This is a genomic window from Microbacterium sp. XT11, from assembly GCF_001513675.1.
Classification (GTDB): domain Bacteria; phylum Actinomycetota; class Actinomycetes; order Actinomycetales; family Microbacteriaceae; genus Microbacterium.
The window spans coordinates 2110948-2339284 of record NZ_CP013859.1 but is presented as its reverse complement, the minus strand read 5'-3'; the positions used below and the strand labels follow the sequence as shown (position 1 = coordinate 2339284).

Sequence of the window (228337 nt, the reverse complement as noted above, 5' to 3'; positions counted from 1 at the left end):
CATCGCGCACCCCGGCTCTGGTCCCGATGGGCAGCGTGGTTCCGGGTTCGAGCGTCGCGAGCCCGGAACGCACGAGGTAGTGCGCGAACACCCGGATGCCGTTGCCGCACATCTCCGCGACCGATCCGTCGGCGTTGCGGTAGTCCATGAACCACTCGGCGTCGGGTTCCTCGGCCAGCGAGGCCGCTCCATCGGGGAGGGAGCGCGAGCGGACCACACGGAGCACGCCGTCGGCGCCGATGCCCACGTGACGATCGCATAGCGCTGCCACCTGATCGGGGCGCAGCTCGAGCTCGCCATCGGGATCGGCGATGATGACGAAGTCGTTGCCGGTACCGTGCCCCTTGGTGAATGCGACCATCCGCCCAGTCTATTCAGGACGCAGCACCCGGTAGCGCGTGCACACGAAGTCGCGATTGCGCTGCAGGTCGACGAGCTCGAGGTCGAGGCGGCGAGGCAACAGCGGCGCACCGGACCCGAGGGTCACGGGCGCATACTGCACCCATACCTCATCGAGCAATCCCGCATCCGCGAACTGTCCCGCCAGCTCGCCGCCACCGACCACCCACAGGTCTTTCCCGTTCGACGCTCGCGTCATCTCGTCGTGCACACGCGCCACATCACCCTGCGTGAATCGGATGTCGGCACCCTCGATCACGGCGAGATCGCGGTGGGTCATCACCCACGTGGGTTGCGGGTACGGCCACGGCTCATCGCTGTGCGCGAGAAGCCATTCATAGGTCGAGGCGCCCATGACGATGGCGCCGATCGCGTCGACGAAGCCGGGGTAGGCCATCGGTCCGTCGAGGTCGATGTCACTCGAGAAGAGCCAATCGAGGGAGTGGTCTGAAGTCGCGATGAAACCGTCGAGACTTGACGCGGTGTAGAAGTGCGTGGTCATGCCTCCAAGTGTGCCCGTCACCTCCGACATCGGCAGGTCCGCACCGCTCGCATCGGCTCAGGACAGCAAGGTTCGCACGTCGACGGGTGGTGTGTGCCACACGAGGTCCGGATAGCGCCGGAACCAGGAGACCTGCCGTCGAGCGTACCGACGCGTCAGCGCCTGCGTCTCCGCGATCGCCTCTGCCGCGGTGTGCCGCCCGTCGAGCTGTGCGAGAGCCTGCGCATATCCGATCGCGCGCCGCGCCGTGACGCCGCGCTCGAGTCCCCGCTCCCGCAGAGCAGCGACCTCGTCCACGAGGCCCGCAGACCACATGGCCTCCACCCGCGCATCGAGCCGTTCGACCAGCCTGCTCCTCTCGACCTCCAGCCCGATGATGCGCGTGTGCGGATACCAGAGCCGCGGTGCGTCCGGCAATGCGGCCCCGTGCGTCGAGCCTCCCTGAGCGAGGATCTCGAGAGCGCGGACGACCCGGCGCCCGTTTCGCGGGTCGATGCGCTCCGCTGTGCCCTGATCGATCTGCCGCAGCCGATCGAACAACGCTCCGACGCCGTCTCGCTCGAGCTCACTTTCGAGCCGCGCCCGCGCCTCCGGGTCGCGCGGAGGGAAGGCGAAATCGAAGACGACGCTGGACACGTAGAGGCCCGAGCCTCCGACGAGGATGGCATCGGCGCCCCGAGCATGGATCTCCGTGATGGCGGTCCTGGCGAGCGGCTGATACCAGGCGACCGCGGCCTCCTCCGTGACGTCTCGGACGTCGAGAAGGTGATGCGGAATGCCACGTCTTTCGTGCGGGGCCAGTTTGGCGGTCCCGATGTCCATGCCTCTGTACAGCTGCATGGCGTCCGCGTTGACGATCTCCGCCACGTTGCCCTGCGCCCTCAGGTGCTCGGCGAGATCGAGCGCGAGGTCGCTCTTGCCCGTGCCGGTGGCACCGACCACCGCCCAGAGGCGAGGTGCTGCCGTCACACGCCCACGCGCAGAGTGGGCAGCCCCAGGGACACCGGGCGCGGGCCGCCCGCCGCCGCAGGGGCGGGAACCGCGCACGACTCGGCTTGCGCCCGGTCCCACGCGTCGCCTCCGCGCGTGCGGCGGATGCGCAGCGGCGCTCCCGTCGGATCGTCGGCGAGCAGGTGGAACGGAGCGGCGTGGGTGATGGTCACGGTGACGGCGTCACCGGGGCGCGGGATCTCGGAACCCGGGGTCACCTCGAAGTGCACGAGGCGATTGTCTTGAGCACGACCGGTGAGCCGGTGGGTCTCGGCATCCTTCTTGCCCTCTCCGACGGAGACGAGGACCTCGACCTCGCGGCCGACCTGCTTCTGATTCTCCTCGAGGGAGATGCGCTCCTGGAGGGCGATCAGACGGTCGTAGCGCTCCTGGACGACCTCCTTGGGGATCTGGTCCTCCATGGCGGCCGCAGGCGTACCCTCGCGGATCGAGTACTGGAACGTGAACGCACCGGAGAAGCGCGCCTGTTCGACGACGCGCAGCGTGTCTTCGAAGTCCTCGTCAGTCTCACCGGGGAAACCGACGATGATGTCGGTGGTGATCGCGGCGTGCGGGATGCGCTCGCGCACCCGGTCGAGGATGCCGAGGAACCGCTCGCTGCGGTAGGAACGGCGCATCGCGCGGAGGATGCGGTCGCTACCCGACTGGAGGGGCATGTGCAGCTGCGGCATGACACTGGGCGTCTCCGCCATCGCATCGATGACGTCGTCGGTGAAGGCCGCAGGATGTGGGCTGGTGAAGCGGATCCGCTCGAGACCCTCGATCTCGCCCGCAGCGCGGAGGAGCTTGCCGAACGCCTGGCGGTCGCCGAACTCCACACCGTACGAATTCACGTTCTGGCCCAGGAGCGTGATCTCGATGGCGCCGTCTTCGACCAGCAGCCGGATCTCGTTGAGAATGTCACCGGGTCGACGGTCCTTCTCCTTGCCGCGCAGACTCGGCACGATGCAGAAGGTGCAGGTGTTGTTGCAGCCGACCGAGATCGACACCCAGCCGCTGTGCGCAGAGTCCCGTTTCGTCGGAAGCGTGGACGGGAACACCTCGAGCGATTCGAGGATCTCGAGCTCGGCCTCGCCGTTGTGCCGTGCGCGCTCGAGGAGGCCCGGAAGCGAGCCCATGTTGTGGGTGCCGAACACGACGTCGACCCAAGGAGCCTTGTCGAGGACGGCCTGCTTGTCCATCTGGGCGAGGCATCCACCGACGGCGATCTGCATGCCCTCCTTGCGACGCTTCACGGCCGCCAGATGCCCGAGCGTGCCGTAGAGCTTGCCTGCCGCGTTGTCGCGCACCGCGCAGGTGTTGATGATGACGACATCAGCCTCATCTCCGGCGGCAGCCCGCACGTAGCCCGCGCTCTCGAGCGAACCGGCCAATCGCTCAGAGTCGTGGACGTTCATCTGGCACCCGAAGGTGCGGACCTCATAAGACCGCCGACGGCCGTCGGCATCGATCGCCGCCGATGACGCACGGATGATCGTCGGCTCACTGCGCGGGATAGTCATGATCCCTCCATTCTACGAGCGTCCGTGACGAACGCGGATGCGCGGACGAGCCCTCTACGGGCCGGCTCATTCCGAGTCCACGAACCTCACGCGCGAAGCAGGCCGGTGGGAGCTCTCCGCAAGGGCCGTCGTGGCGGCCGACATCGCCTGCGGGCCGCTGTATCCGCGTCGCGCGAGCTGCCCGAGCAGTCGCCGCAGAGCCGTATCGCGGTCGAGGCCGGACATCGTTCTCGCCTTCGAGCGGGCGAACTCGAGGGCGCGTTCGGCGTCGTCATCGGGGAGCCCGGCAAGTGCCTGATCGATGACGTCACGCGGGATGCCCCTCTGCGACAGCGCGCGGGCGAGTGCGATGCGTCCCTGCCCCTTGCGTTCGGCGCCCGTCGTGACGATGTGCCATGCGAGGGTCGCGTCGTCGAGGTATCCCCGGCGCGAGAAGTCGTCGATGACATCATCGATCTGCGCGGCAGTGAGTCGCTCGCCATCCATCTCGACGCCGCGCAGCACCGTGCGAGCCTCGGCGACGGACAGCGACTTCGAACGCAGCTTGCGTACGAGCACCTCCTCGCCGGTGCGGCGCATCGCCTCGGAGTCGACGACGGGCGCGGTGACGCCTCCGGTGTTCACCGCTCGTAGCCGGCGGGTGCTGGGGGTGCCTCTTCCGCGACTGGGGTGGCCGGCGGTCTGGTCGCTCTCCATCGGGGAATCGTCGGTCGTCGCGTCATCCCACGTCGACCGCCAGAGTCCGGCATCCCCTGTGCGTCGTGGCACGATGCGCGCGGCCTCGGCCGCGGGATCTGCGGCAGCACCGGCCGCGGGATCTGCGGCAGCGCCGGCACGGGAGCCGCCGGTGGTGGCGGTCGACGCACCGCGAGGGGTGCGTCGACCGCCGCCGAACAACGGGATCACCGGCGCGACGTGGTCGCGATCGTTCGCATCAGCCATTGCCCGGCCTCACCCCCGTGCCGAGCAGCACATGCTGCTCACGTCGCGCCGAACCATCAGGCTGGACGCCTCTCCGCGAGCTCATCCGCGGGCGCCGCGGCCGCCGGAGCGGCGCCGATGCCGAGCTTCTGCTTGATCTGCGTCTCGATGGCCAGCGCGATGTCGGGATTGTTGAGAAGGAACGTCCGCGCGTTCTCCTTGCCCTGACCCAGCTGATCGCCGTCGTAGGTGTACCAGGAGCCGGACTTCTTCACGATGCCGTGCTCCACACCGAAATCGATCAGGCTGCCCTCTCGCGAGATGCCGATTCCGTAGAGGATGTCGAACTCGGCCTGCTTGAAGGGCGGCGCCATCTTGTTCTTGACCACCTTCACGCGAGTGCGGTTGCCGACAGCCTCCGCGCCGTCCTTCAGCGTCTCGATGCGGCGGATGTCGAGACGAACCGAGGCGTAGAACTTCAGCGCCTTACCACCGGCGGTGGTTTCGGGAGAGCCGAAGAACACACCGATCTTCTCGCGCAGCTGGTTGATGAAGATCGCAGTGGTCTTCGTCTGGTTGAGTCCACCGGTGAGCTTGCGCAGCGCCTGAGACATCAGTCGCGCCTGAAGACCGACGTGGGAGTCGCCCATCTCGCCCTTGATCTCCGCCTCCGGGACGAGGGCGGCGACCGAGTCGATGACCACGAGATCGATCGCACCGGAGCGGATCAGCATGTCGGCGATTTCGAGCGCTTGCTCGCCTGTGTCGGGCTGCGATACCAGGAGCTGGTCGATGTCGACGCCCAGCTTCGCGGCGTAGTCGGGATCGAGAGCGTGCTCGGCGTCGACGAACGCGGCGATGCCGCCGGCCCGCTGGACGTTGGCGATGGCATGAAGGGTCAGCGTGGTCTTACCCGATGACTCCGGACCGTAGATCTCGATGATGCGTCCGCGTGGCAGACCTCCGATTCCCAGCGCGACGTCGAGCGCGATGGACCCCGTGGGAATGACCTCGACAGGAGCGCGCTCGTCGCTGCCCAGTCGCATGATGGAGCCCTTGCCGAACTGTCGTTCGATCTGGGCGAGTGCGGAATCCAGTGCCTTGTCGCGGTCGTCTGGAGATGGCATGACGTGCTCCTTCGAGAGTTGATTCTGCCGCCTGTAGGCTGTCGCGGTCCTCCCGGTTGGGCGGAACTCTCCGACAAGGCGTATGGCTCTTCGGCCTGTTCTTCACCGTACGGGGGGCTACGGACATTCGTCTTCGCGTACCCACGAGCGGTGGAGAACGGGTTCTCAGAACCACTTGTGCAGAAGACTACGCCGCTTCGAACAGATCTTCGAGAAGCACGGACACGGCGTGTCGAATCTCTCGGAACCGGCGCTCAACGCCGACGCGGCTCCAGTCGACCGACGCCGTGGCGCCGCTCGAGCGGAACATCGGTCTCGGCGCACAGCGCGAGCCAGATCTCGCGCGGCGGGACGCCGGCGTCGAGAGCCTCAGCCGCCGTCGTTCCGATCGCAGAGAGCACGAGATCATCGACGAGCGATGCAGCGCGTCCTTGGAACTCCGCCTCGACCGCGCGAAGGAACTCGCTTCGCCGCATGCTCTGAAGACGTTCCGGTCGATCAGTGCAGCGAGAGCTGCGGCTCGACCGATGCCACGAGGTCGTCTGGGACGACGTCGGGGAACACCTGCAGGCCCTCGAGCACCGAGATCCGGTCGCCGACCTCGCGCATGATGGTGGAGATCGGTACATCGAGCGCGTCAGCCACGGAAGCAAGGATCTCGCTCGACGCTTCCTTCTGGCCGCGCTCCACCTCGCTGAGATAACCGAGAGCCACGGACGCCTTGCTCGCCACCTGGCGGAGCGTGCGGCCCTTCTGCAGACGGAAGTCCCTCAGCACATCGCCGATTTCCTGTCGTACAAGAATCATCGGGACCTCCTCCCCGTTAGCCCTTTCAGGGTCTCCCCCGATGGGATGGCCAGTTTAGTACTACCAGCGGTCAAAAAATCTACCCTTGCACTCTGTGCTTTCGATGTGAGCACGTTTATGACAACGGAGTCGACCGGCGCGCTATTCCCCGATCGCGCCGAGGAGCGCGTCGACGGCTGCATCCACGGTCTGCCGCCGGATCTCCTCCCGCGTCCCTGCGAGGATCAGAGAGGTCACCGTCGTCGACTCCGGCGTGACGACGCCGATGTGAACGGTGCCCACAGGCTGGCCGTCCGGCGATGTGGGTCCGGCGATCCCTGTCGTGGAGACTCCGACGTCGGCCGGTCGTCCGTCGACCGCGACAGCCGCACGCACACCTGCCGCCATCTGTCGCGCGACCTCGGGATGGACGGCGCCGAACTCCGCGAGGAGCTCACCATCGACGCCGAGGAGCGTGTGCTTCACGGGAGTCGCGTACGCCACGACAGCCCCGAGCAGCGTCGCCGAGGCTCCGGGGACCGACACGACGGCCGCACTCAGAGCGCCGCCTGTGAGCGACTCGGCCACCCCCAGGGTCCACCCTCGATCGCCGAGCACGGATACGGCCCTCGACGCGCCGTTCATGAGCCCGAGCGCGCGCCGCGCACCTGCGCGACGATGTAGTCGATGCCGCTGGCGACGGTGAGGACCAGCACGACCACCATGAGGACAGCCGTCACGAGGGTCCACGCAGGAATGCCGATGAACGTGTGAAGTGGAAGCAACGCCCACCCGAGCGCGACGCCCTGCACGGCCGTCTTCAGCTTCCCCATCCACGCAGCCGCAACCACGTGCTCACGCGAGATCATGAGCCGATGGATCGTGATCCCCCACTCGCGCACGAGGATGATCACGACGATCCACCAGTTCACCTCCGCGAGGATCGCCAGCCCCAGGAACCCGGCACCGGTGAGCAGCTTGTCGGCGATCGGGTCCCACAGCTTCCCGAAGTCGCTCACGATGTCGTACCTGCGTGCGAGGTATCCGTCGACCCAGTCAGTGGAGATCGCCACGATGAAGAGCACGCCGGCCGTCCAGCGCATGGTCGGATTCCCGAGTCCGTAGGTGCCGCCCAGCACGAGCAGCACGAAGAACACGACCGCGAGCGGGATCCGCGCAACCGTGATCGCATTGGGGAGCTGCCGCGGGATGGCCATCAGTCGCGTCCTGTCAGGCCCCAGGCGTCTTCATCGCCCTCCGCCTCGACCACGGGCAGCCCGTCGAACTGCGCCTCCACTGGATCGCGCTCGGGAGCTGCGGCGGCTCCGGGCGCCTGGCCGGTTGCAGGGGCGGGTGCGGCAGGCGCGGGAACATCCTCGCCGCGGAGCTTGGCGAGCACCTGAGGCAGCTGCTCCGGAGTGGCCAGCACGTCGCGGGCCTTCGATCCCTCGGACGGTCCGACGATCTCGCGGGACTCGAGCAGATCCATCAGACGCCCGGCCTTGGCGAACCCGACGCGCAGCTTGCGCTGGAGCATGGAGGTCGATCCGAACTGCGACGACACGATGAGCTCGGCCGCGGCGAGCAGCAGCTCGAGGTCGTCGCCGATGTCCTCGTCGACCTCCTTCTTCTTGCTCGGCTCCAGCGCCTCCTGCACGTCGGGACGGTACTCCGGACGCGCCTGACGGGTGACGTGCTTGACGACCGCGTCGATCTCCTTCTCGTCAACCCATGCGCCTTGCAGACGGAAGGGCTTCGACGAGCCCATCGGAGAGAACAGCGCGTCGCCCTGACCGATCAGCTTGTCGGCTCCGGGGCTGTCGAGGATCACGCGGCTGTCGGTGACGCTCGTCACCGCGAAGGCGAGGCGAGAGGGGACGTTGGCCTTGATGAGACCCGTGACGACGTCAACGCTCGGGCGCTGGGTCGCCAGCACGAGGTGGATGCCGGATGCGCGCGCGAGCTGGGTGATGCGCACGATCGAGTCCTCGACATCACGAGGTGCCACCATCATGAGGTCTGCGAGCTCGTCGACGACGACGAGGAGGTACGGATACGGCTTGAGCACCCGCTCGCTGCCCACCGGCACCTCCACCTCACCCGCACGGACGGCGCGGTTGAAGTCGTCGATGTGGCGGAAGCCGAACGACGCGAGGTCGTCGTAGCGCATGTCCATCTCCTTCACGACCCACTGCAGCGCCTCGGCGGCCTTCTTGGGGTTCGTGATGATGGGTGTGATCAGGTGCGGCACACCCGCGTAGCTGGTCAGCTCGACGCGCTTCGGGTCGATGAGCACCATGCGCACCTCGGAGGGGCGCGCTCGCATCAACAGGCTTGTGATCATCGAGTTCACGAAGCTCGACTTACCGGATCCGGTGGAGCCCGCCACGAGGAGGTGCGGCATCTTCGCGAGATTGGCCACGACGAAGTTGCCGCCGACATCCTTGCCGACGCCGATCGTCAGGGGGTGCGTGCTCTTCAGCGCAGCCTGGGAACGCAGCACGTCACCGAGAGCCACCGTCTCACGATCGGTGTTGGGGATCTCGATGCCGATGGCGCTCTTGCCGGGGATCGGTGAGAGGATGCGGACGTCGTTGGAGGCGACCGCGTAGGCGAAGTTGTTGCTGAGCTGCAGGATCTTCTCGACCTTGACCCCGTGCCCGACCTCGACCTCGTACTGAGTGACCGTCGGGCCCCTCGAGAAGCCTGTGACCTTGGCGTCCACGTTGAACTGCGTGAGCACGCTGGTGATCTGCTCGACGATGCGGTCGTTCGCCTCCGAACGCGCGACCGCAGGCGGGCCGTCGGCGAGCAGGCCCGGAGACGGAAGGACGTACGGGGTGACAGGTGCCTGCGGGCCGCCTGCGCCGGGGCCGTCGGTGCCGAAGCCGTCGAGGCCGGGGAGCTCGGGCAGCTCGCCCGTGTCCGATCCGTCGTCGAGGAGAGCCGTCGTCTGCTGCTCCGCGAGAGCGTCGGTGACCGAGCGCACGTCGGACAGCACTTCGGTCGCGGCGTCGTACGGGTCGGCCACCGTCACGGCCTGATCGTACGCCGGAGTGCTCTCGGTCGTGGAGAGCAGGGCGGTGACGTCGTCCGAATCCAAGCCGCCCTCGTCCGGGTCCTCCTCGCGGCCCGTCTTGTTGCGGCGCCACCACGGAAGCACGTCGGGATCGTCGACCTTGTCGGCCTCGTCGATCGCGGCTGCGGCCTTCGCCGGCTTCTCCGGGCGCTCGGCGCCGAACATCCACGCGTAGAGATCACCCAGCCTTTGACCGATGCGGTTCGGCGGGGTCTTCGTGAGGATGAGAATGCTGAGGATCGCCAACAGCGACAGGACCGCGTAAGCGCCGACCGGGGTGAGGTACGACAGCGGTTCGCCGATCAGCCACCCGAAGAGACCGCCGGCCTCGCTCAGCGCGACCATGCCCTCCTTCGGGTGCGGGCGCACGAGCGCCCCGAACTTGTCGGGATGAGCGGCGGCGTTGTGGCAGAAGCCCGCCAACGTGACGATGAACAGCCCGAAGCCGATCCCGATCCGTCCGTTGTCGTGGACCGACGACGGGTGCCGGAACAGCCACCCGGCGAGCACGACGAGCAGCACGGGCATGATGAACGCGACACGTCCGACGAGGAGCCCGACCGAGTACGCGCTGATGTTCGCCGCGACCTCGTTGCCGATGAAGAACCATTCGTTGACCGCGCCTGCGATCGCCAGGAGGACGAGCAGCAGCGGGAAGCCGTCTCTACGGTCGTCCTTCTCGAGGGTCTCGGGTCCGAAAGCGCGGAACAGACCGCCGACGCCGTGCGAAAGGCCGTTCCAGGCACGCACCGCCACCGGAGGCTTGTCGACGTCGTCGATGTACTTCTTCGGCGCAGCCTGAGCCTTCGCGGCCGCCTGCCGCTTCGGGCGAGGCGTGGCGTTCTCCGACGCGCGCGCGGACTTCGTGGTGCTCCTGGGCATGCTCTCACGTTACGGCCAGGCACCGACATCTCCGCGCAGTGACGCGGCGTTCCCCGCCGTTCGACCGCCGCGACGCGTCGGCGACGCCGGTCGTCAGGCTTCGATGACGAGCGGCACGATCATCGGCCGACGGCGCAGCTTCTGGTTGACCCAGCGACCGATGGTGCGGCGGACGACCTGCGAGAGTGCGTGGGTGTCGCGCACGCCGTTGCCCGACGCCTCCTTGAGCGCGGCGACGATCTTCGGCCGGACGTCGTCGAAGACCGAATCGTCCTCCGCGATGCCGCGCGCATGGATCTCGGGACCGGAGATGATCCGCCCCGTGGCCGCGTCGACCACGACGATGACAGAGACGAAGCCCTCTTCGCCGAGGATCCTTCGGTCCTTGAGGTCGGCATCCGTGATCTCGCCGACCGTCGAGCCGTCGACGTACACGAAGCCCAGGTCGAGCTGACCGGCGACGCGGGCATCGCCGTCCCTGAGATCGATGACCGTGCCGTTCGAGGCGATGATCGTCCGCTCTTCGGGGATGCCTGTGTCCTGGGCGAGCTTGGCATTGGCCATGAGGTGCCGGTACTCGCCGTGCACGGGCAGCACGTTCTTGGGCTTGAGGATGTTGTAGCAGTACAGCAGCTCGCCGGCGGCCGCGTGGCCGGAGACGTGCACGCGGGCGTTCGCCTTGTGCACGACGTTGGCGCCGAGCTTGGTCAGACCGTCGATCACCCGGTACACGGCGTTCTCGTTGCCAGGGATCAGACTCGACGCGAGGATCACGGTGTCGCCCGGCCCGGGCTCGATGGCGTGGTCGAGGTTCGCCATCCGGCTGAGGACGGCCATGGGCTCACCCTGCGATCCCGTGGACATGTAGACGATCCGGTCGTCCGGAAGGTCGCGCGCCTTCTTGTAGTCGATGAGGATGCCGTCCGGCACCTTGAGGTACCCGAGCTCTTCGGCGATCGTCATGTTGCGTACCATGCTCCGCCCGAGCAGCGCCACGCGGCGGCCGTGCGCGGCTGCCGCGTCGATGACCTGCTGCACGCGGTGCACGTGACTGGAGAAGCTGGCGACGATCACCCGCCGCGGCGCCTTGCCGATCACCTGGTCGAGGACCGGTCCGATCGACCGCTCGGTCGGAGTGAACCCCGGCACATCGGCGTTCGTCGAGTCGACGAGGAAGAGGTCGACCCCCTCCTCCCCCAGTCGCGAGAAGGCGCGCAGGTCGGTGATGCGCCCGTCGAGCGGGAGCTGGTCCATCTTGAAATCGCCCGTGGCCAGCACGAGTCCCGCCGGCGTGCGGATGGCGACGGCCAGCGCATCGGGGATCGAGTGGTTGACCGCGACGAACTCGAGGTCGAAAGGCCCGACCCTCTCCTTCTGCCCCTCCGTGACGGTGAGCGTGAAGGCCTTGATCCGGTGCTCCTTGAGCTTGGCCTCGACCAGCGCCAGCGTGAGCCCCGAGCCGATCAGCGGGATGTCGCTCTTCAGCCTCAGCAGGTAGGGCACCGCACCGATGTGGTCCTCGTGCCCGTGCGTGAGCACCACGCCGACGATGTCGTCGAGGCGGTGCTTGATCGGCTCGAAGTCGGGCAGGATCAGATCGACACCAGGCTGGTGCTCCTCGGGGAACAGCACACCGCAGTCGACGACGAGGATCTTGCCGTCGAACTCGAAGATGGTCATGTTGCGGCCGACCTCGCCGAGGCCGCCGAGCGGGGTGATCCGCAGCGTGCCCGCGTCGAGCGCGGCGGGTTCTGCGATGGGGATGGACATTGGTGTCTCCTCAGTCGGACACTCCACGCGTCCGTCGGTTCATGCTGACGCCGGGCACAGCCCGCCGCGTCAGCGCGTCGTGCCGTGCACCTTCGGCAGGGCACCGCCGGCGGCCGCGTTGCGGTCGGGGCGGAAGTTCGAGAAATCGGCTCCGGGAACGCCGTTCACCAGGTCGAGTTCGTCCTCGATGAGCGCCGCCTCCCACTCCTCCGGTCCGACCAGCGGCAGTCGCACGCGCGGGCTGGAGATGCGTCCGAGTCCGTGCAGGATGTACTTCGCCGCCACGGTTCCCGGGACGTGCGTCATCACGGCCCGCACGAGCGGCTCCAGCCGCTTGTGCTCGGCCGTGGCGGTGGAGAGGTCTCCGCGGTTCACCGCATCGACGATCGTGCGGTACGGGGTCGCCGCGATGTTGGCGGTGACGCCGATGAGCCCCGTGGCGCCGATGGCGAGGTGCGGGAGCACGTTCGCATCGTCGCCGGAGAAGTACATCAGATCGGTCTGATTGAGCACGCGGCTGACCTCGCTGAAGTCGCCCTTGGCGTCTTTGACCGCGAGGATGTTCGGGTGCTTGGCGAGGCGCAGGATCGTCTCGTACTTGATCGGCACGCCCGTGCGTCCGGGGATGTCGTAAAGGATCACCGGAAGATCGGTCGCGTCGGCCACCAGGCGGAAGTGCGTGAGGATGCCTGCCTGCGTTGGCTTGTTGTAGTACGGCGTGACGATCATGATGCCGTCGGCGCCGGCCTTCTCGCTGGCCTTGTAGAGCTCGATGGCGTGGGCCGTCTCGTTGGAGCCGCCGCCCGTGATGATCTTCGCCCGTCCGGCCGAGACGGACTTGCCGACCTCGACGAGCTTGAGCTTCTCGGGGTCCGTCAGGGTCGAGGTCTCGCCGGTCGTTCCCGTCACGACGACGCCGTCAGCACCCGCGGTGATGACGTCATCGATGTGCTTCTCGACGGCGGGCCAGTCGACTTCGCCGTCGGCCGTCATGGGAGTGACGAGCGCGACGAGAACCTGTCCGAAGGGGTTGCCCGAGTGCGTCATGCACCAAGCGTATCGTTTCGCGTGCCGCTCACGTCGACGTCGCGTGAGGATGACGTGCCGGATCGCCGCGCGCGCGTAGGCTCGGAGCATGCCATGGATCACCCGTGCCTCGCGCTCCGTCTATGCGAACAACTGGATCTCGGTGCGGGAGGACGACGTGACCGGCCCCGCGGGCGACGGCATCTACGGTGTCGTGACCATGCGGCATCCCGCGGTCTTCGTCGTCGCCGTCGACGAGCGCGACCGCGTGTGCCTCGTCACCGTCGACCGCTACACCGTGGGCGAGTCGATCGAGGTGCCCGCAGGCGGAAGCGACGGCGAGGACCCGGAGCAGGCCGCTCGGCGGGAGCTTCTCGAGGAGACGGGATTCGAGGCCGCCCGGTGGCAGCGACTCGGCACCATGACGGCCCTGAACGGCATCGCCGATGCCCCGGAGCACGTCTTCCTCGCGACAGGGCTGACGGCCGTCGGCGGAGCGGAGGAGAGCCGCGCGGAGGAGGGCATCTCACGCGTCGCGTGGGTGCCGTTCGCCGACGTGATGACCATGATCGCCGACGGCCGTATCACGGACGGCGAGACCATCGCCGCGCTCGCGTATGCGGCGATCCATCTCGGACGTCTCCGCTAGCCGCGGCGCCCGCGCGCCGGTCAGACGCGTCCGCGCCGAGCGACCCTGGCGACGAACGAGCGCGGGAGCAACCCGGTCAGCGCCACGATCGCCTTGTAGCGCAGCGACGGGATGGACACCGGTGCACCGCGGGCCGCATCGCGCAGCCCTGCCCGCACGACATCGGGAGCCTGGAGCCAGAGAACCGAGGGCACGCCCTCCTGCCCGGCCTGCAGCCCCATGCGCGCGTGGAACGTGGTGTGCACGAATCCAGGGCAGAGCGCGGTGACCGAGACGCCGTCACCGGCGTACTCGGCGTTGGCCCAGCGGCTGAATCCGATCAGCCAGCTCTTGCACGCCGAGTACGTGGATCGCGAGATGAAGCCGGCGACAGACGCGACGTTGATGATGCGACCGCCGCGCCCCCGCATCGTCTGGAGCGCCGCGTGCATGAGACGCATGGACGCCTCCACGTGCACACGCAGATGCCGCACCTCGTCATCGATGTCGTTGTCGGCGAACTGCAGGGGCAGCCCGAAGCCGGCGTTGTTGACGAGCAGATCGACAGGATCGCCCGAATCGCGCAGGCGCGCGGCGACCCGCTCCACATCGTCTTCGCGGGCGAGATCGGCCACGATCACGTCGACGGCCACGCCGTGCTCGCCTCGCAGCTCGCCCGCGAGCTCCTCGAGCGCTTCTCGTGACCGTGCGACCAGCACGAGGTCGGCACGACGTCGCGCCAGCTGGCGTGCGAACTCGGCGCCGAGACCGGCGCTGGCGCCAGTGATCAGGGCGGTGGGCATGTCAGCGCTCGTATCCGAGGAAACGGTAGCGGATGCCGGTGCGGGAGGTCTGCCACTCCCCCTCGTCCACGAGCCTCCACCCGGTCGTCGGCGGCGCATAGGCGTCGCCGGCCACGTCCAGGTCGAGCTCCGTGACCTCGAGCCGGTCGGCGTCCTGGATCACCTGGCGGAAGATCTCCGCTCCGCCGATGATCCATACGCGGTCGCGCCCGCGCACGGCATCCGACACGGTCGCCGCACGCCGGGCGCCTTCTGCGGCCCAGTCCTGACTCCGGGTGATGACGATGTTCTCGCGGCCGGTAAGAGGCCGGAACCTCTCCGGCAAGGAGTCCCAGGTCTTGCGGCCCATGACGACCGGCGCACCGAGAGTGACCTCCTTGAAGTGCGCCAGATCCTCCGGGACGTGCCACGGCATGCCCCCTTCGGCCCCGATGACACCGTCGTGAGCCTGCGCCCAGATGAGCCCGACCCAGGTCATACGGCCACCGCCGCACGGATCGGAGCGTGGTGCTGATATCCCTCCACGACGAAGTCCTCGTAGCCGTAGTCGAAGATCGACGCGGGCCTGCGCGCGAAGCGCAGCGTGGGGTACGGGTACGGATCGCGCGAGAGCTGCTCGCGCACCTGATCCACATGGTTGTCGTAGATATGGCAGTCGCCGCCCGTCCACACGAAGTCGCCGGGCTCGAGACCCACCTGCTGCGCGATCATCAGCGTGAGCAGCGCGTAGGAGGCGATGTTGAACGGAACTCCGAGGAACAGGTCGGCACTGCGCTGGTAGAGCTGGCACGAGAGCCTGCCGTCGGCGACGTAGAACTGGAAGAGCGCGTGGCACGGGGCGAGCGCCATGTCGGGGATGTCCGCCGGGTTCCACGCCGACACGATGAGACGCCGGGAGTCGGGGGTCGCCCTGATCTGCTCGATCACTTCGGAGAGCTGGTCGATGCTGCGCCCGTCCGGGGCGGGCCACGAGCGCCACTGCACGCCGTAGACCGGGCCGAGGTCTCCGTCGGCATCCGCCCATTCGTCCCAGATCGTCACGCCGTGCTCTTGAAGCCAGCGCACGTTCGAGTCTCCGCGGAGGAACCAGAGCAGCTCGTACGCGATGGACTTGAAGTGCACCCGCTTCGTCGTGATGAGGGGGAAGCCCTTCGACAGGTCGAAGCGGATCTGCCGCCCGAACACGCTCGTGGTGCCCGTCCCCGTGCGATCAGACTTGTGCGTGCCGTTCTCCAGCACGTCGCGCAGCAGGTCTTCGTACGGAGTCGGCACGGCTTCGCTCATGACAGCCAGACTACCTCCGCACGTCGCCGCGGGCTCCCGTCATGTTGCGAAACACGCCGTCCCCGCGTGCGCGCGGAGTCGTACTCTCGACGCATGTCGCCCGCATCCGCTCTCGCTGTCGCCGGCGCCCTCCTGGCGCTCGCCATCATCGGCGGCGTGCTGCTCCGGGCGCTCGACGGCCGTCGCCGCGGCGGAGGGCACCTCCGGTTCGATGCCGGGGGTGCCGGCACGGCTCTCGCACCGAGGGCAACGCTGGTGCAGTTCAGCACCGAGATGTGCTCGCGGTGCCCGCAGGTGCGGCGGATGCTGGGCGAGCTCGCGACAGGACACGACGGAGTGGAGCACGTCGAAGTCGACCTCACGCACCGCCCCGACCTCTCCGCGCGATACCGCGTGCTGCAGACCCCCACGACCTTCGTCGTCGACCGGTCAGGCGCCGTTCGTGCCCGGTTCCATGGCGTGCCCCACCGGCACGCCATCGACGAGGCCATCGCCGCCGTGTGAGCGGCGGAGTCAGGAGACGACATGACCACCCCCGCCGGCATCGATCCCCGTGGTCCCCGTTTCGCGGCCGCGATCACGTCCGCCTTGCTGCTCGTCGCGACCTTCCTCGGCCTGCTCGGCATCTCGACCGCACGGGGCGGTGCCGTTGGCGGATGGTCCGCCTACCAGCCGAAGGCGGACGCGACGTTCCGTCCGGACGGCTGGGATATCGCGTCGGCGAGCGTGCTCGACCGTGTGCTCGACCCCGGCTTCCTCGTATCCGTCGTCATCGCGCTGCTGTTCCTGTGGAGCGTCGCCTCTCCCGCCACCGCGCCCTGGGGCGCGCTGTTCCGCCGAGTGGTCCGGCCAAGGCTCGCGCCGCCCGCCGAGCTGGAGGACCCGCGGCCCCCGCGGTTCGCGCAGGGCGTCGGACTCGTCGTGGTCGCAGTCGGCGTAGTCCTGCACCTCGCCGGCGTCCCGTGGGCGCTCCCGGTCGCGACCGCGGCAGCGTTCATCGCCGCCTTCCTCAACGCCGCGTTCGGCTTCTGCCTCGGCTGCCAGCTCTACCTGCTGCTGCAGCGCGCCGGCGTCGTCGGCCGCTCCGCTCCCGCCGCCTGACGCACCTGTCGGCCTCCGGGCGCTGCTCCTTCACGACGCGGCGTTCCTTCGCGACGCGACGCCGGATAGGCTGGCCACGACGCGACGCTGCGGCTCGAGCAGCGCGAGAAACCCGGAGGAACCATGCCTGTCACCAGCGAAGCCACCAGCACCTGGACCGGATCCCTCACGGAGGGCTCGGGGACCGTCGCCTTCTCGTCGTCGAACCTCGGCACCTTCCCCATCGACTGGAAGGCCCGCAGCGAGGGCAGCGACACGACCACCACGCCGGAAGAGCTCATCGCTGCGGCGCACTCGGCCTGCTTCAGCATGGCCCTGTCGCACGCACTGGCGGAGAACGGCACCCCGCCCGAGAAGGTGAACACGAGCGCCTCCGTCACCTTCAAGCCCGGCGTGGGCATCACGGGCAGCCACCTCAACGTCAACGCGGTCGTCCCCGGCCTCAGCCCTGAGAAGTTCCAGGAGATCGCCAACGAGGCGAAGACCGGCTGCCCCGTGTCTCAGGCGCTCGCCGGCATCGAGATCACCCTCGAAGCCACCCTCGCTTGATTCAGCGCGTCGACGCTGACGCGCGGGAGAGCCGGATCGCCTCGCGGATGCTGCGGCGGGCGTCCTTGCGGCGTCCCGCAGCATCCAGCACCACGCCGAGACGGTAGCGGGCGCGCCAGTCCCTGGGAGCTGCGTCCGCTGCGGCTTCATAGCGGGCGACGAGCGGGCCCGCATCCGCCGGGGCGAGACGGCCGCTCGGCGTCAGCTCGGTCTCGGCCTCCGGCATCCCGCCCTCCGCATCAAGGATGCGTCCCAGGCGATCCGCAGCGAAGCCGAACTGCATCTCACGCAACAGCGACCACGCCCCGAGCGGCGCGAGCACCACGAGGGCCACGCCCATGCCGATCGAGACAGGCGTCCCGACCGCGAAGAACATCACGGCGAGCCATACCGCAACGGCGAGATACACCAGGAGCGCCGCTGCCATGAGGGCGACGCCGACACGGGACATCACGAGCGGATGCCGATGTCGATCATGCTCTCCAGTCCGACCACGACGCCGGCGGCCTGCGCGGCGAACGGCACGGCGAGCCGGATGCCGGGCGCATAAGCACGGGCGGGATCGACCGTGTCATGCGTGAACGTGAGCGACTCCCCCGGTCCGGACAGGATGACCTCCTGCTTCGCGATGACGCCGGGGCGGCGGAGCGAGTGGATGGGCACGCTGCCTACCTGCTGGCCGCGTGCGCGCTGATCGGCGTGCGGAGCGCTCACCGGACCCTGCTCCGAGCGTGCGGCCGCGATGAGCTCCGCCGTGCGCACCGCCGTACCGCTGGGCGAGTCGATCTTCGTCTCGTGGTGGGCCTCGACGATCTCCGCGGAGGGGAAGAAGGGCGCGGCAGCAGCAGCGAGGGTGGAGCCGAGCACCGAGCCGAGTGAGAAGTTGGGGATGAAGACTGCGCCCGTGCCCGCAGCTTCGACGAGCGGACGCACCAGGGCGATGCGCTCGGCGGACCACCCCGAGGTCGCCACCAGCACGTTGATGCCGCGCTCGACCGCCGCACGCACCACGTCGATGCTCACCTGCGGCGTCGAGGCATCGATGACGAGCCCCGCTCCGTCGAGCTCCGAAAGCTCGCTTCGAGAAGTGAGGACGCGCCCCACCTCGAAACCGTCGAGCTCTTCGATCACAGCGCCGATGATCGTGCCGAGCTTGCCGGTGCCGCCGACGAGGGCTACCTGGGTGGTCATGTGTCCAGTCTATTTCTCCCGCGACACGCCGCGCTTTGCGCCGCCCGCGTGGCGGTGCCTGCGATCGTCGCGAGGACGGCCTCAGACCGGCATGGCGTCGGGGATGCCCGTTCGAAGCTCGACCGGCAGGTGGCCCGTGTCGTTGTGGGTCAGCAACGTCCACGGACGGCCCTGCTTCTGTGCGATCACCGTCAGGCCGCAGTGCGCCTGGTTGAGGGTCATCCAACGCCACTCGGGCGCTCCGAGGACCTCGCGCACGAACCAGGAGATGACGAAGTTGTGGGTGATGAGCACCTCATGCACCTCGCCCGTCTTGCGCACGAGGAACTCGTTCACGGCATCGGACATCTGCGCCCTGCCCGCCTCGATCTCGGCCTCGGTCACGGCGCCGAAGAACGGCTCGAACGCCGCAGGCGTCTCCTCGGTCATCCCTGTCGGAACGCAATCGAAGAGCAGCGCGGTCGGTTCCGGATCAACGGCCGGCAGCCGGGCGGCGATCGCTCGGGCCGTCTCGTTTGCGCGCAGCAGCGGCGAATGCCAGACGGCGTCGAGCGGGAGGCCGGACAGCCGATCGGCGATCAGCTCGGCCTGCCGCTGACCACGCGGGGACAGCGGCCCGTCGGTCAGGCCATGCTCCGCATCCTGATGTTCACCGTGTCTGACCAGATATATGTAATGCGTCACAACTCGCTCGCTTCATCGCCAGCATCTGCCGGGCTCCCTTCCACCCTATACAGGTCGGGAGTCCGAGCAGCGCCGACCCTCAGTTGCCTGCCCTGGTGAGATCGGCGACCTGCGCTCTCGTCAGCGTGACACCGGCCCCCTGCATGAGCTCGTCGACGTGATCGGTGGCGAACGCGTTCACGATCGGCGCCGCGATCGTCCGCTGCGCAAGAAGCCATGCGATGGACACCGCCGCGACCGGCACTCCCAGCTCGGTCGCGACCTGATCGAGCGCACGCAGGATCTTGATGCCGCGCCGGTTGAGGTGCGTTCGCAGCTGCTCGCCCCGCACTCCCTGTGACATGAGCGACTTGCTCCTGTGCCGGCCCGAGAGGAATCCATGCTCGAGGGCGTGGGAGGGCGTCACGGCGAGGTTCTGCGCCCCGGCCACGAGTCGCAGATCGCCCTCGAAGGGCAGACGGCGGACCAGGTTGTACGGTGCGTCGAGGACCTCGATGCGCGGATACCCCGCGGAGGCCAGGATGCGTGCCTCGACCAGCTTCTCCGGCGCGAAGCCGAATGCGCCGACCGCGCGGATCTTGCCCGCTTCGATCAGCCACTCGACGGTGGCAAGGGTGTCTTCGAGGTTGGTGCCGTCGTCGAGGGTCGCGTCGAGGTACAGCACGTCGATCGTGTCGACGCCCAGTCGGGTGAGGGAGCCCTCGACGGCCCGGACGAGGTTCACCGAGCCGAGTCCGGGGTTGTCGGCATGTGATCCCACCCGCACGCTGAGGAGCGTGCGGTCCCGCATGCCCCGCGACCGCAGCCACTGGCCGATGATGTGCTCGCTGCGGCCGCCGGAGAAGCCGTCGGCCGTGTGCACGGCGTTGCCCCCGAAATCGACGTAGCGGTCGAGGATGCCGTGACTGGTCTCGAGGTCGACGTTCCAGCCGAACTCCGCCGCGCCCAGCATGAGGGGGAAGGTCTCGAACCCGGTCTCGCCGAGCGGGACGCGGATGCTCTCGCCGACTCCCGGTCCGACGATCGGGATGGGCGCCGACGGGTGCTCCGGCGACTCGCTCTGCGCACGCTCGGCGGACGCTCCTGCGCCTACGCTGAACAACCGCATTTCCTCACCCCCGCGTCGATCGGTGCGTTCCGACCTCGTCACTGCGTGCTGCACCCCCCGGTGCGTACTTCGAGGGTATGCGACTTCCGCGAACTGCCCGACCAATCCGCCGAACGACGCGGAAACTTCCGATAACGGTTTGATCACATCATGACGACGAAGCCCGGGACTCCCCTGCAGAGGAGTCCCGGGCCACGGTCGTTCGGGGCTTACTCGGCCGCGGTCTCCTCCGCGGGCGCGGCGTCGGCAGCCGGGGCGTCATCGAGCACGGGCTCGAGCGAGAGCTTGCCGCGGTCGTCGATCTTCGTGATCTTCACGAGGATCTTCTGACCGACCGACAGCACGTCCTCGACGTTCTCGACGCGCTTGCCACCGGCGAGCTTGCGCACCTCGGTGACGTGCAGCAGGCCGTCCTTGCCGGGCAGCAGCGAGATGAAGGCGCCGAACGTGGCGATCTTCACGACGGTGCCGAGGAACTGCTCGCCGACCTCCGGGTTGGTCGGGTTGGCGATCGCGTTCACCTGAGCGCGGGCGGCCTCGGCCGAAGGGCCGTCGGTCGCGCCGATGTAGACGGTGCCGTCCTCCTCGATGGAGATCTGCGCGCCGGTCTCGTCCTGGATCGCGTTGATCGTCTTGCCCTTCGGGCCGATGAGCTCGCCGATCTTGTCGACCGGGATCTGCACGCTGATGACGCGCGGCGCGGTGGGCGCCATCTCGTCGGGGGCGTCGATCGCGGCGTTCAGCACGCCGAGGATCGTCAGGCGGGCGTCGCGCGCCTGGGTCAGCGCACCGGCCAGCACCGACGAGGGGATGCCGTCGAGCTTGGTGTCGAGCTGGATTGCCGTGACGAACTCGCTGGTGCCGGCGACCTTGAAGTCCATGTCGCCGAGCGCGTCCTCGGCGCCGAGGATATCGGTGAGCGCCGCGTAGCGGGTCTCACCGTCGACCTCGTCGGACACCAGGCCCATCGCGATGCCGGCGACGGGTGCGCGCAGCGGCACACCAGCGTTCAGCAGCGACAGAGTGGAGGCGCACACCGACCCCATCGACGTCGAACCGTTGGAGCCGAGGGCCTCGGACACCTGGCGGATCGCGTAGGGGAACTCCTCGCGGCTGGGCAGCACCGGCACGAGCGCGCGCTCGGCGAGGAAGCCGTGCCCGATCTCGCGACGCTTCGGCGACCCGACGCGGCCGGTCTCACCGGTGGAGTAGGGCGGGAAGTTGTAGTGGTGCATGTAGCGCTTGCTCGTCGTGGGCGACAGCGAGTCGATCTGCTGCTCCATCTTGAGCATGTTCAGCGTGGTGACGCCCAGGATCTGCGTCTCACCGCGCTGGAAGATCGCCGAGCCGTGCACGCGCGGGATGACCTGCACCTCGGCGTCCAGCGGACGGATGTCGGCGAGCCCGCGACCGTCGATGCGCACGTTCTCGGTGAGGATGCGGCCACGGACGATCTTCTTCGTCACTGACTTGTACGCTGCGGCGAACTCGAGCGGAGCGGCGGCCGGAAGCGTGCCGTTCTCGGTCGCCTCGATGAGCTCGGCCTTGACGCGGTCCTTGATCGCGTCGTCGGCGTTCTGGCGCTCCTGCTTGTCGGCGATCTGGTACACGTCGCTGAGCTCGGCGTACGCCCGCTCGGAGACGAAGTCGTAGACCTCCTGGCTGTATGCCGGGAAGACCGGGTAGACGCCCGGCTCCTTCGACGCGGTCGCCGCGAGCTCGGCCTGAGCCTTCACGAGCTGCGCGATGAACGGCTTGGCGGCCTCAAGGCCCTGTGCGACGACCTCTTCGCTGGGCTTCGTGGCGCCGGCCTTGATGAGGTTCCAGCTGTTCTCGGTGGCCTCTGCCTCGACCATCATGATCGCGACGTCCTCCGTGCCGTCGCCCTTCGTGACGACGCGACCGGCGACGACGAGGTCGAAGACGGCCTGCTCGACCTGCTCGGCGTTCGGGAACGCGACCCACTGGTCGTCGTGCTCGCCGTGACCGGGGATGAAGGCCAGACGCACACCCGCGATCGGACCGGAGAACGGCAGACCGGAGATCTGCGTTGACGCGGACGCGGCGTTGATCGCGAGGGCGTCGTAGAACTCGCCGGGCGCGATCGAGAGCACCGTGATGACGATCTGGACCTCGTTGCGGAGCCCGTCGACGAACGACGGGCGCAGCGGACGGTCGATCAGGCGGCAGACGAGGATGGCCTCGGTCGAGGGCCGGCCCTCGCGGCGGAAGAACGAGCCGGGGATCTTGCCCGCGGCGTACGAACGCTCCTCGACGTCGACCGTCAGCGGGAAGAAGTCGAACCCTTCGCGCGGGTTCTTGCTCGCGCTCGTCGCCGAGAGGAGCATGGTCTCGCCGTCCAGGTAGGCGGCGACAGCGCCCTGAGCCTGCTGCGCGAGGCGGCCGGTCTCGAAGCGGATGGTGCGGGTGCCGAAGCGGCCGTTGTCGAGAACGGCCTCGGTGGCGGTGATTTCAGGACCTTCCAAGAGGTCTCTCCTTCTTTGTTTAAGCTCGCGTGCCCGTATGGCGCGCGAGCGTGTTCATGAAGGAGCGCACGGTCGGGGTTCGGGCGCGCGGGCATCCGCGAGTGTCGCCTGCGCTGGCCACCAGTAGAAAGCCACCCGACACGACGGCCGGGGAACCCACCACAGGGGACCAGCTTCTCCGCCGATCGCTCCATGAGTCGATGTGAACTTGTGCGTCGGCACACGCCGACTCCCCCACCCTACCAGCGGCACCTCCGATTGCCACGGCCGGCATCGTCGAAGTCCGCACCGGTCATCCTCCGGCCATGTGCCGTTCACACCCGCGATGCCGCCGCGTGACCGGCATCCGGTGGGGTGTTCCCATGCGCATGTCAGTCATCGGCTGCGGCTACCTCGGCGCCGTGCACGCCGCCGCGATGGCCTCGATCGGACACGAGGTGATCGGCATCGACGTCGACGAGGGCAAGGTCGCCACGCTGCGAGAAGGATCGGCGCCCTTCTTCGAGCCCCGCCTCGACGACCTCCTCCGCGACGGCATCGCGTCAGGGCGCCTCCGGTTCAGCACACGCGCCGCGGATGCGGCCGGGGCCGCCGTGCACTTCCTCGCCGTGGGCACCCCGCAGATCGCCGGCGGACATGCCGCGGATCTGCGTCACGTCGACGCCGCGATCGAGGCGCTGCTCCCCCACCTGCGCCGCGGAGACGTCGTCGCGGGCAAGTCCACCGTGCCCGTGGGAACCGCCGAACGGCTCTCCGCACGCGTCTCGGCGACCGGCGCCGCTCTCGCGTGGAACCCCGAGTTCCTGCGCGAGGGATGGGCCGTGCACGACACGATCGAGCCCGACCGCATCGTCGTGGGGACGACTGCCGATGCCGGCGGCGAGACGGCCGCCGCGCTGCTGCGCGAGGCATACGGCCCCGCGGTCGAGCGCGGCGTGCCCTTCCTCGTCACCGATCTCGCGACCGCCGAGCTGGTCAAGGGAGCGGCGAACGCGTTCCTCGCCACGAAGATCTCCTTCATCAACGCGATGTCGGAGATCGCGGAGGCAGCGGGCGCCGACGTCGCGATGCTCGCCGACGCCCTCGGGCACGACGACCGCATCGGGCGGCGCTACCTCGGCTCGGGCATCGGCTTCGGCGGCGGATGCCTGCCGAAGGACATCCGCGCGTTCGCCGCGCGCGCCGAGGAGCTGGGGCGCGGAGAGTCGGTGGGGTTCCTGCACGAAGTCGACGCCATCAACATGCGCCGCCGCGACCGCGCAGTGCAGCTCGTGGTGGACGCACTCGGCGGGCTCGTGTTCGGCAAGAGGGTGGCCGTGCTCGGGGCCGCCTTCAAGCCGTTCAGCGACGACATCCGCGACTCCCCCGCTCTCGACGTGGCTGTGCGATTGCGGGGTCTCGGCGCCGACGTCGTCGTGACCGATCCTGCCGCCGTCGACAACGCGCGAGCGGCCCACCCTCAGCTCTCGTACGCCCCGGAGCGCGACACCGCCCTGCGCGAGGCGGATGCCGTCGTGATCGTCACCGAGTGGGACGACTACCGCCGCGACCTCACCCCGGAGCATGCGGGAGGGCTCGTGCGCGGACGCATCGTCATCGACGGGCGCAACTGCCTCGACCCCGGGGCCTGGCGAGCGGCCGGATGGACGTATCACGGCATGGGACGCCGGTGAGCGTCGTGGATCAGCTCACGTCGGCGCTCTGCTGGACGGCGGATCGTCCCGGGTACACGTAGCCGTCGTGCTTGGCCACCCGGCCGTCGCCTGCGGTGCGCCCGTGGAGCCTCCGCCACACCCACGGCAGCGCGTGCCGCCGCCACCACAGACCCGCGCCGATGGTCTCCCCGTCGTGCAGCGCGGCGTCGAGGGCGCCGAGCGCGTCAGCATGGGGCACCGAGAGCACCTCGGCCACCCGGTAGGCGAGGAAGCGGTGCCCTCGGCTGCTCAAGTGCACCAGGTCCTCTCCCCAGTGCGGTCGCTCGCCGAGCTCAGGGTGCAGGTCGGTGTCGATCAGGATCGAGCCCGTGCGCGCGGCGATCCCCGCCAGCGCCGTCGCGAACGCCGCGAAGCGTCGCACGTAGATCGCGGCAGCCCTGCGATCAGGCAGGAACGGCGTGACGAGCACCACGTCCGCACCCGACTCGCGCAGGCGGACGACAGCGCGTTCGAGCGTCTCGGTGAGCGCCGTCACGTCGGCCTTCGCCTTCACGAGGTCATTGGATCCGACGAGGATCGATACGAGATCGGGACGAAGGTCGATGGCCCGATCGAGTTGCGCTCCGCACACATCTGCGACGCGCTGCGAACGGATGGCGAGGTTCGCATACCGCAGGCCCCCGCGTGCGGCGAGCAGCATGGCGAGCCGGTCGGCCCATCCGCGCAGCGTCCCGTCCGGTCCCGGATCGCACAGCCCCTCGGTGAGCGAATCACCGAGAGCGACATACCGCTGCCAGCGCGCAGAAGAGACGGCAGCGGCCGGCTCGGGCCGCACGGCCCTGACCGCACGCAGGCGCGCGTCGACGCGGCGCAGGCGCTGTGCCTCATCGAAGTGCCCGAGGAGTTCATCGCACACGCTCGCCCAGCTGCGCCCCTCGACGGCCGCGCGTCCCTCCGCCCCGAACGCGTGCCGCTTGCGGGCGTCCCCGGCGAGGTCGGAGACCCGCATGCGCAGGTCGTCGAGGTCACCCGGCCGATAGAGCCAGCCGTCCACGCCCATGCGCACCAGGTCGATGGGACCGCCTCGTCCGGTGGCGACGACCGGCACACCGCTGGCGTGCGCCTCCTGCAGCGTCTGTCCGAACGTCTCACTCTCCCCCGGGTGCACGAAGAGGTCGAGCGATGCCATGGCCGCGGCGAGCGCGCCGCCGTCGAGGTGGCCGAGGAAGACCGCATCGGGCAGCAGTGCCTCCAGTCGCTGCCTGCTCGGACCGTCTCCGATGATGACGAGCCGCGTACCGGGGATGCCTCGGAGTGCGACGAGGTCCTCCACCTGCTTCTCCGGAGCGAGTCGCCCGACGTAGCCGATGAGCACGGGCGCGCCCCATGCCGCGCGCAGCGAGGCGTCGCGACGCGAGGGGTGGAACCGTTCCGCGTCGACGCCGCGACCCCAGCGGCGCACACGATCGACCCCGAGCGCTGCGAGCTGCTGGGCGGACTCGGCGGACGGCGCCAGCGTGAGGGTGGCTCTGCGGTGCACGCGGGCGATGTGCGTCTGCGCGAGACCCGCCGTGGCGGGGATGCGGTAGCGCTCGGTGTACGCGGCGACGTCGGTCTGGTACGCCGCGACGGATGCGACGCCGAGCGTGTCGGCCGCGAGCGCTCCTCGCCACCCGAGGGCGAACGGCGACGCCAGGTGCACGACGTCTGGACGCACCCGGCGAAGGGATGCGGCGACGCGCTGGGTGGAGGATGTGCCCACGCGCACGTTCCGGTAGCCGGGCAGCGCCACGCTCGGGATCGTCTCGATCTGCGCACCGGCGATCTCCCGCGGCACACCGGCCGCGGCGGGTGCGATGACGTGGGCATGGTGACCGGTGCGCTCGAGATGCCGCAGGATCTGCAGCACGGATCCGGTCACGCCGTTCATGTGCGGGAGGAAGGACTCGGTCACGATCGCGACTCTCACATGCTCAGGATGCCGCGCCGCGACGGCGCACCGGCCCGGGTTCGGCGCTGCGCACCAGATGTTCACCGGATGCTGGATCGCCCGTCACCGGTTATCCGGCCGTCGGTTGCCGTTCACCTCGGCCGCGCATTCTGGCGAGGTGCCGCTCGAACTCCTCACCGGGCCGTGGGCCCTCCTCACGATGAGCCTGCTCGTGGTGGGCGATGCCTTCCTCGTCGTCATCCCCGGGGAGGTCGCCGTGACGGCGCTCGGGGCGCTGTCCGTCCTGCACGGGACGCCGCCACTCTGGGCTGTCATCGGGTGCGCCGCCGTCGCCGCGGTGCTCGGTGACGCGTCGTGCTACGTCGTCGGGCGCACGGTCGGCACGGAGCGCTGGCGATGGATGCGGGGCCGCCGGGTGCGGGGCGCGCTCACCTGGGCCGGTGGCCGCATCGATTCGGGTCTGGCGACCGTGCTCTTCACGGCGCGCTTCGTGCCGTTCGCGCGGCTGGCGGTCAACCTCGTGGCCGGGGCTTCTCGCGTGTCGGCTCCGCGGTACCTCGGGCTCGTGGCCGTCGCCGGGACGGGCTGGGCGGCCTATCAGGCGGCGGTCGGCGCGGTGGTGGGCACGCTCGTCCCCGGGCATCCGGTCGTCGGTGTGATCGTCTCGGTGGTGGTGGCGATCGCGCTCGGTGCGGTGATCGACGTGGTCAGCCGCCGGCTGCGATCGCCGGTCGACCAACCCCGGCGCGGCGCCGACGGCTAGGCTGACCATCATGAGCACCGAAGAAGGCGCTTCCTCCGCGGAGGAGATGAAGCGCAAGTTCAAGGAAGCGCTCGAGAAGAAGAACGCGCACCACCGGCAGGGCGAGGCTCACCTCGACGGGGATTCCGCCGTCCACGGAGCCCCCGCCCCGCAGATGCGCCGCGAGTTCCGACGCAAGAGCGGCTGACAACGCGGATGCCGGAGCGCGAGTGCCCTCGTGCTCCGGCATCCTGACTTCCGGTCAGTGCTGTCGGTGTCTCACTGCTCCGCGGCGCTCGTCACCGCGGCAGCCGCCCCTCGTGCAGGACGGCCTGCGGATCCGCTGCCTGGCGCACCGCGCGCAGGCGGCGGAGGTCGTCGGGCGATCCGCATCGATCGAGCCCCTGCCCGGGCGAGAGGAACGTGGGGATGATCTGCGGCGCTTCGTGCGGTGCGAGCAGCCGACGCAGACCTGCGAGGCTCTCCATGCCGGGCTCGGCAGGCACGCCCGGGATCACCGGAACGAGAGCATGCAGAAGCCAGTCTGCGGCCGACAGCGATGCGAAGCCGTCTCTATGCGGCGAGCGGAGGGCGCCGCCGAGCATGCGAATGTCGATCCCCACGATCGGCCACTGCTCGGGGAGTTCGCGGAACTCGACGAGTCCGGCGATCGTCGCGTCATCGAGGGCGGCGAGCGTCATCGAGCCTCCTGCTCCGGCGGTGGGCTCGGTCGGCTCCCCCGACGCGGCCGCGAGCGCTGCCTGCGACGTCGGTCCGATCTTCTCGCGCCGCACGACCCCGGCGCTGCGCACCCCGGAGAGCAGCGCGCCGGCGGCGCCGTCGACGGAGAGGGCCTGGACCGAGAGGAAGCTCGTCCCTCTGATCTCCGCGGGCAGCTGAGGAGCGTCCGGCATGCGCATCGAGTTCACGAACACGTTGAGCGTGGCCGGCGCGTCATCCGCGAGGTCGCGTACGGCGCGCAGCACGGATGCGGCGTCGGCGACATCGAAGGTCAGCGTCGCGCCCCACTGGGCGGGCGCGGCGACCAGGTCGATCTCGAGCGCGGTGACGATGCCCACGACAGAGCCCGCACCGCGGAGGGCCCACAGGAGGTCGGGGTCCGAGTCGTCGTCGGCGCGCTCATGACGCCCGTCGGTGCGGAGGACCCAGGCCGCTCGGAGCGACTGCGCGCCGAGGCCCGCCGTGCGGCTGAACCACGAGTGCCCCCCCGCCCAGCGTGTACCCGGCGACGGTCACGACGGGGCTCGTGCCGGCGGGCGCAGCCCACCCGGTCCCTTCGAGGGCATCGACCACGACACCCCAGCGCACGCCGCTGCCGATGCGCGCTCGCCCAGCGGACAGGTCGATGTCGAGGTCGTCGAAGGCGTTCATCCGCACGAGCACCGCACCCGCGAGGTCGCCTGACGCGCCGTGACCGCTCGGCTGAACCGCCACCGGCGTGCCGGCGTCGCGCGCGATCGCGACGACCGCGCGCAGGTCGGCGAAGTCTACGGGTTCCACCACCGCCGCCGGATGCTGCTCGACCGCGAGGTTCCATGGGCGGCGTGCGGCGTCGTAGCCGGGGTCACCGGGAAGGACGACGGCGCCGCGGACAGCGGCGCGAAGGGCGCTGAGGTCAGGAGAAGAGTGCACGACGCCACCGTACGATGCCCCTCGGACATCGTCGATGGCCCCGTGCCCTCTGCGGCGGGGCGAGTGCTCACTCCCCGGCGAGACCGCCCAGCATGTGCCCGAAAGAGCGACCCTCAGCGAGATACGTCGCGGGGTCGTACGGGTCGGGCGTCGAGGCCGACTCGCGCGCGGCCATCTTCTCGGCGAGCTCGCGGGCGCCCTTCTCGACGCGCCGCGACAGCGGTGCCACATCGTCGCCGGCCCCGCCCCAGTCGCTGGAGGCGGCGAACACGCCCGTCGAGACCGCGTCGGCGTGCAGGTAGGCGAACAGCGGACGGATCGCGTAGTCGATCGCGAGAGAGTGTCGTGCCGTGCCCGCGTTCGCACCGATGAGAACGGGCTTGCCTCTGAGCGAATCGGGGTCGAGCACGTCGATGAAGGACTTGAACAGCCCCGAGTAGCTCGTGGAGAAGATGGGCGTCACGGCGATGAGCGCATCCGCCGACACGACCGTGTTGATGGCGGCCTCCAGCGCGGGCGGCGCGAACCCGGTGAGCATGTTGTTCGTGATGTCGTGCGCATAATCACGCAGCTCGATCACGTCGACCTGCGCCTCGATGTCCCTCTCGCCGAGGGCCGCGACCGTCTCGGCGGCCAGCCGATCGGCGAGCATCCGGGTGGAGGACGGGTTCGAGAGTCCGGCCGAGACGACCGCGATGCGACGCGTCGTCATGTCACGCCTCCTTCCGGCCGAGGGCGAACGCCGCACCCGTCGGCGCGGGAGCGTCCTGGTAGGGCGAGCCGGCGGTGAGGTTGTCGCCGCGGTTCGCGCCGGGGCGCGCCTGCCGCGTCGGCCCATCGCCGAACTCCGCACGGACGCGCGCCGCGTGGGTGGGCGCGTCGGGGACGGTGGCAGGCCGGTTCACCGCGAGCTCCTTGCGGAGCACGGGAACAACCTCGGAGCCGAGGATGTCGAGCTGTTCGAGCACCGTCTTGAGCGGCAGCCCTGCGTGGTCGATGAGGAAGAGCTGGCGCTGGTAGTCGCCGAAGTGATCGCGCATCGCCGCGTACCGATCGATCACCTGCTGCGGGGACCCCACTGTCAGCGGCGTCATCTCGCTGAAGTCCTCGAGACTGGGACCGTGCCCGTAGACCGGCGCGTTGTCGAAGTACGGTCGGAACTGCGCGACCGCGTCCTGAGACCTGGCTGCCATGAAGACCTGTCCGCCGAGCCCGACGATCGCCTGCTCCGGCGTGCCGTGACCGTAGTGCGCGAACCGCTGGCGGTAGAGCTCGATGAGCCGCTGATAGTGCTCCTTGGGCCAGAAGATGTTGTTCGCGAAGAACCCGTCGCCGTAGTAGGCCGCCTGCTCCGCGATCTCCGGAGTGCGGATCGATCCGTGCCACACGAACGGCGGGATGCCGTCGAGCGGCCGCGGCGTCGCCGTGAAGCCCTGCAGCGGCGTGCGGAACTTGCCCTCCCAGTCGACGACGTCCTCGCGCCACAGCTTGTGCAGGAGCGCGTAGTTCTCGATCGCGAGCGGCAGCCCCTGGCGGATGTCCTTGCCGAACCAGGGGTACACGGGCCCGGTGTTGCCGCGGCCGAGCATGAGGTCCATGCGTCCGCCGGACACGTGCTGCAGCATCGCGTACTCCTCCGCGATGCGAACCGGGTCATTGGTCGTGATGAGGGTCGTCGAGGTCGAGACGATGAGCCTCTCCGTCCGTGCGGCCAGCGCCGCGAGGAAGGTAGTGGGGCTGGACGACCAGAACGGCGGGTTGTGATGCTCACCGATGGCGAAGACGTCGAGACCGACCTCCTCCGCGTGCGTGGCGATCTCCATGGTCGCCGCGATGCGCTCCTGCTCGCTCGGCGTGACGCCGGTCGTCGGGTCGCGCGTGATGTCGCTGACCGACATGATGCCGAACTGCATCGCCTGGGCGCCTGACTGCTCGCTCATGATTCTCCGTGCTCTCCGAAGCGGATGGATCGGCATCCGCTTCTATTCATTTGAATGTATCTGAGTCAACGCAACCGCGCCAACTTTATTCCCGCCTGTAGCCTCGACACATGAGCACCACCGGAGCGGATGCCGCCGGAACCGGAACCGGCGCCGTTCAGCGCCCACGACGACGGGTCCCGTTCTGGGACAACGCACGCTACGCCTGCATCGTGCTCGTCGTGCTCGGGCACGCCATCCAGCGTCTGATCTACGACTCCGACATCGCCCTCGCGGGCTATCTCGCCCTCTACGCGTTCCACATGCCGGCGTTCGCGATCATCTCGGGGTACTTCTCGAAGTCCGGGTCGCCGACCAGGGTGCAGATGGCCAGGGTGATCACCGACATCCTGGTGCCCTACTTCATCTTCGAGCTCCTCTGGACGCTGACGAAGTGGCTCGTCGAGGGACAGGCCGACCCCAACCTCAGCAAGCCGTCGTGGACCCTCTGGTTCCTCCTCGCGCTGGGCATCTTCCGTCTCGTGCTCCCCTACCTCGCACTGTTGCGCTGGCCGCTGCTGTGGACGGTCCTGATCTCCATCGGCGTAGGGTACATGCCCAACGTCGACAGCACGTTCTCGCTCTCGCGCACGCTCGGCCTCCTGCCGTTCTTCACGCTCGGGTGGTGGTTGCGCGAGCGCGACCTCATCACGAGGTTCCGGCTCCTGGAGCGCCGCCCGTGGTGGCTGCGCATCGTCGCTCTCGCGGTGCTCGCGACCGCGGGGTTGGCGGCATGGCGCTGGATCGACGTCTGGCAGGCCATCGACCTCCGGCACTGGCTGTTCTACGAGGACGCCTACGCCGACCTAGGCGGCGAGCAGTGGTGGGCCGGCGGCTTGCGCATCGCGCTCATGGGGCTGGCCGTGGTGCTCAGCGCCGCGTTCTTCACGCTCGTGCCTCGCGGGACGTACTGGTGGACGCCGTTCGGCCAGTACACCATGTACGTCTTCCTGCTGCACTCCTTCGTGCTGTACCCGTTCCGCGAATCCGGAGTGCTGCGCGACCTCGACCCGACGTGGCTGTGGCTGCCGCTCGTCACGGTCGCCTCGGTGCTGCTGGCGCTGGCCCTGGCCACCAAGCCGGTGCGGCGCGTCTTCCGCCCGCTCGTCGAGCCTCGCCCGAGGTGGCTGTTCGCGGATCCGGGGCTCGCCTCGAGAGAGGGCCACCGCAGCGACCCGACGGGATCACGCCGCCCACGCTGACGCGTGCACCGCGACCGGGCCACCGGGTGGCCGGCCTCCGAGCCCGTCACTCGAACAGGGGCGCCCCGACGTACGAGCCCGGTTCGGCACCCGGCGGTATCGCCCAGATGCCGGAGCCGACGTGCCGGATGTACTCGTTCATGAGGTCGGTGGAGAGTCGGCGCTGCAGCGTGATGAACTGCCGGGGGTCGCGCTGGTAGGACAGGAAGAAGAGACCGGCGTCGAGTCGCCCGAGTTCGTTGTTGCCGTCGACGTAGTTGAACCCGCGGCGCAGGATGCGGATGCCGTCGTTCTGCTCGGGGTGGGCCAGTCGCACGTGCGAATGCGCATCGATGGCGGAGCCCGAGAAGTCGGGCTCGGTGAACTCGTCGCCGCCCGACAGCGGCGCACCGCTGCCCTTCTCGCGCCCGATGATCGTGTCCTGCTCGGCGAGCCGCACGCGGTCCCAGGTCTCGATGAGCATCGCGATGCGCCGCGCGACGAGGTAGGAGCCGCCGGCCAGCCAAGACGGCTCATCCGAGTCCGACACCCAGACGTGCTCGGCGAGCGCGGCATCGTCGTCGGCGAGGATGTTGGCGGTTCCGTCCTTGAAGCCGAAGAGGTTCCTTGGCGTCATCTGCGCGGAGGTGGTCCGTGACGTCTTGCCGAACCCGAGCTGAGACCACCGCAGCCGCGCACGGCCGAAGGCGATGCGACTGAGGTTGCGGATCGCGTGCACGGCGACCTGGGGGTCATCGGCACAGGCCTGGACGCACAGGTCGCCGTACGAGCGGGCTGGGTCGAGGTCGTCGCCGAGGAACGGCGGCAGCTTCTCCAGCCCCGCGGGGCGCCGATCGGCGATGCCGTAGCGGTCGCCGTCCTCGTTCTCGAACAGGGTGGGCCCGAAGCCGATCGTGATGGTGAGGCCCGCCGCGGGAAGACCCTGCGCCTCTCCGGTGTCGTCCGGCGGCTGCTGCGGGTCTCCTCCGACGGCTCCCGTCGCGCTGACCTCGAGCCCTTGCGTGATCCGTGACGCCGCGTACGACCAGTCCTGCAGGAGCGAGATCAGGTCGTCCCGGTCCGTGCGCGGCATCATGTCGAAGGAGGCGAAGTGCAGATGCTCCTGCACGGGCGTCGTGATTCCCGCCTGATGGGCGCCGAAGAACTCAAACGCCGACGTTTCGGCCGCGGCGCCCGAGCGCGCGAGCGCAGCCGCCCCGGCGAAGCCCCCGCCGGTGCCGATCGCGAGGCCTGCGACCCCGCTGCCGAGCGCGAGGCCGAGCAGACCGCGCCTGCTCAGCCCACGCGCCGGCGCTGCCGTGCCTTCGCCGGTGGTCGGTGCGGTGTCGCCGGCGGCCGGCACGTCGAGCGCGAGGGACGTGACCGGCTGCTCAGGCGTCGGCGGATGCCCGCCGGATGCGCTCTCCGTCACTGCGAGGCCCTCCTCCCGCGATCAGTCGAGGATCGTGCCGGTCAGCTGCGAGAGCGGCTCGGCGAGCGCGTTGATGAGGTCGGTGAGGGTGCGCTTGTCGTCTTCGGAGACCTGGGTGTAGTCCACGAAACCGTCTGCGAGAGATCCGTGAGCCGCCAGAGCGCTCTCCAGATCCGCGTACCCGTCTTCGATCCGCGACACGAGCACCTTGCCGTCGTCTCCCTGAGCCGCCGCGAAGTCCTGCACGAGGGAGAAGGCCATCTTCGAGCCCTCCACGTTGGCGGCGAAGTCGTAGAGGTCGGTGTGCGACCACCAGTCCTCCTCACCCGAGATCTTGCCTGTCGCGACCTCGTCGAGCAGCGCGATCGCGCCGTTGGAGATTCCGGCGATCCCCTGGTCGTCGAGAGCGGCCGTGAAGTCGTCGGAGTGCACGTAGTCGTAGAGCTCCTGCACGTCGGCGATGAGCTGGTCGCCGAACTCGGCGCGCTGCTGAGGGGTCGACGGAGCCCAGTCCTGCCATGCCGGCGTCTCTCCGTCGGCGTTGAGCGCGTCCTGCGCAGGAACCCACAGGTCCTTCTCGATGCGGTGGAAACCGGTCCAGTCCAGGCCTTCCGCCACGGCATCGACCTCGCGATAGTCGATGCGCGGGTCGAGATCTCCGAGCGCCTCCGCCACGGGCTCGATGCGCTCGTACGACGCGCGCGTCTGCGGGAAGAGCGCTCGCGCCTTCTCGTCATCCCCCGCCTCGTATGCGGTGACGAGCTCGTCGACGGCCGGGACCAGCTGGCCCACCTGGTCCTTCACGAACGCCGCGTAGAGGTCGACCGCCTGCTGCTTCTGCTCGGCGTCCTCACCGGTCACGGCGACGCGGTCGCCGGTCACCGTGAACTCGGCCTTGCCGACGCCTTCGCCGACCATGCCGGGCTTGCAGAGCGTGTAGTAGGTGCCCGGCTGTGCCGTCACGGTCAGCGTGCGCGACGCGGCCGGGGCGATGTTCTCGACCTCGCCGACGATACGGAGCCCGTCTTCGGCGAGCAGATAGAACTCAGTCGTCTGCGCGCTGTCGTTCTGCACGTCGAAGGTGAGCGTGCCGCTCGCCGCCGTCGAGCCCGAGACCGAGCACGCGCTGTCGGTCGACGTGACGTCGAAGGCCGCTCCTCCGGCGGCGTCGTCCTTCGCGACGCATCCGCTGAGGACGAGCGCCGTCGCGCCGGCCGCGGCGAGGGCTCCGATGATCCGTCCGGACGTGGTCATGCTGCTCCTTGCTGAGTGAGAGTCTGCGCCGAGGTGCCGCTGCCGGCTGCCACGGACGCGGCGGGGCGCGCGGGCCGACGGGTGCGGATGCCGCGCAGGAAGAAGAATCCGACGATGAGGACGTACAGCGCCCAGACGACGACCTGGAGCCAGCTCATCTCCGGGCGGAAGCCGACCGTGGCCTGAAGAAGCGTCGCCCCGGCGCTGTCCGGTGCGATGGCGCCGCTGACGTCGAAAGCCCAGCCGAACGGGAACGCCGCCCAGCCCACGGCCACCGTCCCTGTGGCGGCGTCGATGGGCGCCGCGGAGCCGAACGGACCGGGAAGAGCCCCGGCCTCCTGCAGATCCATGACGGCGTATGCCAGCACGCCGGCTGCGACCACCACGAGGAAGCCGCCGGTCCAGGCGAAGAAGCGGCGGGTATCGAGGCGCACGGCGCCTCGAGCGAGCAGCCAGCCGACGACGACGGCGACGCCGAGCCCGAGGAGGGCGCCGGTCAGGGCCAGCGGCGCGCTGCCGAAGGACTGGAGCATCGACCACAGCAGGAGAGTCGTCTCGATGCCCTCGCGCGCGACGGAGACGAAGCCGATCGCCACGAGAGCCCAGAGACCGCCCGCAGTGAGCGCTCGGTCGATGCCGCCCTCCAGCGTCGCCTTCATGGTGCGGCCCGCTCGCTGCATCCAGAAGATCATCCAGGTCACCATCGCGACCGCGAGAAGCGACATCAGGCCGCCGATGAGTTCCTGGGCGCCGGGAGCGAGTGCGTACGCGCCGAAGGTGAGCACCGCGCCGAACGCCAGGGCGAGGCCGATCGCGAGGCCGATGCCGACCCACATCCGCGGCAGCGCGTCGCGGCGACCGAGCCTGCGGAGATATGCGACGAGGATGCCGACGACGAGAGCGGCTTCGAGGCCCTCGCGAAGGCCGATGAGGAAACTGGCGAGCACAGGTGAGGCTTTCTCGGGAGGTGCTTGCGGTAAGGGATGCCTTACCTGACCAACTGTAACACCCGGCGCCCCTCCACCCGGGCCCCGCCGGCTCCGCGGTAATCCGACGCAACACTCGTGACCGGGGAGGATGGCCGATCTACTCTCGGGACATGGCTGAACTCTCGCTCCCGATCCTCGACCTCTCCCAGCTCGACGCCGGACCGGACGCCGCCGCACGCTTCCGTGCGGACCTGCGCGCCGCCACGCACGACGTGGGCTTCTTCTACCTCACCGGAACAGGAATCTCACCTGAACTGGAGGCACGGCTTCATCGCGCGGCTCGCGACTTCTTCGCGCTGCCGGAGGAGGAGAAGCTGGCCATCGAGAACGTCAAGAGCCCGCACTTCCGCGGGTACACCCGCGTCGGCGGCGAGCGCACTCAGGGCAAGGTCGACTGGCGCGAGCAGATCGACATCGGCCCGGAGCGGGAGCCGGTCGACGGCGGCCCGGCGTTCAACCGCCTCATCGGCCCGAACCTCTGGCCCGCTGCGCAGCCTGAGCTGAAGGAGATCGTCGCGGAGTGGCACGACACGCTCTCCGGCGTCGCGCGCAAGCTCCTGCGCGCATGGGCGGCTGCCCTCGGCGCGGAGGAATCGTACTTCGACGAGCACTTCGGAGAGCCCTCGACGCTCATCAAGATCGTCCGCTACCCGGGCACACACGAGCCGGAGCCCCAGCAGGGCGTGGGTGCGCACAAGGACTCCGGCGTCCTCACGCTCCTGTGGGTCGAGCCAGGCAAGGGCGGCCTGCAGGTCGAGCGCGACGGCCGGTGGGTCGACGCTCCGCCCGTCCCCGGCGCTTTCGTCGTGAACATCGGGGAGCTGCTCGAGTATGCGACCGGCGGCTACCTGAAGGCCACCAACCACCGCGTGATCTCCCCCGCAGCCCCCGACGAGCGGATCTCCATCCCCTTCTTCTTCAACCCGGCGCTCGACAAGCGGCTCCCCCTGATCGAGCTTCCCGAGGAGCTGGCCGCGGAGGCCACGGGGGTGACGAAGGACCCGAACAACCCGATCCACGCGCTCTACGGCGAGAACGCCCTGAAGTCGCGCCTTCGAGCCCACCCGGACGTCGCCGCGATCCATCACGCCGACCTGGTGGGCGCTTCGGTCTGACGCACGGGCGAGGCGGAGCATCCGCACCCCCGACCACGACGAAGGCCTCCCCACACCGCGGGGAGGCCTTCTCAAGAATGTTCTGCGCGATTGAACGCTGGTCGGTGCCTTATCGGCGAAGACCCAGGCGCTCGATCAGCGAGCGGTAGCGCTCGATGTCGATGTCCTGGAGGTAGCCGAGGAGACGACGGCGCTGACCGACGAGCAGGAACAGCCCACGACGCGAGTGGTGGTCGTGCTTGTGCTCCTTGAGGTGCTCGGTGAGGTCCTTGATGCGCTGCGTCAGCATCGCGACCTGCACCTCGGGGGATCCGGTGTCACCGGGGTGCGTCGCGTACTCTTCGATGATCGCCTTCTTGACGTCTGCTTCCAGTGCCATAGATTCGATCCCCTTCCTGCTTGTTGCGCGGTGCCCGTCACCGGTTGTGCGAGCTCTCTTTCTCCGCGGCCGATCGAACGGCAACCGGAAAAGTCTACCAGCGATCCGGCGCGCGCATGACCGGCGAGGTCAGGCCGCTCGGATACGCTCGAAGGCATGCAGGACCGAGCTGAACCGTGAGCACCGCACGCGCACACCTGATCGACCTCAGCCCCCTGACGGAGAGTCCCGCGTTCGCGCGCATGTGGATCGGCTCCGCGCTGTCAGGGATCGGCGGTCAGCTCACGATCGTGACCGTGATGCTGCACGTCTTCGCGCTCACCGGAAGCACCTTCGCGGTGTCGATGATCGCCGTCGCGGGGCTCATCCCGATGATCCTCGCCGGCCTCTACGGCGGCATGCTCGCCGACGCGTTCGATCGACGCGTGGTGGCGCTGCTGGCCGCGACGGTGACGTTCGCCTCGACGGCCCTGCTCGCCGGACTGACCTGGACCGGCACGGAGACGATCTGGTGGCTCTACGCGCTCAGCATGATCAACTCGGCGGCGAACTCCGTCGGCATGGCCACCCGCACCGCGATCGTGCCGCGCCTCATCCCTCGCGACAAGCTCGCGGCCGCGTCTGCGCTCAACGGGGTCGCCTTCGGCCTGACGGTGATGGCGGGACCGGCCCTGGCCGGGGTGCTCGTCGCGCTGACGGGCTACGGATGGACCTACAGCATCGACGTCCTCCTGATGCTCTCGATGTTCCTGGGGCTGTGGACCCTTCCGGCGCTGCGCCCGGAGGGCGACATCGTCCGCCCCGGCCTGGAGTCGCTCAAGGACGGGTGGCGGTTCCTGCGCAGCGCGGGGAACATCCGGATGCAATACATCCTGGACATCGTGGCGATGACCTTCGGCAATCCACTGGCTCTGTATCCCGCGCTCGGCACGGTGATCCTCGGTGGTGGGGCCGTGACCACCGGCAGCCTCACGGCCGCTGTCGCGGTCGGCACCTTCTCATCGAGCCTGCTCTCCGGCAGAGTCGTGCAGTACCGCTGGCACGGTCGAGGGATCGCCCGCGCGGTGCAGGCGTACGGCGTCGCGGTGATGATGTTCGGGCTGGTGCTGCTGATCGGCTGGCTGGACGGCGGGGCGACCGAATCGTCCCCGAACCTGGGCCTGATCGTGGCCGCCTGCGTCGCGCTGGCGCTCTCGGGAGCCGCGGACAACGTGAGCTCCATCTATCGCAACACGATGATGCAGGCAGCCGTCCCCGACACGATGCGAGGTCGCCTCCAAGGCGTGTTCATCATCGTGGTCGCCGGAGGTCCCCGCGTCGGCGCCCTGTATGCGGGCACGCTGGCCACGGTGACCGCGCTGTGGTTTCCGCCGCTGCTCGGCGGCTTCCTCGTCGTCGCCCTCGTGGCCCTGCTCGCAACGCGTCATCCGCGGTTCCGCGCGTACGACGCGGAGAACCCCGAGCCCTGAGGCCCGGGGTTCTCGCGGAGGGCGTCGCGCTCAGTCCTGCTGAAGCGCGCCCTGCAGGTCGAGGTTGATGGTGACGTCCTTGCCCACGAGCACCCCGCCGGTCTCGAGAGCGGCGTTCCAGGTGAGGCCGAAGTCCTCGCGGTTGATCACCGCGGTCGCGGAGGCCCCTGCCTTGTAGTTGCCGTAGGGGTCCTGACCGAAGCCGCCGAAGTCGAACTCGAAGCTCACGGGCTTGGTGATGCCTCGGATGGTGAGGTCTCCGTCGACGTAGAAGTCCCCGCCTTCGACACGGGCGCCGGTCGAGACGAACTGCATGGTCGGGAAGTTCTCGACGTCGAAGAAGTCCGCCGAACGCAGGTGCGCATCGCGGTTCTCGTCGTTGGTGTCGACCGAGGTCACGTCGACGGTGGCCGTCACCTGCGCGTCGAGCGGGTTCTCCGGCGCGATCAGGGTCGCGCTCTTGACGCCGAAGGTGCCGCGCACCTTCGAGATCATCATGTGGCGCACGCTGAAGGTGACCTCGCTGTGCGCGGGGTCGAGCACCCAGGTGCCGGGGCGGTAGCCGGGGATGTCGATGCTGGTCATGCTTTCTCCTCTGGAACAGCGGCCGCGTCTGCGGTGAGTCGTCGCCGCGGGTGCGGCATCACCGCTTCCAACTTACATTCAGATGCATGTATTCCCGGAATCTCGGACATTCTCGGGACACGGCAGAAGGCGCCCCGCTCCGTGGAACAGGGCGCCTTCTGCGCTGACGTTGCGGGGATCACCCCACCGCGACGAGGTCGATGATGAAGATGAGGGTCTTGCCGGAGAGGAAATGGCCGCCGCCGACGGGACCGTAGGCGAGGTGCGGCGGGATCACGAGCTCGCGCCGACCGCCGACCTTCATGCCGGGGATGCCGTCCTGCCAGCCCTGGATGAGCCCGCGCAACGGGAACTGGATGGTCTCGCCGCGGCCCCAGGAGGAGTCGAACTCTTCGCCGGAGTCGTACTCGACGCCTGCGTAGTGCACGGTGACGGTGTCGCCGGGCTTCGCCTCAGCGCCGTCGCCGACGATGATGTCGCGGATGACCAGCTCGGAGGGAGCGGGACCGGTGGGAGCGTCGAACTCTGGCTTCGTACGATCAGTCATGGCTCCATACAACCGGAGGCCCCCGCGCCGGTCAACGCGAGCGGACCTGCTCACAGCGAACATCCGGATCGCGACGACACCCCGGCGGCGGGTTCGATGAAGTGCTTGACACCGGGTCGGCACGGGTGCACCCTGATTACAGATCAACTCAGCGCCCGGGAGACATGCAGGCATCGCCGCAGCACCGGGCGCTGAGTCTGTCCGGGGGCGCGGGGTCCCCCGGGGTCGCCTGCTCAGTACGCCAGCAACGCCGCCCTGGTGGCGCGCGTGCGCACGAGCAGAGCCTGCTCCTCGGCAGGAGCGAGGGGGTCGCGGCCCGTGATGGCTCGCTGCCGCACCGCCGCCAGCTTCGTCGCGTCCTTGATGAACTCGCGCATGAGGGGGCGCCGGTCGCCCCGCAGCTGCCCCGCCCACGCCAGACCCACCTTGCGGCCTGCCGGGGTGGCGAGCATGTTGACCTCTTCGACGGTGAACCACCCGGCCGCCGCGTAGTCGCCGAGCCGCGCCCTGGTGAGCCTCGCCTCTTCGCGCCGCAGCGCCACGATGCCGAAGATGAACGCGACGAAGAGCGGCACCTGCAGCACGAAGTAGAGCAGGAAGAAGTTCACGAACGACGATCCGTTCCACAGCCCGTGCAGGAACATCGCCGCGAGCAGACCGAGGAGGCCGTAGCCGATCGCCGCCCCCGCCGTGGCGTTCCGACGAGCCGCGAGCCCTATGGCGAGGCCGGTCAGCGACGTGAACATGGCGTGCGCGAACGGCGACATCACGGCACGGAGGATGAACGTCACCGCGAGCTGGCCCTCGCCGCCCTCGATGAGGCTGATCGCGAAGTACTGGATGTTCTCGGTGAAGGCGAAGCCCGCTCCCACCAGTGCGCCGTAGACGACGCCGTCGACGGGTCCGTCGAAGGAGCGGCGCGCGATGAGGAAGATGAGGAGGACCCCGAAGCCCTTCCAGAACTCCTCCACGATCGGCGCCTGGATGACGGCGGCGCCGAACTCGCCCGACCGTCCCACGAGCAGCGTGAGGCCGGTGTCGACGAGAAGCGTGAGGCCGACGGCCGCGATCGCGCCCCAGGCGATGGCGAAGAAGATGAGGCTGCGGGGCTCCGGCTCCCACCGGTCGATCATCCACACGACGAAGAACACCACGGCGAGCGGGAACAGTGCCAGCACGAGCCCGATCACCGAGGCGATCGGACCGAGGAACAGCCCGAAGTAGCCGATCAGGCCGAGCAGCAGCAGACCGAGGAAGCCGAACAGCACGAAGAGCGCGACGCGACCGGCAGGTCGGGGCTTCGAGAGCGCGGGGAGGCCCTGAGCCGGCGACGGCGCCGCCGGTGCGGGCGGGGAATACGGCGCGGGCTGTGCCAACATCGAGGCGTACCCCGGCTGCTGGCCGAATGCCGGCGGTGTGTACCGCGACTGCGCATACTGCTGGGCCGTGTACTGGGTCTGTGCCGCGGACGGCTGGCCGGACGGCGGCGGCGAGTAGGGCGCTGGCTGAGACGGTCCTCCGGAAGTCATAGCGACAGCATATTCGGCGTCCGCAGACGGACAGGGCGCTGCTCGGACCACCCGACGAGGCCGCACCGGCTACCGTAGAGATATGCGGTTCGCTCACCTGCGCCGCGCCGACTCCTCCGCCGTGCGACTCGCGGTGGTGGACGGCGCGGACGCCATCCTCGTCTCGGATCTCCTCGCCGATGCTCCTGCCACCCTGCAGCAGCTCATCGAAGGGGGCGACGAACTGCTCGCCGCCGTGCGCGCCGCCGTCGAGCGCGACCAGGCACCCCGGCATCCGCTCGACGGCTGGGCCTTCGCGTCCGCTGTGCTGGCTCCGCCCGCGGTGCTCGCGGTCGGGCTCAATTACGCTGCGCACTCGAGCGAGCTCGGGCTGAAGACGGATGCCGCGCCGACCGTCTTCACGCTGTGGCCCAACTCTCTGGCCGGCCACGGAGAGACCACCTCCTGGCCCCGCGGCCTCAGCGAGGCCGTGGACTACGAGGCCGAGCTCGGCGTGCTGATCGGCGCGCCGGCGAAGGACGTCGACGAGAGCACCGCGTTGAGCCACGTCTGGGGCTACACCGTGGTCAACGACATCACGGCGCGCAACGTGCAGTTCGCCGAGGCGCAGTGGTCGCGGTGCAAGTCCTTCGACGGCTTCACCCCTACCGGCCCGGTCGTCGTGACCGCCGACGAGGTGGCCGACCCGCAGGACCTGCACATCTGGACCGTGCTCGACGGCCGCACCGTGCAAGACGCGACCACGGGTCAGATGGTGCGAACCGTCGCCGCGCTCATCGCGCACCTGTCCCAGTCGCTGACCCTCCTTCCCGGCACGCTCATCTCCACCGGCAGCCCCGGCGGCGCGGGCTATTCGCGCGATCCGCAGATCTTCCTGCGTGACCGGTCGACGGTGACCGTGGGGATCGACGGCATCGGCGAGCTGACAACGCACTGCCGCGTGCTCGACTGACCCCGATCGCTCCTCTCCCCCGAGGATCGGGCGTCTCAGCCGCAGCCACAGCTCTCGCCGCGCTGAAAGCCGACGCCGAGGCGGACCGTCCTCGGCCGGACCGACCCGTCACCGGGATCGCTCAGCAGCAGATGCGCGGCGATCCGGCCCATCAGCTCCATGGGCTGACGGATCGTCGTGAGCGTCGGCGACGACATGCGGGACGCCAGGATGCCGTCGAAACCCACGACGCGCACGTCACGTGGCGCCTCCACACCCTCGGCGCGGAGGACGTCGAGCATGGCGATCGCGACCTGGTCGCTCGCGCAGACGAGAGCGTCAGGCAGCGTCCCCGCCCTGGCACGCCGGATGACGTTGTGGAAGTCCGGAGCGGTGTCGAGATCGACCTCGTCGAGCTTCTCGGCCGTCACCCCGTCCGATCGCTCGCCGACGATGCGGAAGAAGGCGTCCATGCGCTCGGCGTAGTCGTGCGACACATGCGCGCCCACCCAGCCGAGCGACCGCACGGCGTGCTCCCCGACGAGGTGGTCGATGAGCATCCGCTCTCCGCCCTCGTTGTCGACGAGCACGCGATGCCCGTCTCCGTCGACGCTGCTGAGCACCACGACGGGGAGGTTGGCCGCGACCGAGGCGAGCGAGGCCATCGCCGACTTGCCCGGCAGCACCGCGAGTCCGTCGACCCGCCCCGCCGTGTCGGCGACGTCGGAGAGATCGGTGCCTCCGGTGCTCAGCAGCACCGCTCGACCGTTGCGCTTGCACTCCAGCACGAAGCCCCGCTGCACCTCGTCGACGTAGAGCGGGAACGTCTGCGGCTGGCTCAGGCGCGCGTCCTCGACGGCGTCCCACGGCACCAGGTCGGCATCGAGATCGAGACCGGCGAGTTCGACCCCCTCGTCGTGCGCTGCGGGGTCCCGGGGCATAGCCCCGTCCTGCGGCCGATCGAGCAGAAGGTCGAAGAGATGCAGGCCGAGCACTCCGGTGCGTCCCCTGGCGAGGTTCCTCGCCGATCCGCTTGGCACATACCCGATCTCGCGCGCTGCCCGGAGCACGGCGTCCCTCGTCTCCGGTCGCACCTTCTCCGGTCGGCGGAAGGCGAAGGACACGGTGGCGATCGACACTCCGGCTCGCTCCGCGACGTCGTACACAGTGGGGCGGCTGGACGCCATGGGTACCTCGCTTTCTGGGCGATTCTACTGAGGGCGAACCTCACCCTGCCGCGTCACGGCAGGGTGAGTCCGTGACGCACCGGGTACACCGGATCGACGGTATCGCCCGGTACGTCCGTCCGGGATCGGCGTACGGCTTCCATGGACCGCGGAATCTCGACCGGCAGCGTCCCGCGCGGACGGATCCGCCCGGACAGAGCGGCCAGGACCGCCTCGTCGGAACTCCCGAAGTCCGCGGCGAGCGCAGACACGAATGGCACGAAAGGCGTGAGAATGCCGGGCCGGTCCAGGTTGACGACGAGGACGAGAGGACAGTGCTCCGCGATGCGGCGGAGCCGCACGGGGAGCCCTGGCGGGAACTCCAGCGATCCCTGGTGGAACCACTTCTCGAGGAACAGGTCGTCGCGCGCCTCGAACGGGGCCCCGATGCGGACGATCGCGAGATCGGCGTCCTCGGGACGGGCGACCGGATCGGCGTACTCGCGCAGGGCATCGGCTCGAATGTCCTCGACGTAGACGCGCTGGCGCCGCCCCGCGAACAGGGGCAGTGTGGCGTCTCTGTTCTCCAGCACGGTGAGCGACTCGGCCTGCGCGCGGAACCCCTGCTCGCGGAACTCGGCGGAGCCGACGATGCGCTCGGCCTCGTCCTCGTCGACGTACGGGTCGTCGAACAGTCCGAGGCGGAACTTCACCAGCAGGATCCGCCGCGCCGAGGCGTCGAGCCGGGACTCCGGCACGTCACCGGACGCGACGAGCTCCAGCAGCAGCTCGACGCACTCCTCTCCTCCGAACTGGTCGACCCCCGCGTCGAGCAGCATCCGCATGCGCTGGATCGGCGTCAGCTCCTCCACACCCCATGCTCGGGCAGGAAGCACCTGGTCGCCGACGTGGTTGTCGTTGACGAGCTCCCAGTCGGTGACGACGACGCCGTCGTAGCCGAGCTCTTCACGCAGGAGCTCCGTGACGATCTGCCGGTTGTAGCCGAAGCCCACGGCGTCGACCGGCGCGCCGTTGCGCACGAGCCCGACGGGCATGCCGTAGTAGGGCATCATCCCCGCGGTGCCTCGGCGGATGGCCTCGACGAACGGGGCGAGGTGCTCCTCGAACCGGCCGCCGGGGTACACCTGTTCCCTCCCGTACGGGAAGTGCGCGTCCTCGCCGTCGAGCTGCGGCCCCCCGCCGGGGAAGTGCTTCGTCGTGCACGCCACGCTCCCCGGTCCGAGCTGCTCGCCCTGGAACCCCTCGAGGTACGCCGCGGTGATCTCCGCGACGCGCTGCGCGTCGTACCCGAACGTCTGCGCCTGGCGTCCCCACCGCGCCTCGGTGGGCAGATCGACCTGCGGGTGCAGCGCAGCACGGATGCCGACGGCGACATACTCGCGACGAGCGGTGTCGGCGAAGCGGCGGATGACGTCGAGGTCGTCGATCGCGGCGAGCCCCATGGCCTCGGGCCACTGCGAGAACGGCCCGGCCGAGAAGGCGACGCCCGTGTTCTCGACGAACGCGTGCCGCGGGTCGGTGCTGATGGTCACGGGGATGCCGTGCGGCGTCTGCTCGGCGAGCCTTTGGAGGTTGTTGTTCCAGCGAGCCCCGTCCCTCGCCGTGCGCATGGCGTGGACGTTGAAATGGCTGAGGTGCTTGCCGAGGACGACGTCGGATGTGGGCGACTTCGAGATCGCCCCCGGCGTCTCGAGCAGCTCGCCGTCGGGACCGATCTCGATCACCGTCTGGAACATCAGCCCGGCCTTCTCCTCGAGGGAGAGTCGGGAGAGGAGATCCTCCGTGCGTTCCTCCGGGCTGAGGCGCGGGTCCTCGTAGGGGTCCATGACCCCGTTGCCGTTGAGGTCGCGATAGCGCGTGCCGTCGCTCGAGGTGCGGAGATGGAGTGTCATGTGCTCTCTTTCGGATGGGTCGGACGAGCCGGGCGGGGGCGGCGTCACTTCAGGCCGGTCGTGGCGACGCCGCGGATGAACCAGCGCTGGAAGAAGACGAACAGGAGCAGGATCGGTGTGATGACGAGCACAGAACCCGCGAGCAGCAACCCGTAGTCGGTCGCGTTCTGTCCGGTCGAGTACAGCGACAGGGCCACCGGGAGCGTGTACATCTCCTGCGTCTGCGCGGCGACGAGGGGCCAGAGGAAGTTGTTCCAGGACGACAGGAAGGTGAGGATCCCGAGTGTCGCCAGAGGCGGACCGCACAGGGGCATCACGATGCGGGCGAAGATCCGCCACTCCCCTGCCCCGTCGAGGCGCGCGGCTTCGAGGAGCGCGTCGGGGATGCCGAGCATGAACTGCCGCATCAGGAACACGCCGATCGGCGCGGTGAGGAAGGGCAGGATCAGGCCAGGGAACGTGTTCACGAGCCCGAGCTTGGACACCATGACGAACAGCGGCACGAAGGTCACGACCCCCGGAACCATGAGGGTGACCATCACGAGGACGAACAGGGCCTTCTTGCCAGGGAACTCCATCTTCGCGAGCGCATACCCGACCATCGAGCAGAACACCATGTTGCCGAGTACGGTCACGAGGGCGACGACGAGGCTGTTGACGAAGAAGTGGCCGAAGTCGAGCGGACCGAACCAGGCCGCGAAGTTCTCGCCGGTCGGGTTCTCCGGCCACCACGTGGGCGGACGACGGAGGATCTCGCTCTGCGTCTTGACCGAGCCGAGCACCATCCAGACGAACGGGATGAGCCACAGTGCGAGGCCGATCGCGAGGACCGTGTAGGTGAGCACACGGCCACGGCCGTGCAGACGCCTGCGGCGCCGCGGCGCGGCGGCGGCGGCATCCGGCTGCGGGAGGAGAGTGGTCGCCATCGGGTCAGTCCTTCGAACGGAGCAGTCGGAACTGGAGCAGGCTCAGCAGCGCGATCGCGAGGAACAGCACGTAGCTCGCGGCCGACGCCAGGCCGTACTCGCCGAATCCGAACTGCTGATACGTGTAGAACGCGACCGACAGTGTCGAGTCCAGCGGACCGCCCTTCGTCATGACGAAGGCCTCCTCGAAGAACTGGAGGTAGCCGACGGAGATCAGCACGGCACCCAGCAGGAGCGTCGGCCGCAGCAGCGGCAGGGTCACGGACACCAGGCGACGCCACGCCGATGCTCCGTCCATGGTCGCCGCCTCGTTGACGTCCTCCGGCACCGCTTGGAGCCCGGCGAGGAAGATCACCATCAACGTGCCGACGTTGCGCCACACGGCCATCATGATCAGCGACGGAAGCGCGAAGCGCGGGTCGTTCAGCCAGTTCGGGCCCTCGATGCCGATGGTGGCCAGCGCCGAGTTCACCAGGCCGTCGGGCTGCAGGATGTATCGCCACACGACGGAGATCGCGACGATGCTCGTGACGACGGGTGCATAGAACCCGACACGGAAGAAGGCGACGAGCCTGCCGCGGCCGCTGTTCAGCGCGAGCGCCAGAGCGAGGGCCACGACCATCGTCACCGGGATGCCGACGAGCACGAAGAGTCCCGTGACTCCCAGGGATGTGAGGAAGCGGGAGTCGGAGAAGAGCGCGACGAACTGCTGGATGCCGACGAAGTTCACGGCGAACGGCGAACGGATGTCGCGAGCGGTGAAGTCCGTGAACGACATCGCGAACGAGCCGATGATCGGCACCAGCATGAAGATCGCGAAGATGACGACGAACGGCAGGGCGAAACCCCATGCGATCAGAGCCTGCCTGCGCCGTCGTACTGCACCGAGTCCGGTGTCCCGGCCGCTGCGAGGACCTCGGGCGGTCCCCGCAGCGGCGATGGCTGTGGGCGACGACATCAGTCGAGCCCGATGGAGTCCGCTTCGGACTGCAGCGTCTTCAGAGCCTCGTCGACGTCAGCCGTGCCCCGCCGGATGGACTCGAGCGCCTGGTCGCCCTTGGCCGCCACCTGCACCCAGCTCGTGGTCACCGGCGGAGCCTTCGCTGTCTCCAGCTGCGTCCCGAACGTCGCGATGCTCTCGTCACCGGCGACAGCCGGCTCCTCCCACGCGGCCTTGGAGGCGGGAAGGTCACCCGTCGCCTCGAAGAACGCCGCCTGCGTCTCCGGCTGCGTGAGCCAGTCGACCAGCTTCCAGGCCGACGCCGCGTTGTCACTGTCCTGGAAGACCACGAGGTTCGCTCCGCCGCTGAACGACACCGACTCGTCGAGCGCGGGCAGCACGGCGGTGGTGAACTTGTCGGTGAAACCGTCACCGCCGACCTCTTCGAGCTGACCGCGGAGGAACGGACCCTCCACGACCATGGGCGCCGTACCGTCGACGAACTCCGCCTCGGTCGCTCCGGGCGAGGTGTCGACGTCGGGGTTCGCGATGCCCTTCGTGAAGAAGCTCTGGTAGTACTCCAGCCCCTTCTTCATCTCCGGGGTGTCGAGCGTCCAGGAATCGCCGTCGGTGAGCTCAGCGCCTGCCGACCACGGCATCCACATGGCGCCCTGGAACGAGTCGTTACCGGCGGGCAGACGCATGCCCCAGGTCGAGCCGCCCTTGCTCTGCATGTCGGCCGCCATCTGCGTGAGCTCGTCCCACGTGGTCGGCGCCGTCGTCCAGCCGGCCTTCTCCGCGATGTCCGTGCGGTAGTACAGCACACGCGTGTCGACGTACCAGGGGACGCCTGCGATGCGGTCTCCGACCTGGTTGGTGCTCAGCGCGCCGTCGAAGAAGCCCTCGGTGGAGATCTCCTCCGGCACCGTCGCGAACGCGTCGGCGAAATCGGCCATCCAGGTGGAGCCCATCATCGCCACGTCGGGCGTGTTGCCTCCGGCGATGGCTGTCTGGATCTTGTTGTGAGCGGCGTCCCACGGGATCGGCGTCACCTCGACCTTCACGTCGGGGTTCGCCTTCTCGAACTCCTTCACGAAGTCCGGCAGGGCTTCGCCCTCGGCGCCCATCGCCCAGATCGAGATGGTGCCGGTCGCCGGTCCGTCATCGAGCGTCGTGACCTCGTCTGTCCCGCCCGCCGTGTCTTCTGTGCGTCCGCATCCGCTCAGCAGCAGCGATGCCGCCGCGACGGCGGCGATGCCGCCCAGGATCCTCGTGCCTTTCACGTCTTCCTCCTTGAATCGCATCCACGAAATCTATGCGCTTAAACCGCATCGCGGTCTAGTTTAAGCGCATAAATGGAGGTGTGGCAAGCCCTTGAACGACGACGGCCCCGGCGAGAGACTCGTCGGGGCCGCGTCTGTGCAGTGGCGTCGGTTCAGATCTCCACGAGATCCTCGGGAGAGACGACCGGGATGGCGGCCGTGACGGCCTCCAGGCCCGACAGCCGCGCCGGCGAGAGCTGCTTGGTCACCTCTTCGCGCGACATCAGCCCCGCCTCCACGACCAGGTCGGCCACGTTGCGGTTCGTGAGCAGGGCGGTCTTCGCGAGCGCCGCGGCCGCCGCATAGCCGATGAACGGCGTGAGTGCCGTGATGACGCCGACCGAGGCGCCGACCATCGCACCCAGCCGGTCGCGGTTCGCCGTGATCCCGTCGATGCAGTTCACCCGGAGCGTCCACATCGCCTGACGCATCCACGTGATCGACTGGAAGATGGAGTGGGCGATCACCGGTTCGAAGGCATTGAGCTGGAGCTGCCCCGCTTCGACGGCCATCGTCACAGTGGCGTCTGCCCCGACGACCGAGAACGCCACCTGGTTGACCACCTCGGGGATCACCGGGTTGACCTTGCCAGGCATGATGCTCGAGCCGGCCTGCATGGCGGGGAGGTTGATCTCGCCGAGCCCGGCCTGCGGTCCGGACGACAGCAGCCGCAGGTCGTTGCAGATCTTCGACAGCTTGATCGCGTTGCGCTTCAGCGACGAGGAGAACGACATGAACGAGCCGGTGTCGCTGGTGGCCTCGACGAGGTCGCTCGCGGTGACGAGATCCAGGCCCGTGATCTCACGCAGGTGCTTCAGCACCGCAGGCGCGTAGTCCGGGTGGGTCGTGATGCCGGTGCCGATCGCCGTCGCGCCCATGTTCACCTCGAACATGAGCGCGGCGTTCTCGCTCAGCCGCTGGTGGTCGTAGCCCAGCGTCGTCGCGAAGCCGTGGAACTCCTGGCCCAGCGTCATCGGAACCGCGTCCTGCAACTGCGTTCTGCCGACCTTGAGGACGTCGTGGAACTCCTTGGCCTTGGTGAGGAAGGACTGGCGCAGGAGGTCGAGTTCGTCGAGCATCGAGCGGAGCGTGAGCGACAGTCCGATCTTCACCGCGGTCGGATACACGTCGTTCGTGGACTGGCTGCGGTTGGTGTGGTCGATCGGGGACAGGAACGCGTAGTCCCCCTTCTCTCGTCCCGCCATCTCGAGCGCGATGTTGGTGATGACCTCGTTCGCGTTCATGTTGGTCGACGTGCCCGCACCGCCCTGGATGACCCCGACGGTGAACTGGTCGTGGAACTCGCCGTCGATGACACGCTGTGCGGCGCGGTCGATGAGGTCGGCGCGTTCGCCGTCGAGGACCCCGATCTCCTTGTTCGCCCTGGCGCTGGCCTGCTTGACCATCGCGAGGGCGATGACCAGATCGGGGTACACCGAGATCGGACGCTTCGTGATGGGGAAGTTCGCATCGGCACGAGCGGTGTGGATCCCCCAATACGCGTCTGCGGGGATCTCCATGCTCCCGAGCGAATCGGTCTCTGTACGGGTATGGGAAGGCGCGGCAGAAGCCATGTCACATCCTTGTGGGTCGTGGCGAGTGGGTACGTGGGGGATGCGTCCAGTCTACGCCCGCCATCTGCAGCCCCGTGCTCAGCGCCCCGGTTTGCGCGAGAAGGCCTCCAGGCGCTCTTCCGCCGAGAGCGCCGCCATGCGCTCGAGCCACTCCGGTGAGAAGTAGTCCCCGGTGTCGGCGTCGGTCACCGGCACGACCGTGTGCGTGATCGTGTCGGGGTGCACATGCACGAGCTGGAATGCCTGAGCCGCATCCATGCCGTTCACGCGCGAGGCCGGGAGAGCGACGTTCATCGTGTAGCACGTCGCCGACGACACGCTCACCGGCACCCCTGCGAAAGTGCCGTGCGACGAGTAGTGCAGATGTCCGGCCAGGATCCCGCGCACGTCGGTCCCGCGGATGATCTCCGCGAGCTCGTCCTGATGCCTCAGCTCGAGGATGTCGAAGAGCGGGAGGTGGCTCGGCAGCGGCGGATGATGCATCGCCAGCAGCGTGCCGTGCGGTGCCGGAGTCGCGAGCACATCGGCCAGCCACGCGAGCTGGGCGCGGTCGAGGTCGCCATGATGCCACCCCGGCACGCTGGTGTCGAGCGCCACGAGCCGCAGCCCGTCGAGATCCCACACCCCGGTGACGGGCTCCTCCGTCGGCGTGAGGTCGAACAGGTTCTCCCGCAGTGCGGGCCGTTCGTCATGGTTCCCGGCGACCCAGACGACGACCGTCCCGAGCGACTCCGCGACTGGCTCGACGGCCTCCCGTAGGCGACGGTAGGCGTCGGGTTCCCCGAGATCGGCCAGATCACCGGTGACGACGATCGCCGCGGGGTGCGGATGCACGGAGCGGATCGTCTCCAGGGTTCGTGCGAAGGTGGACTCCACGTCGTAACGGCCACCCAACCGCGCCCCTCCTGCGAGGAAGTGCGGGTCGCTGACGTGGATCAGCACATGCGACGCCGGAAGGTGCCGGCCGAAGACGTACTCGCGCGCCGTGTCGGACATGCGACCAGCCTAAGCCCGGCCCCCTCCGGTGCGCGTTCGCGCACGCAGCGGCGACCGCGATGCGGTCAGTGTCCGACGACGATCAGGGTGATGCCGCCGACGACAGCCGCACCGCACACCAGGAAGCAGAGGTAGGCGAGCACCAACGCGAAGCGCTTCTGCCCCTCGGACAGCGGGCTCTTCTTCGCCGCCTTCGCCGCCTGCTTCGCGGCGTGCTTGAGCTCCTTCTCCGACATCACGGTGATCGCGTCGGTGAACTCGGCCGGCGTGACGAGAGGAACCCGTCCTGCCCTCACGAGCATCCGCAGCCCGAGTGCGTAGAACGTCACGATGGCGACCGCCCCGATCAGGGCGGCGACGAAGACGTGGAAGAACGCCAGCCAGTCGATCTCGATGCTCATCAGCGGGCCTCCTCCTGCGTCGCATTGCCGGAGTGCGCGGACTCCCACTCCGCGAGCTCGGCGCGCGCACGACGGCTGGCGCTGAGCACCTCCCACTCGTGCGCGGCCTTCTCGGCCTCGATGCGCTTGCGCTCCGCTCGCTCCGCGGCCTTGCGCGCGGCCTTGACCTCGGGCCCCTTGCCGACGGACTTCTCGAGCTTGCGCGCCCGTCGCAGCGCCTTCTCAGCCTCAGCCGCCTTGCGCTCGGCGCGCGCCTGCGCCCGCTCCAGCTCGATGCGGCTGCGCCGACGCGTCGGCCCTGGGACCTCCGGCAGGTCGACGGCCTTGCCCGAGACCGCGACGTCGCTCATGGCGTTTGCATGCGTGACCTCGTTGCGCCGTGACCACAGGAAGAGTCCGACGATGACCGCGACGGCGAGCACGGCGTCGATCAGCACCCCGGCCAGGCCCAGCCAGACCACGAGGACGGCGGCGAGCGCTCCGACTGCTGCAGCCGCGGGAAGCGTGAGCAGCCAGCCGAGGGCGATGCGACCGGCCGTGCGCCAGCGCACCACCGAGCCACGACGGCCGAGTCCCGACCCGATGACCGAGCCGGACGCCACCTGGGTGGTGGACAGGGCGAAGCCGAGCGCACTGGACGCGAGGATCGTCGCTGCGGTGGAGCTCTCGGCCGAGAACCCCTGAGCCGGCTTCACCTCGGTGAGGCCCTTGCCGAGCGTGCGGATGATGCGCCAGCCGCCCAGGTAGGTGCCGAGCGCGATGGTCACGGCGCAGGCGATCTTGACCTCCCACAGCGGCTCGTCGCTGGACTGCCAGCCGACCGTGATGAGAGCGAGGGTGATGACGCCCATCGTCTTCTGAGCGTCGTTCGTGCCGTGCGCGAGCGCCACCATGGACGAGGTGAAGATCTGCCCCCAGCGGAAGCCGGATCGCCCATCCGGCTTGCCGTCGTAGCGCCGGGTGATGCCGTAGGCGATCTTCGTGGCGACGAAGGCGATCACGGCGGCGGTCAGCGGGGCGATGAGCGCCGGGAGCACCACTTTGGACATCACCACGCCGAAATTGATGCCTGCGGCGCCGACGCCCACGAGCGTGGCCCCGATGAGTCCCCCGAACAGGGCGTGCGAAGAGCTCGACGGCAGCCCGAGGAGCCACGTGAGCATGTTCCACGTGATGGCACCGATGAGACCGGCGAAGATGAGCGCGGGAAGCAGCGAGTGCGAGATGTCGCCTTCATTGACGATGCCACCGGAGACGGTCTTGGCGACCTCGGTCGACAGGAACGCGCCGACCAGGTTCAGCACCGCCGCGAGCAGCACGGCGGTCTTCGGCTTCAGCGCACCGGTCGCGATCGGCGTCGCCATCGCGTTCGCGGTGTCATGGAAGCCGTTGGTGAAGTCGAAGAACAGGGCTAGTGCGATCACCAGCACGACGATGAGGGCTGCGGTTTCCACCGTTCGCTTTCGGTCGTTGGGAAGAAGGGTGCGTGTCGACGATATCGACGTGACGAACGAAGAGTTCGCCGTGGGTTTGACTTCCGTTAACCGGCCCCGGTAAATCCTCCCACCCTCGTCGGTGCCGGTCAACTCGACCTCGACTAGCGTGGGAACGTGACAGATGCTCCTCGCGCCGCCCGCCGATCCACCCTCCGCACGCATCACGGCGACACCGTCGACGACCCCTACGAGTGGTTGCGCGACAAGGACTCCCCCGAGGTGATCGCCCACCTGGAGGCGGAGAACGCCTACACCGAGTCACGCACCGCGCACCTCGAACCCCTCCGCGAGCGCCTGTTCCAGGAGATCAAGTCGCGCGTGCGGGAGACCGACCTCTCGGTGCCGACTCGACGCGGCGACTGGTGGTATTACAGCCGCACGGAAGAGGGATCGCAGTACGCCATCCACTGCCGTACGGCGCCCGCCGGTGACGAGTGGACGCCCCCGGTCCTCGAGCCCGGTGCACCCGTTCCCGGTGAGGAGGTCCTGCTCGACGGCAACATCGAAGCGGACGGGCACGAGTTCTTCTCCCTCGGCGCGTTCGACACGTCCGACGACGCCACACGGCTGCTGTGGTCCACCGACTTCGAGGGCGACGAGCTCTACACCGTGCACGTGCGGGACATCGCGACCGGCCGGACGCTCCCCGACGAGATCCCCGGCACGAGCGGCGCGTTCTTCACGCCCGACGGCACCGGCATCCTCTACACGACGCGTGATGAGGCGTGGCGCCCTGACACTCTCTGGCTGCATCGCATCGGCACCGACATCGCCGACGACGTGCAGCTCTTCCACGAGCCCGACGAGAAGTTCTGGCTGGGCGCCGGCATCACGCGCAGCCGCCGATTCCTCGTGATCGGCGTCGGGTCGAGCATCACGAGCGAGGAGTATCTCGTCGACCTCCGGGGCGATCTCACCGCCACCCCCCGTCTCGTCTGGCCCCGCACGGAGGGCGTCGAGTACTCCCTCGACCATGCGGTCGTCGACGGCGAGGACCGCCTGTACATCCTTCACAACCAGGATGCTCTCGACTTCGAGCTCGTCTCGGTGTCCGCCGACGATCCGCAGGGCGAACGGCGCGTCGTGGTGGCGCACGAACCGGGGCGCCGGCTGCTGGGCATGGACGCGTTCCGCGACTTCGCGACGGTCGAGTACCGCAGCGAGGGTCTGGAGCGCGTCGCGCTGCTCGACTACGCGACCGATGCCCTGGAGGACGTGCCCTTCGACGAGCCGCTGTATTCCGCAGGTGTGAGCGGCAACCCTGAGTGGCACTCGCCGTACCTCCGCCTCGGATACACCTCTTTCGTCACGCCCGGGACGGTCTACGAGCTCGACCTGGCCACGCGCGAGCTCGTGCTCCGCAAGCAGGTCGCCGTCCTCGGCGGATACGATCCCCTCGACTACGGCCAGCGGCGCGAATGGGCGACAGCCTCGGACGGCACACGCGTCCCCGTCTCCCTCGTCTGGAAGCGCTCCTTCGGCGAGCCCGGCGACGGCATCCGTCCCGTGCACCTCTACGGCTACGGGTCGTACGAGCACTCCATCGATCCCGGCTTCTCGGTGGCCCGGCTGTCGGAGCTCGACCGCGGCGTCGTGTTCGCCGTCGCCCACGTGCGCGGGGGCGGCGAGATGGGACGCCAGTGGTACGAAGACGGCAAGCTCCTGCACAAGCGCAACACCTTCACGGACTTCGTCGCGTGCGCCGAGCACCTCATCGCGACGGGGATCACGGCGCCGGAACGGCTCGTCGCCGAGGGGGCGAGTGCGGGCGGTCTGCTCATGGGCGCCGTTGCGAACCTCGCGCCCGAGACCTTCGCCGGCATCCTCGCCGGGGTGCCCTTCGTCGACGCGCTGACGACGATCCTCGACCCGTCTCTGCCGCTCACCGTGATCGAGTGGGACGAGTGGGGCGACCCGCTGCACGACCCCGAGGTGTACGAGTACATGAAGTCGTACACGCCCTATGAGAACGTTCGCGACGGCGCCCGCTACCCCCGCATCCTCGCCGTCACCTCGCTCAACGACTCGCGCGTGCTCTACGTGGAGCCTGCGAAATGGGTCGCTCGGCTGCGCGACGCGGGAGCATCCGACGTCCTGTTGAAGTGCGAGATGGTCGCCGGCCACGGCGGGGTGAGCGGTCGGTACAACTCCTGGAAGGAGCGCGCCTTCGAGCTCGCGTGGATACTCGAGGTCCTCGGGATCGCGGAGGCCTGAGCCCCGGCCATCACTCGTGACCGGCGTCATGCGCAGCTCTCCTCCACACCCGCGCTCATGACCGGTGTGCCGAGAACAGGAAGACCGCCCGGGAACAGGACGGATGCCGTACGGCATCCTGTTCTCGGGCGGTCTTCCTGATTCCGGCGAAAGAGGCGGGGGTCAGCCGAAGAGCGCCGCCGCCTCGTCGTAGCGCTCCCGCGGCACCGTGTTCAGCTCGCCCAACGCCTCGGCGAAGGGGACCTTGACGATGTCCGTCCCGCGCAAGGCGACCATCTTGCCCCAGGAGCGCGTGACCAGGGCATCGGCGGTGTGCAGGCCGAGACGCGTCGCGAGCACACGGTCGAACGCCGACGGAGAGCCGCCGCGCTGGATGTGGCCGAGCACGGTCGACCGGGTCTCGATGCCCGTGATGCGCTCGATCTCCGGAGCGAGCACCTCGCTGATGCCGCCGAGGCGCGGACGGTTGAAGGCGTCGAGCCCCTTGTCGCTGTAAGCCTCCTGCATTCCGGTGAGCGTGAAGCCCTCGGAGACGACCACGAGGGGTGCGCGGCCCCGGTCGAACGCGCTCGTCACGAGGGCGCAGATCTCCTCGATCGACATGGGGACCTCGGGGATGCAGATGGCATGCGCACCTGCGGCGAGACCCGCGTGGAGGGCGATCCAGCCGACGTGGCGTCCCATGACCTCCGCGACCATGCACCGCTGGTGGGAGTCGCCCGTCGTGCGCAGGCGGTCCATGGCGTCGGTGGCGATGTTGACCGCGGTGTCGAACCCGAAGGAGTAGTCGGTGGCCCTGAGGTCGTTGTCGATCGTCTTGGGGACTCCGACGACGTTGATCCCGTCGTTCGCGAGCCGGTTGGCGGCCGCGAGCGTCCCCTCGCCGCCGATCGCGACGATGCCGTCGATGTTGTGCTTGGCGAGGGTCTTGGCGATGTTCTCCGCACCGCCCCTCGGCCCCTCGTAGGGGTTCGTGCGGCTCGTGCCAAGGATCGTGCCGCCGACCTTGGACAGGCCCTTCACCTCGTGCCGCGTGAGCGGGAAGAAATCGCCGTCGACCACGCCACGCCACCCGTCGCGGATGCCGACGAACTCGAGGTCGTACGTGGTGGTGCCCTTGAGCACGATGCCGCGGATGACCGCGTTGAGACCGGGGCAGTCGCCGCCGCTCGTCAGGATGCCGATCTTCATGCTGCTGCCTTCAGACGTTCGGGATAAGGGAAAGGAGGCGACGCTGCCTGCGATCGACACTAGCGCGACGGAGAGCACGTGCGCCATTCGGAGCGTCGAAAACAGCCGATCTTGCGGCGCGAACGCGACGATTCGCCGGAAATTCGCGACTGACGCCCCAAAGCGACGAAAACGGCGTCAAGAACCGTGGTTCTTAACGCCTTCTCGTCAGACCTCTCCGAGGGCCTCGCGCAGCAGGTGCATGAGTGCGCCCAGCTGAACCGGCTCACCCGCCGTCTCGTCCAGCGCCTCGCCGTCGAGCGCACGCGCCGCGAGCCCCTGCTTCTGGTCGATCAGCTCCGCGATCTTCGTGTCGATCGTGTGCGCCGCGATGATGCGCCATGCCGTCACCGGCTCGTCCTGACCGATGCGGTGCACGCGGTCGATGGCCTGCGTCTGCTCGGCCGCTGTCCACGAGAGTTCTGCGAGCACGACGTTCGACGCGGCCTGCATGTTGAGGCCGACGCCGGCGGCAGTGAGCGAGCAGACGGCGATGCCGACGTCGGGGTCGCCGTTGAAGGCGTCGATGGCCTGCTGCCTCGCCGAGGACGTCTGGTCGCCGCGGATCGAGACCGCGCGGATGCCGGAGGCCGCGAAGTGCGCCTCGGCCTGGTCCATCACGTCGATGTGCTTGGCGAAGAACACCACCTTGCCCACCGAGCGCTGCAGCTGGGCCGCGTAGTCGGCCGCGAGCTGGGCCTTCGCCTGGCCGATGCGCCGCACCATCGTGAAGACGTTGTCGCCGCTCGTGCCCGCGGCCTTCGACTCCTCGAGCTCGTTCTGCGCGACGAGCCGCACGATGTCGTCGTCGATCTCGCCCGCTGCGAGCCCGCGGTCGCCGCGCGCGTCGATGATGCGCCGGTACCGTGCCGCGAGACGCTCGCCCAGCTCGCGCTCCGCCTGGCGGATGCTGCGCCCGAACTCGTCGTCGAGCTGCACGGGGAGGTCGGCGATGAGCTTGTCGGGCAGGTCGGCCGCCACGTCCTTCTTCTTGCGCCGCACGATACCCATCGAGATGACGGCGTCACGCGCCTCGGGGTAGAACGCCTTGTCGGCGGGTGTGAGGCCGGTGGCGTCCAGCTTCTCCATGAGCTCGGGGCCCGGCTTCTCGCCCGTCGTCCAGCCGAGGAAGCGCCAGATCGCGTCGAAGTCCTCGACGTCGTTGATCAGCGGCGTTCCGGTGAGGGCGAGCAGCAGCGGCTTGCCGCCCGGCGTGCGCTCCCGCACGCGCGACGCCAGCGACAGCACGTTCTGCGAGCGCTGCGACGACAGGTTCTTGATGAAGTGCGCCTCGTCGACGACCATGCCGCGAAGGCCGATCGACGCGAGCCACGACAGATGGCGATCGAGGATCTCGTAGTTCACGATGAACACGTCGGCGAACGCGTCGATGTCGTCTCCGTCGCCCTGGATCACCGTCGCGCGCCGCTGCGGCGTCCACCGCTCCACCTCGCGTGCCCAGTTCATCTTGACGACGTTGGGCACGACGGCGAGGAGAGGGTAGGCGTTCGCCACCGATGCCGCGAGAACGGACTGCGCGGTCTTGCCGAGACCGGGTTCGTCGGCGAGGAGGAAGGTGCGGTGACCCGAACGGACCGCTTCGAGGAAGCGCGACTGATGCACCATGAGCTCGAGGCCGTTGGGCGAGACGTGGTCGAACTCCGGCGGCGGCGGAAGCTCCATGCTCGCAGCCGAGCCTCCGGCGCCGGTCTCGAACGCCTTGTACAGCGGCCCCATCAGCTCCCACCCGTCAAGGCGCCGCCGCGGGGTGGTCGTCACCCGCGGCGTGAGATCAGGGGCGAGGAACGGGTTCGCGAGCTGACGCGCCTCGACCGACGGGGGCGTCACCTGGCGCTCGGCGATCGCGGCGGGCACGACCGGTGCCTGCACGGGCGCGGGGTCGGCGATGATGAGCTCCTCCGGCGGGAGCTCGGCGCCGGACTCCAGCAGCCAGTCCCGTCGCATGCGCTTGGCGACGGGGGACGTCGCCTGGTCGGCCTCGAGCAGCTGAATGAGCGAAGTGTCTCGAGCGGCCGTCTTGGCGAGGATGGTCGCCACGCCGTCGAGGCGCTTGAGCAGCTCGGCGCGCGCCGCGTCGGCGAGCTCGGCATCCGCCTTCACCCTGGCACGCTCTTCGCGCACCAGGAAGGCGATCACCTGGAACTTGACCCGGTTCGTGGGGCCGAGCTTGCCCTTCTGCGACTTCGCCTCGATCTCGCGCACCTTGCGCGCGAGGATCGGGATGAGGGGTGCCTCATCGTCGCGACGGGACGTCTTCTTGCGCCGCGATGCGGCGGTTGCCGTTGTCGGCATGCTCCTCCTGAGCGTGAAGGCCCGATGCTGGGATGCATCAGCGCCGTCTGTGTCCGCGTGTGGGTGAACCAGGACCGTACGAACAGTAGAACCGGTCTCCTGCGTTGCGCGAAGGACGCGCAAGGATCACGGGCGACCGTGCGCCAGTCTACGCCATCCGATCACGCCTGTGCTGACAGGACGCGCACAGCGTCGTCGACATCCTGCGCCATCTGCAGCTTCAGCGTGTCGATGCCCTCGAAGGCCACCATGCCGCGCAATCGCGCCACGAACTCCACGGTGACGTCGTGGCCGTAGAGCTCGAGCCCGGTCTCGCCGATGACGTGCGCCTCGACCTGGCGCACCAGCACGTCGTCGAACGTCGGGTTCGTGCCCACCGAGATCGCGGCACGGTGCCGAAGGCCGGTGTCGTGGTCGACGAGCCACCCCGCGTACACGCCGTCCGCCGGTACGAAGGAGTCGATGGATGCCGAGAGGTTCGCGGTCGGGAAGCCGAGTTCGCGCCCGCGCTTGAGGCCGTGGACGACCTCGCCTCGGACATCGACGTGACGTCCGAGCGCCCTGGCTGCCGTGACGACGTCGCCGTCGATGAGCAGCTCGCGGATCCACGTCGAGGACACTCGGCGCGTGGAGCCGGGGAGGTAGACGTCGTCGACGACGTCAACGGTGAAGCCGTGCGCCGGTCCCAGCCGGCGCAGCAGATCCGGTGTTCCCGCTCCCCCGTGCCCGAAGCGGAAGTCGTCGCCGACCAGCACCGTCGACACATGGAGCGCCCCGACGAGGATCTCCGTCACGAAGTCCTCGGCGCTCAACGCCGCGAGGCGTTCGTCGAAGGTCAGCAGCAGCGTGGCATCGAGCTCGAGCTCGCCGAGGAGCTCGAGCTTGCGCTCGACCGTCACCACGTTCTCGGGACAGCGGTCCGGGCGGAGCACTGCCAAGGGGTTGCGGTCGAAGGTCACCGCCACGGCCTTCGCACCGGAGTCCGTGGCCCGCTCACGCAGACGGCGGATCACCGCGCGGTGTCCGGCGTGGACGCCGTCGAACTTGCCGATCGCGACGGCGGTGCGTCCGTAGTCCGCGGGGACCTCGGACGGATCCCGGAAGACGATCATGCGGCCACCTCGGCCCTGTCCGCAGCAGCGGCGGCAGGACGGTGTGTGCGAAGCCACCAGAGGCCGAACACCGGAAGCACGAGCGGGATGAACAGGTAGCCGCGGCCGAACAGCGACCACACGGTCTCGTGCTGGAACAACGAGGGCAGCAGGAGGCTGAGCGCTCCCACCACGAGCACACCGGTCAGCTCGAACACGATCGCGATCCAGGCGATCGTGTACCACCCGCGGCGACGCGCCAGCACGAGCGCCAGCGTGGCGAGGACGTACACGACAGCCGCGAGCGCGGACAGCGAGTACGCGAGCGGCGCCTCGTCGAAACGGCGCACGATCTGCACGAAGCTCCTCCCCGTGGCGGCCAGCGCCATGACGGCGTACACGACGACGAGGACTCGACCGATGCCGGTCATTCGGGAAGAGGGGACGGTGCTCATAGCTGCATCCATCCTACGGGCGGCCGCACTCGGCGGCTGCGCGGTCACGCGAGCTGGATCGTCCAGATCATGTGCATGCGCCACACCATGATCGCGATGGCGAGTCCCGCGACCCCCAGCACCACGGTGCTCCACCGGCTGCGCTCCATCAGCGCCCACAACACGGCGCCGATGGGCAGCAGCACAGCCGAGACGAGATACACCCAGAACTCCAGCAGGTCTCCGGTGGGCGGATTCCCTGCGAACGGGGAGACGATCGCGACGATCACCTGACCGATCAGCAGCAGCTCGACGAGGGCGAGCGCTCCGACGCTCAGGTCGCTGGGGCGCCGACCTGCGAGGCCGAGCACGAGGCACAGCAGACCAGCGGCGACGGCGACCGCGATCTGCACGACGGTGAACCACAGGATCATCGGGCCTCCTCAGCCATGTTCATGGCGCTCTTCAGATCGGGACCCCGCTTCTCCACCACTCCCACGAGCACGCCGTCCGGGTCGATCGCGGCTGCCGCGCCCCCGGCGATGCGGGACGCCTGGCCGGCGAGGCGCTTGCCGTGGCGCAGGTCGCGCGCGTCCTCGGCCGTCACGTGCAACACCGGCATGACACGGGATGCCGCGTCCGCCGGCGACATCATCGCCGCGCTTCGGAGCTCGTCGACGGATGCCGCGTCCTGCACGGAGAACTCGCCGACCTTCGTCCGCCTCAGGGCCGTGAGATGACCCCCCACGCCGAGTCGTGCGCCCAGGTCGCGGGCGAGAGACCGGATGTACGTGCCGGATGAGCAGTCGACGACGACGTCGAGGTCGATGACTCCGTCGGCTTCCCGTCGTGCGCGCACGTCGAAGCGCGAGACCGTGACCTCGCGGGGCGCCAGCACGACGTCTTCTCCTGACCGCACCCGGTCGTACGCGCGGCGGCCGTCGACCTTGATCGCGGAGACGGAGCTCGGCACCTGCGAGATGCGGCCGGTGAGCGCGCTGATGCCTTCGCGGATGCGTTCAGGGGTCACGGTCTCCCATGCGGATGCCGTCGCTGCCTGCACGATCTCGCCGTCTGCGTCGTCGGTCGTGGTGGACTGCCCGAGACGGATCGTCGCCTCATAGGTCTTGCCCACCCCGACGATGTACGTGAGCAGTCTCGTCGCGCCTTCGACGCCGATCACCAGCAACCCGGTCGCCATGGGATCGAGAGTCCCCGCGTGCCCGACCTTCCGAGTGCCGAGCGCGCGGCGCGCGCGTGCGACCACGTCGTGGCTGGTCATCCCAGCCGGTTTGTCCACGAGGAGGATGCCGGGTGCGACCATTCCTCCAGCCTACGGTGCGACCGGCGCCCGCCGCGCACCGCCCCGCTCCCCCGTACGAGGCGCCGGGGTCGCCTAGGCTGTCCTGGTGCCGACGTCCCCCTTGCTCCCCGCAGAGAGCGTCGCCGCGCTCGCGGAGTGGTACCGGACCACGGCACGGGATCTCCCCTGGCGTCGCCCGGGGTTCCATGAGGCATACGGGGCATGGGGAACGCTCGTCAGCGAGTTCATGCTGCAGCAGACTCCGGTCACGCGCGTGATCCCGCACCTGGACGCCTGGCTGACCCGCTGGCCGACCCCCGCGGCGCTCGCCGCCGCGACCCCGGCCGATGTGGTGCAGCAGTGGGCGAACCTCGGATACCCGCGGCGTGCCCTCTGGCTCCACCGCGCCGCGCGCGAGATCACCGAACGTCACGGCGGGACGGTCCCGCGCGACGTGCACGCGCTGCTGGCGCTGTCGGGGATCGGCGACTACACCGCGCGCGCCGTCGCCGTGTTCGCGTACGGAGACAGGCATCCCGTCGTCGACACGAACACGCGCCGGGTGCTCGCCCGCGCAGGGCTCGGGAAGGCGCATCCCGGGGCTCCGTCGCGCCGCGACCTGACCCTCATGGACTCGCTGCTGCCCGAGGACGACGCCGACGCGGCAGTCGTGAACGCCGCTGCGATGGAGCTCGGCGCGACCGTGTGCATCGCGCGCGGACCGCGTTGCGATGCATGCCCGCTGGTGACCGGCTGCGCGTGGCTCGCAGCCGGCCGGCCCGACACCGGGGACACCAGGAGACGGCAGGCCGCCTTCAAGGGATCGGATCGCCAGGCGCGCGGCGCCGTGCTGAAGGCGCTCCGCGACGCCGCTCCCGCCGGAGTTCCGCTCGCCGACGTCGTGCCGGACTGGCCGGATGCACGACAGCGAGATCGTGCGATCGACTCCCTCATCGCCGATGGGCTGGCCGAGGCCGACGGCGAGCTGCTGGCGCTCCCCCGCTGAGCAGCTCCGGACGGGTGAGACACCCTCAGCGCAGGCGCCCCGTGCGGTGTGCCAGCACAGTCAGCTCGACACGGCTTCGCACTCCGAGCTTGGTGAAGGCGCGTCCCAGATGAACCTCGACCGTGCGCACGGAGACCCCGAGGGCATCGCCGATCTCCCGATTCGACGCCCCGCCCGCGGCATGCATCGCGACTTCGAGTTCTCTCGGTGTGAGAACCGGCTCCCACACGCTCCGGCACACCTCCAGCGGGTCCATGACTCGCGGCGCAGCGATCTCTCCTGCGTCGAGACGCTCGAGCCGCGCGGCCACCGATCGGGCCCACGCGTCCGCGCCGGCATCCGTGAACAGGTGCCATGCGCAACGGAAGTGCTGGCGGGCTGCGTTCGTCTCCTCGCGGATCACGAAGCGGATGCCCATCATCGCCTCCACCCTCGCTCTCCCGAAGGGGGAACGCAGCCGACGCGCCTCCTCCGCGATGCCGCGGCTCTCGTGGCGCCAGTCCGCCTCGGGCGTCATCGCGACTCTGGCCCGCAGACGCCGGGCGAGCTCGTTCTCGGCCGACTCGATCGTGCGGCGCGACTCGGCTGACGAGCCGGCCGAGAGCGCCACCTCGTCGAGTCCCGGGACAGACAGGGCATGCTGTCTGCTCCCCGCGTCGGTCCACAGGCGGACGTAGGCGGCAGCCTCGTCGTATCGTCCGGCGAGATACGCCTCGATGCCCTTGTCGACGAACTGATCGATCCGAAGGGCGGGCGGCAGCGCTTCGGTCAGTGCGGCGGCGAAAGCGCCGACGCGGCCGATGACCGCCAGATCGAGGCGCCGCGCCAGCACCACGCCGACGCCGGCGAACGGCATCGCGATGGGCAGCTCGAGCGCGGCCGCGATCAGGCGATCACGCGCGAGGCCGATGTCGCCGCGCCACGTCAGCAGCAGCACCTCGACGACCGCGCGATACGCCCGAACCAGCGGGCTGTGCTCGAAACCTGCGACGAACGGGTCGACCTCGGCACCCAGCCCCGACTCGCCGACGGCGAGCAGTCGCAGGGCACGATCGATGTCGCCGTCCATGGCACAGCGCAGGGCACCGAGCATGGCGCCGGTGAGCGGACCCGCCCCTTCGATCGCGTCGACGTCGCGGTCGCCCGCGATCAGCCACGCGAGCGCGACGACCGGATCCCGGAGATCACGCTCCGCCCCCACCCTGACGCAGGCGTCCCGCAACGCGTCGAGCCATGCCCGCATGCCCGGCCTGTCGCCGCGCTCCGCGCACAGCACGGCGCCGAAGGCCGCGGCGCGGGCCCAGGAGTACCAGTCGTCGTGGTCGTCGGTGCGCGGACGGAGCGCCGCCGGCTCGACGTCGGGCACTGCCCCCTGCAGGTGCGCCCGGGCCACCAGGAGGCCGCTGAGACCTTGCAGCCGGTACCGCTCGGCCCCGTCAGGGAACAGCCCGCCCAGCCATGCCGACGCCTCGACCGCGTACCCGGCTGCGATCGCTGATGCGCCCGCGACGAGCCGGGCTTCGTCACGAGCCACGCCGCTGGAGTGCACGGCCGCTTCGCTCGCGAGCAGGAGGGCGCGGTCGGATTCGCCCGCCTCGGAGAGCTCGCGTGCGATACGGGTGAGCTCGGGAGCTGCATCGGCGTCACGGTGCAGCGACGCGCGAGCGCGGTGCCAGTCGGCGCTCACGCGGTCGCCGCGAGCCCGGAAGATGTCGGCGAGGCGGGCGTGGACGCCCTTCTCCTCCGCTCGTCCCGCAGTGCCGCGGATCCAGATGGCCAGGCGCGGGTCGACGAACCGGATCATCCCCGCATGCAGACTCAGATGCCGCCCGACAGGGCTCGATGCGATCTGCTCCGCAGACCGGCCGTCGAACTCGAGGAGGGGGTCTAGCTTGCCGAGCAAGCACAGCGCTGTGGCGAGCAGCAGCTGCAGATCGCGTCCGCTCAGCTCCAGGTCCGCATAGCGGCCCCTGATGGACTCCACCAGCGGCAGCGGCGACGGCAAGGGCCGGAGTCCATGACGCTGCGCAGGGTCGAGCGTCTCGACGACCTCGCGGATCGCCACGGCGTCGTCAGCCAGTTCGGACGCGAGGGCGGCGAACACGTGCGGCGCACAGCTGTGCCCCCGTGCGAGGAGAGCAGACAGCATGTCGTCCGCGAACCCCAGTGCGAGCGACCGTTCTGCGCGCGCGTTCGTACCGTCGATGCTGACCCCCCAGCTTCACGAGGCTCTCCTCGCTCAGCAGAGAGTAGCAAAATCCGGCGGGGCGTCCGTCAGCGCTCGTCGTCGTCTTCAGCGGGGCGGACGTACGGGTCGGCATCGCCGGCGTGCGTCGCAGACGAGGCCAGGCGCGCCACCTCGGCATCGCGCTCCTGCGCCTCACGCAGCAGCGCCGAGATGTGGTCGGCGTTCTCGGGGAGAGCATCCGGGATGAACTCCAGAGTCGGCACGAGACGCGTGTTCAGCTGACGTCCCACCTCGCTGCGGAGCATGCCCGTCGCCGAGGAGAGCGCGGCACCACTGGAGACGCGCTCCTCTTCGGAGCCGAGCACCGTGTAGAACACGGAGGCGTGCTGCAGGTCTCCGCTGACGCGGACGTCCGTGATGGTCACGAACCCCAGGCGGGGGTCGCGCAGGCCCTTCTCGAGCCGCTCGGCGAGGATCACGCGGATGCGGTCCGCCAGGCGAGCCTGTCGTTCGCCAGCCATTTCTTCTCCTTCTCGCTCGCGGAAAGCGATGCCGGGACGACAGGATGCCCCGCCCCATCTTGCGCAGGACGGGGCATCCCATTCCGAAACCGACAGCTTACGCGCGCGGCTTCTCCACCATCTCGGTGGTCTCGATCTCGTCGCCGATCTGGATGTCGTTGTACTTGCCCAGGCCGATACCGCACTCGAAGTCCGTTCGGACCTCGGTGACGTCGTCCTTGAAGCGACGCAGCGACTCGATGGCGAGGCCATCGGCGATGACGACGCCGTCGCGGATGACGCGCGCCTTGGCGTTGCGGGTGATCGTACCGGAACGGACGATACATCCTGCGATGTTGCCGAACTTCGAGGAGCGGAACACCTCGCGGATCTCGGCGACACCGGACTGCACCTCTTCGAACTCCGGCTTGAGCATGCCCTTGAGGGAGTTCTCGATCTCGTCGATGGCGTTGTAGATCACCGAGTAGAACCGGATGTCGACGCCCTCGCGAGCGGCAGCCTCACGGGCCTTCGTGTCGGGGCGGACGTTGAAGCCCACGATGATCGCGTTGTCGATCGTCGCGAGGTTCACGTCGGACTCCGTGATCGCACCCACACCGCGGTGGATGATGCGCAGCTGGACGGAGTCGTCGACCTCGATCTTCAGCAGCGACTCCTCGAGCGCCTCGACGGCACCCGAGACGTCGCCCTTGATGATGAGGTTGAGCGTCTCGACCTTGCCCTCTTCGAGAGCGCGGGTGAAGTCCTCGAGCGAGATGCGCTTGCGCGCCTTCGCCAGCTGGGCGTTGCGCTCGACGGCTTCGCGCTTCTCGGCGATCTGCCGGGCCGTGCGGTCCTCGTCGGTGACGATGAACACGTCGCCGGCGCGCGGAACGGAGTTCAGACCCTGCACCTGCACGGGACGCGACGGAGCGGCCTCCTCGACCGTCTCGCCGTTCTCGTCGAGCATCGCACGGACACGTCCGTAGGCGGTACCCGCGACGATGGCGTCACCGACGCGCAGCGTGCCCGACTGGATCAGCACCGTCGCCACCGAACCGCGGCCCTTGTCGAGCTTCGCCTCGATCGCGACACCGCGCGCGGCCTTGTTCGGGTTCGCCGTGAGGTCGAGACCCGCGTCGGCCGTCAGCAGAACGGCGTCGAGCAGCTCGGAGATGCCGGTGCCGTTGCGAGCCGACACGTCGACGAACATGACGTCGCCGCCGTACTCCTCGGCGACCAGGCCGTACTCGGTGAGCTGCTGCCGGACCTTGGCGGGGTTCGCCTCCGGCTTGTCGACCTTGTTCACCGCGACGACGATCGGCACGCCGGCCGCCTGCGCGTGGTTCAGCGCCTCCACCGTCTGCGGCATGATGCCGTCGTCGGCGGCGACCACGAGGATCGCCAGGTCGGTGACCTGCGCACCACGGGCGCGCATGGCGGTGAACGCCTCGTGACCGGGGGTGTCGATGAAGGTGATCGCCCTCTCGATGCCCTCGTGCTCCGTCCAGATCTGGTACGCGCCGATGTGCTGCGTGATGCCGCCGGCCTCGCCCTCGATGACGTTCGTCTTGCGGATCGCGTCGAGCAGTCGGGTCTTACCGTGGTCGACGTGGCCCATGACGGTGACCACGGGCGGGCGGATCTCGAGGTCGTCCTCGCTCTCGTTCTCGAGCTCTTCCTCGAGGTTGAGCCCGAAGCCCTCGAGGAGCTCCTTGTCCTCGTCCTCGGGAGACACGATCTGCACCTTGTAACCCAGCTCGGCGCCGAGCACCTCGAAGGTCGCCTCGTCGAGCGACTCCGTCGCGGTGGCCATCTCGCCCAGGTTGAACAGGATGGTCACGAGCGTGCCGGGCTGCACGGTGTAACCGGTCAGCGCCTCGATCTTGTCGGCGAAGTCGGCGATCGACGCGCCGCGGCGCATGCGGATGACCTCGCCGTTGCCCTTCTGGACGTTGACGCCGCCGACGACCGGGGCGTCCCGCATCTCGAACTCTTGCCGCTTCGCCCGCCGCGACTTGCGCTGCTTGCTCTTGCCGCCGCCCTTGCCGAAGGCACCAGCGGTGCCGCCACCGGGGCCGCGCCCGCGGCCGCCGCCTGGACGACCGGCGAAGCCGCCGGGACGTGCACCGGGACCGCCGGCGCCCCCCGGGCGGCCGGGGCCGCCTGGACGCTGCTGGAACGGCGCGCCGGGGCGACCGCCCTGACCGCCGCGCGGAGCGCCGGGACGCGGTGAGCCGGGACGGGGTGCGCCCGGGCGCGGTGCTCCGGGACGCGGTGCCTGGGGCCGCGGGATGTTGCCGGGCGTCGGGCGCTGGCCCATGCCCTGCGACGACGCGAAGGGGTTGTTGCCAGGACGGGGTCCGGCCGGGCGCTGACCCATCCCCTGCGACGAGGAGAACGGGTTGTTGCCGGGGCGCGGGGCGCCGGGCTTCGGTGCCGCACCGTCGCCGGGCTTCGGCGCGGCGGGTGCCGGCTTCGGCGCAGCGGGCGTGGGCGTGGGCGCCGCCGGAGCAGCCGCTGCGGGCTTCTCGGGCGCGGACGGCGCTGCCGGCTTGGGACCGGGCTTCGGACCAGGGACGGGCCCTGGCTTGGCGGCCGGCTTGGCCGCGGGCTTCGCCGCCGCTGCAGCGTCTGCAGCCGGCTTCAGCGAAGTGTCGGCCTCGATCGCCGCTCGCAGCTTGCGCGCGACCGGCGGCTCGATGGTCGAGGACGGGCTCTTGACGAACTCGCCCAGCTCCTTGAGCTTGGCAAGGGCCACCTTGCTGTCGACGCCGAGTTCAGCGGCGATCTCGTGTACGCGTGGTTTAGCAGCCACAATTCTCCTGTCTGGGTCGGTCTGCCCAGACAGGGCAGACCATTAGTCGCGGACGGGTCTCATTTCGAGCCGTTCACTTTGTTTCCATAGCCGTTCAGCCGTTTCTCGATGGTCTGCATGTCCAGATCCCCGGACACACGGAGTGCTCGCACGAAAGCACGACGCCGCACAGCGGCCTCCATGCATTCCCGAGTCGGATGCATCCACGCGCCTCTCCCCGGCAGCACGGCGTGCTCATCGATGATGAGGATTCCGTTCTGGGACACCACCCTGAGGAGGGCGGAGCGAGGAGCACGCGTGCGACAGCCGACGCACGTTCGTACGGGTTCCATCTTACACCTGCGATTCATCCGACTCGCGCCCACCCGGCGAGTCGTCGTGGCGGACGCCGCTCAGTCGAGGACGCTGTCCGGCTGGATGTCGATCTTCGCGCCGGTGAGCTTCGCCGCGAGTCGGGCGTTCTGCCCCTCCTTGCCGATGGCCAGGGAGAGCTGGTAGTCGGGCACGAGCGCGCGGACGGCCTTCGTGCTCGCGTCGAGGATGAACGAGCTGGTCACCTTCGCCGGAGACAGCGCGTTGGCGACGAACGCCGCGAGCTCCGGGTCGTAGTCGACGATGTCGATCTTCTCGCCGGCGAGCTCCTCCGTGACCGCACGCACACGGCGGCCGAGCTCTCCGATACAGGCGCCCTTGGCGTTGATCGACGGGTCGTTGGCCTTGACGGCGATCTTCGTGCGATGACCGGCCTCGCGCGCGAGTGACACGATCTCGACGAGTCCGGCGGCGATCTCGGGAACCTCGAGCGCGAAGAGCTTCCGAACGAGACCAGGATGCGTGCGGGACACGGTGATCTGCGGGCCCTTGAGACCCTTGGCCACGCTCGTGACGTAGACGCGCAGGCGGGAGCCGTGGGTGTACTCCTCGCCGGGGACCTGCTCCTCCGGCGGCAGGATGGCCTCGACGGAACCGAGGTCGACATGGATCATGCGGGGGTTCGGCCCCTGCTGGATCACCCCGGCGACGATGTCGCCCTCCTTGCCACGGAACTCACCGAGCACCGCGTCGTCGGCGATGTCCCGCAGGCGCTGGCTGATGACCTGCTTGGCGGCGAAGGCGGCGATGCGCCCGAAGTCGTCGGGCGTGGCGTCCTCCTCGCCGATGACGGCGCCCTCGTCGTCGGTGACGGCGCGCAGCACGGCGACGTGGCCCGTCCTGCGGTCGAGGTCGACGCGCACGCCCTCCGGGGTCGAGCCGTCGGCGGACACGTGCTTGGAGTACGCGGTCAGGATGGCCTGCTCGATGATGGCGACGAGTTCGTCGAAGGGGATCGCCTTCTCCTTCTCGATCCCACGCAGCAGACTCAGTTCGATCTCCATGACGGCCTCCCTATTCAGCTCTCGCCGCGCAGTACCGGCGCGGGCATCCGTCCAGGATACCGGAAACCGGATGTTGCAGCCGGAGTCCTCCGGCTGCACGCTAGCCTGAGCGGGACCGCGCCCTCGGGCCGAACGGGGCACGCGAGACCACCACGAGCACGGAGGCAACGGGTGACCGGATACGACACCATCGTCATCGGGGCGGGCATCGCCGGGGTCAGCTGCGCCCGGATGCTGGCGGATGCAGGGCAGCGGGTGCTCGTCCTGGAAGCGCGCGACCGGGTCGGCGGGCGCATGCACACCGACCGCTCCGCGGGCTTCCCCGTCGATCTCGGAGCGTCGTGGATCCACGGCATCGAGGGGTCCGCGCTGTTCGAGCTGGTGCGGACGCTCGGCATCCCGACGCGCGAGTTCACCGTCGGCAGCTTCCAGGCCGGCGGGCGACCCATGGAGCACTTCGCAGGCGACGGCTCACCGATGGACGACGCCGCGAGCGCGCAGTGGACCGCCGATGTGGAGCATGTCGATCGGCTGCTCCTCGACGAGATCGCACGCTCCTCCCCCGGCGACACCTATCTCGACGTCACGGAGCGTGCCCTCGACCGCTCCGGCCTGGCACCGGAGCGGATCGACGAGGTCAGGGAGTACTTCCGCCACCGCGTCGAGGAGCAGTGCGGCGCATGGATCGGCGACCTCGACGCCCACGGGCTCGACGAGGATGCGATCGACGGCGACGAGGTGATCTTCCCGCGCGGATACGACGAGCTGCCCCACCGCATCGCCGCCGGTCTCGACATCCGGCTCGAGCACCCCGTCACGATGATCTCGCGTTCTCCGGGCGCAGTCGCCGCCACCACCGATCGCGGAGTGTTCCGCGCCGCCCGCGCGGTCGTCACCGTTCCGCTCGGAGTGCTGAAGGCCGGGGACGTCAGGTTCGAACCCGCGCTGCCGGCCGAGGTGTCCGAACCGATCGCGAGACTCGGCATGGGCGTGTTCAACAAGGTGTACCTCGAGTTCCCCGAGCGGTTCTGGGGCGAGAGGAGCTACGTGCTGCGGGCCCTCGGCGAGGCCGGCGCCGACTGGCACTCCTGGTACGACGTTTCGGCGATCAGTGGCAGGCCGATGCTGTTGACCTTCGCTGCCGGGCCCTTCGGCATCCGGATGCAGGCGCAGAGCGACGAAGCCGTCGTCGCGAGCGCACTGCGCGCGCTGCGGCAGCTGTATGGCCCTGCGGTCGGCGACCCCGTGGCGCATCGGGTCACGCGGTGGGGCGACGACCCGTTCTCCCGCGGCTCGTACTCGCACGTCGCCGTCGGAGCCTCACATCGCGACCACGACGCCCTCGCCGGCCCGGTCGACGGCGTGCTGCACTTCGCCGGGGAGGCGACGTGGGGCGCCGAGCCGGCCACGGTCGGCGGGGCGTACCTCTCGGGTCACCGAGCCGCGGAGCGCATCCTCGGCCGCTCGCCCGACCTGGCTGCCTTCGCCCGCGCGATCCTCACCCGCGAAGCGGGCATCCAGGGCTCCTGAACGCCCGCCGGCGCACGTCAGGCCCGGTAGACCTGCACGACCGCGGGTCGCGGCGCGTTCGACACGTCTCCGGGCGCGGCCGAGCCGTAGTCGGGGACCAGCGAACGCGGCGCCTCGAAGCTGCCGTCCTCGCCCGGATGCTGCACGGCGACGAAGACCAGCCCCTCCGCGTCATGGATCACCGGACCGCACGTCTCGGCGTCCCGTGGGACGGCAAGGAACTGCTGCACGTGGCCGCGCTCGGAGCCGGTGAGCGGCACCTTGAACAGGCCGTCGTTCAGGCCGATCGTGCTCGGAGCCCCATCCGTCGAGATCCAGAGGTCGCCTTCCGAATCGAAGGCGAGGTTGTCAGGGCACGAGATCGGCGAGACGAGCTCCTTCGGGAATCCCGCGAAGTACGCGTTCGTGAACGTGCTCGGATCGCCGCAGAGGAGGAGGATGCTCCACCCGAACGTCCTCCCCGCCTGCCCCGACGTCTCGGTGAGCTCGATCACGTGGCCGTAGCGGTTGCCGCTGACGGGGTTCGCCTCGTCGACGACGGCGCGGTTGCTGTTGTTGGTCAGCGCGACGTACACCTTGCCCGTGCGGGGGTTCGGCTGCACATCTTCGGGACGGTCCATCTTCGTGGCACCGACCGCATCGGCGGCGAGTCGGGTGTATACGAGCACCTGCTCGGTGGTGAAGCCGGGGACGACGCCCTCGCCGTTCTGCGTGAGCGGGATCCACGTGCCCGTGCCGTCGAACGCACCGTCGGAGGGCGGCGCACCGGTGCCGGTGATATCGGCGGCCGGAGAGTTGCCGCTGAACTTCGCGACGTAGAGGTCGCCCTCGCTGAGCAGGTCGAGGTTCTTCTTCCGGGAGCCCGAGATGCGGTTCTTCGAGACGAACTTGTACAGGTAGTCGTTGCGCTCGTCGTCGCCCATGTATGCCACGACGCGGCCGTCCTCTGCGACGTGCACGTTCGCGCCCTCGTGCTTGAAGCGCCCCATCGCCGTGTGCTTCCTGGGCGTTGACGTCGGGTCCTGCGGGTCGATCTCGACGATGTAGCCGAAGCGGTTCGGCTCGTTGACGAAGTCGGGGTCGTGCGCGTCGAAGCGCGGGTCGTAGGTCTCCCAGCCGGTGGAGGTCGACGTCGTGCTGGATCCCGAGTAGCGCTTCTGCTCGGGGGTGTCGGCCGCCCAGGCGAAGTATCCGTTGAAGTTCTCCTCGCCGGAGAGGATGGTGCCCCACGGCGTCGTTCCGCCTGCGCAGTTGCCGAGCGTGCCGCGTACCCAGCGTCCCTCCGGGTCGGCGGCCGTCGTGACGAGGTCGGAGCCCGCGGCGGGACCGGTCAGCTCGACCACCGTCTCGACCGTGATCCGGCGGTTGCGGCGGCCGTCCACGACGTACGACCACGGCTCGCCGACCTTGCGACGCGCGATCTCCACGACCGACATGCCCTGCGCGGCCTTGTAGATGTCGCCGCGGCGCAGCTCGGCGGCATCCGTCGTCGTCGGGAACATGAGCCCTGGATTGACGTACTCGTGGTTGTTGACGAGCACGCCGGTCTTGCCGGACGGATCGGCGACGATGTCGAGGTAGTCGCTGTTGTAGCCGAACTGCTCGGCCTGAGCCTCAGGGGTCTGCCGCGCGAGGTCGAACGCGGGTGTGCGGGAGAAGAGCGGGTCGCCCCAGCGGATGATCGGCTTCCACGTGAAGCCGTCGGGCACGGTGAAGGCGTCGACCTCTGCGGGGACCGGCGCGATCGGCCGGAACGAGAGGCCGGCTCGACCGGGCTTGCCGGAGGAAGCGCCGAGACCGCCGACGCCGGAGGCGCCCGGCGCGGAGACGGGCGCCGGGCGGCCGGCGCCGACCGCGACCGCGACCGCAGCAGCCGCACTGAGGCCGAAGAAGGCACGGCGGGAGAACACCGCGTCGGCGATCGAGCGGAAGTCCTCGTTCGTGGACGTGTTGCACTCGGGGCCGAGGCACGCGTTCGCGCACTTGAGCTCGCACGTCACGGCCGAGCGCTTGCCCCTGACGTGATCGGCCATCGGAAGCAGTCGTCGGGTGTTGTCAGCCAGCGTCATCGGATCCTCCTCGTCGGGATGCTGCCGAGCAAGCATCCTCGCGTCAGATGACCTCGGAGCGAACGCGACCTGAACTCGACGCCTGCGTACGGGCCTAGGCGGTCAGCCGGCGGACGGCAGAGCGTTGACCGCGTCGATCAGACGGAAGAGGCCTCCGACCGTCCGCTGGTCGAGATGAAGCGCAAGACGAGGCAGATGCAGCATGTCGTCATCGGCGACCTCGACGCTGCGCGGCTCGGTGCGTTCGATCCGACCCGACGCGAGCATCCAGGCGAACTCGTCGTTCAACCGGTCGATCTCGGCATCCGTCGGCTCGGCCCGCAGGCGCAGCACGAGGGTGCCGCCGACCCAGCGCAGCGAATCGTAGTTCTTCCAGAAGCCGGTGATCCGGGCGGTCGCCTCTTCCACCGAGTCCGTGATGATGACGCGGTCGAAGTCCCCCTCCGAGATGACGCCTGTCGGCGCGAGATCCTCGTCGATGAAGCGCTTGAGCCCGTTCCAGAACCGTCCGCCGTTCTCGTCGAGCAGCACGATGGGCATGGGCTCGGCCTTGCCCGTCTGCTGCAGGGTGAGCAGCTCGAACATCTCGTCGAGGGTGCCGAAGCCGCCGGGGAGGCAGATGAAGCCACGGGACTCCTTCATCAGCATCAGCTTGCGCGTGAAGAAGTACTTCATCGCGACGACGTGATCCGATCCCTCGACGACGGCGTTCGCCCGCTCTTCGAAAGGCAGGCGGATCGAGACGCCGAGTGAGAGCGCGGGACCTGCTCCTTCGGCCGCGGCCTGCATGATGCCGGGGCCGGCGCCCGTGACGACCATCCAGCCGTCGGCTGCGAGTGCCGCGGCGACGTCCCGGGCCTGGCGGTACAGCGGATCGTCCTGGCGCGTGCGAGCCGACCCGAAGACGGTGACCTTGGGTACCCCCTCGTACGGCGCGAACAGCCGGAAGGCGTCTCGCATCTCCGCGAGCGCCGCCGAGGCGATCTTGAGGTCGAGGCGGTCGGTGCCGTCTTCGCCCAGCAGGATCGCAGTGCGCAGCATGCGCATCACGAGACGTCGGTCTGAGTGCACTCCGGCGTCGTCGAGCACCGCGTTGATCTCGGCGCTCAGCGCCTGCGGCAGAGGTTCGTCGGTCATGGGTCCAGCGTGTCATGCCGCTGCACGGACGACGGCGGCGCAACGCGGGCGGCGCAGGATGAGACCTGCCACGTCGCCGCCGGGCCGAGGACCACCGGTGCCCCGGTCAGCGCGATGCCAGACGCGCCACGGCCTCGACGGCCGACACGGTCTCGCGGTCCCCTGTCGCACGATCCCACAGCTCCACCTGGCCGTCCGCGGCACCGCGACCGACGACGACGATCTTCGGCACGCCCACGAGCTCGGCGTCACCGAACTTCACGCCGGGCGACACCTTCGGGCGGTCGTCGTAGAGCACGTCCAGGCCGGCCGCCTCGAGCTGCGCGGAGATGTCCTCCGCGACGTCGAACGCCGTCTGATCGCGTCCGGCCGCGACGACCTGCACGTCGAAGGGTGCGACGGATGCCGGCCACACGAGACCCTTGTCGTCGTTGTTGAGCTCGGCGATGATCGCGAGGATGCGCGTCACACCGATGCCGTACGAGCCCATGGTCACCGTGACGAGCTTGCCGTTCTCGTCGAGCACCTTGAGCCCCAGGGCTTCGGCGTACTTGCGCCCGAGCTGGAACACGTGGCCGATCTCCATTCCGCGGGCGAGCTCCACCGGACCGGAGCCGTCGGGGGCGGGATCGCCTTCGCGCACCTCGGCGATCTCCACGATGCCGTCGGCTTCGAAGTCGCGGCCGGCCACCACCGAGTGGGCGTGCTTCTCGTGCACGTTGGCACCGGTGATCCAGCTCGTCCCCTCGCTCACACGCGGGTCGACGAGGTAGCGGATGCCGGTCGCGGACTCCTCGCCGAGGACGGCGCCGGTGGGCGACCAGGGACCGATGTAGCCCTTGACGAGCAGCGGGTGGCGCTCGAAGTCCTCCGCGGTCGCGGTCTCGACCTCGGCCGGGGCGAAGGCCACCTCGGCGCGCTTCTCGTCGACCTCGCGATCTCCGGGGATGCCGACGACGACGAGCTCGCGCGTGCCGTCGAGGTGCGTCAGTGCGAGGACGACGTTCTTGAGCGTGTCCGCGGCTGTGTACTCGCCGTCGAGGTTCTCGTTGCAGTGGGCGACGAGCGTCTCGATGGTCGGGGTGCCCGGCGAGTCGAAGATCACCGGCGCGCCCGAGGCGTCGAACGGCACCGGCGCGGGCACCGCGGTGGTGAAGGCCTCCACGTTCGCGGCGTAGCCGCCCGCCGAGCGCACGAACGTGTCCTCACCCACCGAGGTCGGGTGGAGGAACTCCTCACTGCGGGAGCCGCCCATGGCACCGGCGTCCGCCTGCACGATGACGTACTCGAGGCCCAAACGCTGGAAGATGCGCTCGTAGGCGTCGCGCTGCGCCTGATAGCTGGCCTCGAGGCCGGCATCCGACGCGTCGAAGGAGTACGCGTCCTTCATCGTGAACTCGCGGCCGCGCAGCAGGCCGGCACGGGGCCGCGCTTCGTCGCGGTACTTGTCCTGGATCTGGTAGATCGTCAGGGGCAGGTCCTTGTACGACGAGTACAGGTCCTTCACGAGCAGAGTGAAAGCCTCTTCATGGGTCGGCGCGAGCAGGTAGTCGCCGCCCTTGCGATCCTGCAGGCGGAACAGGAGCTCGCCGTACTCCTCCCAGCGTCCCGTCGCCTCATAGGCCTCGCGGGGCATCAGCGCCGGGAAGTGCACCTCCTGCGCGCCGGCCGCGGCCATCTCCTCGCGGATGACCTTCTCGATCTTCGCCTTCACGCGCAGCCCCAGTGGCAACCACGCGAAGATGCCCGCAGCCTGCGGTCGGATGTACCCGGCGCGGATCAGGAGCTTGTGGCTGGCGACTTCGGCGCCGGCCGGATCTTCGCGGAGCGTGCGGAGGAAGAAGTTCGAAAGACGAGTGACCACGGGCCAAGTCTAGTGACCGCGGTCACCCGTCTTTCGCTGCGTCAGTTGAGCGCCGGCAGGCCGGAGGGGATCACGCCGCCCGCGTAGAGGTCGGCGGCGAGCTCCTGCACGGCCGTCAGGGCCACGCGCTGCGGCAGAGGGCCGTACGAGATGCGCGCGACGCCGAGCGACTCGTACTCCGAGGCGGCGAGCGCGCCGGGGAGGCCGATCACGCTGACCTTGCGCTCGCCGATCCCCTCGACGAGCTGTCTGGTCACGGCGGAGTCGAGGACACCGGGGACGAACACCGCCGTGGCACCGGCGTCGAGGAAGGCCCGCCCCCGCTGGATCGCGTCTGCGACGCTCTCCTCGACAGGCCTGCCGCCCCCGCGGACGAAGGCGTCGGTGCGCGCGTTGAGAGCGAACGGCACGCCCTCGGCCTCGGCGGCCTTGACGATCGCCTCGACGGCGGCGACGGATTCGGCGAGCGGCTTGAGCCGGTCTTCGACGTTCGCCCCGACCACTCCTGCGCCGATCGCCATGCGCGTCGTCTCGCCCGGGTCGCCGTAGCCGTCGTCGAGGTCGGCACTGACCGGCACGTCGACCGCTGCCGCGATGCGGCCCACCATGTCGATCATGATCTCGCGCGGCGTGGCGCCGTCGTCATAGCCGAACGACGCGGCGATGCCGTGTCCGGCCGTGGCGATGGCCTTGGTCTCGGGCAGCCCCGCGACGGCGCGGGCGGACACGACGTCCCACACGTTCACCACACGGAGGATCTCCGGGGCCTCGTAGAGTCCGATGAGGGCCTGAGCCTTGGCAGAAGTGGTCATGTGACCACGGTAGTGCGCTGCCGGACGAGCGGGGCCGCGAGACATAGTGTGGTGTCATGCCTCAGCGTCGACCGCACGTCGCCCCGTCCGCCGCGCAGACCGAACTGGCCGCCGCCCTCGCCGCGTTGCGGGAGTCGGTCGATGCGCCGACGGAGTTCCCTGCCGAGGCGATGGCGGAGGCCACGACGGCGACGGCCCCCGAACCCGAGCTGGACCTTCGTGACATCCCGTTCGCGACGCTCGATCCTGCGGGGTCGATGGACCTCGATCAGGCGTTCCACCTGTCACGCACCCGGGCGGGCTACACCATCCGGTACGCCATCGCCGATGTGCCGTCCTTCGTCTCCTCCGGCGGCGCGCTCGACGCCGAGGCGAGGCGCAGGGGGCAGACCCTGTACACCGCGGACGGCACGATCCCGCTGCATCCGACCGTGCTGAGCGAGGGGCGCGCGTCCCTGCTTCCCGATGTCGACCGGCCCGCGCTGGTGTGGACGTTCGCGCTCGACGAGTCCGGCGCCGTGTCGGACTTCCGTCTCGAGCGCGCGCTCATCCGCTCCAGGACGAAGCTCGATTACGAGAGCACTCAGGCCGCGCTCGATCGCGGCGAAGACAGCCCCGCCGCGCTGCTCCCCGAGATCGGCGCGCTGCGCCTGGAACAGGAGCGCCTGCGCGGCGGCGCGAGCCTCAACCTCCCAGACGAAGAGGTCGTGCGCGCCGATGACGGCACGTACGCGATCGTGCGCCGGCACCCGCTCGCCGTGGAGGACTGGAACGCCCAGCTCTCCCTGATGACGGGGATGGCCGCGGCTTCCCTCATGCTCGACGCCGGAGTCGGGGTGCTGCGCGTCATGCCGCAGCCCGACGATGAGGCCTTCGCGCAGTTCCGGCGGCAGACGGTGGCCCTCGGCCGCCCGTGGACGACGGGGCGGTACGGCGACTACCTGCGCGGGCTCGACCGCGCAGACCCCCTCACGCTTCCCGTCCTCGAGGCTGCGGCATCGCTGTTCCGCGGCGCCGGTTACGTGACCTTCGACGGGCGTGCGCCCGACGACGCCGTGCAGGCCGCGATCGGGGCGCCGTACGCGCACGCGACCGCTCCCCTGCGACGGCTCGTCGACCGCTGGTCGCTGGCGATCTGCCTTGCCGTCGCCCGCGGCGAGGAGGTGCCGGTGTGGGCGCGCGAGTCGCTCGGCGCGCTGCCCGATCTCATGCAGCAGTCTGCGCAGCGGGCCTCTCGTCTGGGGTCGGAGACGATCAACCGCGTCGAGGCTGCGCTCCTCTCGCCGCTGATCGGCTCCGTCGTCGAGGCCACTGTGGTCGCCGTCCACGAAGGGCGCGCGACGATCCAGCTCGCGGATCCCGCCGTGACGGCATCCGCTCCCGTGCCCGCGTCGTCAACGCCCGGGTCGACCGTGAGTCTCCGCATCGCCGGTGCCGACATCGCTCGGGGCGAGCTCGTATTCGCCCCGGTGTGAACGCGGCCGTCCCGGCCGGCGATCGGGCTGCGGATGCTCGGGGCGAGCACGACGGAGACGAGCCTGCGCTGTGCGTCAGTCGAGAACGCCGACGATCGCCGCCAGGACGCGGGCATCGGCCTGCACGCCGCCGTCGACGTCATAGCGCTCGAGCTGGACGAGGTTGGGCCCGACCGCGCCGAGGAGCACGCTCGTGGCGCCGTCGATTGCGTATTGTTCCCCGGCTGTGGCGAAGACGTGTCCATCGTGCTCCACGCGAGCGTCGCCGTCCGCCGCGATCACCGCCTCGACCGCGTCGCCCGCCCCGGCGCGCACGGTGACCAGGGTCGAGTAGTCGGATCCGTCCACGGTGGCAGCGAGCATGCAGCTGCGCTCGAGAGGGCCGCCGAGGAACATCGCCGGCCGGTCGGCGCCCGGCGCGGTGAGCGTCGCGGTGATCTCGCCGCCCGCGAGTCCCTCCTGGATCTCGTCGCACGTGGGCGCCGGTGACCACCAGTTCTCCCGCGGCCCGGGAACGGGTGCCTGCTCTGCGGCGACGCGCGCGCCGATCCCGTCCCGCAAGCCCTCGATCGCGGAGGTCATCTCGGCCGCGCGGTCGCCCGTGACGGTCACCTCCACCCACACGTCGTCGAACACCGCCGCGGAACGGCACCGGGTGGGGTCGTCGTCGCATTCGGTCGCCGGGTCGTCCGGGACGTACTCGGGATCCATGACGACGACGGGGAACACCCGTGCCGTGACCGTGGCGGCGAGGTAATGCTCCGACGACCATGCGCAGGTCACGCCGCCGAGTGCTCGATCACGCCCGTCAGGCCAGCTCGCCGCCCACACGCTCATCGTCTCCCCGGTCGCCTCCGAGACCTCTTGGGCGGTGAGGACCGCGGAGCAGTCGCCGTCGAAGGCGGCGCGAGGTTCGGCCGGCGCGGACACAGTCGGCTCGGGAGTGGGTGTGCGCGAAGCGTCGGTCTCCGGCGCCGGGGTCGGCGCGCAGGAGGTGAGGAGGGCCGTGAGCACGGCGACGGAAGCGAGAGCTGCGGCGAATGCGGCACGCGGAGATGCGGTCATGGCGTGAGCGCATTCCACACCGAATGGAGAAACACACCGCGCCACGTCACGAGTTCACAACGAACGGTCGGGGTCGCTGCGGAGACCTGGCCGAAGCGGCGCGCGACGTGGTGACTCAGGCTGCGATCGCGGTCGTCGTCATCACGAGCAGTTGCGGGTCGCTGAGGTCGAGCGCGACCGAGATCGAGGCGAACTCGGCGAGCGATGCCGCGTGGGTTCCGCCGCACGGGATCTCTGCGGTCCCGTCGGGAAGCTCGCACCGCCACATCCGGCGGTCGACGATCGTCGGACCGTCGGCATGGATGCCGCTGGGCGCACCCGAAGCGATCCACATGGCGAGCCGCGCATTGATCGCGGCCTCCCGCTGCGCGAGCGTCGCAGAGAACGTCTCCGTATCGAACCCGGCTCTGCGCAGGCTCTTGCCCAGGCGATACTCATCGACCGCGGCGTCCTCGCGGATCCGGCTGCTCTGATTCGCGCGGCCTTCGAAATCCGGGGCTCCGAGGGCGTCGCGGCCCGGATCCTTGCGCCACAGATCGGCCAGGGCCAGGTCGAGCGCGAGGGACGCCAGGTGACACGCGGTGTGGCCTCGGCTGAGGCCCGCACGACGCTGCTCGTCGACGACGAGGGACACGCTCTCCCCCTCGCTGAGCCAGTCCGGCGCGTCGCCAACGAGCAGGTGCGCGACCAGCCATGTCCACCCCTCCGTCCCCCTCTTGACGGGGATCTCCGCCCCGACGGCGAAAATGCCGTCGTCGGAGACCGCGGCCATCACCGCCTCGCTCACCCGCACCTCACCGTCTTTCGAGCGGATCACCCCCGAGTCGCCTGGTTGATCGGGCCAGGTGTGATCGACCGGATGGAACGGCGTGACGTCGACGACCGCGGCGACGCCGGCGGCGGTGTTGCGGACGTACTGGACGGTGCCCTGTCCGCGGACGGTGCCGTCGGCGAAGGACACGATGGTCGGCGAGGGCATGGAACTCCTGAAGGAACGGCGGCGACGGAGGCGGCGTGTGCGGTCAGTGCCCCGGCGGGATCGTGAAGCTCGCGAGCTTGTCGCCGTCGACGACGAAGATGCCGTCGGACTCGCCGTTGAACACGCGGCTCGTCCACCCGAAGCGGATGCGCGTGGTGTCGCCCTCGGTCTCGGCGGAGAGCACCGTCATCCGCGCGCCGGCGCCGATCGCGTCGCTGCCGGCCCAGCTGCGCACACCCTCGGGTCCTGATTTGACGGTGCCCCAGTCGCTGACGAATCCGTCAGGGGTGAACGCCCGGACGAAAGCGTCGGTGTCGGCGTCGTTGATGGCGTCGACCATCGCCTGGACGGGAGCGGGAAGCTCGGGCTGCGACATCGTCGTCTCCTTCATGTCGAGTGGTCCGTTCAGTCTGCCTCGAAGTCGCCCGTCACCGCGACACTCACGGTGATCTCCGGCACGGTGAGGTCGTCCGCCCCTCCACCGGCAGCACCCCGGAACGCCGCGACCGCGGGGCCTGCGCTCGACCGGATCGCCGACACCCCGCTCACGGTCGTGCCGAGTGCGGCAGCGAAATCGTCGGCTTTGGCCCTGGCATCGCGCACGGCGACGGCACGCAGCTCTCGCGTCGTCCGCTCACGGGTGGCCTCGGTCAGCGCCCACTCTGTCGACACGCTCGCGCCGAGAGCGCTGAGGTCCGCGACGACATCCGAGACCCGCTCGAGCCGTGACAGCTTGATCCGCACGAGACCACTGGTGACGTGATCGTGGTGCTTCTTGCCGTCCTTGTCGGTCCAGACCCGCACGGTCGTCGTGAGCACCTCGACGGAATGCCAGGTGGCGTCACCCGCGTCGCGCAGCCGCACCGCACGCTCCGCGAGCAGGGAGTGCACGGATGCGCCCTGCGCCATCGACCGGTCGCGGTCCGCGTGAGCGATCGCGACCCGCGCGGTGAGGGTGGCGCGCTCTGCCCGCAGATGGCGCTCTCCCAGACCGTCGACGGTGATGGTCGTCATGCCGTGACGACCTGCGCGGTACCGATCGGGGCGTCAGGTCCCATCTCGGCGGCGATGCGGTTCGCCTCCTCGATGAGGGTGGCGACGATGTCGGCCTCGGGAACGGTCTTGATGACCTCGCCCTTCACAAAGATCTGGCCCTTGCCGTTGCCGGACGCCACGCCGAGGTCGGCCTCCCTGGCCTCGCCTGGGCCGTTGACGACGCACCCCATGACGGCCACGCGCAGCGGCACGGTCATGTCCTTGAGACCCTCGGTGACGTTCTCCGCGAGCGTGTAGACGTCGACCTGGGCGCGTCCGCACGAGGGGCACGAGACGATCTCGAGCGTGCGCTCGCGGAGGTTCAGCGACTGCAGGATCTGGTGGCCCACCTTGACCTCCTCGGCGGGCGGCGCCGAGAGGGACACGCGGATCGTGTCGCCGATGCCCTCGCCGAGCAGGATGCCGAAGGCGGTCGCGCTCTTGATCGTGCCCTGGAAGGCGGGTCCGGCCTCGGTGACGCCGAGGTGGAGCGGCCAGTCGCCTCGTTCGGCGAGCATCCGGTAGGCCTTGACCATCACGATCGGATCGTTGTGCTTGACAGAGATCTTGAAGTCGTGGAAATCGTGCTCCTCGAACAGCGACGCCTCCCAGACGGCGCTTTCGACGAGAGCTTCGGCGGTCGCCTTGCCGTACTTCTCCAGCAGGCGCCGGTCGAGAGATCCCGCGTTCACGCCGATACGGAGCGACACTCCCGCGGCCTGCGCCGCCTTCGCGATCGCTCCGACCTGGTCGTCGAACTTGCGGATGTTGCCCGGGTTCACGCGTACGCCGGCGCATCCGGCGTCGATCGCCTGGAACACGTACTTCGGCTGGAAGTGGATGTCGGCGATCACGGGGATCTGGCTCTTCTTTGCGATGATGTGCAGCACGTCAGCGTCGTCCTGCGACGGGACGGCGACGCGGACGATCTCGCATCCGGATGCCGTGAGCTCGGCGATCTGCTGCAGGGTCCCGTTGATGTCCGTCGTCTTCGTCGTCGTCATCGACTGCACGCTGATCGGCGCACCTCCGCCGACGAGCACCTTCCCGACCTTGATCTGACGCGACTTGCGACGAGGGGCGAGGACTTCGGGGACCTTCGGCATCCCAAGATTCACTGCTGGCACACCCTTAGCCTACGCCGCGTGGATGCGGGGAGGCTGGATGATCGCAGCGTCATGACGCCGCTCGCCGAGCACGCCGTGTGATAGTTTTCACCACATGCACGCGAACCTCACCTGGTGGCCCGCCTCCTAGGCGGTGTGTTCGCGTTCCACGAATTCAGACCGCCTTCCGGGGCGGTTTTTTCGTCTGAGCCGCGCCCGATCCCGCACAGGAGACATCGATGACCCTCTCACGCCTCGCCGAGCTCAGCGCCGATCCCGCCGCATCCTTCGTGCTCATCGCGCGCGAGGGCAAGGACTCCGTCGAGCTTCTCTCCGGCGAGGTCGTCGACGTCGACCGCCTGGCGGACATCCCGCTCGACCGCGACGGCGCACCGTGCGAGGTGTTCGCGATGGTGCCCTACCGGCAAGTCAGGGAACGTGGGTTCGTCGCCCAGGACGACGGCGCACCGCTGCGCTGCGTGATCGTGGAGGAGCACGTGCGCCTCGCCGCCGACCGCGTGCTCGCCGAACTCCCTTCTGCCGCTGTGCCGCTGCGCGACAGCGGCTTCGACATCTCCGACGAGGAGTACGCGCGCATCGTGGAGACCGTCATCGCCGACGAGATCGGTCGAGGGGAAGGCGCGAACTTCGTCATCCGGCGCGACTTCACCGCCGCGATCGACGTCGACGACCGCATCGCAGCGCTCACCTGGTTCCGTGCGCTGCTGGCGCACGAACGCGGCGCCTACTGGACGTTCGCGGTCGTGACCCCTGGGCTCATCGCGGTCGGCGCCAGCCCGGAAGCGCACGTCGTGGCGCGCGACGGCATCGTGACCATGAACCCGATCTCCGGCACGTTCCGGCATCCGAAGGGCGGAGCGACCGCCGAGACGCTCACGGCCTTCCTGTCGTCGACCAAGGAGACCGAGGAGCTCTTCATGGTGGTCGACGAGGAGCTCAAGATGATGAGCGCCGTGTGCTCCGACGGTGGCCGCATCACCGGCCCCCATCTGAAGGAGATGTCGCGGCTCACCCACACCGAGTACATGCTCCGCGGGCGCAGCCGACTCGATCCCCGGGACATCCTGCGGGAGACGATGTTCGCCCCCACCGTCACGGGGTCGCCCATGCAGAACGCCTGCGCCGTGATCCGGCGTCACGAACGCAAGCCGCGCGGCTACTACTCCGGAGTCGCTGCTCTCTTCACGCCGAACGCCGAAGGCGGCCACGACCTCGACGCCCCCATTCTCATCCGCACCGTGTACGTGAACGACGGCACGCTCAGCGTTCCCGTCGGTGCTACGCTCGTGCGCCATTCCGATCCGCAGGGCGAGGTCTCCGAGACCCACGGCAAGGCGGCGGGAGTGCTCGGTGCGATCGGCGCGATCGAGCGGGATGGCGTGGCCGAGGCGCGCGCCGACGCCGATGCGCCTGGGGGCGCGCGCCGGCTCGCCGACGATCCCGCCATCTCGGCACTCCTCGCCTCGCGCAACGCGCGGCTGGCCGAATTCTGGCTGAACCCCCAGGGCGAGGACTTCACGGGACCGTTCGACGGGCGGACGGCCCTCGTCGTCGACGCCGAGGATCGGTTCACGACGATGCTCGCGCATCAGCTCAGGCACCTCGGCCTCGACGTGACCATCGAGTCGTGGAACGCCGTCAGCGACGAGGCCGTGGACACCGCCGACCTCGTGGTCGCAGGCCCCGGCCCGGGCGACCCGCGCGACACCGGGAGTCCCCGCGTCGCGCGGATGCGCGAGGTCGTCGCGCGCCGCCTGGACGCGGCAGCACCCTTGCTGGCCGTGTGCCTGAGCCACCAGATCCTCGCCGACCGCCTCGGCATCGACCTCACGCCCCTCGACGCCCCGCACCAGGGCATGCAGAAGACGGTGCCGGTGTTCGGCGAGGACGCCTCGATCGGCTTCTACAACACCTTCACCGCGCGAGTCGCACCGGGCACGACAGCCGTGGCCGGCGCGGAGGTGTCGGCTGATGCCGACTCGGGCGACGTCTTCGCGCTGCGTGGCGACCGGTTCGCCTCGGTGCAGGGACATCTGGAGTCCATCCTCTCCCGCGACGGCATCCGCACTCTCGAGCGGCTCGCGGCGCACGCCCTGGCCTGAGTCCGCGCCGCCGGCCCAGCGCCGTCCAGCGACCGACCCGGTCAGCCGCCGAGCAGGTTGACCGGGTTGAACAGGTCGGCGACAAGCAGCAGCGCGCCCATCGCGATCAACAGCACCGCGACCACGACCGTCAGGGGAACCAGCCTCGTGGCGTCCACAGGTGCCGGAGGCGGCCGCCGGAACACCTTCGCCCACGCCCGCCTCAGCCCCTCCCACAGCGCCACGACGACATGACCGCCGTCGAGCGGGAGCAGCGGGATGAGGTTGAAAACGAAGAGCGCGATGTTCAGCGATCCCAGCAGGTTCAGGAGCACGGCGAAGCGGTTGAGGATCGGCGCGTCCGTCGCGGCGACCTCTCCCGCGAGGCGTCCCACACCGACCACGCTCAGCGGTCCGTTCGGGTCGCGTTCTCCGCCGGTGACGAGGGAGACCCCGACGTCCCACAGCCGCGCCGGAAGCGTGACGATCAGCGCCGCCACCCTGCCGACGCCGTCGAAAGCCATCTCGGGACCAGCGCTGAGGGGCTGCTGCACGAAGCCGTTCTGCGCGCCGATCCCCACATAGCCGACCTTCTTGACGACCGGCTCGCCCTGGGCGTCGAGCACCGGCCGCCCCGCTGCGTCCGTGATCGTGCGTTCCGCCTCGATGGGGGTCACCGACAACGTCTTCTCGCTGCCGTCACGTCGCACCACGACGTCGAGCGGCTTTCCCGGCGAGGCCTGCACGATCGCCGTCGCCTCGGCGAAGGTCGACACCGGCGTGTCGTCGATCGACACCAGCACGTCGCCGGGCTGGATGCCCGCCTCGGCCGCCGGGGACTCCGGATCACCGGCGGCGCACTCGGTCGCCGTCGAGCCCGCCGGAAGCACGCACTGGCTCACCGAGGCGATGGTCGTCGTCCCCTGCTGCAGCCCGATGCCCGACGCCAGCACCGTGAAGATCAGGATCGCGAGCAGCAGATTCATGAGCGGGCCGCCGAGCATCACGACGACGCGCTTCCAGACGGGCAGGCGGTAGAAGACGCGGTCCTCCTCGCCCTCCGCGATCGTCTCATCGTTGGCTGAACGGGCGTCCTGAACCAGCGAACGGAAGATCCCGCGAGCGGGCCCTGTGCTCTTCGACGCCGGATACATCCCCGACATCGAGATGAATCCGCCGAGCGGCAGGAGCTTGAATCCGTACTCCGTCTCGCCGATGCGGCGGGACCAGATCCGGGGGCCGAAGCCGATCATGTACTGGCCGACACGCACGCCGAAGAGCTTGGCCGGAAGCAGGTGACCGACCTCATGCAGGCCGATCGACAGACCGAGGCCGATCAGCATGAAGAGGATGCCACCCAGATAGAGCAGGATTTCCACGTGCCAACGCTACTGGGCCGCGCCTAGGAATCAGCCCGGCAGCGCCTAAGCTGGCACGGTGACCTCCCGCCAGCTGCGACTTCTGCGCGCGGTTGCGGCGTCGTCGACGGCGACGGTGGTCGCAGCGACGTCGCACACGGTCGCCGGCGGCCCCGCACCGCATCCGCTGCTCGTCCTCGCCCTCGCCGCGTTCCTCATCTCCGTGGCGGCGCTGCTCGTCGGCCCACGCGCGTCGCGGCTCCGCACCGCGGCGACGGTGATCGTGAGCCAGGGCGTCTTCCATCTCGTCTTCCAGGTGCTGGGCGCGCCCGCCGGCGGTGGCGCCATGCCTGCCGTGCACGCGCACCATCTTCCGGCTCTCGGGTCCGTGGCCATCGCAGCGATGCCCGATGCGCCGATGCTGGCCGGGCATGCCCTGGCTGCCGCCGTCACGACATTCCTGCTGTGGCACGGCGAAGGCATCGCCGCGGTCGTGGCGCGGTGGGTCCGCGCCGTGCTGCGACGTGCGGAGACGGTCCTTCCTGCGCCGAACGACCCGCCGCTGCCGCTGCGGAGCGACGACGGCGCCCCGTCCGTCGCACTCAGCGCGTCCAGCGTCTCCCGGCGCGGGCCTCCTGCGGTCGCCTGACCCCTCACCGCCGCTCGACGGCGTCTCTCGCGGTCTGCGCGCGTTTCAGCGCGCCCGCATCAGGCACACATCACCGACAGGAGTATCACCATGCGTTCTCTGCGCACCCCTCTCACCGCTGCCGTCCTCACCGGCGCAGCCCTCGCCATCGCCGTCCCCGCATCGGCCAGCGCACACGTCACCGTCAGCCCCGACGAGCTGGCGGCCGGGGACCACGGCGTCCTCACCTTCGCATTCTCCCACGGCTGCGAGACGTCACCGACCACGTCGCTGCGCATCACGATCCCCGACGGGCTCGCCTCGGTCGCCCCCACGATGGACGGTGACTGGTCGATCGACGTCGAGCGCGGCGCGGACGGGCTGGTGAGCGCCGTCACGTACACGGCCCTCACACCCGTACCCATCGACCTCCGAGGTGCCGTCAGCATGTCGGTCGGCCTGGACGAGGACACCCCCGACACGCTCGTCTTCCCGGTCGTGCAGACCTGCGTCGAGGGCAGTACGGAGTGGACGCAGGTCGCTGAGAAGGGCGAGGACCCGCACAGCCTCGACGCGCCGGCCCCGGTCGTGACCGTGAACGCGTCTTCGGACGACGCAGGACACGCGGCTCATGGTGCGGAGACGTCGGCGGGTGCTGCTTCGGATGAGGCCGCTGCCGCTCCCGACGCGGCCGGGATGCTGCTCGGAGCGGGTGGGCTGGTCGCCGGCGTCGCGGCGTTGATCGTCGCGCTGGTCGCCCTGCGACGCCGCGTGTGATGCCTGCGCCGTGGCCCCGGCATCCGTTCGGGGTCGCGGCGCGGCAGCACCGAGTGCCGGCGCGCCGGAGCGGCGACGGCGCCACGCGGTGATCCGTGCGCCGTCGTGAGAACATGGACGAGACATGTCGATTGAACAACAACCGAGCTTGCCTCCCGTGCTCCGCCCCGCGAACCCGCCCAGGCGCGAGCTGTCCGAACTGGCCTCCCGATTCGCCCGTGCCGTGCGCGGCGACCTCGACGGCGTCGCCGTCACGGGCATCACCCTCGCCACCGCCGATCTGCGTGCGGGCGAGGCGTTCGTCGCGATCCAGGGCGTGAACCGCCACGGAGCGGAGTTCGCCCAGACCGCCGCAGACAAGGGCGCCGTCGCGATCATCACGGATGAGGCGGGAGCAGACGTCGCGGCATCGACGGGTCTCCCCATCGTCGTCGTCGACGACCCGCGGGGAGTGCTCGGCGCGCTGAGCGCGTGGGTGTACGGCACGGGTGCGGACGATCCGCTGCCGCTGCTCTTCGGGACGACAGGGACCAACGGCAAGACGAGCGTCTCGCACCTCCTCGCGGGCGTCCTCGAACAGCTCGGCGTCGTGACGGGTCTGTCATCGACGGCGGAGCGTCACATCGCCGGCGAGGTCATCGTCTCGCGCCTCACGACGCCGGAGGCATCCGAGATGCACGCGCTGCTCGCCCTGATGCGCGAGCGTGATGTCGAGGCCGTGGCGGTGGAGGTCAGCGCTCAGGCGCTGTCCCGGCACCGCGTGGACGGCATCGTCTTCGATGTCGCGGGCTTCACGAACCTCAGCCACGACCACCTCGACGACTACGCCGACATGGAGGAGTACTTCGAGGCCAAGCTCCCGCTGTTCCAGCCCGACCGCGCCCGGCGCGGGGTCGTCTGTCTGGACTCGCCGGCGGGGGCGCACGTCGTCGAGCGTGCGGGCATCCCCGTGGTCACGGTTGGCACCCCCGCCATCGCCGTCGATCCGGATGCCGCCGCACGCGCCGATTGGGTCGTGAGCATCGACGACGAGCGGGCCACGGGCACCACGTTCACGCTGTCGGGACCCGCCGGCGCGCTCACCACCACTGTCCCCGTGATCGGACCGCATATGGCGGCCAACGCGGGCCTCGCCATCGTCATGCTCCTCGAAGGCGGCTACGCGTGGGAGCGGATCGTCGCGGCCCTCACCCGCGACGGGGGCATCAAGGCCTCCCTTCCCGGCCGTACACAGCTGGTCTCCGGCGACACCGGCCCCGCCGTCTTCGTGGACTTCGGCCACTCCCCCGACGCGTTCGAGAAGACCCTCGCGGCCGTGCGCCGCGTCACGCCAGGTCGGGTCCTCATGCTCTTCGGCGCCGATGGCGACAGGGACACGACGAAGCGGTTCGACATGGCGCGGACGGCCGTGGAAGGAAGCGACATCCTCGTCATCACCGACCACCACCCGCGATTCGAAGACCCCGACGCGATCAGGGCGACGCTCGTCGAGGGCGCCCGCCGTGCGCGCCCGGATGCCGAGATCTACGAGTTCTCGCCGCCCGAACGTGCGATCGTCGAGGCGGTCGCACTCGTCGGAGAGGGTGACGCCATCCTGTGGGCCGGCCCCGGGCACCAGGACTACCGGGACATCCGTGGCGTCCGCACCCCCTACTCGGCCCGCGAGCTCGCGCGTCGAGCGCTCAAGGCGGCCGGATGGCCCGTCCCGGACTCCCGCTGGCCGGTGCCGTACGCCGACGAGGACTGATCCCCTCGCCCGCACATCACGAGTGGCCCGCCGGCCGACATGTGGTCACAAGGCGGAGATGAGGCGGTCGGCTTCGCGCCGCGCCCACGCTTCTGCCTCCGCCAACGAGGCAACGGTGAGCGTGGACGGCGGCTCGTGGGCGTCGACCACGCGAGCGATGGTGTCGACAATGCCCAGGAAGGGGAGGCGGCCCTCGTGGAACGCATCGACGGCCTGCTCGTTGGCCGCGTTGTACACGGCCGGGAAGGTCGTGCCTGCGCGCCCGACGGCTTTGGCGAGTGCGACCGCCGGGAAGGCCTCGTCGTCGAGCGGCTCGAAGCTCCACGACGTGGCCGTCGACCAGTCCAGCGGGGCCCCTACGCCACCGACGCGGTTCGGCCAATCCAGCGCCAGCGAGATCGGGAGCCGCATGTCGGGCGGCGACGCCTGAGCGATGGTGGACCCGTCGATGAACTCCACCATGGAGTGCACGATCGACTGCGGATGCACCACCACATCGATGTCGTCGTAGTCGACGTCGAAGAGGTGGTGTGCCTCGATCACCTCGAGCCCCTTGTTCACGAGGGTCGCGGAGTTCGTGGTGACGACCCGGCCCATGTTCCAGGTGGGGTGCGCAAGGGCCTGCTGCGACGTGACGTCTGCCATCTCCGACCGGGAGCGTCCGCGGAAAGGGCCTCCGGATGCGGTGACGACGAGCCGGCGGACTTCGGAGTGCGTGCCGCTGCGCAGAGCCTGGGCGAGCGCGGAGTGCTCGGAGTCGACCGGAACGATCTGATCGGGCGCTGCGGCGTCGAGCACGAGCTCGCCGCCGACGATGAGCGACTCCTTGTTCGCCAGCGCGAGCGTGCGGCCGGCTTTCAGAGCGGCGAGCGTGGCGCCCAAGCCGATCGAGCCCGTGATCGCGTTGAGGACGACATCGGCATCGACGTCGCGGACGAGCTGCTCCGCCTCGGCAGCACCGAGTGCCGTGTCCTCGACGTGGAACTGATCCGCCTGCTCGCCCAAGAGCTCGGCGTTGGACCCTGCGGCGAGTCCGACGAGCTCGAACCGCCGTGGGTTCGCGCGGATGACGTCGAGCGCCTGAGTGCCGATGGAGCCGGTCGAGCCGAGGACGATGATGCGACGCATGCCGCCAGCCTATGACACCGCCCCGGCTGCCCTGGCCTACTGCGCCGGCTGCTCGAGGGGCGTGGTCGCGAGGATGTCGACGACGAAGACGAGCGATTCCTTCTGCAGCTCGTGGCCCTCCGACGCGCCGTAGGCGTCAGCCGGCGGCATCTCGACGACGACCTGCGAACCGACCTTCTGCCCCTCGAGAGCCGTCTTGAAGCCGGTGACGACCTGGGTCGTCTGGAACTGGGAGGGCGCGCCGCGCGACCAGCTCGAATCGAACTCGCTGCCGTCCGACCACTTCACGCCGCGGTACTGCACCGTCACGAGATCGCCGGATGCGACGACCGGACCGTCGCCCTCCTTGAGCACGGCGACCTTCGTCTCGGTCGGCGCGTCGCCGTCAGGGATGGTGATCGTCGGTGCGCCCTCGTCGTCGAGCTCGACCTCGGGCATGCCCTCCGTCGCCGCGACGGCCTTGCCGGACGCGGTCAGCGGAAGCTCGTCGATCGTCTCGACGTAGAGCACGGAGGCATGCTGCGAGCCGTCTTCCGACCCGGGCATCGTCAGCACCACGCTCGATCCGACCGGAAGGCACTCTGCCGCGACCGTGAACGCGGGCGACTGCGTCGGATCGACCATCGCCTGCTGCGGCTGCTCCGCGGGCAACAGGGCAGGCAGCACGCCGTCCTCGCCGCGTTCCGACGTGCTCAGTACCTCATTCGTCACCGCGTCGACGAGCTGGTATCGGAGAGACACCAGATCGCCCGGTTTGACCTCGACGCCGGAGCCCTCGGAGAGCACGGTGCGCTTCGCCTCGGTGATCTCGGTGCCTGCCGGCACCGTGATCTTCGCATCGGCGCCGCTGCCCTCGACCGAGACGGCGTCCGAGGCGGCATCCGACGTCAGATCGAGGATGCAGGAGGCCTCGGCGGCCGGCGTCTCCGTGCTCGTCGCCTCGGGCGCCGGGGTGCCCGAGCACCCGGCGAGGAGCAGGGTCGCCGCAGCGACGGTGGACAGGGTGATGAGCGGACGCGTGCGCACAGAGAACCTCGATGATCGCGGGCGGGACACCCCATCATCTCCCATCTGCCTTGGCCTGTGCTGGGAGGCGCGGCGCTGCACGTGCATTCCGACAGGGGAATGCACCCGGGAGTAGCCTGTTCGAATGACCTCTGAGCAGTCCGCGGAGCCCGTATCCTCGCCCGCAGAGGCGCCCCGGCCCCGACACGCCGGACTCACATACGCCCTCGGCCGCACGCTCATCAGCCCGCTGGCCCGCATGCTCTACCGGCCGCGCATCGAAGGACGCGAGAACGTCCCCCGAGAGGGCGCTGTCATCTTCGCGAGCAACCACCTCTCGTTCATCGATTCGGTCGCGATCCCCGTGGCGGCTCCCCGTCCGGTGCACTTCCTCGCCAAGTCGAGCTACTTCGAGGGCACGGGCTTCTCCGGCTGGGCGAGCAAGACGTTCTTCGAAGCGATCGGCGCCATCCCGGTGCGCCGAGGCGCCGGTCAGGCCGCGCTCGACGCCCTCGACCTGCAGCGCCAGCTGCTCGACGACGGACTCGCGGTCGCACTGTACCCCGAGGGCACCCGTTCGCTTGACGGGCGGCTCTACAAGGGACGCACGGGGGTGGCGTTCCTCGCACTCCAGACCGGCGCGCCGGTCGTGCCCGTCGGGCTCATCGGCACGGACAAGGTGATGCCGGTCGGCGCGAAGATGCCAACGATGCGCGAGCGCGTGACCGTGCGATTCGGGCGCCCGCTCGATCTCACGCCGCTCGGCCCCGCGACGAGCGGCCGCGCGCGCCGACAGGCCACCGACGAGATCATGGCTGCCATCCACGCGCTCTCCGGGCAGGAGCTGGCGGGGACCTACAACGAGGCTCCCCCGCAGAACACGCTGGAGAAGATCAAGAAGGCCCTGCCGCACGAACGGCGCTGACCCGCTCAGTCGGCGGCGATCACGGTCGCTTCGTGCCGCACCGGGAAGTTCATCGAATTCGCGATGAAGCACCATTCGTTGGCCTGCTGATGGGCGCGTTCCGCTGCCTCGATCATCGAAGTGTCGGCCACGACCACGTGCGGGCGCAGGACGACCTCGACGAAGGAGCCTCCGCCTTTACCGTCTTCGCGCATGAGACCGGATGCGGTGTCGCGGTAGCCGACCACGACCACGCCCGCCACGACGCACGCGTGGAGGTACGACAACAGGTGGCACTCCGACAGGGAGGCCAAGAGCAGGTCTTCGGGGTTCCATCGCGACGGGTCGCCGCGGAACGGCTTGTCGGACGAGGCGAGGATCTCGGGCTTGCCCTCGACCTCGAGGGTGACGTCGCGGCGGTAGTCGCGGTAGCCGCTCGTACCCGTCCCCGTGTTGCCGGCCCAGGTGGCTGTGAGCGCGTAACGGTGTTCTCCGAGGGGATGAGCTGCCATCCCCCCAGTCTGCCAGCGGCCTCGGACAGCGAGCCCGTCCGCCGTCGCGCGCACCTGTCCGAAGGCTCCTACACGGCGGCGATAGTCTTGATGGGTGCCGGAGACACTCACTGTTCAGGATGCCGTCGAACTCGCCGTCGTCGAGAGGAGCGGATTCGTCGAGTCCCGCCACGCGGGTGCCGCCGTCGTGCTCTCCGCGGACGGCGAGGTGGTCGCTCGGCACGGCGCCACGGACGCGCTCATCCTTCCCCGCTCGAGCCTGAAGCCGCTTCAGGCCGTCGCCTGCATCACGGCGGGCGCACCGCTGGAAGGAGTCCAGCTGGCTCTCTCGACGGCGAGCCACGTGGGCACCGACCGGCACGCGGCCGTCGTGCGCGACGTGCTCACCGAGGGCGGGCTCACCGAGGACGATCTGGGCTGCCCGCCCGCGTGGCCCGGCGACACGGCGACGCGCGACGATCTCGTTCGCGAACACGGCGCGCCCGCGCGGATCCGCATGAACTGCTCCGGAAAGCACGCCGCCATGCTCCGTGCCTGCACGGCGACGGGATGGGCCACCGCCGGGTACCTCGCCCCCGCGCATCCGCTGCAGACGCACATCCGCGACGTCGTCGAGCGGCTGACGGGTGAGAAGGTCGCTCACACGTCGGTCGACGGGTGCGGCGCTCCCGTTCACGCGGTCACGCTCACCGGTCTCGCGCGCGCCATCCATCGCATCGGAAGCGCTTCGGAGCGCTCTCCGTTCGCACTGCACAGGGTCGCCGGTTCGCTCGTGCGGGCCGTGCGTGAGAACCCGTGGACGATCGAGGGCCCCGGACGCCCCGACACCGTCGCTATCGAGAAGCTCGGCGTCTTCGCCAAGGGCGGCGCTGAAGGCGTGATGGTGATGGTCGCGCCGAACGGCACGACCACCGCTCTCAAGATGCTCGACGGCGGCGCTCGGGCGTCGACCATCGTGGCAGCCACCCTCCTCGCCCGCGCAGGTGCGCTCAGTGAGGACGTCGTCACGGAACTCGACGCCTCGCTGGGCCTCTCCGTCGTCGGAGGCGGACAAGAGGTGGGGCGCGTCCGGGTCTCGCCCGCCCTCTGAGCCCGGTCACCCTCCACCGACGAGCGCAGGGATCACCACACGGGTGATACCCGCATCCGCCGTGAGCGACCACGCGCGGCCCGCGTGCGTTCGCGCATAGGGAGGGGTTTCCCGTACTCCGCCGAGCTGTCGGAGCTCTGCTGCGCACTCCGCGCGGATCAGCGCCTCTCCCGTGTCGCGCACCCGCTGCCAGAGCGCCCAGTTGCGCTGCCAGGTGTCGGCCTCTGCGACGAGCAGGACCGGTCTGTCGCCGCGCACCGGGGCTTCGGGCGCGACCGGCCTGACTTCGCATTCGGGGTACGCCTGCGCCAGTCGATGCACCACCGCCTGGGCCGCGGGAGTCACGAGCGCAGAGACGTCGGCGCGGGGGGCCCACGGAGCAGGATCCATAGCGAGCGTCGGGGCGGGAACCTCCTGCTCGCCCACCCAGGCGAGCTGTACCTCACGTCCGCCGAACAGCGCCCGCCCCGGTCGGCGGTCAGAGTCGAACCCTGACGCCTCTCCGCCCGCTGCGACGTGCTCGACGCGACTCGGCATGCGCAGGAGCGCTCGCGCAGGCAGGAGGTCGAGAATGCGGCCGGCGGGACCTGTGCAGCGTGCGGCCGTCAGCACGAACGTCGTACCGGCGGCGCTGCGCACCAGGTGCTCCCACCGATGGGCCAACACCTGCGCGAATTCCGGCGGGAGCTGCGCCAACTGCGCATCCAGGTCATCGCAGAGCACGAGTGCGGGCGCGTCGCGCTTCCCCTCCGCGATCGCGTGCAGCGCATCCCAGGCGGCCTCGCCGTCGTGAGGCATCCAGAGGGCGTCAGGGCGCTGCGCCGCGATCGCACGCAGGAGCGAGGTCCGCCCCGTGCCTGGTGCCCCCAGGACGACGAGCCCCCGCTGCTGCCCCACGAGGAGGATCTCTTCGGGTTGCTGCTGCCGCTCGGGAACATCGGCTCGTCCGAGCACCACGGCATCGCCTCCCCGATGAGCGTGCAGCTCACGAAGGGCGATCACGTGCGGCAACGGCGCCAGCCACGGGCTCGCCGCGGGTTCGGCCGTCGCCCACCTCGCCGCGATGAGGCGAAGGTCACCCGGGCTGGTCAGCGCCACCCGCATCGCGCACGGCCCGGCGTCCTGCGGACGACGGACGAGCGCGAGGCCGCGGGAGGGTGCGCCGCCGGCGAGTTCCGCCGCCGCATCGGTGCCCAGCATCAACCGACTCTCCGAGGCCTCGGCGACGCGCAGGCTCACGCGAAGCGGGCAGTTGGCCGCGAGCGCATCTCTGATCACACCTGACGCACGCTGCGTTCCGAGGATGAGGTGCATTCCCAGGGCGCGCCCGCGCGCCGCGATGTCAGTGAAGACCGCAGCGAGGTCCGGGTGCTCTTGCACGAGGGCTGCGAACTCGTCGACGACGATGACGAGCCGCGACAGACCGGCGGAGCCCACGTCGCGTGCTCCGGCGGAGGCGAGTGCGGATTCCCGACGACGCAGCTCCGCCGTCAGGCTCGACACCCCTCTCCTGGCGCCGGCGTCATCCAGGTCGGTGATCACCGCGGCGACCTGAGGGAGAGCCCGCAGCGGTTCGAAGGCCGTACCGCCTTTGAAGTCGGCGAGCACGAAGCTGACCTCGGACGGACCGTGCGTCGCCGCGATCGCGGACACCCACGACACGAGCAGCTCACTCTTGCCCGTCCCGGTGGTCCCGGTCACGATGGCATGGGGACCGTCTTCGACGATGTCGAGGACGACGTCGTCGCTCTCACCCCGCCCCAGCGCAGCCGGGAGTCCCGCATCCGACGTCGGCTGGGAGAGATCGGCCAGCGCGATGGAATCGGGAAGGGCCGGGGACTCGGCCCCTGCGGCCGCCGAGGCCGCGATGCCGCACGCCTGGTCGAACGACACCCCCTCGGCCTCCACGCGGAGCACCGTCGACGGTGTCCGGAGCTCTGCGCGCCGCGGCTCCGTGACATCGAGCACGGTCGTGACGCCATCGGGCACGTCTTCGTCGAGGCCCGCGAAGCAGATCACCGCATCTGCATCCCGCACGCCCTCGCTCGCCGATCCGATCCGGACCCTCAGTCCCCCGTGACGCGCCGCGGAGACGTGCGGGAAGCCGTCGAGGCCGAGCGCCGCGAGCGCGTCCCTCTCCCCTGTGAGCGCGAGCTGCGCCGGACTGAACCGAAGGCACAGCTGCGCAGCGAGCGCTCGGACCACGGCTGCCCTGACGGGTGCGGCTCCACGCACGCACACTCCCCCACCCAGGGGCACGGTGACCGGCGCGTCCGTGAGCGTTCCGCATCGTTCCTGGAACTCCCGCGCCCGCGTGCTGTCCGCACCCGTGGCGCGCACCGTGCTGGGACGGTCTCCGCTGCCCACGACGATGACGACGTCGCGGTCCAGAGGTTCAGCGCTGCGCAGCGGCGGTTCTGCGAGGCACCCTGCCACGTCCGGGAAACGCCGCCTCTGCCGTTCCCTCTCGTCTGCGTGCCTGCGCCGCAGATCGTCTTCGGCCTGCGCCCAGGCCGCGTCGTGCTCGGAGCGCGCCCGGGTGCGGGCCACTCGGCGCACGCGAGCTCCGTCGATCAGGGAGGCGCAGACCATCACCGGCCCCAGCGCGGAGAAGCAGAGAGCGAGGAGCGCCCCGGTGACGAGCCACAGGATGACTCCCGCGACGACCGGCACCAGCGCTGCCATGAACGGAACGGGTGGGCGTTTCGGCTCGACGGGTTCGGCGGGGAGGACGATCGGGAGAGAATCCATGCCCCCTAGTCGAGCTCATCGGCGAAGCAGCCAGAGCGCTCTCCACAACCGGCCGCCACGATCCGGCAGAATTCGAGTTACTCGCCGGATGTGGAGGACGAGTCGTCGTCGACCTGGACGACGATGAGGGTCACGTTGTCGCGTCCGCCGTTCTCCAGGGCCGCGGCGAGCATCGCCTGCACCGCCGCAGCCGGGTCGGCGTTCTCCCGCAGGAAGTGCTGGATCCCATAGTCGGTGAGCTCCTTGGTGAGCCCGTCCGAGCAGATCACGAAGCGATCGCCCGCCCGCAGGTCGATCGTGACGTAGTCGGGAGCGTTCAGCTCGCTGGCCCCGACCGCCCGCGTGATGACGTTGCTGTAGGGGTGCCCCTCAGCCTCCTCCGGGCTGAGCTTGCCCGCCGTGATGAGCTCTTGCACCACCGAGTGATCGGTCGTCACCTGCACGAGGCGGTCTTCCCGCAGGAGATAGACGCGCGAGTCGCCGATGTTGAGCGATACCCAGTGCGGCTCTCCGTCTGCGAACTCGAGGAAGATGCCCGTGAGCGTGGTGCCCGTACCCTCGTCGGTGGTGTCCGGGTGCTCTGCGATGTCGTTGACGGCGAGTTCCAGGGCGCTCTCGATCGCACCACGCTCGACGGTTCCGGTGGCGACGACGGCCTGCAGACGCTTGACCGTGCTCTGGCTGGCGATCTCGCCACCCGCGTGTCCGCCCATGCCGTCGGCGACCACGAAGAGCGGATACTCCGCGTAGAAGTCGTCCTGGTTGGTCTCGCGTCGGCGTCCGACATCGGTCGTCCCTGCCCACGAGAGCTGCAGCCGCCGGTCGCCGACCGCGACGCTATAGGTCTTCGTCGTCGTCTCAGCCACGTACTGCCTCCGAATTGCCTGCGGCGAGTCGTGGGGCCTCAGGATACACACACATCGTAGTGGACTCGGCGCGGAGACCGGACGCGCCGATCGGGCGCAGCGACGTGAGCATGACTCCACGTTATCGAATCAACGTCATCGCCTGCGGCGGTTTCCCGGGAACGACGAAGGGCTCCCGGCCGTGGACCGGGAACCCTTCGATACGACGTTACTTGACCCAGGCCGGGGCGAGGTAGAACTTGCCCTCCTGCCCCGATGCCAGCTGCGTCGGCACATTGACCGCATGGATGATTCCGATGACGATCTGCCCGATCCACAGCACGAAGTACAGGATCGCACCGATGCCGAACGTCACGACGCTGAGGATGCCGACCGCGGCGTAGGCGATGACGACGATGATCTGGTAGTTCAGGTTCGCCGCGTTGGCCCGCTGATAGTTGGGAGCGACCTTGTCCTTCTCGACCAGGTAGAAGATCAGGGCGGGAAGCCAGCTGAAGAACACCGAGAGCCACAGGTTCAGCGTGATGTTGCTCTGCACGGGCGCGCCGTATCCGGGCTGAGCGCCGTACGGAGCACCTGCGGGAGCACCGTAGCCGGGCTGGCCGTAACCGGGGGCACCCGGAGCGGGCTGGCCGTAACCTGCGGGCTGGCCGTAGGCCGGAGCACCCTGCGGAGGCTGGCCGTATGCGGGAGCGCCCTGCGCGGGCGGAGTCGGAGCACCGGTCGGAGGCTGCGCCCCGGCGGGCTGGGCGGGCGGTGCAGGCGGTGCCGGCGGCACGTTCGCCGCGCCGGTCAGATCACCGTTGTTCGGGTCTGCGGGACCGGTTGCATCGTTCGACATGGAATGTCCTTCCTTGTGTGGCCCGTCATGGGCCGGAGCAAGCACTACTCTCCCATATGACCAGAACGGTGGCAACGACCCGGGCGGGGAGAATTCCCCATCCGTCATGCGGCGTCATCCGGCGACGACCAGCTCCACGATGCCAGGCGAATCCGTGACCCTGACCGTAAGACTCCGCGACTCCGCCCACGCCAGGAACGCCCGGAGCGACCCGACGCGCGGTCGGTCCTCGGCCAGGGCACGCACGAGAAGACCCTTCGACTTCTTGTTGAAGTGGTTGAGCGCTCTCCCCTGCTCGGTCACGACCCGTACGTACACGGTGGCCAGGGATGCCGGTACCGGGCCGAGCGCGACATATGCCTCGCTGCGAAGGTCCAGCACGAACGACGGACGGACCTGGGCGATCGCGGATGACGTCGCGTCGGCCCAGTGCCGTCGGAGCGGGGCGACGCCAGGCAGCGCCGTCCCCGCCGCGAGACGGTAGACGGGGATGCCGTCCAGCGCACCGACCGGCCCGAAGGGCGCCGAGTGGATCCAGACGTGCGCGCCCAGCCAGCGACGAGCCTGCGTGGAAAGGGAGGCGGCATCCAGCGCGTCGAAGAGCACCCCGGTGTACCGGTCGACTGCGGGCATGGTCGGGGCCGACAGCAGAGCGCTGTTATGGGCGATGTCCTCCACCTGCCGGTCGCTGAGCTTGAGCACGCGCCGTGCAGCGTCCTCGTCACGGGAGAGGTCGATCAGAGCCTCGATGGCCTGCCGCCGGTGATCGCGCAGCGATGGCAGGTCGAGCGCGTCCAGATCGATCGGCGCCCCATCGCCGCCGGGGCGCTTCGTCTCGGACGGCGGGAGAAGGACCTTCATGACACCTCGCAGACGCAGACGTCCGCCTCGCGGATCCGGGCGAGGCCCGGTCCCGCGAGGCGGACGTGAGAAGGGTTGATCAGGCGATGAGCGCCGCGTTGCCTGCGACGATCGTCAGGACATCGCCCTCCATCGAGAGGAATCCGTCCTGCGCGTTCGCGAGCACCTTGGTGCCATCGGCCTGGGTGATCCGAACCTGCCCCTCGGCGAGGATGGCCAGCACCGGCTCATGGCCGGACATGAAGCCGATCTCGCCCTCGACGGTCTTGGCGACCACGAGGTTCGCCTCTCCCGTCCAGACCTCCGCCTCAGCGGAGACGAGGCTGACGTGCAGCGCCATGGTCAGCCGTTCTCCTTCTGGATCTTCGCCCACGCCTCTTCGACATCGGAGATGCCGCCGACGTTGAAGAACGCCTGCTCTGCGACGTGGTCGAAGTCACCGCGGCAGATCGCGTCGAACGACTCGATGGTCTCCTTGAGCGGAACCGTCGATCCCTCGACACCCGTGAACTTCTTCGCCATGTAGGTGTTCTGCGAGAGGAACTGCTGGATGCGACGGGCACGCGCCACGACGATCTTGTCTTCCTCGGAGAGCTCATCGACACCGAGGATGGCGATGATCTCCTGCAGCTCCTTGTTCTTCTGGAGGATCTGCTTGACCGTGGTGGCGACGCGGTAGTGGTCCTCGCCCAGGTAGCGGGGGTCCATGATGCGCGACGTCGAGGTCAGCGGGTCGATGGCCGGGTACAGACCCTTCGACGCGATCTCGCGCGAGAGCTCCGTGGTGGCGTCCAGGTGGGCGAAGGTCGTCGCCGGAGCCGGGTCGGTGTAGTCGTCGGCCGGCACGTAGATCGCCTGCAGCGAGGTGATCGAGTGACCGCGGGTCGAGGTGATGCGCTCCTGCAGGAGGCCCATCTCGTCGGCGAGGTTCGGCTGGTAGCCCACAGCCGAGGGCATGCGGCCCAGCAGCGTGGAGACCTCGGAACCGGCCTGCGTGAAGCGGAAGATGTTGTCGATGAAGAGCAGCACGTCCTGCTTCTGCACGTCACGGAAGTACTCCGCCATCGTGAGGGCCGACAGCGCGACGCGCAGACGCGTCCCCGGCGGCTCGTCCATCTGACCGAACACGAGGGCCGTCTTGTCGAAGACGCCGGCGTCCTCCATCTCGTGGATGAGGTCGTTGCCCTCACGGGTGCGCTCACCGACACCGGCGAACACCGACACGCCACCGTGGTCCTGCGCGACGCGCTGGATCATCTCCTGGATGAGCACGGTCTTGCCGACGCCGGCACCGCCGAACAGACCGATCTTTCCACCCTGCACGTACGGCGTGAGCAGGTCGATCGACTTGATGCCCGTCTCGAACATGGTGGTCTTCGACTCGAGCTGGTCGAAGTTCGGCGCCTTGCGGTGGATCGGCCAGCGCTCCGTCACCTGAAGGGTCTCGCCCGGCTCGGCGTTGAGCACCTCGCCGATGACGTTGAAGACCTTGCCCTTGGTGATGTCGCCGACGGGAACCGTGATCGGCTCACCCGTGTCGCGCACCTCCTGGCCGCGCACGATGCCGTCGGTCGGCTTCAGGGCGATGGCGCGGACGAGGTCGTCACCGAGGTGCTGCGCGACCTCGAGCGTGATCTCGGTCGACTCGTCGCCGATCGAGATCGTGGTCTTCAGCGCGTTGTAGATGTCGGGGATCGAGTCATGCGGGAACTCGATGTCGACAACCGGACCGTTGACGCGTGCGACGCGCCCGACGACCGCGGTCGCCGGCTTGTCAGCCGTGGCGGTGGTGGTCATTTGTTCGTCTCTTTCCTGATGTCTATTTGCTCGAGGCGAGGGCGTCGGCGCCGCCGACGATCTCCGCGATCTGCTGCGTGATCTCCGCCTGACGCGCGTTGTTGCGCAGGCGCGTGTAATCGGTGATGAGCTTGTCGGCGTTGTCGCTGGCCGACTTCATCGCCTTCTGCGTCGCCGCCTGCTTGGCGGCGGCCGACTGCAGGAGAGCGTTGAAGACGCGGCTCTGGATGTAGACCGGGAGGATCGCGTCCAGCACCGTCTCGGCATCCGGCTCGAACTCGTAGAGCGGGTAGACCGTGCTGCCCGCCTCCGAGTCGTCGGCCTCCGCGATCTCCAGCGGGAGCAGGCGCACCGATTCGGGCTCCTGCGTCATCATGCTGACGAAGCGGTTGAAGACGAGATGGATCTCGTCGACCCCGCCGGCCTCGCCACCCCGCGCGAACGCCTCGAGCAGCGTGGCCGAGATCTCCTCTGCCGTGTGGAAGGACGGGGTGTCGGTGTCACCGGTCCACTCCGCCGCCGCGGACAGCCCACGGAACTGGAAGTAGCCGACCGCCTTGCGACCGATCAGGTAGAACACCGGCTCCTTGCCCTGCTCCCGGAGGAGCTCCGCCACCTCGAGACCCTCACGGAGGATCTGCGAGTTGAAGGCTCCGGCGAGGCCGCGGTCGGACGAGAAGATCACGACCGCGGAGCGGCGGATCGTCTCGGGCTCACGCGTGAGCGGGTGGTCGACGTTCGAGTGCGTCGCGACGGCGGACACGGCCCTCGTCACGGCTCGCGCGAAGGGGGTGGACGCCTTGACGCGTGCCATCGCCTTCTGGATGCGCGAAGCCGCGATGAGTTCCATCGCCTTCGTGATCTTCTTGGTCGTCTGAGCAGAAGAGATCTTCTGCTTGTAGACCCTGAGTTGAGCGCCCATGAATCAGTACCTCACGCGATTACGCGCGACGACCCTTGACGATCTTCTCCTGGTTGACGTCCTCAGCCTCGGCTGCGGCGTGCTCCTCGTGGCCGGGTGCGCCGATGGCGTGTCCCTTGCCGCCCTGGAACTCCAGGATGAAGGCGTCCGTGTGCTTCTCGAGCTCGGCGACCGTGTCGTCGTCGAGGACGTTCGTCTCGCGCAGCGTGTCGAGCACCTTCGTGTTGCGACGCAGGTAGTCGAGCAGCTCGCGCTCGAAGCGCAGCACATCCTCGACCTCGATGGAGTCGAGCTTGCCGTTCGTGCCGGCCCAGATCGAGACGACCTGCTCCTCGACGGGGTACGGCGAGTACTGCGGCTGCTTGAGCAGCTCGGTCAGACGTGCACCGCGCGACAGCTGACGGCGCGACGCCTGGTCGAGGTCGGAGGCGAACATCGCGAAGGCCTCGAGCGAGCGGTACTGCGCGAGCTCGAGCTTCAAGGTTCCGGACACCTTCTTGATGGACTTGACCTGAGCGTCACCACCGACTCGCGAGACCGAGATGCCCACGTCGACCGCCGGACGCTGGTTGGCGTTGAAGAGGTCGGACTGGAGGAAGATCTGGCCGTCGGTGATCGAGATCACGTTGGTCGGGATGTACGCCGAGACGTCGTTCGCCTTGGTCTCGATGATCGGGAGACCCGTCATCGAGCCGGCGCCGAGCTCGTCGGACAGCTTCGCGCACCGCTCGAGCAGACGCGAGTGCAGGTAGAAGACGTCACCGGGGTACGCCTCACGGCCCGGCGGACGACGCAGCAGCAGCGAGACGGCGCGGTAGGCCTCGGCCTGCTTCGACAGGTCGTCGAAGATGATGAGGACGTGCTTGCCGCCGTACATCCAGTGCTGGCCGATGGCCGACCCCGTGTAGGGGGCGAGGTACTTGAAGCCCGCGGGGTCGGATGCCGGAGCAGCGACGATCGTGGTGTACTCCAGAGCGCCTGCCTCTTCGAGCGCGCCCTTCACCGAGGCGATGGTCGAGCCCTTCTGGCCGATCGCGACGTAGATGCAGCGGACCTGCTTGTTGACGTCGCCCGACTCCCAGTTGGCCTTCTGGTTGATGATCGTGTCGATCGCGATGGCCGTCTTGCCGGTCTGGCGGTCGCCGATGATGAGCTGACGCTGGCCGCGGCCGACGGGGATCATCGCGTCGATGGCCTTGATGCCGGTCTGCATCGGCTCGTGCACCGACTTGCGCTGCATGACGCCGGGCGCCTGCAGCTCGAGCTCACGGACGCCCTCTGTGGCGATCGGGCCGAGGCCGTCGATCGGGTTGCCGAGCGGGTCGACCACGCGACCGAGGTAGCCGTCGCCCACGGGGACCGAGAGGACCTCGCCCGTGCGGGTGACTTCCTGTCCGGCCTCGATGTTGGTGAAGTCACCGAGGACGACGACGCCGATCTCGTGCTCGTCGAGATTCAGCGCGAGACCCTTGGTGCCGTCCTCGAACGTGACGAGCTCGTTCGCCATGACGCCGGGCAGTCCCTCGACGTGCGCGATGCCATCAGCGGCGTCGATGACGGTGCCGACCTCGGTCGCCGCAGCCCCGGTGGGCTCGTAGGCGGCGGCGAAGTCCTTCAGCGCGTCACGGATGACGTCGGGGCTGATCGATAGTTCTGCCATTGTCTTCCCTTTGTATCTGGGTGCGCGGTCTCCCGCGCGAAGTTCGTGTTAGCCCGCGAGCTTCTGGCGAAGATCGGCGAGACGGGCGGAGATGCTGCCGTCGATCACGTCATCCGCGATCTGCACGCGCAGACCACCGACGACCGCGGGGTCGATGACCACGTTCAGGGTGACCGTGCCGCCGTAACGGCGCGAGAGCGCGTCGCTGAGCCGGGTGCGCTGCGCGTCGCTGAGCGCGGTCGCCGTGTGCACCGTGGCGACGAGGCGATCGCGCTGGCTGGACACGATGCGGATCGCACGGGTCAGCAGCTGACGCACGCGACGCTCGCGTGGCTGACGCACGAGCGATGACACGATCAGTGCCGTCGCGGCGCTCACACCGCCGGCGAGGAGACGCTCGACCAGCGCGGCCTTGGCGTCCTCTCCCCCGAGCCGGCTGCCGAGCGCCAGCTCGAGCTCCGAGTTGGCCGCGATCACGCGGGAGAATCCGAACAGCTCGCCCTCGACATCGGCATCCGGCTCCGCGATCGCGGCGGCGCGGATCGCGAGTTCCTCGATGCCGTCGACGAGATCGTCAGCGGAGGACCACCGCTCGGCGACCGCCGTCCTCACGATGTCCTGCGTGTTCTGGGAGAACCCGCCGAACACGGCGCCGACGACGTTCTGCCGCGCCGCCAGCGTGGCCGAGGGGTCGGCGAGCGCGCCGCTCAGCTGGGACGATTCGCCCACGGCGCGCGCGGCGGCGAAGAGCTCCCGCGCAGTGTCGAGGCTCACGCCCGACGCCGCGGCAAGCGCCTGAGCGGATGCCGCGAGTGCCTGAGTGGTCGCGCTGCCCATTACTTGGCCGCCTTCTCGGATGCCTCGAGGTCCGCGAGGAAGCGGTCGACGACGGCCGTCGCGCGGGCGTCGTCGGTCAACGTCTCGCCGACCACGCCGCCGGCGAGGTCGAGAGCCAGCGAACCGACCTCCGAACGCAGCGAGACGAGTGCCGCCTGGCGCTCCGCCTCGATCTGCGTGTGGGCAGTCGCCGTGATGCGCGCAGCCTCAGCGGCTGCGGCGTCCTTGGCCTCTGCGACGATCTTCTTACCGTCCTCACGGGCGGCCTCGCGGATCTCGCCCGCCTCCGTGCGCGCCTCGGCGAGCTGACGGGTGTACTCCTCGAGCGCGGCCTCCGCCTGCTTCTGAGCCTCGTCGGCCTTGGCGATGTTCCCCTCGATGGCGGCGGACCGCTCATCGAGCATCTTCGTGAGCCGGGGAAGGGCGATCTTCCACACGACGATGAGGATGACGAGGAACCACAGCGCCGACCAGATGATGTCGTACCACGCGGGGATCAGCGGGTTGTGCGCTTCACCTTCTGCCGCGAGGTTCGTGACAAGAGCGTTCAGCATCCTGTCTCCTTCAGAAGTCGGTGCGGATTACGGGAAGGGGATGAATCCGACGGCGATGCCGACGAACGCAAGCGCCTCGGTGAAGGCGATACCGATCCACATGAGGACCTGGAGACGGCCGGCCAGCTCGGGCTGACGGGCGACGCCTTCGATCGTCTTGCCGACGACGATGCCCACACCGATGGCCGGGCCGATGGCTGCGAGACCGTAGCCGACCGCCGCGAGGTGGCCGTTGATGTCAGCGAGAACCGTAGTTGCGTCCACGGGTTTTTCCTTTCGTTGGGTGGGACGGCAGTTGCCGACCCGCTCAGTGCTCTTCTGCGACCGCGAGCTGGATGTAGACCGCGGTGAGGACGGTGAAGACGTAGGCCTGGAGAACAGCGACCAGCACCTCGAACACGGTGAAGGCGCCGCCGAAGGCGAGGGTTCCGACACCGAGGGCAGCCCAGCCGCCGCCCGCGGTGAAGAAGAAGAACTGGGTGGCCGAGAAGCACAGCACCAGCAGCATGTGGCCGACGACCATGTTCATCATGAGTCGCAGCATGAGGGTGACGGGACGGATGAGGAACGTCGAGATGAACTCGATCGGGGTCACGATGAAGTACACCGGCCACGGCACGCCCGACGGGAACAGTGCGTTCTTGAAGAAGCCGCCGGGGCTCTTCTTGATGCCGGCGTAGATGAAGGTCACATAGCTGATCACTGCGAGCAGCAGCGGGACGGCGGCGATGCTCGTGCCGGCGATGTTCAGGAACGGGATGATTCCGGTGATGTTCATGAACAGCACCATGAAGAAGATCGTGGTGAGGATCGGCAGGAAGCGGTCGCCGTCCTTGCGTCCGAGCAGGTCGTGCGCGATGCCGTTGCGCACGAATCCGAGCCCCATCTCGACGACGCTCTGGAAGCGTCCTGGCACGATCGTCATGCGCCGGGTGCCGAGCACGAGGATCAGCACGATGGCGACCACCGAGATGAACTGGACGAGGTGGATCCGGTGGACGGGGATCCCCGCGATGTTGAAGAGGATCTCCGGGAAGAACTCGTCGATCGAAGGTCCGTGGAACTCGCCATCACTGGCGAGTCGTGGCGTCAGGGTCGCAGCAAGATTAAACAGCGCGGGCTCCAGCTTCGGGGCACCGGTCAGAACCGGGGCGACGATGGTCGGTGTGCTTCACAGCGCAAGCGCTCGCGGACGAGCGGCGGGCACGGTTCAACCCTATCAGAATATGAGGGTCTCCTAAGACGCGTCGCTCCCCCCCGAGCGGTGCGGAGGAGTACGATTCTCCGCCCCGGGGGCGACGTCCTCTGGGGCTTCGGCGGGGAGCGAGGTGTCGCTCACGTGCGGCAGCCGCATGCGCATGAGCACGAGCACGTCGATCACGAGCGACATGAGCACACCCGCCACGATCGACAGGAAGAACACCATCGGCTCGATCCACGGCTGCCCGCGGAGCACGATCATCACGACGACGAACACCCCGAGCTTGAGCAGCCAGCCGCCGAGCACGATCGCGAAGAACAGCTGCACGTAGAGCGGGTCGCCGTACCAGCGATTCGCGATGAGGATGCTGAGTCCCGTGATCGCGAGGAAGAGAGCTGCCAGGACGACGCCCAGCAGTCCGCTGATCAGACCTGAGCCCTGAGCGACGAGGAAGCCGATGCCGCCGGCGACGACGGCGAGCACAGCGGCGGCCACCCCCGACCAGATGAGGGTGCGCCGCAGGATGGGCGTGCTGGAAACGGGACTCGGGCTCATCAGGACTCCACGGGTTTCTGATCGGAAGCGCCACCCGTCGCCGGTGTGCCGCGGCGGGTGGGGTTGAGGGTGATCACCAGGCATGCGGCGATCCCGACGACGCCGAAGAGCACGCCGGGCAGGTACTGCCCCGGCCAGTCCTCGCGCGCGCCGACGTACATCAGCAGCACGGCGAGTGAGATGACGGCCGTCCATGCGTAGAAGATCAGCACGGCATCGCGATCCCGGTGGCCGAGGTCGAGCATCCGGTGATGCAGGTGCTTGCGGTCGGGAGAGAACGGTGACTTGCCCGCGCTCATGCGACGGAGGACGGCGAGACCGAAGTCCAGCAGCGGCAGGAGCACGACGAGCAGCGGCAGAAGGATCGGGATGAACGCGCCGAGCAGACCCGACCGGCCGATGCGCTGAGGATCGATCACCGAGGGATCGAGCTGGCCGGTCAGCGAGATCGCCGACGTCGCCATGAGCAGCCCCATCACGAGAGCGCCGGAGTCGCCCATGAACAGCTTCGCGGGACTCCAGTTCAGCGGAAGGAATCCGAGGCAGGCGCCGATCAGCACCGCCGCGAGGAACGTCGACAGGTTGAAGAAGCTCGAGGCCCCGCTGTCCCTCGTGACGATGTACGAATAGGCGAAGAAGACGCCGTTCGAGATCAGGCAGACACCGGCCACCAGCCCGTCGAGCCCGTCGATGAAGTTGACGGCGTTCATCACGATCACGATCGCGAACATGGTCATCGTGATGCTCAACCAGCTGGAGAACACGAGCATGTCGCCGAACGGCAGCGAGAGGATCTGCAGCCCTCCCCCGATGGTGATGATCCCTGCTGCGAGGAACTGCGCCCCCAGCTTGATCATCCAGTCCAGGTCCCACAGATCGTCGACGACGCCGATCACGGCGATCAGCAGCGCCGCCGCCAGGATCGCCCACATCGTGCGCGGAGGCGTCCACATCGTCGCGAAGAACGGGTTCACCGCCGACACACCGATCGCGGTGGCGATGCCGAGGAAGATCGCCACGCCGCCGAGACGCGGCGTCGGTGTGGTGTGCACATCGCGTTCCCGGATGCCGGGATAGAGCTTGTAGCGGAGGCTCAGCCTCCAGACCGCCCACGTCAGCGCGAACGTGATCACGGCGGTGAGGATGATCGTGAAGAGGTACTGCTTCACGAATCTCCGTCCTCGGACCGCTCGTCGGGCTCGAGCAGGTCTCCGAGGACCTCGCGCAGCTGCGCCCGCGACACGGCGCCGTCGCGCAGGACCCGCACCGCACCCTGCCCTGGTTCGGCGCCGCGGCTCACGAGCGAGGTCGCATCGACGATGGTCGACGCGACACCGTCACGGCTCATGCCGTCGGCGAGGTACACCGCGACGCTGTCGCCCAGCATGCGCTCGGCATCGTACGCCGACACCGCAGCCTCCTTGCCGGTCAGGTTCGCGCTCGACACCGCCAAGGGCCCCGTCTCGGCCAAGAGCTCGAGCACCACCCGGCCCTCCGGCATGCGGACGGCGACGGTCCCCTTCGTCTCGCCGAGGTCCCACACGAGGGAAGGCTGCGCAGGAAGCACGATGGTGAGTCCGCCCGGCCAGAAGGCCTCGACGAGGCGTTCGACCGGTTCCGGCACGCTCTCCGCCAGCGCGGCGAGCGTCTCCTTCGAGCCGATCAGCACGGGCGGGGGCTGATTGCGGCCCCGCCCCTTCGCATCGAGGAGCTTCTGCACCGCGGCCGGAGAGAACGCGTCGGCCGCGACGCCGTAGACGGTGTCGGTGGGGATGACGACGAGCTCGCCGCGGCTGATCGCCTGGCGGGCGTGGCGCATGCCGGCGAGCAGCTGAGCGTCGTCGCCGCAATCGAAGATGGAGGACATGTCGGATCGATCTTACCGGGGAGGCCTGAGGGGTTGACGAGCATCCGTCACGGCCGCAGAGCCGTCGTCGCCCTGTCCCGCGCCGTGAGGTCGCGATGTGTAGCGGCGGCGCGCCAGCCGTCCGCCTGGAGGATGTCGCGGATCTGCTCCCCCTGCAGCTCGCCGTGCTCGAGGACGAGCATCCCGCCGGGACGCAGCAGCTCCAGCGCCCTGGCGCTGATCACGCGGACGATGTCGAGCCCGTCCTCCCCGCCGTAGAGGGCCATCGCAGGGTCGAACAGCCGGACCTCGGGGTCGCGCGGAACCGCGGCATCCGGCACGTACGGCGGGTTGGAGACGACGACGGACGCCGTGCCGGCGAGGTCGCCGAACGCCGTGCGGAGGTCTTCGTTGACCAGTGTCAGATTCGCGACGCCCGCGGTGTTCCGCGCGGCCCATGTGAAGGCCTCGGGCGAGAGCTCGGTCGCGTAGATGCACGCATGCGGCACCTCGGTCGCCATCGCGAGCGCGATCGCCCCGCTCCCGGTGCCGAGATCGATGCCGATCGGCTCGGGCTCCGAGGCGCTCGCGAGTGCATCGATCGCGTACTGCACGACGGTCTCCGTCTCCGGACGCGGCACGAACACGCCGGGACCCACCTTCAGCTCGAGGTGGCGGAAGGGCGCGATGCCCGTGATGTGCTGCAGCGGCTCCCTGCCCGCTCGGCGCTCGGTCAGCGCGCGGAGCGAGCTCGCGTCGCGGTCGTCGATCGCATCGCCGCGGACCACGGCGGCTTGCACGGCACCGCGGGTGAGACCGAGCACATGCCCGGCGAGGAGTTCGGCGTCGACGACGGGGTCGGGAACCCCTGCGGCCGCCAGGCGTTCGGCGGCGGCGCGGAGGAGCGCCGCGAGGGACTGATCGGGCATGCGTTCCAGCGTAGAGTGCAACCAGGTGTCACAAAGGCCGGAGCGGGATACTGCTCCCCTAGGCTGGTGCCCGCAGTCACCTCGCTCAGGAAAGGCTTCTCCATGCCCGGCATCCACTCCGACATCACCACCGCCTTCGGAAACACGCCCCTCGTCCGCCTGAACCACCTCACCGAGGGTCTGGACGCCACCGTGCTCGTGAAGGTCGAGTCGTACAACCCGGCGTCGAGCGTCAAAGACCGCATCGGCATCGCCATCGTCAACGCAGCAGAGGCCTCCGGCGAGCTGAAGCCCGGCGGCACGATCGTCGAGGCGACGAGCGGCAACACGGGGATCGCCCTCGCGATGGTCGGTGCGGCGCGGGGGTACAAGGTGATCCTCACGATGCCCGCCTCGATGTCGAAGGAGCGCCGGGTGCTGCTGAAGGCCTTCGGCGCCGAACTCGTGCTCACCGACCCGACCAAGGGCATGAAGGGCGCGATCGAGGCCCTCCAGGAGATCATCGAGAAGACGCCTGGCGCAGTCTGGGCGCGTCAGTTCGAGAACGCCGCGAACCCCCGGATCCACCGTGAGACCACGGCTCAGGAGATCCTCCGCGACACCGACGGCAAGGTCGACGTGTTCGTCGCCGGGATCGGCACCGGTGGCACGATCACCGGCACGGGCCAGGCTCTGAAGGAGGCGAACCCCGACGTCAAGGTCGTCGCCGTGGAGCCCAAGGACTCCCCCCTCCTCTCCGAGGGCCACCCCGGGCCTGCCAAGATCCAGGGCATCGGACCGAACTTCGTGCCGCCCATCCTCGACCGCGACGTGATCGACGAGATCATCACGGCTGAGTTCGACGAATCGCTCGCCACGGCGCGCGACCTCGCGGCCAAGGAGGGCTTGCTCGTCGGCATCTCCAGCGGCGCGGCAGTGGCGCAGGCGCTCAAGGTCGCCGCGCGCCCGGAGAGCGCAGGCAAGACCATCGTCGTCATCGCGCCGGACACGGGCGAGCGCTACCTCTCCACCGCCCTGTTCGAGGACCTCCGCGAGGACTGAACAGCACATGGGCATGATCGGTCGAATGCGCGAGGACATCGCGGCGGCGCGTCTGCGCGACCCCGCGGCGCGCACCGCGATCGAGGTGGCTCTGCTCTACCCCGGGCTGCACGCCATCTGGGCGCATCGGATCTGGCACGCACTCTGGCGACGGCGGTTCCGTCTGCTCGCCAGGGCGGGCTCGCAGATCACGCGCTGGCTCACCGGAATCGAGATCCATCCCGGAGCGACGATCGGCCGACGGTTCTTCATCGACCACGGGATGGGGGTGGTCATCGGGGAGACCGCCGAGGTGGGTGACGACGTGATGCTGTATCACGGCGTCACCCTCGGCGGTCGCACCCGGGACGCCGGCAAACGGCATCCGACCCTGGGCGACGGGGTCGCTGTGGGTGCCGGCGCCAAGATCCTCGGCCCCGTCACCATCGGCGCAGGTACGGTCATCGGCGCCAACGCGGTGGTCACCAAGGACGCCCCCGCTGACAGCGTGCTTGTCGGGATCCCCGCCAAACCACGGGCGCGCAGCGCCGGCGAGGACACACGGGCGCTGCTCACGGCACCCGAGTACTCGATCTGAGTCAGGACTCCGAGCCGAGGGCCGCGAGACGGGCCTCCTCGTCGGCGTGGATCGCCGACTCGATGATCGGATCCAGAGCTCCGTCCATCACCTGATCGAGGTTGTACGCCTTGTACCCCGTCCGGTGATCCGCGATGCGGTTCTCCGGGAAGTTGTATGTGCGGATGCGCTCCGAGCGGTCCATGCCGCGGATCTGTGAGCGCCGCGCATCCGACGCGGCCGCCTCGAGCTCTTCCTGCTGCTTCGCAAGGAGGCGTGCGCGGAGAACGCGCATGGCGGCCTCGCGGTTCTGCAGCTGGGACTTCTCGTTCTGCATCGACACGACGATCCCGGTCGGCACATGAGTGATGCGCACCGCCGAATCCGTCGTGTTGACGGACTGGCCGCCGGGGCCCGACGACCGGAAGACATCGATCTTCAGATCGTTCTGATCGATCTGGATCTCCTCGGGCTCGTCGACCTCGGGAAAAACGAGCACCCCTGTGGTCGACGTGTGGATGCGGCCCTGAGACTCGGTGGCGGGCACGCGCTGGACGCGGTGCACTCCCCCCTCGTACTTCAGGTGCGCCCACACGCCCTGTGCGGGGTCGCTGGACGAGCCCTTGATCGCGACCTGGACATCTTTGTAGCCGCCGAGGTCGGACTCGTTGCGCTCGAGGAGCTCGGTCTTCCACCCCTTCGACGCGGCGTACTGCATGTACATCCGCAGCAGGTCGGCGGCGAACAGCGCGCTCTCCGCGCCGCCTTCCCCTGCCTTGATCTCCATGATCACGTCGCGGGCGTCATCGGGGTCACGGGGAATGAGCAGCCGGCGCAGCCTCTCCTGCGCGGCCTGCAGACCCTCCTCCAGCGCGGGGACCTCGTCGGCGAACGCCGGGTCCTCGCGCGCGAGCTCACGTGCGGCGTCGAGATCGTCCGAGGCCGCGATCCAGGCGTCGTGCGCCGCAACGATGCGCGACAGCTCCGCGTAGCGCCGGTTGACGCGCTTGGCGCGCGCGGCGTCGGCGTGCACCGCCGGATCGGAGAGCTCCTCCTGGACCCGGCGATGCTCCTCGATCAGAGCCTGGACGGACTCGAACACGCAGGCCTCAGCGGATGTTGCTGTCGTGCCCGTGCGCACCCGAAGGCAGCGTCGGGATCGACTTCTGCATCTGCACGAGGAACTCGACGTTCGAGTGCGTCTCCTTCAGCTTGCCCAGCACGACCTCGAGGGCCTGCTGCGTGTCGAGACCCGCGAGGGCGCGACGGAGCTTCCAGGTGATCTTGACCTCGTCGGGCGAGAGCAGCATCTCCTCGCGACGCGTGCTCGACGCGTTGACATCGACCGCGGGGAAGATCCGCTTGTCGGCGAGGGCGCGCGACAGGCGCAGCTCGCTGTTGCCGGTTCCCTTGAACTCCTCGAAGATGACCTCGTCCATCTTGGAGCCGGTCTCCACGAGCGCGGTCGCGAGGATCGTGAGCGATCCGCCGTTCTCGATGTTGCGCGCTGCGCCGAAGAAGCGCTTGGGCGGGTACAGCGCCGAGGCGTCGACACCTCCGGTGAGCACCCGGCCGGATGCCGGAGCGGAGAGGTTGTACGCACGGCCGAGGCGGGTGATCGAGTCGAGCAGCACGACGACGTCGCGCCCCAGTTCGACGAGGCGCTTGGCGCGCTCGATGGCGAGCTCCGCCACCGTCGTGTGGTCCTCCGCCGGACGGTCGAAGGTCGAGGCGATGACCTCGCCCTTCACCGATCGCTGCATGTCGGTGACCTCTTCCGGGCGCTCGTCGACGAGCACGACCATGAGGTGCACCTCGGGGTTGTTCTGCGCGATCGCGTTGGCGATCTGCTGGAGCACGATCGTCTTGCCCGCCTTGGGCGGCGCGACGATGAGTCCGCGCTGGCCCTTGCCGATCGGCGCGACGAGGTCGATGATGCGCTGGGTCAGCTTCTCGGGCGCGGTCTCGAGGCGCAGGCGCTCCTGCGGGTAGAGCGGCGTGAGCTTGCCGAACTCGACGCGGTTCGCCGCATCGTCGACGGAGAGGCCGTTGATCGAGTCGACCTTCACGAGCGCGTTGTACTTCTGACGGCCCTGCTGCTCGCCTTCACGCGGCTGCTTGATGGCGCCGACGATGGCATCGCCCTTGCGGAGGTTGTACTTCTTGACCTGGCCGAGCGAGACGTACACGTCGCTGGGGCCGGCCAGGTAACCGGTCGTGCGCACGAAGGCGTAGTTGTCGAGCACGTCGAGGATGCCCGCGATCGGGATGAGGACGTCGTCCTCGCCGATCTCGGTCTCGAACTCGTCGACCGTGCCGCCGCCGCGGCGCTTGTTCCGCTGGCGGTTGCGGCCGTTCCCGCCGCCCTGCTCCTCGTCGGCAGGCGCGCTCTGCTGCTCGCCGTTCTGGCCGTTGCCGTTCTGGCCGCGGCCGCGGTTGCGGCTGCGGTTACGGCTCCGGCTGCGGCCGCCCTGCTCGTCGCCGCCGCCCTCAGACTGCTCGGGCGCCTCAGCGGGCGTCGGCGCGTCGTTGTCGGCAGGCGCCTGGTCGTTCTTGTCCGTGGCGGGGGCCTCGGACTGCTGCTCGGCCGGCGCCTCGGCGTCGGCCTTGGCCGACTTCGCCGAACCCCGGCGACCGCGCGATGCCGGCTTCGTCGCGGCAGGAGCGGTCTCGGTGTCGGACGGCTTGTCGCCGCGATCCTTCGACGAGGCGGAGTCAGCGGTGGTCGCGGCGGTGGTCGCGGCCGGTGCGTCGGCGGCCGGTGCGGACGTCGTGTCGCCGGTCGGCGCCTCGACTGCTTCGGCGTCTGCCTTCTTCGCCCTGGTGCGCCGCGGCGCCTTCGCCTTGGGCGCGGCTTCGTCGGCGGCGGGCGCCTCGTCGCCCGCTGCGGGAGCATCGGCCGCCGCCTTCTCAGCCGCGGCCTTCGCCGTCGCCGTCGTCGCGCGCCGCGGGGCGCGCTTGCGCGCCGGTGCGGCTTCAGCGGTCTGCTCTGCACCGGCGGCAGCCGCCGGAGCCTCGGCCACCGGGGCAGCCTGATCGTTCTGGGTCTCGGAGAAGTTCTCCACGAGTACTCCCTCTTCGGTCTCGGGGATGTGAGCGTGACGCGCACAGCGGGTGCTGCGCGCGATCGCACGGGCTGACGCTCGGCGTCAGCCGGCCATGGCACTGTGCCAGAGGGATTCGCGTGCGGGTCTTGCAGAACGCAATGGGGCCAGATTCACGAAAGTTACGTGGAGCCCTCCGCTCGATCCCCCACTGTACCACCACGCACGTCGACCGCGAGCAGCAGCGACTCCCACGGGGTGTCGGCCGCGGCGTTCGCCACCTCCACGGCGTCCTGGCGGCTCCCAGGGCCGTCGGCGAGCACCAGCACGCTGGGTCCCGCTCCCGAGACGACCGCGGCATAGCCCGCGCGGCGGAGCGTCTGCACGAGGCGCTGCGTCTCGGGCATCGCCTCGGCGCGGTAGTCCTGGTGCAGGCGGTCGGCCGTGGCGTCCAGCAGCAGCTCAGGGCTCTGCGTGAGAGCCGCGATCAGCAGCGCCGACCGCGAGACGTTGAACACGGCATCCGCCGTCGACACCTGCGGCGGCTGCAGCGAGCGGGCCTTCGACGTGGACATGGTGTACGACGGCACGAGCACGAGAGGCGATACGCCGCGGTGCACGAGAAGCTTCTTGTGCTGCGGACCCTTCTCCCCCATCCAGGCGATCGTGAGGCCGCCGAACAGTGCAGGGGCGACGTTGTCCGGGTGCCCCTCGAGCTCGGTCGCCAGCCGGAGGAGGTCGGCATCGCTGAACTCAACGTCGCCCGCGAGCAGCCCCTTGGCGGCGAGGATGCCCGCGGTGACCGCCGCACCCGACGACCCGAGGCCACGACCGTGCGGGACGCCGTTGTTCGCGACGATGCGGAGTCCGGGAAGCGGGCGCCCCGCGTCGGCGTACACGTGAGCGATCGTGCGCACGATGAGGTTCGAGCCGTCTCGCGGGATCTCGTCCGCGCCCGAGCCGCTGACCTCGATCTCGAGCGCGCCGGCCGGAAGCTCGGTCACCTCCAGGGTGTCGTAGACGCTCAGAGCCAGTCCGAGCGTGTCGAAGCCGGGTCCGAGGTTGGCACTCGTTGCGGGGACGGTGACGTCGACGGTGCGCCCGACTGCCATGGTCACTCGCCTTCCACGCGCAGCACCGACACGACGCGCTCGACGACGGAGCTGCCGGCGAGCATGTCGACCGTGGCGCTGAGGGCTTGCTCGGTCGCACGGTGCGTGCCGATGATGAGCCGGGCGGTGGGCTCGGCCTCTCCCTCGACGGTCTGCACGACGGTCGCGACCGAGACGCCGCCGTCGCTGAGGATTCCGGCGACGGTGGCGAGCACACCCGGAGCGTCGGACACTTCGAGTGTGATCTGGTACCGCGTCGTCACATGGCCGATCGGCACGATCGGAAGATTCGCCCTCGTGGATTCGCCGACTCCGACCCCTCCGGCGATGTGACGGCGCGCCGCTGAGACGACGTCGCCGAGCACCGCAGATGCCGTCTGCACGCCGCCGGCCCCCGCACCGTAGAACATGAGCGAGCCCGCGGCCTCCGCCTCGACGAACACGGCGTTGTTGGCGCCGTGGACGCTCGCGAGCGGGTGCGACTGAGGGACGAGGGCGGGGTACACCCGCACGGAGATCGATTCGGCACCGTCCACGTCGAGGCGCTCGCACACGGCGAGGAGCTTGATGACGAACCCCGCGGCACGCGCTTCCTCGATCATCGACGCCGTGACCGAGGTGATCCCCTCACGGTGCACCGCATCGAGCGGCACGGCGGTATGGAAGGCGAGGCTCGCGAGGATCGCGGCCTTCTGAGCGGCGTCGTATCCCTCGACGTCCGCCGTCGGGTCCGCCTCTGCGTATCCGAGCCGCTGGGCGTCGGCGAGGACATCCGCGAAGTCGGCGCCCTCCGTGTCCATGCGATCGAGGATGTAGTTCGTCGTGCCGTTGACGATCCCCATGATCCGCACGACGCGGTCGCCCGCGAGGGAGTCGCGCAGCGGTCGGATGATGGGGATCGCCCCCGCGGCCGCGGCCTCGTAGTACACGGACGCGCCAACGCGGTCGGCCGCTTCGAAGAGCTCGGGTCCGTGGGTGGCCAGGAGCGCCTTGTTCGCCGTCACGACGTCGGCGCCGGAGCCGATGGCCTGGAGGATGTTCGACCGTGCCGGTTCGATCCCCCCGATGAGCTCGATCACGATGTCCGACCCCACGATCAACGACTCCGCGTCGGTGGTGAAGAGCTCCTTGGGAAGATCCACGTCGCGGGGCGCATCCACATCGCGCACCGCGATGCCTGCGAGTTCGAGTGTCGCGCCCGCGCGATCGGCGAGTTCGTCGCCGTGCTTGAGCAGGAGGGCGGCGACCTGCGATCCGACCGCTCCGGCGCCGAGCAGTGCCACGCGAAGTCGTCGGTACTCAGTCATGAAGGCTCCTTCTGAGGGGTGTCGGTCGTTCGTGCCGTCTCCGAGCGCGGCGCGTCTCGGCGGCTGCGATCACTGGTCGCCGTCGGCGTGCGGGGCGTCGAGCCCGGCATCCCTGGCGAGCACGTCGGCGATGGTCTCTCCGCGGACGATGATCCTGGCCCGCCCGTCGCGCACGGCGACCACCGGCGGACGGGGAACGTGGTTGTAGTTGCTCGAGAGCGACGCGCAGTAGGCGCCCGTCGCGGGAACCGCGAGCAGGTCGCCTGGGGCGAGGTCAGCAGGGAGGTACTCGTGATCGACGACGATGTCGCCCGATTCGCAGTGCTTGCCCACCACCCGACTGAGCCGTGGTTCGCCCACGCCCTGACGCGATGCGAGCCTGGCCGAGTACTGCGCCCCGTAGAGGGCAGTGCGGGCGTTGTCGCTCATGCCGCCGTCCACGCTGATGTACCGGCGGGTCACGCCGGAGCCGAGCTCGACGTCCTTGGTCGTTCCGACCTCGTAGAGCGTGACGCCGGCGGTGCCGACGATGGCCCGACCGGGTTCGAACGACAGCGCAGGCACATCGATGCCCCGCGCGGCGCACCCTTCGGCCACGGCTGACACGATCTCGGCCGCGAGCGTCTCGATGGGCGTCGGGTCGTCCACGCGCGTATAGGCGATGCCGAAGCCGCCGCCGAGGTTGAGCTGCGGCACGGGACCGCCGTCGAGCAGTGCGGCATGCAGCTCGAGAACCCTCTCCGCGGACTCCCGGAACCCGGCCACGCCGAAGATCTGCGAGCCGATGTGGCAGTGCAACCCGACGAACTCGAGACCGGGGATCTCGCGGATCCTCGCGACGGCGGCTTCGGCGTCGGCGAGCGGGAACCCGAACTTCTGGTCTTCGTGCGCGGTCGCCAGGAAGTCGTGCGTCTCAGCGTGCACGCCGCTGATGACCCGGACGAGAACGCGCTGCGTGGCGTCGATGCGCGCGGTGATCGCTGCGAGCCGCTCGATCTCGATCGCGCTGTCGACGATGATCGTGCCGACGCCGACTTCGACGGCGCGCTCGAGCTCCGCCACCGACTTGTTGTTGCCGTGGAAGCCGATGGAGGCGGGAGCCACGCCAGCGGCGATGGCGACCTCCAGTTCACCGCCGGTGCACACGTCCACGCGAAGGCCCTCGTCGACGACCCACCGCGCGACCGTGGTGCACAGGAAGGCCTTACCCGCGTAGTACACCTGCGCGGTCGTTCCGTTGTCGGCGGCCGCGGCGTCGAAGGCGAGCCGGAAGGCGCGCGCCCGTCCGCGCACCTCGTCCTCGTCGAGGACGAGCACGGGCGTGCCGTACGTCTGCGCGAGCGTCGTGGCACGCACTCCGCCGATCTCGATTCCGCCGTCGACGTCGCGGGTGGCCGAGGCGGGCCAGACCGACGCGACGAGATCGTTGGGGTCGTCGGGGACGACGAGCCATTCCGGGGCGGGCGAGTCGGCAGGGGAAAGCACGGAGCACCTATCGTGGAGTCGATCGGGGGAGAGTCCTCGCACGGCGAGTTGACCCGATTCTAGGGCACCCGAGCAGGCTCCCCTGCCACGGTGACGCGCCGCGTCAATCCCCTGTCCGGCGGCCGGCGACCCTCGTAGGGTGGGGCGTGATGAGCACGGACACACCACAGAAGGACACCGCCCGACCCGGCGTCGTCGCCCGCCTGAGCGGCGCCGTGATCCGCTGGGCCCTGAGCCTGCGCCCGGTGCGGGCTGCCCTGCTCTACACGGAACGCCGTGGCCCGATGCTCGCCGACAGCGTGACCTACCGCGCGCTGTTCAGCGTCTTCGCCGGGGTGCTGCTCGGGTTCTCGGTCGCGGCCCTGTGGCTGTCGGGCGATCCCGTGGCGTGGAAGGCGATCGTTGCGGCCGTGGAGAACGCCGTGCCAGGGCTCCTGGGCGACGACGGGGTCGTCGATCCGTCCGATCTCAGGCAGCCACTGTCGCTGTCGATCGCGGGCGCGGTGTCGTCGATCGGCCTCATCGGAGCGGCACTCGGCGCGATCGGATCGCTCCGCACCGCTGTCCGCGTCATCGTCGGCACAGCGCACGACGACGTGCTCTGGGTCTGGGTGGTGCTGCGCAATCTGCTGCTGGCGATCGGGATCGGCGCGTCCTTCGTGCTCTCCGCGTTCCTCACGATCGCCGGGCGCATCGGCATCCGGTGGTTGGCGAGCCTGATCGGACTCGACGAGGACTCCGCCCTGGCGGAATGGAGCGTCCGGCTCCTCTCGCTCGTTCTCGTGTTCGCCCTCGACACCGCTCTCATCGCAGCCGTCTTCCGCCTGCTGTCGGGACTGTCCGTGTCGGCGCGCACGCTGTGGACGGGCGCGATCATCGGTGGTGCCGGCCTGCTCGTGCTGCAGGAGCTCTCCGGTCTGTTCGTCGGCGGCGCCTCGAGCAACCCCCTGCTCGCCTCGTTCGCCTCGCTTCTCGCCCTGCTCATCTGGCTCAATTTCTCCGCGCAGGTCATGCTCTTCGCCTGCGCCTACATCGCCACGGCGCACGAGGAGTCGACCGACCGCGTGCGTGCGCGTTTCGGAGCGACCACGTTCCAGGCCCGCCGGCTCCAGCGCGCCGAGATCGACCTCGCGCTGGCGAAGGATGCTCTGCGCGCAGCACAGGAAGCAGCAGGCGCGGGGGCGGTCGCCGCGCCGAAGACGCAGGCCGGGGCATCCGCCTCCGGTCGCACCGCGGACGCCTCAGGTCGCAGTCGGGACCATTAGCCCTGGACCGCGTCGCACCGCCTCAGCGCGCGGCGCAGGTCCCCGGATGCTGCAGCGTCTCGTCGGACGCGATCGCCCCGTCGACGGCCAGATCGACCACCGCGTGCGACCCGGTGATGGACAGCGCCGTGAGGGACACGGCAGCGGGGAGGCGATCAGCCACGCAGATGCGCTGCGTCTCGGTGAGCCTGGCGCCCAACGGGCCGAGCATCGATGCGACCTGGTCCGCTTCGATCACGAGGCCCCCGACGCTCACGCTCCGCGGCGTGAGGGAGACGTCGCCGTCGAGGATGCCGGGCGTGACCGTCACCGTCACCGGGACGTCGAGCCCGAGCACAGGAATCGAGGCGCTCACGATCGCATCAGGAGCGTCGAACTCCACACCGTCCACGGGGAGGTCGCCCCGGTCGAGAAGCGTCGTGAACTGCGACTCGTCGATCGTGACGGTGCCCGTGACCGCGCCGAGGTCGCCGCCGTGCAGCGGAACGCCGGACACATCGGCCTCCACGGCGCCGGTGACGTCCTGCAGGGTCACGGCATCCGCGGAGAGATGGAGATGGTCGAGCCGCCCCGCGATGAGCTGCGGCAGCAGCAGCCCGTCGGCAGCGACATCGAGCGGCTGGTCGTCGGGAAGGCCCAGCTCCTCGATCACGACGGCGCGCACGACTCCGGGAAGCACGGCACGCGCGATCAGCTCTCCCGCGACCGCGGCGGCGATGAGCAGCACGAGCGCTCCTCCGACGACCCACGGCCAGCGGCGGCGACCGCGGCGACGCGCCGGTGTGCCAACGGCGTCGTCGGGGATCACGAGCGTCGGATGCGCCCGCTGCGGCTCGGGGTACGCGAGCGTGGCGTTGTCATCACTCATCGCACGCTCGCCTCGCCTCGGTCACATGCGCTCGGGAGCCGACACGCCGAGCAGCTCCAGCCCGTTGCGCAGCACCTGCCCCGCGGCGTCGTTCAGCCACAGCCGGGTGCGGTGCACGCTCTCGATCGGGTCGTCGCCCTGCGGGATGACACGGCAGTTGTCGTACCAGCGGTGGTAGAGCCCCGCCAGCTCTTCGAGGTAGCGCGCGACACGGTGCGGCTCGCGCACCTCCGCTGCGAAGGCGACGATGCGCGGGAACTCCTGCAGCGCCCCAAGGAGCGCGGCCTCGGTCTCGTGCGTGAGCGTCTCGGGAGCGAACTCCGACCGGTCGACACCCGAGTCGGCGGCGTTGCGGGCGACGTTGTGCGTGCGGGCGTGCGCGTACTGCACGTAGAACACCGGGTTGTCGTTGGTGCGGCGCTGGAGCAGCTCGGGGTCGAGGTCGAGCGGCGAATCGGCGGGCGAGCGCTCGAGCGCATACCGAAGGGCGTCCGTGCCGATCCACGCCTGCAGGTCATCCATCTCGATGATGTTGCCTGCCCGCTTGCTGAGCCGCGCACCGCGGATAGACACGAGCTGTCCGATGAGCACCTGGATGTTCTTCTCCGGGTCGTCCCCCGCCGCTCCGGCGACGGCCTTGAGCCGGTGCACGTAGCCGTGGTGGTCGGCTCCGAGCAGGTAGATCTTGTTCTCGAAGCCTCGATCGCCCTTGTTCAGGTAGTACGCGGCATCCGCGGCGAAGTAGGTGTACTCGCCGTTGGACCGGCGGATCACCCTGTCCTTGTCGTCGCCGAAGTCGGTCGTGCGCACCCAGACCGCGCCCTCGGAGTCGAACACGTGCCCCTGCTGCCGGAGCCGGTCGACTGCCTGGTCGATGAGGCTCGTGCCGTCCTCGCCCTTCGCGTGCAGCGTGCGCTCGGAGAACCAGACGTCGAAGGGCACGTTGAACCGCTCCAAAGACGCCCTGATCTCCTCCAGCTGGAAGGCGTAGGCCAGGTCGCGCGCGACGACGAGCTGCTCGTCCTCGGCGAGACCGAGCAGATCGGGCCTCGCCTCCAGCACGCGCCCGGCGAGCGTCGTGATGTACTCCCCGGGGTATCCCCCCTCCGGTGTCGGCTCACCCTTGGCAGCGGCGAGCACCGACACGGCGAAGCGATCCATCTGCGCACCGGCGTCGTTGATGTAGTACTCCCGCACGGCGTTCGCGCCGCTGGCGAGCAGCAGTCGCACGATGGCGTCGCCGAGCGCTGCCCAGCGGGTGTGGCCGATGTGGAGCGGGCCGGTCGGGTTGGCCGACACGAACTCGATGTTGACGTTCACGCCGCGCTGTGAGTCGTTGCGCCCGTACGCGTCGCCGGCGTCGACGATCGTCTTCGCCAGGGCGCCGGCGGCAGCGGGGTCGAGCCGGATGTTGATGAACCCCGGCCCCGCGACCTCGGCGCTGGCGATGCCGTCGACCGCCGTCAAGCCCTCGGCGATCTGCTGCGCCAGCTCCCGCGGGTTCGCGCCGAGCGGCTTGGCGAGCCGCATCGCGATGTTCGACGCCCAGTCTCCGTGGTCGCGGTTGCGGGGGCGATCGAGCACGATGTCAGACGCCGTCACCGGAAGCGCCTCGCCGGGTCGTCGCTGCTCGGCGATGGGGGCGAGAACGGCGAGGAGGGCGTCGGCGAGGGTTTCAGGAGTCATAGACCCCCCAGTCTACGGCGCGCCACGTCACGGAATTTGCGGTGGGCACGACGTGATCTACTCTCATGCCATGAAGCCACCTGCCCGCCCCCGTCGCCCCCTGCGGTCAGGGCTGGTCGCGTTCGGTCTGCTGCTGGCTCTCGCAGCCGGCGTCGTGGGCGTGTGGAGACCGTGGGCACCGGTCTCACCCTCGACGGCCTCCGCCGCCGTCGGCTCGGGTCCGGCATCGGCCCCTGCGCCATCGCCGCTCGTCCTGCCCGAGCACCCGCGCGTGCTGGTGTTCGGCGACTCGTGGACTTACGGGTCCGCCGCGTCCGACCCGACGCTGGGGTACGCCTATCAGATCGGCGGTCTGCTGGGTGGGGAGAGCATCGTCGACGGCGTCCGGGGCAGCGGGTATCTCAAGCCCGGTCTCGACGGACCGGCCTTCGGCGAGCGCATCGCCGCGCTCGATCCGGCGCTCGCGCCCGATCTCATCCTGATCCAGGGCTCGATCAACGACCGCACGCTGGTGGGCGACGCAGGCTACCCCCGGGCGGTGACGGCCGCCTGGGACGCGATGGCCGCGACGTATCCCGACGCGCAGATCGTGATCCTCGGCCCGGCGCCTCACGAGCTCCCCGTCGGGTCGGGAACGGCGCGGATCGACCGCGTGCTCGGAGACCTGGCCGCGGCGCGGGGGTGGTGGTACATCTCCCCCGTGGCGCAGCACTGGATCACGCCGGAGAACTATCTCGACGTGATCGACGTCGACCTCGGCCGCCGGCATCCGTCGACCGCCGGACACCGGTATCTGGCCGAGAGGCTCGCATCCGCGCTGGACGAACTCCGCGGCGCGCCCGTGACCGAGGCCGGTTCGAAGTCCAGCCCGAAGCAGTGATATTGTCAACCGGTGCGCCTCCGTAGCTCAGGGGATAGAGCGCCGGTTTCCGGTACCGTAGGTCGGGGGTTCGAATCCCTCCGGGGGCACATGTCGTGAAGAGGTCCGTCCGCGAGGACGGGCCTCTTCTCGTCTCTGCACGCCATTTTAGTTGTGCACAATTGAATTGTGTGCAATGCTTCTTTCCATGGCCGTGACCGATGAGATGGTGTGCTTCTCGCTCTACTCCGCCGCTCGCGCGACGACGCAGGCGTATCGCGCTCTCCTCGCGCCGTGGGGTCTCACGTACCCGCAGTACCTCGTGCTCGCCATCCTGTGGCACGAGGGCGAGCAGACGATCGGGGCGCTCGGCGACATGATGCAGCTGGACTCCGGGACGCTGTCGCCGCTGGTCCGCCGCCTCGAGCAGAACGGGTTCGTGACCAAGACCCGCAGCCCCGACGACGAGCGCGTCGTCACGGTGCAGCTGACCGATGACGGGCAGGCTCTGCGTGCCGAGGTCGCCCCCATCCGCACACGGATCGCGCGCCTCGCGGGCATCCGCGACGACGAGCACCGCCGGCGCCTGATCGCCGAGCTCCAGGAACTCACGGCCTTGCTGCAGAACAGCACCGACTGAAAGGAATCCGCACGATGGAAGCCCTCTACACCGCCGAGGCCCTCGCCACCGGCGCCGGCCGCAACGGCCGCGTCGCGACGAGCGAAGGCCGCCTCGACCTCGCACTCGCCGTCCCCCGAGAGCTGGGCGGATCCGGCGACGGCGCGAACCCCGAGCAGCTCTTCGCCGCAGGCTACGCGGCCTGCTTCCACTCGGCCCTGCAGACCGTCGCCCGCGCGCAGAAGGTGGCGATCGCGGACTCCTCGGTCGGAGCGCGCGTGCAGATCGGCTCGAACGGCGCCGGCGGGTTCGGCCTGGCCGTGCAGCTGGAGGTCGTCATCCCCGACCTCCCCCACGCTCAGGCCGTCGAGCTCGCGAACGCCGCGCACCAGGTGTGCCCGTACTCCAACGCGACGCGCGGCAACATCGACGTCGACATCACCGTCTCGGACGACTGAAGGGGAACGACAGTGCGCGCACTCATCCACCGCAGCTTCGGCGAGCCCGAAGACGTCCTCGTCCTGGTAGACCGTCCGCTCCCCGAGCCCGGCCCAGGGCAGGTGCGGCTGCGTATCGTCCTCTCCCCCATCCACAACCACGACATCTGGACCATCCGCGGCACCTACGGCGTCACGCCCGACCTTCCCGCTGCGTCCGGCACCGAGGCGCTCGGAATCGTCGACGCGCTCGGCGAGGGCGTCGAGGGCCTCGGGGTCGGCCGGCGCGTCGCCACCGGAGGTACGTTCGGAGCCTGGGCGGAGTACATCGTCACAGACGCAGCCGGACTCGTCCCCGTGCCCGAGGGGGTGCCCGACGAGGTCGCCGCCCAGCTCATCTCCATGCCGTTCAGCGCCATCAGCCTGCTGCAGTTCCTCGACGTGAAAGCGGGCGACTGGATCGTCCAGAACGCAGCGAACGGGGCCGTCGGGCGGATGCTGGCGCAGCTCGCATCCGCCCGTGGCGTCCACGTGCTCGGGCTCGTCCGCCGCGCGGGTGGCGTCGACGAGCTCCGCGCGCAGGGCATCGGCGGTGTCGTCGCGACGGATCAGGACGACTGGCGCGAGCGCGCGCTGGAGATCACGGACGGCGCCGACGTCGTCGCCGGTGTCGACTCCGTCGGCGGCGCCGCATCCGGCCACGTGCTGTCGCTGCTGGCCGAGAACGGAACGCTGGTCGCCTTCGGCGCCATGGACTCGCCTGTCATGGAGATCAACTCGGGCGACGTGATCTTCAAGCAGGCGACGGTCAAGGGCTTCTGGGGGAGCAAGGTCAGCGCGACCATGGACCCTGCCACACGAGGCGCGCTCTTCGGCGAGCTCATCCAGCGTGTGAGCGACGGAACGCTCACGCTCCCCGTCGCCGGCGTCTTCGACGCCGCGGACGCCGCAGACGCCGTGCGCGCCAGCAAGGCTCCAGGGCGCGTCGGGAAGGTCCTGCTCCGGTTCTGAGCGACCGCCCGGTGGCACGGTGGGCGGAGGGGCCGCATCCCGCCGCATCCTCCGCCCCGCCGGCGTCCGATGTCGGTGCCGGGGGACATACTCTCGGCATGGACATCACTCTTCTTCAGCCGGCCGGCCTCGTCGTCAGCCCGGCCTTCAGCCATGTCGCCGTCGTCCCTCCGGGGGCGACCACGATCTACGTCGGCGGTCAGAACGGCGTCGACGAGACGGGCGCCGTGGTCTCTGCGGATGCCGGTGAGCAGGCTCTGCGCGCGCTGGAGAACGCGGAGACCGCGCTGACGGCCGCCGGCGCAGGGCTCGACGACGTGATCAGCTGGACGGCTCTCATCCATCAGAGCGCCGACCTCCGCGCGGCATACGGCGCCGTGGCCGCCAAGCTCGCGCGCGACGGCGCCCCGCCCCTCGTCACTGCGGCGATCGTGGCGGGGCTCGGTGTGCCGGGCGCCCTCATCGAGGTCAGCGCCGTGGCCGCGCTCGTGCGCACCTGATCCGGCGCGACACGGGCCGCATCCACGCAGGGCGGAACGAGGTCCGGCATCGCGTCGTCAGATCCGGCCGCGCACCGGAGTCCGCTCCACGGCGTCGCCGGTCTCCGGCATCGCCATCTCGGCACGCACCCCCAACAGGCGCACCTCGCGCGTCGGGTCCAGCGTCGCGCTGAGAGCGAGCGCGGCGTCGACCACGTCGTCACGGCGAGTGGTCGGCGCCGCGAGCTTCCGCCCGAAGGTCTTCGTCTCGAACGGGGCATAGCGCACCTTGAGGTGCACGCGCACGACGGGTCGTCCTTCGGCCGCGCAATCGTCGAAAGCGCTCGCAGCGAGCCCCCGCACCGCATCTGCCACCTGCTCCGGCGTGGTGAGGTTCTGCTGGTACGTCGTCTCCCGGCTGTGACTGCGCGCCACCCACGGGGAGTCGTCGACGACGGCGGGGCCGGTCCCCGCCCCGAGCCCGTGGTACCACACGCCCATCCGCGGTCCGAACTCCGCGACGAGCTCGCCCTCGTCGGCGTCCGCGAGCTCGCGCACCGTCGTGATGCCGTGCTCCGCCAGCCTCTTGCTGACCTTCGGCCCCACACCCCACAGATCACGGGTCGGCCGCTCCCCCATCACCTCGAACCAGTTCTCCGCGGTGAGCCGGAAGACGCCCTGCGGCTTGCCGAACTCGGTGGCGATCTTCGCACGCACCTTGTTGTCGCCGATCCCCACCGAGCAATGCAGGCCCGTCGCGTCGAGCACAGCCTTCTGCGCGGTGCGCGCCACACGGTCCGGATCCTCGGCGTCCACCCCGAGAAAGCACTCGTCCCACCCGATCAACTCGACCACCACGCCGGGCAACGAACGGAGCGTCGCCATCACCTCATCCGACGCCGCGGCGTACTCCTCATGGTCGACCGGGAGGAAGACCGCATCCTCCGGGGCCTTGCGCGCGGCGATCCGCAGCGGCATGCCCGACCCGATCCCGTACGCACGGGCCTCATACGACGCGGTCGACACCACGGCGCGCTCGGTGGGATCGCCGCGCCCGCCCACGATCACCGGAAGTCCTGCGAGCTCCGGACGGCGCCGCACCTCGACGGCCGCGATGAACTGATCCATGTCGACGTGCAGCACCCAGTCGGCCATGCATCGAGTGTGGCCGCTGCAGGGCTGGATGTCACGCCCCAGGTGTCACCGACCGCGAGCTCTCGGGTGAGCGCGACCGTCCTCTCAGACGAGCGCGACCCCGAGCGCGGTGACCACCACGGCCAGCAGCGGAAGCGTCCCCTGCATGGCGGCCGCGCGTGCCTTCGTCCGGTCCGAGAGAACGAGCACCAGCGCCGCGGCGAGCATCATGCCCGTGCCTGCGAACACGAGCGTCACGCCGACCGTTCCGGCTCCTGCGAGCACGAATGCGATGCCGAGCAGCGTGGTGAGCGCGAGGAAGAGGTTGTAGAAGCCCTGGTTGAAGGCGAGCTGCTTCATGGTGACGGCATCCGCCTCGCTCGCAACGCCGAACACCTTGCGCGTGGACGGCTCGGTCCACTTCAGCGACTCGAGAGCGAAGATGAACACGTGGAAGGCGGCGGCCGCCGCGGCGAGGACGAGTCCGGCGATGAGCATGTCTCGATTCTGCCCGATGCCGGCCCCGATCACACCGATATGCGGGGTCACAGCAGGAAGACGGGCAGAAGACCGGGGTTGTGCGCGTGCACGAGCACGGCGAACACCACGGCGTCGAACAGCAGATGAACCGTCACCACATAGGCGAGCGAGTGCGTGCGGACGAAGATGAAGCCCTGGAGCAGTGCGAACGGGATGGTCAGCACCGGCCCCCACGCGCGGTAGCCCAGCTCCCACAGAAAGGACACGAACACGATCGCCTGGAGGACGTTCGCGAGTCCGTCGGAGAAGTGCCTCCTCAGCAGCGCGAAGACGGTGCAGATGAAGAACAGCTCGTCCCAGATCCCGACCGCGCCGACACCGACGAAGAGACGGCCGATGAGCTCAGGGGTGTCCACCACCGGCCAGTTCTGGTAGACGCCGCTGGTGATGAAGTAGAACGGCAGGATCAGCCAGCCGAGAACCAGCACCAGCACCAGCCACGACCACTGCAGACGGTTCCAGCGTCGATGCGTGCGCCACGGGAACGCGATGGCCCGGTCGCGATAGACGAACCGCGACACGAGGTACGGCACGAGCACCGCGCCCCCGAGAGCCACCGTGAAGCGCATCATCGCGGCATTGTCGAGCTCCGCAGCCAGTGGGATCGCGCTCACGATGAGCATGCCGAGGGCGATCAGTGACAGATCCCGGGTCAGCGAGGGCTCGCGCCGGCCGCCGCCCTTGCCGGTCGAGGGGATGGAGGCCCCGGCGCGCGGCGCCATGCCTGAGCCGGGGCGCCCGCGCTCTGTCAGCCACGCGGCGCCGAGACCTGCGGCGAGCAGGGCCCAGCCGAGCCAGGGCACGCGCACGACGAAGAACGCCGGAGCCGCCAGGCAGACGAGCAGTGCAGGGGCGAGCAGCGCAGGGGCGACCAGACGCGCGCCGTCGGCGCCGCGCGTCTTCGCTGTCATGTCCTGGCGACGCGGCGGTAGGCGAGATCGCGGATGTCGCGGCCCTTCGCGATCCCCTTGCGCTCGAACGCGGTCATGACGCGACCGTCGAACCGCTCGGCCCATTCGCCGTCGAACGTGCGCTCGAACAGGGGGTCGGCATCGAGCACGTCGCGCATCTGGAGTGCGTAGTCCTCCCAATCCGTCGCGAGCCGAAGCACGCCGCCGTCGCGCAGCGCACGGGCCGCCGTCGTTCCGAAGCCCTCTCTCACCAGCCGACGCTTGGTGTGGCGCTTCTTGTGCCAGGGGTCGGGGAAGAAGATCCACACCTCCGCCGCTGCCGCCTCCGGGAGGAACGACGCCAGCACCTCCGGGGCGTTGGCCTCGACGAGACGCAGGTTGCGCGCGCCTGCGCGTTCCGCGTCGAGCATGGTGCGGGCAAGGCCGGCGCGGAAGACCTCGACGGCCAGGAAGTCGTCGTGCGGGCGGGACGACGCCGCTGCGACGATCGCATGCCCCTGACCAGAACCGATCTCCACGATGAGATCCGCGCGGCGCCCGTACTCGGCGAGGGGATCGAGGCGCGCATCGGGATGCACCGACGTCCACGCCACGTCGCGCGGAACGTCGAGCAGGTAGCGCGGGGCGAGCTCGGCGAATGCGCGCTCCTGCGCATCGGACATGCGACCGCTGCGGCGCACGAACGACACGGGTTCATCGCGGAACGTACGGGGTTCGGGCATGCCTCCAGGGTAGTCGGCGGCGCGACGTGGCCCTTCCCTCAGCCCGCGGCCGGCTCCGTGACGAAGTCGATGAGCTCCTCGACGCGGCCGAGCAGCGCCGGCTCGAGGTCACGATAGGTGTGCACCTTCGACAGGATGTGCTGCCACGCCCGCGCCGTGTCGGCCTGCGTCTCGTGCGGCCAGCCGAATGCGCGGCAGATGCCGGTCTTCCAGTCGACGCCGCGCGGGATCTCCGGCCACTTCGCGATCCCGAGCGCTCGCGGCGTCACGCACTGCCAGACGTCGACGAAGGGGTGGCCGACGATGCGGACATGCGGGCCGTGCGGGCCACGCGAGACGGCCTCCGCGATGCGCGACTCCTTCGAACCGGCGACGAGGTGATCGACGAGAACCCCGTACCGGCGGGCCGCGCTCGGCGGCTCGGCAGCGAGCAGGTCGTCGAGGAGGTCGATGCCCTGGAGGTACTCGACGACGACGCCCTCGACGCGCAGGTCGGCTCCCCACACCTTCTCGACGAGCTCGGCGTCGTGCCTTCCCTCCACCAGGATGCGGCTCGGCAGCGCGACCTTCGCGCGTTGATCGGCGACCGCGAAGGATCCGGATGCCGTGCGGCGGGGACCCTGCGCTGCCGCTGACGGCGGGACGAGCCGCACGGGCTTGCCCTCGATCAGGAACCCTCCGCCGAGCGGGAACAGCCGCCTGCGCCCCTTCCAGTCCTCCAGCTCGACCGTGCCGCCCTGGATCCTGGTGATCGCGCCGCAGAAGCCGTCGTCCGCCACCTCCACGACGAGGTCGACCGATGCGGCGACCTGAGCGACCTGCTTCGCGGCCCTTTCCCGCCACCCCGGTGCGAGCACATCGGATCCGTACCTGTCGTCCATGCCATCAAGCGTATGTGTCTCCGCTGACGGCGAACGGCGATCCGCCCGCGGGTGCTGTCGCGTGTCGGCGTGTGTGCATAGACTCGACGCATGGGGGCACTGCCGCCGGCCCGAGGCGCCGGAATGAGGACTCGCTGGCTGACGATCGCCGCGCTGGCGCTGGGTGCGCTGGCGGGGTTCACCGGAGTCGATGCGGCGTCAGCGACCGATCCCGTCACGCTCGACTCGGGATACGTCACGGATGATGCCGGGGTGCTGAGCAGCAGCGAGGAGCAGGCGGTCGAGGATCGTCTCCGGGAGCTCAGCGCGAACTCGCGAGCCGACCTTTTCGTGGTCCTCGTCGACGACTTCACGTCGCCGTCCGACAACGTGGAGTGGACCGACCTCGTCGCCGAGCGCAACAACCTCGGCAGCGACCAGTACCTCCTCGCCATCGCGGTCGAGGGGCGCAGCTACTACATCTCGGCTGCTCCCGACGGACCGCTGAGCGACGCGAAGCTCGACGAGGTCGAAGACAAGATCCTGCCGCTGGCGAGCGCGAACGACTGGGCCGGCGCGATCACGCTCGCAGCCGACGAGATCCAGGGCGACGGGGGCGCCGGCGCGCTGCGCGTGCTCCTCATCGTGGCCGGCGTGGTCGTCGTTCTGATCGTCATCTGGCTGATCGTGCGCGCCGTCCGCCGCGCGCGCCAGGCCGCCGCCGTGCGCAAGCGCGGCGCGATGCCTGCGCAGCCCGATCCGAACGACCCGTTCTCGGCCCTCACCGATGACGAGGTCGCGACGCAAGCCGGCGTCGCGCTGGTCCGCGCCGACGACGCCATCACGTCGAGCACGGAGGAACTGGGGTTCGCCGTCGCGCAGTTCGGCGAGGGAGCGACCGCCGAGTTCACGGCGGCGATCGATGCCGCGAAAGCGAAGATGTCCGAGGCGTTCGACCTCAAGCAGAAACTCGACGACGAGATCCCCGACTCGGTCTTCGACCGGCGCGAGTGGCATCTCCGCATCATCCGACTGTGCGACGAGGTCGCCGACGTGCTCGACGACAACACCGAGGCCTTCGACCGGCTGCGCGCCCTCGAGCAGAACGCGCCGCGCGAGCTTGAACGGGTCAGGGCGGAGCGCGCCGCACTGCAGCCGCTTCTCGACGGGGCGGACGAGGCTCTGCGTGCGCTGAGCGCCACGTACGATCCCTCTGCGCTGAGCACCGTCGCGGACACCCCCCAGCAGGCGCGCGAGCGCGCGGCGCTGGCCGATCGATCCATCGCCGCCGCAGCCGCCGCGATCAGCGCATCCTCGTCCGGAGAGGCGGCATTCGCCATCCGCACGGCCGAGCAGTCGGTGGCGCAGGCGACGCAGCTGGTGCAGGCCATCTCGACTCTCGGTTCCGACCTCGCCGGAGTGGAGTCGAAGGCCCAGGCGCTGATCGCCGAGCTCCGATCCGATATCGCGGCGGCACAGCAGCTGCCCGACGCCACGGGCACGATCCGCGGTGCTGTCTCGGCGACCGACGCCCAGGTGCAGCAGGCGCAAGCGGGGCTGACCGGCGCCGGCCGCAACCCCCAGCGCGTGCTGGAGGCGCTGACGGCCGCCGACGCGCAGATCGACGCCGCGATCGCGCAGGGACAGGAGACGGCGGAGCGCGCGCGGCGCGAGCAGCGGATGCTGGAGCAGACCCTCGCTCAGGCCGACGCCGAGATCCGCACCGCGCGAGAGTTCATCCAGACACGGCGCGGGAGCGTCGGATCCACCGCGCGCACCCGCCTGGCGCAGGCGGAGTCGTCGCTCGCTCAAGCGCAGAGCCTCCAGACCTCCGATCCGGGACAGGCGCTGAACGCGGCACGCACGGCGCTCGACCTCGCACGCCAGGCGTCGTCGTACGCCCAGTCCGATGTCGCCGCGTACGACCCGAGCCCGTATGAGAGCGGCGGCTGGGGAGGGCTCTTCGGAGGAGGAGGAGGCTACCGGTCGAACGACTCGGGCCTCGCCGGCGACATCCTGGGCGGAATCATCGGCGGCCTGCTCTCCGGCGGAGGAGGCGGCTCTTCGCATCGCAGCAGCAGCTGGAGATCCAGCGGAGGCGGCGGGTTCCGCAGCTCCGGCTTCGGCGGCGGCTCGCGCTCCAGCGGTCGCTCAGGAAGATCGGGAGGACGACGCTTCTGATTCGCATAGGCACGTACGCAAAGATCACGACCAGGACCCTCTGAAAGGAACACGCATGGCAAAGCAGTCCATCTTCGGACGAATCTCCACGCTCGTCCGCGCGAACATCAACGCGCTCCTCGACTCGGCGGAAGACCCGCAGAAGATGATCGACCAGCTCGTCCGCGACTACACGAACAACATCGCGGACGCGGAGTCGGCGATCGCCGAGACGATCGGCAACCTTCGTCTCCTCGAGCGCGACCACGAGGAAGACGTGCAGGCCGCGACCGAGTGGGGCAACAAGGCTCTCGCCGCGAGCCGCAAGGCCGATGAACTGCGTGCGGCCGGCAACACCGCCGACGCCGACAAGTTCGACGGTCTGGCCAAGATCGCTCTGCAGCGGCAGATCAGCGCCGAGCGCGAAGCATCGGCGGCCGAACCGCAGATCGCTGCTCAGACGGAGATCGTCGACAAGCTGAAGTCGGGCCTGAACGGCATGAAGGAGAAGCTGGTCGAGCTGAAGAACAAGCGCAGCGAGCTCCTCGCCCGCGCCAAGGTCGCCGAGGCTCAGACCAAGGTGCAGGACGCTGTGTCGTCGATCAACGTCCTCGACCCGACGAGCGAGCTCGGCCGCTTCGAAGACAAGGTCCGCCGTCAGGAGGCCTTGGCTCAGGGCAAGGCGGAGCTCGCCGCGTCGAGCCTGGACGCCCAGTTCGAGAGCCTCGAGGACCTCGGTGAGCTCACCGAGGTCGAGGCACGCCTCGCCGAGCTGAAGGCCGGTGGATCCTCGGCACAGCGCCAGGCCATCGAAGGCTCCTGACACCCCAGCGGGTGTCCCGGGCGCGTTCCGGGGCACCCGCTCTTCTTCTCTGGAGGCATCCGATGCGATTCCTCGTGGTTCCGCAGTGGCAGGGCTCCCCTGCCGCCCGCGCGATGCTCCTCGTCGACGGCGCCTCAGCCATCGCCGGCGATCTGCCGCGGGCGGCGACGACCACCCTCGAAGTGCCTGTGGAGGCCGGGGAGTCCCTCGGCACCGGCGTACGGCGCCTCAGTGCCCTGCTGCGCACACGCGACCTCGTGGCGGAGCACATGATGGCCGACACGGTCGTCATCGGCGGCGACTGCAGCGTGACCGTCGCGGCCTTGCGAGCTCTCCCCGGCGGCACCGACGACCTGGCGGTGGTCTGGTGCGACGCCCACGCCGACCTCAACACCCCCGCCACCTCGCCGTCAGGGGCGTTCTCCGGGATGGCGCTGCGGGCCGTTCTCGGCGAGGGCGAGCCGCAACTGGCGCTCTCCCCCGGCATCTCCCCTGAGCGCATCGTCGGCGTCGGGATGCGTACTCTCGACGACGCAGAGGTCGACGCCGTCGAGGGCCTCACGCTCCTGTCCGTCTCCGATCTCGAGCGCGCCGACGCGCTCGCCGACGCCGTGCGCGCAACGGGGGCCTCGCGTGTCTGGGTGCACATCGACGTCGACGTGCTCGACCCCTCCGAGCTCGGCGGAGTGTCATCGCCCGCTCCGTTCGGCGCCGAGACCGCCCGCCTGAGCGCCGCGATCCGGACGCTTCGTGAGCACATGCCGCTCGCCGGGGCGACGATCGCGGGCTTCGCTCCCCGCACCCCCGCGGACGCCGTGGACGATCTCGGCGCCGTGCTGCGCCTCATCGGGGCCGTCGCGTGAGCGACAGCCGACGACCAGGCGACTGGCGACGCATCGCCGACGAGGCCCTCGCGCGCGGGCGGCGACTGGACAGGCGTATCCCGTCGTTCCTTCTGCGATCACCGCTCAGTCGCCTCGGATACGCCTGGGGAACGGCCGTGGGCTGGATCTGGGGCGGGCTGTGGAGCAGGGGCCGCGTCGAGCGCCGCGGAGGGCTGTGGGTGTTCCGCGGCATGCCGTCGTGGACGTTCCAGCGCGGCGGCGTGTGCGTGGGCGGCTGTTTCCTCACCGGCGACACCCAGCCGACCGACGCCGTTCTGCGCCATGAGGCCGTGCACAAAGCGCAGTGGCTCCGCTACGGCTTCCTCATGCCGGTGCTGTACCTCTTCGCGGGCCGCGATCCGCTCCGCAATCGCTTCGAGATCGAGGCGGGTCTGGAAGACGGGAACTACGTGCGCCGCGCGAGGTGAACCGCCGCGACGCTCAGCGGTCGGTGGAGAGAAGGCCGAACCGCTCAGGCGCGTGGATGCGGTCGGAGGACACCCCGAGCGCCTCGGTCAAGTGCTCGATGATGTCGGCTGTTCCGAGGAAGCCGCCCAGAAGCGTGACGTTCGTGCCGACCTCGTCGTCGCAGAGCATCTCGTCCGCCCACGCGCAGGTGGCTCGCGCCAACGCCTGTCCGGGTGCGCACGCCCGGCCCGTTCCCGGTGCCCCCGAGCGCTCCGCGCGCGCGAGCCACGTGACCGTCATCCGCCCGGGAGCGTCCACGATGCCGATGTACGACGAGTCGGGCACCTCGATGAAGATGCGGCCTGAAGCGCACAGCGGAAGCGTGGCGAGGAAGGCCTGCAGTTCGGCGAGGGAGTTCTCGTCGGCGGTCACCAGGTGATGCGCGCGTCGCCGCGCTTCACGACGCGCAGCGCGCGTGGTCCTGGTGTCGACAGAAGAACTCATGATGCCCCCATCGTAGCACCCATGAAGGGTTGCCTAACCTTTCCCAGCACCCTCGGGGGAAAGCGGCTCGACGAGCGCCTCGCGGAGCGCGGAGAGCTCGGCATCGGTCATCCCGTTGGCTCGCAGATAACCGGCGGCGGATCCCCAGCGCTGATCGACCCGCTCGAGCAGCGCCCTCATCACCGGCGCAGGCGACTGCGTGGCGAGCGCCACCGCATGCACAGCCTCGGGGTGCTGCGAACGCAGATACGCGGCGATACGCTGCGAGCGCTCCGGCGGCAGCTGCGACTCGGTGAGCGCGTAGTCCTCGACGATCGCCTCGCGCTCGGCGCCCACGGCCGCGAGAGCCAGCGCGATCGTGACGCCGGTGCGGTCCTTGCCCACCGTGCAGTGCACGAGGGTGGGCTGACCGTCCGCGATCACCCTGATGGCCTGCACGATGCGGTCGCCGCTCTCCTCCAGCAGATGCAGATAGAGCTCGTCGAGGCTCGTGTCGTTCTCGAAGAACGACCGCACGGAACCGAGGAAGAGCGGAAGATGGGTGGTCTCGGGCCCCGGAACCTCCGTCGGCTCCGCCGCGACCTCCTCACCGTCCCGCAGGTCGACGATGCGCCGCACCAGGGAGCCCAGGCGCTCCGCCCCCGCCTTGGTCGCCCCGGAGAGCTGACCCGAACGCAACAGGACACCGGAGCGGATGCGACCGCCTTCGGCCGGCATTCCCCCGACGTCGCGGACGTTCGTGACGCCCTCGATGTCGAGAAGGGTCATGCCTGCACCTGGGCGACGCGTGGCGGCACGGGGTAGCGGCCGGCGATGACGATGCGGTTGAACGCGTTGATCGACACGCAGGCCCAGCTGAGTGCGGCGTACTCCTTCTCAGTGAAGACGCTCCCGACGCGGTCGTAGAGGTCGTCCGACACGCCTTCCTCGGCGATGAACGTGAAGGCTTCGGCCAGCTCGAGGGCTGCGCGCTCGCGCTCGCTGAACACCCCGCTCTCGCGCCACGCGGGGATCTGCATGAGCGTGTCGGTGTCGAGCCCGGCGCTGAGAGCGCGATCGACATGGATGCGCGTGCAGTACGAGCATCCGTTCAGCTGCGAGCAGTGGATCATCACGAGCTCCTTGAGACGGTCGTCGATGCCGTTCGCGGCGCAGATCTCCCCCACCGTCTTCGAGAACGCGTCCAGCGCGTGATAGGCGGAGGGTTCAGTCTTGGAGAGGTGCACTCGCGTCTCGCTCATGCGTCCCATGATATTCGCTGGCCGAGGGACGGATGCCGTCGCTCCTGAAGTTCGCAGAATGCACTATGCCAAGCTAATGCGTAATTCTTTGACACTTTCGGCAACACAATGTCGAAATCACGTTGGCGATCTGCTCTTCAGTTTCGCGCTGATGTGGCAACGGGAGCAGAATGTGGGCGTGATCACCGAGACTGGCGAGTTCAGCTATCTTCCCGCGCAGGCCGATGCCCTCGGCACGGCGGTGCCGCCCGTGGAGCGGCTGACGCTGCCGCTCGCTGACGGCCGTCATCTGAGCGCTCTGCGCTTCGGCATCGAGCCTCCGCGCATCACCTTCCTCCACGGCGCCGGCCTCAACGCCCACACGTGGGACACGACGGTCCTGGCCCTGGGCGTCCCCGCGCTCGCGATCGACCTGGCGGGGCACGGCGACTCGTCGTGGCGCGACGACGCGGACTACACCCCGCGAACCCTCGCCACTGATGTGATCGCCGGCCTGCGTGCGTGGACGACGACAGCGCAGGTCCTCGTCGGCCAGTCCCTGGGCGGCCTCACCGGAGCAGCCGTCGCAGCCACGGCGCCCGAGCTCATCGCCCGGCTCGTCGTGGTCGACATCACGCCCGGCATCGACGTGACGGCGGGCCCGGCCGCGCTGAGGGAGTTCTACGCGGGGCCGACCGACTTCGCGACCAGGGACGAGCTCGTCGACAAGGCCATGAGCCTGGGCTTCGGAGGCACGCGACCGGAGACCGAACGCGGTGTGTTCTTGAACACCCGGGTGCGCCCCGACGGCCGCATCGAGTGGAAGCACCATTTCGCGCATCTCGCGGCACAGGCTCTGCAATCTCACGATCCCGGCACCTCCGCCTCGCCCTCTGCCCTGCACGAAACCGGGTGGGACGACCTGAGCGGGGTGCGGGCCCCGCTCACGCTCGTCCGCGCCAGCCGTGGCTTCGTCGCAGAGGCCGACGCCGAGGAGTTCCGCCGCCGCCTTCCTTCGGCACGCGTCCACGTGCTCGACGCGTCGCACAACGTCCAGGAGACCGCTCCCCGCGAGCTCGCGTCTCTCCTCGCGAACGCATTATGACGTTCCGTTCCAGACCGGCCCCTCCGACCTCCACGACTCCCTAGGCTCATTCCACCGGCACACAGCACCTGCCGCACCGAGAGGAAACCCATGTCCCGTCGCACCCGACGCGCCGCGCTGATCTCCGCGATCGCGGCTTCCGCCCTCATCCTCAGTGCCTGCACCGGCACGCCGGAAGCCGCACCGACATCGACCGGCACTCCAGACCCCGACGCCACGCTCCAGGTCGGCCTCGTGCTCGAACCGACGAACCTCGACATCCGGCACACCAGCGGCGCCGCCCTCGAGCAGATCCTCGTCGACAACATCTACGAGGGCCTGGTCACGCGTACGCAGGACAACAAGATCGTGCCGAAGCTGGCATCGGACTACGAGGTCTCCAGCGACGGACTCACCTACACCTTCACGCTCAACGACGGCATCACGTTCCACAACGGCGCCGCCCTCACGTCCGCCGACGTGGTCGCATCCTACGAGGCCGTTCGCACGGACGCGACGCTGCAGGGCAACTCCGACTTCGCACCGGTCGCGTCGATCAGCGCTCCCGATCCGGCGACCGTGCAGATCGTTCTCAGCCAGCCGAACCAGAACTTCCTGTTCGCCCTGACCGGCCCGGCCGGGCTGGTCTTCCAGAACGGCGACACGACCGATCTCAAGACGGCTGAGAACGGCACCGGCCCGTTCACGCTCTCCCGCTGGAACAAGGGCAGCAGCATCACCTTCGCGCGCTACGACGGGTACTGGGGTGAGCCCGCGGGAGTCGCCGAGGTCGAGTTCCAGTACATCCCGGACTTCACCGCCGGCGTGAACACCGCGCTCGACGGCGGAGTCCAGGTGCTGACGGCTGTCGACCCGAACCTCGTCTCGCAGTTCGACGGAACCGACTTCACCCTCACCACGGGTCGCACGACCGACAAGGCCACACTGGCCTTCAACAACAAGAAGGCTCCGCTCGACGACGTCCGCGTGCGCGAAGCGCTGCGCCTGGCCATCGATCACGAGGCCCTGGTCGAGGCCGTCGGCGCAGGGACCACCCTGTACGGCCCCATCCCTGAGCTGGACCCTGGTTACGAAGACCTGTCCGACGTCGTGTCCTACGATCCGGAGAAGGCCAAGGAGCTCCTCAAGGAGGCGGGCCAGGAGGACCTCGAGCTGACCCTCACGATCCCGTCGTTCTACGGGACCACGGTGCCCAAGGTGCTCATCTCCGACTTCGCCGAGATCGGCGTGACGCTGGACGTCGACAGCGTCGAGTTCCCCGCCTGGCTCGAAGACGTCTACACCAACCACGACTACGACCTGAGCTTCGTGCTGCACGTCGAGCCGCGCGACTTCGGCAACTTCGCCAACCCGGACTACTACTTCGGCTACGACAACAAGGAGGTGCAGGACCTCTACGCACAGGCCCTCGCCGAGGTCGACGCCGACAAGTCCGCCGACCTGCTCGCCCAGGCTGCGCGCATCGTCTCCGAGGAGCACGCCGCCGACTGGCTGTACAACGGCGAGACCATCACCGCGGTGAGCCCGGCCGTGTCGGGCTTCCCGAAGGACTCGATCAACTCCCGCATCAACCTCGCCGGCGTCACCGTCGCCGGCGACGAGTGATCGCACGCCGCAGGCCGTGATCCGGTACGCGCTCGTCCGAGGAGCCCTGCTCATCGCAGGGCTCCTCGTATCGAGCGTGCTCATCTTCCTGACTCTTCGCGTCTTCCCCGGTGATGTCGCGCAGCTCATCGCGGGCACGCAGGCGTCACCATCGGAGGTGGAGGCGCTGCGGGAGTCGCTGGGGCTCAACCGTCCGCTTCCCGCGCAGTACATCGAGTGGATCGGCGGAGTCCTCCGCGGGGACCTCGGGACGTCGCTGCTCTCGGGCGCCTCGGTCGGAGAGGAACTCGCCCTCAAGGCGCAGGTGACGGTGCCGCTGGGCCTCATGTCGCTCGCCATCGCCGTGCTGATCGCCGTGCCGTTCGGCATCCTCGCCGCCCTCCGCCGCGGCCGACCTGGCGGCACGCTGCTGAGCGTGGGAGCGCAGGCGCTCGCGGCCGTCCCGGTCGTCTGGGCGGGCATGATGCTCATCGTGGTGTTCTCGGTCTGGCTCGGCTGGCTTCCTCCGCAGGGCTTTCCGCGCACCGGTTGGTCGACGCCGGGCAAGGCCATCGAGTCGCTGCTGCTCCCGGCTCTCACCATCGGCATCGTCGAGGGCGCCATGCTCATGCGGTTCGTCCGCAGCGCCACGCTCCAAGCGGCAGGTCAGGACTTCGTGCGCACGGCCGCGGCGAAGGGCCTGACCCGCACGCGCGCGCTCATCCAGCACGGCATCCCGGCGGTCGGTCTCTCCATCGTCACGGTGCTCGGATTGCAGGTGGCCGGCATCATCGTCGGCTCGGTCGTCATCGAGCAGCTGTTCACCTTGCCTGGCATCGGGCGGATGCTCGTGGCCGATGTGGGAACGCGAGACCTCGTGAAGGTGCAGAGCGAGCTGCTCGTGCTGACCGGATTCGTGCTCGTTATCGGCTTCGTCGTCGACCTCCTGCACAGGGCGATCGATCCCCGGCAGCGGGAGGCCGCATGAGCGCGCCGTGGCTTCGCCGTCTCTGGGCCGCACCCACCGGACGCTTCGGGCTGATCGTGGTCGCCGTCATCGCCCTCCTCGCGCTCATCTCGCTCGCCTGGACCCCGTTCGACCCGCAGACATCGAACATCCGAGACCGGTGGGAGCCGCCCTCGTGGCCGCACGTGCTCGGAACCGACGACACCGGCCGCGACATCCTCAGCCTCCTCATGGCGGGAGCGCGCACCACCGTCTTCGTCAGCATCGGCGCCGGCGTCGTGGCGACGATCATCGGCATCGCCCTGGCCGCTCTCGGCGCCCTCACCGCCCGCTGGGTGCGAGAAGCCGTCGCCGTGCTCGTCGACATCCTCATCGCGTTCCCCGTGCTGCTCATCGCCATGATGATCTCGTCGGTGTGGGGCGGGTCGCTGTGGGTCGTCGTGTGGTCGGTGGGCATCGGCTTCGGCGTCAACATCGCGCGCGTCACCCGACCCGAGCTTCGCCGCGTGCAGCACAGCGACTTCGTGCTCGCCGCACGGGCCTCGGGTCTCACGGCGGGACAGAACCTGGCGCGCCATCTGCTGCCGAACGTCGCACCGGTGTTCATCGTTCAACTCTCCTGGTCCATGGCGGTCGCGGTGCTCGCCGAAGCAGGCCTGTCGTACCTCGGCTTCGGCGCATCCGTCGTCGAACCGAGCTGGGGCCTGCTGCTGTCCGACCTGCAGCGGTACATCGGAGTCCATCCCCTCACCGTGATCTGGCCCGGACTCGCCATCACGCTCACCGTGCTGGGGCTGAACCTCCTCGGCGACGGACTGCGCGAGGCGACCGACCCGACGCTGCGGCACCGGTCCGCTGAAGTGCACACCCCGGCGGTGGTGGCATGAGCCTGTCGGTCAAGGATCTCGTGATCGAGATCGGCGGTCGGCGCGTCGTCGACGGCGTCTCCTTCGACGTCCCCGACGGCGCACGCGTCGGCCTGATCGGCGAGTCAGGGTCGGGCAAGTCGCTCACGGCCCTGGCGGTGCTCGGACTCCTCCCCGACGGAGCAACCGCAAGCGGGAGCATCCGGTGGGACGATCGCGAGATCATCGGTCTTCCGGACCGCGAGCTCGCGCAGCTTCGGGGCGACGAGATCGGCATCGTGTTCCAGGAGCCGCGCACGGCGCTGAACCCGATCCGCACGGTCGGCCGCCAGATCGCCGAGGCCATCAGGATCCACGAACGCATCAGCCGCGCCGAGGCCAGGCGCAGGGCCGTGGCGGAGGCGGCACGCGTGCGACTGCCCGACCCCGCGTCGATCGTCGACCGGTACCCGCACCAGCTTTCGGGCGGCCAGCGACAGCGCGTCGCGATCGCGATGGCGCTGGCGAGCAGGCCGCGCCTTCTCATCGCCGACGAGCCGACCACGGCGCTGGACGTCACGATCCAGGCCGAGATCCTCTCCCTCCTCCTGTCGCTCGTCGACGAGGAGGGGATGTCGCTCGTGTTCATCACGCACGACCTCGCCGTGCTTTCTCAGGTCGCCGTCGACGGCGTGGTGCTCGAACAGGGGAAGGTCGTGGAGGCCGCGCCGGTGCGACAGCTCCTCAGCGCACCGTCGTCGCGGGTCACCCGTGACCTCCTGCGCGACGCGACCGCGACGCTGTGGCGTCCGGACGAAGGGACCTCCTCGTGACCCTCATCTCGGCACGTGCCCTGCGCCGTGACTTCCCCGCACCTCGCCGCTCCGGCGAGCGCCCCCGCGTGCAGACCGCGCTCGCCGACATCGACCTCGACATCTCCGAGGGGTCGGCGCTCGGGATCATCGGCGAGTCCGGATCGGGCAAGTCCACCCTCGTCAAGCTCCTCCTCGGCCTGGACACCCCGACGTCCGGCACCGTGACCGTGGCCGGCCGTACGGTCTACGCGCGTGCGTCCGCGCGCTCGCTCCACTGGCTGCGCCGCGAGACCGGTCTCGTGTTCCAGGACCCCTATGCCTCGCTCGATCCACGCATGACCGCGGGGCAGAGCATCCGCGAGCCGCTGTGGGCGCTGCGTGTCGAAGAGGATCACGACGCCCGTGTGAGAGAGGTGCTCACGCAGGTCGGCCTCGATCCCGACATGGCCGACCGCTACCCGCACGAGTTCTCCGGCGGCCAGCGCCAGCGCATCGCGATCGCCAGAGCCATCGCGCACCGCCCACGGATCCTCGTCGGAGACGAGCCCCTGTCGGCGCTCGACGTCACGGTCAGGGCGCAGATCCTCGAGCTGCTCGCTCAGCTGCGGACGACGTCGCAGCTCACCCTGCTGCTCGTGTCGCATGACATCGGCGTCGTGCAGAGCCTGTGCGACACGGTGGCTGTGATGAAGGACGGACGCATCGTGGAGCACGGCACGACCTCCCAGGTGCTCCACCGCCCTCAGGACGACTACACCCGCCGCCTGCTCGCGGCGATCCCGGTGCTCCCGCCGTCAGGAGCCTGAGCCGAAGAGCTTGCGCCTGCGCACGGGTCGCAGCCGCTTCTTCATGTACACCGAGCCGATGTCGCGGCCGAAGCGGTGGCCCACCCGCGCCATGCGGCCGGCCTCCACGAATCCGAGGCGCTCATGCAGGCGTATCGAGGCCTCGGCCTTGCTGTCGCTGATCACGGCGACCATCTCGCGGGTGCCCGCCTTCTCGCACTCCGCGATGAGCGCTCCGAGGAGCGCGGTTCCGAGTCCCTTGCCGCCGGCTCCCGGTCCGAGGTAGATGGAGTCCTCGACGGTGTACCGGTACGCGTTCCCGCCCGCCCAGGGCTGGGCAAGCGCATAGCCGAGCACACCGCCGCCCGGTGACACGGCGACGAGGAAGGGCAGACCCAGGCGCGACAGCAACGCGAACTTCTCGCGCCAGTACGGGATCGTCGTCCGGCGCTCGTCGAGGGTGACCACGCTGTTGCTGACGAAATGGTTGTAGATCTCCCTGACGTGCGGCAGATCCGCAGGTCGAGCCGGCCTGATGGAGTAGGTGAACACCTCGGGCTCGCGCGTCGGCCGCAGATGGCGCGGGAGCACACGCCGCCGATCCCCCGGTTCGAACTGCATCGTCAGTCCCCGCCGTGCTCTCCGTCGACGCGCCAGTCGACGGCAGCGGCGCCCTGCTGCTCGAGCAGCGCGTTGACTCGCGAGAACGGCCGCGACCCGAAGAAGCCACGGCTGGCGGACAGGGGCGACGGATGCGCCGACGCGATGACGGGCGTCGATCCGAGCAGCGGCTGGAGGTTCGCCGCGTCACGCCCCCAGAGCACGGCCACGAGTGGCTGCCTCCTCGCGACGAGTGCGCGGATGGCGAGCTCGGTCACGGCCTCCCATCCCCAGCCCCGGTGCGACGCGGCCGCTCCCGGCTGCACAGTGAGGACTCTGTTGAGGAGGAGCACGCCCTGGTCGCTCCAGGCCGTGAGGTCACCGTGCGGAGCGGGAGGGATGCCGAGGTCGCTCTCGCGCTCGCGATAGATGTTCGCGAGGCTGCGCGGCACAGGGCGCACGTGTCGGTCCACCGCGAAGGAGAGACCGATCGGGTGACCGGGGGTCGGATACGGGTCCTGCCCCGTGATGAGCACGCGCACGTCGGCCAAAGGACGCTGGAAGGCCCTGAGCACGTGCGGGCCGGCGGGGAGGTACCCGCGGCCCGCAGCCTGCTCGGCGCGCAGCCGTTCGCCGAGCGCGGTGATCGTGCCCTGTGCCGGGGCGAGCGCCTCTGCCCACCCCGCGTCGATCTGCCCGTCCTCGGCGAGCTCGGCGAGCGTGCGGCCGGGCATCAGTCGTCCGACCGCACGCGCAGCGGACCCCGCGCGAGCAGGTGGTTGGCCGACTGTGCCACGGGCCGCATCGTGATGAGGTCGAGGTTCACGTGTGCGGGGGCGTCGAGCGCGTACGCGATGACGTCCGCCACGTCCTCCGCGCGCAGCGGCGCCTCGACGCCGGAATACACCGACTCCGCGGCGACGGCGTCGCCCCTGAGCCTGTTGAGCGTGAACTCCTCGGTGTGCACCATCCCCGGCGCCACCTCGGACACGCGGATCGGCTCACCGTTGAGCTCGAGGCGCAGCGCGCGCACGAGCATCGATTCGGCCGCCTTCGCCGCGTTGTATCCGCCGCCTCCCGGATACGCCACCTGTGCCGCGGTGGACGTCACGAACACGGTGTCGGCGTGACCGTCCGCATCGGCGGCGCGGCGGAGGTGCGGGAGGAAGCCCGCCACGAGGCGCTGCGACGACATCACGTTCGCCTCGAACATCCATCGCCAGTCCTCCGGGGATCCGTCCTCCACGCGCTCTGTGCCCCGTGCGCCGCCCGCCACGTGCACGAGGGCGTGCACAGGCCCGGCACCGGCCTGCTCCACGAGCGCGGCCACCGCGTCGTCATCCGTCAGGTCGCAGGGGATGACCTCCGCGCCAGTCTCCGCGGCGAGCGCGCGCAGCCGGTCCTCGCGGCGAGCCACGCCCACCACGTCCCAGCCGCGCGCACGCAGCGCGCGCACCGTCGCCTCTCCGATGCCCGAACTGGCACCCGTCACAACTGCACGTCTGTTCACCATGCATCCACCGTACGACGTCCGCGTGACGCGCCGTGACGAACAGTGTTACGTCACATTTCCCGGTCGTTGTTGACAGCGAGCGGTATTCCGTACTGTCGCTTCAACGGCACCCGCCATCGACCTCATCAACAGTTCCAGGGGGAACACATGTCCGCACCCGAGACCTGGCGTTTCGAGACCAAGCAGATCCACTCCGGCGCAGCTCCCGACCCGGTCACCAAGGCTCGGGCCACGCCGATCTATCAGACCACGTCCTACGTGTTCGACAGCGCCGATCACGCAGCGAACCTCTTCGCCCTGGCCGAGTTCGGCAACATCTACACCCGCATCCAGAACCCCACGCAGGATGTCCTGGAGCAGCGGCTCGCCGCGCTCGAGGGCGGCACCGGCGCGCTCGTCCTCTCCAGCGGCCAGGCCGCGTCGACCTTCGCGATCCTCAACATCGCCGAAGCCGGAGACCACTTCGTCGCGTCGAGCTCGATCTACGGCGGCACGTACAACCTTTTCAAGTACACGCTCGCCAAGCTCGGCATCGAGGTGACGTTCGTCGAGAACCAGGACGACCCCGAGGAGTGGCGTCGCGCGGTCCGCCCGAACACCAAGCTCTTCTTCGCCGAGACCATCGGCAACCCGCAGATCAACGTGCTCGACATCCGCACGGTCGCGGACATCGCGCACGAGAACGGCGTCCCGCTCATCGTCGACAACACGATCGCGACGCCGTACCTCATCCGTCCGTTCGAGCACGGCGCCGACATCGTCGTGCACTCGGTCACGAAGTTCCTCGGCGGCCACGGCACCACGATCGGCGGTGCTGTGATCGACGGCGGCTCGTTCGAGTGGTCCAAGAACGTGGAGAAGTTCCCGGGCCTGACCGTTCCGGACCCCTCGTACCACGGCGCCAGCTACACGGCCGCCGTCGGCGACCCGCTCGCGTACATCATCAAGGCGCGCGTCCAGCTCCTCCGCGACCTCGGCTCGGCCATCGCACCGCAGAGCGCGTGGAACCTCCTCCAGGGCATCGAGACGCTGTCGCTGCGCATCGAACGGCACGTGCAGAACGCGCAGGAGATCGCCGAGTGGCTCGACAGCCGCGACGACGTCGCGAGCGTCAACTACTCGGGCCTGCCCTCCTCCCCGTGGTACGCCACCGCCAACACCTACGCGCCCAAGGGCGTGGGCGCCGTACTCTCGTTCGAGCTCAAGGGCGGTGTGGAAGCCGGACGTGAGTTCGTGAACAACCTGTCGCTGTTCAGCCACCTCGCGAATATCGGCGACGTCCGGTCGCTCGTCATCCACCCGGCGTCCACCACGCACGCCCAGCTCACGCCCGAGCAGCAGCTCACGGCGGGCGTCACGCCAGGCCTCGTGCGGCTGTCGGTCGGGATCGAGAACATCGAGGACCTCAAGGCCGACCTCGACCAGGCCCTCGCCGCGGCACGCCGCGTGTCGGAGGCAGCGCGCGCCTGACCGCGCAGAGCCCACCTGGCTGCAAGCGCCCCGGATCCGAACGAGTCCGGGGCGCTTCTGCGTGCGACGTAACGTACGGCCTCCGTGCGTCGGGTCACGCGAGAATGGAGGCATGGACTGGCAGACGACCTCCGAGGACACGGTGCCGTCGGCACCCGTCACCGAGGCCGACGTACGACTCCTCCGGGCGCGCCCGCCCGCGACCGGAGCGTGGCGCGACGGCGATCCCGTCGGAGGCAGGCGGTTCGCCTCGTTCGGAGCGTTCCGCACCGAAAGCGGCGCCGAGCTTCCCGGCATCCGCTTGGCGTACGAGTCATGGGGGGAGCTGAACGCCGCTCGTGACAACGCCGTCCTCGTGCTGCACGCCCTCACGGGCGACAGTCACGTGCGTGGCGACGCCGGTGCGGGACATCCCACGGCCGGGTGGTGGGAGGACATCGTCGGACCGGGCGCGCCCCTCGACACCGATCGATGGTTCGTCATCGCGCCGAACATGCTCGGCGGATGCCAAGGGTCGACCGGGCCGGCGAGCATCGCACCCGACGGGTACGAATGGGCATCGAGGTTCCCGTACCTCACCGTGCGCGATCAGGTGGCCGCGCAGGTGCTGCTCGCCGACGCTCTCGGCATCCACGCCTGGGCCGCCGTGGTGGGCGGCTCCATGGGCGGCATGCACGCCCTCGAATGGGCTATCACCCACCCCGAGCGCGTGGAGCGCCTGGCCGTGCTCTCGTCACCGCCCGTCACGACGGCCGACCAGATCGCGCTGAACACGGTGCAGCTCGAGACGATCCGCATGGACCCGCGGTTCCAGGGCGGCGAATACTACGACCTCGCCGACGGCGACGGGCCGCACCGTGGGCTGGCGCTGGCGCGCCGGATGGCCCTTCTCAACTACCGCAGCCCGATCGAGCTGAACCAGCGGTTCCAGCGGTCGTGGCAGTCGGATGTGTCGCCGCTCGGCCACGGCGGTCGCTTCGCGGTCGAGTCGTACCTCGACTTCCACGGCAACAAGTTCACGCGCCGCTTCGATGCCAACAGCTACATCACGCTCGTCGAGGCCATGAACTCCCACGACGTCGGCCGCGACAGGGGCGGCGTCGAGGAGGCTCTGCACGGGGTGACGGCGCGAACGCTCGTGCTGGGCATCGACAGCGACCGGCTCTTCCCGGTCGACGGTCAGCACCGCATAGCGCGAAGCATCCCGCACACCCTCGACGGCAACGAGGCCGTGGTGCTGACGAGCGACTTCGGGCACGACGGCTTCCTCATCGAGACCGAGGCCGTCGGCGCGCACCTGCAGCGGCTGCTCGCGAGCTGAGGAAGCCGGGATCGCGCAATCGGTCTGTCGTGCTCTGCAAGTCTGGTATCCCAGACGCGATCTCCGCCGTGCGGCTGAGAGGCCGAGGGGCGCGGCAGTGCAATGGAGGGAGACGGTCGTCCAGCGGCAGAGCGCGCGGCCGTCTCCGCTCAGCGACGATGGAGACGCACACATGACACAGACCGACCCCTTCCCCGCATCCTCCGACCAGGCTCAGAGCACCGCGCTGCACAGAGGACTGACGACGCGGCACATCCGGTTCATGGCGCTCGGATCGGCGATCGGCACCGGGCTCTTCTATGGTTCCGCCGCCGCGATACAGAAGGCCGGCCCGAGCGTTCTCCTCGCCTACCTGATCGCAGGAGCCGCGGTCTTCCTCGTCATGCGCGCGCTGGGAGAGATGACCGTCCGACACCCCGTCTTGGGATCGTTCGGTCAATTCGCCAATCGCTACCTCGGACCCCGCTGGGGATTCGTGACCGGGTGGACATACGCCTTCGAGATGATCATCGTCGCCCTGGCGGACGTGACGGCGTTCGGGGTCTACATGGGGTTCTGGTTCCCCGACGTCGACCGATGGGTCTGGGTCGCCGCCGTCATCCTCTTCATCGGCGCGATCAACCTGCTGGGGGTAAAGGTGTTCGGGGAGCTGGAGTTCTGGCTGGCCCTCATCAAGGTCGCAGCCGTGATCGCGATGATCCTGGGCGGGATCGCGATCCTCGTCTTCGGCTTCGCGCACTCCTCCCCCGGCGCGTCGGGCGTCGGCGCGCTGTTCGACGCCGCAACGGGCGGCTTCTTCCCCCACGGGCTGGAGGGGTTCATCGCGTCGTTCGCGATCGTCGTGTTCGCCTTCGGCGGCATCGAAATCATCGGCATCACGGCGGGCGAAGCCCAGGACCCGAAGAAGGTCATCCCCCGCGCGATCAACAGCGTCCCCGTGCGGGTGCTGCTCTTCTACCTCGGTGCTCTGGCGGTCATCATGATGGTGCAGCCGTGGAACACCATCGGCACGAGCGGCAGCCCGTTCGTCTCGATCTTCGACGGTCTCGGCATCCCGGCCGCGCCTCACATCCTCAACGCGGTCGTCATCGCCGCCGCGCTCTCCGCGATCAACTCCGACATCTTCGGGGCAGGACGCATGATCTACGGGCTCGCCCAGCAGAAGCAGGCGCCCGCTGTGTTCCTGCGCGTCTCGCGATCGGGAGTGCCGTGGATGACCGTACTGGTGATGAGCATGGCTCTCGTCATCGGCGTCGTGCTCAACGCCGTGATCCCGGAGGACGTCTTCGTGATCATCGCATCGATCGCGACCTTCGCCACCGTGTGGGTGTGGCTCATGATCGTCCTCTCCCACCTCTCGATGAAGCGCGCGATCCGGCGCGATGGTCTCCTTCCCTCCGAGTTCCCCGTGCCGCTCTGGCCTGTCGCGTCATGGGCGACACTCGGGTTCCTCGTCTTCGTCCTCGCGCTGCTCAGCTGGTTCGAGGACACGCGGGTCGCGATCATCGTCGGCGCCGTCTGGCTCGCAGCCTTGCTGTTCGCCTACCGTTTCATGGTGAGCGGTGCGGGGAAGGACCGTGCCGACCTCGTCGACGAGACCGCGCCGATCCCCGTCATCACCCGGCAACCGGGAAGGGACCGGACGAAGTAGGCGTCTCCTCTCCCCGGTCCTCCCGCTCTCGCGGGCCCGGGTGCCGTCGTCGCACGCGCCACGGCAGACGTGCCGTGTCCAGGCTCTCGTCCTCCCAGTGGAAGGAGCGACCCGCGGGACTGTCGACGATGCGCGTCCGGTACACCGGAGGTGCCCCCGCGGCCGCAAGCGCAGCGCCGACGCCGGTGTGACCGCGCAGTCGGTGCAGGGTCATCCAGGTCGGAGGGAACAGGGTCCACTCCCCCGCGGCGTGCAGGTCGAGAGCAGCGGCGGGCGCGATCCATCGCGCTTCGACCACCTCATCCGGGGCCGGTACGAGCTCCTGCGCGGGGGCGGTCGCGAGGAAGAACCACGTGCGGATGCGCGTCGGCGCCTCCTCCGGAGGCTCCCACAGCGACAGCGGGACGAGGTCGTCGACGTCGAGGCCCACCTCCTCCCTGGTCTCCCGGATACCGGCCCGGCGGGCGTCGTCGATCTCGGCAGCGCCCGGCACCCGATCACTCTCCTCGACCTTGCCACCGGGGAACACCCAGGCGTTCGCGAAGGATCCGCGCTCCGGCCGGCGCAGGAGCAGCGCCTCGATGCCTGCGTCGCCCGGTCGCAGGATCACGACCGTACCGGCTACGGGAAGATCGCCGACGACGCTCATGCCCTCACTCTACGACCGCAGAGCCGCGGGCCGCCGCGCCTCCCTGCGGTACGACAGGAGTGCGATGACGAGTCCTGCCACGGCGAGCGCCGCCCCTGTCCACGACGGCGCCGTGAAGCCCCAGCCGATCGCGATGACGACACCGCCGAGGAAGGCTCCGAGGCTGTTCCCGATGTTGAGCGCGGAGTGGTTGAGGGCTGCGGCGATCGACTGGTTGTCCTCGGCGACGTCCATGAGGCGCGTCTGGATGGTGGGGCTGAGCACCGAGGACACGAAACCGACGACGAACACCAGAAGCGCGAGCGTGACGACCCAGAAGGAGAGCAGCGCCAGGAGCGCGAAGACCGCGGCCATGGCGGTGAGACCGTACAGCAGCGTTCGCCGGAGGTCGATGTCGGCCAAGTGCCCCCCGACCAGGTTCCCCACCGTCATGCCGAGCCCCATGAGCACCAGCACGATCGGGACGACCCATTCCGGTGAACCCGCGACCTCGGTCACGAGAGGGGCGATGTAGCTGTACACGGCGAAGAACCCGCCGAAGCCGATCGCGCCGATGCCCAGCGCGAACCAGACCTGCGGGATGCGGAAGACACGCAGCTCCGCGCGCATGGTGCGCCCCGGATCACCCGCGTGCGGAGGGACGAAGGCGGCCACGCTGGCCGTCGCAACCGCGAAGACGAACGCGACGACGCCGAACGCGACGCGCCACCCCCACTGCTGCCCGAGGAACGTGCCGAGCGGCACGCCCACGACGTTCGCGACCGTGAGGCCGGTGAGGATGAATGCCACGCCCTTGGCGCGGTTGCCCGGCCCCATCACATCGGCGGCGACCAACGCGCCGATGCCGAAGTACGCACCGTGCGGCAGGCCCGCGAGGAACCGTGACGCGCCGACGAGCTCGAACGTGGGGAGCACGACGGTGAGGGCGTTGAACACGGTGAGTGCGAGCGCGAGGCCGATCATCACCTTGTGGCGCGGGAATCGCGCCACGAACCCGGCGATGGTCGGCGCCCCGACGACGACGCCGAGTGCGTAGAGCGAGATCAGCCAGCCGGACTGGCTCAGCGCGTCCTCCTGGCGCGTCGCCCACATCGTCGGCAACAGGTCGCGCGCGATGTCGGGCAGGAGCCCCATCACGACGAACTCGGTCATGCCGATGCCGAAGCTGCCGATGGCGAGGGAGAGGAGCGCCCTCTTCGCCGCACCCCTCGTCGATGTCGAGGGATTCACCCGTCAAGACTACCGGGAGCACGGCCCTCGATCGTCATGACAACGAGGCGAACGACAAATAGTGCCACTTCCTATTCACTACGACCATCTTTTGAGGCCTGCGTTTTGCGCCGCGACCTTCTCCTCCGACGGACCGAAGGAGAAGCCACTTTAACCGGGCTCTCCCAGGGGATATTCCACGCAACGACCAACGAGTTATGTAAGACGTAGTCGGCATGAAAGGAAAACCCTCCCCCAGCCGCTCGTCGATAATAAAAATTCGTATGGGTAGAACGTCCATTGCGGGGACGCGTGCCCAATCCGCCGATAAGAAATAGCTGCTTCAACAGCACCCTAAGATCGGACCTTGAAATCAATCCATCGATCTCTTGTTCCAGAAGTTCAATACTGAATTCCTTGGATGGGAGCGCGCTTAGCGCATCAATGAAAGCACTGACTTTCGTTGCACTCGCCCCAGGCAAGACCCGACTAAGACCGTTCGCCATCTCGCGAACAAAGTAGTTCTCTGAGTAGTTGCGCACCGCCTGGCGTGCCGTTGCTTCACTCACCTGACCACTACCGGGATGAAGATCTTTGATCGCGTTCATGAGCGCAATCAGATCGCGTGGGAGGTATCTCGTATGTGACATCAAATAGGATGGCAGGTAAGAGTATGGCCCTATCCCAATCGGAGTTGACAGATACGCCTTACGAATATCCCCAAGTTGCAACCCAATAAAGCTACTTGGAATACTGGCTTTTGTCTTTGTGTTGAGAAGTTCCCATAGCTCTTCTCCATCCCCCAAGCCGTTGCGACTCCAGTCGAGTTCGATGGCTCGATCACTAAGCTTTGCGGAATCAGTGCTAGGCACTTGAACATACATGTCGTGCCGGATCGCCAAGACCACTGAGACACGGACATCGGATTCTCGGAAGAAGCCGTTTAGATCGTACGCCGCATCGAGAAGCGCTCCCAAAGATTCAAGTTGAGATTCAGTTTGCGCAAAGAACGAGTCAAGCCCATCGATAGCAAGCACGTGCTGCGAGTTTGAGCGCATCTGCATCAATGCACTGCGAAGAATTTGATTCAATTGAACCGCAGTTACTGAGTTCTGATTGAGTGCCGAATCGATACCGCTTCCCATGATGCTAATCTTTAAAGTGGATCGCGACCAGTCAATGAATTTGGTACGGAGGTCAGGTCCATCGATCAATCCACCCGCCACCAGAGACTTGTAAAGTCCGACTATCGAAGACGGATGATGCGCGCCCTGATCCTTCATCAACGAGGCGAAAACTCTCAGGAGAATAAGAAACTCCCAAGCGGCTCTCGTGTTCGTTGGCCCGGAGGATCCTCCGATCTGTAGCTGCGTCACGTCGGCGACTGGAAAGCTCCCCAGGTCCCATTCCAGCAAGAACCTTTCAGGTTGGTCATCCCAAAGCAATCCGAGATGAGATATTGTTGCAGTCTTGCCAGCACCTTTCGATCCAACGATCGCCCACGCTTCTCCCTGGGCAACTCGATAGGCGGCCGATCGAAAGTCGTAATAGCCTGCAACCAGCATCCCGGGGCGCTCGCGCGCTTCCTCGCCTGCGTCGAGCATCCCGAAATCAAGTAACCGCAACGGTGGAAACTTTTGCTTGCTCATTTACTCTCCCCGTTGCTACTGGCCATCGTGCAGAGTTCGCCCTTTCCGATCGACGATATCCCACGATTCGACAAATTTAGTGCTTGAAGTCGCAGTCTTAGACCCCGAATCGTCGATCGCCGCTTCGAGACGCTCGATCTTGGCATCGAGCTCACCGGAGTATCCCGGCCGGATGTCGGCCTTCAAGACCAGCGACACCCGCGAGCCGAAGGGCATCACGGCTTCGGTCGCGCGCTTGACGACGTCCATGACGGAATCCCAATCAGGCCCCTCAATCTCGGTGAACATGCTGGTCGTGCGGTGCGGGAGGCCCGACTCCCGCACCACGCGGACCGCGGCGGCCACGGCGTCGTGCACCGATGCGTCGTCACGGGACGAGCCGTCGGAGGGTGCGCCGCTCGGAGCGACGGAGAAGGCGATGAGCATGAGTCACTTCCTGGTTCTCGGTGTGAAGGGGATCGGAACGCGCACGACGGCCAGGACACCGACCGCCAGCAGCACGAGGAGGAGAGCGTTGCGCAGCGAGAGCAGCACGACGGGGAGCGGCTCCGCCCGAAGCAGCGCGTCGTAGGTGAGCGGGTAGACGAGGCAGGTGAGGGCGCAGAGCACGAGCACGAGTGCCGCCGGCACGCGCGACCGGCCGGGGTCGAACAGGATCCACAGCAGCAGCGGCGCGATGAGCCATGCCTGGAACTGGGGCGAGCCGACCTTGTTGAAGACGATGAGCGCCACGACGAGCGAGAGTGCGAGCGCGGGGAACAGCCGAGGCAGCTCCGCCCCGCGCCGGGCCTTGACGACGCCGAGCGCTCCGATGACGACGACGGCGGCGAGCATGAGCGAGGTGAGCGCGGCGGACACCGCATCCGCGCCGTCGGCGGCGATCTGGAAGGTCAGGATGTCGAAGCTGTACTCGATGCGCGCGCCGCCTGCGACGGCGACCCACAGGAACGGCGTCGCCGCGACGGCCTCGATCTGCAAGCCGCGTCCGGCCTGCTCGGTGAGGAACCCGAGGATCTGCTCGCGTGCGCCGAGTGCCCACAGTGCGGTGACGACGAGCGCGGTCACGGCTGCCGCGGCGAGCAGCATGCGTCCCCTGTGCCGGGAGGAGACGACCGCGGCGGCGAACAGCGCACCGGGCCAGATCTTCATCCATGCGGCGACCGTGAGCAGCGCGGCGGCGACCGCCGGTCGACGCGCGAGCCAGAGGCCGCCCAGCACCGCGAGGGGCACGGTGACCGCGTCGATGCGGTACACGCCGATGGGCCCCAGCAGCAGCAGCGCCGCGCACCAGAACCAGGCCGCCATGCGGCGAGAACCTGCCGCCGTGCGCCCGACCAGCGCGCCGAACGCGACGGCGTCGAGCACGGTCACCATGACGGCCCACGCGACGAGGTAGGAGCCGCTTGCGCCCATGATCGGAAGCAGCGGCAGCGACAGGAGCTTCGCGGCGAGCATGGGCAGCAGTGCCAGCTGCGGATACACCCAGGTCTGCGTGACGCCCACGATGTCACCGCCCGACAGCGCGGCGGTCGCCCACGGCTCGTACACCAGCACGACATCGCCCATCGGCTGACTCGGGTATATCCACCCGGCGGCCGCGGTGACCGCGTGCGCGATCGCGAACGCCAGCCACAGCGGGGCGCGGCGCACCGTCGCACGCCTGCTCACGCGAGCAGATCCGCGATCGCGCGTGGCAGTGCCTCGGCCACGTCGAGTGCCACGATGGGCCGGCCCGCGGTGGCGCCATCACGCCCGACGACCCCGGATGCCAGCTTCGCGGCTCGGCCGTGCACCCACGCGGCAGCCGCGGCCGCATCTCGCAGCGGCGCGTCAGGATCTGCCGCGACGAACGCGCCGATGACGCCCGCCAGCACGTCACCGGTGCCGGCTGTTGCGAGCCACCCCGTGCTCTCCTCGACGGCGATGACCTCGCCGCCGTGCGCCACGAGGGTGCGCGCGCCCTTGAGCAGCACGGTCCCTCCGAGCGTCTCGGCGACGCGCACCACCGCCTCCTCGGCGGCTTCGTCAGGATCCTCGCCGATGCCCAGCTGCTGGCGAAGACGGGCGAATTCACCGGCATGCGGGGTCACGACGAACGGAGCACGGGCGCCTGCGGCGAGGTCGAGCGCCCCCGCATCCACGACGACGGGCACGTCCCCCGCCAGGATCGCCCGCAGAGCAGCGGTCTCCTCCTCCTCGCGCGCCGCGGCATCCGTACCGGAGCCGATGACCCACGCACCGACGCGCGTACGCCCTGTGTCGGGTCCCGTCACGGTCTCCGGCCTCCGCGCGAGCACGGCATCCGCCGGTCTGCCTTCTCCCACATAGCGGACGAAGCCCGCGCCGGCCCGCCAGGCTGCTTCGACGCCGAGCACCGCGGCTCCCGGGTACGCCGGCGAACCCGTGCGCAACGCCACGACGCCCCGCGAGTACTTGTCGTCATGGGGCGTCGGCACCCGCACGAACCGTGCCGCGTCCTCACGCGACCACTCTCGGACATCGACCATGACTCCACGTTAGTGCGGCGACCCTCGCACCGGTCAGACGCAGTAGCGTCGAACGGTGAGCATCCTCTTCTCTCCTCTCAGCATCCGTTCCGTCACCTTCCGCAATCGGCTGTGGGTCTCGCCGATGTGCATGTACAGCGCCGTCGACGGAGTCGTCCAGGAGTGGCATCACACGCATCTCGCGCAGTTCGCCTCAGGCGGCGCCGGTCTGATCGTCGCCGAGGCCACGGCCGTCGTCCCCGAGGGGCGCATCTCGCCGCGTGACGCAGGAATCTGGAACGACGAGCAGCGCGACGCCTGGGCGCCGATCGTGGACGCCATCCACCGCCGCGGCGCAGCAGCGGGCATCCAGCTCGCTCACGCCGGCCGCAAGGCATCGACGTGGTGGCCGTGGGCCGCTGAGCACGGGTCCGTACCCGTCGCGGACGGAGGCTGGACGACAGTGGCCCCGTCGGCCATCGCCTTCGAGGGATTCTCGATCCCCCTCTCTCTCGACGCCGCCGGGATCGACGACGTCGTCACCGCTTTCGCACGCTCCGCCCGGCGCGCGCTCGACGCCGGCTTCGACGTGCTCGAGATCCACGGCGCGCACGGCTACCTCCTGCATCAGTTCCTGTCGCCGCTGTCGAACCTGCGCGACGACGAATACGGAGGCTCCCTCGAGAACCGCGCTCGTCTCCTGCTGCGGGTGGTCGACGCCGTGCGTGCGGAAGCCGGCGACGGTGTGCCTGTGCTCGTGCGGATCTCCGCGACCGACCACGCCGACGGCGGCTTCACCCCGGAGGAGGCGGCGACGGTGGGCGCATGGTCCGTCGAGCACGGCGCCGACCTCATCGACGTCTCCAGCGGCGGCCTCGTGGCGCACCAGCGCATCTCGGTGTTCCCCGGGTACCAGGTGCCACTGGCCGACACGGTGCGGCGGAGCGGCAGGGTGCCGGTGTCGGCAGTCGGGCTGATCACCGCGGCAGCGCAGGCCGAGCAGGTGCTGGCCGACGGCGCAGCGGATGCGATCTTCGCCGGCCGGGAGTGGCTGCGCGACCCGCACTTCGGCCTGCGCGCGGCGCACGAGCTGGGCGCGGACGTGGCCTGGCCGCTGCAGTACGAACGGGCGCACTGGCGCTGACGCACGGCACCGCCCCGACGCACGGGCGACGGGGCGGTGCCTGAGGGCGCGTCAGTGTCCGCGGACCCGGCGAGTCGCGTCCTGCACCTCGCCCACGAGCTCCTCCAGGATGTCCTCGAGGAAGAGCACGGCCGTGGTGAGCCCCTCACGGTCGCGCACCTTCGCCAGGTGGCGCCCCGCGCGGCGCATCACCGCGAGCGCGTCCTCGAGGTCGGTGTCCTCCTGCACGGGAACCATGTGATGGATGCGCTTGGCCGGCAGCGGCACCGAGACCTTCGCCTCGGCATCGGGCCCCTCGGACGCCCGCAGGATGTCTTTGAGATGCACGTACCCGATGGGCGCGCCCTCGTCATCGACGATGACGTACCGCGAGAACCCGTAGCGCGCCACGGCCTTCTCGATCTCGTCGGGTGTCGTGGTCTGCGGCAGCGTCACGAGATCGTCCAGCGGCACGGCGATGTCGCGCGCCTTCTTGTCGGTGAACTCCACCGCGGCGGCCACCGCCCCCGCCGCATCGGCGAGGACACCCTCGCGACGGGACTGGTCGACGATCGTCGCCACTTCCTCCAGCGTGAACGTCGAGGCCGCCTCGTTCTTCGGCTCGACGCGGAACAGCCGCAGCACGGCGTTGGCCGAGGCGTTCAGCAGCCAGATCACCGGCATGAACACCTTCGACACCCACACCAGCGGCGTCGCGAGGATCAGCACGGCTCTGTCCGGCACCGAGAACGCCAGGTTCTTGGGCACCATCTCGCCGAACACGACGTGCAGGAACGACACGAGCAGCAGCGCGACGGTGAACGACACGGCGTCGACCACGGCATCCGACCAGCCGATCGCATGCAGCGGCGCTGCGAGCAGGTGGTGGATCGCAGGCTCGGACACGTTGAGGATGAGCAGCGAGCAGATCGTGATGCCCAGCTGCGAGGTGGCCAGCATCAGCGTGGCGTGCTCCATCGCGTACAGCGCGGTCTTGGCTGCGCGCGATCCCTGCTCCGCACGAGGCTCGATCTGCGAGCGGCGTGCGGAGATGACGGCGAACTCGGCGCCGACGAAGAAGGCGTTCGCCAGGAGCAGCACGACCAGCCATGCGATTCCCGCCCAGTCGCTCATCGTGCCGCCTCCTCTCCGGCGTCATCCGGTCTCGGGATGTAGCGGAGCCGGTCGATACGGCGCCCGTCCATCCGCACCACCGTGAGGGTGCCGCTGTCCAGCGTCACCTCGTCGCCGACGGCGGGGACCCGCTCCAGCACGCTCATGACGTAGCCGGCGACGGTGTCGTAGACGTCGCCCTCCGGCACCTCGACGCCTGCGCGGCTGCGCAGCTCATCCGGGCGCAGCTCGCCGGGGAAGGTCACGCCGTCACGGCCGGTGACGATCCCCGCCCGCGTCCGGTCATGCTCGTCGGCGACCTCGCCGACGAGCTCCTCGATGAGGTCCTCGAGCGTCACCAGCCCCGCGGTGCCGCCGTATTCGTCGACGACCACCGCGAGCTGATAGCCCCGGGCGCGCAGCTCGGCGATGAGTCCGTCGATGTGCGCGGTCTCCGGTACGCGCAGCGGCTCGGTCGCGAGCGCCCCGACGGGCACCTCGGCACGCCGCTCGCGCGGAACGGACACCGCCGCCTTGAGATGCACGACACCGGTGATGTCGTCGAGATCGTCGTCGTAGACCGGGAAGCGGCTGTGACCTGTGCGCCGCGCGAGCTGGATGACGTCGTCGGCGGAGTCGCCCGCGGCGATCGCGTGCATGCTCGGACGAGCCGTCATGACGTCGGCCGCCGTCAGCCGCGCGAACGTGAGCGTGCGGTCGAGCAGTGTCGCGGTGTCGGCCTCGAGCACTCCGGCGCTGGCCGAGCGGCGGACGAGCGAGGAGAGCTCCTCGGCCGTGCGCGCACCCGACAGCTCCTCCTTCGGCTCGATCCCCATGCCGCGGAGCACACCGTTCGCGCTGCCGTTCAACACGACGACGGCGGGCTTGAACACCGTGGTGAACGCCACCTGGAACGGGACGACGAGCTTGGCCGTCGCGAGAGGGAGGGCCAGTGCGAAGTTCTTCGGAACCAGCTCGCCGAGGATCATCGACACGGCGGTCGCGACGAGCATCGCGACGACGGTGGCGATGGGGGCCACGGCGCCTTCGGGGATGCCCCACGCGGTGAGCGTCGGGCTCAGCAGGTTCGACAGGGCCGGCTCCATGGTGTAACCGGTGAGCAGCGTCGTCAGCGTGATGCCGAGCTGTGCCGAGGACAGATGCGTCGACGTGTGCCGCAGGGCGCTGATCGTCAGGGAGAGGCGCGACTCGCCGCGAGCCTGGCGCGCTTCGAGGTCTGCCCGGTCGAGGTTGACGAGCGCGAATTCGCTGGCGACGAACAGACCCGTCCCGACCGTGAGGAGGAGCCCCACGCCCAGCAGGATGTAATCCATCAGAGGTTCCTCTCGCTATCGAGAGGCGGGCGGTGGGGCGATGTACTGCAACTGGGAGGGTCGTCCATAGTGACGACGATTGTACAGAGGTCCGCTGTGGATCCGCCGCGACAGCGGTCTACCAGCTCACCGGCAGCGCCTTCCCCTCTTCATAGCCCGCTGCGGACTGCAGCCCGACGAGCGCGCGCTCGTGGAACTCCGGAACCGAGGCGGCGCCCGCGTAGGTGAAGGACGACCGCACTCCCGAGGTGATCATGTCGAGCAGGTCCTCCACGCCGGGCCGCAGCGGATCGAGGTAGATCGTCGACGACGAGATGCCCTCGGCGAACAGCTCCTTCCTCGCGCGCTCGTATGCGTCGAGTCGGCCGAACCTGGCCTGCACGGCCTTGGTCGACGCCATCCCCCACGACTCCTTGAAGACGCGGCCGTCGGCGTCGCGCTGCAGCTCGCCAGGCGCTTCGATCGTGCCGGCGAACCACGAGCCGATCATCACGGATGCCGCGCCCGCGGCGAGCGCCAGCGCGACGTCGCGCGGGTAGCGCACTCCCCCGTCCGCCCACACGTGCGCACCCAGGGCGCGAGCCGCTTCTGCCGTCTCGAGCACGGCCGAGAACTGCGGGCGCCCCACGGCCGTCATCATGCGGGTGGTGCACATGGCGCCGGGGCCCACGCCGACCTTGAGGATCGTCGCCCCGGCCTCGACGAGATCCTGCACGCCGTCCGCCGTGACGATGTTGCCGGCGACGACCGGAAGCCCCAGTCCGAGATCCGCCACGGTGCGCAGTGCGCGCAGCATGCCCTCCTGATGGCCGTGAGCCGTGTCCAGCACGAGCACGTCGACGCCCGCTGCGGCGAGGGCGCGTGCCTTCGCCGCCACGTCGCCGTTGATGCCGACGGCCGCGGCGACCGCCAGCCGTCCGTCGGCGTCGACGGCGGGGCGGTAGAGCGTCGACCGCAGCGCGCTGCGTGCGCTGAGGGTGCCGACGAGCTGGCCGTGCCTGGTGACCGTGACCAGTTCGGCGCCTGCCCCGGTGATGACGTCGAACGCGTGGCGCTCTGACCCGATGTCGTCAGCGTCGATCGACGGCGTGCCGGAGCGGACGAGGTCGCCCAGCTGCGCATCGGGCAGCGCTGTCGCGAGGCGTGTGGCGGGGAGCACGCCGCGCACCGACTCCATCGCGTAGGGTGCGCGACCGCTCGCGACCACGATGCCGTGTCCCGCGGCCGGAGGCAGCAGTCGCAGAGCGTCGGCCACGGAGGCGTTCGGCGGGAGGACGAGCGGCGTGTCCCACTGCACGGGCTGGGACTTGACGTCGCGGATGGCGGAGTCGAGGTCCTGCAGGGGCATGTCCTGCGGCAGCACCCCCAACCCGCCGCGCCGCGCGAGCACCGCAGCGAGGCGAGGGCCCGTCACGGAGTTCATGTTCGAGGCCACGATCGGCAGCGTCGCCGGCGTGCCGTCGTGCGGCGTGAGATCGACCTGGAGACGGCTGGTGACGTCCGACCGCCGAGGCACGAGGAACACGTCGGAGTAGGTCAGATCGACGGACGGCTGCGACCCTGCGAACTTCATTCCTCCACGGTAGCGACATCCACCCCCGATCGGGGCGGGGCGACGACGATTGCGGGGCCGAAACACGTTAGGCTTGTTGGTCGAGAGTGTGCAGACCCGGGCGCATCCTGCTTCCGTGCGAGCACACGTTGAGATTCAGCGATGAAAGAGGGCGATCGAGCGTGTCGAACCAGGTGACCGGCGTCGGGGGCGACGGGGGGTTCGGAGCCAATTCCTGGCTCGTCGAAGAGCTCTACGAGCAGTTCAAGGCCGACCGTGACTCCGTCGACAAGGAGTGGTGGCCGATCCTGGAGAAGTACGAATCGGATGCCGCATCCGGCACGGCCGCCACGGCACCCGCAGCACCTCAGTCCGCGCACCCGGTGACGGCGCCCATCCCCGTGATCGGGGCTCAGCCCGTCGCGCGCACCACCGCCAAGCCCGCCGCGGCGGCCCCGATCCCCGCGCAGGCGCCCAAGCCCGCGGCCAAGGACGCTGAGGAGGCGACCGAGGAGGACAAGGTCACCGTCCTGCGCGGCATGCCGAAGACGCTCGCCGCCAACATGGACGAGTCGCTGACCGTCCCGACCGCGACCAGCGTCCGCACCGTTCCCGCCAAGCTGATGATCGACAACCGCATCGTCATCAACAACCACATGGCCCGCACGCGCGGCGGCAAGGTCAGCTTCACCCACCTCATCGGATGGGCGCTCATCCGCACGCTCGACGAATTCCGCAGCCAGAACGTCTTCTACGCCGAGATCGACGGCAAGCCCTCCGTGGTCGCCCCGGCGCACGTGAACCTCGGCATCGCGATCGACCTGCCCAAGCCCGACGGCACGCGTGCCCTCCTGGTGCCGAGCATCAAGCGCGCCGACACCATGACGTTCACGGAGTACCTCGCCGCCTACGAGGATCTGGTGACCCGGGCCCGCAACAACAAGCTCACGGCCGCCGACTTCCAGGGCACGACCGTGTCGCTGACGAACCCCGGCGGCATCGGCACCGTGCACTCGGTCCCGCGCCTCATGAAGGGCCAGGGGTGCATCATCGGCGCCGGAGCGCTCGAGTACCCCGCCGAGTTCCAGGGCGCGAGCGAGAAGACCCTGAACGAGCTCGCCATCGGCAAGACCATCACCCTCACGAGCACGTACGACCACCGCGTCATCCAGGGCGCGGGCTCGGGCGAGTTCCTGAAGAAGGTGCACGAGCTCCTCATCGGTCAGCGCGGGTTCTACGACGACATCTTCGCGGCCCTCCGCATCCCCTATGCGCCGATCCGCTGGAACCCCGACATCGCCGTCGACCTCGCCGAGCGTGTCGACAAGCAGTCGCGCGTGCAGGAGCTCATCAACTCGTTCCGCGTGCGCGGCCACCTCATGGCGGACATCGATCCGCTCGAGTACGTGCAGCGCTCCCACCCCGACCTCGAGATCGAGAGCCACGGACTCACGTTCTGGGATCTCGACCGCGAGTTCGTCACGGGCGGCTTCGGCGGCCGGCGGGTGGCGAAGCTGCGCGACATCCTCGGCGTGCTCCGAGACTCCTACTGCCGCACCGTCGGCATCGAGTACATGCACATCCAGGACCCCGAGCAGCGGCGCTGGTTCCAGGAGAAGGTCGAGGTCAAGTACCAGAAGCCCGGGCACGACGAGCAGCTGCGCGTGCTGCGCAAGCTCAACGAGGCCGAGGCCTTCGAGACCTTCCTGCAGACGAAGTTCGTCGGACAGAAGCGCTTCTCGCTCGAGGGCGGCGAGTCGCTGATCCCGCTGCTCGACGAGATCCTCCAGGGCGCGGCAAACGCGGGGCTCGAGGGTGCCGCGATCGGAATGGCCCACCGCGGCCGGCTCAACGTCCTCACCAACATCGCCGGGAAGACCTACGGTCAGGTGTTCCGCGAGTTCGAGGGCACCCAGATGCCCGGCAACCAGCGCGGCTCCGGCGACGTGAAGTACCACCTCGGCACCGAGGGCACGTTCGTCGCCGAGGACGGCGCCGAACTGCCCGTGTACCTCGCGGCCAACCCCTCACACCTGGAGACGGTCGACGGCGTTCTCGAGGGCATCGTCCGCGCCAAGCAGGACCGCAAGCCCATCGGCACGTTCACGTGGCTGCCGATCCTCGTGCACGGCGATGCGGCCTTCGCCGGCCAGGGCGTCGTGGTCGAGACGCTGCAGATGTCGCAGCTGCGCGGGTACCGCACCGGCGGCACCATCCACGTCGTGGTCAACAACCAGGTCGGCTTCACGACCACGCCGAACGACGGCCGCACGTCGGTGTATTCCACCGATGTCGCGAAGACCATCCAGGCGCCGATCTTCCACGTGAACGGTGACGACCCCGAGGCGGTCATCCACGTCGCGCAGCTCGCCTTCGAGTATCGCGAGCGCTTCCACCGCGATGTCGTCATCGACCTCGTGTGCTATCGCCGCCGCGGACACAACGAGGGCGACGACCCGTCGATGACGCAGCCGCTCATGACCGACCTCATCCAGGCCAAGCGCTCGGTCCGCAAGCTCTACACCGAATCGCTGGTCGGCCGCGGTGACATCACCGAGGAGGAGTACAACCAGGCGAAGGCCGACTTCCAGAACAGGCTCGAGATCGCCTTCGCCGAGACGCACGCGGCCGAGACCGGCGCGACGCCGATCGCGCCGGACCTGCCGCCGGTCGACGAGCAGGTGGGCGCACCCGAGGTCACAGGCGTCCCGCGCGAGGTCATCGAGCTCATCGGCGACGCGTTCGTGAACAAGCCCGAGGGCTTCACGGTGCACCCGAAGATCCAGCAGCTGCTGGAGAAGCGCCTCGACATGAGCCGCAACGGCAACATCGACTGGGGCTTCGGCGAACTCCTCGCCTTCGGCTCCCTCCTCGTCGAGGGCACGCCCGTGCGCCTGGCCGGGCAGGACTCCCGCCGCGGAACCTTCGTGCAGCGGCACGCGACGCTGCACGATCGTGCGAACGGTCAGGAGTGGCTGCCGCTGTCGAACCTCTCCGACTCCCAGGGGCGCTTCTTCGTCTACGACTCGCTGCTCAGCGAGTACGCGGCCCTCGCGTTCGAGTACGGATACTCGGTGGAGGCGCGCGAAGCGCTCGTGCTCTGGGAAGCGCAGTTCGGCGACTTCGTCAACGGCGCCCAGTCGGTCATCGACGAGTACATCTCGTCCGCGGAGCAGAAGTGGGGCCAGCAGTCCGGTGTGACTCTGCTCCTCCCCCACGGCTACGAGGGCCAGGGTCCCGACCACTCGTCCGCCCGCATCGAGCGCTTCCTGCAGCTGTGCGCCCAGGAGAACATGATCGTCGCGCGCCCGTCGACGCCGGCATCCCACTTCCACCTCCTCCGCCGCCAGGCGTATGCACGCCCGCGCAAGCCGCTGATCGTCTTCACTCCGAAGGCGATGCTGCGCCTCCGCGGTGCCACCAGCCCGGTCGAGGCGTTCACGAGCGGCCGCTTCGAGCCGGTGATCGACGACGACCGCGGTCTCGATCGGTCCGCCGTGAGGCGCGTCCTCGTGCACTCGGGCAAGGTCCATTGGGACCTGCGCGCCGAGCTCGAGAAGAACCCGAACCCCGAGATCGCCCTGGTGCGCCTCGAACAGCTCTATCCGACGCCGATCGACCAGCTCAAGGCGATCACCGACTCGTACCCCAACGCCGAGTTGGTGTGGGTGCAGGAGGAGCCGGAGAACCAGGGTGCGTGGCCGTTCCTGGCGCTGGCGTTCGCGGACGTCCCGGGCGACCGTACGTTCCGTCCGGTGTCGCGCCCCGCTTCGGCCTCGCCCGCGACGGGTTCGTCGAAGGTGCACGCCGCCGAGCAGGCGAAGCTCCTGCGCGACGCGCTCACCCTGGCCTGAGCTGCGTCGTCGCGCACGAGGGCGTCCCGACCGGTTCGGGGCGCCCTCGTGCGCTCTCGGCGTTCAGTACCAGATGTCGAGCGTAGGAGCGGGGAACGCGATGAACGCTCGATCGAGTGCGTCCGCCGTGCCGGAATCCGTGACGAGACGTCCGGCACCGTGCAACGTGCGAGCGCGAACCGCGCCGGCGTACAGCGAAGAGAGCACGGAGACCGACAGGGACGCGTCCGGCTCGCGGTCCGTCGCTCTCGTGACCCGAGCCTCTCCCGCGCTGTCGACCTGGAGGAGCCAGTCTCCCGCGGTGAAGCCCAACGGGTCGTCGACGCGCAGCACGACGTCGAGCGGGGCCGAGTAGGTGCGGGCGCGCATCGCTGCCGGCACGTCGAGGATGCGCAGCCATCCGTGATCGTGCTCGACCGTCGTGACGCCGCGAGGGTCGGCGACGAGCCACGGCAGCGGGTCGTCGATCGGACGCAGGTCGGCCGTCACGGTATCGACGAGGTCGTGATTCAGTGCGAACCGCCAGAGGGCAGCCGCCGCGTCGGGCGTCTCGGTCACCATGAGCCGGATGTCCATGCGGAAGCGGAAGGTGCCCTCCTTCTCGGAGAGCGCATAGGCCATGGCGCCACGGACGTCGCCGTGAGCGTCGAGGTACCGCACCCCGCGCACCGAGTCGCGGTTCGGCACATGCGGCGCCACGCCCGCATGTCCTTCCCACCGCCCCCGCCACCCCGGCACGCGACCGGATGCCGAGCGGAGCACGCGGTCGTGCACCGCGCCGAGCTCGTCGGCGAGGAGTTCCCTGTCGACGTACTCCACTCGGCCCGGAGGGACGAACCCCGCCCAGCCCGCCCGGCGCGTGTCCACCGTGAAGGATGCGACGGGGACCGCGGAGCCGAAGCCGTACCGGCCGTAGATCGTCGCCTCGGACACGGTGAGACCCGCCATCGGCAGACCGGCCGACGCCGCCGACCGCAACTCGCCCTCGAGCAGCGCCCTGGCGATTCCGCGTCGGCGATGCGTGGCAGCCACGGTGACGACGCTGATCGCCCACATGTCGAGCTGAGCGCCACCGGGGACGGTGAGCGGCGTGACCCAGGAGTTCGTCGTCGCGATGGGCAGGTCGCCGTGCGACGCGGGATCATCGACGGCGATGTTCCTCCGGGCCGCGAACACGCCCCTCACCTGGGTCAGGGCCTCGTCAGTGGGCTCCGGTCCCAGGAATCCGCGGTCGACCGCCCGCAGGAACGCGCTCATCGCCTGTTCGTCGTCGGCGTCGACGACGCGGTAGTCGAGTCCGTCGGAGCGGAGCCGCTCCGCGGATCGGGAGTCTGCGGGGATGTCTCGCGCGTCGATGGCCGTCATGGGTCCACCCTAACGAGGGATCCCGACACCAGATCAGTGCTGTGCGGCCTGCACCTCGCGAAGACGCGCGAACACCTGGTCGCGCAGCTCTTCAGGCGCCGTCTCCTTGCAGGCCCGGGCGACGACCTCGGTGAGGGTCTTCGCCACGAGCGCCTCGTCGCGGCACGCCGGGCAGTTCTCGAGATGCTCGCGGATCTCGGAGTGCTCGGTCTTGCAGACCTCGTTGCGGAGATACTCCTCGAGATCCTGACGCGCCTTCTCGCAACCGCAGTCGCTCATTTCCTGCTCCTCGGGTCAGCCGCGGCGATGCCTCGCTCCGCGGCATAGTCGGCCAGCAGCTCCCGCAGCATCCGCCTGCCACGATGCAGGCGGCTCATCACGGTGCCGATGGGGGTCTTCATGATGTCCGCGATCTCCTGATACGCGAAGCCTTCCACGTCTGCGAGGTAGACCGCGAGACGGAAGTCCTCGGGAACCGCCTGCAGCGCGTCCTTCACCACCGACGCCGGCATCCGATCGATCGCCTCTGCCTCGGCCGAGCGGCTGTGCGAGGCCGTCGTCGATTCGGCGCCGCCGAGCTGCCAGTCCTCCAGCTCGTCGATGGTCCCCTGGAAGGGTTCGCGCTGCCTCTTGCGATAGATGTTGATGTACGTGTTCGTGAGGATGCGGTAGAGCCACGCCTTGAGGTTCGTCCCCTGCGTGAAGGTCGACCATGATCCGTACGCCTTGACGAACGTCTCCTGCACGAGGTCGGCCGCGTCGGCGGGATTGCGGGTCATGCGCATGGCTGCGGCGTACAGCTGATCCATGTACGGGATCGCCTGGTCCTCGAACTCGCGCCGGGAGTCGCTGACGGTGTCTGCGCGTGCGGTGTCATCCATCACCGGCCAGTCTAGGCCGCCGAGGTCGACGACCTCGCGTTCCAGCGTCGCGATCATGCTCTCTCCTTCGCGGCGACGTGACATTCCGGAAAGTCCCGGCCCGGCACTCGCTTCACTAAGGTGGGAACCGATGAGCGCCAACAGGTATTCCCCTCCCCTCGTCCAGGGCTCTTACGCCGCGCCTGCGGCCGAGGGCCCCGTGCGCGCGACCCTGACGATCCCCGGCTCGAAGTCGCTGACCAACCGCGAGCTGATCATCGCCGCGATCGCCGACGGGCCGGGGCGCCTCATCGCGCCGCTGCACTCCGACGACTCACGTCGCATGGTCGACGCGCTGCGCGCACTCGGCGTGGGGATCGAGGAGGTTCCGTCCGAGAGCGAGTTCGGCCCCGACCTCGTGGTCACCCCTGCCAAGCTCACCGGAGGCGTCACGGTCGATTGCGGCCAGGCGGGAACCGTGATGCGCTTCATCGCCCCGCTCGCCGGCCTCGCCGAGCAGGACGTGCACCTCACGGCGCACGAGACGGCCCTGCATCGGCCGATGGGCGGGCTGATCAGCGCCCTGCGCGACCTCGGCGTCGACATCGACGACGAGGGCACCTGGGCTCTCCCCTTCACGATCCGCGGACACGGACGCATCCGGGGAGGACGGGTCGAGGTCGACGCCTCGGCGTCGAGCCAGTTCGTCTCCGGACTGCTCCTCGCCGCGCCGCGCTTCGATGTCGGCCTGCATCTCGTGCACACGGGCGAGCACCTCCCGAGCCTTCCGCACATCGACATGACGATCGAGGCGCTCAGCCGCCGAGGCATCCGCATCGAGCGCCCCGGTGTCGGCGAGTGGCTCGTCGAGGCCGGGGTACCGCGCGCCAAGGAGGTGCCGATCGAACCAGACCTGTCGAACGCGGCCCCGTTCCTCGCGGCGGCGCTCGTCACCGGCGGGTCGATGACCATCACCGGCTGGCCGGTGCACTCCACGCAGCCGGGGCACCTCCTGCCCGAGATCCTGCAGGCGATGGGTGCGCACGTCGGCAGACACGGCGGTGCGCTCACGGTTCGCGCCGGAAGCGGCATCCGCGGTCTCGACCTCGACCTCTCGGCCGCGAGCGAGCTCACCCCGACGATCGTCGGGCTCGCCGCCTTCGCCGATTCCCCCACCACGATCCGGGGGATCGGACACATCCGGTTGCACGAGACCGATCGCATCGCCGCGCTCATCGGCAACCTCCGTGCGCTCGGCGGCGTCGCCGAGGAGCTGCCCGACGGCCTGCGCATCGTCCCAGCGGAGCTCCGGGGTGCGCGCTGGGCGGCTCATCACGATCACCGGATGGCGACGACCGGCGCTCTCATCGGTCTGCGTGTGCCTGGCGTCGAGATCGACGACATCGGAACAACGGCGAAGACGCTCCCCGAGTTCACCCTCCTGTGGGCGCGGATGCTGCGAGGCGACTCCGCGTGAGCTGGCTCGGCGACGACGACCTCGACGACGACTTCGAGGAGTACAACGAGAGCAGCGTACGCACGCGCCCCAACCCGAAGGCGAACCGACCGCGCACGAAGCGGCGGCCCGCGCACGAGGACGCGCAGATCGGTCGTGTGCTCGGCGTGGATCGTGGCCGATACACGGTGCTCATCGACGAGGACACTCCGGATGAACGCACGATCACGGCGGCGCGGGCCCGAGAACTCAGGCGCACCCCCATCGTGACCGGAGACCGGGCGCGCGTGGTCGGCGACACCTCCGGCGACGAGGGGACCCTCGGGCGCATCGTCGGCATCGTGGAGCGCACCTCGCTGCTGCGTCGGAGCGCGGACGACACCGATCAGGTCGAGCGGGTCATCGTCGCCAACGCCGACCAGATGCTCATCGTCGTCGCCGCCGCAGACCCCGAACCCCGTGCGCGCCTGGTCGATCGCTATCTCGTGGCCGCGCTCGACGCCGGCATCCGCCCCCTGCTCGTCGTCACCAAGACCGACCTGGCCGATCCAGCGGACTTCCTCTCCCACTTCGACGGTCTCGACGACCTGCGGATGTTCACGAGCGGACGCACAGACATGCCGGTCGCGGAGATCGGCGCTGCTCTCGTCGGCCACTCCACGGTGTTCGTCGGTCATTCCGGCGTCGGCAAGTCGACGCTGGTGAACGCCCTCGTGCCGACGGCGGGGCGCGCGACCGGACACGTGAACCAGGTCACGGGGCGGGGCAGGCACACCTCCTCCTCCACGGTCTCACTGAGGTACCGCGGGCATGGTGGCTCTGGCTGGGTCATCGACACACCGGGTGTCCGCTCCTTCGGGCTCGGCCACGTGGACCCGGCGAACATCCTCGCGGCGTTCACAGAGCTCGCCGAGATCGCCGAGGACTGCCCCCGCGGGTGCACGCACAGGGCGGATGCTCCCGACTGCGCGCTCATCGAAGCCGCCGAGTCCGGACGCCTGGGTCCGACCGGCCGCGCACGCCTGGATTCGCTGCAGCGCCTGCTCCAGACTTTCGCCGACAAGGCGGAGCAGACACCGGGCCGATAGGCTGGACAGGTGACTGAGCGCCTCGAACCCGGAACCCCCGCCCCCGACTTCTCCCTGCTCGACCAGGACGGCGACACGGTGAGCCTGGCCGATCTGCGCGGCGAGAAGACGGTGCTCTACTTCTACCCTGCGGCCATGACCCCGGGGTGCACGACGCAGGCGTGCGACTTCCGCGACAGCATCTCCTCGCTCCAAGGGGCGGGCTATCGCGTCGTCGGGATCTCCCGTGACGAGCCTGCCAAGCTCGCCGAGTTCCGGGAGCGCGACGGTCTCACCTTCACCCTCCTCAGCGACCCCGACCACGCGGTGCACTCCGCATACGGCGTCTGGGGCGAGAAGAAGAACTACGGCAAGACCGTCGAAGGCGTCATCCGCTCGACCTTCGTGCTCGACGAGCATGGAGTCGTGGAGCACGCGCTGTACAACGTCAAGGCCACGGGACACGTGGCCAGGCTGCGCAAGCTCCTCGGCGTCGACGCCTGAGGATCAGTCCGCGCGAGCGGACCCTCCCTCGGCACGCGCGCTGGCGACGAGGAGCACGAAGCCCACGGCTCCGGGAAGCCCCACCGCCAGTACGAACAGCCACACGACGGGCTGCACGGTCAGGGACGCGAGGGCGAGGGTCACGGCGAGCACCTGGAAGACGACCCCGCCCGAGCGCGCCCAAGATCGGCCGGAGCGCACGCCGACCGCGAAGGCGAACAAGGCTGCGGCGCCGACGAGCGTGAGGACGATCAGCGCGAGCGCGGTCGGCAGGGATGACGCGTCACCGGCACCGAGTCCGATGAGCTCGATCAGGGCGAACACCAGGAGCGCCGCGCCCTCGGCGGCTAGGACGGCGGCTGAAGCGAGGGCGAGTCGGGGTGCGCGCACGGCGTCTCCTGGGAATCGGATGAGAAGGAGGAAAACCCTTGATTTCGCAGGGTTCATGTAACAGAATAGACAAAGTCATGTGCTCCCACAGCGGCGTGGGTCGGGCGCTTCGCCCGCATCACACAGAGCGAGCATCCGCTCGCATCCCATCAGGGTAGCTGAACCCGATCTGCCGCCCGAATCCGAGGCGTCGCACGACGACATCTCTTGAAATCCACACCGAGGAGCCCCAATGGACTGGCGCGACAAGGCCGCCTGCCTGACTGTCGACCCTGAGCTTTTCTTCCCCGTCGGGAACACGGGGCCGGCCGTCGATCAGATCGAGAAGGCGAAGTCCGTCTGCGCAACCTGCACCGTGACCGAGATCTGCCTGCAGTACGCCCTCGAGACCAGCCAGGACTCGGGCGTGTGGGGCGGTCTCTCCGAAGACGAGCGCCGTGCGCTCAAGCGCCGCGCCGCGCGCGCACGCCGCGCCTCCTGACCGTCGCCGCATCGAACGCGCGCCCCGTACGCCACGATGGCCCCGGATCCTCGGATCCGGGGCCATCGTCGTTGCGTGCCGCGAGGGCACGGGAGTCACTTGTTCAGCCAGCGCAACGGGACGTCGATCACGACCTCCGTGCCCTCGCCGTCGGTGCCGCGCCACTCGATCGTGCCGCCCAGCTCCCCCTGGATGAGGGTGCGGATGATCTGCGTGCCGAGTCCCTGGCCGATGCGCCCCTCCGGGAGGCCATGACCCGTGTCGCGCACCGTCACGCGCAGATTCTCCTCGGTGCGGCTGGCGTCGATCGTGACGACGCCCTCCTGCCCCTTGAGACCGTGCTCGACGGCGTTGGTGACGACCTCGGTCAGCGCAAGCGCGAGGGGCGTGGCGTATTCGCTCGGCAGTACCCCGAAGCGACCAGTGGACTGCGTGCGGGCGCGCGTGTTCGGGGCTGCGGCGACTTCTGCCACCAGCTTGAGCACGCGGTGGAACACCTCGTCGAAGTCGACCTTCTGCGTGAGCCCCTGCGCGAGCGTATCGTGCACCACCGCGATCGAATCGACGCGCCTCATGGCTTGGGTGAGGGCCTCGCGCGCCTCGTCCGAGTGCGTCCGCCGTGCCTGGATGCGCAGCAGCGACGCGACGGTCTGCAGGTTGTTCTTCACCCGATGGTGGATCTCGCGGATCGTCGCATCCTTGGTGATGAGCTCCTGCTCCTGGTGCCGCAGCTCTGACACGTCTCGGCACAGCACGATCGCGCCGATGCGCGTGCCGTGGTCCTTGAGCGGGATGGCGCGGAGCGACACGGTCACTCCCCTGGCCTCGATGTCGGTGCGCCACGGCGCACGCCCGGTCACGACGACCGGCAGCGACTCGTCGACCTGACGGGACGGCGGGACCAGACGCGTGGTGACCTCCGCCAGGGACTCGCCCTCGAGCTCGTCGTCGAAGCCCATCCGGTTGAAGGCGGAGAGCGCGTTCGGGCTCGCGAAGGTGGTGATGCCGTCGACGTCGATGCGGATGAGACCGTCAGAGGCGCGCGGAGCGCCTCGCCGCGGAGACGTCGGCGCGGCCAGGTCGGGGAAGCTGCCGTCGGCGATCATCCGGAACAGGTCGTTGGCGCATTCGTCGAACGTGATCTGCTGGCGCGACGGCGTGCGGGCCTCGCCGAGGTTCGTGTGCCTGGTCACGACGCCGATGACCGACGGCGGCTGATCGCCCGAGCGACGTTCGTTGACGATCGGCACCGCCCTGACCCTGGTGGGCGTCTCCTCGAACCAGTCGGGCGAGGATGAGTCGACGATCTCGCCCGATTCGAAGGCCCCCTGCACCTGCGTGCGCCACTGCGGCCGAACGCGCTCCCCCACGATGTCGCGGTAGAAGAGCGTCGCCGCACCGCTGGGCCGTGCGTGCGCCACGGCGATGAACGAGCCATCGTCGGTCTGGATCCACATGACGATATCGGCGGATGCCAGATCGGCGAGAAGCTGTCCATCGCCGGCGAGGCGGTGGAGCCATTCGACGTCGCCGTCGGTCAGGAGGCCCTGGGCTTGGGCGAGATCACTGAGGGTTGACACCTCACCAGCCTACTGGTGGGCTCCCCGTCCGCCTCTCTCAGCGCGCCTCTCAGAGCACCGCGAGCGACGCCGCGCGCCAGCGCCGGTCGAGCCCCTCGAGGCGCACGGCGACGGCGCGCGTGCGACCGGGCCCCGCCACGACGATCACAGCCTCGACGACGCCGTCGACGGGCTCGGAGGTGCGGATGGACCGGATCTGGAACGTGGGGCGCGCCGGCGGCACGCCGCGAGCGCTGCGCGCCCGGGCGGACAGGTTCGCGCGGGTCACGAGGCTGCGGTACGCGTCCTCGTTGAACCACCGTGCGAGCTGGTCGACCTCGCGGACGCCGGCGAGCACCTCGAGCACGCCCTGCGTCAGGCTGCGCAGCAGTGGTACCGGATCGGGCAGCTCGGAACGCGGCGTCGGCTGCGGCGCGAAGTACTCGTGGAGCGTCATCTGCAAGCCCTCTCGTTCGGCGAAGACCGCAGCCAGTAGAGCATGGGCTCCGGTCGCGAACGCTCGCACAGAGGGCGCATTGTGGATAACTCGTACGCAAGAGACGCGCGTCGCCTACGCTCATTCGGATGCACTGGGATCGACTGTTCGAAGACCTCGAAGGCCAGCTCGCTTCGGAGTGGGAGGCCGAGAAGGCGGCGCTCGACGCGGAATCGGAGCGGCTGCGGATCTCGCGTCTGGAACTCCGCGATCGCCTGCGTGTGCTCTGCAGCGCGCACGCGGCCACGACGGTGGATCTTCCCGGCGGACGGCGCATGCGGGTCGCCTTGCGGGCGCTCGGAGCCGACTGGGTCGCGGTCGAGCCGCTGGACGGCGACGGGCCAGGCATCGCACGCACGGTGCGCATCGTGCCGCTCGACGCGGTGCGCGGGCTGTCGACCGACCACGGCATGGTGCTCGCGAGTCTCGAGGACCAGGGCGAGCAGGAACGGTCGCTCCGCGAGCGGATGGCCCTCGGGTTCGTCCTGCGCGATCTCGCCCGGCGGCGGGTGCCGGTGCGACTGTCGACGATCGACGGGGGCGACCTCTACGGGACGATCGATCGGGCCGGCGCCGACCATCTCGACGTGGCGCTGCACGACGCCGGCGACGTGCGCCGCGCGTCATCCGTGCGCGGCTTCAGCATCGTTCCCTTCTCCGCGCTCGCATGGGTGCAGACAGCCGGTGATCAGATGCCGTGAGGCGTCGTCCCCCACACCTCGGGGAAGCTGGCCTCGTTCGCCTGCCGCCACAGCGCCATCCGCCGAGCCTCCTCGGACTGCTCTGCCAGGTACTCGGCGAGGCTCGACTCCTCGACGCGCCACCGCGCGGGCGAACCCAGCTGGGAGCCGCGCAGGCGCCCCTCGTACACGAGGGCGATGACCTCTTCGACGTCGATGCTGAGCAGCTCCGCGACCTGGGCGGGCGCGAGGAATCGCGGTGCGGATGCGGAGGAGTCGACCATGACCCCATTCTGCCCCGAGCTGGCATATCGGTCGATAGGTCTGCCAACCTGTGGATAACTCCCGCGGGGAGGTCCCGGACTCTGTGACGATGGGCGCATGGCCTCCTTCTCCCGTCCTCGGCGCGCCTTCTGGAGCGATGCGCGCTTCCTCGTCGGAATCCTGCTCGTCGTGCTCTCCGTCGCCGGCGTCTGGCTCATCGTGTCGTCTTCGGCGCGCACGACGCCGGTGCTCCAGGCCACGCGGACGATCGTGAAGGGCGAGACCCTGTCTTCCGGAGACTTCCAAGTCGTCGATGTCGCGCTCGGACGCCTCACGGAGGACTACCTCGGTCCTCAGGATCTGGCCAAGGGGCGCATCGCGGCCCGCACGATCGACGAAGGCGAGCTGCTGCCGCGATCCGCCTCGGCTGCGGCCGCCGACGCCCGCACCACCACGATGGTCGTCGAGAGCAGCACGAGGATCCCCGACGACGTCTCCGCAGGAACCGTCGTCGAACTCTGGCAGGCGCCCCCCATCGACGGAGGGCGATCGCACGAGGCGCCGCGCATCCTCGTATCCGATGTCATCGTCTCGTCGGTCGTCGACTCCGAGGGGATGCTCGCCTCGGAGGGACGCACCACGGTCGAAGTGGTCATCGATCGCGCGGAGGTGGCGGACGTGCTCGCCGCGATCACAGGCGGCGCTCTGGTGTCGGTGGTGCCCGTGGGGGCGCTGTGAGCACGGTCGTCGTGGCGGTGGGCGAACCGCGGGCCAGCGCCCTGGCGGCCGAGCTCGAGATCGAGGGCGTCCACGTCGCGGCGGTCGTGCCGCCGGCATCCGCACTGCCGCTCGCGCCGGGGATCGATGCGATCGTGCTGCCGGCCACGCGCACGGCTCTGACGCCCGCACTGGTGGCGGCGTGCGATCAGGCCGGCGTGCGCATCGTGCCGCTGGGCGACGGCGACAATCGGCTGCTCGCCCGCTATGGGCTCGCCGCGCCGCTCCCCGCACATGCGGCCGGGTGGGAGGTCGCCGCCGTGCTCTCGGACGACGCCCCGTCCGCGGCCCCCGCCGCACCCCGATCACCCAGCCGCATCACCGTGGTCTGGGGGCCGCATGGGGCTCCCGGGCGCACCACGGTGGCGATCCAACTCGCCGTCGAGCTCACCAGAGCCGGGCGGCGCACGGTGCTGGTCGATGCGGACACCGTCGCCCCGTCCGTGGCGCTGCTGCTGGGTTTGAGCGACGATACGCCGGGGATCGCCGCGGCCTGCCGCCGCGCGGAGCTCGGGGTGCTCGACCATGCCGAGCTCACGAGGCTCGCCGCAACCGTCGCCACGGACGCGGGAGAGGTCGAGGTGCTCGCCGGCATCAACCGGCCGAGCCGTTGGCCCGAGCTCTCCGCGGCGCGTCTCGGAGCGGCGCTCCGCGCCTGCCGCGGCTGGGCCGACGAGATCGTCGTCGACGTCTCCGCGGCCATCGACGCCGATGACGAGGCGACGTACGACCTCGCGGGCCCCCGACGCCACGGGGCCACCACGGCGGCCCTCGCGGAGGCTGACGCGATCATCGCCGTCGGAGCGGCAGATCCGTTGGGCATCAGCCGCCTGCTGCGCGATCACGCGGAGCTGCGCAGGATCACCGCTCCCACACCGGTCAGCGTGGTGATCAACCAGCTGCGCTCCGGGCCCCTCGGACTCGATGCACGCGGTCAGATCCGCCGCACCCTCGAGCGCTTCGCCGGCATCACAGACATCGTGTTCCTGCCGTACGACCAGCGCGCCGCCGACGCCACGCTGCTGCACGCGCGCCCCATGAGCGACCTCACGCCGCGCTCCGCGCTCGTGGCCGCCGTGCGGCGTCTTGCAACGACGATGGCGCCTCAGACCACCGCGGCTACTGCCGATAGCTCGAGAGGAAGTTCCCGAGCCGTTCGACGGCTTCCGCGAGGACTCGTGGCTCGGGCAATGTCACGAGCCGGAGATGGTCGGGGGTCGCCCAGTTGAAGCCGGTCCCCTGCACCAGCAGGATGTGCTCCGAGACGAGCAGGTCGTAGACCAGCTTGGCATCATCGCGGATCTCGTGGACCTCGGGGTCGAGCCTGGGGAACGCGTACAGCGCGCCCTGCGGCTTCACGCATGACACACCGGGGATCGCCTCCAGCCCCTCCCACGCGATGTCCCGCTGTTCGTGGAGGCGCCCGGTCGGCGCGATCAACGCGTCGATGGACTGCACTCCGGAGAGCGCCGCCTGCAGCGCGTGCTGCGCGGGGACGTTCGGACAGAGCCGCGTCGACGCGAGCAGGTTGATGCCCTCGAGGAAGCCTCGGGCGTGCTCCTGCGGCCCGGTCACCACTAGCCACCCGGACCGGTACCCGGCGACGCGGTAGGTCTTCGAGAGCCCGTTGAAGGTGAGGCACAGCAGATCCGGCGCCAGCGTGGCGGTCGGGACGTGCACCGCGTCGTCGAAGAGGATGCGATCGTAGATCTCGTCGGAGAGCAGCAGGAGCTCGTTCTCACGGGCGATCTGCACGATGCCCTCGACGATCTCCCGCGAGTAGACGACGCCGGTGGGGTTGTTCGGATTGATGATGACGATCGCCTTGGTGCGCGGAGTCACCTTCGATCGGATGTCCTCGAGGTCCGGCTGCCACCCGTCGTTCTCATCGCACAGATAGTGCACGGGCGTGCCGCCGGCCAGGCTCGTCATCGCCGTCCACAGCGGGTAATCCGGTGCCGGGATCAACACCTCGTCACCTTCGTCGAGGAGCGCCTGCATCGTCATCGTGATGAGCTCGGAGACTCCGTTGCCGAGGAAGACGTCTTCAGGGTCGAAGCGCGGGAACCCTTCGATCTGCTCGTAGCGGCTGACGACGGCGCGCCGCGCCGACACGATGCCCTTGCTCTCGCTGTAGCCGTGCGCGGTCGGCAGGGCCGCGAGCATGTCGTGAACGATCTGGTGCGGCGCGTCGAAGCCGAAGATCGCCGGGTTGCCCGTGTTGAGCTTGAGGATCTTGTGACCCTCTGCTTCGAGCCGCGCCGCCTCGACGAGGGCGTTTCCGCGAATCTCGTACAGGACGTTCTTGAGCTTCGACGACTGGTCGAAGTGGCGCGAAGGTGTCATTGCCCAAGCCTAGCGCCGTCACGAACACGATCCCGCCACCGACCCCCCGGTGCGGGACGCCGTGCTCACGCGCACGTGAGATCACCGCGCAGACGGTTCTCCGACCAGTCGCGTCACTTCTTCTTCGCCTGCGCCCGACGCTGTTCGCGGTTTCCCGCGGCCGGAGCAGCGGCATCCGTCCGCTGACCGAAGGCGCCGCGCGGCGCATCGGCGGCGGGCTGCTCGTCGGCAGCACGAGCGGCAGCCGCCTGGCGCAGCCGGTCCGTCGCCGCCTGCTGCACCTGACCGCGATCGTTCCGCACCTCGACTTCGCCGTTGTCTCCGGGCGCGGAATACTCGAGCTTCTGTTCGCCTGCGCCGTCGGCGAGGCCCTTGGCCTCGACCTCGGTGGACTCGGCGTCGCCGGCGCGGCGCACCTCGACCTCGAGGTTGTAGAGGTACCCGACCGACTCCTCCTTGATCTGGCCCATCATCGCCTGGAACATGGCGTAGCCCTCGCGCTGATACTCGATCAGCGGGTCACGCTGCGCCATGGCGCGCAGGCCGATGCCGTCCTTGAGATAGTCCATCTCGTACAGGTGGTCTCGCCAGCGGCGGTCGAGCACCTGAAGCACGACACGCCGCTCCAGCTCGCGCGTTGCGGCGGATCCGAGCGACTCCTCGCGCTTCTCGTACGCGATCTTGGCGTCGGACAGGAGCTCGCGCGTCAGAGCTTCGGCGGTGATGCCGCCCTTGCGTCCCTGGGCCTCAGCGACGACCTCGTCGATCGTCACCCCGACGGGATAGAGCGTCTTCAGCTCGGTCCACAGTGCGTCGAAGTCCCAGCTCTCGTTGTGCCCCTCGGCGGTGTGGTCCTTGACGATCCCCGTGATCGCATCCTCGATGAAGTGCTGCACGCGGTCGGCGATGTCGTCGCCCTGCAGGATGTGGCGGCGGTCGGCGTAGATCGCCTCGCGCTGACGGTTGAGCACGTCGTCGTACTTGAGGACGTTCTTGCGCATCTCGGCGTTGCGCGCCTCGACCTGCGCCTGGGCGCTGCGGATCGCCCGCGAGACGAGGCCCGACTCGATCGGCACGTCGTCGGGGAAGTTCGTCCGGTTGAGGATCGCCTCGGCCGCCCCCGACTGGAACAGGCGCATGAGGTCGTCGGTGAGGCTCAGGTAGAACCGGCTCTCGCCGGGGTCGCCCTGACGTCCCGATCGACCGCGGAGCTGGTTGTCGATGCGACGAGACTCGTGACGCTCGGTGCCGAGCACGTAGAGGCCGCCGGCCTCCGCGACCTTCTTGCCCTCTTCGGCGACGGTGGCCTTCATGGCCTCGTAGGTCTCGTCCCACGCCGCCTCGTACTCCTCCGGCGTCTCGACGGGATCGAGTCCGCGACTCTTCAGCTCCTGCACGGCGAGGAACTCCGCGTTTCCACCGAGCATGATGTCGGTGCCTCGACCGGCCATGTTGGTCGCGACGGTGACCGCACCGAGGCGACCTGCTCGGGCGACGATCTCCGCCTCGCGCGCGTGGTTCTTCGCGTTGAGGACCTCGTGCTTGATGCCTTTCTTGGCCAGCAGGCGCGAGAGGTATTCGCTCTTCTCGACGCTCACGGTGCCGACGAGGATCGGCTGGCCCGTCGCATGCCGCTCCGCGATGTCCTCGACGACCTGAGCGAACTTCGCGGTCTCGTTCTTGTAGACGAGATCGGGGTTGTCCTTGCGGATCATCGGCTTGTTCGTCGGGATGGGGATCACGCCGAGCTTGTAGGTCGACATGAACTCGGCCGCCTCGGTCTCGGCCGTGCCCGTCATGCCGGCGAGCTTCTCGTAGAGGCGGAAGTAGTTCTGCAGCGTGACGGTTGCGAGGGTCTGGTTCTCGGCCTTGACGGGCACGCCCTCCTTGGCCTCGATGGCCTGGTGGATGCCCTCGTTGTACCGACGCCCCACGAGGATGCGCCCCGTGTGCTCGTCGACGATCATCACCTCGTCGTTCATCACGACGTAGTCGGTGTCCTTCTTGAACAGCGCCAGCGCCTTGATGGAGTTGTTGAGGAAGGAGATGAGCGGAGTGTTCGCCGACTCGTAGAGGTTGTCGATGCCGAGGTAGTCCTCGACCTTCTCGATACCCGGCTCCAGGACTCCGACGGTGCGCTTCTTCTCGTCGACCTCGTAGTCGACGCCGGCCTCGAGCGTGCGGGCGATCTTGGCGAACTCGGCGAACCAGCGGTTCGCCTCGCCGGACGACGGCCCCGAGATGATGAGCGGCGTGCGCGCCTCGTCGATGAGGATCGAGTCGACCTCGTCGACGATCGCGAAGAAGTGCTCGCGCTGCACGAGGTCTTCCTTGCGCCACGCCATGTTGTCGCGCAGGTAATCGAACCCGAACTCGTTGTTCGTGCCGTAGGTGATGTCGGCGGCGTACTGTTCACGACGCACCGCCGGCGTCTGACCCGAGACGATGATGCCCGTGGTCATGCCGAGCGCGCGGTACACGCGACCCATGAGCTCGGCCTGATACGACGCGAGGAAGTCGTTGACGGTGACGACGTGCACGCCCTTGCCCGCGATCGCGTTGAGGTAGGCCGGGAACGTCGCGACGAGCGTCTTCCCCTCACCGGTCTTCATCTCCGCGATGTTGCCGAGGTGGAGAGCTGCCCCACCCATGATCTGGACGTCGTACGCCCGCATGCCGAGCGTGCGCTTGGCCGCTTCGCGCACCGCGGCGAACGCCTCGGGCATCAGCTGGTCGAGCGTCTCCCCCTTCTCGAAGCGCGCCCGCAACTCGGTGGTCTCGTTGCGCAGCTCGTCGTCGGTGAGCTTCGCGATGTCCTCTTCCAGCGCGTTGACGGCCTTCACCACCTGGTTCAGGCGACGGATGACCCGCCCTTCCCCGGCGCGCAGCAGCTTCTCAAGAGGATTGGCCACAGATGTCATCTCCCTGTCGATGGGTAAACCGCCCGGTCGCCGGAGGCGCCCTGCGGGCATACGTGCTCATGTTACCGGCCTGTGACCTGCACGTCGCCTGCACGCTGCTCCTGCGGCGCGCCCGCACGTGATGTTTTCTGCGTATGCATATACTGCGTATCGCTTTCATCCGCCTGCCCACCGGAGGAACCATGTCGGTTCGTCAGAGCCTGCTCGCCATCCTCGATCAGGGTGCGTGCTACGGCTACCAGCTGCGACACGAGTTCGACAGGCGCACTGGCTCGACGTGGCCTCTCAACGTCGGGCAGATCTACAACACCCTCGAGAGGCTGGAACGCGACGGGCTGGTGTCGAGGGGCGCACAGGACGAGCACGGACACGTCTTCTGGCAGATCACGGATGCCGGCCGCGCGGAGGCCGCCGCCTGGCTGTCGTCGCCCGTGCTGCGCTCGACCGGCGCGCGCGACGAGCTGGCGATCAAGCTGTCGCTCGCCGCGACCCTCCCGGGCGCCGACGTCGTCGCACTGCTGAGACGGCAACGGGCCGCCTCCACCGAGCGGGTCGCGCTGTTGCGCGCGCTCTCCGCCCCCGATCAGGGAGACGATGCCGAGCAGCTCGCACGTGCCCTCATCGTCGATGCGATGATCCTGGCGGCCGAGGCGGAGCTGCAGTGGCTGGACCACGTCGAACGCCGCCTCGCCCTCGCCCCGCAGCACGCCGCCGGGATCGCGCTCGAGACCACGCGCCCCAAGCGCGGGCGTCCGGCGAAGGATGCCCCCGCACAACCCCTGTCGCCCGTCGCCTGACGCTCTGAGCGAACCGCGCCGTTCCGGGGCAGATGCACAGCCCGCGCATTCCGGCGCTTGTCTAGGATCATTGCATGGCTGGATTTTGGGGTAGACGCAAGCGCGAGCAGGAAGAGCTGGCCGCGCAGGATGCCGATCTCGCGCGCCGGGCCGAGCAGGCCCTCGTGGCGACGGACGAGCGGATCCGGACGACGTCCGACGAACTCGCCTTCGCCGAAGCAGAGCTGGGCGGCTCCCTGACCGCCGACCTGCATGCTGCGCTCACATCCGTGCGCACGCACATGCGCGAGGCGTTCCAGCTTCACCAGCTCAACCACGACGAGATCCCCGACACCCCGGAGGAGCTGCGCACCCGCAATGCCCGCATCGTGCAGCTGTGCGACTGGGCGCAGGACCTCCTCGACGAGAAGACCTCGGTGCTGGCCGAATCGGTCGCGAAGGTGCGCCGCGCACCCGAGATCGTCGCCCAGGTACGGGCGGACGCCGCCGCACTCAAGGCCCGCATCCCGCAGACGACCGAGACGGTCGCACGGCTCTCCTCCCGCTACGCGGAGTCCGCCATGAAGCAGATCGTCGAGAGCGCCGCCGAGGCCGAGCAGCTCATCGCCTTCGCCGTGCACGGCGCGGATGTGTCGGAGCGACGTCGCGCCGCCAAGCAGAACGAAGAGGCGAATCTCGCTCTCGAGACCGCGACGGAGGCGACCCGGCGGGCATCCGCACTCCTCGACGCGGTGGAGGACTTCGAGATCGAAGCGCTGCGTGCGGAGTCCACGCTGGCCGAAGTGGTCGCCGACTCCCGGTCCGACCTCATCGCGGCGCGCACCGCGCCCCAGGTCCCCGAGGTCGCCGCCGCCGTCGCGGCGCTGCAGGAGGCCCTCAGCTCGCTCTCCCCCGCGGGCACTCCGGGCGACCCCTTCGCGGAGCTGTCGCGTCTCCGGGAAGCCAACACGGCCCTCGACGACGCGATCGCGAAGGCCAGGTACCGCGCCGAGAACCCGCTGCCCAGCATCCAGCAGGTGCAGCACGCCATCGATGACGCGGACCGTCAGCTGGGCGTGGCCAGGGGCCTCATCGCCGGGCACCGCGGATGGATCGGAGCCGACGCCCGCACGCGGCTCGCGGAGGCGGAGCGGCTGCGCGCGGATCTGACCGAGCTCCTGCCCGCCGAGGACACCAGGGAGCAGGCCTTGGCGAGCGCGCGCCGTGTCGCATACCTCGCATCCGAAGCGCTGCAGCTCGCCCAGCGCGACATCGACTCCTCGCGTCCGCAGGCCCCCGGTTGGGGCGGAGGCGGATGGGGCGGAGGATCCCGCGGCGGCGGCGGTGATATCGCCTCCGGCATCCTCGGCGGCCTCGTCATCGGCAGCATCCTCGACGGAATCTTCGACTGACGACGCCCCTGCCGCATACAGAACGGCCCGCCCCTCGAGGCGGGCCGTTCCGTTGTCGTCAGGACGCGAGCGCCTCAGACGGCGATGCCTGGGTCGTCAGCGAGATGACGCCGTAGTCCCAGCCCTTGCGTCGGTACACGACGCTGGGGTGGTCGGTGCGGGCGTCGACGAAGAGGAAGAAGTCGTGGCCGACCAGCTCCATGCGGTCGACGGCCTCTTCGACGGTCATCCACTCCGCCTCGAAGTTCTTGGTGCGGATGACGACCGGCGAGTACGTCTCTTCCTCGTCGTTCTGAATGGGTACGCTGCCCGTCGCGACGGCGTGCAGCACATCGGCCGACGCGGGTCGGACATCGATGCCTTCGAGGGCTCCGCTGCCCTTCTCGAAGTGGGCGCCACGCGGGTGGTGACGGCCGTCGACGCGCTTCTCCTTCGCGCGGCGCAGCTGCTCGCACATCTTGTCGATGGCGAGGTCGAGCGCGACGAACTTGTCACCGTCCGTGGCCTCGGCCCGGACGACAGGACCCTTGCCGACGAGCGTCAGCTCGACCGTCTCATCGGGCACGCGGCCGTTGCGGTACACCCGGTGCGTGACCTTGACGTCCAAGCGCTGCGCACGCGCTGCAAGCGTCTGGATCCTGGCGATCTTCTCTTCGACAACAGATCGAAAGCGGTCGGTGATTCCCACCCCGACGCCGACGATGCTCGTTTCCATTGCTGCCTCCTTGTCCCGGTCCTCCCGGCCAAGGGCGGACCGTGGTCGCCTTGTTCTGCCCCCCCGTAGTCCGGTCGCCCGCCGTTGTCACGACTGAATTGCTCCGTGTCTCCCGAGCATCGCTTCAGGGGATGCTGTGCCTCGGCGTCGCGGCGAGGGCGATGCCGCATCGCACGTCATAACCGGCGGCGCGCAGCGCCCTGGCTGCTTCGTCGAGCGTCGCCCCCGTGGTGACGACGTCGTCGACCACGACGACGGCGCGGCCGTCACCGGCGCCTCGCGCGCGCATGCGATGACGCACGTTGGCGGCACGCTCGGCGACACCGAGACCGCGCTGATCGACATGAGGGCCGATCGCCCGCAACGCCCGGAGCGGCGTCGCCCCGGCGCGCCGGAGGAGAAGCTCCGGCACGCGGTAGCCGCGACGGCGGAACGATCTCCGGCTGGTGGGGACGGGGACGGCGAGCGCGCCTCTCAGGTGCGGCTCGGCGACGGCCCGCAGAGCGTCTCCCAGCGGCCGGACGAGCATCGTCTCGCCGTCGCCCTTGAGGCGCCTGATGCACCGTGCGGCGACCCCCTCGTACGACAGCGCGGCCCGGACTCCGAGCCCGCCCGGTGTCGTGACTTCCACGGGAGCAGGCTCCAGGGCCGAGCGGCACGAGGCGCACAGGACGGTCCCCACCGCACCGCATCCCGAGCACGGTGCGGCGAGCACGAGGGAGATGAGTTCATCGGCGATGTCGCGGAGCTGCTCAGGGATGCGCATGCAGCGATGCTCCCAGCGCAGCGGGGACGCCGGTCGCGCCATCTCCACGAGCGCCCGGCACCTGTGCAGACCACGGCGCAAGCCCCGGTGTGTGCAGGAGATGTGCGGCGATCCCGAAGGTCAGTGCCCGGCGCGCGTGGCCAGCACCTGCACACCCGTCGCTGCCTGCCGCCACGCCGCACCGCTGCGTGAGAAGAGCGCGCCGTCGGCCGCCAGCACCTTCGCCCCCATCTCCGAGCGCGATCCCGCGATCGCGACCGAGCCGGCGGGAGCCGAGCCGTCGTCTCCGGTGCCCCCCACGATCTGCGTGCGCACGACGGCTCCGTCGAGCTCGGTCAGGATCCCGAGACGGTCGGAGCCCAGCCACACCAGGCCGGACGCCGGACCGTCGAGCTGAGTGACCTGCTTCAACGGGCCGAGCTGCGTCGGCGTGCCGTCGGCGTCACGGATCACCGCCGACACCACCACCCAGCGCTCCGCCCCCATCTCGACGACGGCCGCGATCCGCGCTCCGTCGGCCGAGACGCGGATGCTCGACACCTCAACGGCATTCGGCCACGCTCCGCCGACGCCGTGGCTGACGACGTCGGGGCCGATGGCGAGAAGCGCGGAGGGCGCGTGCGCCGGCACCGACCAGACATAGCCGTACGGATCCAGCGACGGCTTCACGAGCCCGGGACGATCGTCGAGCCTGTCGACCCGCCCGTCGCCCGCGAGGTAGACCGCGCCGTCGGCGAGCTTCACGGCGGCGGCGGAGTCGTCGGCCGCGACGTCGATCGACACGACGGGCTGCGGGAGGCCGAGGATGTCATCGGTGACCGCGGGGATCGGCGTGATCTCGCGTCCGACGAGCGTTCCGAACGCACCGTCCTTCAGCACGATGCTCCCCGCATCCTGCGGCTCTTCCACCAGCTTCACGATGCCCGCTTCGAGCGTGCGGCCGTCGACGGTGAACCGCACTTGGCTGACGTGCACGCCGGAGGCCTCGAGCGTCGCCTGCAGTTGGGTGCGCATGCGCGACAGCGTGCGCTCGTCGACCGTCAGCGCCGCGCGGTTGAGCGCGACGTCGGCGACCTGATCGGGGTCGATGGGGACGGCATCGCGCGCGAGCCGCACATCCGCCGGGAACGCGCTCTGGACCGCCGGCTCCAACCAGGCGCTCGGCCCGGTGCCGATCAGCGACTGCGTGATGGTGGTCGCGATGGTGGCGGGGCGGCGGGGGAACCAGCGGACGTCGGGTACGAGGCGCTCCCATGTCTGGTCGAAGTACTGGAGCGGGTAGTCGTCGTACACGCGGGAGAACCGTGATTCGTCGATGACGACTCCGTCGGGTGCCTCCGAGATCCGCCACTGCCCGTCCGTCTTCACGACCACGAACGCGAGCGTCGACGTCCCCCGCGCCTCCGAGTACGCGCCGGAGTCGTCGATGCTCGCGAGCTGATCGATCTTCACCTCGACCTCGGCTGTGTCGCCATCGCGCGACGAGGCGTCGTCATCCACCGTGGACGACACGTCGCGGGACTGCGCGCTGACATCCACGAGCACGCCCGCAGCCGGACGCCAGGACTCCGCGAACTCCGGAGTGAGGAACTTCTTGGCCGTGGCCCAGTTGTCGGCAGGGGTGATGGCGGCCTCGATGAAGCCCTCGACGATGTCCGACGGGCTGCCGTCCTTGATGGGCCCGGATGCGAGAGGGAGGAAGTCGGGGTCGTCCGGCGACGCGCCGAGCGGCTTGCCCGGCTGGGCGTCCCCGCTCGTGGGAAGACCGCTGCACGCGGCCAGTACGAGCGCGACCATCCCCAGCGCGAGCGCGCGGATGGCACGAGGCGCGGTCATGAAAGGCTCCCCTCGTCGAACAGCTCCGGCGGGATCTCGGCGAGCTGGATGGGCTGCGTCGCGTTGCCGAGGTCGGCGAGCGGCTCGGCCGGTTCGAGAGGGACCGGCGACTCCCCCGTGATGACTCCGTCGCGTCGCGGCAGCGTCAGCACGAAGTTCGTGCCCACCCCCAGCTGAGACCAGACGCCGAGCGTCCCACCGTGCAGCGCCGCGTCGCCGAGCGCGATCGAGAGTCCGAGGCCGGTTCCCCCGATGGTGCGTTGACGCGAGGGGTCGGCGCGCCAGAAGCGGTCGAACACGCGCTCGGTGTCCTCGGGACTCATCCCCATGCCCGAGTCGTGCACGCCCACCGCGACCGCGTGCTGGTTGCTGTCGACCGTGATGACGATGGGCTTCCCCTCGCCGTGTTCGATCGCGTTGCCCACGAGATTGCGGAGGATCCGGCGCACCCGCCGAGGATCCATGTCGACGGGCGAGTAGCCGCCCGGGGCGACGAGGCGCAGCTCGGTGCCGCGCCCCTCCGCCAAGGGGCGCATCTGCTCGATGATGTCCTCGGCGAGGTGCGCCAGGCTCGTCGGCTCGAGCTCCAACTGCACCGAACCAGCGTCGTAGCGGCTGATCTCGAGCAGATCGGAGAGCAGCGTCTCGAACCGCTGCACCTGCGCGTGCAGGAGTTCCGTCGTGCGCGCGGTGACGGGGTCGAACTCCTCGCGCTGGTCGTTGAGCATGTCGGCGGCGAGGCGGATGGTCGTCAGCGGCGTCCGGAGCTCGTGCGAGACATCGGACACGAAGCGCTGCTGCACGAGCGAGAGCTCGCCGAGCTCCTTGATCTGCGCTTCGATGCTGTCGGCCATCGCGTTGAACGAGTGGCCGAGGGTGGCCAGCTCGTCCTCCCCGTGCACGCGGATGCGCACGCCCAGATCCCCGGATGCGAGGCGGGCGCTCGTCTCCGCCGCCTCGACGATCGGTGCCGAGACGGAGCGGAGCACGACGTACGAGATGGCTGCGACGATGGCGACCAGACCGAGTCCGGCGATCCACAGCGTGCGCTGCACGAACCCGAGCGTCTGATCGGCGTCGGCGAAATCGTACGAGAAGTACACCGCGAATGCGCCGGCCTCCGGGACGACGAGCTGCTGCCCCACGATGATGCCGGGGACCTCCCGGCCTCCGATGTTCAGGGCCACGGACTGCCACGACTGCCAGTCACCCCGCTGCACCACACGGTTCTGCAGCGCCGACGAGATGAGATTCGCGCTGAGTCCTGCGGTGAAGCCGTTGAGCCGTGTGCCCCCGGCATCCGTCGCCGGCTCGATCCCCATGCCCGCCAGCCCCTCCGCCGTGGAGTTGCGGCCGAGATCGACCTGGATGCTGTCCCACAGTTCGGAGAGTGCACCGGGGTCATCCCCGACGTCCGCCGAGTCCAGCGTGCTCTGCGCTTGATCGATCGCCCGGAGCGCGTCGTCGAGCGCCTCGTTCTTGCGCGACTCGAACAGATCGTTCTGGATCACCAGCGCCATCGTCACGCAGGTCACGAAGATCGCGAGCGACGTCAGCAGCAGCGTTATCGACACCGTGCGGAAGCGGAGCGAGCGCTTCCAGAGCGCAGCGAACGACGCGGGCCAGCTGCGCCAGTCCCGCAGCACGGCCGCCGCTGTCGTGGCGGCCCCGGATGCCGCCATCTCGCCTAGCTCACACTCCCCGCACGGTAGCCCACACCGCGCACGGTGGTGACGATCTTGGGATTGTCGGGATCGAGCTCGACCTTGGCGCGGAGCCGCTGCACGTGCACGTTCACGAGACGCGTGTCGGCCTTGTAGTGGTACCCCCACACCTGCTCGAGAAGCATCTCCCGGGAGAAGACCTGCTGCGGCTTCGACGCCAGGGCGACGAGCAGCTGGAACTCGAGCGGGGTGAGCGCGATCGGTGTGTCTCCGCGCCGCACCTCATGAGCGTCGACGTCGACAGTGAGGTCGCCGACGCGCAGCTGCTCCGCGACCGGCTGGGGCGCGGGCCGCAGCCGCGTCCTGATGCGGGCTACGAGCTCCTTGGGGTTGAAGGGCTTGACGATGTAGTCGTCCGCGCCGACCTCGAGCCCGCGGACGACATCGGCGGTGTCGCTGCGGGCCGTCAGCATGATCACCGGCACCCCGGACTCGGCACGGATGCGCGTGCAGATCTCGATCCCGTCCATGCCCGGAAGCATCAGATCGAGCAACACGAGATCGGGCCGCTGCGTGCGCCACTCCTCCACGGCTCGCGCACCGTCGGCGCAGAACACCGGCTCGAAGCCCTCTGTCCGGAGCACGATGCCGATCATCTCCGCGAGCGCGGTGTCGTCGTCGACCACAAGAATGCGTGAGGTCATAACAGTTACCTTATGGCACCCGGTTATGCCCGCTCATGTCTGCGTGACCAGCATGTCTTGTGACACGATGGGGAGCGCACGAGGAGGGAGTGCCTGTGACTGGCCAGACCTGGACACCTGCGCCGAAGAAGGGGATCATCCCTCTTCACCCGCTGACCTTCGGGATGCTCCTGGGGAGGTCGTTCGCGGCGCTCCGGCACAACCCCAAGGTGCTGTTCGGCTTCGGGGTCGTCGTGCAGCTCGTGGTGATCGTCGTCAGCGCCACAGTGATGGGATTCGTCTTCGTCACCACCTTCACGCGCCTGAGCACGGTCTCCCCCTCCTCCCCCGACTTCGAAGCGATCTTCGCCGGCACGCTCGGGATGAACCTCCTGGCCGGCATCGCCGTAGGCCTCGCTTCCGTCGCGTTCACCGCGCTCATGCAGGGGGTCGTCGCCGCGGAGGTCGGCTATGCCGCGATCGGCGTGAAGGCGCCGCTGGGCATGCTGTGGCGTCGGATGGCTCCGGCGTTCTGGCGCCTGGTCGGCTTCTCGCTGCTGTTCATGCTGCTGATCTTCGGCATCGTCGTCGTGATGTTCGCCATCGTCGCGGCCTTCGTCGCCGGCGGACTCGGCGGCTCAGCCGAGCTCATCGGGCTCGTCGTCATCCTGGTGCTGCTCCTCGCGCTCGGCAGCATCCCGCTCGTGGTCTGGTTGTCGACCAAGCTGCTCCTCGTCCCCTCGATCCTCGTCCTCGAGAGGGCGACGCTCCGTGACGCCCTCGTGCGCTCCTGGCGGCTGACCCGCGGACGCTTCTGGGTCGCCTTCGGCGTGACCGCGCTCATCGGCGTGATCATGGGACTCGCGATGCAGGTAGTCGGCATCCCGGTCGCGCTCATCAGCGCCCTGCTCGGATCCGTGATCGCGCCGACAGGAGCCCCCGAACCCGGGGCGATCGTGTCGTACCTCTTCGCGATCCTGGCGCCCCAGGTGTTCCTCCTCGTCATCCAGGCGATCTCGGTGGTCGTGCAGAGCACGGGCGGCGTGCTCGTCTATCTCGACTGCCGCATGCGCTACGAAGGGCTCGACCAGTCGCTCATCTCCTATGTTGAGCGGCGCGACCTCGGCGCTCCCGAGGAGCAGCTCGGCGACCCCTATGCCGTCGACCCCGCGCGCGCCGTCACGGCCGCACGGCCGCAGCCGGCCGGTCCGTCGTACGGCGCACCGCAGTTCGCGGCTCAGCCGTACGGCGCTCCGCCCTACAGCGCCCCCCAGCCCTACGGCGCTCCCCAGCCCTACGGCGCTCCCCAGCCCTACGGCGCTCCCCAGCCCTACGGCGCGACACCGATGTACCCCGCGCCGCAGCGCCCCGCGCCGACCTACGATGCGGCGCCGCAGCAGCATCCCGCGCCGACGGGCGTTCCTCCCGTGCCGCCGTTGCCGCCCGCCCCGGCGACACAGGAACAGCAGCCGAACGGCGGCGTCGACGACGGCGCCCCATGGACCGCGCCAGGCGCGGGCAGCGAAGGGCACGCATGATCCTGCGGTTCGACGACGTCTTCGTCCCGGACGGCGACGAGGCGAGACGCTGGGCTGAGCGGGAGCTCTCCGACCCGAGGTACGCCGACGCGAAGCCGACGTGGTTCGACCTCTTCGCCCGAGACGTGCTCCGATTCCTCGGCGATCTCTTCAGCAGCGACGGCGGTGCGAACGTGGGACCGGTGGCGCTCATCGTGGTGTGCGTCATCATCGCGGCTGCGCTCGTGACCGCTCTCCTCATCTGGGGGCGCCCGCGCGCACCGCGCACCGTGCGGGCTCCTCGCTCCGATCTGCTCGGCGCCGACGACGACCGTACGGCGGCCGAGCTGCGGGCAGACGCCGAGCGCAGCGCGCGAGCGGGCGACTGGGACAGCGCGACCATCCTCCGTTTCCGCGCAGTGGCACGAGGCCTGTGGGAGAGGGACCTCATCGATCCGGCTCCCGGCGCGACCGCGCAGGCCATCGCCCGCGAGGTCGGCAGCGTGTTCCCTGCTGAGGCCGCCGCCGTGCGATCGGCCGCCGTGGCCTTCGACGACGTGCGTTACCTGCGACACCCTTCCACGGCCGAGAGCTACGCCCAGCTCGCGGCCACCGACGATCGCCTCGCCGCGCTCCGGCTCGAGGTCGTGCCGGCATGACGCCCACCGCGAGAACGGCGCACCCGGCAGATCCGCCGACAGCAGCACCGTCCCCGGCGGCCGACTCGTCCCCGGCGGCCGACTCGTCGACGGCCGAACGCCCTCCCACGCGCAGGCGCCTTCGTTCCCTGGCGGGGTGGGCCCTCGTCGCCGCAGTGGTGGTCGGAGGCGTCATCGTCGCGGCACGAGCCGGCGTGAGTCCTCCCGCAGACCGGGGCACGCTCGACCCGGAGGGCGTCGGCGATTCGGGAGCGATGGCGTTGGCCGAGATCCTGCGCGACCACGGCACCGAGGTCTCGGTGTACCGATCGCGGACGGAAGCCGAAGCGGCCCTCGGCGATGACGACACGCTGGTCATGACGAACCCCTACACATTGACCGACGAGGCTCTCGAACAGCTGGTGGAGCCCGCGCAGCGCATCGTCTTCCTCTCCTCCGGTGCGCACCTCCTCAGTACGCTCGAGATCGGGACGAGCGGCGTCGGCACCTCCGCGCCGGTGGGTCCGGGCTGCGGCGTGCCGGAGTTCGCGCAGGTCGGCACCATCCGCCCCGACAGGTGGTTCGTCCCCGCCGACGGCGTCGAGGGCTGCTTCGGCGATGGCGACTCCGCTGCCGTCCTCGTCGCAGAACGCGATGGTGTGCGCACCTCCGTGGTCGACGGCTCCCGTCTGTTCAGCAACGCGTACCTGGCCGAGGACGGCAACGCCGCCCTCGCCCTCGCGCTGCTCGGTCAGACCGGGCGGGTGGTCTGGTACGTCCCGTCCTACGACGACTCCGACATCGAGGCCGCGACACCCGAGACCCTGGGAGACCTGACTCCAGCGTGGGTCACGCCGGCCATCCTCCTGCTGATGCTCTCGGGGGCGGCGGCCGCCTTCTGGCGGGGCCGCCGTTTCGGACCCCTCGTCTCCGAGACCCTGCCCGTGACCGTCCGCGCGTCGGAGACCATGCTCGGCCGCGCACGCCTGACCGCGCGGGCGGCGGATGCCGCGCACGCGGCCGACGCCCTGCGCGACGGAAGCAGACGCCGCCTCGCGCGGCGGCTCGGCCTGGCCGAACGCGCATCCACGGACGAGGTGCCCGCCGCGGCCGCCGATCGCCTGCGCATCCCGCGCGGCTCGCTCCAGATCCTCTTGAGCGCGGGTCTCCCCGACGACGATGCCGCTCTGGTGGAGTTCGCACGCCGCCTGGCCGACCTCGAGACGGCCGTCGACGAGGCGATGCGCGGAGCAAGGAGCGAGCCGTGAACTCCCCCAGCAACACCGACATGGAAGCCGAGGACCGCACGTGACAGCTGAGACCTACGACGACGCACAGCTCCGGCAGGCGATGCTGAGAGTCAGAGCCGAGGTGGACAAGGCCGTGGTGGGCCAGGCCGGAACCGTCACGGGCCTGCTGGTGTCGCTGCTGGCGCGAGGACATGTGCTCCTGGAGGGCGTGCCTGGCGTCGCCAAGACGCTCGTGGTGCGATCCTTCGCCCGTGCTCTGGGGCTCGACACCAAGCGTGTGCAGTTCACCCCCGACCTCATGCCCGGCGACGTGACGGGATCACTGGTGTACGACGCGCGCTCAGGGGAGTTCGACTTCCGCGACGGTCCCGTGTTCACCAACATCCTGCTCGCGGACGAGATCAACCGCACTCCGCCGAAGACCCAGGCCGCCCTGCTGGAGGCGATGGAGGAGCGCCAGGTTTCGGCTGACGGCACGAGCCGGCCGCTGCCCGACCCCTTCCTGGTCGCGGCGACGCAGAACCCGATCGAGCACGAGGGGACGTACTCCCTGCCCGAGGCGCAGCTCGACCGCTTCCTCATGAAGCTCGTCGTCGGCATGCCGGAGCGCGACGCCGAGGTGTCGGTGCTCCGCCGGCACGCATCGGGCTTCTCCCCTCGGGAGCTCACGGGCGTCACCGCAGCGGTGACGGCCGAGGAGATCCGCGCCGCGCAGGCCTCGGCGTCCCACGTCGACGTGACCGATGATGTGCTCGGGTACGTGGTCGACCTGGCCAGGGCCACGCGCCAGTCCCCGTCGGTCGAGCTCGGAGCGAGCCCGCGGGCCTCTACGGCCCTCCTCGCGGCCGCGAAGGCGTGGGCATGGCTCAACGCCTCCAGCGCCGTGACCCCCGACCACGTGCAGACCATGCTCGTCCCGGTGTGGCGTCACCGCCTGCAGCTGCGCCCCGACGCGCAGATGGAGGGCGTGTCGGCGGATGCCGTCCTCACCTCGGTCGTGCAGCAGACCAGGGTGCCGATCTAGGTGTTCGTCACGGGCCGCCTCAGCGTCGCCGTCGGCATCGGCGTCATCCCGCTTGTGCTCACCGGGCTCGCGGGCTTCCCGCCGTATGCGGTGTTCGGCATATGGGTCGCGCTGTGCGCCGCGCTCGTCGCGCTCGACGTCCTGCTCGCCCCGAGCCCGCGTCGCGTCGCGGTGAGCCGCCGGGTGCCGACGAGGGCGCGGATCGGAGAGCCGGTTCCGGTGAGCGTCGCACTGCACAACCTCGGAACGCGCACGCTGCACGCTGAGCTCCGCGACGCATGGCAGCCCACGGCCGGTGCGCCGGCGGATCGGCCGCGGCTGATCGTGCCCCAGGGCGAGCGGCGCCGCGTCGACATCCCGCTCCTCCCCCGGCGCCGCGGGGAGCTCTCCAGCGAGTTCGTGGTCATCCGGTCTCGCGGTCCCCTCGGCCTCGCCGGTCGGCAGGCGGTCCACCGCGTCCGGGGCGCCCTGCGAGTGCTGCCGGCGTTCACATCGCGCAAGCACCTGCCCTCGCGCCTCGCGCGCCTGCGCGAGCTCGACGGCAACACGAGCATCCAGGTGCGCGGTCAGGGCACCGAGTTCGATTCGCTCCGCGAGTACGTGCGCGGCGACGACGTGCGCTCCATCGACTGGCGCGCGACCGCCCGAGCGGGAACGACGATGCTACGCACCTGGCGCCCGGAGCGCGACAGGCACGTCGTCATCATCATCGACACCGGCCGCACGGCAGCCGCCCGTGTCGGCGACGGCACCCGGCTCGACGCGTCGCTCGAGGCAGCTCTGCTGCTGTCGGCCCTCGCATCGCGAGCCGGAGATCACGTGCACCTGCTGATGTACGACCGTGTCGTACGCGCGCGGGTGACCGGCGTCGACGGCGCAGGACTCCTGCCTGCGATCACCGATGCCATGGCACCCGTGCACGCCACACTCGTCGACACCGACTGGCACGGCGCCTTCGCCGCGGTGCGGACACTCACGACGCGACCGTCGCTGATCGTGGTGCTCACAGCCCAGGACGCCGCCGAGTCCGCCCGCGGGTTCCTCGGCGCCTTCCCCGATGCGTCGCGTGCGACCTCCATCCTCGTCGGCTCGGTGACCGACGACGGCATCGCGCTCCTGGCGCAGCAGCGCGGTTCGCGGGAAGAGGTCTACCTCGCTGCTGCCGCGGAGCGGACCCTGCGCGACGCCGAGAACGTCGCGGACGCGATCCGTCGAGCGGGTGGAGAAGCCATCGCGGCCGATCCCGAATCCCTGCCGCCGCGCATCGCCGATCGCTACCTGGAGCTCAAGGCCGCCGGTCGCCTGTAGCCGGCGGGCTCCGCCTCCCCGCGCGCTCGGCGACGGCCGCGACGTCAGCCCGCGACGAGCCGCGGCGTCCCCGCCTCGTACTCCACGAGATCACCGGTCTCCCCGCGACGCGCGGCACGGCCGCCGATCACGAGCATGTAGATGAGGAACGCGGCGAGCGCTGCCGCGCCGATGCCGATCTTGACCGGCCATGGCAGCGACCATCCGGTGACGAAGCCCTCGATGAGCCCGGCCACGAACAGCGCGAAGACGAGTCCGATGGCGACGGTTGCGAGAGCCCGTCCCTCTGCGGCGAGCGACTCGGCTCTCGAGCGATCGCCCGGCGCCACCCAGGACCAGAAGAGGTGCAGGCCCGCGGCGCAGGCGACGAAGATGCACGTCAGCTCCAGCATGCCGTGCGGGAGGATGTACAGCACCATCACGTCGACGCGGTCGTGCACGGCCATGACGGCGCCGGACACACCCAGCCCCATGGCGTTCTGCACGAGCGCGTAGACAGGCCAGATCCCGGTGATCCCGAAGAGCACGCACTGCATCGCGATCCAGAAGTTGTTGAGCCACACCATCCCCATGAACACCGCAGCCGGGTTCTCGGTGTAGTACGCGGTGAAGCTCTCGTCGGCGTACTGCTCGAGATCGGCCGGCTCGCCCAGGGTCGCCACCAGTTCGGGGTTGCTCGCGATCCACGCCGCCGAGCCCACCGCGATGGCGATGAACGCCAGCGCCACGACGAGCGTGGTCCAGCGCAGCCGGTACAGCGCGGCGGGCAGCTGACGCGCGAAGAAGCGCGGGACGAGGGTGAGCACATTGTCGGACGCGCCCGTGAGCCGGAGGCGCGCCCGGACGAGGATCGTCGAGAGATAGGCGCTCTGCGGCGACTCGCCGACGGAGGTCTTGAGCTCGGCGAGATCGGCGGATGCCGCGCGGTAGCGGACGATCAGCTCGTCGACGCCTGCGCCGTCCAGCGATGCGCGGCTCAGCGTGTCGAGCCGTTCCCATTCGGCCCGGCGCGCATCGGTCAACGCATCGGCATCCACCTGATTTACTGTACTCATGTCCGCGCCGCTCGATACGACCGACGAGGTGCTCTCCGGTGAGGCCGTCGCGATCGACGTGCAGCCGGTCGGGTTCATCCTCCGCGCGGCGGGCGCCCTCATCGACATGCTCCTGAGCATCGTCGTCTTCGTGCTGTGGATCCTCCTCCGCCTCTGGCTCTCCGACCTCGGGTTGCTCGACGAGGCCACGGACAGGATCGCGTCGATCCTCGCGATGATCGTCAGCTTCGTCGTGCTCCCCCTCACCGTCGAGGTCGCGACCAAGGGCCGCAGTCTGGGCAAGCTCGCAATCGGCGGGCGCATCGTACGGATCGACGGCGGCGCGGCGGGCTTCCGGCACGCGTTCATCCGCGCCCTCGTCGGTGTGCTCGAGATCTACCTCACCGTCGGGGGCATCGCCGTGCTCGCCGGCGCCTTCTCCGCGCGCTCGCAGCGCCTGGGGGACATGGTCGCGGGGACGTACAGTCAGCGGGTGCGGACACCGAAGCTCCACTCGGCGGAACCGGTGTTGCCTCCCATGCTCGCGGAGTGGGCGCAGGTCGCAGACGTGGCCAGGCTTCCCGACCGCCTCGCACGACGGATCTCCCAGTTCCTGCAGAGTGCTCCGCGCATGGTCCCGGCCGCCCGAGCCCGGGTGGCGCAGGACCTGCTGAACGAGGTGTCCGCGTTCGTCGCACCGGTGCCTGCCGCGCCGCCCGAGGCGGTGCTCATCGGCGTGACGGTGCTCCGCCGCGAACGGGAGCGCAGGGCGCTCGAGAACGCCGACCGCCGTGCGGAACGACTGACCGGACGCCGCGTCGGCGTGTGAGCCGCGCCGCGTCAGTAGCGGTAGTGGTCGAGCTTGTACGGGCCGTCGACGGGGACGCCGATATAGGCCGCCTGCTCCGGGGTGAGCTGCGTCAGCTGCACGCCGAGGGCGTCGAGATGCAGACGTGCGACCTTCTCGTCGAGCGCCTTCGGGAGCGTGTAGACCCCGACCGGGTATGCGTCGGTGTTCGTGTAGAGCTCGAGCTGGGCGAGCACCTGGTTCGTGAACGACGCGCTCATCACGAACGACGGGTGCCCCGTGGCGTTGCCGAGGTTCATGAGGCGGCCCTCGCTCAGCACCAGCACGCTCCGGCCGTTCGGCAGACGCCACTCGTGCACCTGGGGCTTGATCTCGACCTTCTCGGCGCCGTCGAGCGATTCCAGCCCCGCCATGTCGATCTCGTTGTCGAAGTGCCCGACGTTGGCGACGATCGCGAGGTGCTTGAGCGCGAGGAGGTGCTCGGTCGTGACGACGTCGCGGTTGCCCGTGCCGGTGACCACGATGTCGACCTCGCCCGCGACATCGATGAGGCGCGCCACCTGGAACCCGTCCATGGCCGCCTGCAGCGCGCAGATCGGGTCGACCTCGCTGACGATGACGCGGGCCCCCTGCCCGCGCAGCGCCTCCGCGGCGCCCTTGCCCACGTCGCCGTAGCCGCACACGAACGCCACCTTGCCGCCGATGAGGACGTCGGTCGCCCGGTTCAGGCCGTCGGGAAGAGAGTGCCGGATGCCGTACTTGTTGTCGAACTTGCTCTTGGTGACCGAGTCGTTGACGTTGATGGCGGGGAAGAGCAGATCTCCGGATGCCGCGAGCTCGTAGAGCCGGTGCACTCCGGTCGTGGTCTCCTCGGTCACCCCGATGAGACCGGCTGCAACGCGCGTCCAGCGGTCGGGCGCGTCGGCGAGAGAGCGCCGCAGCACGTCGAGGATGACGGAGTACTCGTGTGAATCGGACTCCGCCGCGTCCGGCACGACGCCCGCCTTCTCGAATGCGACGCCCTTGTGCACCAGCAGGGTGGCGTCGCCTCCGTCGTCGAGGATGAGGTTGGGGCCGGCGAACCCGGACGACGACCAGTCGAAGATGCGGGCCGTGCAGTCCCAGTACTCCTCCAGCGTCTCGCCCTTCCAGGCGAAGACCGGGACGCCGGCAGGATCGTCCTGGGTTCCGGCCGGCCCGACGACGACCGCCGCGGCGGCCTCGTCCTGCGTGGAGAAGATGTTGCAGCTCGCCCAGCGCACCTCGGCGCCGAGTGCCGTGAGCGTCTCGATCAGCACGGCCGTCTGCACGGTCATGTGCAGCGAACCGGCGATCCGCGCGCCCTTCAGCGGCTGCGAGGAGGCGAACTCCTCCCGGAGCGCCATGAGCCCCGGCATCTCGTTCTCGGCGAGTCGCAGCTGGTGGCGGCCGGCTTCGGCGAGGGACAGATCGGCGACGCGGTACTCGAGCTCAGGCATCCCCCCATTCTTCCATCAGCGGGGTCCGTTCTCGTCAGAAGCGGATGGCGTCGATGACCTTGACCCGCAGGGCGACGAGCGCGGGGACGAACCCGGCGACCGCCCCCACCACGATCGACGCGATGAGACCGGTGAGCGCGGCGCGCATCGGGAACGGCGGGATGTCCTGGATGCCGTAGAACATCGTGGTGACCACCCACTCGGAGCGCAGCACGGCCACGACGATCGCGATGCCGATGAGGCCGGCGACGGTGGTCGCCACGAGGCTCTCGAGCAGCACCGAGACGAAGATCCGGCCTGCGGTCGCGCCGAAGGCGCGGCGCACGCCGATCTCGCGCACGCGCTGCCGCATGGCCACGAGTTGGATGTTCACGAGGCTCAGCGCACCGAGCGCCAGGATCAGTGCGGCGATGCCTCCGGTGATCATCTCGAAGGTGGCCATCGAGTCCAGGGCCCCCGGCTGCGCCGCCCAGTCGGAGCGGCTCACCGAGACGCTCTGCCCTGCGGGCAGGCCCGCGCGCAGATCCATCGCGAGTACGGGTGCGATCTCGTCGACCCTGTCCTGACCGACCCAGATCTCGTACTGCGGGTACGAGCCCTCCGGAAGCGCGTCGACGCGCGCTCGATAGGCATCGAAGAGGAGGTCGACGCGAAGCTCCTCGTCACCGTACCCCTGCTTCGGCACCACGCCGACGATCTGGTAGGTGCCGCCGGCGTCTCCCGTCATCGCCAGCGTCGGATGCTGAGCCAGCGGCACCCGGCCCAGACGCTCCCAGAGCGCCTCGGTGATCACGACAGGCGGCGCCAACGCCTCCGCATCGGCGTCGCGGAACCACCGGCCGTCGAGGAGCTTCTCGCGATGGATCTGCGAGTAGCTCGGATCGACGACGCGCGCATTGACCTGCACCACGCCGTCAGGCAGCTGCACAGGGAGCATGATGCCCTGCACGATGCGCGCGGTGTGGCTGAAGTCGAAACGCTCCGTCACGCGGCTGAAGCGGGCGCCGAAGTCGTCGACGTCAACGGGGCTGCCGTCGTCGGTGCTGATGCCGATGACCAGCGTCGCCGCACGCCCTCCCCAGCGATCGGACTGCTCGGCCTGGAACTGACGCTGGTACTCCGAGAGTGCGACCACGGCGGTGAGCGCCGCCACGGAGACGGCGATGCCGATGAGGCTGAGCAGCACGCGCAGCTTGTGCACGCGGATCTCCGCCCAGGCGTCGGCGAGGGCTCCGAGAACGGCGGTCACGAGCCCACCCCCTCTCCTGCCACCGGCACGGACGCATCTGCCGCAGCCGCGGAAGCAGCAGCCGCGGGGGCAGGAGGTGCTGCCGCGGCCGCGGAAGCAGCAGCCGCGGGGGCGGGAGATGCCAGCGTCGACGCCTCGAATGCGCGGCTGAGATCCGCGGGCGCGAGCACCCCGGCGTCGAGGCGGTAGTGCCGTCGAGCCCGGGCAGCCACATGCAGGTCGTGCGTGATCGTCACGAGCGCCGCGTCGGTCTCGGTCGCCACCTCGTCGAGCAGCGCCATGACGGCGGCCCCGGTGTCGATGTCGAGCGCACCGGTGGGCTCGTCGGCGAGGATCAGCACGGGCTTGCGCACCAGCGCCCTGGCGATCGCGACGCGCTGCTGCTCGCCGCCGGACAGCCGATCGGCGATCTGGTCGACGCGGTGCCCCAGCCCGACCCGCTCGAGCATGTCGGCGGCGATCTCCCGGCGGTTCCAGAACAGGCGACCCTTGGCATGGCCGAGCGGCATCATCACGTTGTCGAGCGCGGTGCGCCCGGGGAGCAGATTGAACTGCTGGAACACGAAGCCGACGTTGTCTCCGCGGAGGCGGTCGAGGCGGCCGGCGCGCATGCGCCGGACCTCGCGTCCCTCGAAGGCGACCGACCCGCTGGTCGGCGCATCCAGCATCCCCAGGATGTTCAGCAGCGTGGACTTGCCCGAACCGGAGCGGCCGACGATGGAGACGTGGTCGCCGGCCCCGACCTCGAGGGTGATGCCTCTGAGGATCTCGAGACGGGAGTCGTCGGCCAGCAGGACGCTCTTGGTGACGTCCTGCAGCGCGACCAGCGTCACCAGCTCATCCCGCTGTCGCACTGCACCACGCCCGGCGACACCTCGTAGCAGTTCTCCTCGACCGGGGCGACGAAACCGGGGACGAACTGCCTGATCGACTCACCTTCGTCGAGGCCGGACACGACCTCGACCATGGTCCCGTCGTTCACCCCCAGCGCGACCTCGCGCTCCTCGGGGTCGGCCCCGTCTCCGGCATCCACCCAGACCTTCCCCGACCCGGCGCCGCCCTGCACCGCCGTGACCGGGATCACGAGAGCATCCTCCACCTGCCCGAGGGCGAGATCCACCGAGGCGGGGAGACCGGCGAACACCACCTGATCGGCGGGGATGGCGCAGCGGACGCTCGCGGTCCCCTCCGCGCTCACCTGCACGCGCACTCCGGTGCACGTGAAGGGCGCCGGTCCGCCGGTGATCGTGACGGACGCCTCGGAGGGAGCGTTCACCAGCCGGTACAGCTGCACCGGCTCGACGGTCGCGAGCAGGTGGTAGCGGGCCGGGGTGAGCGTGTAGAGCTCGAGTCCGACGTTCGCGGCCTGCCCCTTGACCACGGCGATCTCCGAGACGTCACCGGCCTCGGGGGCCACGACGTCGATGTTCTTCTTCGGATCGTCCTGTGCGATCGTGAAGAGCTTCTGGCCCGCGGCGACCGTCGCGCCCTCGGTCACGTGCACAGCGGTCACCGTGCCGTTGACCTCTCCCCGCACGGGGTACGCCTCGTCCCGCGCGATGTTGCCACTGAGTGTGAGCGCGTTGACGACCGAGCCGCGCTCCACCGCGATCACGGGATCGGCGATCGACGCCTCGGGGCTCACCACAGCTTCGCTGCGATCGGGGAAGAAGGCGATCTTCACGAGCGCGGCGGCGCACGCGCCGAACACCAGGACGAGAAGGAGGGGGAAGATCCAGCGACGCCAGATGATCACGGCTGCCTTTCCGGCCGCGCCGCCCTGGCGCATCCGGAGTCAGCTTATCCAGATGTGTTTCCCGCCTGCGCACACGCCGGCGCGCGTGTCACAAGTCAGGCGCGCAGCGCCTCGTGCCGCACGACGAGCCAGCCGGCGGGCACGGAGAGCCGGTCCGCATGCGGGGCGCACAGGTCGTGCGCGTTCGGCTGACCCGACAGTCCGAGGGGTCCCAGAGCCGCCATCTGATCGCCGTAGTCGTAGGTGAGCGTGGCCACGGCCTCGCGCGCGCAGCCGACCTTCGAGCACAATCTTCCGTCCATCTCCGCCAGGCTACGACCGGGGCCGCCTCCCGAGCGGATGCCGCGCCGACGCGGCCCCGCGTCGCCGTAGACTCTGAGCATGCATCGCCGACGCGCTCCCCGCACCACCCCCGCGCCCCGTCGCGGTGCGCGCCACGGCAGGCACGGGCGCCTGGGACGCAGCGAGGTCGTCCGGCCTCCGCTCGCGCCGTTGGACGGCCGCATCGACCGCTTCGACCTCGCGGTGGGCACTGCGGTAGAGTTCCTGCGCGGCACATGGCCCGAGCTCGAGGACGTGCGGTTCGAGATCGGCGCCATGCCGGCCTTCGACTCGGGAGACGAGGTGCCGCGCTGGTACATCGACCGCGACAACGCACGCATCGTGCTGTTCCGGCTTCCGATCGAGCGGCTGCTCCCGCCGGGGCACGACGACGGCGCGCATCGCCGCATGGCCGTGGAGAGCGCGGTGTTCCGCGCCGCCGCCGAGTACGTCGGCCGGGAACCGTGGGACCTCGGTCACGATCACTGACGCCTGAGCGATCCGCTCCGCGCGGTTCACCGGCTCACGGGTAGACCGTGATGCTCTTCTCGGCACCCGCTGCCGGCCACACCGGCCAGACGGCCAGCGCACCCTCCGCGGTCATCGCCACCGCCGCATGCACGGGCCCCGAGGCGGACACGGACACGACGCTCCTCGGCTGCACCACGACCGATGCCGACGATCCGGCGGGAACGGTGACCTTCTGAGCCGTGCCGTCGCCGTCGGCCGGTGCGACGGTGACGACGGCGTCGTCGTCTTCGTCGTTCACCAGATGAAGAGCAGCGGACGGTCCGGCGGGGACCGCGACCAGCACATCATCCGCGATCTCCGGTGCCGGCAGGGCCCAGGCGAAGTCGGAACCAGGGCCGGCTCCGTCCTCCTCGCGGAAGCCTGCGAGCACGGGAAGGTCAGCGTCGACGTAGACGGTGTAGCTCCCCGGCGCGAGGTCCGCGAGCGACACCTCCAACGGCTGCCCTGCGGCGAGATCGACGGGGAATGTCGTGGCGGCGGCCGTCTGGCCGACGGCGCGCACCGTGATGAGTGCGGAGGTGTCGGCATCCGGTGAGAGCAGACGGACGATCGCCGCCGTCGAGCTGTCCCCCTCCTCCTCGAACACCTGCACGCCCGGGATCACCGGGTGCTGCTGCGGGCCGGACACGGCGTCCTGGAGGTCCACTCCGACCGGATCGAGCGTGCGCGTGAGTGACGACTGCAGCACGGCGCGCACCGGGGCGCCCGTGGCGGAGACCTTGATGACCGGCGCCGTCGCACCCGCGGCGATCGACGTCAGCGGCAGTGCCACCTGGGTGCCTGCCGGGACGATCGACGTGCTGGCGCCCCGCGTCGCGCCGAAGACCGTGAGCGTGACGGTTGCGGGCACGGCCCCCGGGTTGCTGAGCACGATGACGTCTTCGGCGCCCGTCTGCACCGAGCCTCCGACGAGCCACGACTCCGTGCGCGCCTCACGACACGGCGCCGCGGCGAAGCCGGTGAGGTCGGCGGCCCCGAGCGACAGCGACTCGGTCGCTGCGAGCAGCGGCGCGTCGCGGCCCTCGGTGACGGCGGTGAGGCGCCGCACCTGCCCGGCGCCGGGCATGTCGGGCACCTGGAGCGTCGTGGTCTCGGGCTCGCCGTCGGACTGCCCCACCGTCAGTCTCGGAGCTTCGGCCGACTGCATCTGCAAGGGCGACGCGACGTCTCGGCCGAGTGCGCGGAAGTCCCCGTTGCATACGAGCACCGTGTCGCCTGGTGGCGGAGTGACCACCGCCTGCGCGGGCTGGTGCGAGATGCCGGGCAGCGGGGCGGCGAGCGCGACGACGGTGCCCGCGACGCACGCGGCCGCGACGACCGCCCCCGTGAGCACCCGTGCGCTGGTCGCGGCGACGCGCACCGCGCGTGTGCGTGTGGCGGTCATCGGACGTCCTCCGTTCCGCTCGTCGTGTCATGGCGTGCCGCCGACGCCGGGGCCTGCGCGTCGTCACCGGCGCTCCCCGCGAGGGCAGCCTCGCCGGCGCCCGTCCCGTCTGCGCCCGTCCCGCCGCCCGTGCCGTCGGCCCCCGTGCCTTCTGCGCCCGTGCCGTCGGCGACACGATCGCGCACGATCGCCTCGTCGTCCTCGTCGTGGTGGCGCGGCAGCACGAGCGGCTCCTCCGGCGCCCTGCCGACGATGCGAGAACGGGAACGAGCCGCTCGCCGCGACGCGCGCGTCGGGATGGACAGCAGCAGGGCGGCCACCAGGATCACCAGCTGCACGGTCGACACGAGTCGGGACGTGGCGTGCTGGCCCGCGGTGAGTCCTTCGGGCTCCGCCGCCTCCTGCTCGATCCGCCAGAGAACTCCGCGATCGGTCTTGCCCGCCTGCACGAACCCGGGTCGCTGGTTCAGAGCCGTCACCGCCGACGTGCGCAGCGACCGCGCGCGGTCGCCCTCGTCGTCCGTGCCGTTCGCGAGCAGCACGTACCCGATCCCGACCTCGCCGAGACGAGCGGCGGCATCGAAGTCACGCGAAGACAGCAGGTCCACCGACAGTGTCGTGATGTCCTCGCCCTGCGGACGGGTGGCGGTGGACAGCAGCGTGGACTGAGCCCCGAGGGTCTCGCTCGCCCCCCACACGACGTCGAGCGCGAGCGCTCCGTCCGGTCGCGGAGTGAGCACGAGGGTGCCGACGGGGCGATCGGCCCTGGCCTCCGCCGCGACGTACGCCGGGAGCGTCGACTCCGGACCGTCGGTGAGTTGAGAGTACTTTCCGTGGAATGCGGCGAGTGCGGGACCGGCGCAGACCACCACGGCGACCGCAGCGATCGTCGCGCTCAGCACGCGCACCCGCGGCACCGTGAGCATGGTGTCGAGGGTGACGAGGGCGGCTCCGACGACGCCGATCCAGGCCAGGCTGAGCGCGGCGCCCGGCCAGATCGCGACCGGCGTGCCCTGGGCGAAGGAGACGGTGACGCCCACCGCGAGGAACGCCGTCGTCAGGCCGCTCACGGCCACCACGAGCAGCGTCACGCCCGCCCGCCATCGCGGTGCGACGGCCGACGCGAGGGCGAGGAGGCCGAGGGGGGCGAGCAGCATCCCTGCCCACGAGCCGATCGGGCCCCCGACGACCGTCGCCCAGTGCGCGAAGTCCGACGTCGGGAAACCGGTCGCGAGGGCCAGGCGGCCCGTCGGGTCGGCGCTCGCCTGAGGGCCGGCCCAGATGAATCCCGGATCGCCGAGCAGCGCGGCGACGCTGCCGTGGGCGAGCTGCCACACGACGAGCGGCAAGAACAGCGCGACCGCGGGCACCGGAAGCCAGAGCAGGCGCACGGCGCCGCGGAACCGTGCTCTCGCCAGCGTGATGCCGAGCGCGATCATCCAGAGCAGGAGAAGAGCGGGGGCCAGCGACGGCGCACAGGCCGTGACGGCGGCGAAGGCGAGCGAAGCCGCCCCGGCAGCGCCCCACGACCGGTGTGCGACGACCGCCGAGTGGAACAGCCACGGCAGCAGGAGGTGCACGAGCACCCCGGTCGGACGACCGTCGACGAGCGCGGTGAGGAACGTCGGGGCCAGCGCCCACACGACGCCGGCGAAGATGCGGAGCCCGGCGCGGTCGGTCACGCGCGTCGCGGCGAACCATCCGCCGAGCACCGCGAGCGGAAGGGCGAGGATCCACAGCAGCACGAGCGAGAACGACGGAGCGCCCGGCCACAGCGAGCCCAGCACAGCGATCACGCCCGCGAAGGGATCGGCCGGGCCGACCACATGCACCCCGACGCCGCGCAGGCCCCACGTCGCGTCGGCCCAGAGCGCCGCCACGGTGGTCCGCAGCGGGAGCAGTGCCCCTCCCCAGAGAACCGGCCAGGCGAGGAGCGCCGTGAACGCCGCGACGCTGACGACGAGCGCGGCCAGCACAGCCCAGGCTCCTCCGCCGGAGAAGAAGCGGAGCTCGCTCAGCGCGCCGCCCTCGCTGCCGTGACCGTCGTCGAGCCGACGACGCAGCTCGCCCCTCGTCACCCGCAGCGGCGCGATGCTGGCCCAGCTCATGGTGCGGAACGCCTTGAGTGTGCGGCGTGAGCGTGCGACGGCTCCGAATCGGGCCATCGCCGTCAGTGCGGCGCCCCACTCCGGAGCGACGGCCTCGGGCCGCTTGCCGATGAGATGCGTGATCGATCGCCACAGCGCGAGCGGAAGGAGGGAGAGCCAGTGCAGCGGCAGCGCGAACGCCGGCGCGTACGCGAGCCGGCGGTGCAGCTGAGCGGTACGCGTGGCGTATGCCCTCCTGCTCGCACCTGCCGGAAGCGCGGCCGGCCCGTCGGGCGACACCGAGACCCGTGCGGAGGGGACGAGCACCACCCGTCCCCCTCCCAGACGCGCACGGACGCCGAGGTCGAGGCCCTCGTCCGCGCCCGCGAGGGCCGGGTCGGGACGCAGCGCCTCGGTCAGCTCCGCGCGGATGAGCACGCCTCGGATATCGGAGCCGAGCGCGTCGTCACGGCCGTCGTGCTGCCCCTGGTCGAGTTCGCCCGCCGCCAGTTCGACGGGGGGGCGGAGCCGAGTCATGCTCACCCCGAGGGACGCGATCTCGCGGTCGTCGTCGGACTGCACCAGCTTGGGGGCGATGATCGCAGCGGACGGGAACCGCTCCAGCCCGCCGACGAGCCGTTCGAGCGCGCGCGGGTGCGGCGCCGTGTCATGCGCGAGCAGCCACACGGCGCTCCCCGCCTCGACGCGCGACCGTCCGAGCTCGACCGCCTCAGCGAAGGAGGTGCTCCCCCTGGCTTCGATGATCCCCTCGACGGCGCCCTTCACGGCTTCACTGTCTCGCGCAGACGCCGCGTCACCGCACACCACGAGGGTGACGGCATCCACCGGCCTCGTCTGAGAGCGCAGGGCATCCAGAGTGCGGAGCAGCTGCGCGCGGGCGGATGCTCCGGGGCGCGCGACGATGATGGCATGAACTCGGGCTGGCATGACGTGGCCAGCCTATGCGCGGCAGACCGGGCCAGAGAGCAGTGGATGCGGCGTGGCCCCGAAGCGGCTGTTCATCGCATCCGTCGGTGCGCTCAGCTGGCGCGGCGCTTGAGCTTGCGGCGCTCGCGCTCGGACAGGCCGCCCCAGATGCCGAAGCGCTCATCGTTCGCCAGGGCGTATTCCAGGCACTCGCCTCGGACGTCGCAGGCCGTGCAGATGCGCTTGGCGTCGCGGGTCGATCCGCCCTTCTCGGGGAAGAAGGCCTCCGGGTCGGTCTGCGCGCACAGTGCGTCGCTCTGCCATGCCAGCGCGTTGTCACCCTCAGGGTCGACCCTGCGCACCCCGGGGACGCCGAGGTTGATCGGATCGACGAACCAGTTCTCCGGTACGTCTGAACGGTATCCCGTCATTTCGATCCCTCCAACCCTGTTCCGCCCCCCGGCGGGCCGTGCACAACTAATTACACCCTTGTGATTCCCCTCGGTCAAGTCGCGGATCGTAAACCCTCAAGCGCCTCTTTAAGGTTCTTCGTGATGCATCGGCGTGTCGCACCCGGCGGACATGCGAATCACGAGCGAGGCGTCGACGAGCCGCCGGGGGCGGCGACGAAGGCCTCACCCACACCCGTGAGCGTGAGAGCCCCCTCGTCGGCTGTCGCGAAGGCGGCCGTGCCGACGCGCACTTCACGCGTCTCGGCGTCCGCACCCGAGACAGACACATGGCCGCCGGTGGCGAGCACCATGGTGGGCCCCGCGAGCGCCACATGCACAGGTTCGCCGTCGAGCGTGACGCGCCGCAGCGAGAAGTCGGGCACCTCGACGGGGTACTCGGTCACGGCGCCGTCCGACGACGGCCGGAGCACCGGCACCTCCCCCGGCGTCGTGTCGAGGATCGACAGCAGCTCCGGCACGTCGATGCGCTTGGGCGTCAGTCCGCCTCGGAGCACGTTGTCGCTCGCCGCCATGATCTCGACGCCGAGCCCCGAGACATACGCGTGCAGCAGGCCCGCACGCAGGAACACGCCCTCGCCGCGCCGCAGCACGAGGTGGTTCATGAGGAGCGCCACCACGACACCGGGGTCGCCGGGGTACGTGTCGGCGATGCCCCCCACGGCACGGAGGGTATCGCCCCATTCACCCTGCTCGCCGGGCGCCGCGTCGCGGACGGCCGCGATCACGTCGTCGACCTCGGCCTGCGCGTCTCCTGACAGCACCCACGCGATGGTGTCGCGCAGCACGTCGCCTGTCGCCTCGAGGCGGGTGCGGAGCGCTGCCACGCCCTCCGAGCCGCCGAGCCGTGCGAGCAACTCGAGCGTGCGCGGCACGGGGCGAAGACCGCTCAGCGACTCGAAGCGCTCGCTCAGCGCCACGATCAGCTCCGGCTTGTGGTTGTCGTCACGGTAGTTCCGCTGCGGATCGTCGAGCGGGAGGTGCGCCTCGCGCGCCCACCCGTCACGGGCCTGTTCGATGGTGGGGTGCACCTGGATCGACAGCGGCGACGCCGCGGCGAGCAGCTTCAACAGGTACGGCAGCGTGCCGCCCGTCACCGCATCCAGGGTTCCGTCTCCCGCCACGTCGGCGGGGTCGCCCGGGTGGTCGCCGAACCACACCTCGGCCTCGGGGCCATCGGCCGGCGCGCGACCTTCGAGTTCGGCGAGAAGAGTGGTGGAGCCCCAGGCGTAGTCGCGGGGGGCGTTCGACAGGCTCAGCAGCATGCTCCCAGCGTATGGGTACGGATGCCGCGCGCGGGAACTCGTGTCGCGCACCGCAGCCCGTCGGGCGCGGAGAGGTAGCCTGAACCCGATGGCGCAGTACACCAAGCACCCCGTAGCACCCCTGCCCGCCCCGCCCGAACGCGAGTCGACGGGGCATCTGCTGCTGCGCGGGTACGCCATCCTCGCTCTCTTCACGACGTTCGCGCACTCGGCGGTGTTCAACCTGCTCGGCGAGATCGGCGCCGCCATCGTGCTCGGAGTGTTCATCCTCGCGACCGTCGTCATCGGCGTGCCGATGATCTCCCGCTCCCGACCCCACGCGTTCGCCTGGCGACGCCTCCCCTGGTCTGCCATGGCGTACGCGGTCTTCGCGCTGCTGTCCATCGCCTGGTCTCAGTGGCGCGTGCCCACCCTGCTCACCTGGGTGCTCCTCGCCGGCATCGCCGCCACCGCGCTGCTGATCGCGCACACCCTCACGTGGCGCGAGATCGTGCGCGCACTGGCCTCGGCATTCAAATGGGTGCTCGGTCTCTCCCTGGCACTGGAGCTGTGGGTCGCCATCGTGCTGCGCGGGCCGCTCCTGCCGAACTTCGTCACGGTGCCGGATGGACCGCTCGACCCCCAGTGGTACTGGGTCAGGGACAACCTGTTCGACGGAGGGCGGCTGCAGGGCATCGTCGGCAACGCGAACCTCCTGGGGCTGCTGAGCCTCTTCGCCCTCATCACGTTCGGCGTGCTCTTCGCCGCGAGGGCGCGCTGGCGCACGACACTCGCCCTCTGGATGCTGCTCGCCGCGTACTTCCTCGTGCGCGCCGCCTCCGCCACCGCGTATGCATGCGCGGCGGCGGCCGCGGTCGTGCTCGTCGTCGCGCTCCTCATGCGGCGTGCCAGCACCCCCGGAGCGCGAACCCGCCTGTACGGCCTCTTCCTCGGCGGCGGCGCGCTGGTCGTCCTGGCGGCCTGGCTGCTGCGAGAGCCGATCCTGGCGCTGCTCGGGCGCGACGCAGACCTCACAGGGCGATCCGACAAGATCTGGACGAAGGTGCTCGAAAGAGCCGCGGAGCATCCGATCGTCGGCAACGGCTTCTCCAGCCCGTGGGTACCCACCGACCCCGCCTTCGCCGGATGGATAGAAGACCACGGCATAACCGTGTTCCACGCGCACAACATGTGGCTCGATGTGCTCATGCAGCTGGGCGCCGTCGGAGTCGTCCTCATGGGCGTCGCCTACCTGAGCCTGCTGTGGCGCTCGTGGTTCTTCGCCGTGGACCGCCCTCGATGGTACCTCGCATCCGATCGTCCCTATTCGCCTCTCACCCTCCTGCCCAGCCTGTTCACGGTGGTGCTGCTCGTGCAGGGTCTCAGTGAGTCGACGCCGATCATGCTGTGGGGATGGATGCTCCTCGTGCTGCTCTCCTTCAAGATCAAGGCCGTGCCGCTCGTGGGCGTCGGCGAGCGGGAGCGCGTCATCGAGCACGGCGAGAGAGCGCGGCGGCTGCCGTGACGTCGCAGCTCCGGCTGGGGCGGCTGCTCGGCTCAGCCGAGATGGCCCGCGCCTTCACGGTCGCAGTGCTCGTGGCGGTGTTCGGCTCGTTCGCCATCGAGCGGATGTCGTCTCCGGTGACCCTCGCGACCGTGGTGGCGGTGCTCTGCGTCCTCGGCGCGGGAATCCTCTGGGTGCGGCGAGAGGAGCTGTCACCGCTGCGCATCGCTCCGTCTTCCCTCATCGCCTTCCTGGGGTGGGCGATCGTCAGCCTCGCGTGGTCGACCGACAAGTCCGACACCATCGCCGGCTGGCTGGCCCTGCTCGGCTTCGCGTTCCTCGCCATCACCGTCGGGCACATCCGCGACACGCTCCAGACGGTCCGCGCCCTCGGGGATGCGCTGCGCGTGCTGCTCGGAGTGTCGCTCGGCATGGAGATCCTCTCCGGCATCCTGTTCGACCTGCCGTTCACCTTCCTCGGAATCCAGGGCAACCTCGCCATCGGCGGCCCGGTGCAGGGCATCTTCGGCAGCCGGAACATGCTGGGGTTCGTCGTCGTCATCGCGCTCATCACCTTCGTGATCGAGTGGCGCTCCCAGTCGCTGTCAGCGCAGGTCGCGATACCCTCCATCGCACTGGGCGTGCTCCTCGCGTTCCTCTCGGCCTCCCCCACCGTGCTGGTCCTCGCCGTGGCCGTGGGGGTCGTAGCCGTGGCGCTGACGATCGTGCGGCACACGCCGTCCGATCGGCGCAGCATCGTGCAGTGGGTCCTCGGAGTCCTCGTGGCGCTCGCGCTCACCGCCGCCTTCGCCCTGCGGCATCCGATCATCGCGCTGCTCGACGCAGGGTCGGACTTCTCGATCCGCGCATCGCTGTGGAACACGATCCTCGACTTCTCGGCGCTGCGGCCCATCCAGGGCTGGGGCTGGTTCGGACCCTGGGCTCGCGGGGAGTTCCCGTTCACGTACATCAACTTCCAGCTCGACGACCACCACCAGAGCGCCCTCAACGCGTACTTCGACGTGCTGCTGCAGCTGGGCTGGGCGGGGCTCGTGCTGTTCCTCCTCCTGGGCGGTGTCGCCACGGTCCGCTCATGGCTGGTCGCGAGCGCTCGCCGTTCGGTCGTGTACGCCTGGACTCCACTGATGCTCGTGACGCTCGCGGTCGACTCGATGTTCGAGAGCTTCACGCTCGTCGGGGCCGGGTGGTTCATGCTCGTGCTGTGCGCCCTTCGCGCCGGCCAGTCGCGCTCGTGGCGCGAGAGCATCGACGCCGCGAACACCGGCGTCATCCCGACGCTGCGCGCCGAGGGGTGAGCGCCCGCCGCGCCCTCGGGGGATTCCGGACGGCTCCGGGTAGGCTGGTGTACGCTCGCGGCGCCCTGCGGGCCCCCAGCCTCCGGAGATCCCACTCGTGACACACGTCCCCTTCGACCCCGCGTCAGCGACGATCGTGATCGTGACGTACAACCGCTCGCACCTGCTGACCGGTCTGCTTGAGAGCATCACCGCGATGGACCCGAAACCGGGCCGCGTCGTGATCATCGACAACGCATCGTCGGACGACACCACCGAGGTGGTGGAGTCGTTCCGGTCACGGATCGGCACCGAGGTCGTCTACCGGCGTCTCGAGACGAACACGGGAGGCTCCGGCGGGTTCAGCGAAGGCATGCGCACGGCATACGAGTCAGGGGCGGAGTGGATCTGGCTCATGGACGACGACGTCGAGGTCCTGCCGGACGGTCTCGCCAAGATGGGCAAGTGGGCACCGCGCTTCAAGAGCATCCAGGGGCGCCGGTACGACTACGACGGCAGCGAGTTCTACTGGCAGTACCGCATCGCCGAGCGCATGGGCATCCCCATCCCCTTCGCACCCTCGGGTTTCGACGAGTCCGGCTTCAAGGAGATGAACAGCGGATGCTTCGAGGGCATGTTCATCCACCGGTCGATCGTCCAGCAGATCGGTCTGCCCGATCCCCGCTTCTTCATCTACTGGGATGACCAGATGTACGGCTGGCTGGCGTCGCGGAAGACCACGGCGGTGATCGTCGACGAGTTCGTGCTGCGACGAACGCGTGAGATCAAGCAGTGGGACATGGGCATCCGCCACATGAACGCGTCGAGCAACGCGTACCGGTTCTACATCATGCGGAACCGGGCGTACATCAAGCAGTACTACCGCGTGCACGGCACGTACAACCCGGTGCTCTTCGGTCTCGGCACCGCGATGACGTTCTGCAAGGAGCTCATCCGCCTCGTGTTCGTCGAGCGCACGGTCCGCGGCACGAGCAACCTCTTCCGCGGGCTCCGGGAGGGCGGACGACTCGGCCGTGACCGCACCTGGCAGCCCATGGCACCCCTGGAGGCATGATGACCGACGAACAGCAGCCCGAACTCCGCTGGGCTCCGTTGCCGCCGCGGCGCACGCAGCGCGGGCGGGTGTGGCTCATCGTCGGCCTCGTCGTGGCGACACTGCTCATCGCCGGCGCGCTGCTGTTCTTCCTGCTCCCGCGCGGTGGCGCACCGGACCCTGACCCGACGGAGACTCCGACTCCCTCGGCCACGCCGAGCCCGACCGCGACCGCCTCGCCCACGCCCTCGGAGTCGGCTGCTCCTCCTGCGTCGCCGGAGCCGACGGTCACGCCCGTCACGACGCCGCCGCCGGTCGAGGACCCGAGCATCGGCGCGTTCCGCGACCAGGTACGAGGATGGCTCGACGACGGCAGCACAGGTCTGGACATCGTGTCGGAATCGAGCGGGCAGGATGCCGTGTCGGTGCTCGACACGATGCGCGACGACGCGCAGCGGCTGGCAGACTCCACTCCCCCGTCGTCGATAGCCGGTGCGTGGTCGGACGGAGTCGTGGTGTACGCCGATGCCCTCTCCGCTCTCCGCTCGGCGGTCGCGGGGGGTTCCGACTCGGCCGATGAACTGGCGGACGCCCGGTCGGCGCTGGCTTCGCTGCGCGACCTGGTCCGCCTCTGACGCAGCCTCCTCGGGCGAGCGCCCGCGTCGTCGTCAGCGCGGCGCGCGGTACAACCGCGAGGCAAGACGGCTCTTGTGCCGCCCGAGCCTGCGCGCGACGGCCGGGAACCGAGCGTCCGCCGACGGCTCCGCACCGCCGGCCTCCGGTGCGAACCCCTGAGCCGTCCACCCCGTTCCCAGCGCGGTGAGCGAGCCGTGCTTGACGTCGTAGTATCCGGGCTTCGCGTTCAGGAAGGCGCCCTTGGCGCCGGCCGCCGCAGCCAGCAGGTGGAAGTGGAAGCGCGAGGTGAGCCACTCCTGCCCTGGTTTGGCCGGGAATCCCTCGTCCCACATGCGGATGAAGGGGAAGAAGGGCGAGCGGTCGTCGACGTGCTCGGCTGCGAACTTGAGATCGTCCGGCGGGATCGCTTCGGCGAACCCGACCGATGACGCGTCGTCTGCGCGCGCGACGAAGCCGCGCACCAGCGCGGCGAGCTCGGGGTCGTGCGCCGAGTCGAACATGTCGCCCTGCACGAGGATCATCGAATCCGGGATGCTGTCTTCGGCTGCGTAGACGGGCCGTCCGTTGGCGAACGCGAGGAACGCGTCGTCGACTCCCTGAGTGATGCCGAAGGCCTCGGCGCTCTCGGCGTCGCGCGACTCCACGAAGTCGAACTCGCGCAATCGTGGCATCAGCCAGTCGCGCACCTCGCCCTCGGCGGGCATGAGCCCCTGACCCGTCGCGAAGATGCGCACGCCGAACTCGGTGCGCAGCGTCGTCATCGCGGCGATCACCCCGAGGTTCTCCGGCCACAGCGAGTTGATGTAACCCCCGCCGAGGAGGTGGATCGACTCCATGCGGCGTAGCTCTCGCAGTCCCAGATCGAACCGCGGCGAACCGAATTCGCGAAGGAGCCGCTGCACGCGCTCGACGGCTTCGTCGATGTCGGCAGGGCCCGTGTGAGCGAGATGCCACAGCGTGTTCGTGGTCTTGAGCCGAGGATGCGTGTCGCGGAAGAGGTGTGCCGCGCGGCCCGGCTCGATGGTGTCGAGCCAGACCTCGCGTTCGGGTTGATGCTCGGCCAGCCAGTCCAGCCATGCCCGCGTGATGAACTCGTCGCCGAAGTTCGGCTGACCGCACGCCGACACCAGGTATGCAGGGCCACGGGCGCGGCTGGATCGCGCGCGCACGGCGTGACGGAGCCGTCGCGCAAGGCGCAGAGGAGCAGACGTCATGGGGCAGAACCGCCTCGGGTCGGGCACTTCACGGCGCGACTCGGGTGACGCGCCGTTGCTCGATCCACACTACCGGCTTGCGCAGGGGATCTCATCCCGCGGCGGCCGTAGCGGCGTCAGGCCAGGTGGTCGCCGTTGTAACGGTCGAGGACGTCGCCGATCGGTCCGTCGAACACGAGCCCACCCTTGTCGAGGTAGAGCCCTCGCGTGCAGAAGCGCCGCAGATCCTTCTCGTGGTGGCTGACGAAGAACAGAGTCCGGCCCTCGGCGAGCAGGTCGTCGATGCGCTGGTAGCACTTCTCCCTGAACGCCTTGTCGCCGACGGCGAGCACCTCGTCGACGAGCAGGATCGGCTCGTCCAGCTGAGACACCACCGAGAATGCGAGACGCACCTTCATGCCGTTGGAGAGATGCTTGTACGGCGTCTCCTCGAAGCCTGCCAGCTCCGCGAAGGCGATGATGTCGTCGTAGCGGCGGGAGACCTCGTCCCGAGACATCCCGTGCAGCCCCGCCGTGAGTCGCACGTTCTCCCGCACGCTCAGGTCGCCGACGAAACCGCCGGTGATCTCGATGAGCGGTGCCACACCGCCGTTGACGGTGACGGATCCCTCGTCGGGCAGCAGCACGCCGGCGACGAGCCGGAGCAGCGTCGACTTGCCCTGGCCGTTGCGGCCGACGACGCCGATCGACTCGCCGTGCTCGACCGAGAACGACACGTCGCGCAGCGCCCAGAACTCCCCGGGGCGGGATCGACGCGACGCGCCGGCGAAGAGGTCCTTGAAGTTGCGCCTGCCCCTCCTGTTCCTTCGGAAGTGCACGCCCAGCCCCTCGGCGACGATCGCTGCCGCCATCACAGCTCCTTCAGTACGGGACGTTCGAGCGTCCGGAACACCCAGACGCCGAGGCCGAAGATGGCCACGGTCATCACCGCGCTCACAGTGAGCGCGAAAGGGTTCCATTGCTCGGGGAAGAACGGCATCCGGTAGAGCATGAAGATGCCGGCGAGCGGATTGAAGGCGCCGAGGGTCTGGGCGAAACCAGGCAGGTCCGTGACGTTGTAGATGATCGGCGTCGCGTAGAACAGGGCGCGCAGGATCAGTGCGGTCGTGCGCTCGAGATCGACGTACATGACGCACAGGGGTGCCACGAGCAGGCCGAGTCCGACGAGCAGGATCGTCTGCATGAGCACCGCGACGGGCATCCACAGCGCGCCCCACCCGATGTGCACGGTCTGGGCTGGGTCCTTCTCGACGATGACGTTCACCACGATGAAGATCGCGAGCACGGGGAGCGAGAAGAGGTACTCCACCCCCTTGCTGAGCACGATCCGGTTCACCCAGATGGTCCGCGGGATCGCGGTCGATCGCACGAGCCGCGCGTCCTTCTTGAACGCACGCGTGAAGTCACCGACGGCGGCGTTGAACCACACCCATGGGAGCAGGGCGCTGATGAGGAAGATGATGTACGGCTCCTCGCCCACGTCGCGATGGAAGACCTGCGTGAACACGAACCAGTAGATCGCACTCATCACCAGAGGATCGAGGACCGACCACAGGTACCCGAGGAAGCTCGTCGAATAGCGGACCTTCAAGTCGCGAGCCGACAGGAGCCACAGTGAATGCAGGTATCGCCGGGGCGTGCCGGGCGCCCCGACCGTGGAACCGCTCATCTTTCTCCTGCGCTGATCAGACCGCGCGCCGCGAGGGCGGAGTGCGTTCAGTTCTGCACACTATCGAATGTCCTCCGCCACTGCTCGGCGGAGGTGATCGCCGGCGCGCCCTCGGCGTACTGCGCGGCGAGCTGCTTCCAGCGCAGCGCCAGCCGCAGGTTCAGGCGGATGCTCCGCCACAGGAACCTGTGCATCGTGGCTCGGTCGCGCTGATACCACGCCACGCCCAGCCCATCGGGAGAGGTGACGAGAGCGGAGTCGATGTCGGCGAAGCGCCACCACGTGATGTCGGGCGCGGGGATGATGCGCTCGGGGTTGCGCCGGCTGCCGGCCGACTGCTTCACGACCAGCTGGCGCGCCGCGACGCGCGCAGCGAGGAACAGCGCGGCGACCGGGTTGGTCGGCTTGCTCACACCGCCGAGGATGGCCACCGAAGACCGCCTCACGGGGGGCAGGGCCGAGAGATCCTCCACGACCTTCGAGTCGACGTACTTCGTGCGCAGCTCGCGGATCTCGGCCTGCTTGCCGGGCAAGAGCTCCGGCAGCACCGACGGGCCGCGGAAGACGTCTCGTAGGGCCTCGTGGCGCAGGCGCACTGCCGAGTACTGCAGCATGAAGAGCAGCTTGATGTCGCCGAGGAACGAGTGCAGCGGAAGGTACCCGCCATTGCGCACGGCGGAGTGCAGCAGACCGGTGATGACGCGGTTGCGGTGGATGAAGTACTCCTCCCACGTGCGTGTCGGGTCCTTGTCGTGCCAGGCCATGTGCCACACGGCGACCCCGGGCAGACACACCGTGGGATAGCCGTGAGCGCGCGCGCGGAGCGAGAACTCGATGTCGTCGAACTTGAGGAAAACCGGGAGCGACAGCCCGATCTCCCGCAGGACCGCGGTCGGGATGAGGCACATCCACCAGCCGTTGAAGTCTGCGCCGAGGTAGCGGTGCAGCTCCGGCGTCGCGCGCAGCGTCTCCTCCGCGAAGTCGTGGTCGTACTCGCTCGCGCCGGACGGGCGCATCCACGACTTGCGCTGATCCCACACCTCGCCCTGGGTGTAGAGCACCGAGCGGTCGTCGAGGTGCAGCATCCCGCCCCCGACGATCGTCGGGGTGACGGCGAAGTCGGCGAAGCGCACGGCACGCACGATCGCCTCGGGCTCGGAGATCGCGTCGTCGTCGAGCAGGAGCACGTAGTCGCTCTCCTCCGACGCGAGCGCCTCGAGCATCGCGCGAGAGAACCCGCCGGAACCGCCGAGGTTCGGCTGGCGCACGATCTCGAGCGTGTCGCCCAGTGCCGCGGCAGCCTCGTCGAAGCCCGGCTGCTCCGAGACGAGGTCTGTGCCCTGGTCGACGACGATCACACGATCGAGCACCTCGTGCACGTGCTCGTTCTGGCCGACGGCGATGATCTGGTTGAGGCAATACGACGGGCGGTTGAACGTCGTGATGCCGACCGTGGTCTTGCCCGGTGTCCACCCCTCGGGAACAGCCACCTGCCATTCCGCCGATACGAGCGTCGCGTCGGCGCCACCGGCCGCGATGTCGAACCAGTACGAGCCGCCGTCGATGAACGACGTGATGGGGAGGTCGAACGTCACGGTCTCGTCCGAGAACGACTTCGACGCGAGGGCCGACGCGCGTCCGCGCGCGCTCGACTTGTATACGGAGATCAGCCCTCGGCCCTCGACGGTGGCTACGAGACGCACCGAGCGGACCTTGGTCCAGTGCTGCCAGTAGCTCGCCGGGAAGGCGTTGAAGTACGTGCTCAGCGAGACGCGACGGTGGGCGTACACGCGGATGCTGCGGCGTCCGACGATCTCGTACGCCTCGCCGGGCTGCGAGCCGTCACCCGATCCCGTGTCGACGTACAGGGCGGAGACCTCCGCCACGCCCTCGACGGGGAAGACGGTGTGGTTGACGGGGATGTATGCGGTGTTGGCGGTGTCAGTCATTGCGCTTCCCCTCAGGCGAGGTGGTTGTTCCACATCGACAGGGCGGACCCGATGGCCATGTGCATGTCGAGGTACTGGTACGTACCGAGTCGGCCGCCGAAGTGCACGTCCTTCTCGCCCTTCGCGAGCTCGCGGTACGCCAGCAGACCCGCACGGTCAGCAGGCGTGTTGACCGGATAGTACGGTTCGTCGTCACGCGTCGCGAAGCGGGAGAACTCGCGCATGATGACCGTCTTGTCCTTGGGATAGCGGTCCTCGCGCTCGGGGTGGAAGTGACGGAACTCGTGAATGCGCGTGTACGGGACGTCGGCGTCGGCGTAGTTCATCACCGAGGTGCCCTGGAAGTCGCCGGTCGGGAGCACCTCCTCCTCGAAGTCCAGCGTGCGCCACGACAGCGCGCCCTCCGCGTAGTCGAAGTAGCGGTCGACCGGTCCCGTATACACCACGGGGAGCTGCCCCACGGTGTCCTTCTTGTTCAGCGGCTGCGCCTCGTCGAAATAGTCGACGCCGAGCTTCACCTCGATGTTGGGGTGGTCGGCCATCCGCTCGATCCAGGCCGTGTATCCGTCGGTCGGGAGGCCCTCCCACGTGTCGTTGAAGTAGCGGTTGTCGTACGTGTAGCGCACGGGGAGACGGCTGATGATCTCCGCCGGGAGGTCCTTCGGGTCGGTCTGCCACTGCTTGGCCGTGTAGTCGCGGATGAACGCTTCGTAGAGCGGTCGGCCGATCAGCCCGATCGCCCGTTCCTCGAGGTTCTTCGCGGTCTTGGGGTCGAACTCGCCTGCGAGCTCGTGCACGAGCGCGCGCGCCTCGTCGGGCGAGTACGCCGCGTTGAAGAACTGGTTGATCGTGCCGAGGTTGATCGGCAGGGGGAAGACGATGCCCTTGTGCGTGGTGTAGACGCGGTGCACGTAGTTCGTGAACGTCGTGAAGCGGTTCACGTACTCCCACACGGTCGCGTTGGAGGTGTGGAACAGGTGCGCCCCGTAGCGGTGGACCTCGATGCCGGTCTCCGGCTCGTCTTCGCTGTACGCGTTCCCGCCGATGTGATTCCGGCGATCGATGACGGTGACCTTCCGCCCGGCTTCGGCAGCGCGTTCAGCGATGGTGAGGCCGAAGAAACCCGACCCGACGACGAGGAGATCCATGTATGCAACTTTCCTGATGCTGAGCGACCTGAGATTCCGTTCGCGCCCGTGACGGGCACACGCTTGCACATTTTAGCTGGCGGCGGTTGGGATCACGCTGAGCGACCGCGGCCCGGTCGCTCCGGTTACGGTCACCGCGTTCCGCCGGAGTCGGCCATGAGCGCAGGAGGGAGGGCCTCTTTGAGGCGGCCGCTCAGGGTCTCGGCATATGCCCGGCTGAGATGGTCGGCGTCGTAGAAGACCGGTTCGCCGCCCACCGCGGCGAAGCACACGGCCTCGTCGCAGAGCGACGACGTGAGATCGACCGGCCACACGCCCTCTGCACGCGCGGCAGACGCCTGAGCGACGGGGTCGGGCGGCATCGCGACGGCGCGCGGCACCGCGCATGACGCGGGGGTACGGTGGCTGAGCAGGAGGCAGTCCGGATCGCGGACGTCTCCGTTGAGCGGCGTGTCGGCGATCGGCACCACGTTGATCCCGGCGGCGGTCCAGCGTCCCCACGTCCGCTGCAGCCCCTCGACGAACTGGACGTCGTGCGGGCGCCCGGTGCCGTCGTCGACGAGCTGCTGGCGCGCGGCCATCGAGGTGATCACCGCGTCAGGCCGCTCGGCGATCAGCTCGTCCGACAGCGCCTCGGCCCATGACCGGCACCTCTCGTAGTCCACGGGCCCCCACGGCGCGTCGAAGCCCACGAACGCGACGTCGGCCGGTGGGCATCCCGGGAACGAGCTGATGGTCAGGCGCCAGCCCTCCTCCCGAGCGATCGGGAAGACGGCGGCCTGCCACTGCTCTGCGTGGGAATCGCCGACGAGCCAGACCCTCGGAGCGTCGGCGGAACGGGAGAAGTCGCATTCCCTCGTCGTGCGCTTGTCGTCGATCACGAGCCGCCCGTCGAGATCGGCGCATTCCGGCGCGAGCGCAAAGTAGACATCGCTCGCGGTGACGACCGCGTCTCCCACCGGCGCTGACGGATCGCACCGGGAGGTGTCGAGCAGCGCCGCTGCCCCTGCGCACTCCCCCGTGAGGGGGCGAGGGTCTTCCGCCGCGTCGGTCCGCGCCGAGGCTGCGCCTCCGAGCGCGGCGGCGATCGTCGCCACGACGGCCATCATCGCCGCCGCGCCGATGAACGCCCGCGGCGCGCGCTTCCACCATGAGGCGCGCTGGGCAGGGACCTCCACCCCGCGACGGATGAGCCAGGCGAGCGCAAGTGCGACCACGAGGATGCCGAGGCGCGAATGCCATGCCAGCGGCGCGCCGAGCAGGAACGGGGTGAGGACGATCAGCGGCCAGTGCACGAGGTACAGGGAATACGAGACGTCTCCGAGCCACTGAACCGGGCGTGCGTCGGTCAGCCGCGAGACGAGCGGAAGCAGAGCACCGCGCCCGGCCCCCGCCGCGATCACCGCGGCGGTCGACACGACGGGGAGCAGCGCCGCGACGCCGGGGTACGGTGTCTCGGCGCCGTAGAGCAATGCGCCGGCCGCGATCCCGGCGAAGCCGGCCGCGGCGAGTCCGGATGCCGCGGCGGGGGGCATGCGCCCGAAGACGGCTGCCGGCAGGATCGCGATCATGGCGCCGACGGCGAACTGCCAGACGCGCGTGAACGTGACGAAGTAAGACTGGGACGGTGCATAGGCCGTGAAGACGACGCTCGCCGCGAGCGACAGGAGGGCGATCGCCGCAACCGCCGTGAGGATCACGCGAGTGCGGGCACGCCTTCCGCGCACGGCGCGCAGCGCGAGCAGGGCAGCCCCCAGGAGCAGAAGAGGCCAGAGGAGGTAGAACTGCTCCTCCACGGAGAGCGACCAGTAGTGCTGCACCGCGCTGGCCGCGGCGTTGTGCGCCGAGTAGTTCACCGAGAGCCCGGCGAGCGCCCAGTTCTCGACGTAGAAGGCGCTCGCGACCGCCTGGAGCGCGTTGTCCGCCCACCGCGTGTACGGGAGCAGTGCCCAGACGCCGCCCAGTGTGAGCGCGAGCACGAGCAGGGCCGCCGGGAGCAGCCGGCGGATGCGGCGAGCGTAGAACGCGCCGAGTGCGACGCGCCCCGTGCGCTCGAGCTCCGCGAGCAGATGCCCCGTGATGAGGAACCCGGAGATGACGAAGAAGACGTCGACGCCGACGTAGCCGCCCGGCACACGCCCCGGCCACAGGTGGTTCAGCACGACGAGCCCGATGGCGACGGCGCGCAGCGCCTGGACGTCCGTGCGGAACCGCGAGGTCCGCTGCGCGGCCCGTGCGCGTGCGACCGCCGCAGCGGGCGCGCTCACGAGCTCAGGTACTCCCGAAGCTGCTCACCCGCGTCACGCGGAGTGAACCCGGTCGACTCGAGCTTCGCGAGGTCGAGGACGCTGTTGTGCGGACGCGCTGCCACCGGGCCCGCGGCGTCGGCGAAGTAGTCCGCGGTGCTGATCCCCGTCACCCTGGCGGCGTCGGCGCCGGTGAGCGCGAAGACGTCCTTGGCGATGTCCGCCCACGTGCGGACCTCTCCCCCGCCCGACACGTTGTACGTGCCGTACGGAGCCCGGACGGCCAGCAGGTGCGCGACGGCCCTGGCGATCTCGGACGCGAAGGTGAGGCGCCCGCGCTGGTCGTCGACCACCCGGGGATCGACGCCGCGCTCGGCGAGGGAGGCCATCGTGCGGACGAAGTTCTTGCCGTCGCCGATCACCCACGATGTGCGGAGGATGTAATGGCGGGGCGCCGTCGCGACGGCGACATCCCCTGCCGCCTTCGTCTGGCCGTACACGCCCAGGGGGCAGAACGCGTCGTCCTCGCGGTACGCGCGGTCGGCGGTGCCGTCGAAGACGTAGTCGCTCGAGACGTGGACGAGGGTCAGACCGTACTCGGATGCGATGCGTGCGAGGAGTGCGGGGCCCGTCGCGTTCGCCGCCCAGGCCTCGCGGCGTCCGTCCGCGGTCTCCGCGGTGTCCACCGCCGTGTACGCGCCGGCGTTGATGATGACGTCGTAGTCCCGCCAGCGCCGCGCAGACGCCACACCGGGGTCGGCGAGGTCGAACTCGGCGCGCGTCGTCCACTCGATGTGCGGCAGATCACCCAGTTCGGCGCGCAGCGCGCGCCCCAGCTGCCCGCCGGACCCGACGACGAGCGTCTTGCGCGGAGCGATCGGCGAGACGTCCGCCAGCCGTGGGTGCGCCCTGTCCTTGTCGGAGATCTCAGCCTGCGACAGCGGGATCGGCCAGGCGATCGCCACGGTCTCGTCGGCGAGGTTGAGGAACGAGTACGACGCGTCGGGAGACCAGTGGTCGTTCACCAGGTAGGTGTACGCCGTGTCCGGCTCGAGCGTCTGATAGGAGTTCCCGACGCCGCGCGGGACGAAGATGGCCATCGAGGGGTCGAGCTCGGTCGTGAACACCGCGCCGAACGTCGGCCCCTCGCGCAGATCGACCCATGCCCCGAAGATGCGGCCGGTGGCGACGGAGACCCACTTGTCCCACGGCTCCGCGTGGATGCCCCGCGTGGTGCCGACGGCGTCGTTGAACGAGATGTTGTTCTGCACGGGGCCGAAGTCGGGAAGGCCGACCGCGGTCATCTTCTCGCGCTGCCAGTTCTCCTTGAACCATCCGCGGGAGTCGCCGTGCACGGGCAGGTGGAAGACCACCAGCCCGGGGATGCTCGTCTCGACCCGCGTCAGCCCCTTGCCGAACTCGATCTCGCTCACCGCTGCTTACTGTCCCTTCGACGCGTAGAAGGCCTCGGTGGCGTCCTTCGACGGGGCCCACCACGCCTCGTTGTCGCGGTACCACCGGATGGTGTCCGCCAAGCCGGACTCGAAGTCCGCGAACCGCGGCGTCCACCCCAGTTCCGTGCGCAGCTTGGTCGAGTCGATCGCGTAGCGGAGGTCATGGCCCGCACGGTCGGTGACGTGGTCGTAGGCGTCGCGCGGCTGGCCCATCTCCTGCAGGATCAGCTCGACGACCTCCTTGTTGTTGCGCTCGCCATCGGCGCCGATGAGGTACGTCTCACCGATGCGGCCCTTCTCGAGGATCGTCAGCACGGCCGACGAGTGGTCGTTCGCGTGGATCCAGTCGCGCACGTTCTCGCCCTTGCCGTACAGCTTCGGACGGATGCCGCGGATGACGTTGGTGATCTGTCGGGGGATGAACTTCTCGACGTGCTGGTACGGCCCGTAGTTGTTCGAGCAGTTCGAGATGGTCGCCTGCACTCCGAACGACCGCACCCATGCGCGCACGAGCAGGTCGCTGCCGGCCTTCGTCGACGAATACGGCGACGACGGGTTGTACGGCGTCTGCTCGGTGAACCGCGCCGGGTCGTCGAGCTCGAGGTCGCCGTAGACCTCGTCCGTGGAGATGTGGTGGAAACGGCGCTCGTGCCGGCGGGCCGCTTCGAGCAGCGTGTACGTGCCGATGATGTTCGTGTCGAGGAACGGCCGCGGGCTGTGCAGGGAGTTGTCGTTGTGCGACTCCGCGGCGTAGTGCACGACGGCATCCGCTCGCGCGGTGAGCTCGTCGACCAGCTCCGCATCGGTGATGTCGCCGTGGACGAACTCCACGCGGTTCTCCGGCAGACCCGCGAGCGACTCGCGGTTGCCCGCGTAGGTGAGGGCATCGAGCACCGTGACCGTGTGGTCGGTGTTCTCGACGACGTAGTGCACGAAGTTCGATCCGATGAAGCCGGCGCCGCCGGTCACGAGCAGGCGGCTCATGCGTGTCCTCTCTTGAGCAGTTCCAGAAGATACGAGCCGTAGCCGCTCTTCACCAGCTTCTCCGCGCGCTCGCGGAGCTCGTCGTCGTCGAGGAAGCCCTGACGCCACGCGACCTCTTCGGGCACGCCGATCTTCAGCGAGGTGCGGCGTTCCATGGTGCGCACGTACTCGGCGGCATCCGTCATCTGGTCGAAGGTTCCGGTGTCGAGCCAGGCCGTACCGCGCGGGAGCACCTCCACCTGGAGCTTGCCGCGGCGCAGGTACTCGCGGTTCACGTCGGTGATCTCGTACTCCCCGCGGGCCGAGGGAGCGAGGTTGCGTGCGATGTCGACGACCTCGTTGTCGTAGAAGTACAGGCCGGGGACCGCATAGTTGCTCTTGGGCTGCGAGGGCTTCTCCTCGAGCGACACGGCGATACCGGAGGAGTCGAACTCGACGACGCCGTAGGCCTCGGGCTCGGCCACCCAGTAGGCGAAGATCGCACCGCCGTCGATGTCGTGGAAGCGCTGCAGGCGGCTGCCGAGACCGGGGCCGTAAAGGAGGTTGTCCCCGAGCACGAGCGCGACGCTGTCGTCTCCGATGAAGTCCGCCCCGATCGTGAACGCCTGGGCGAGTCCGTCGGGCGAGGGCTGCTGGGCGAACGACAGGTTGATGCCGAACTGCGATCCGTCGCCGAGAAGGCGCTCGAAGTGCGCGGCATCGTGCGGCGTCGTGATGACGAGGATGTCACGGATGCCCGCCAGCATGAGGGTGGACAGAGGATAGTAGACCATGGGCTTGTCGTAGACAGGGATCAGCTGCTTCGAGACGCCCAGAGTGATCGGGTGAAGTCGAGTGCCCGATCCGCCCGCGAGAATGATGCCTTTCACCCCATCATCGTGCCACATCATCTCTGAATGCCCGGGACGCGCGGATCATTGACTTGCGTCACATCGATCACAGTGGCATCATCTGTTGCTTTCCGCCACAATGGTCGAGTGACTCGCTCCCCGTTCCCACGCCTCCGTTCGCGCATCGCCGGCGCGGCGGCCGTGGTCTTCGCGTTTTCGCTTCTCGTAGCGAGTCCCGCGGATGCCGCGACCGCCCCATCCGATGTGACAGCCGCGTCGTCATCCACGACAGCAGCAGCGCCGGCGTCCGGCCCCGTGAAGACCCTGATCACCGACGGTTTCCGTCCAGGCAACATCATCTCCGACGCCGTCTTCTTCGACAGCTCGACCATGACCCCCGACATGATCGACGCCTTCTTCCGCTCCAAGGTCTCCTCGTGCCGGTCCGGTTATGTCTGCCTGAAGGACTACCGCCAGAACACGCCGAACCGCGCCGCAGACACGTACTGCCGCGGATACCAGGGCGCCCCCAACGAATCCGCGGCGACCATCATCTACAAGGTCGCGCAGTCGTGCGGCATCAACCCGCAGGTCTTCATCGTCATGCTCCAGAAGGAGCAGTCGCTCGTCACGCACACCTGGCCGAGCAGCTGGCGGTACTCGATGGCCCTCGGCCAGGGGTGCCCCGACACAGCCCCGTGCGACCCCGCGTTCGCCGGCTTCTTCTACCAGATCTACGGCGCCGGTCGGCAGATGAAGATCTACACCGAGGGACGCTGGTTCACCTACTACGCGCCTGGCAAGACGTGGAACATCCTCTACAACCCGAACACGGCGTGCGGGCGTGGGCCCGTGTACGTCGAGAACGCTGCGACGTCGGCGCTGTACTACTACACGCCCTACCAGCCGAACGCCGCTGCGCTGCGTGCCGGATACGGCGTGGGTGACGCGTGCTCGAGCTACGGCAACCGCAACTTCTACAACTACTTCACCGACTGGTTCGGTTCGACGCAGGATCCTGCGAACCGGCTCATCAAGGCCCCCAACGCCGACGAGATCTACCTCCTCTCCGGCATGCGGAAGTACCACATCACGAACGGGACCGACCTGGCCGCCTACATGGCGCGCCTCGGCTGGTATCAGACCGTCAGCCCCGAGTTCATCGCATCCGTCCCCAACGCCACCACGGCGACGCGGTTCGTGAGGGACGCGAGGGACGGCGGCATGTACCTGCTCGAGCCGGATGGCACGAAACACCATTTCCCGACCGCCGACGTCGTCACGCGATACGGCTTCAACATGGCGGTGTACACATCGATCCCCGGCTCGCTCGCGGACAAGTTCCCGACGGGCGCGGCTGTGAGCACGTCGTTCCGTGCCGAGTCCGCTGACCCCTACTACCGCTGGGAGAACGGCAAGAAGCGCCACATCGTCAACCCCGAGGTGTGGGCGCAGCTCCCCGCAGCCGAACGCGCGTACGTGGCGACCCTGCCCGCCGCGAACGTCGCGGCGATCCCGAACGGCCCGGCGATCCTTCCCGCTCGTACCCTCGTGAAGGAGTCAGGGTCGCCGGAGGTGTACCTCACGGGCAAGGGCCCGGAGATCGTGCACATCCCGACATGGGGTCTCGCCGCGGACGCCGGCGTCACCAGGGTCTCGGTGCTGCCCAACGGCACGCTCGCGGCGAATCCACGGGTCTCCGGCGACCTCGCTCCGTTCGTGATCTGCGGCGGTGCCGGCTTCGTCGTCGACGGCGGCGCCCTCACGCGGGTGCTCACCCTCCCCGCAGGCGTTCCGCAGGTCAACCTGCCGGATTCGATCTGCGCCTCCCTCCCCCGCACCGGACGCACCCTCAGCGAGGCACTGTTCGCCAAGTCGCCGACGGCCGACCCCGTGTACCTCATCTCCGGCTCGCAGCTGCGGCACGTCCGCAGTCAGCAGCGATTGATGGAGGCCAACGGCAATCGCGTCCTCGCCTTCCTCTCGTGGACGTCCGACACCCGCCTGTCGTTCGCACAGGGAGCTCCCCTGCTCGCCGATGGCTCGTTCGTGAGCTTCGGCTCGCCCGAGATCTACTACGTTCAGGGCGGGGCGCTGCGCCACGTGCAGTCGCAGGCCACCCTGCTGAGGCTCGCCAGCCCCGCGTGGCCGTACGTCGAGTCGCTGCCGGCGGCCTGGCGCGCGGCGTACACGCAGGGCGCGCCGATCCCGTGATCCGGGCGGCACAGGACGTCGCGGCCCGCCCCGTAGACTTGAGGTCATGGGTTCGGTGAGTAACGAGTTGCTGGTCATCGTGCCCGCATGGAATGAGGAGGGCAACGTCGGCGCGACCGTCCGCGAGATCCTCGCTTCTCTTCCCGGAGCCGACGTGCTCGTCGTGGACGACGGGTCGACGGACGCGACCGGCGCCGTGGCCAGGGATGCAGGAGCAGCCGTCCTCACGCTCCCCTACAACATGGGCGTCGGTGGCGCGATGCGAGCGGGTTATGCGTACGCGCAGCGCAACGACTACCGGACGGCGATCCAGGTGGATGCCGACGGACAGCACAACCCGCAGGACATCACTCTGGTGCTGGAGGGTCTGCGCCACGCCGACATCTCGATCGGCGCACGCTTCGCGGAGGTCGGCACCTACACCGCAACCGGACCGCGACGGTGGGCGATGGTGTTCCTCGCCTGGGTGATCTCCCGGATCGCCCGCACCCGGTTGACGGACGTGACCAGCGGCTTCCGGGCGGCGAACCGCCGAGCCATCGACCAGTACGTCGCGTACTACCCGGCCGAGTACCTGGGCGACACGATCGACAGTCTCGTCGCCGCTCTGCACGCCGACCTCACTGTGACGCAGGTGCCGGTCGCGATGCGACCGCGCATGTCCGGCAACCCCAGTCAGGGCTTCGCCGGAAGCGCCGTGTACCTCGCGCGATCGGTCTTCGCACTGACCCTCTCGATCATCCGCCGCCCGGTGAGGGGGCGCGCATGATCTCGTTCGGTGCGCTCGCGCTCGGCCTCGTCATCGTGGTCTCGGTGACGATCCTGCTGCTGCGCCGCCAACTCCGCGAGAAGTACGCGGTGCTGTGGCTCGCGATCGGCCTGGCGGTGCTGCTCCTCGGGATCTTCCCGCAGGCACTCGCCTGGCTCACGATCACCCTGGGATTCCAGCTCCCCGCGAACCTCGTGTTCACCATGGCGATCGGTCTCCTCCTCGCGGTGGCGTTGCATCTGTCCTGGGAGCTCACCAGAGCCGAAGAGCGTCTGCGACGTCTCGCGGAGGAGTCCGCCATCGCGCGGCTGAAGATCGACGACCTCGAACGAGCGATCGCCCGCATCGAGACCCCGCGCGACGGCGGCCCCGTGATCCGCGACGACGAGGATCATGACTCCGCCGAGTGACGTCGCGGTGGTCATCACCGCCTTCAACCCCACCCCGCGACTGGCCGAAACGGTGCACGCGCTCACGCAGGAGTACCCCGTGGTCGTCGTGGACGACGGCAGCACGCGCGGAGCGGAGATCCTCACCGAGGTGAGCGCCGCGGGAGCCTCGCTCATCAGGCAGCCGAACAACACGGGCATCGCAGCCGCGCTCAACGCCGGTCTCCGAGCCGCATTCGACGCCGGTCATCGCTACGCCGTGACCTTCGACCAGGACTCGTCGCCCGCCGGTGACACGATTGCGATCCTGCGCTCCGCCTTCGACGCCCTCGAGGGGCGGGCCAAGATCGGGGGCGTGGTGCCGGAAGTGTTCGCCGGAGTGCGGCAGGCCCGCGGGGCGGGCGAGTACCCGGAGGGCCGGAACGTCATCCAATCCGGGATGATGCTCGACGCCGACACCTTCGCCGAGCTCGGGGCGTTCGACGAGGCCCTCTTCATCGACCTTGTGGACACCGAGTACGAGCTCAGAGCCGCGTCGGCCCGTCGGCCGATCGTCGCCGCCCCCACGCACATCGACCATGAGCTCGGACGGACGGTCCGGCTCCAGCCGTTCCGGTTCGTGCCGTTGCGCGTCACGACGATGGCGAGCACGCCGTTCCGGTACTACTACCGCGCACGCAACCGGGTCTTACTCACACGACGCTATCTCCGACGGCTGCCGCTCAGGGTGCTGAGAGACCTCGCGGTCGATCTCGCGTATTTCGCGCTGATCCTGGCGAGCTCGAGACCGAGACGCATCATGGCCGGCGTGCTCGGGCGCGGGGTGCGCGACGGTCTGCGCGGCCGCGGCGGCAAGATGCCGGACGAGCTCGCGGCTCAGGCTGCGACGATCACCTGGGCGCTCGCCGAGAGGTGATCCTCCGGCCGCCGATGAGAGCGCCGGCGATCCAGCTGCCGACGTACTCCAGGACGAACCGTCCGGGGACGTAGTCGTCACGTCGGGCCAGTCGCAGCAGGCGCCAGGTGCGGACGAACCGGCGACCACGGCCGAACACGAGCACGACGGGATGATCTCGACCGTCGAGGCGCTGCGCGAGGGTCTCGGCCATGAGCTGTCGCCATCCCACGTAGACGCGGAAGTACATGCGCAGGACGGCGACCGGCGAGGCCGATGACTCATACCTCCGCGTGAAGGCGAGCGCGTTCGTCACGGCGATCCGGACGGCCTGGAGGCCGTTCGAGGCCTGCATCCGACTGGGGTCTCCGAACACGTTGGAGTCGTGCTGCACGTAGTCCTGCACGACCTGGTCCACGATCCGGGTTCCTCCGTGCGCTCCGGCGAGCACGGCGATCCAGTGGTCGTGCGCCGCTGCGCGGGACGACATGCGGGGGAACGGGATGCTCAGCCGAGCCAGGTCCCCGCGCGCGATGCACAGGGAGCCCGTGAACTGGTTGTTCAGTACGGTCATCAGCGGGCCGAGGTCGCGACGGTCGGTATGGCCGGCCGTGACCTCGCCCGGATAGGTGGTCAGACGCGCCTGACCGGACACGAGCGCGACCTCTTCGAGATGCGGCAGCAGCACCTCGAGCTTCTCCGGGTACCAGAGATCGTCCTGGTCGCACAGCGCCACCCACGCGGCGTCCGGGGCCACGGCCTTCATGCCGCGCTCGAAGTTCAGGTAGAAGCCGAGACGCGTTCCGTCGGCGATCACGCGGAAACGCTCATCACCCGGTGCGACATCCGCCAGAACACGCCGCACCGCCGAATCGTCGCCGTCGACCGAGATGACGCATTCCCAGTCCGTCACGGTCTGCCCGCGCAACGACCCGATCTGGCGGGCGAAGAGCTCGGGGTTCGGCTGATACGCGGCGAGCACGATCGCTCCCCGACCGGGCATGTTGGCCATCGTTCCTCGCTCCACGTCCGTCGTCCGCTACCCAGCCAGTGTAGTTGAGGGGCCTCGAGACCCCGCCGAGCAGCGGCTCCTCAGGGGCCACGTCGTAGGATCGATCACATGCTCCACCTCCTCCGGCCGCGCACCGTCCCGGCATCCCGCCGCCTGACTGCGGCGCAGGGCACGCGCTGATCCGATGAGCGGTTCCCGGACGGCCCCCTCCCCCGCTGCGGCGCTCGCACGCCGTCTCGTGGGCTTCTCGACTCTGCCCTTCCTCGCGTCGGTGCTGCCGCTGCTCGCATTGCCGTTCGTCTCTCGGGCCGCCTCGACCGACGACTGGACGGCCATGAACGTCGGACTCGGCGTTGGGGCGTTCGCGGCTGCGGTCGGTCTCGTCGGGTGGAACATCCTCGGCACTCCGCTCGTCGCGATGGCGGAGTCGCCAGAGGCGCAGAAGGAGCTCTACGGCCGTTCCTTCTTCATCCGAATGCTCGTCGTCGCCGCCGCGTCGACGCTGGCCGCCGTCGTCGCCGGCGTCATCGCACCGGCGACGTCGTGGCCGACGGCTGCCGCGTTCGCGGTCGCCGGCGCGCTCAACGGGATCGGGCTGAGCTGGTACGCCGTCGGCGTGTCGTCTCCGCAGGTCGCCCTCCTCTACGAGGTCGTGCCACGCGCCGTCGCGACCGCCGTGTCGATCGCCGTCGTTCTTCTGACCGGTCAGGTGTTCTGGTACGGCATCCTCCTGTGCGCATCGGTGTTCGCTGGCACCCTCGTCTTCCACTTCCGCACGCTGCAGCGCTGGATCCCGCGCTGGCCTGGGTGGGCGGTGCTGCGCGACGACGTCTCGGACATGAAGGCCGCGTGGGGCGTCGAATCGATCAACAGCCTCTATCAGAACGCCCCGGTGCCGGTCACAGGGGTGATCGCGAGCTCCGCGGCAGCGGCGGCGTTCTCGTCGAGCGACAAGATCTTCCGCTACGGCACTCTCGCGGTGAGCGCTGCGGGCAACGCCCTGCAGGGCTGGGTGCTCGAGACACGGGGCGACGTACGCCGCCGGCGCAACATCGTCACGTTCGTCGTCATGGCCGTGGTCGCGGTGATCGGCTGGGTGGTGCTGGCACTCCTGGGACCGTTGCTGAGCGGCTGGATGTTCGGGGCCGACAAACAAGGCGATCCCGTGGTGTTCCACTTCTTCGGGATCGCCTTCATCGCGATCTCCCTGTCGACGCCGCTCATCCGCAACATCCTCATCCCTGCCCGCCGTGACCGGCTCGTGTTCGTCATCACGCTCGTCGCAGCGGCGGTTGGCGTCGGCGCCATGATCGCAGCAGGGGCCGCGTTCGGCATCGTCGGGGTCGCGGCAGGCTTCGCGGCGAGCGAGCTCATCACCTTCCTCGCCTGCGTCGTCCTCACGCTGCAGGTGGGGCTCAGCCACCACGAACCGGCCGCGCCCGCCGACAGCGACGTCGACGGCGCCCGCCCCTGACGCCGACAGCGCCGACGGTAGACTGAGCAGGATGCCCGGACACACGCCAGACAGCGCCGCGAAGCGCTCGACGCTCACCGCGTCGGTGTGCATGGCGACCTACAACGGCGCCAAGTACCTGATGCCGCAGCTCGAGTCCATCCTGACGCAGCTCCGTCCGGACGACGAGCTGGTCATCGTCGACGACGCGAGCACCGACGGCACCGTGGAGCTCCTCGAATCCGTGGATGATGCCCGTATCACGGTCGTGCGCAACGAGCGGAACCTCGGGTATGTGAAGACGTTCGAGCGCGCGATGTCCTTGGCGAGCCGTGACGTGCTCCTGCTGAGCGATCAGGACGACCTCTGGACCGACGGGCGCCTCGAAGCCCTCGTCTCCGCGGCCTCGGCGGGCGGCGTCGTCGCGTCGAACCTTCTGCTCCTGGGCTCGGAGACCCCCCTGCGCTCTCCCCTCACCGGCAAGCCGTGGCTGCTCTCGCACACCGACGACGGCCGCACGCTGCGCAACGAGCTGCGTCTGCTCGCGGGCAACGCCCCGTACTTCGGCTGCGCGCTCGCGATCCGCAGAGAGGCTCTCGACCTGCTCCTCCCCTTCCCAGAGTTCCTGTACGAGTCGC

The 228337-nt window shown here is 69.4% G+C and carries 213 protein-coding genes and 1 tRNA gene (2 of these 214 running past the window's edge); 71 read left to right on the top strand and 143 right to left on the bottom strand.

Annotated elements, in window-relative coordinates; genetic code table 11:
* The 13 genes from dapF to dapA all read right to left on the bottom strand — a co-directional run.
* Positions 1 to 361, bottom strand: partial view of a diaminopimelate epimerase gene (gene dapF, locus AB663_RS10815; protein ID WP_067198824.1) — the beginning only. The gene continues 512 nt to the left of window position 1, outside the view; 361 of the gene's 873 nt are visible here — the first part of the coding sequence; its start codon is at positions 359 to 361; the stop codon falls past the left edge of the window.
* 9 nt (positions 362 to 370) lie between these two features.
* The gene (locus AB663_RS10810; protein WP_067198822.1) at positions 371 to 901 is read right to left on the bottom strand and encodes a dihydrofolate reductase family protein; all 531 of its coding nucleotides are present in this window, start codon (positions 899 to 901) and stop codon (positions 371 to 373) included.
* 57 nt (positions 902 to 958) lie between these two features.
* Positions 959 to 1870, bottom strand: coding sequence for a tRNA (adenosine(37)-N6)-dimethylallyltransferase MiaA (miaA, locus tag AB663_RS10805; RefSeq protein WP_067198820.1), 912 nt, complete (start codon positions 1868 to 1870; stop codon positions 959 to 961).
* On the bottom strand, positions 1867 to 3414 hold the full coding sequence (miaB, locus tag AB663_RS10800) for a tRNA (N6-isopentenyl adenosine(37)-C2)-methylthiotransferase MiaB (RefSeq protein WP_067198817.1): 1548 nt from the start codon (positions 3412 to 3414) through the stop codon (positions 1867 to 1869). The genes miaA and miaB overlap by 4 nt, the downstream gene beginning before the upstream one ends.
* A gap of 66 nt (positions 3415 to 3480) precedes the next feature.
* Entirely contained in the window at positions 3481 to 4356 is an 876-nt protein-coding gene (locus AB663_RS10795) for a regulatory protein RecX (protein WP_067198815.1), read from the bottom strand.
* Positions 4357 to 4412: 56 nt separating this feature from the next.
* Positions 4413 to 5462: a recombinase RecA gene (recA, locus tag AB663_RS10790; RefSeq protein ID WP_067198813.1), complete on the bottom strand. Its 1050-nt coding sequence runs from the start codon at positions 5460 to 5462 to the stop codon at positions 4413 to 4415.
* Between the two features lie 254 nt (positions 5463 to 5716).
* Positions 5717 to 5938, bottom strand: coding sequence for a DUF3046 domain-containing protein (locus AB663_RS10785; protein WP_067198811.1), 222 nt, complete (start codon positions 5936 to 5938; stop codon positions 5717 to 5719).
* Positions 5939 to 5960: 22 nt separating this feature from the next.
* Positions 5961 to 6269, bottom strand: coding sequence for a helix-turn-helix domain-containing protein (locus AB663_RS10780; RefSeq protein WP_067198809.1), 309 nt, complete (start codon positions 6267 to 6269; stop codon positions 5961 to 5963).
* 141 nt (positions 6270 to 6410) lie between these two features.
* Positions 6411 to 6893: a CinA family protein gene (locus AB663_RS10775; RefSeq protein WP_067198807.1), complete on the bottom strand. Its 483-nt coding sequence runs from the start codon at positions 6891 to 6893 to the stop codon at positions 6411 to 6413.
* Positions 6890 to 7465 (bottom strand): CDP-diacylglycerol--glycerol-3-phosphate 3-phosphatidyltransferase, encoded by a 576-nt coding sequence (pgsA, locus tag AB663_RS10770; RefSeq protein WP_067198804.1) that lies wholly within the window; start codon positions 7463 to 7465, stop codon positions 6890 to 6892. The genes AB663_RS10775 and pgsA overlap by 4 nt, the downstream gene beginning before the upstream one ends.
* A complete protein-coding gene (locus AB663_RS10765) occupies positions 7465 to 10209 on the bottom strand; it encodes a DNA translocase FtsK (protein ID WP_067198801.1) in 2745 nt (914 codons plus the stop codon). Before AB663_RS10765 ends, pgsA begins: the two co-directional genes overlap by 1 nt.
* Before the next feature lie 93 nt (positions 10210 to 10302).
* Complete coding sequence (locus AB663_RS10760; RefSeq protein WP_067198798.1) at positions 10303 to 11979, bottom strand: ribonuclease J; 1677 nt, start codon at positions 11977 to 11979, stop codon at positions 10303 to 10305.
* Positions 11980 to 12048: 69 nt separating this feature from the next.
* Positions 12049 to 13026, bottom strand: a complete 978-nt coding sequence (gene dapA / locus AB663_RS10755) for a 4-hydroxy-tetrahydrodipicolinate synthase (RefSeq protein ID WP_067198796.1) — start codon at positions 13024 to 13026, stop codon at positions 12049 to 12051.
* 88 nt (positions 13027 to 13114) lie between these two features.
* Here dapA and AB663_RS10750 point away from each other — a divergent pair, with 88 nt between their 5' ends.
* Positions 13115 to 13654 carry an NUDIX domain-containing protein gene (locus AB663_RS10750; protein WP_067198794.1) on the top strand — a complete coding sequence of 180 codons (540 nt, stop codon included), beginning with the start codon at positions 13115 to 13117 and terminating at the stop codon, positions 13652 to 13654.
* Between the two features lie 20 nt (positions 13655 to 13674).
* Here AB663_RS10750 and AB663_RS10745 read toward each other — a convergent pair whose 3' ends face one another.
* The 3 genes from AB663_RS10745 to AB663_RS10735 are packed head-to-tail and all read right to left on the bottom strand — an operon-like array spanning position 13675 to position 15720.
* Positions 13675 to 14436, bottom strand: coding sequence for an SDR family NAD(P)-dependent oxidoreductase (locus AB663_RS10745; protein ID WP_067198792.1), 762 nt, complete (start codon positions 14434 to 14436; stop codon positions 13675 to 13677).
* Position 14437: 1 nt separating this feature from the next.
* A complete protein-coding gene (locus AB663_RS10740) occupies positions 14438 to 14914 on the bottom strand; it encodes a dihydrofolate reductase (protein WP_067198789.1) in 477 nt (158 codons plus the stop codon).
* Complete coding sequence (locus AB663_RS10735) at positions 14911 to 15720, bottom strand: thymidylate synthase (RefSeq protein WP_067198787.1); 810 nt, start codon at positions 15718 to 15720, stop codon at positions 14911 to 14913. Before AB663_RS10735 ends, AB663_RS10740 begins: the two co-directional genes overlap by 4 nt.
* 93 nt (positions 15721 to 15813) lie before the next feature.
* Between AB663_RS10735 and AB663_RS10730 the strand changes: the two genes are divergently transcribed.
* The 3 genes from AB663_RS10730 to AB663_RS10720 all read left to right on the top strand — a co-directional run bounded on the left by AB663_RS10730 (position 15814) and on the right by AB663_RS10720 (position 17370).
* The gene (locus AB663_RS10730; RefSeq protein WP_067198785.1) at positions 15814 to 16224 is read left to right on the top strand and encodes a thioredoxin family protein; all 411 of its coding nucleotides are present in this window, start codon (positions 15814 to 15816) and stop codon (positions 16222 to 16224) included.
* 21 nt (positions 16225 to 16245) lie between these two features.
* Positions 16246 to 16821 carry a DUF4395 domain-containing protein gene (locus AB663_RS10725; RefSeq protein ID WP_067198783.1) on the top strand — a complete coding sequence of 192 codons (576 nt, stop codon included), beginning with the start codon at positions 16246 to 16248 and terminating at the stop codon, positions 16819 to 16821.
* 123 nt (positions 16822 to 16944) lie between these two features.
* Positions 16945 to 17370 carry an OsmC family peroxiredoxin gene (locus AB663_RS10720; RefSeq protein ID WP_067198781.1) on the top strand — a complete coding sequence of 142 codons (426 nt, stop codon included), beginning with the start codon at positions 16945 to 16947 and terminating at the stop codon, positions 17368 to 17370.
* Between the two features lies 1 nt (position 17371).
* Here AB663_RS10720 and AB663_RS10715 read toward each other — a convergent pair whose 3' ends face one another.
* The 5 genes from AB663_RS10715 to AB663_RS10695 form a co-directional block, all read right to left on the bottom strand.
* Positions 17372 to 17821: a hypothetical protein gene (locus AB663_RS10715; RefSeq protein WP_067198779.1), complete on the bottom strand. Its 450-nt coding sequence runs from the start codon at positions 17819 to 17821 to the stop codon at positions 17372 to 17374.
* Positions 17821 to 18561 carry a 4-hydroxy-tetrahydrodipicolinate reductase gene (gene dapB / locus AB663_RS10710; protein WP_067198777.1) on the bottom strand — a complete coding sequence of 247 codons (741 nt, stop codon included), beginning with the start codon at positions 18559 to 18561 and terminating at the stop codon, positions 17821 to 17823. Before dapB ends, AB663_RS10715 begins: the two co-directional genes overlap by 1 nt.
* Positions 18562 to 18642: 81 nt before the next feature.
* The gene (locus AB663_RS10705; RefSeq protein ID WP_067198775.1) at positions 18643 to 19245 is read right to left on the bottom strand and encodes a histidine phosphatase family protein; all 603 of its coding nucleotides are present in this window, start codon (positions 19243 to 19245) and stop codon (positions 18643 to 18645) included.
* A gap of 79 nt (positions 19246 to 19324) precedes the next feature.
* Complete coding sequence (locus tag AB663_RS10700; RefSeq protein ID WP_067198773.1) at positions 19325 to 20353, bottom strand: aldo/keto reductase; 1029 nt, start codon at positions 20351 to 20353, stop codon at positions 19325 to 19327.
* 209 nt (positions 20354 to 20562) lie between these two features.
* Complete coding sequence (locus tag AB663_RS10695) at positions 20563 to 22839, bottom strand: polyribonucleotide nucleotidyltransferase (RefSeq protein ID WP_067198771.1); 2277 nt, start codon at positions 22837 to 22839, stop codon at positions 20563 to 20565.
* A 362-nt stretch (positions 22840 to 23201) separates the two neighbouring features.
* On the opposite strand from AB663_RS10695, the gene AB663_RS10690 reads away from it, so the two are divergent.
* Positions 23202 to 24512, top strand: a complete 1311-nt coding sequence (locus AB663_RS10690; RefSeq protein WP_067198769.1) for a UDP-glucose dehydrogenase family protein — start codon at positions 23202 to 23204, stop codon at positions 24510 to 24512.
* A 10-nt stretch (positions 24513 to 24522) separates the two neighbouring features.
* Here AB663_RS10690 and AB663_RS10685 read toward each other — a convergent pair whose 3' ends face one another.
* Positions 24523 to 26448 (bottom strand): GDSL-type esterase/lipase family protein, encoded by a 1926-nt coding sequence (locus AB663_RS10685; RefSeq protein WP_232304528.1) that lies wholly within the window; start codon positions 26446 to 26448, stop codon positions 24523 to 24525.
* A gap of 154 nt (positions 26449 to 26602) precedes the next feature.
* On the opposite strand from AB663_RS10685, the gene AB663_RS10680 reads away from it, so the two are divergent.
* Both AB663_RS10680 and AB663_RS17395 read left to right on the top strand, forming a co-directional pair.
* Positions 26603 to 27208 (top strand): DedA family protein, encoded by a 606-nt coding sequence (locus AB663_RS10680; RefSeq protein WP_232304527.1) that lies wholly within the window; start codon positions 26603 to 26605, stop codon positions 27206 to 27208.
* 10 nt (positions 27209 to 27218) lie between these two features.
* Positions 27219 to 27395: a DUF5302 domain-containing protein gene (locus tag AB663_RS17395; protein WP_198147857.1), complete on the top strand. Its 177-nt coding sequence runs from the start codon at positions 27219 to 27221 to the stop codon at positions 27393 to 27395.
* Between the two features lie 91 nt (positions 27396 to 27486).
* On the opposite strand, the gene AB663_RS10675 is transcribed toward AB663_RS17395, so the two are convergent.
* From AB663_RS10675 to AB663_RS10660, 4 genes are all read right to left on the bottom strand, one after another.
* A complete protein-coding gene (locus AB663_RS10675) occupies positions 27487 to 28266 on the bottom strand; it encodes a hypothetical protein (RefSeq protein WP_067198767.1) in 780 nt (259 codons plus the stop codon).
* 61 nt (positions 28267 to 28327) lie between these two features.
* Positions 28328 to 28840 carry an FAD-binding oxidoreductase gene (locus AB663_RS10670; RefSeq protein ID WP_067198765.1) on the bottom strand — a complete coding sequence of 171 codons (513 nt, stop codon included), beginning with the start codon at positions 28838 to 28840 and terminating at the stop codon, positions 28328 to 28330.
* A gap of 67 nt (positions 28841 to 28907) precedes the next feature.
* A complete protein-coding gene (locus AB663_RS10665) occupies positions 28908 to 29552 on the bottom strand; it encodes an FMN reductase (protein ID WP_067198763.1) in 645 nt (214 codons plus the stop codon).
* A 1-nt stretch (position 29553) separates the two neighbouring features.
* Entirely contained in the window at positions 29554 to 30780 is a 1227-nt protein-coding gene (locus tag AB663_RS10660; RefSeq protein WP_067198761.1) for an LLM class flavin-dependent oxidoreductase, read from the bottom strand.
* 110 nt (positions 30781 to 30890) lie between these two features.
* Here AB663_RS10660 and AB663_RS10655 point away from each other — a divergent pair, with 110 nt between their 5' ends.
* On the top strand, positions 30891 to 32021 hold the full coding sequence (locus AB663_RS10655; protein ID WP_067198759.1) for an acyltransferase family protein: 1131 nt from the start codon (positions 30891 to 30893) through the stop codon (positions 32019 to 32021).
* Positions 32022 to 32067: 46 nt separating this feature from the next.
* Here the strand turns inward: AB663_RS10655 and efeB are convergent, their stop codons facing one another.
* The 3 genes from efeB to efeU all read right to left on the bottom strand — a co-directional run bounded on the left by efeB (position 32068) and on the right by efeU (position 35633).
* Positions 32068 to 33363: an iron uptake transporter deferrochelatase/peroxidase subunit gene (efeB, locus tag AB663_RS10650; RefSeq protein WP_067202607.1), complete on the bottom strand. Its 1296-nt coding sequence runs from the start codon at positions 33361 to 33363 to the stop codon at positions 32068 to 32070.
* Between the two features lie 90 nt (positions 33364 to 33453).
* The gene (gene efeO / locus AB663_RS10645) at positions 33454 to 34686 is read right to left on the bottom strand and encodes an iron uptake system protein EfeO (RefSeq protein ID WP_067198756.1); all 1233 of its coding nucleotides are present in this window, start codon (positions 34684 to 34686) and stop codon (positions 33454 to 33456) included.
* Positions 34683 to 35633, bottom strand: a complete 951-nt coding sequence (gene efeU, locus AB663_RS10640) for an iron uptake transporter permease EfeU (RefSeq protein ID WP_067198754.1) — start codon at positions 35631 to 35633, stop codon at positions 34683 to 34685. Before efeU ends, efeO begins: the two co-directional genes overlap by 4 nt.
* A gap of 152 nt (positions 35634 to 35785) precedes the next feature.
* Between efeU and AB663_RS10635 the strand changes: the two genes are divergently transcribed.
* A complete protein-coding gene (locus AB663_RS10635; RefSeq protein WP_157541012.1) occupies positions 35786 to 36790 on the top strand; it encodes an isopenicillin N synthase family dioxygenase in 1005 nt (334 codons plus the stop codon).
* A gap of 109 nt (positions 36791 to 36899) precedes the next feature.
* Here AB663_RS10635 and rpsO read toward each other — a convergent pair whose 3' ends face one another.
* Positions 36900 to 37169 (bottom strand): 30S ribosomal protein S15, encoded by a 270-nt coding sequence (gene rpsO, locus AB663_RS10630; protein ID WP_055993247.1) that lies wholly within the window; start codon positions 37167 to 37169, stop codon positions 36900 to 36902.
* Between the two features lie 176 nt (positions 37170 to 37345).
* Here rpsO and AB663_RS10625 point away from each other — a divergent pair, with 176 nt between their 5' ends.
* A complete protein-coding gene (locus AB663_RS10625) occupies positions 37346 to 38638 on the top strand; it encodes an MFS transporter (protein ID WP_067198750.1) in 1293 nt (430 codons plus the stop codon).
* A gap of 30 nt (positions 38639 to 38668) precedes the next feature.
* On the opposite strand, the gene AB663_RS10620 is transcribed toward AB663_RS10625, so the two are convergent.
* The 3 genes from AB663_RS10620 to AB663_RS10610 all read right to left on the bottom strand — a co-directional run bounded on the left by AB663_RS10620 (position 38669) and on the right by AB663_RS10610 (position 41299).
* Positions 38669 to 39223 (bottom strand): YceI family protein, encoded by a 555-nt coding sequence (locus tag AB663_RS10620; RefSeq protein WP_067198748.1) that lies wholly within the window; start codon positions 39221 to 39223, stop codon positions 38669 to 38671.
* Between the two features lie 178 nt (positions 39224 to 39401).
* Positions 39402 to 39770, bottom strand: coding sequence for an FKBP-type peptidyl-prolyl cis-trans isomerase (locus AB663_RS10615; protein ID WP_067198746.1), 369 nt, complete (start codon positions 39768 to 39770; stop codon positions 39402 to 39404).
* Positions 39771 to 40003: 233 nt separating this feature from the next.
* Positions 40004 to 41299 carry a PrsW family glutamic-type intramembrane protease gene (locus AB663_RS10610; protein WP_232304526.1) on the bottom strand — a complete coding sequence of 432 codons (1296 nt, stop codon included), beginning with the start codon at positions 41297 to 41299 and terminating at the stop codon, positions 40004 to 40006.
* 82 nt (positions 41300 to 41381) lie between these two features.
* Here AB663_RS10610 and AB663_RS10605 point away from each other — a divergent pair, with 82 nt between their 5' ends.
* Positions 41382 to 42251, top strand: a complete 870-nt coding sequence (locus AB663_RS10605; RefSeq protein ID WP_067198744.1) for a fumarylacetoacetate hydrolase family protein — start codon at positions 41382 to 41384, stop codon at positions 42249 to 42251.
* A gap of 35 nt (positions 42252 to 42286) precedes the next feature.
* Here AB663_RS10605 and AB663_RS10600 read toward each other — a convergent pair whose 3' ends face one another.
* The 9 genes from AB663_RS10600 to AB663_RS10560 form a co-directional block, all read right to left on the bottom strand.
* Positions 42287 to 43417 carry a LacI family DNA-binding transcriptional regulator gene (locus AB663_RS10600; protein ID WP_067198741.1) on the bottom strand — a complete coding sequence of 377 codons (1131 nt, stop codon included), beginning with the start codon at positions 43415 to 43417 and terminating at the stop codon, positions 42287 to 42289.
* A 53-nt stretch (positions 43418 to 43470) separates the two neighbouring features.
* Entirely contained in the window at positions 43471 to 45309 is a 1839-nt protein-coding gene (locus AB663_RS10595; protein ID WP_067198739.1) for a glycoside hydrolase family 3 protein, read from the bottom strand.
* Positions 45310 to 45353: 44 nt separating this feature from the next.
* Positions 45354 to 46235 (bottom strand): carbohydrate ABC transporter permease, encoded by an 882-nt coding sequence (locus AB663_RS10590; RefSeq protein ID WP_067198737.1) that lies wholly within the window; start codon positions 46233 to 46235, stop codon positions 45354 to 45356.
* A gap of 4 nt (positions 46236 to 46239) precedes the next feature.
* Positions 46240 to 47193: a carbohydrate ABC transporter permease gene (locus AB663_RS10585; RefSeq protein WP_067198736.1), complete on the bottom strand. Its 954-nt coding sequence runs from the start codon at positions 47191 to 47193 to the stop codon at positions 46240 to 46242.
* Positions 47193 to 48458, bottom strand: a complete 1266-nt coding sequence (locus AB663_RS10580) for an extracellular solute-binding protein (protein WP_083511208.1) — start codon at positions 48456 to 48458, stop codon at positions 47193 to 47195. The genes AB663_RS10585 and AB663_RS10580 overlap by 1 nt, the downstream gene beginning before the upstream one ends.
* Positions 48459 to 48610: 152 nt before the next feature.
* Positions 48611 to 50071, bottom strand: a complete 1461-nt coding sequence (locus AB663_RS10575) for an aspartate ammonia-lyase (RefSeq protein WP_067198734.1) — start codon at positions 50069 to 50071, stop codon at positions 48611 to 48613.
* 78 nt (positions 50072 to 50149) lie between these two features.
* Positions 50150 to 51067 (bottom strand): metallophosphoesterase, encoded by a 918-nt coding sequence (locus tag AB663_RS10570; RefSeq protein ID WP_067198733.1) that lies wholly within the window; start codon positions 51065 to 51067, stop codon positions 50150 to 50152.
* 65 nt (positions 51068 to 51132) lie between these two features.
* Positions 51133 to 51468, bottom strand: a complete 336-nt coding sequence (locus AB663_RS10565; protein WP_067198732.1) for a peptidase — start codon at positions 51466 to 51468, stop codon at positions 51133 to 51135.
* The gene (locus AB663_RS10560; RefSeq protein ID WP_083511207.1) at positions 51468 to 52922 is read right to left on the bottom strand and encodes an inorganic phosphate transporter; all 1455 of its coding nucleotides are present in this window, start codon (positions 52920 to 52922) and stop codon (positions 51468 to 51470) included. The genes AB663_RS10565 and AB663_RS10560 overlap by 1 nt, the downstream gene beginning before the upstream one ends.
* A gap of 156 nt (positions 52923 to 53078) precedes the next feature.
* Between AB663_RS10560 and AB663_RS10555 the strand changes: the two genes are divergently transcribed.
* A complete protein-coding gene (locus tag AB663_RS10555; protein ID WP_067198730.1) occupies positions 53079 to 55178 on the top strand; it encodes a S9 family peptidase in 2100 nt (699 codons plus the stop codon).
* A gap of 162 nt (positions 55179 to 55340) precedes the next feature.
* On the opposite strand, the gene AB663_RS10550 is transcribed toward AB663_RS10555, so the two are convergent.
* The 6 genes from AB663_RS10550 to truB all read right to left on the bottom strand — a co-directional run bounded on the left by AB663_RS10550 (position 55341) and on the right by truB (position 61570).
* A complete protein-coding gene (locus AB663_RS10550; RefSeq protein ID WP_067198728.1) occupies positions 55341 to 56369 on the bottom strand; it encodes an ATP-dependent 6-phosphofructokinase in 1029 nt (342 codons plus the stop codon).
* A gap of 207 nt (positions 56370 to 56576) precedes the next feature.
* Positions 56577 to 58721 (bottom strand): DEAD/DEAH box helicase, encoded by a 2145-nt coding sequence (locus AB663_RS10545; protein ID WP_067198726.1) that lies wholly within the window; start codon positions 58719 to 58721, stop codon positions 56577 to 56579.
* 161 nt (positions 58722 to 58882) lie between these two features.
* Positions 58883 to 59833: a bifunctional riboflavin kinase/FAD synthetase gene (locus AB663_RS10540; protein WP_067198724.1), complete on the bottom strand. Its 951-nt coding sequence runs from the start codon at positions 59831 to 59833 to the stop codon at positions 58883 to 58885.
* Entirely contained in the window at positions 59830 to 60267 is a 438-nt protein-coding gene (locus AB663_RS10535; protein ID WP_232304525.1) for a hypothetical protein, read from the bottom strand. Before AB663_RS10535 ends, AB663_RS10540 begins: the two co-directional genes overlap by 4 nt.
* A gap of 44 nt (positions 60268 to 60311) precedes the next feature.
* Entirely contained in the window at positions 60312 to 60680 is a 369-nt protein-coding gene (locus AB663_RS10530; protein WP_067198719.1) for a hypothetical protein, read from the bottom strand.
* On the bottom strand, positions 60677 to 61570 hold the full coding sequence (gene truB, locus AB663_RS10525; RefSeq protein WP_067198716.1) for a tRNA pseudouridine(55) synthase TruB: 894 nt from the start codon (positions 61568 to 61570) through the stop codon (positions 60677 to 60679). The genes AB663_RS10530 and truB overlap by 4 nt, the downstream gene beginning before the upstream one ends.
* An 85-nt stretch (positions 61571 to 61655) precedes the next feature.
* Here truB and AB663_RS10520 point away from each other — a divergent pair, with 85 nt between their 5' ends.
* On the top strand, positions 61656 to 62555 hold the full coding sequence (locus tag AB663_RS10520) for an A/G-specific adenine glycosylase (RefSeq protein ID WP_269465167.1): 900 nt from the start codon (positions 61656 to 61658) through the stop codon (positions 62553 to 62555).
* A 25-nt stretch (positions 62556 to 62580) separates the two neighbouring features.
* On the opposite strand, the gene AB663_RS17680 is transcribed toward AB663_RS10520, so the two are convergent.
* The 5 genes from AB663_RS17680 to nusA all read right to left on the bottom strand — a co-directional run bounded on the left by AB663_RS17680 (position 62581) and on the right by nusA (position 69437).
* Positions 62581 to 64704 carry a helix-turn-helix transcriptional regulator gene (locus tag AB663_RS17680; RefSeq protein WP_067198714.1) on the bottom strand — a complete coding sequence of 708 codons (2124 nt, stop codon included), beginning with the start codon at positions 64702 to 64704 and terminating at the stop codon, positions 62581 to 62583.
* A 125-nt stretch (positions 64705 to 64829) separates the two neighbouring features.
* Positions 64830 to 65264, bottom strand: coding sequence for a 30S ribosome-binding factor RbfA (gene rbfA, locus AB663_RS10510; RefSeq protein WP_067198712.1), 435 nt, complete (start codon positions 65262 to 65264; stop codon positions 64830 to 64832).
* A 97-nt stretch (positions 65265 to 65361) separates the two neighbouring features.
* Positions 65362 to 68061 carry a translation initiation factor IF-2 gene (gene infB, locus AB663_RS10505; RefSeq protein WP_067198709.1) on the bottom strand — a complete coding sequence of 900 codons (2700 nt, stop codon included), beginning with the start codon at positions 68059 to 68061 and terminating at the stop codon, positions 65362 to 65364.
* A 59-nt stretch (positions 68062 to 68120) separates the two neighbouring features.
* Positions 68121 to 68393, bottom strand: coding sequence for a YlxR family protein (locus AB663_RS16915; protein WP_083511206.1), 273 nt, complete (start codon positions 68391 to 68393; stop codon positions 68121 to 68123).
* Positions 68394 to 68453: 60 nt separating this feature from the next.
* Entirely contained in the window at positions 68454 to 69437 is a 984-nt protein-coding gene (gene nusA, locus AB663_RS10500; protein WP_067198707.1) for a transcription termination factor NusA, read from the bottom strand.
* A 171-nt stretch (positions 69438 to 69608) separates the two neighbouring features.
* Here nusA and AB663_RS10495 point away from each other — a divergent pair, with 171 nt between their 5' ends.
* Complete coding sequence (locus AB663_RS10495; RefSeq protein ID WP_067198704.1) at positions 69609 to 70967, top strand: flavin monoamine oxidase family protein; 1359 nt, start codon at positions 69609 to 69611, stop codon at positions 70965 to 70967.
* A gap of 17 nt (positions 70968 to 70984) precedes the next feature.
* Here the strand turns inward: AB663_RS10495 and AB663_RS10490 are convergent, their stop codons facing one another.
* From AB663_RS10490 to AB663_RS10475, 4 genes are all read right to left on the bottom strand, one after another.
* Positions 70985 to 73036: a PhoX family protein gene (locus tag AB663_RS10490; RefSeq protein ID WP_198147856.1), complete on the bottom strand. Its 2052-nt coding sequence runs from the start codon at positions 73034 to 73036 to the stop codon at positions 70985 to 70987.
* 102 nt (positions 73037 to 73138) lie between these two features.
* Positions 73139 to 74173 (bottom strand): TIGR00730 family Rossman fold protein, encoded by a 1035-nt coding sequence (locus AB663_RS10485; protein ID WP_067198702.1) that lies wholly within the window; start codon positions 74171 to 74173, stop codon positions 73139 to 73141.
* Between the two features lie 106 nt (positions 74174 to 74279).
* On the bottom strand, positions 74280 to 76037 hold the full coding sequence (locus AB663_RS10480; protein ID WP_067198700.1) for a proline--tRNA ligase: 1758 nt from the start codon (positions 76035 to 76037) through the stop codon (positions 74280 to 74282).
* A 41-nt stretch (positions 76038 to 76078) separates the two neighbouring features.
* Positions 76079 to 76849 (bottom strand): isocitrate lyase/PEP mutase family protein, encoded by a 771-nt coding sequence (locus AB663_RS10475; protein ID WP_067198698.1) that lies wholly within the window; start codon positions 76847 to 76849, stop codon positions 76079 to 76081.
* A gap of 56 nt (positions 76850 to 76905) precedes the next feature.
* On the opposite strand from AB663_RS10475, the gene AB663_RS10470 reads away from it, so the two are divergent.
* The gene (locus AB663_RS10470) at positions 76906 to 78324 is read left to right on the top strand and encodes an RNB domain-containing ribonuclease (protein WP_067198695.1); all 1419 of its coding nucleotides are present in this window, start codon (positions 76906 to 76908) and stop codon (positions 78322 to 78324) included.
* Between the two features lie 75 nt (positions 78325 to 78399).
* Here the strand turns inward: AB663_RS10470 and AB663_RS10465 are convergent, their stop codons facing one another.
* The 5 genes from AB663_RS10465 to ispG all read right to left on the bottom strand — a co-directional run bounded on the left by AB663_RS10465 (position 78400) and on the right by ispG (position 82530).
* On the bottom strand, positions 78400 to 79389 hold the full coding sequence (locus tag AB663_RS10465; RefSeq protein WP_067198693.1) for a hypothetical protein: 990 nt from the start codon (positions 79387 to 79389) through the stop codon (positions 78400 to 78402).
* Positions 79390 to 79504: 115 nt separating this feature from the next.
* Positions 79505 to 80368 (bottom strand): hypothetical protein, encoded by an 864-nt coding sequence (locus tag AB663_RS10460; RefSeq protein ID WP_067198691.1) that lies wholly within the window; start codon positions 80366 to 80368, stop codon positions 79505 to 79507.
* 43 nt (positions 80369 to 80411) lie between these two features.
* Positions 80412 to 80744, bottom strand: coding sequence for a nuclear transport factor 2 family protein (locus AB663_RS10455; RefSeq protein WP_067202593.1), 333 nt, complete (start codon positions 80742 to 80744; stop codon positions 80412 to 80414).
* 29 nt (positions 80745 to 80773) lie between these two features.
* Positions 80774 to 81382 carry an SIMPL domain-containing protein gene (locus AB663_RS10450; RefSeq protein WP_067198689.1) on the bottom strand — a complete coding sequence of 203 codons (609 nt, stop codon included), beginning with the start codon at positions 81380 to 81382 and terminating at the stop codon, positions 80774 to 80776.
* Positions 81379 to 82530 (bottom strand): flavodoxin-dependent (E)-4-hydroxy-3-methylbut-2-enyl-diphosphate synthase, encoded by a 1152-nt coding sequence (gene ispG / locus AB663_RS10445; RefSeq protein ID WP_198147855.1) that lies wholly within the window; start codon positions 82528 to 82530, stop codon positions 81379 to 81381. Before ispG ends, AB663_RS10450 begins: the two co-directional genes overlap by 4 nt.
* A 218-nt stretch (positions 82531 to 82748) precedes the next feature.
* Between ispG and AB663_RS10440 the strand changes: the two genes are divergently transcribed.
* Entirely contained in the window at positions 82749 to 84632 is a 1884-nt protein-coding gene (locus tag AB663_RS10440) for a chorismate-binding protein (RefSeq protein ID WP_067198685.1), read from the top strand.
* A 41-nt stretch (positions 84633 to 84673) separates the two neighbouring features.
* On the opposite strand, the gene AB663_RS10435 is transcribed toward AB663_RS10440, so the two are convergent.
* Complete coding sequence (locus AB663_RS10435; protein WP_067198683.1) at positions 84674 to 85990, bottom strand: M50 family metallopeptidase; 1317 nt, start codon at positions 85988 to 85990, stop codon at positions 84674 to 84676.
* A gap of 58 nt (positions 85991 to 86048) precedes the next feature.
* On the opposite strand from AB663_RS10435, the gene AB663_RS10430 reads away from it, so the two are divergent.
* The 3 genes from AB663_RS10430 (at position 86049) to AB663_RS10420 (ending at position 89121) form a co-directional block, all read left to right on the top strand.
* Positions 86049 to 86618 carry a hypothetical protein gene (locus tag AB663_RS10430; RefSeq protein WP_067198680.1) on the top strand — a complete coding sequence of 190 codons (570 nt, stop codon included), beginning with the start codon at positions 86049 to 86051 and terminating at the stop codon, positions 86616 to 86618.
* Between the two features lie 90 nt (positions 86619 to 86708).
* Entirely contained in the window at positions 86709 to 87374 is a 666-nt protein-coding gene (locus AB663_RS10425; RefSeq protein WP_067198679.1) for a YcnI family copper-binding membrane protein, read from the top strand.
* 124 nt (positions 87375 to 87498) lie between these two features.
* The gene (locus AB663_RS10420; protein WP_067198677.1) at positions 87499 to 89121 is read left to right on the top strand and encodes a Mur ligase family protein; all 1623 of its coding nucleotides are present in this window, start codon (positions 87499 to 87501) and stop codon (positions 89119 to 89121) included.
* Between the two features lie 45 nt (positions 89122 to 89166).
* Here the strand turns inward: AB663_RS10420 and dxr are convergent, their stop codons facing one another.
* A complete protein-coding gene (gene dxr, locus AB663_RS10415; protein ID WP_067198675.1) occupies positions 89167 to 90249 on the bottom strand; it encodes a 1-deoxy-D-xylulose-5-phosphate reductoisomerase in 1083 nt (360 codons plus the stop codon).
* Between the two features lie 36 nt (positions 90250 to 90285).
* Positions 90286 to 91275 carry an FKBP-type peptidyl-prolyl cis-trans isomerase gene (locus AB663_RS10410; RefSeq protein ID WP_067198673.1) on the bottom strand — a complete coding sequence of 330 codons (990 nt, stop codon included), beginning with the start codon at positions 91273 to 91275 and terminating at the stop codon, positions 90286 to 90288.
* 124 nt (positions 91276 to 91399) lie between these two features.
* Here AB663_RS10410 and AB663_RS10405 point away from each other — a divergent pair, with 124 nt between their 5' ends.
* On the top strand, positions 91400 to 92179 hold the full coding sequence (locus AB663_RS10405; protein WP_067198671.1) for a lysophospholipid acyltransferase family protein: 780 nt from the start codon (positions 91400 to 91402) through the stop codon (positions 92177 to 92179).
* Between the two features lie 5 nt (positions 92180 to 92184).
* Here the strand turns inward: AB663_RS10405 and AB663_RS10400 are convergent, their stop codons facing one another.
* Positions 92185 to 92670 (bottom strand): OsmC family protein, encoded by a 486-nt coding sequence (locus tag AB663_RS10400; RefSeq protein ID WP_067198669.1) that lies wholly within the window; start codon positions 92668 to 92670, stop codon positions 92185 to 92187.
* Between the two features lie 94 nt (positions 92671 to 92764).
* Between AB663_RS10400 and AB663_RS10395 the strand changes: the two genes are divergently transcribed.
* Positions 92765 to 93760 (top strand): asparaginase, encoded by a 996-nt coding sequence (locus AB663_RS10395; protein WP_067198667.1) that lies wholly within the window; start codon positions 92765 to 92767, stop codon positions 93758 to 93760.
* 6 nt (positions 93761 to 93766) lie between these two features.
* Here the strand turns inward: AB663_RS10395 and AB663_RS10390 are convergent, their stop codons facing one another.
* From AB663_RS10390 to prmC, 16 genes are all read right to left on the bottom strand, one after another.
* On the bottom strand, positions 93767 to 96511 hold the full coding sequence (locus AB663_RS10390; RefSeq protein ID WP_067198664.1) for an FtsK/SpoIIIE domain-containing protein: 2745 nt from the start codon (positions 96509 to 96511) through the stop codon (positions 93767 to 93769).
* A gap of 77 nt (positions 96512 to 96588) precedes the next feature.
* Positions 96589 to 97377: a PP2C family protein-serine/threonine phosphatase gene (locus tag AB663_RS10385; RefSeq protein ID WP_067198662.1), complete on the bottom strand. Its 789-nt coding sequence runs from the start codon at positions 97375 to 97377 to the stop codon at positions 96589 to 96591.
* A gap of 208 nt (positions 97378 to 97585) precedes the next feature.
* Entirely contained in the window at positions 97586 to 98218 is a 633-nt protein-coding gene (locus AB663_RS10380) for a DUF4870 domain-containing protein (protein WP_067198660.1), read from the bottom strand.
* Between the two features lie 114 nt (positions 98219 to 98332).
* Positions 98333 to 99079, bottom strand: a complete 747-nt coding sequence (locus AB663_RS10375; protein WP_067198657.1) for a YaaA family protein — start codon at positions 99077 to 99079, stop codon at positions 98333 to 98335.
* A gap of 79 nt (positions 99080 to 99158) precedes the next feature.
* A complete protein-coding gene (locus tag AB663_RS10370; RefSeq protein WP_067198655.1) occupies positions 99159 to 99419 on the bottom strand; it encodes a F0F1 ATP synthase subunit epsilon in 261 nt (86 codons plus the stop codon).
* A 2-nt stretch (positions 99420 to 99421) separates the two neighbouring features.
* Complete coding sequence (atpD, locus tag AB663_RS10365; protein ID WP_067198653.1) at positions 99422 to 100876, bottom strand: F0F1 ATP synthase subunit beta; 1455 nt, start codon at positions 100874 to 100876, stop codon at positions 99422 to 99424.
* A 22-nt stretch (positions 100877 to 100898) separates the two neighbouring features.
* Entirely contained in the window at positions 100899 to 101798 is a 900-nt protein-coding gene (locus AB663_RS10360) for a F0F1 ATP synthase subunit gamma (RefSeq protein ID WP_067198650.1), read from the bottom strand.
* A gap of 19 nt (positions 101799 to 101817) precedes the next feature.
* On the bottom strand, positions 101818 to 103458 hold the full coding sequence (atpA, locus tag AB663_RS10355; protein ID WP_067198648.1) for a F0F1 ATP synthase subunit alpha: 1641 nt from the start codon (positions 103456 to 103458) through the stop codon (positions 101818 to 101820).
* Positions 103459 to 103506: 48 nt separating this feature from the next.
* On the bottom strand, positions 103507 to 104295 hold the full coding sequence (locus tag AB663_RS10350; protein WP_067198646.1) for a F0F1 ATP synthase subunit delta: 789 nt from the start codon (positions 104293 to 104295) through the stop codon (positions 103507 to 103509).
* Positions 104295 to 104849, bottom strand: a complete 555-nt coding sequence (locus AB663_RS10345) for a F0F1 ATP synthase subunit B (RefSeq protein ID WP_067198643.1) — start codon at positions 104847 to 104849, stop codon at positions 104295 to 104297. Before AB663_RS10345 ends, AB663_RS10350 begins: the two co-directional genes overlap by 1 nt.
* A 27-nt stretch (positions 104850 to 104876) precedes the next feature.
* Complete coding sequence (gene atpE, locus AB663_RS10340) at positions 104877 to 105113, bottom strand: ATP synthase F0 subunit C (protein WP_067198640.1); 237 nt, start codon at positions 105111 to 105113, stop codon at positions 104877 to 104879.
* A 43-nt stretch (positions 105114 to 105156) separates the two neighbouring features.
* Positions 105157 to 105963: a F0F1 ATP synthase subunit A gene (gene atpB / locus AB663_RS10335; protein WP_232304690.1), complete on the bottom strand. Its 807-nt coding sequence runs from the start codon at positions 105961 to 105963 to the stop codon at positions 105157 to 105159.
* Between the two features lie 123 nt (positions 105964 to 106086).
* Positions 106087 to 106605 (bottom strand): hypothetical protein, encoded by a 519-nt coding sequence (locus AB663_RS10330; protein ID WP_067198638.1) that lies wholly within the window; start codon positions 106603 to 106605, stop codon positions 106087 to 106089.
* On the bottom strand, positions 106605 to 107774 hold the full coding sequence (locus AB663_RS10325) for a glycosyltransferase family 4 protein (RefSeq protein ID WP_067198636.1): 1170 nt from the start codon (positions 107772 to 107774) through the stop codon (positions 106605 to 106607). The genes AB663_RS10330 and AB663_RS10325 overlap by 1 nt, the downstream gene beginning before the upstream one ends.
* Positions 107771 to 108472: an L-threonylcarbamoyladenylate synthase gene (locus AB663_RS10320; protein ID WP_067198634.1), complete on the bottom strand. Its 702-nt coding sequence runs from the start codon at positions 108470 to 108472 to the stop codon at positions 107771 to 107773. Before AB663_RS10320 ends, AB663_RS10325 begins: the two co-directional genes overlap by 4 nt.
* Before the next feature lie 47 nt (positions 108473 to 108519).
* Complete coding sequence (gene prmC / locus AB663_RS10315) at positions 108520 to 109380, bottom strand: peptide chain release factor N(5)-glutamine methyltransferase (protein ID WP_067198632.1); 861 nt, start codon at positions 109378 to 109380, stop codon at positions 108520 to 108522.
* 102 nt (positions 109381 to 109482) lie between these two features.
* Here prmC and cysK point away from each other — a divergent pair, with 102 nt between their 5' ends.
* Together cysK and epsC are read left to right on the top strand one after the other, a co-directional pair.
* The gene (gene cysK, locus AB663_RS10310) at positions 109483 to 110421 is read left to right on the top strand and encodes a cysteine synthase A (protein WP_067198630.1); all 939 of its coding nucleotides are present in this window, start codon (positions 109483 to 109485) and stop codon (positions 110419 to 110421) included.
* 7 nt (positions 110422 to 110428) lie between these two features.
* Entirely contained in the window at positions 110429 to 110998 is a 570-nt protein-coding gene (epsC, locus tag AB663_RS10305; RefSeq protein ID WP_067198627.1) for a serine O-acetyltransferase EpsC, read from the top strand.
* Position 110999: 1 nt separating this feature from the next.
* On the opposite strand, the gene prfA is transcribed toward epsC, so the two are convergent.
* From prfA to lysA, 5 genes are all read right to left on the bottom strand, one after another.
* The gene (gene prfA / locus AB663_RS10300; RefSeq protein WP_067198624.1) at positions 111000 to 112079 is read right to left on the bottom strand and encodes a peptide chain release factor 1; all 1080 of its coding nucleotides are present in this window, start codon (positions 112077 to 112079) and stop codon (positions 111000 to 111002) included.
* 7 nt (positions 112080 to 112086) lie between these two features.
* Positions 112087 to 114042, bottom strand: coding sequence for a transcription termination factor Rho (gene rho, locus AB663_RS10295; RefSeq protein WP_067198622.1), 1956 nt, complete (start codon positions 114040 to 114042; stop codon positions 112087 to 112089).
* Between the two features lie 161 nt (positions 114043 to 114203).
* A complete protein-coding gene (thrB, locus tag AB663_RS10290) occupies positions 114204 to 115133 on the bottom strand; it encodes a homoserine kinase (protein ID WP_083511203.1) in 930 nt (309 codons plus the stop codon).
* 2 nt (positions 115134 to 115135) lie between these two features.
* Complete coding sequence (locus AB663_RS10285) at positions 115136 to 116440, bottom strand: homoserine dehydrogenase (protein WP_067198617.1); 1305 nt, start codon at positions 116438 to 116440, stop codon at positions 115136 to 115138.
* A 69-nt stretch (positions 116441 to 116509) separates the two neighbouring features.
* Complete coding sequence (lysA, locus tag AB663_RS10280) at positions 116510 to 117925, bottom strand: diaminopimelate decarboxylase (protein WP_067198615.1); 1416 nt, start codon at positions 117923 to 117925, stop codon at positions 116510 to 116512.
* Between the two features lie 149 nt (positions 117926 to 118074).
* Between lysA and AB663_RS10275 the strand changes: the two genes are divergently transcribed.
* Positions 118075 to 119190 carry a YihY/virulence factor BrkB family protein gene (locus AB663_RS10275; RefSeq protein ID WP_067198613.1) on the top strand — a complete coding sequence of 372 codons (1116 nt, stop codon included), beginning with the start codon at positions 118075 to 118077 and terminating at the stop codon, positions 119188 to 119190.
* Positions 119191 to 119212: 22 nt separating this feature from the next.
* Here AB663_RS10275 and AB663_RS10270 read toward each other — a convergent pair whose 3' ends face one another.
* Entirely contained in the window at positions 119213 to 120058 is an 846-nt protein-coding gene (locus AB663_RS10270) for an LmeA family phospholipid-binding protein (protein WP_067198611.1), read from the bottom strand.
* A 21-nt stretch (positions 120059 to 120079) separates the two neighbouring features.
* Positions 120080 to 121744: an arginine--tRNA ligase gene (gene argS / locus AB663_RS10265; protein WP_067198608.1), complete on the bottom strand. Its 1665-nt coding sequence runs from the start codon at positions 121742 to 121744 to the stop codon at positions 120080 to 120082.
* A gap of 70 nt (positions 121745 to 121814) precedes the next feature.
* Here argS and AB663_RS10260 point away from each other — a divergent pair, with 70 nt between their 5' ends.
* From AB663_RS10260 to AB663_RS10235, 6 genes are all read left to right on the top strand, one after another.
* The gene (locus AB663_RS10260) at positions 121815 to 122624 is read left to right on the top strand and encodes an SGNH/GDSL hydrolase family protein (protein WP_067202587.1); all 810 of its coding nucleotides are present in this window, start codon (positions 121815 to 121817) and stop codon (positions 122622 to 122624) included.
* A 16-nt stretch (positions 122625 to 122640) separates the two neighbouring features.
* Positions 122641 to 122713: transfer RNA gene (locus AB663_RS10255), tRNA-Arg, on the top strand.
* Positions 122714 to 122811: 98 nt separating this feature from the next.
* Positions 122812 to 123243 carry a MarR family winged helix-turn-helix transcriptional regulator gene (locus AB663_RS10250; RefSeq protein WP_067198606.1) on the top strand — a complete coding sequence of 144 codons (432 nt, stop codon included), beginning with the start codon at positions 122812 to 122814 and terminating at the stop codon, positions 123241 to 123243.
* Positions 123244 to 123257: 14 nt separating this feature from the next.
* Positions 123258 to 123680 carry an organic hydroperoxide resistance protein gene (locus AB663_RS10245; protein ID WP_067198604.1) on the top strand — a complete coding sequence of 141 codons (423 nt, stop codon included), beginning with the start codon at positions 123258 to 123260 and terminating at the stop codon, positions 123678 to 123680.
* 12 nt (positions 123681 to 123692) lie between these two features.
* A complete protein-coding gene (locus AB663_RS10240; protein ID WP_067198602.1) occupies positions 123693 to 124670 on the top strand; it encodes a zinc-binding dehydrogenase in 978 nt (325 codons plus the stop codon).
* A 98-nt stretch (positions 124671 to 124768) separates the two neighbouring features.
* Positions 124769 to 125170, top strand: coding sequence for a RidA family protein (locus AB663_RS10235; protein ID WP_067198599.1), 402 nt, complete (start codon positions 124769 to 124771; stop codon positions 125168 to 125170).
* 57 nt (positions 125171 to 125227) lie between these two features.
* Here AB663_RS10235 and AB663_RS10230 read toward each other — a convergent pair whose 3' ends face one another.
* From AB663_RS10230 to AB663_RS10210, 5 genes are all read right to left on the bottom strand, one after another.
* A complete protein-coding gene (locus AB663_RS10230) occupies positions 125228 to 126304 on the bottom strand; it encodes a DNA polymerase IV (RefSeq protein ID WP_067198595.1) in 1077 nt (358 codons plus the stop codon).
* A gap of 84 nt (positions 126305 to 126388) precedes the next feature.
* Complete coding sequence (locus AB663_RS10225) at positions 126389 to 126781, bottom strand: DUF1304 domain-containing protein (protein WP_067198594.1); 393 nt, start codon at positions 126779 to 126781, stop codon at positions 126389 to 126391.
* Positions 126782 to 126828: 47 nt separating this feature from the next.
* Positions 126829 to 127734: a CPBP family intramembrane glutamic endopeptidase gene (locus tag AB663_RS10220; RefSeq protein ID WP_067198591.1), complete on the bottom strand. Its 906-nt coding sequence runs from the start codon at positions 127732 to 127734 to the stop codon at positions 126829 to 126831.
* Positions 127731 to 128456, bottom strand: coding sequence for a tRNA (guanosine(46)-N7)-methyltransferase TrmB (gene trmB / locus AB663_RS10215; protein ID WP_067198589.1), 726 nt, complete (start codon positions 128454 to 128456; stop codon positions 127731 to 127733). The genes AB663_RS10220 and trmB overlap by 4 nt, the downstream gene beginning before the upstream one ends.
* A gap of 38 nt (positions 128457 to 128494) precedes the next feature.
* The gene (locus tag AB663_RS10210) at positions 128495 to 129337 is read right to left on the bottom strand and encodes a DUF3097 domain-containing protein (protein ID WP_067198586.1); all 843 of its coding nucleotides are present in this window, start codon (positions 129335 to 129337) and stop codon (positions 128495 to 128497) included.
* 90 nt (positions 129338 to 129427) lie between these two features.
* Between AB663_RS10210 and AB663_RS10205 the strand changes: the two genes are divergently transcribed.
* The 4 genes from AB663_RS10205 to AB663_RS10190 all read left to right on the top strand — a co-directional run bounded on the left by AB663_RS10205 (position 129428) and on the right by AB663_RS10190 (position 133611).
* A complete protein-coding gene (locus AB663_RS10205; protein WP_083511202.1) occupies positions 129428 to 131497 on the top strand; it encodes a TPM domain-containing protein in 2070 nt (689 codons plus the stop codon).
* 55 nt (positions 131498 to 131552) lie between these two features.
* Entirely contained in the window at positions 131553 to 132299 is a 747-nt protein-coding gene (locus AB663_RS10200; protein WP_067198582.1) for a PspA/IM30 family protein, read from the top strand.
* Positions 132300 to 132361: 62 nt separating this feature from the next.
* The gene (locus tag AB663_RS10195) at positions 132362 to 133162 is read left to right on the top strand and encodes an arginase family protein (protein WP_067198580.1); all 801 of its coding nucleotides are present in this window, start codon (positions 132362 to 132364) and stop codon (positions 133160 to 133162) included.
* The gene (locus AB663_RS10190) at positions 133159 to 133611 is read left to right on the top strand and encodes a Fe-S oxidoreductase (protein ID WP_067198578.1); all 453 of its coding nucleotides are present in this window, start codon (positions 133159 to 133161) and stop codon (positions 133609 to 133611) included. The genes AB663_RS10195 and AB663_RS10190 overlap by 4 nt, the downstream gene beginning before the upstream one ends.
* A 13-nt stretch (positions 133612 to 133624) precedes the next feature.
* Here AB663_RS10190 and AB663_RS10185 read toward each other — a convergent pair whose 3' ends face one another.
* The 3 genes from AB663_RS10185 to AB663_RS10175 are packed head-to-tail and all read right to left on the bottom strand — an operon-like array spanning position 133625 to position 135336.
* Complete coding sequence (locus AB663_RS10185) at positions 133625 to 134095, bottom strand: SIP domain-containing protein (RefSeq protein WP_067198576.1); 471 nt, start codon at positions 134093 to 134095, stop codon at positions 133625 to 133627.
* Between the two features lie 33 nt (positions 134096 to 134128).
* Positions 134129 to 134863, bottom strand: a complete 735-nt coding sequence (locus AB663_RS10180) for a tyrosine-protein phosphatase (protein ID WP_067198574.1) — start codon at positions 134861 to 134863, stop codon at positions 134129 to 134131.
* Positions 134860 to 135336: a carboxymuconolactone decarboxylase family protein gene (locus AB663_RS10175; RefSeq protein ID WP_067202584.1), complete on the bottom strand. Its 477-nt coding sequence runs from the start codon at positions 135334 to 135336 to the stop codon at positions 134860 to 134862. The genes AB663_RS10180 and AB663_RS10175 overlap by 4 nt, the downstream gene beginning before the upstream one ends.
* A gap of 181 nt (positions 135337 to 135517) precedes the next feature.
* On the opposite strand from AB663_RS10175, the gene AB663_RS10170 reads away from it, so the two are divergent.
* The 6 genes from AB663_RS10170 (at position 135518) to AB663_RS10145 (ending at position 141437) form a co-directional block, all read left to right on the top strand.
* A complete protein-coding gene (locus tag AB663_RS10170; protein WP_232304689.1) occupies positions 135518 to 136420 on the top strand; it encodes an alpha/beta fold hydrolase in 903 nt (300 codons plus the stop codon).
* Positions 136421 to 136510: 90 nt separating this feature from the next.
* Positions 136511 to 138025 carry an ABC transporter substrate-binding protein gene (locus AB663_RS10165; protein ID WP_067198570.1) on the top strand — a complete coding sequence of 505 codons (1515 nt, stop codon included), beginning with the start codon at positions 136511 to 136513 and terminating at the stop codon, positions 138023 to 138025.
* A 16-nt stretch (positions 138026 to 138041) separates the two neighbouring features.
* On the top strand, positions 138042 to 138992 hold the full coding sequence (locus AB663_RS10160; protein ID WP_067198568.1) for an ABC transporter permease: 951 nt from the start codon (positions 138042 to 138044) through the stop codon (positions 138990 to 138992).
* A complete protein-coding gene (locus AB663_RS10155) occupies positions 138989 to 139858 on the top strand; it encodes an ABC transporter permease (RefSeq protein ID WP_067198566.1) in 870 nt (289 codons plus the stop codon). The genes AB663_RS10160 and AB663_RS10155 overlap by 4 nt, the downstream gene beginning before the upstream one ends.
* The gene (locus AB663_RS10150; protein WP_067198564.1) at positions 139855 to 140649 is read left to right on the top strand and encodes an ATP-binding cassette domain-containing protein; all 795 of its coding nucleotides are present in this window, start codon (positions 139855 to 139857) and stop codon (positions 140647 to 140649) included. Before AB663_RS10155 ends, AB663_RS10150 begins: the two co-directional genes overlap by 4 nt.
* Positions 140646 to 141437, top strand: coding sequence for an ABC transporter ATP-binding protein (locus AB663_RS10145; protein ID WP_067198562.1), 792 nt, complete (start codon positions 140646 to 140648; stop codon positions 141435 to 141437). Before AB663_RS10150 ends, AB663_RS10145 begins: the two co-directional genes overlap by 4 nt.
* Here the strand turns inward: AB663_RS10145 and AB663_RS10140 are convergent.
* The 3 genes from AB663_RS10140 to AB663_RS10130 are packed head-to-tail and all read right to left on the bottom strand — an operon-like array spanning position 141426 to position 143529.
* Complete coding sequence (locus AB663_RS10140) at positions 141426 to 142037, bottom strand: GNAT family N-acetyltransferase (RefSeq protein WP_067198560.1); 612 nt, start codon at positions 142035 to 142037, stop codon at positions 141426 to 141428. The genes AB663_RS10145 and AB663_RS10140 overlap by 12 nt on opposite strands.
* A 2-nt stretch (positions 142038 to 142039) precedes the next feature.
* Positions 142040 to 142750 carry a uracil-DNA glycosylase gene (locus AB663_RS10135; protein ID WP_067198557.1) on the bottom strand — a complete coding sequence of 237 codons (711 nt, stop codon included), beginning with the start codon at positions 142748 to 142750 and terminating at the stop codon, positions 142040 to 142042.
* The gene (locus tag AB663_RS10130; RefSeq protein ID WP_067198555.1) at positions 142750 to 143529 is read right to left on the bottom strand and encodes an SDR family oxidoreductase; all 780 of its coding nucleotides are present in this window, start codon (positions 143527 to 143529) and stop codon (positions 142750 to 142752) included. The genes AB663_RS10135 and AB663_RS10130 overlap by 1 nt, the downstream gene beginning before the upstream one ends.
* 147 nt (positions 143530 to 143676) lie before the next feature.
* On the opposite strand from AB663_RS10130, the gene AB663_RS10125 reads away from it, so the two are divergent.
* From AB663_RS10125 to AB663_RS10115, 3 genes are all read left to right on the top strand, one after another.
* The gene (locus AB663_RS10125; RefSeq protein ID WP_067198552.1) at positions 143677 to 144999 is read left to right on the top strand and encodes a bifunctional o-acetylhomoserine/o-acetylserine sulfhydrylase; all 1323 of its coding nucleotides are present in this window, start codon (positions 143677 to 143679) and stop codon (positions 144997 to 144999) included.
* 112 nt (positions 145000 to 145111) lie between these two features.
* Positions 145112 to 146320 carry a homoserine O-acetyltransferase MetX gene (gene metX, locus AB663_RS10120; RefSeq protein WP_067198549.1) on the top strand — a complete coding sequence of 403 codons (1209 nt, stop codon included), beginning with the start codon at positions 145112 to 145114 and terminating at the stop codon, positions 146318 to 146320.
* A 172-nt stretch (positions 146321 to 146492) separates the two neighbouring features.
* A complete protein-coding gene (locus AB663_RS10115) occupies positions 146493 to 147971 on the top strand; it encodes an amino acid permease (protein WP_067198547.1) in 1479 nt (492 codons plus the stop codon).
* Here AB663_RS10115 and AB663_RS10110 read toward each other — a convergent pair.
* The 6 genes from AB663_RS10110 to AB663_RS10090 form a co-directional block, all read right to left on the bottom strand.
* Positions 147937 to 148620 (bottom strand): NUDIX hydrolase, encoded by a 684-nt coding sequence (locus AB663_RS10110; protein ID WP_083511201.1) that lies wholly within the window; start codon positions 148618 to 148620, stop codon positions 147937 to 147939. The genes AB663_RS10115 and AB663_RS10110 overlap by 35 nt on opposite strands.
* 9 nt (positions 148621 to 148629) lie before the next feature.
* Positions 148630 to 149850, bottom strand: a complete 1221-nt coding sequence (locus AB663_RS10105; RefSeq protein ID WP_067198544.1) for an MFS transporter — start codon at positions 149848 to 149850, stop codon at positions 148630 to 148632.
* A 71-nt stretch (positions 149851 to 149921) separates the two neighbouring features.
* A complete protein-coding gene (locus AB663_RS17180) occupies positions 149922 to 151478 on the bottom strand; it encodes a P-loop ATPase, Sll1717 family (protein WP_157541009.1) in 1557 nt (518 codons plus the stop codon).
* Between the two features lie 15 nt (positions 151479 to 151493).
* Positions 151494 to 151904: a thiamine-binding protein gene (locus AB663_RS10100; protein WP_232304524.1), complete on the bottom strand. Its 411-nt coding sequence runs from the start codon at positions 151902 to 151904 to the stop codon at positions 151494 to 151496.
* Positions 151905 to 151907: 3 nt separating this feature from the next.
* On the bottom strand, positions 151908 to 153146 hold the full coding sequence (locus tag AB663_RS10095) for a hypothetical protein (protein WP_232304523.1): 1239 nt from the start codon (positions 153144 to 153146) through the stop codon (positions 151908 to 151910).
* Positions 153143 to 153985 carry an ADP-dependent NAD(P)H-hydrate dehydratase gene (locus AB663_RS10090; protein ID WP_067198542.1) on the bottom strand — a complete coding sequence of 281 codons (843 nt, stop codon included), beginning with the start codon at positions 153983 to 153985 and terminating at the stop codon, positions 153143 to 153145. The genes AB663_RS10095 and AB663_RS10090 overlap by 4 nt, the downstream gene beginning before the upstream one ends.
* A 55-nt stretch (positions 153986 to 154040) precedes the next feature.
* Here AB663_RS10090 and AB663_RS10085 point away from each other — a divergent pair, with 55 nt between their 5' ends.
* Positions 154041 to 155108 (top strand): NADH:flavin oxidoreductase/NADH oxidase, encoded by a 1068-nt coding sequence (locus AB663_RS10085; RefSeq protein ID WP_067198540.1) that lies wholly within the window; start codon positions 154041 to 154043, stop codon positions 155106 to 155108.
* A 51-nt stretch (positions 155109 to 155159) separates the two neighbouring features.
* Here the strand turns inward: AB663_RS10085 and AB663_RS10080 are convergent, their stop codons facing one another.
* From AB663_RS10080 to AB663_RS10070, 3 genes are all read right to left on the bottom strand, one after another.
* Complete coding sequence (locus AB663_RS10080; protein ID WP_067198538.1) at positions 155160 to 156221, bottom strand: hemolysin family protein; 1062 nt, start codon at positions 156219 to 156221, stop codon at positions 155160 to 155162.
* Positions 156218 to 157534: a hemolysin family protein gene (locus AB663_RS10075; protein WP_067198536.1), complete on the bottom strand. Its 1317-nt coding sequence runs from the start codon at positions 157532 to 157534 to the stop codon at positions 156218 to 156220. Before AB663_RS10075 ends, AB663_RS10080 begins: the two co-directional genes overlap by 4 nt.
* A 118-nt stretch (positions 157535 to 157652) precedes the next feature.
* Complete coding sequence (locus AB663_RS10070; protein ID WP_067198532.1) at positions 157653 to 159107, bottom strand: GuaB1 family IMP dehydrogenase-related protein; 1455 nt, start codon at positions 159105 to 159107, stop codon at positions 157653 to 157655.
* 161 nt (positions 159108 to 159268) lie between these two features.
* On the opposite strand from AB663_RS10070, the gene AB663_RS10065 reads away from it, so the two are divergent.
* Entirely contained in the window at positions 159269 to 162940 is a 3672-nt protein-coding gene (locus tag AB663_RS10065; RefSeq protein ID WP_067198530.1) for a multifunctional oxoglutarate decarboxylase/oxoglutarate dehydrogenase thiamine pyrophosphate-binding subunit/dihydrolipoyllysine-residue succinyltransferase subunit, read from the top strand.
* Positions 162941 to 163003: 63 nt separating this feature from the next.
* On the opposite strand, the gene AB663_RS10060 is transcribed toward AB663_RS10065, so the two are convergent.
* From AB663_RS10060 to AB663_RS10050, 3 genes are read right to left on the bottom strand one after another with little or no spacing between them, the layout of a single operon-like run.
* Positions 163004 to 164305 (bottom strand): GNAT family N-acetyltransferase, encoded by a 1302-nt coding sequence (locus AB663_RS10060; protein ID WP_067198528.1) that lies wholly within the window; start codon positions 164303 to 164305, stop codon positions 163004 to 163006.
* Positions 164306 to 164338: 33 nt separating this feature from the next.
* On the bottom strand, positions 164339 to 164584 hold the full coding sequence (locus tag AB663_RS10055; RefSeq protein WP_067198525.1) for a zf-HC2 domain-containing protein: 246 nt from the start codon (positions 164582 to 164584) through the stop codon (positions 164339 to 164341).
* Positions 164581 to 165243, bottom strand: coding sequence for a sigma-70 family RNA polymerase sigma factor (locus AB663_RS10050; RefSeq protein ID WP_067198523.1), 663 nt, complete (start codon positions 165241 to 165243; stop codon positions 164581 to 164583). Before AB663_RS10050 ends, AB663_RS10055 begins: the two co-directional genes overlap by 4 nt.
* Before the next feature lie 73 nt (positions 165244 to 165316).
* Here AB663_RS10050 and aroA point away from each other — a divergent pair, with 73 nt between their 5' ends.
* Genes aroA through bcp form a run of 3 tightly spaced genes read left to right on the top strand, consistent with a single transcriptional unit; the run spans position 165317 to position 168192 of the window.
* Positions 165317 to 166642: a 3-phosphoshikimate 1-carboxyvinyltransferase gene (gene aroA / locus AB663_RS10045; RefSeq protein ID WP_067198520.1), complete on the top strand. Its 1326-nt coding sequence runs from the start codon at positions 165317 to 165319 to the stop codon at positions 166640 to 166642.
* Positions 166639 to 167709, top strand: coding sequence for a ribosome small subunit-dependent GTPase A (rsgA, locus tag AB663_RS10040; protein ID WP_067202578.1), 1071 nt, complete (start codon positions 166639 to 166641; stop codon positions 167707 to 167709). The genes aroA and rsgA overlap by 4 nt, the downstream gene beginning before the upstream one ends.
* Positions 167710 to 167718: 9 nt before the next feature.
* Positions 167719 to 168192, top strand: a complete 474-nt coding sequence (bcp, locus tag AB663_RS10035) for a thioredoxin-dependent thiol peroxidase (protein ID WP_067198518.1) — start codon at positions 167719 to 167721, stop codon at positions 168190 to 168192.
* A gap of 3 nt (positions 168193 to 168195) precedes the next feature.
* Here bcp and AB663_RS10030 read toward each other — a convergent pair whose 3' ends face one another.
* Positions 168196 to 168582 (bottom strand): hypothetical protein, encoded by a 387-nt coding sequence (locus AB663_RS10030; protein WP_067198515.1) that lies wholly within the window; start codon positions 168580 to 168582, stop codon positions 168196 to 168198.
* Positions 168583 to 168814: 232 nt separating this feature from the next.
* Between AB663_RS10030 and AB663_RS10025 the strand changes: the two genes are divergently transcribed.
* The gene (locus AB663_RS10025) at positions 168815 to 169063 is read left to right on the top strand and encodes a WhiB family transcriptional regulator (RefSeq protein ID WP_067198513.1); all 249 of its coding nucleotides are present in this window, start codon (positions 168815 to 168817) and stop codon (positions 169061 to 169063) included.
* Between the two features lie 95 nt (positions 169064 to 169158).
* Here AB663_RS10025 and AB663_RS10020 read toward each other — a convergent pair whose 3' ends face one another.
* Positions 169159 to 170643: a sensor histidine kinase gene (locus tag AB663_RS10020; protein ID WP_067198510.1), complete on the bottom strand. Its 1485-nt coding sequence runs from the start codon at positions 170641 to 170643 to the stop codon at positions 169159 to 169161.
* A 49-nt stretch (positions 170644 to 170692) separates the two neighbouring features.
* On the bottom strand, positions 170693 to 171079 hold the full coding sequence (locus tag AB663_RS10015; RefSeq protein ID WP_067198508.1) for an Rv3235 family protein: 387 nt from the start codon (positions 171077 to 171079) through the stop codon (positions 170693 to 170695).
* A 128-nt stretch (positions 171080 to 171207) separates the two neighbouring features.
* Between AB663_RS10015 and AB663_RS10010 the strand changes: the two genes are divergently transcribed.
* On the top strand, positions 171208 to 171819 hold the full coding sequence (locus tag AB663_RS10010) for a hypothetical protein (protein WP_067198506.1): 612 nt from the start codon (positions 171208 to 171210) through the stop codon (positions 171817 to 171819).
* Here the strand turns inward: AB663_RS10010 and AB663_RS10005 are convergent.
* On the bottom strand, positions 171807 to 172082 hold the full coding sequence (locus tag AB663_RS10005) for a helix-turn-helix domain-containing protein (protein WP_067198504.1): 276 nt from the start codon (positions 172080 to 172082) through the stop codon (positions 171807 to 171809). The genes AB663_RS10010 and AB663_RS10005 overlap by 13 nt on opposite strands.
* Before the next feature lie 97 nt (positions 172083 to 172179).
* On the opposite strand from AB663_RS10005, the gene AB663_RS10000 reads away from it, so the two are divergent.
* Together AB663_RS10000 and AB663_RS09995 are read left to right on the top strand one after the other, a co-directional pair.
* Positions 172180 to 172800, top strand: a complete 621-nt coding sequence (locus tag AB663_RS10000) for an SAF domain-containing protein (RefSeq protein ID WP_067198502.1) — start codon at positions 172180 to 172182, stop codon at positions 172798 to 172800.
* Positions 172797 to 174068 carry an AAA family ATPase gene (locus tag AB663_RS09995; protein WP_067198500.1) on the top strand — a complete coding sequence of 424 codons (1272 nt, stop codon included), beginning with the start codon at positions 172797 to 172799 and terminating at the stop codon, positions 174066 to 174068. Before AB663_RS10000 ends, AB663_RS09995 begins: the two co-directional genes overlap by 4 nt.
* Here AB663_RS09995 and AB663_RS09990 read toward each other — a convergent pair.
* Together AB663_RS09990 and secA are read right to left on the bottom strand one after the other, a co-directional pair.
* Complete coding sequence (locus AB663_RS09990) at positions 173959 to 175185, bottom strand: pyridoxal phosphate-dependent aminotransferase (RefSeq protein WP_067198498.1); 1227 nt, start codon at positions 175183 to 175185, stop codon at positions 173959 to 173961. The two genes, AB663_RS09995 and AB663_RS09990, sit on opposite strands and share 110 nt — an antisense overlap.
* 113 nt (positions 175186 to 175298) lie before the next feature.
* A complete protein-coding gene (secA, locus tag AB663_RS09985) occupies positions 175299 to 178097 on the bottom strand; it encodes a preprotein translocase subunit SecA (RefSeq protein WP_067202575.1) in 2799 nt (932 codons plus the stop codon).
* 191 nt (positions 178098 to 178288) lie between these two features.
* Between secA and AB663_RS09980 the strand changes: the two genes are divergently transcribed.
* Both AB663_RS09980 and AB663_RS09975 read left to right on the top strand, forming a co-directional pair.
* A complete protein-coding gene (locus tag AB663_RS09980) occupies positions 178289 to 178903 on the top strand; it encodes a PadR family transcriptional regulator (protein WP_067198496.1) in 615 nt (204 codons plus the stop codon).
* Between the two features lie 74 nt (positions 178904 to 178977).
* Positions 178978 to 180294, top strand: a complete 1317-nt coding sequence (locus AB663_RS09975) for a hypothetical protein (protein WP_067198493.1) — start codon at positions 178978 to 178980, stop codon at positions 180292 to 180294.
* A 58-nt stretch (positions 180295 to 180352) separates the two neighbouring features.
* Here AB663_RS09975 and hpf read toward each other — a convergent pair whose 3' ends face one another.
* The 5 genes from hpf to mtrA all read right to left on the bottom strand — a co-directional run bounded on the left by hpf (position 180353) and on the right by mtrA (position 185979).
* On the bottom strand, positions 180353 to 181009 hold the full coding sequence (gene hpf / locus AB663_RS09970) for a ribosome hibernation-promoting factor, HPF/YfiA family (protein WP_067198491.1): 657 nt from the start codon (positions 181007 to 181009) through the stop codon (positions 180353 to 180355).
* A 124-nt stretch (positions 181010 to 181133) separates the two neighbouring features.
* Positions 181134 to 181775: a ComF family protein gene (locus tag AB663_RS09965; RefSeq protein ID WP_067202571.1), complete on the bottom strand. Its 642-nt coding sequence runs from the start codon at positions 181773 to 181775 to the stop codon at positions 181134 to 181136.
* A gap of 120 nt (positions 181776 to 181895) precedes the next feature.
* Positions 181896 to 183611 (bottom strand): LpqB family beta-propeller domain-containing protein, encoded by a 1716-nt coding sequence (locus AB663_RS09960; protein ID WP_083511199.1) that lies wholly within the window; start codon positions 183609 to 183611, stop codon positions 181896 to 181898.
* Positions 183608 to 185293: an MtrAB system histidine kinase MtrB gene (gene mtrB / locus AB663_RS09955; protein ID WP_067198489.1), complete on the bottom strand. Its 1686-nt coding sequence runs from the start codon at positions 185291 to 185293 to the stop codon at positions 183608 to 183610. The genes AB663_RS09960 and mtrB overlap by 4 nt, the downstream gene beginning before the upstream one ends.
* A 5-nt stretch (positions 185294 to 185298) precedes the next feature.
* Positions 185299 to 185979: an MtrAB system response regulator MtrA gene (gene mtrA, locus AB663_RS09950; protein WP_067198487.1), complete on the bottom strand. Its 681-nt coding sequence runs from the start codon at positions 185977 to 185979 to the stop codon at positions 185299 to 185301.
* A 95-nt stretch (positions 185980 to 186074) separates the two neighbouring features.
* On the opposite strand from mtrA, the gene AB663_RS17675 reads away from it, so the two are divergent.
* From AB663_RS17675 to AB663_RS09925, 5 genes are all read left to right on the top strand, one after another.
* Positions 186075 to 187496, top strand: coding sequence for a hypothetical protein (locus AB663_RS17675; protein ID WP_067198484.1), 1422 nt, complete (start codon positions 186075 to 186077; stop codon positions 187494 to 187496).
* On the top strand, positions 187493 to 188134 hold the full coding sequence (locus AB663_RS09940) for a DUF4129 domain-containing protein (protein WP_067198482.1): 642 nt from the start codon (positions 187493 to 187495) through the stop codon (positions 188132 to 188134). The genes AB663_RS17675 and AB663_RS09940 overlap by 4 nt, the downstream gene beginning before the upstream one ends.
* Positions 188135 to 188328: 194 nt before the next feature.
* Positions 188329 to 189381: a DUF4350 domain-containing protein gene (locus AB663_RS09935; RefSeq protein WP_198147854.1), complete on the top strand. Its 1053-nt coding sequence runs from the start codon at positions 188329 to 188331 to the stop codon at positions 189379 to 189381.
* Between the two features lie 82 nt (positions 189382 to 189463).
* A complete protein-coding gene (locus AB663_RS09930) occupies positions 189464 to 190387 on the top strand; it encodes an AAA family ATPase (RefSeq protein ID WP_232304687.1) in 924 nt (307 codons plus the stop codon).
* Entirely contained in the window at positions 190388 to 191695 is a 1308-nt protein-coding gene (locus AB663_RS09925) for a DUF58 domain-containing protein (protein WP_067198476.1), read from the top strand.
* A 44-nt stretch (positions 191696 to 191739) separates the two neighbouring features.
* Here AB663_RS09925 and AB663_RS09920 read toward each other — a convergent pair whose 3' ends face one another.
* Complete coding sequence (locus tag AB663_RS09920) at positions 191740 to 192732, bottom strand: stage II sporulation protein M (protein ID WP_067198474.1); 993 nt, start codon at positions 192730 to 192732, stop codon at positions 191740 to 191742.
* A gap of 16 nt (positions 192733 to 192748) precedes the next feature.
* Here AB663_RS09920 and AB663_RS09915 point away from each other — a divergent pair, with 16 nt between their 5' ends.
* Positions 192749 to 193558 (top strand): RDD family protein, encoded by an 810-nt coding sequence (locus tag AB663_RS09915; protein WP_067198472.1) that lies wholly within the window; start codon positions 192749 to 192751, stop codon positions 193556 to 193558.
* 11 nt (positions 193559 to 193569) lie between these two features.
* On the opposite strand, the gene ahcY is transcribed toward AB663_RS09915, so the two are convergent.
* The 5 genes from ahcY to AB663_RS09890 all read right to left on the bottom strand — a co-directional run bounded on the left by ahcY (position 193570) and on the right by AB663_RS09890 (position 198322).
* Positions 193570 to 195015, bottom strand: a complete 1446-nt coding sequence (ahcY, locus tag AB663_RS09910) for an adenosylhomocysteinase (protein WP_067198470.1) — start codon at positions 195013 to 195015, stop codon at positions 193570 to 193572.
* A 34-nt stretch (positions 195016 to 195049) separates the two neighbouring features.
* Entirely contained in the window at positions 195050 to 196264 is a 1215-nt protein-coding gene (locus AB663_RS09905; protein WP_067198468.1) for an ABC transporter permease, read from the bottom strand.
* A complete protein-coding gene (locus tag AB663_RS09900; protein ID WP_083511197.1) occupies positions 196261 to 197097 on the bottom strand; it encodes an ABC transporter ATP-binding protein in 837 nt (278 codons plus the stop codon). Before AB663_RS09900 ends, AB663_RS09905 begins: the two co-directional genes overlap by 4 nt.
* A complete protein-coding gene (locus AB663_RS09895; RefSeq protein ID WP_232304522.1) occupies positions 197094 to 198053 on the bottom strand; it encodes an efflux RND transporter periplasmic adaptor subunit in 960 nt (319 codons plus the stop codon). The genes AB663_RS09900 and AB663_RS09895 overlap by 4 nt, the downstream gene beginning before the upstream one ends.
* A 62-nt stretch (positions 198054 to 198115) precedes the next feature.
* Positions 198116 to 198322 (bottom strand): DUF3499 family protein, encoded by a 207-nt coding sequence (locus tag AB663_RS09890; RefSeq protein WP_067198466.1) that lies wholly within the window; start codon positions 198320 to 198322, stop codon positions 198116 to 198118.
* 79 nt (positions 198323 to 198401) lie between these two features.
* Here AB663_RS09890 and AB663_RS09885 point away from each other — a divergent pair, with 79 nt between their 5' ends.
* A complete protein-coding gene (locus AB663_RS09885; protein WP_232304521.1) occupies positions 198402 to 198830 on the top strand; it encodes a metallopeptidase family protein in 429 nt (142 codons plus the stop codon).
* A gap of 34 nt (positions 198831 to 198864) precedes the next feature.
* Here the strand turns inward: AB663_RS09885 and AB663_RS09880 are convergent, their stop codons facing one another.
* The 4 genes from AB663_RS09880 to manA all read right to left on the bottom strand — a co-directional run bounded on the left by AB663_RS09880 (position 198865) and on the right by manA (position 205005).
* Positions 198865 to 200256 (bottom strand): DUF5719 family protein, encoded by a 1392-nt coding sequence (locus tag AB663_RS09880; RefSeq protein ID WP_067198463.1) that lies wholly within the window; start codon positions 200254 to 200256, stop codon positions 198865 to 198867.
* Positions 200253 to 203291: a glycosyltransferase gene (locus AB663_RS09875; RefSeq protein WP_198147852.1), complete on the bottom strand. Its 3039-nt coding sequence runs from the start codon at positions 203289 to 203291 to the stop codon at positions 200253 to 200255. The genes AB663_RS09880 and AB663_RS09875 overlap by 4 nt, the downstream gene beginning before the upstream one ends.
* Positions 203292 to 203383: 92 nt before the next feature.
* Positions 203384 to 203701: a WhiB family transcriptional regulator gene (locus AB663_RS09870; RefSeq protein ID WP_083511196.1), complete on the bottom strand. Its 318-nt coding sequence runs from the start codon at positions 203699 to 203701 to the stop codon at positions 203384 to 203386.
* Positions 203702 to 203859: 158 nt separating this feature from the next.
* Positions 203860 to 205005, bottom strand: a complete 1146-nt coding sequence (gene manA, locus AB663_RS09865) for a mannose-6-phosphate isomerase, class I (protein WP_067198461.1) — start codon at positions 205003 to 205005, stop codon at positions 203860 to 203862.
* An 88-nt stretch (positions 205006 to 205093) separates the two neighbouring features.
* On the opposite strand from manA, the gene AB663_RS09860 reads away from it, so the two are divergent.
* The 4 genes from AB663_RS09860 (at position 205094) to AB663_RS09845 (ending at position 209472) form a co-directional block, all read left to right on the top strand.
* A complete protein-coding gene (locus AB663_RS09860) occupies positions 205094 to 206509 on the top strand; it encodes an O-antigen ligase family protein (RefSeq protein WP_067198458.1) in 1416 nt (471 codons plus the stop codon).
* Positions 206506 to 207804, top strand: a complete 1299-nt coding sequence (locus tag AB663_RS09855) for an O-antigen ligase family protein (RefSeq protein WP_232304520.1) — start codon at positions 206506 to 206508, stop codon at positions 207802 to 207804. The genes AB663_RS09860 and AB663_RS09855 overlap by 4 nt, the downstream gene beginning before the upstream one ends.
* 97 nt (positions 207805 to 207901) lie before the next feature.
* Positions 207902 to 208858, top strand: coding sequence for a glycosyltransferase family 2 protein (locus AB663_RS09850; protein ID WP_067198456.1), 957 nt, complete (start codon positions 207902 to 207904; stop codon positions 208856 to 208858).
* Positions 208855 to 209472, top strand: a complete 618-nt coding sequence (locus AB663_RS09845) for a hypothetical protein (protein ID WP_157541006.1) — start codon at positions 208855 to 208857, stop codon at positions 209470 to 209472. The genes AB663_RS09850 and AB663_RS09845 overlap by 4 nt, the downstream gene beginning before the upstream one ends.
* A 33-nt stretch (positions 209473 to 209505) precedes the next feature.
* On the opposite strand, the gene AB663_RS09840 is transcribed toward AB663_RS09845, so the two are convergent.
* The 9 genes from AB663_RS09840 to rfbA form a co-directional block, all read right to left on the bottom strand.
* A complete protein-coding gene (locus AB663_RS09840; protein WP_157541003.1) occupies positions 209506 to 210687 on the bottom strand; it encodes a polysaccharide pyruvyl transferase family protein in 1182 nt (393 codons plus the stop codon).
* 116 nt (positions 210688 to 210803) lie between these two features.
* A complete protein-coding gene (locus tag AB663_RS09835) occupies positions 210804 to 211538 on the bottom strand; it encodes an ABC transporter ATP-binding protein (RefSeq protein ID WP_067198448.1) in 735 nt (244 codons plus the stop codon).
* Positions 211538 to 212356, bottom strand: coding sequence for an ABC transporter permease (locus tag AB663_RS09830; protein WP_067198446.1), 819 nt, complete (start codon positions 212354 to 212356; stop codon positions 211538 to 211540). Before AB663_RS09830 ends, AB663_RS09835 begins: the two co-directional genes overlap by 1 nt.
* A gap of 47 nt (positions 212357 to 212403) precedes the next feature.
* On the bottom strand, positions 212404 to 214305 hold the full coding sequence (locus tag AB663_RS09825; RefSeq protein ID WP_067198443.1) for a glycosyltransferase: 1902 nt from the start codon (positions 214303 to 214305) through the stop codon (positions 212404 to 212406).
* A gap of 11 nt (positions 214306 to 214316) precedes the next feature.
* Complete coding sequence (gene glf, locus AB663_RS09820; protein ID WP_067198440.1) at positions 214317 to 215453, bottom strand: UDP-galactopyranose mutase; 1137 nt, start codon at positions 215451 to 215453, stop codon at positions 214317 to 214319.
* A gap of 131 nt (positions 215454 to 215584) precedes the next feature.
* Positions 215585 to 217720, bottom strand: a complete 2136-nt coding sequence (locus AB663_RS09815; protein WP_067198438.1) for an acyltransferase family protein — start codon at positions 217718 to 217720, stop codon at positions 215585 to 215587.
* Positions 217717 to 219132, bottom strand: a complete 1416-nt coding sequence (locus AB663_RS09810) for a sugar nucleotide-binding protein (RefSeq protein WP_067198436.1) — start codon at positions 219130 to 219132, stop codon at positions 217717 to 217719. Before AB663_RS09810 ends, AB663_RS09815 begins: the two co-directional genes overlap by 4 nt.
* Positions 219133 to 219138: 6 nt before the next feature.
* Positions 219139 to 220137 (bottom strand): dTDP-glucose 4,6-dehydratase, encoded by a 999-nt coding sequence (gene rfbB, locus AB663_RS09805; RefSeq protein WP_067198434.1) that lies wholly within the window; start codon positions 220135 to 220137, stop codon positions 219139 to 219141.
* Positions 220134 to 221006, bottom strand: coding sequence for a glucose-1-phosphate thymidylyltransferase RfbA (gene rfbA, locus AB663_RS09800; RefSeq protein ID WP_067202550.1), 873 nt, complete (start codon positions 221004 to 221006; stop codon positions 220134 to 220136). The genes rfbB and rfbA overlap by 4 nt, the downstream gene beginning before the upstream one ends.
* A 108-nt stretch (positions 221007 to 221114) precedes the next feature.
* Here rfbA and AB663_RS17385 point away from each other — a divergent pair, with 108 nt between their 5' ends.
* Genes AB663_RS17385 through AB663_RS09780 form a run of 4 tightly spaced genes read left to right on the top strand, consistent with a single transcriptional unit; the run spans position 221115 to position 225255 of the window.
* Positions 221115 to 223181, top strand: coding sequence for a hypothetical protein (locus AB663_RS17385; RefSeq protein WP_067198432.1), 2067 nt, complete (start codon positions 221115 to 221117; stop codon positions 223179 to 223181).
* 46 nt (positions 223182 to 223227) lie between these two features.
* On the top strand, positions 223228 to 223950 hold the full coding sequence (locus AB663_RS09790; protein ID WP_067198430.1) for a glycosyltransferase family 2 protein: 723 nt from the start codon (positions 223228 to 223230) through the stop codon (positions 223948 to 223950).
* Entirely contained in the window at positions 223947 to 224360 is a 414-nt protein-coding gene (locus AB663_RS09785) for a DUF2304 domain-containing protein (RefSeq protein WP_067198428.1), read from the top strand. Before AB663_RS09790 ends, AB663_RS09785 begins: the two co-directional genes overlap by 4 nt.
* On the top strand, positions 224344 to 225255 hold the full coding sequence (locus AB663_RS09780) for a glycosyltransferase (protein ID WP_067198426.1): 912 nt from the start codon (positions 224344 to 224346) through the stop codon (positions 225253 to 225255). The genes AB663_RS09785 and AB663_RS09780 overlap by 17 nt, the downstream gene beginning before the upstream one ends.
* Here AB663_RS09780 and AB663_RS09775 read toward each other — a convergent pair.
* Positions 225230 to 226246, bottom strand: coding sequence for a glycosyltransferase (locus AB663_RS09775; RefSeq protein ID WP_067198424.1), 1017 nt, complete (start codon positions 226244 to 226246; stop codon positions 225230 to 225232). The genes AB663_RS09780 and AB663_RS09775 overlap by 26 nt on opposite strands.
* 184 nt (positions 226247 to 226430) lie before the next feature.
* On the opposite strand from AB663_RS09775, the gene AB663_RS09770 reads away from it, so the two are divergent.
* Both AB663_RS09770 and AB663_RS09765 read left to right on the top strand, forming a co-directional pair.
* A complete protein-coding gene (locus AB663_RS09770; RefSeq protein ID WP_067198421.1) occupies positions 226431 to 227720 on the top strand; it encodes a lipopolysaccharide biosynthesis protein in 1290 nt (429 codons plus the stop codon).
* Between the two features lie 31 nt (positions 227721 to 227751).
* Positions 227752 to 228337, top strand: partial view of a glycosyltransferase gene (locus AB663_RS09765; RefSeq protein WP_232304519.1) — the 5' portion only. 203 nt of this gene lie beyond the right edge of the window; only the first 586 of its 789 coding nucleotides appear in the window; its start codon is at positions 227752 to 227754; its stop codon lies off the right edge, out of view.

Coding starts and splice junctions, on each gene's coding strand:
- AB663_RS10810 (WP_067198822.1), bottom strand. CDS start 901: ATGACCACGCACTTCTACACCGCGTCAAGTCTCGACGGTTTCATCGCG.
- miaB (WP_067198817.1), bottom strand. CDS start 3,414: ATGACTATCCCGCGCAGTGAGCCGACGATCATCCGTGCGTCATCGGCG.
- AB663_RS10795 (WP_067198815.1), bottom strand. CDS start 4,356: ATGGCTGATGCGAACGATCGCGACCACGTCGCGCCGGTGATCCCGTTG.
- recA (WP_067198813.1), bottom strand. CDS start 5,462: ATGCCATCTCCAGACGACCGCGACAAGGCACTGGATTCCGCACTCGCC.
- AB663_RS10785 (WP_067198811.1), bottom strand. CDS start 5,938: ATGCGGCGAAGCGAGTTCCTTCGCGCGGTCGAGGCGGAGTTCCAAGGA.
- AB663_RS10780 (WP_067198809.1), bottom strand. CDS start 6,269: ATGATTCTTGTACGACAGGAAATCGGCGATGTGCTGAGGGACTTCCGT.
- AB663_RS10775 (WP_067198807.1), bottom strand. CDS start 6,893: ATGAACGGCGCGTCGAGGGCCGTATCCGTGCTCGGCGATCGAGGGTGG.
- pgsA (WP_067198804.1), bottom strand. CDS start 7,465: ATGGCCATCCCGCGGCAGCTCCCCAATGCGATCACGGTTGCGCGGATC.
- AB663_RS10765 (WP_067198801.1), bottom strand. CDS start 10,209: ATGCCCAGGAGCACCACGAAGTCCGCGCGCGCGTCGGAGAACGCCACG.
- AB663_RS10760 (WP_067198798.1), bottom strand. CDS start 11,979: ATGTCCATCCCCATCGCAGAACCCGCCGCGCTCGACGCGGGCACGCTG.
- dapA (WP_067198796.1), bottom strand. CDS start 13,026: ATGACGCACTCGGGCAACCCCTTCGGACAGGTTCTCGTCGCGCTCGTC.
- AB663_RS10750 (WP_067198794.1), top strand. CDS start 13,115: ATGCCATGGATCACCCGTGCCTCGCGCTCCGTCTATGCGAACAACTGG.
- AB663_RS10745 (WP_067198792.1), bottom strand. CDS start 14,436: ATGCCCACCGCCCTGATCACTGGCGCCAGCGCCGGTCTCGGCGCCGAG.
- AB663_RS10740 (WP_067198789.1), bottom strand. CDS start 14,914: ATGACCTGGGTCGGGCTCATCTGGGCGCAGGCTCACGACGGTGTCATC.
- AB663_RS10735 (WP_067198787.1), bottom strand. CDS start 15,720: ATGAGCGAAGCCGTGCCGACTCCGTACGAAGACCTGCTGCGCGACGTG.
- AB663_RS10730 (WP_067198785.1), top strand. CDS start 15,814: ATGTCGCCCGCATCCGCTCTCGCTGTCGCCGGCGCCCTCCTGGCGCTC.
- AB663_RS10725 (WP_067198783.1), top strand. CDS start 16,246: ATGACCACCCCCGCCGGCATCGATCCCCGTGGTCCCCGTTTCGCGGCC.
- AB663_RS10720 (WP_067198781.1), top strand. CDS start 16,945: ATGCCTGTCACCAGCGAAGCCACCAGCACCTGGACCGGATCCCTCACG.
- AB663_RS10715 (WP_067198779.1), bottom strand. CDS start 17,821: ATGTCCCGTGTCGGCGTCGCCCTCATGGCAGCGGCGCTCCTGGTGTAT.
- dapB (WP_067198777.1), bottom strand. CDS start 18,561: ATGACCACCCAGGTAGCCCTCGTCGGCGGCACCGGCAAGCTCGGCACG.
- AB663_RS10700 (WP_067198773.1), bottom strand. CDS start 20,353: ATGCGGTTGTTCAGCGTAGGCGCAGGAGCGTCCGCCGAGCGTGCGCAG.
- AB663_RS10690 (WP_067198769.1), top strand. CDS start 23,202: ATGCGCATGTCAGTCATCGGCTGCGGCTACCTCGGCGCCGTGCACGCC.
- AB663_RS17395 (WP_198147857.1), top strand. CDS start 27,219: ATGAGCACCGAAGAAGGCGCTTCCTCCGCGGAGGAGATGAAGCGCAAG.
- AB663_RS10665 (WP_067198763.1), bottom strand. CDS start 29,552: ATGACGACGCGTCGCATCGCGGTCGTCTCGGCCGGACTCTCGAACCCG.
- AB663_RS10660 (WP_067198761.1), bottom strand. CDS start 30,780: ATGAGCGAGCAGTCAGGCGCCCAGGCGATGCAGTTCGGCATCATGTCG.
- AB663_RS10655 (WP_067198759.1), top strand. CDS start 30,891: ATGAGCACCACCGGAGCGGATGCCGCCGGAACCGGAACCGGCGCCGTT.
- efeO (WP_067198756.1), bottom strand. CDS start 34,686: ATGACCACGTCCGGACGGATCATCGGAGCCCTCGCCGCGGCCGGCGCG.
- AB663_RS10635 (WP_157541012.1), top strand. CDS start 35,786: ATGGCTGAACTCTCGCTCCCGATCCTCGACCTCTCCCAGCTCGACGCC.
- rpsO (WP_055993247.1), bottom strand. CDS start 37,169: ATGGCACTGGAAGCAGACGTCAAGAAGGCGATCATCGAAGAGTACGCG.
- AB663_RS10620 (WP_067198748.1), bottom strand. CDS start 39,223: ATGACCAGCATCGACATCCCCGGCTACCGCCCCGGCACCTGGGTGCTC.
- AB663_RS10615 (WP_067198746.1), bottom strand. CDS start 39,770: ATGACTGATCGTACGAAGCCAGAGTTCGACGCTCCCACCGGTCCCGCT.
- AB663_RS10610 (WP_232304526.1), bottom strand. CDS start 41,299: ATGACTTCCGGAGGACCGTCTCAGCCAGCGCCCTACTCGCCGCCGCCG.
- AB663_RS10605 (WP_067198744.1), top strand. CDS start 41,382: ATGCGGTTCGCTCACCTGCGCCGCGCCGACTCCTCCGCCGTGCGACTC.
- AB663_RS10600 (WP_067198741.1), bottom strand. CDS start 43,417: ATGGCGTCCAGCCGCCCCACTGTGTACGACGTCGCGGAGCGAGCCGGA.
- AB663_RS10595 (WP_067198739.1), bottom strand. CDS start 45,309: ATGACACTCCATCTCCGCACCTCGAGCGACGGCACGCGCTATCGCGAC.
- AB663_RS10590 (WP_067198737.1), bottom strand. CDS start 46,235: ATGGCGACCACTCTCCTCCCGCAGCCGGATGCCGCCGCCGCCGCGCCG.
- AB663_RS10585 (WP_067198736.1), bottom strand. CDS start 47,193: ATGTCGTCGCCCACAGCCATCGCCGCTGCGGGGACCGCCCGAGGTCCT.
- AB663_RS10575 (WP_067198734.1), bottom strand. CDS start 50,071: ATGGCTTCTGCCGCGCCTTCCCATACCCGTACAGAGACCGATTCGCTC.
- AB663_RS10570 (WP_067198733.1), bottom strand. CDS start 51,067: ATGTCCGACACGGCGCGCGAGTACGTCTTCGGCCGGCACCTTCCGGCG.
- AB663_RS10565 (WP_067198732.1), bottom strand. CDS start 51,468: ATGAGCATCGAGATCGACTGGCTGGCGTTCTTCCACGTCTTCGTCGCC.
- AB663_RS10550 (WP_067198728.1), bottom strand. CDS start 56,369: ATGAAGATCGGCATCCTGACGAGCGGCGGCGACTGCCCCGGTCTCAAC.
- AB663_RS10545 (WP_067198726.1), bottom strand. CDS start 58,721: ATGCCGACAACGGCAACCGCCGCATCGCGGCGCAAGAAGACGTCCCGT.
- AB663_RS10540 (WP_067198724.1), bottom strand. CDS start 59,833: ATGATCGTCTTCCGGGATCCGTCCGAGGTCCCCGCGGACTACGGACGC.
- AB663_RS10535 (WP_232304525.1), bottom strand. CDS start 60,267: ATGAGCACCGTCCCCTCTTCCCGAATGACCGGCATCGGTCGAGTCCTC.
- AB663_RS10530 (WP_067198719.1), bottom strand. CDS start 60,680: ATGATCCTGTGGTTCACCGTCGTGCAGATCGCGGTCGCCGTCGCCGCT.
- truB (WP_067198716.1), bottom strand. CDS start 61,570: ATGGTCGCACCCGGCATCCTCCTCGTGGACAAACCGGCTGGGATGACC.
- AB663_RS17680 (WP_067198714.1), bottom strand. CDS start 64,704: ATGCTGTCTGCTCTCCTCGCACGGGGGCACAGCTGTGCGCCGCACGTG.
- rbfA (WP_067198712.1), bottom strand. CDS start 65,264: ATGGCTGGCGAACGACAGGCTCGCCTGGCGGACCGCATCCGCGTGATC.
- AB663_RS16915 (WP_083511206.1), bottom strand. CDS start 68,393: ATGGAACCCGTACGAACGTGCGTCGGCTGTCGCACGCGTGCTCCTCGC.
- nusA (WP_067198707.1), bottom strand. CDS start 69,437: ATGGAGATCGAACTGAGTCTGCTGCGTGGGATCGAGAAGGAGAAGGCG.
- AB663_RS10490 (WP_198147856.1), bottom strand. CDS start 73,036: ATGACGCTGGCTGACAACACCCGACGACTGCTTCCGATGGCCGATCAC.
- AB663_RS10485 (WP_067198702.1), bottom strand. CDS start 74,173: ATGACCGACGAACCTCTGCCGCAGGCGCTGAGCGCCGAGATCAACGCG.
- AB663_RS10475 (WP_067198698.1), bottom strand. CDS start 76,849: ATGACCACTTCTGCCAAGGCTCAGGCCCTCATCGGACTCTACGAGGCC.
- AB663_RS10470 (WP_067198695.1), top strand. CDS start 76,906: ATGCCTCAGCGTCGACCGCACGTCGCCCCGTCCGCCGCGCAGACCGAA.
- AB663_RS10465 (WP_067198693.1), bottom strand. CDS start 79,389: ATGACCGCATCTCCGCGTGCCGCATTCGCCGCAGCTCTCGCTTCCGTC.
- AB663_RS10460 (WP_067198691.1), bottom strand. CDS start 80,368: ATGCCCTCGCCGACCATCGTGTCCTTCGCCGACGGCACCGTCCGCGGA.
- AB663_RS10455 (WP_067202593.1), bottom strand. CDS start 80,744: ATGTCGCAGCCCGAGCTTCCCGCTCCCGTCCAGGCGATGGTCGACGCC.
- AB663_RS10450 (WP_067198689.1), bottom strand. CDS start 81,382: ATGACGACCATCACCGTCGACGGTCTGGGAGAGCGCCATCTGCGGGCA.
- AB663_RS10440 (WP_067198685.1), top strand. CDS start 82,749: ATGACCCTCTCACGCCTCGCCGAGCTCAGCGCCGATCCCGCCGCATCC.
- AB663_RS10425 (WP_067198679.1), top strand. CDS start 86,709: ATGCGTTCTCTGCGCACCCCTCTCACCGCTGCCGTCCTCACCGGCGCA.
- AB663_RS10420 (WP_067198677.1), top strand. CDS start 87,499: ATGTCGATTGAACAACAACCGAGCTTGCCTCCCGTGCTCCGCCCCGCG.
- dxr (WP_067198675.1), bottom strand. CDS start 90,249: ATGCGTCGCATCATCGTCCTCGGCTCGACCGGCTCCATCGGCACTCAG.
- AB663_RS10405 (WP_067198671.1), top strand. CDS start 91,400: ATGACCTCTGAGCAGTCCGCGGAGCCCGTATCCTCGCCCGCAGAGGCG.
- AB663_RS10400 (WP_067198669.1), bottom strand. CDS start 92,670: ATGGCAGCTCATCCCCTCGGAGAACACCGTTACGCGCTCACAGCCACC.
- AB663_RS10390 (WP_067198664.1), bottom strand. CDS start 96,511: ATGGATTCTCTCCCGATCGTCCTCCCCGCCGAACCCGTCGAGCCGAAA.
- AB663_RS10380 (WP_067198660.1), bottom strand. CDS start 98,218: ATGTCGAACGATGCAACCGGTCCCGCAGACCCGAACAACGGTGATCTG.
- AB663_RS10375 (WP_067198657.1), bottom strand. CDS start 99,079: ATGAAGGTCCTTCTCCCGCCGTCCGAGACGAAGCGCCCCGGCGGCGAT.
- AB663_RS10370 (WP_067198655.1), bottom strand. CDS start 99,419: ATGGCGCTGCACGTCAGCCTCGTCTCCGCTGAGGCGGAGGTCTGGACG.
- atpD (WP_067198653.1), bottom strand. CDS start 100,876: ATGACCACCACCGCCACGGCTGACAAGCCGGCGACCGCGGTCGTCGGG.
- AB663_RS10360 (WP_067198650.1), bottom strand. CDS start 101,798: ATGGGCGCTCAACTCAGGGTCTACAAGCAGAAGATCTCTTCTGCTCAG.
- atpA (WP_067198648.1), bottom strand. CDS start 103,458: ATGGCAGAACTATCGATCAGCCCCGACGTCATCCGTGACGCGCTGAAG.
- AB663_RS10350 (WP_067198646.1), bottom strand. CDS start 104,295: ATGGGCAGCGCGACCACTCAGGCACTCGCGGCATCCGCTCAGGCGCTT.
- AB663_RS10345 (WP_067198643.1), bottom strand. CDS start 104,849: ATGCTGAACGCTCTTGTCACGAACCTCGCGGCAGAAGGTGAAGCGCAC.
- AB663_RS10330 (WP_067198638.1), bottom strand. CDS start 106,605: ATGAGCCCGAGTCCCGTTTCCAGCACGCCCATCCTGCGGCGCACCCTC.
- AB663_RS10320 (WP_067198634.1), bottom strand. CDS start 108,472: ATGTCCTCCATCTTCGATTGCGGCGACGACGCTCAGCTGCTCGCCGGC.
- prmC (WP_067198632.1), bottom strand. CDS start 109,380: ATGCCCGATCAGTCCCTCGCGGCGCTCCTCCGCGCCGCCGCCGAACGC.
- cysK (WP_067198630.1), top strand. CDS start 109,483: ATGCCCGGCATCCACTCCGACATCACCACCGCCTTCGGAAACACGCCC.
- epsC (WP_067198627.1), top strand. CDS start 110,429: ATGGGCATGATCGGTCGAATGCGCGAGGACATCGCGGCGGCGCGTCTG.
- thrB (WP_083511203.1), bottom strand. CDS start 115,133: ATGGCAGTCGGGCGCACCGTCGACGTCACCGTCCCCGCAACGAGTGCC.
- AB663_RS10285 (WP_067198617.1), bottom strand. CDS start 116,440: ATGACTGAGTACCGACGACTTCGCGTGGCACTGCTCGGCGCCGGAGCG.
- AB663_RS10275 (WP_067198613.1), top strand. CDS start 118,075: ATGAGCACGGACACACCACAGAAGGACACCGCCCGACCCGGCGTCGTC.
- AB663_RS10270 (WP_067198611.1), bottom strand. CDS start 120,058: ATGAGTGATGACAACGCCACGCTCGCGTACCCCGAGCCGCAGCGGGCG.
- argS (WP_067198608.1), bottom strand. CDS start 121,744: ATGACTCCTGAAACCCTCGCCGACGCCCTCCTCGCCGTTCTCGCCCCC.
- AB663_RS10260 (WP_067202587.1), top strand. CDS start 121,815: ATGAAGCCACCTGCCCGCCCCCGTCGCCCCCTGCGGTCAGGGCTGGTC.
- AB663_RS10250 (WP_067198606.1), top strand. CDS start 122,812: ATGGCCGTGACCGATGAGATGGTGTGCTTCTCGCTCTACTCCGCCGCT.
- AB663_RS10245 (WP_067198604.1), top strand. CDS start 123,258: ATGGAAGCCCTCTACACCGCCGAGGCCCTCGCCACCGGCGCCGGCCGC.
- AB663_RS10235 (WP_067198599.1), top strand. CDS start 124,769: ATGGACATCACTCTTCTTCAGCCGGCCGGCCTCGTCGTCAGCCCGGCC.
- AB663_RS10230 (WP_067198595.1), bottom strand. CDS start 126,304: ATGGCCGACTGGGTGCTGCACGTCGACATGGATCAGTTCATCGCGGCC.
- AB663_RS10225 (WP_067198594.1), bottom strand. CDS start 126,781: ATGCTCATCGCCGGACTCGTCCTCGCCGCGGCGGCCGCCGCCTTCCAC.
- AB663_RS10220 (WP_067198591.1), bottom strand. CDS start 127,734: ATGACAGCGAAGACGCGCGGCGCCGACGGCGCGCGTCTGGTCGCCCCT.
- trmB (WP_067198589.1), bottom strand. CDS start 128,456: ATGCCCGAACCCCGTACGTTCCGCGATGAACCCGTGTCGTTCGTGCGC.
- AB663_RS10210 (WP_067198586.1), bottom strand. CDS start 129,337: ATGGACGACAGGTACGGATCCGATGTGCTCGCACCGGGGTGGCGGGAA.
- AB663_RS10205 (WP_083511202.1), top strand. CDS start 129,428: ATGGGGGCACTGCCGCCGGCCCGAGGCGCCGGAATGAGGACTCGCTGG.
- AB663_RS10200 (WP_067198582.1), top strand. CDS start 131,553: ATGGCAAAGCAGTCCATCTTCGGACGAATCTCCACGCTCGTCCGCGCG.
- AB663_RS10195 (WP_067198580.1), top strand. CDS start 132,362: ATGCGATTCCTCGTGGTTCCGCAGTGGCAGGGCTCCCCTGCCGCCCGC.
- AB663_RS10185 (WP_067198576.1), bottom strand. CDS start 134,095: ATGAGTTCTTCTGTCGACACCAGGACCACGCGCGCTGCGCGTCGTGAA.
- AB663_RS10180 (WP_067198574.1), bottom strand. CDS start 134,863: ATGACCCTTCTCGACATCGAGGGCGTCACGAACGTCCGCGACGTCGGG.
- AB663_RS10175 (WP_067202584.1), bottom strand. CDS start 135,336: ATGAGCGAGACGCGAGTGCACCTCTCCAAGACTGAACCCTCCGCCTAT.
- AB663_RS10165 (WP_067198570.1), top strand. CDS start 136,511: ATGTCCCGTCGCACCCGACGCGCCGCGCTGATCTCCGCGATCGCGGCT.
- AB663_RS10155 (WP_067198566.1), top strand. CDS start 138,989: ATGAGCGCGCCGTGGCTTCGCCGTCTCTGGGCCGCACCCACCGGACGC.
- AB663_RS10150 (WP_067198564.1), top strand. CDS start 139,855: ATGAGCCTGTCGGTCAAGGATCTCGTGATCGAGATCGGCGGTCGGCGC.
- AB663_RS10140 (WP_067198560.1), bottom strand. CDS start 142,037: ATGCAGTTCGAACCGGGGGATCGGCGGCGTGTGCTCCCGCGCCATCTG.
- AB663_RS10135 (WP_067198557.1), bottom strand. CDS start 142,750: ATGCCCGGCCGCACGCTCGCCGAGCTCGCCGAGGACGGGCAGATCGAC.
- AB663_RS10130 (WP_067198555.1), bottom strand. CDS start 143,529: ATGGTGAACAGACGTGCAGTTGTGACGGGTGCCAGTTCGGGCATCGGA.
- AB663_RS10125 (WP_067198552.1), top strand. CDS start 143,677: ATGTCCGCACCCGAGACCTGGCGTTTCGAGACCAAGCAGATCCACTCC.
- metX (WP_067198549.1), top strand. CDS start 145,112: ATGGACTGGCAGACGACCTCCGAGGACACGGTGCCGTCGGCACCCGTC.
- AB663_RS10115 (WP_067198547.1), top strand. CDS start 146,493: ATGACACAGACCGACCCCTTCCCCGCATCCTCCGACCAGGCTCAGAGC.
- AB663_RS10110 (WP_083511201.1), bottom strand. CDS start 148,620: ATGAGCGTCGTCGGCGATCTTCCCGTAGCCGGTACGGTCGTGATCCTG.
- AB663_RS17180 (WP_157541009.1), bottom strand. CDS start 151,478: ATGAGCAAGCAAAAGTTTCCACCGTTGCGGTTACTTGATTTCGGGATG.
- AB663_RS10100 (WP_232304524.1), bottom strand. CDS start 151,904: ATGCTCATCGCCTTCTCCGTCGCTCCGAGCGGCGCACCCTCCGACGGC.
- AB663_RS10090 (WP_067198542.1), bottom strand. CDS start 153,985: ATGGTCGATGTCCGAGAGTGGTCGCGTGAGGACGCGGCACGGTTCGTG.
- AB663_RS10080 (WP_067198538.1), bottom strand. CDS start 156,221: ATGAGCGACTGGGCGGGAATCGCATGGCTGGTCGTGCTGCTCCTGGCG.
- AB663_RS10075 (WP_067198536.1), bottom strand. CDS start 157,534: ATGGATTACATCCTGCTGGGCGTGGGGCTCCTCCTCACGGTCGGGACG.
- AB663_RS10070 (WP_067198532.1), bottom strand. CDS start 159,107: ATGAAGTTCGCAGGGTCGCAGCCGTCCGTCGATCTGACCTACTCCGAC.
- AB663_RS10060 (WP_067198528.1), bottom strand. CDS start 164,305: ATGACGGCCATCGACGCGCGAGACATCCCCGCAGACTCCCGATCCGCG.
- AB663_RS10055 (WP_067198525.1), bottom strand. CDS start 164,584: ATGAGCGACTGCGGTTGCGAGAAGGCGCGTCAGGATCTCGAGGAGTAT.
- AB663_RS10050 (WP_067198523.1), bottom strand. CDS start 165,243: ATGATCGCGACGCTGGAACGCGAGGTCGTCGACCTCGGCGGCCTAGAC.
- aroA (WP_067198520.1), top strand. CDS start 165,317: ATGAGCGCCAACAGGTATTCCCCTCCCCTCGTCCAGGGCTCTTACGCC.
- AB663_RS10025 (WP_067198513.1), top strand. CDS start 168,815: ATGGACTGGCGCGACAAGGCCGCCTGCCTGACTGTCGACCCTGAGCTT.
- AB663_RS10015 (WP_067198508.1), bottom strand. CDS start 171,079: ATGACGCTCCACGAGTACTTCGCGCCGCAGCCGACGCCGCGTTCCGAG.
- AB663_RS10010 (WP_067198506.1), top strand. CDS start 171,208: ATGCACTGGGATCGACTGTTCGAAGACCTCGAAGGCCAGCTCGCTTCG.
- AB663_RS10005 (WP_067198504.1), bottom strand. CDS start 172,082: ATGGTCGACTCCTCCGCATCCGCACCGCGATTCCTCGCGCCCGCCCAG.
- AB663_RS10000 (WP_067198502.1), top strand. CDS start 172,180: ATGGCCTCCTTCTCCCGTCCTCGGCGCGCCTTCTGGAGCGATGCGCGC.
- AB663_RS09990 (WP_067198498.1), bottom strand. CDS start 175,185: ATGACACCTTCGCGCCACTTCGACCAGTCGTCGAAGCTCAAGAACGTC.
- AB663_RS09980 (WP_067198496.1), top strand. CDS start 178,289: ATGTCGGTTCGTCAGAGCCTGCTCGCCATCCTCGATCAGGGTGCGTGC.
- AB663_RS09975 (WP_067198493.1), top strand. CDS start 178,978: ATGGCTGGATTTTGGGGTAGACGCAAGCGCGAGCAGGAAGAGCTGGCC.
- hpf (WP_067198491.1), bottom strand. CDS start 181,009: ATGGAAACGAGCATCGTCGGCGTCGGGGTGGGAATCACCGACCGCTTT.
- AB663_RS09965 (WP_067202571.1), bottom strand. CDS start 181,775: ATGCGCATCCCTGAGCAGCTCCGCGACATCGCCGATGAACTCATCTCC.
- AB663_RS09960 (WP_083511199.1), bottom strand. CDS start 183,611: ATGACCGCGCCTCGTGCCATCCGCGCGCTCGCGCTGGGGATGGTCGCG.
- mtrB (WP_067198489.1), bottom strand. CDS start 185,293: ATGGCGGCATCCGGGGCCGCCACGACAGCGGCGGCCGTGCTGCGGGAC.
- mtrA (WP_067198487.1), bottom strand. CDS start 185,979: ATGACCTCACGCATTCTTGTGGTCGACGACGACACCGCGCTCGCGGAG.
- AB663_RS09940 (WP_067198482.1), top strand. CDS start 187,493: ATGATCCTGCGGTTCGACGACGTCTTCGTCCCGGACGGCGACGAGGCG.
- AB663_RS09930 (WP_232304687.1), top strand. CDS start 189,464: ATGCTGAGAGTCAGAGCCGAGGTGGACAAGGCCGTGGTGGGCCAGGCC.
- AB663_RS09915 (WP_067198472.1), top strand. CDS start 192,749: ATGTCCGCGCCGCTCGATACGACCGACGAGGTGCTCTCCGGTGAGGCC.
- ahcY (WP_067198470.1), bottom strand. CDS start 195,015: ATGCCTGAGCTCGAGTACCGCGTCGCCGATCTGTCCCTCGCCGAAGCC.
- AB663_RS09895 (WP_232304522.1), bottom strand. CDS start 198,053: ATGCGCCAGGGCGGCGCGGCCGGAAAGGCAGCCGTGATCATCTGGCGT.
- AB663_RS09890 (WP_067198466.1), bottom strand. CDS start 198,322: ATGGACGGAAGATTGTGCTCGAAGGTCGGCTGCGCGCGCGAGGCCGTG.
- AB663_RS09885 (WP_232304521.1), top strand. CDS start 198,402: ATGCATCGCCGACGCGCTCCCCGCACCACCCCCGCGCCCCGTCGCGGT.
- AB663_RS09880 (WP_067198463.1), bottom strand. CDS start 200,256: ATGACCGCCACACGCACACGCGCGGTGCGCGTCGCCGCGACCAGCGCA.
- AB663_RS09875 (WP_198147852.1), bottom strand. CDS start 203,291: ATGCCAGCCCGAGTTCATGCCATCATCGTCGCGCGCCCCGGAGCATCC.
- AB663_RS09870 (WP_083511196.1), bottom strand. CDS start 203,701: ATGACGGGATACCGTTCAGACGTACCGGAGAACTGGTTCGTCGATCCG.
- manA (WP_067198461.1), bottom strand. CDS start 205,005: ATGCTGCTGAGCCTGTCGAACGCCCCCCGCGACTACGCCTGGGGCTCC.
- AB663_RS09860 (WP_067198458.1), top strand. CDS start 205,094: ATGGCGCAGTACACCAAGCACCCCGTAGCACCCCTGCCCGCCCCGCCC.
- AB663_RS09845 (WP_157541006.1), top strand. CDS start 208,855: ATGATGACCGACGAACAGCAGCCCGAACTCCGCTGGGCTCCGTTGCCG.
- AB663_RS09840 (WP_157541003.1), bottom strand. CDS start 210,687: ATGACGTCTGCTCCTCTGCGCCTTGCGCGACGGCTCCGTCACGCCGTG.
- AB663_RS09835 (WP_067198448.1), bottom strand. CDS start 211,538: ATGGCGGCAGCGATCGTCGCCGAGGGGCTGGGCGTGCACTTCCGAAGG.
- AB663_RS09830 (WP_067198446.1), bottom strand. CDS start 212,356: ATGAGCGGTTCCACGGTCGGGGCGCCCGGCACGCCCCGGCGATACCTG.
- AB663_RS09825 (WP_067198443.1), bottom strand. CDS start 214,305: ATGACTGACACCGCCAACACCGCATACATCCCCGTCAACCACACCGTC.
- glf (WP_067198440.1), bottom strand. CDS start 215,453: ATGGATCTCCTCGTCGTCGGGTCGGGTTTCTTCGGCCTCACCATCGCT.
- rfbB (WP_067198434.1), bottom strand. CDS start 220,137: ATGAGCCGCCTGCTCGTGACCGGCGGCGCCGGCTTCATCGGATCGAAC.
- AB663_RS09790 (WP_067198430.1), top strand. CDS start 223,228: ATGGGTTCGGTGAGTAACGAGTTGCTGGTCATCGTGCCCGCATGGAAT.
- AB663_RS09785 (WP_067198428.1), top strand. CDS start 223,947: ATGATCTCGTTCGGTGCGCTCGCGCTCGGCCTCGTCATCGTGGTCTCG.
- AB663_RS09780 (WP_067198426.1), top strand. CDS start 224,344: ATGACTCCGCCGAGTGACGTCGCGGTGGTCATCACCGCCTTCAACCCC.
- AB663_RS09775 (WP_067198424.1), bottom strand. CDS start 226,246: ATGGCCAACATGCCCGGTCGGGGAGCGATCGTGCTCGCCGCGTATCAG.
- AB663_RS09770 (WP_067198421.1), top strand. CDS start 226,431: ATGAGCGGTTCCCGGACGGCCCCCTCCCCCGCTGCGGCGCTCGCACGC.